189 protein-coding genes, 2 tRNA genes and 2 pseudogenes are annotated in these 202,227 nt (G+C 49.2%); 107 read left to right on the top strand and 86 right to left on the bottom strand.

Annotation, left to right across the window (positions count from 1 at the left end; all coding sequences use genetic code 11):
- Positions 1–140, top strand: a pseudogene (locus tag H6G45_RS19385) (transposase); the annotation flags it as partial.
- Between the two features lie 113 nt (positions 141–253).
- On the opposite strand, the gene H6G45_RS00820 reads toward H6G45_RS19385, so the two are convergent.
- Both H6G45_RS00820 and H6G45_RS00825 read right to left on the bottom strand, forming a co-directional pair.
- Positions 254–1,453, bottom strand: coding sequence for a hypothetical protein (locus H6G45_RS00820; RefSeq protein ID WP_242017986.1), 1,200 nt, complete (start codon positions 1,451–1,453; stop codon positions 254–256).
- Positions 1,454–1,578: 125 nt separating this feature from the next.
- On the bottom strand, positions 1,579–3,099 hold the full coding sequence (locus tag H6G45_RS00825) for a class I SAM-dependent methyltransferase (protein ID WP_190595691.1): 1,521 nt from the start codon (positions 3,097–3,099) through the stop codon (positions 1,579–1,581).
- Between the two features lie 275 nt (positions 3,100–3,374).
- Between H6G45_RS00825 and clpB the strand changes: the two genes are divergently transcribed.
- On the top strand, positions 3,375–5,993 hold the full coding sequence (gene clpB / locus H6G45_RS00830; RefSeq protein WP_190595694.1) for an ATP-dependent chaperone ClpB: 2,619 nt from the start codon (positions 3,375–3,377) through the stop codon (positions 5,991–5,993).
- Here clpB and H6G45_RS00835 read toward each other — a convergent pair.
- Positions 5,967–6,278 (bottom strand): hypothetical protein, encoded by a 312-nt coding sequence (locus H6G45_RS00835; protein WP_190595695.1) that lies wholly within the window; start codon positions 6,276–6,278, stop codon positions 5,967–5,969. The two genes, clpB and H6G45_RS00835, sit on opposite strands and share 27 nt — an antisense overlap.
- 197 nt (positions 6,279–6,475) lie before the next feature.
- Complete coding sequence (locus H6G45_RS00840) at positions 6,476–7,474, bottom strand: phosphoribulokinase (RefSeq protein WP_190595697.1); 999 nt, start codon at positions 7,472–7,474, stop codon at positions 6,476–6,478.
- A gap of 511 nt (positions 7,475–7,985) precedes the next feature.
- Here H6G45_RS00840 and petH point away from each other — a divergent pair.
- Entirely contained in the window at positions 7,986–9,227 is a 1,242-nt protein-coding gene (petH, locus tag H6G45_RS00845; protein ID WP_190595699.1) for a ferredoxin--NADP reductase, read from the top strand.
- A 91-nt stretch (positions 9,228–9,318) separates the two neighbouring features.
- Here the strand turns inward: petH and H6G45_RS00850 are convergent, their stop codons facing one another.
- Positions 9,319–10,158: a Cof-type HAD-IIB family hydrolase gene (locus tag H6G45_RS00850; protein ID WP_190595701.1), complete on the bottom strand. Its 840-nt coding sequence runs from the start codon at positions 10,156–10,158 to the stop codon at positions 9,319–9,321.
- Between the two features lie 266 nt (positions 10,159–10,424).
- Here H6G45_RS00850 and H6G45_RS00855 point away from each other — a divergent pair, with 266 nt between their 5' ends.
- The 4 genes from H6G45_RS00855 to fetB all read left to right on the top strand — a co-directional run bounded on the left by H6G45_RS00855 (position 10,425) and on the right by fetB (position 13,304).
- On the top strand, positions 10,425–11,303 hold the full coding sequence (locus tag H6G45_RS00855; protein WP_190595702.1) for a tetratricopeptide repeat protein: 879 nt from the start codon (positions 10,425–10,427) through the stop codon (positions 11,301–11,303).
- Positions 11,304–11,387: 84 nt separating this feature from the next.
- The gene (gene psb27, locus H6G45_RS00860) at positions 11,388–11,795 is read left to right on the top strand and encodes a photosystem II protein Psb27 (protein WP_338116569.1); all 408 of its coding nucleotides are present in this window, start codon (positions 11,388–11,390) and stop codon (positions 11,793–11,795) included.
- Entirely contained in the window at positions 11,792–12,487 is a 696-nt protein-coding gene (rnc, locus tag H6G45_RS00865; RefSeq protein WP_190595705.1) for a ribonuclease III, read from the top strand. Before psb27 ends, rnc begins: the two co-directional genes overlap by 4 nt.
- Positions 12,488–12,524: 37 nt before the next feature.
- Positions 12,525–13,304, top strand: coding sequence for an iron export ABC transporter permease subunit FetB (fetB, locus tag H6G45_RS00870; RefSeq protein WP_190595707.1), 780 nt, complete (start codon positions 12,525–12,527; stop codon positions 13,302–13,304).
- 76 nt (positions 13,305–13,380) lie between these two features.
- On the opposite strand, the gene H6G45_RS00875 is transcribed toward fetB, so the two are convergent.
- A complete protein-coding gene (locus tag H6G45_RS00875) occupies positions 13,381–14,694 on the bottom strand; it encodes a mechanosensitive ion channel family protein (protein WP_190595709.1) in 1,314 nt (437 codons plus the stop codon).
- A 559-nt stretch (positions 14,695–15,253) separates the two neighbouring features.
- On the opposite strand from H6G45_RS00875, the gene H6G45_RS00880 reads away from it, so the two are divergent.
- From H6G45_RS00880 to H6G45_RS00890, 3 genes are all read left to right on the top strand, one after another.
- Complete coding sequence (locus H6G45_RS00880) at positions 15,254–16,696, top strand: carotenoid oxygenase family protein (protein ID WP_190595711.1); 1,443 nt, start codon at positions 15,254–15,256, stop codon at positions 16,694–16,696.
- The gene (locus tag H6G45_RS00885; RefSeq protein ID WP_190596012.1) at positions 16,681–16,914 is read left to right on the top strand and encodes a type II toxin-antitoxin system Phd/YefM family antitoxin; all 234 of its coding nucleotides are present in this window, start codon (positions 16,681–16,683) and stop codon (positions 16,912–16,914) included. Before H6G45_RS00880 ends, H6G45_RS00885 begins: the two co-directional genes overlap by 16 nt.
- Before the next feature lie 148 nt (positions 16,915–17,062).
- The gene (locus H6G45_RS00890; protein ID WP_190595713.1) at positions 17,063–17,653 is read left to right on the top strand and encodes a chromophore lyase CpcT/CpeT; all 591 of its coding nucleotides are present in this window, start codon (positions 17,063–17,065) and stop codon (positions 17,651–17,653) included.
- A gap of 34 nt (positions 17,654–17,687) precedes the next feature.
- Here the strand turns inward: H6G45_RS00890 and pgsA are convergent, their stop codons facing one another.
- The 3 genes from pgsA to H6G45_RS00905 all read right to left on the bottom strand — a co-directional run bounded on the left by pgsA (position 17,688) and on the right by H6G45_RS00905 (position 20,884).
- A complete protein-coding gene (gene pgsA, locus H6G45_RS00895) occupies positions 17,688–18,242 on the bottom strand; it encodes a CDP-diacylglycerol--glycerol-3-phosphate 3-phosphatidyltransferase (RefSeq protein ID WP_190595715.1) in 555 nt (184 codons plus the stop codon).
- A 43-nt stretch (positions 18,243–18,285) separates the two neighbouring features.
- A complete protein-coding gene (locus tag H6G45_RS00900; RefSeq protein ID WP_190595717.1) occupies positions 18,286–20,040 on the bottom strand; it encodes a diflavin flavoprotein in 1,755 nt (584 codons plus the stop codon).
- Between the two features lie 424 nt (positions 20,041–20,464).
- Complete coding sequence (locus H6G45_RS00905; protein WP_190595719.1) at positions 20,465–20,884, bottom strand: DUF2358 domain-containing protein; 420 nt, start codon at positions 20,882–20,884, stop codon at positions 20,465–20,467.
- Between the two features lie 50 nt (positions 20,885–20,934).
- On the opposite strand from H6G45_RS00905, the gene H6G45_RS00910 reads away from it, so the two are divergent.
- Together H6G45_RS00910 and H6G45_RS00915 are read left to right on the top strand one after the other, a co-directional pair.
- On the top strand, positions 20,935–22,137 hold the full coding sequence (locus H6G45_RS00910; protein ID WP_190595721.1) for a phosphoglycerate kinase: 1,203 nt from the start codon (positions 20,935–20,937) through the stop codon (positions 22,135–22,137).
- Positions 22,138–22,417: 280 nt separating this feature from the next.
- Positions 22,418–23,347, top strand: coding sequence for a LysR family transcriptional regulator (locus H6G45_RS00915; protein WP_190595723.1), 930 nt, complete (start codon positions 22,418–22,420; stop codon positions 23,345–23,347).
- Positions 23,348–23,360: 13 nt separating this feature from the next.
- Here the strand turns inward: H6G45_RS00915 and alaS are convergent, their stop codons facing one another.
- From alaS to H6G45_RS00935, 4 genes are all read right to left on the bottom strand, one after another.
- Positions 23,361–25,997 (bottom strand): alanine--tRNA ligase, encoded by a 2,637-nt coding sequence (gene alaS, locus H6G45_RS00920; RefSeq protein ID WP_190595725.1) that lies wholly within the window; start codon positions 25,995–25,997, stop codon positions 23,361–23,363.
- A 172-nt stretch (positions 25,998–26,169) separates the two neighbouring features.
- The gene (locus tag H6G45_RS00925) at positions 26,170–26,640 is read right to left on the bottom strand and encodes a hypothetical protein (RefSeq protein ID WP_190595727.1); all 471 of its coding nucleotides are present in this window, start codon (positions 26,638–26,640) and stop codon (positions 26,170–26,172) included.
- A 70-nt stretch (positions 26,641–26,710) separates the two neighbouring features.
- Complete coding sequence (locus tag H6G45_RS00930; RefSeq protein ID WP_347338232.1) at positions 26,711–27,706, bottom strand: type II CAAX endopeptidase family protein; 996 nt, start codon at positions 27,704–27,706, stop codon at positions 26,711–26,713.
- A gap of 37 nt (positions 27,707–27,743) precedes the next feature.
- Complete coding sequence (locus H6G45_RS00935) at positions 27,744–28,211, bottom strand: AbrB family transcriptional regulator (RefSeq protein ID WP_199309499.1); 468 nt, start codon at positions 28,209–28,211, stop codon at positions 27,744–27,746.
- 345 nt (positions 28,212–28,556) lie between these two features.
- Between H6G45_RS00935 and H6G45_RS00940 the strand changes: the two genes are divergently transcribed.
- From H6G45_RS00940 to H6G45_RS00960, 5 genes are all read left to right on the top strand, one after another.
- Entirely contained in the window at positions 28,557–29,132 is a 576-nt protein-coding gene (locus H6G45_RS00940) for a DUF3038 domain-containing protein (RefSeq protein ID WP_190595729.1), read from the top strand.
- Between the two features lie 233 nt (positions 29,133–29,365).
- Entirely contained in the window at positions 29,366–29,782 is a 417-nt protein-coding gene (locus H6G45_RS00945) for a hypothetical protein (protein WP_228017164.1), read from the top strand.
- 221 nt (positions 29,783–30,003) lie between these two features.
- Positions 30,004–30,984, top strand: coding sequence for an NAD(P)H-binding protein (locus H6G45_RS00950; protein ID WP_190595732.1), 981 nt, complete (start codon positions 30,004–30,006; stop codon positions 30,982–30,984).
- A gap of 99 nt (positions 30,985–31,083) precedes the next feature.
- Entirely contained in the window at positions 31,084–32,001 is a 918-nt protein-coding gene (locus tag H6G45_RS00955) for an NAD(+) kinase (protein WP_190595733.1), read from the top strand.
- A 74-nt stretch (positions 32,002–32,075) separates the two neighbouring features.
- On the top strand, positions 32,076–33,248 hold the full coding sequence (locus H6G45_RS00960) for an extracellular solute-binding protein (protein WP_190595736.1): 1,173 nt from the start codon (positions 32,076–32,078) through the stop codon (positions 33,246–33,248).
- A gap of 14 nt (positions 33,249–33,262) precedes the next feature.
- Here H6G45_RS00960 and H6G45_RS00965 read toward each other — a convergent pair.
- Positions 33,263–33,334 (bottom strand) — tRNA-Thr (locus H6G45_RS00965).
- Positions 33,335–33,431: 97 nt separating this feature from the next.
- On the opposite strand from H6G45_RS00965, the gene rdgB reads away from it, so the two are divergent.
- Positions 33,432–34,016 (top strand): RdgB/HAM1 family non-canonical purine NTP pyrophosphatase, encoded by a 585-nt coding sequence (gene rdgB / locus H6G45_RS00970; protein ID WP_190595738.1) that lies wholly within the window; start codon positions 33,432–33,434, stop codon positions 34,014–34,016.
- Between the two features lie 110 nt (positions 34,017–34,126).
- Here the strand turns inward: rdgB and H6G45_RS00975 are convergent, their stop codons facing one another.
- The gene (locus H6G45_RS00975) at positions 34,127–34,465 is read right to left on the bottom strand and encodes a P-II family nitrogen regulator (protein ID WP_028949278.1); all 339 of its coding nucleotides are present in this window, start codon (positions 34,463–34,465) and stop codon (positions 34,127–34,129) included.
- A gap of 289 nt (positions 34,466–34,754) precedes the next feature.
- Between H6G45_RS00975 and H6G45_RS00980 the strand changes: the two genes are divergently transcribed.
- Complete coding sequence (locus H6G45_RS00980; protein WP_190595740.1) at positions 34,755–35,759, top strand: DUF1517 domain-containing protein; 1,005 nt, start codon at positions 34,755–34,757, stop codon at positions 35,757–35,759.
- A gap of 275 nt (positions 35,760–36,034) precedes the next feature.
- Positions 36,035–36,328 (top strand): DUF6439 family protein, encoded by a 294-nt coding sequence (locus tag H6G45_RS00985; protein ID WP_190595742.1) that lies wholly within the window; start codon positions 36,035–36,037, stop codon positions 36,326–36,328.
- A 6-nt stretch (positions 36,329–36,334) separates the two neighbouring features.
- Here H6G45_RS00985 and H6G45_RS00990 read toward each other — a convergent pair whose 3' ends face one another.
- Positions 36,335–36,985, bottom strand: coding sequence for a phosphoribosylanthranilate isomerase (locus H6G45_RS00990; RefSeq protein WP_190595744.1), 651 nt, complete (start codon positions 36,983–36,985; stop codon positions 36,335–36,337).
- A 93-nt stretch (positions 36,986–37,078) separates the two neighbouring features.
- Positions 37,079–38,071 carry a DMT family transporter gene (locus H6G45_RS00995; protein WP_190595746.1) on the bottom strand — a complete coding sequence of 331 codons (993 nt, stop codon included), beginning with the start codon at positions 38,069–38,071 and terminating at the stop codon, positions 37,079–37,081.
- A gap of 66 nt (positions 38,072–38,137) precedes the next feature.
- Here H6G45_RS00995 and H6G45_RS19755 point away from each other — a divergent pair, with 66 nt between their 5' ends.
- On the top strand, positions 38,138–38,263 hold the full coding sequence (locus H6G45_RS19755; RefSeq protein WP_277922696.1) for a hypothetical protein: 126 nt from the start codon (positions 38,138–38,140) through the stop codon (positions 38,261–38,263).
- A 131-nt stretch (positions 38,264–38,394) separates the two neighbouring features.
- On the opposite strand, the gene H6G45_RS01000 is transcribed toward H6G45_RS19755, so the two are convergent.
- Positions 38,395–39,360: a septal ring lytic transglycosylase RlpA family protein gene (locus H6G45_RS01000; RefSeq protein WP_190595748.1), complete on the bottom strand. Its 966-nt coding sequence runs from the start codon at positions 39,358–39,360 to the stop codon at positions 38,395–38,397.
- 848 nt (positions 39,361–40,208) lie between these two features.
- Here H6G45_RS01000 and H6G45_RS01005 point away from each other — a divergent pair.
- The 5 genes from H6G45_RS01005 (at position 40,209) to H6G45_RS01025 (ending at position 45,949) form a co-directional block, all read left to right on the top strand.
- Positions 40,209–40,514 (top strand): hypothetical protein, encoded by a 306-nt coding sequence (locus tag H6G45_RS01005; protein ID WP_190595750.1) that lies wholly within the window; start codon positions 40,209–40,211, stop codon positions 40,512–40,514.
- A gap of 296 nt (positions 40,515–40,810) precedes the next feature.
- Entirely contained in the window at positions 40,811–44,296 is a 3,486-nt protein-coding gene (gene mfd, locus H6G45_RS01010) for a transcription-repair coupling factor (RefSeq protein WP_190595752.1), read from the top strand.
- Between the two features lie 36 nt (positions 44,297–44,332).
- Complete coding sequence (gene cobA, locus H6G45_RS01015) at positions 44,333–45,115, top strand: uroporphyrinogen-III C-methyltransferase (protein WP_190596015.1); 783 nt, start codon at positions 44,333–44,335, stop codon at positions 45,113–45,115.
- Between the two features lie 154 nt (positions 45,116–45,269).
- Positions 45,270–45,473: a UPF0175 family protein gene (locus H6G45_RS01020; protein ID WP_242017987.1), complete on the top strand. Its 204-nt coding sequence runs from the start codon at positions 45,270–45,272 to the stop codon at positions 45,471–45,473.
- A 209-nt stretch (positions 45,474–45,682) separates the two neighbouring features.
- Entirely contained in the window at positions 45,683–45,949 is a 267-nt protein-coding gene (locus tag H6G45_RS01025; protein WP_206754984.1) for a hypothetical protein, read from the top strand.
- Positions 45,950–45,990: 41 nt separating this feature from the next.
- Here the strand turns inward: H6G45_RS01025 and H6G45_RS01030 are convergent, their stop codons facing one another.
- Positions 45,991–46,584 carry a hypothetical protein gene (locus tag H6G45_RS01030; RefSeq protein ID WP_242017988.1) on the bottom strand — a complete coding sequence of 198 codons (594 nt, stop codon included), beginning with the start codon at positions 46,582–46,584 and terminating at the stop codon, positions 45,991–45,993.
- A gap of 117 nt (positions 46,585–46,701) precedes the next feature.
- On the opposite strand from H6G45_RS01030, the gene lpxA reads away from it, so the two are divergent.
- Complete coding sequence (lpxA, locus tag H6G45_RS01035; RefSeq protein ID WP_199309503.1) at positions 46,702–47,589, top strand: acyl-ACP--UDP-N-acetylglucosamine O-acyltransferase; 888 nt, start codon at positions 46,702–46,704, stop codon at positions 47,587–47,589.
- A 15-nt stretch (positions 47,590–47,604) separates the two neighbouring features.
- Positions 47,605–48,702 carry a glycosyltransferase family 1 protein gene (locus tag H6G45_RS01040; RefSeq protein ID WP_190595755.1) on the top strand — a complete coding sequence of 366 codons (1,098 nt, stop codon included), beginning with the start codon at positions 47,605–47,607 and terminating at the stop codon, positions 48,700–48,702.
- Positions 48,703–48,835: 133 nt separating this feature from the next.
- Here the strand turns inward: H6G45_RS01040 and H6G45_RS01045 are convergent, their stop codons facing one another.
- Positions 48,836–49,099: a hypothetical protein gene (locus tag H6G45_RS01045; protein WP_242017989.1), complete on the bottom strand. Its 264-nt coding sequence runs from the start codon at positions 49,097–49,099 to the stop codon at positions 48,836–48,838.
- A 169-nt stretch (positions 49,100–49,268) separates the two neighbouring features.
- Between H6G45_RS01045 and H6G45_RS01050 the strand changes: the two genes are divergently transcribed.
- Entirely contained in the window at positions 49,269–49,547 is a 279-nt protein-coding gene (locus H6G45_RS01050) for a hypothetical protein (protein WP_199309504.1), read from the top strand.
- 361 nt (positions 49,548–49,908) lie between these two features.
- Here H6G45_RS01050 and H6G45_RS01055 read toward each other — a convergent pair whose 3' ends face one another.
- Positions 49,909–50,064 carry a hypothetical protein gene (locus tag H6G45_RS01055; RefSeq protein ID WP_010873614.1) on the bottom strand — a complete coding sequence of 52 codons (156 nt, stop codon included), beginning with the start codon at positions 50,062–50,064 and terminating at the stop codon, positions 49,909–49,911.
- A gap of 492 nt (positions 50,065–50,556) precedes the next feature.
- On the opposite strand from H6G45_RS01055, the gene H6G45_RS01060 reads away from it, so the two are divergent.
- The 5 genes from H6G45_RS01060 to H6G45_RS01080 are packed head-to-tail and all read left to right on the top strand — an operon-like array spanning position 50,557 to position 54,160.
- Entirely contained in the window at positions 50,557–51,423 is an 867-nt protein-coding gene (locus H6G45_RS01060; RefSeq protein WP_190595762.1) for a hypothetical protein, read from the top strand.
- 5 nt (positions 51,424–51,428) lie between these two features.
- Positions 51,429–51,962, top strand: a complete 534-nt coding sequence (locus H6G45_RS01065; protein ID WP_190595763.1) for a carboxypeptidase-like regulatory domain-containing protein — start codon at positions 51,429–51,431, stop codon at positions 51,960–51,962.
- Entirely contained in the window at positions 51,963–52,607 is a 645-nt protein-coding gene (gene cbiM, locus H6G45_RS01070; protein ID WP_190595765.1) for a cobalt transporter CbiM, read from the top strand.
- 3 nt (positions 52,608–52,610) lie between these two features.
- On the top strand, positions 52,611–53,384 hold the full coding sequence (gene cbiQ / locus H6G45_RS01075) for a cobalt ECF transporter T component CbiQ (protein ID WP_190595767.1): 774 nt from the start codon (positions 52,611–52,613) through the stop codon (positions 53,382–53,384).
- On the top strand, positions 53,306–54,160 hold the full coding sequence (locus H6G45_RS01080; RefSeq protein ID WP_190595769.1) for an ABC transporter ATP-binding protein: 855 nt from the start codon (positions 53,306–53,308) through the stop codon (positions 54,158–54,160). Before cbiQ ends, H6G45_RS01080 begins: the two co-directional genes overlap by 79 nt.
- A 138-nt stretch (positions 54,161–54,298) precedes the next feature.
- Here the strand turns inward: H6G45_RS01080 and H6G45_RS01085 are convergent, their stop codons facing one another.
- Both H6G45_RS01085 and gyrA read right to left on the bottom strand, forming a co-directional pair.
- On the bottom strand, positions 54,299–55,195 hold the full coding sequence (locus H6G45_RS01085; RefSeq protein ID WP_190595770.1) for a TIGR04168 family protein: 897 nt from the start codon (positions 55,193–55,195) through the stop codon (positions 54,299–54,301).
- Complete coding sequence (gene gyrA / locus H6G45_RS01090; RefSeq protein WP_190595772.1) at positions 55,195–57,777, bottom strand: DNA topoisomerase (ATP-hydrolyzing) subunit A; 2,583 nt, start codon at positions 57,775–57,777, stop codon at positions 55,195–55,197. Before gyrA ends, H6G45_RS01085 begins: the two co-directional genes overlap by 1 nt.
- A 176-nt stretch (positions 57,778–57,953) precedes the next feature.
- On the opposite strand from gyrA, the gene H6G45_RS01095 reads away from it, so the two are divergent.
- Complete coding sequence (locus tag H6G45_RS01095; RefSeq protein ID WP_190595774.1) at positions 57,954–58,880, top strand: hypothetical protein; 927 nt, start codon at positions 57,954–57,956, stop codon at positions 58,878–58,880.
- A gap of 96 nt (positions 58,881–58,976) precedes the next feature.
- Here H6G45_RS01095 and H6G45_RS01100 read toward each other — a convergent pair whose 3' ends face one another.
- A complete protein-coding gene (locus H6G45_RS01100; protein ID WP_190595776.1) occupies positions 58,977–61,073 on the bottom strand; it encodes a cation:proton antiporter in 2,097 nt (698 codons plus the stop codon).
- A gap of 38 nt (positions 61,074–61,111) precedes the next feature.
- Between H6G45_RS01100 and H6G45_RS01105 the strand changes: the two genes are divergently transcribed.
- The gene (locus H6G45_RS01105) at positions 61,112–61,834 is read left to right on the top strand and encodes a hypothetical protein (protein WP_242017990.1); all 723 of its coding nucleotides are present in this window, start codon (positions 61,112–61,114) and stop codon (positions 61,832–61,834) included.
- Between the two features lie 141 nt (positions 61,835–61,975).
- Entirely contained in the window at positions 61,976–62,614 is a 639-nt protein-coding gene (locus H6G45_RS01110) for a histidine phosphatase family protein (protein ID WP_190595779.1), read from the top strand.
- Here the strand turns inward: H6G45_RS01110 and H6G45_RS01115 are convergent.
- Positions 62,611–62,799, bottom strand: coding sequence for a hypothetical protein (locus H6G45_RS01115; protein WP_190595781.1), 189 nt, complete (start codon positions 62,797–62,799; stop codon positions 62,611–62,613). The two genes, H6G45_RS01110 and H6G45_RS01115, sit on opposite strands and share 4 nt — an antisense overlap.
- On the opposite strand from H6G45_RS01115, the gene H6G45_RS01120 reads away from it, so the two are divergent.
- The 3 genes from H6G45_RS01120 to H6G45_RS01130 are packed head-to-tail and all read left to right on the top strand — an operon-like array spanning position 62,791 to position 65,467.
- A complete protein-coding gene (locus H6G45_RS01120) occupies positions 62,791–63,465 on the top strand; it encodes a response regulator transcription factor (RefSeq protein ID WP_190595783.1) in 675 nt (224 codons plus the stop codon). The two genes, H6G45_RS01115 and H6G45_RS01120, sit on opposite strands and share 9 nt — an antisense overlap.
- Positions 63,466–63,469: 4 nt before the next feature.
- Positions 63,470–64,123, top strand: a complete 654-nt coding sequence (locus H6G45_RS01125) for a DUF1361 domain-containing protein (RefSeq protein WP_190595785.1) — start codon at positions 63,470–63,472, stop codon at positions 64,121–64,123.
- Between the two features lie 21 nt (positions 64,124–64,144).
- The gene (locus H6G45_RS01130; RefSeq protein ID WP_190595787.1) at positions 64,145–65,467 is read left to right on the top strand and encodes a deoxyguanosinetriphosphate triphosphohydrolase; all 1,323 of its coding nucleotides are present in this window, start codon (positions 64,145–64,147) and stop codon (positions 65,465–65,467) included.
- Positions 65,468–65,711: 244 nt separating this feature from the next.
- Here the strand turns inward: H6G45_RS01130 and H6G45_RS01135 are convergent, their stop codons facing one another.
- Positions 65,712–66,317 (bottom strand): NYN domain-containing protein, encoded by a 606-nt coding sequence (locus H6G45_RS01135; RefSeq protein ID WP_190595789.1) that lies wholly within the window; start codon positions 66,315–66,317, stop codon positions 65,712–65,714.
- Positions 66,318–66,462: 145 nt separating this feature from the next.
- Positions 66,463–68,061: a methionine--tRNA ligase gene (metG, locus tag H6G45_RS01140; protein ID WP_190595791.1), complete on the bottom strand. Its 1,599-nt coding sequence runs from the start codon at positions 68,059–68,061 to the stop codon at positions 66,463–66,465.
- Positions 68,062–68,447: 386 nt separating this feature from the next.
- Between metG and H6G45_RS01145 the strand changes: the two genes are divergently transcribed.
- Both H6G45_RS01145 and H6G45_RS01150 read left to right on the top strand, forming a co-directional pair.
- Complete coding sequence (locus tag H6G45_RS01145; protein ID WP_190595793.1) at positions 68,448–69,266, top strand: carbon-nitrogen hydrolase family protein; 819 nt, start codon at positions 68,448–68,450, stop codon at positions 69,264–69,266.
- A 514-nt stretch (positions 69,267–69,780) separates the two neighbouring features.
- Positions 69,781–69,999: a hypothetical protein gene (locus H6G45_RS01150; protein ID WP_228024013.1), complete on the top strand. Its 219-nt coding sequence runs from the start codon at positions 69,781–69,783 to the stop codon at positions 69,997–69,999.
- Positions 70,000–70,017: 18 nt separating this feature from the next.
- Here H6G45_RS01150 and dacB read toward each other — a convergent pair whose 3' ends face one another.
- Both dacB and H6G45_RS01160 read right to left on the bottom strand, forming a co-directional pair.
- Complete coding sequence (gene dacB, locus H6G45_RS01155; protein WP_190595795.1) at positions 70,018–71,466, bottom strand: D-alanyl-D-alanine carboxypeptidase/D-alanyl-D-alanine-endopeptidase; 1,449 nt, start codon at positions 71,464–71,466, stop codon at positions 70,018–70,020.
- Positions 71,467–71,480: 14 nt separating this feature from the next.
- Positions 71,481–72,101 carry a VWA domain-containing protein gene (locus tag H6G45_RS01160; protein ID WP_190595797.1) on the bottom strand — a complete coding sequence of 207 codons (621 nt, stop codon included), beginning with the start codon at positions 72,099–72,101 and terminating at the stop codon, positions 71,481–71,483.
- Between the two features lie 130 nt (positions 72,102–72,231).
- Here H6G45_RS01160 and H6G45_RS01165 point away from each other — a divergent pair, with 130 nt between their 5' ends.
- Positions 72,232–74,295, top strand: a complete 2,064-nt coding sequence (locus tag H6G45_RS01165; RefSeq protein WP_190595799.1) for a protein phosphatase 2C domain-containing protein — start codon at positions 72,232–72,234, stop codon at positions 74,293–74,295.
- On the top strand, positions 74,288–76,075 hold the full coding sequence (gene menD / locus H6G45_RS01170; RefSeq protein ID WP_190595802.1) for a 2-succinyl-5-enolpyruvyl-6-hydroxy-3-cyclohexene-1-carboxylic-acid synthase: 1,788 nt from the start codon (positions 74,288–74,290) through the stop codon (positions 76,073–76,075). Before H6G45_RS01165 ends, menD begins: the two co-directional genes overlap by 8 nt.
- On the opposite strand, the gene dusB is transcribed toward menD, so the two are convergent.
- Positions 76,034–77,065 carry a tRNA dihydrouridine synthase DusB gene (gene dusB / locus H6G45_RS01175; protein ID WP_190596023.1) on the bottom strand — a complete coding sequence of 344 codons (1,032 nt, stop codon included), beginning with the start codon at positions 77,063–77,065 and terminating at the stop codon, positions 76,034–76,036. The genes menD and dusB overlap by 42 nt on opposite strands.
- A gap of 194 nt (positions 77,066–77,259) precedes the next feature.
- Here dusB and H6G45_RS01180 point away from each other — a divergent pair, with 194 nt between their 5' ends.
- Complete coding sequence (locus H6G45_RS01180; protein WP_190595804.1) at positions 77,260–78,654, top strand: ABC transporter substrate-binding protein; 1,395 nt, start codon at positions 77,260–77,262, stop codon at positions 78,652–78,654.
- Between the two features lie 68 nt (positions 78,655–78,722).
- On the opposite strand, the gene H6G45_RS01185 is transcribed toward H6G45_RS01180, so the two are convergent.
- Together H6G45_RS01185 and H6G45_RS01190 are read right to left on the bottom strand one after the other, a co-directional pair.
- Positions 78,723–80,204 carry a site-2 protease family protein gene (locus tag H6G45_RS01185; RefSeq protein ID WP_190595806.1) on the bottom strand — a complete coding sequence of 494 codons (1,482 nt, stop codon included), beginning with the start codon at positions 80,202–80,204 and terminating at the stop codon, positions 78,723–78,725.
- Between the two features lie 152 nt (positions 80,205–80,356).
- Positions 80,357–81,814, bottom strand: coding sequence for a folate/biopterin family MFS transporter (locus H6G45_RS01190; protein WP_190595808.1), 1,458 nt, complete (start codon positions 81,812–81,814; stop codon positions 80,357–80,359).
- Positions 81,815–82,212: 398 nt separating this feature from the next.
- Between H6G45_RS01190 and H6G45_RS01195 the strand changes: the two genes are divergently transcribed.
- On the top strand, positions 82,213–82,527 hold the full coding sequence (locus tag H6G45_RS01195) for a DUF2499 domain-containing protein (RefSeq protein WP_190595809.1): 315 nt from the start codon (positions 82,213–82,215) through the stop codon (positions 82,525–82,527).
- A complete protein-coding gene (locus H6G45_RS01200) occupies positions 82,482–82,853 on the top strand; it encodes a DUF3593 domain-containing protein (RefSeq protein ID WP_190596024.1) in 372 nt (123 codons plus the stop codon). Before H6G45_RS01195 ends, H6G45_RS01200 begins: the two co-directional genes overlap by 46 nt.
- Positions 82,854–82,900: 47 nt before the next feature.
- Here H6G45_RS01200 and H6G45_RS01205 read toward each other — a convergent pair whose 3' ends face one another.
- The 6 genes and pseudogenes from H6G45_RS01205 to cobS all read right to left on the bottom strand — a co-directional run bounded on the left by H6G45_RS01205 (position 82,901) and on the right by cobS (position 88,433).
- Positions 82,901–84,226, bottom strand: a complete 1,326-nt coding sequence (locus H6G45_RS01205; protein ID WP_190595811.1) for a HAMP domain-containing sensor histidine kinase — start codon at positions 84,224–84,226, stop codon at positions 82,901–82,903.
- 309 nt (positions 84,227–84,535) lie between these two features.
- Positions 84,536–85,427, bottom strand: a pseudogene (locus H6G45_RS01210) (mechanosensitive ion channel domain-containing protein).
- Between the two features lie 41 nt (positions 85,428–85,468).
- Positions 85,469–86,368 (bottom strand): glycine--tRNA ligase subunit alpha, encoded by a 900-nt coding sequence (glyQ, locus tag H6G45_RS01215; RefSeq protein ID WP_190595814.1) that lies wholly within the window; start codon positions 86,366–86,368, stop codon positions 85,469–85,471.
- A 39-nt stretch (positions 86,369–86,407) separates the two neighbouring features.
- Positions 86,408–87,202 (bottom strand): hypothetical protein, encoded by a 795-nt coding sequence (locus H6G45_RS01220; RefSeq protein ID WP_190595817.1) that lies wholly within the window; start codon positions 87,200–87,202, stop codon positions 86,408–86,410.
- A 138-nt stretch (positions 87,203–87,340) separates the two neighbouring features.
- Positions 87,341–87,544, bottom strand: a complete 204-nt coding sequence (locus H6G45_RS01225) for a hypothetical protein (protein WP_190596032.1) — start codon at positions 87,542–87,544, stop codon at positions 87,341–87,343.
- Between the two features lie 106 nt (positions 87,545–87,650).
- Entirely contained in the window at positions 87,651–88,433 is a 783-nt protein-coding gene (cobS, locus tag H6G45_RS01230) for an adenosylcobinamide-GDP ribazoletransferase (protein ID WP_190595819.1), read from the bottom strand.
- 255 nt (positions 88,434–88,688) lie between these two features.
- Between cobS and H6G45_RS01235 the strand changes: the two genes are divergently transcribed.
- Positions 88,689–89,135, top strand: a complete 447-nt coding sequence (locus tag H6G45_RS01235; RefSeq protein WP_190595821.1) for a hypothetical protein — start codon at positions 88,689–88,691, stop codon at positions 89,133–89,135.
- Between the two features lie 159 nt (positions 89,136–89,294).
- Here H6G45_RS01235 and H6G45_RS01240 read toward each other — a convergent pair whose 3' ends face one another.
- Both H6G45_RS01240 and H6G45_RS01245 read right to left on the bottom strand, forming a co-directional pair.
- Positions 89,295–90,233, bottom strand: coding sequence for a folate-binding protein YgfZ (locus H6G45_RS01240; RefSeq protein ID WP_190595823.1), 939 nt, complete (start codon positions 90,231–90,233; stop codon positions 89,295–89,297).
- A 231-nt stretch (positions 90,234–90,464) separates the two neighbouring features.
- Positions 90,465–91,373, bottom strand: a complete 909-nt coding sequence (locus H6G45_RS01245) for a LysR family transcriptional regulator (RefSeq protein WP_190595825.1) — start codon at positions 91,371–91,373, stop codon at positions 90,465–90,467.
- A 72-nt stretch (positions 91,374–91,445) separates the two neighbouring features.
- Here H6G45_RS01245 and H6G45_RS01250 point away from each other — a divergent pair, with 72 nt between their 5' ends.
- The 8 genes from H6G45_RS01250 (at position 91,446) to H6G45_RS01285 (ending at position 98,815) form a co-directional block, all read left to right on the top strand.
- A complete protein-coding gene (locus H6G45_RS01250) occupies positions 91,446–91,862 on the top strand; it encodes a hypothetical protein (RefSeq protein ID WP_190595827.1) in 417 nt (138 codons plus the stop codon).
- A gap of 79 nt (positions 91,863–91,941) precedes the next feature.
- Entirely contained in the window at positions 91,942–92,598 is a 657-nt protein-coding gene (locus H6G45_RS01255; protein WP_190595829.1) for a redoxin domain-containing protein, read from the top strand.
- A gap of 37 nt (positions 92,599–92,635) precedes the next feature.
- Positions 92,636–93,118: a hypothetical protein gene (locus tag H6G45_RS01260; protein WP_190595831.1), complete on the top strand. Its 483-nt coding sequence runs from the start codon at positions 92,636–92,638 to the stop codon at positions 93,116–93,118.
- Positions 93,119–93,239: 121 nt separating this feature from the next.
- On the top strand, positions 93,240–93,944 hold the full coding sequence (locus tag H6G45_RS01265) for a DUF4079 domain-containing protein (protein ID WP_190595833.1): 705 nt from the start codon (positions 93,240–93,242) through the stop codon (positions 93,942–93,944).
- Between the two features lie 50 nt (positions 93,945–93,994).
- The gene (locus tag H6G45_RS01270; protein ID WP_242017991.1) at positions 93,995–94,315 is read left to right on the top strand and encodes a cupin domain-containing protein; all 321 of its coding nucleotides are present in this window, start codon (positions 93,995–93,997) and stop codon (positions 94,313–94,315) included.
- A 3-nt stretch (positions 94,316–94,318) separates the two neighbouring features.
- On the top strand, positions 94,319–95,368 hold the full coding sequence (locus H6G45_RS01275) for a DMT family transporter (protein ID WP_190595836.1): 1,050 nt from the start codon (positions 94,319–94,321) through the stop codon (positions 95,366–95,368).
- Positions 95,369–95,645: 277 nt separating this feature from the next.
- Positions 95,646–98,282 carry a DNA mismatch repair protein MutS gene (mutS, locus tag H6G45_RS01280; protein ID WP_190595838.1) on the top strand — a complete coding sequence of 879 codons (2,637 nt, stop codon included), beginning with the start codon at positions 95,646–95,648 and terminating at the stop codon, positions 98,280–98,282.
- Between the two features lie 209 nt (positions 98,283–98,491).
- On the top strand, positions 98,492–98,815 hold the full coding sequence (locus H6G45_RS01285; protein WP_190595840.1) for a hypothetical protein: 324 nt from the start codon (positions 98,492–98,494) through the stop codon (positions 98,813–98,815).
- Between the two features lie 123 nt (positions 98,816–98,938).
- Here the strand turns inward: H6G45_RS01285 and lptC are convergent, their stop codons facing one another.
- The 4 genes from lptC to H6G45_RS01305 form a co-directional block, all read right to left on the bottom strand.
- On the bottom strand, positions 98,939–100,132 hold the full coding sequence (gene lptC, locus H6G45_RS01290; protein WP_228025771.1) for an LPS export ABC transporter periplasmic protein LptC: 1,194 nt from the start codon (positions 100,130–100,132) through the stop codon (positions 98,939–98,941).
- 205 nt (positions 100,133–100,337) lie between these two features.
- The gene (locus H6G45_RS01295; protein WP_190595842.1) at positions 100,338–100,691 is read right to left on the bottom strand and encodes a DUF5615 family PIN-like protein; all 354 of its coding nucleotides are present in this window, start codon (positions 100,689–100,691) and stop codon (positions 100,338–100,340) included.
- Positions 100,688–101,020 (bottom strand): DUF433 domain-containing protein, encoded by a 333-nt coding sequence (locus H6G45_RS01300; protein ID WP_190595844.1) that lies wholly within the window; start codon positions 101,018–101,020, stop codon positions 100,688–100,690. The genes H6G45_RS01295 and H6G45_RS01300 overlap by 4 nt, the downstream gene beginning before the upstream one ends.
- 321 nt (positions 101,021–101,341) lie before the next feature.
- On the bottom strand, positions 101,342–101,821 hold the full coding sequence (locus tag H6G45_RS01305) for a hypothetical protein (RefSeq protein WP_228017340.1): 480 nt from the start codon (positions 101,819–101,821) through the stop codon (positions 101,342–101,344).
- Between the two features lie 265 nt (positions 101,822–102,086).
- Between H6G45_RS01305 and H6G45_RS01310 the strand changes: the two genes are divergently transcribed.
- The 3 genes from H6G45_RS01310 to H6G45_RS01320 are packed head-to-tail and all read left to right on the top strand — an operon-like array spanning position 102,087 to position 104,276.
- Complete coding sequence (locus H6G45_RS01310) at positions 102,087–102,956, top strand: tetratricopeptide repeat protein (protein WP_338116575.1); 870 nt, start codon at positions 102,087–102,089, stop codon at positions 102,954–102,956.
- Positions 102,957–103,008: 52 nt separating this feature from the next.
- Complete coding sequence (gene pyrF, locus H6G45_RS01315; RefSeq protein ID WP_190595848.1) at positions 103,009–103,704, top strand: orotidine-5'-phosphate decarboxylase; 696 nt, start codon at positions 103,009–103,011, stop codon at positions 103,702–103,704.
- On the top strand, positions 103,683–104,276 hold the full coding sequence (locus tag H6G45_RS01320; RefSeq protein ID WP_190595850.1) for a hypothetical protein: 594 nt from the start codon (positions 103,683–103,685) through the stop codon (positions 104,274–104,276). The genes pyrF and H6G45_RS01320 overlap by 22 nt, the downstream gene beginning before the upstream one ends.
- Here the strand turns inward: H6G45_RS01320 and egtD are convergent.
- Both egtD and abc-f read right to left on the bottom strand, forming a co-directional pair.
- Complete coding sequence (gene egtD / locus H6G45_RS01325) at positions 104,269–105,282, bottom strand: L-histidine N(alpha)-methyltransferase (RefSeq protein ID WP_190595851.1); 1,014 nt, start codon at positions 105,280–105,282, stop codon at positions 104,269–104,271. The genes H6G45_RS01320 and egtD overlap by 8 nt on opposite strands.
- Before the next feature lie 457 nt (positions 105,283–105,739).
- Positions 105,740–107,464, bottom strand: a complete 1,725-nt coding sequence (gene abc-f / locus H6G45_RS01330) for a ribosomal protection-like ABC-F family protein (RefSeq protein ID WP_190595853.1) — start codon at positions 107,462–107,464, stop codon at positions 105,740–105,742.
- Positions 107,465–107,574: 110 nt separating this feature from the next.
- Here abc-f and H6G45_RS01335 point away from each other — a divergent pair, with 110 nt between their 5' ends.
- Complete coding sequence (locus H6G45_RS01335; protein WP_190595855.1) at positions 107,575–109,050, top strand: glycoside hydrolase family 13 protein; 1,476 nt, start codon at positions 107,575–107,577, stop codon at positions 109,048–109,050.
- A gap of 60 nt (positions 109,051–109,110) precedes the next feature.
- Here the strand turns inward: H6G45_RS01335 and H6G45_RS01340 are convergent, their stop codons facing one another.
- Entirely contained in the window at positions 109,111–110,775 is a 1,665-nt protein-coding gene (locus tag H6G45_RS01340) for an AIPR family protein (RefSeq protein ID WP_190595857.1), read from the bottom strand.
- Between the two features lie 307 nt (positions 110,776–111,082).
- Between H6G45_RS01340 and mnmA the strand changes: the two genes are divergently transcribed.
- Entirely contained in the window at positions 111,083–112,159 is a 1,077-nt protein-coding gene (gene mnmA, locus H6G45_RS01345; protein WP_190595859.1) for a tRNA 2-thiouridine(34) synthase MnmA, read from the top strand.
- Here the strand turns inward: mnmA and H6G45_RS01350 are convergent.
- A complete protein-coding gene (locus H6G45_RS01350; RefSeq protein WP_190595861.1) occupies positions 112,156–113,547 on the bottom strand; it encodes a TldD/PmbA family protein in 1,392 nt (463 codons plus the stop codon). The two genes, mnmA and H6G45_RS01350, sit on opposite strands and share 4 nt — an antisense overlap.
- A gap of 88 nt (positions 113,548–113,635) precedes the next feature.
- Positions 113,636–114,616, bottom strand: a complete 981-nt coding sequence (locus H6G45_RS01355) for a GHMP kinase (protein ID WP_190595863.1) — start codon at positions 114,614–114,616, stop codon at positions 113,636–113,638.
- A gap of 190 nt (positions 114,617–114,806) precedes the next feature.
- Between H6G45_RS01355 and H6G45_RS01360 the strand changes: the two genes are divergently transcribed.
- Complete coding sequence (locus H6G45_RS01360; protein ID WP_190595865.1) at positions 114,807–115,106, top strand: YkvA family protein; 300 nt, start codon at positions 114,807–114,809, stop codon at positions 115,104–115,106.
- Between the two features lie 163 nt (positions 115,107–115,269).
- Here the strand turns inward: H6G45_RS01360 and purT are convergent, their stop codons facing one another.
- Entirely contained in the window at positions 115,270–116,445 is a 1,176-nt protein-coding gene (purT, locus tag H6G45_RS01365; RefSeq protein ID WP_190595866.1) for a phosphoribosylglycinamide formyltransferase 2, read from the bottom strand.
- Between the two features lie 118 nt (positions 116,446–116,563).
- Between purT and H6G45_RS19390 the strand changes: the two genes are divergently transcribed.
- From H6G45_RS19390 to H6G45_RS01420, 11 genes are all read left to right on the top strand, one after another.
- Positions 116,564–117,043 (top strand): YidH family protein, encoded by a 480-nt coding sequence (locus tag H6G45_RS19390; RefSeq protein ID WP_347338233.1) that lies wholly within the window; start codon positions 116,564–116,566, stop codon positions 117,041–117,043.
- Between the two features lie 48 nt (positions 117,044–117,091).
- On the top strand, positions 117,092–118,435 hold the full coding sequence (dnaA, locus tag H6G45_RS01375) for a chromosomal replication initiator protein DnaA (RefSeq protein WP_190595868.1): 1,344 nt from the start codon (positions 117,092–117,094) through the stop codon (positions 118,433–118,435).
- 337 nt (positions 118,436–118,772) lie between these two features.
- Positions 118,773–119,831: a photosystem II D2 protein (photosystem q(a) protein) gene (gene psbD, locus H6G45_RS01380; protein WP_010872429.1), complete on the top strand. Its 1,059-nt coding sequence runs from the start codon at positions 118,773–118,775 to the stop codon at positions 119,829–119,831.
- Positions 119,815–121,197, top strand: a complete 1,383-nt coding sequence (psbC, locus tag H6G45_RS01385) for a photosystem II reaction center protein CP43 (RefSeq protein ID WP_014407100.1) — start codon at positions 119,815–119,817, stop codon at positions 121,195–121,197. The genes psbD and psbC overlap by 17 nt, the downstream gene beginning before the upstream one ends.
- A gap of 502 nt (positions 121,198–121,699) precedes the next feature.
- Positions 121,700–121,948 carry a hypothetical protein gene (locus H6G45_RS01390; RefSeq protein ID WP_190595869.1) on the top strand — a complete coding sequence of 83 codons (249 nt, stop codon included), beginning with the start codon at positions 121,700–121,702 and terminating at the stop codon, positions 121,946–121,948.
- A gap of 131 nt (positions 121,949–122,079) precedes the next feature.
- Positions 122,080–122,616: a phycobiliprotein lyase gene (locus H6G45_RS01395; RefSeq protein WP_190595871.1), complete on the top strand. Its 537-nt coding sequence runs from the start codon at positions 122,080–122,082 to the stop codon at positions 122,614–122,616.
- Positions 122,617–122,661: 45 nt separating this feature from the next.
- The gene (locus H6G45_RS01400; protein ID WP_190595873.1) at positions 122,662–123,612 is read left to right on the top strand and encodes a serine hydrolase; all 951 of its coding nucleotides are present in this window, start codon (positions 122,662–122,664) and stop codon (positions 123,610–123,612) included.
- A gap of 9 nt (positions 123,613–123,621) precedes the next feature.
- Positions 123,622–124,983, top strand: a complete 1,362-nt coding sequence (gene clcA, locus H6G45_RS01405) for a H(+)/Cl(-) exchange transporter ClcA (protein WP_190595875.1) — start codon at positions 123,622–123,624, stop codon at positions 124,981–124,983.
- Positions 124,984–125,212: 229 nt separating this feature from the next.
- The gene (locus H6G45_RS01410; RefSeq protein WP_249214047.1) at positions 125,213–125,773 is read left to right on the top strand and encodes a sigma-70 family RNA polymerase sigma factor; all 561 of its coding nucleotides are present in this window, start codon (positions 125,213–125,215) and stop codon (positions 125,771–125,773) included.
- Positions 125,763–126,149, top strand: coding sequence for a hypothetical protein (locus tag H6G45_RS01415; RefSeq protein ID WP_242017992.1), 387 nt, complete (start codon positions 125,763–125,765; stop codon positions 126,147–126,149). The genes H6G45_RS01410 and H6G45_RS01415 overlap by 11 nt, the downstream gene beginning before the upstream one ends.
- A 56-nt stretch (positions 126,150–126,205) precedes the next feature.
- On the top strand, positions 126,206–126,712 hold the full coding sequence (locus tag H6G45_RS01420) for a Spy/CpxP family protein refolding chaperone (RefSeq protein ID WP_242017993.1): 507 nt from the start codon (positions 126,206–126,208) through the stop codon (positions 126,710–126,712).
- A gap of 14 nt (positions 126,713–126,726) precedes the next feature.
- On the opposite strand, the gene H6G45_RS01425 is transcribed toward H6G45_RS01420, so the two are convergent.
- From H6G45_RS01425 to H6G45_RS01470, 10 genes are all read right to left on the bottom strand, one after another.
- Positions 126,727–128,193, bottom strand: coding sequence for an FAD-binding domain-containing protein (locus tag H6G45_RS01425; RefSeq protein ID WP_190595884.1), 1,467 nt, complete (start codon positions 128,191–128,193; stop codon positions 126,727–126,729).
- 24 nt (positions 128,194–128,217) lie between these two features.
- Positions 128,218–128,694: a ribosomal protein S18-alanine N-acetyltransferase gene (rimI, locus tag H6G45_RS01430; RefSeq protein WP_190595886.1), complete on the bottom strand. Its 477-nt coding sequence runs from the start codon at positions 128,692–128,694 to the stop codon at positions 128,218–128,220.
- Positions 128,694–129,068 (bottom strand): hypothetical protein, encoded by a 375-nt coding sequence (locus tag H6G45_RS01435; protein ID WP_242017994.1) that lies wholly within the window; start codon positions 129,066–129,068, stop codon positions 128,694–128,696. Before H6G45_RS01435 ends, rimI begins: the two co-directional genes overlap by 1 nt.
- Before the next feature lie 143 nt (positions 129,069–129,211).
- Positions 129,212–130,543: an NAD(P)/FAD-dependent oxidoreductase gene (locus tag H6G45_RS01440; RefSeq protein ID WP_190595888.1), complete on the bottom strand. Its 1,332-nt coding sequence runs from the start codon at positions 130,541–130,543 to the stop codon at positions 129,212–129,214.
- A 193-nt stretch (positions 130,544–130,736) separates the two neighbouring features.
- Positions 130,737–132,146, bottom strand: a complete 1,410-nt coding sequence (locus tag H6G45_RS01445; RefSeq protein ID WP_190595890.1) for a Rieske 2Fe-2S domain-containing protein — start codon at positions 132,144–132,146, stop codon at positions 130,737–130,739.
- A 209-nt stretch (positions 132,147–132,355) separates the two neighbouring features.
- Positions 132,356–133,195, bottom strand: a complete 840-nt coding sequence (murI, locus tag H6G45_RS01450; protein ID WP_190595892.1) for a glutamate racemase — start codon at positions 133,193–133,195, stop codon at positions 132,356–132,358.
- Positions 133,196–133,338: 143 nt separating this feature from the next.
- Positions 133,339–135,297, bottom strand: a complete 1,959-nt coding sequence (locus tag H6G45_RS01455; protein WP_190595894.1) for an N-acetylmuramoyl-L-alanine amidase — start codon at positions 135,295–135,297, stop codon at positions 133,339–133,341.
- Between the two features lie 100 nt (positions 135,298–135,397).
- Entirely contained in the window at positions 135,398–135,577 is a 180-nt protein-coding gene (locus tag H6G45_RS01460) for a hypothetical protein (RefSeq protein ID WP_190595896.1), read from the bottom strand.
- A 5-nt stretch (positions 135,578–135,582) separates the two neighbouring features.
- A complete protein-coding gene (locus H6G45_RS01465; protein WP_190595898.1) occupies positions 135,583–136,797 on the bottom strand; it encodes an NAD(P)/FAD-dependent oxidoreductase in 1,215 nt (404 codons plus the stop codon).
- A 50-nt stretch (positions 136,798–136,847) separates the two neighbouring features.
- Positions 136,848–137,618 carry a type 1 glutamine amidotransferase gene (locus tag H6G45_RS01470; RefSeq protein WP_190595900.1) on the bottom strand — a complete coding sequence of 257 codons (771 nt, stop codon included), beginning with the start codon at positions 137,616–137,618 and terminating at the stop codon, positions 136,848–136,850.
- A 115-nt stretch (positions 137,619–137,733) separates the two neighbouring features.
- On the opposite strand from H6G45_RS01470, the gene H6G45_RS01475 reads away from it, so the two are divergent.
- The gene (locus H6G45_RS01475; RefSeq protein ID WP_190595902.1) at positions 137,734–138,336 is read left to right on the top strand and encodes a hypothetical protein; all 603 of its coding nucleotides are present in this window, start codon (positions 137,734–137,736) and stop codon (positions 138,334–138,336) included.
- 150 nt (positions 138,337–138,486) lie between these two features.
- Positions 138,487–138,560: transfer RNA gene (locus H6G45_RS01480), tRNA-Asp, on the top strand.
- Between the two features lie 49 nt (positions 138,561–138,609).
- Here H6G45_RS01480 and H6G45_RS01485 read toward each other — a convergent pair.
- Positions 138,610–140,358 carry an ABC transporter substrate-binding protein gene (locus tag H6G45_RS01485; protein ID WP_190595904.1) on the bottom strand — a complete coding sequence of 583 codons (1,749 nt, stop codon included), beginning with the start codon at positions 140,356–140,358 and terminating at the stop codon, positions 138,610–138,612.
- Positions 140,359–140,475: 117 nt separating this feature from the next.
- On the bottom strand, positions 140,476–140,844 hold the full coding sequence (psb28, locus tag H6G45_RS01490) for a photosystem II reaction center protein Psb28 (protein ID WP_190595906.1): 369 nt from the start codon (positions 140,842–140,844) through the stop codon (positions 140,476–140,478).
- Positions 140,845–141,090: 246 nt separating this feature from the next.
- Between psb28 and H6G45_RS01495 the strand changes: the two genes are divergently transcribed.
- The gene (locus H6G45_RS01495; RefSeq protein WP_190595908.1) at positions 141,091–141,567 is read left to right on the top strand and encodes a DUF1499 domain-containing protein; all 477 of its coding nucleotides are present in this window, start codon (positions 141,091–141,093) and stop codon (positions 141,565–141,567) included.
- 132 nt (positions 141,568–141,699) lie between these two features.
- Here H6G45_RS01495 and H6G45_RS01500 read toward each other — a convergent pair whose 3' ends face one another.
- Entirely contained in the window at positions 141,700–142,119 is a 420-nt protein-coding gene (locus tag H6G45_RS01500; protein WP_190595910.1) for a Fur family transcriptional regulator, read from the bottom strand.
- A gap of 308 nt (positions 142,120–142,427) precedes the next feature.
- Between H6G45_RS01500 and H6G45_RS01505 the strand changes: the two genes are divergently transcribed.
- Positions 142,428–142,997, top strand: a complete 570-nt coding sequence (locus H6G45_RS01505) for a peroxiredoxin (RefSeq protein ID WP_190595911.1) — start codon at positions 142,428–142,430, stop codon at positions 142,995–142,997.
- Between the two features lie 117 nt (positions 142,998–143,114).
- Here the strand turns inward: H6G45_RS01505 and H6G45_RS01510 are convergent, their stop codons facing one another.
- Both H6G45_RS01510 and H6G45_RS01515 read right to left on the bottom strand, forming a co-directional pair.
- Positions 143,115–144,173: a tocopherol cyclase family protein gene (locus tag H6G45_RS01510; protein ID WP_242017995.1), complete on the bottom strand. Its 1,059-nt coding sequence runs from the start codon at positions 144,171–144,173 to the stop codon at positions 143,115–143,117.
- Positions 144,174–144,217: 44 nt separating this feature from the next.
- Entirely contained in the window at positions 144,218–145,144 is a 927-nt protein-coding gene (locus tag H6G45_RS01515; RefSeq protein WP_190595914.1) for a homogentisate phytyltransferase, read from the bottom strand.
- Positions 145,145–145,306: 162 nt separating this feature from the next.
- Here H6G45_RS01515 and H6G45_RS01520 point away from each other — a divergent pair, with 162 nt between their 5' ends.
- The 4 genes from H6G45_RS01520 (at position 145,307) to lexA (ending at position 149,148) form a co-directional block, all read left to right on the top strand.
- Positions 145,307–145,984: an energy-coupling factor ABC transporter ATP-binding protein gene (locus tag H6G45_RS01520; RefSeq protein WP_190595916.1), complete on the top strand. Its 678-nt coding sequence runs from the start codon at positions 145,307–145,309 to the stop codon at positions 145,982–145,984.
- 12 nt (positions 145,985–145,996) lie between these two features.
- A complete protein-coding gene (locus tag H6G45_RS01525; RefSeq protein ID WP_190595918.1) occupies positions 145,997–147,001 on the top strand; it encodes an HD domain-containing phosphohydrolase in 1,005 nt (334 codons plus the stop codon).
- Positions 147,002–147,322: 321 nt separating this feature from the next.
- The gene (locus H6G45_RS01535; RefSeq protein WP_190595923.1) at positions 147,323–148,318 is read left to right on the top strand and encodes a succinate dehydrogenase/fumarate reductase iron-sulfur subunit; all 996 of its coding nucleotides are present in this window, start codon (positions 147,323–147,325) and stop codon (positions 148,316–148,318) included.
- Between the two features lie 218 nt (positions 148,319–148,536).
- The gene (lexA, locus tag H6G45_RS01540; protein WP_190595925.1) at positions 148,537–149,148 is read left to right on the top strand and encodes a transcriptional repressor LexA; all 612 of its coding nucleotides are present in this window, start codon (positions 148,537–148,539) and stop codon (positions 149,146–149,148) included.
- A 248-nt stretch (positions 149,149–149,396) separates the two neighbouring features.
- Here the strand turns inward: lexA and H6G45_RS01545 are convergent, their stop codons facing one another.
- The 3 genes from H6G45_RS01545 to H6G45_RS01555 all read right to left on the bottom strand — a co-directional run bounded on the left by H6G45_RS01545 (position 149,397) and on the right by H6G45_RS01555 (position 151,792).
- On the bottom strand, positions 149,397–150,155 hold the full coding sequence (locus H6G45_RS01545; RefSeq protein WP_190595927.1) for an amino acid ABC transporter ATP-binding protein: 759 nt from the start codon (positions 150,153–150,155) through the stop codon (positions 149,397–149,399).
- Positions 150,156–150,211: 56 nt separating this feature from the next.
- Complete coding sequence (gene opcA, locus H6G45_RS01550; protein WP_190595929.1) at positions 150,212–151,585, bottom strand: glucose-6-phosphate dehydrogenase assembly protein OpcA; 1,374 nt, start codon at positions 151,583–151,585, stop codon at positions 150,212–150,214.
- Positions 151,586–151,654: 69 nt separating this feature from the next.
- Positions 151,655–151,792 carry a hypothetical protein gene (locus H6G45_RS01555; RefSeq protein ID WP_190595931.1) on the bottom strand — a complete coding sequence of 46 codons (138 nt, stop codon included), beginning with the start codon at positions 151,790–151,792 and terminating at the stop codon, positions 151,655–151,657.
- A gap of 11 nt (positions 151,793–151,803) precedes the next feature.
- Between H6G45_RS01555 and H6G45_RS01560 the strand changes: the two genes are divergently transcribed.
- The 4 genes from H6G45_RS01560 to H6G45_RS01575 all read left to right on the top strand — a co-directional run bounded on the left by H6G45_RS01560 (position 151,804) and on the right by H6G45_RS01575 (position 155,509).
- Positions 151,804–152,955: a tetratricopeptide repeat protein gene (locus H6G45_RS01560; protein ID WP_190595933.1), complete on the top strand. Its 1,152-nt coding sequence runs from the start codon at positions 151,804–151,806 to the stop codon at positions 152,953–152,955.
- Positions 152,956–153,075: 120 nt separating this feature from the next.
- Complete coding sequence (locus H6G45_RS01565) at positions 153,076–154,539, top strand: DASH family cryptochrome (protein WP_190595935.1); 1,464 nt, start codon at positions 153,076–153,078, stop codon at positions 154,537–154,539.
- Between the two features lie 9 nt (positions 154,540–154,548).
- Positions 154,549–154,974, top strand: a complete 426-nt coding sequence (locus H6G45_RS01570) for a DUF29 family protein (RefSeq protein ID WP_190595937.1) — start codon at positions 154,549–154,551, stop codon at positions 154,972–154,974.
- A gap of 40 nt (positions 154,975–155,014) precedes the next feature.
- Positions 155,015–155,509, top strand: coding sequence for a nucleoside deaminase (locus H6G45_RS01575; protein WP_190595939.1), 495 nt, complete (start codon positions 155,015–155,017; stop codon positions 155,507–155,509).
- A gap of 143 nt (positions 155,510–155,652) precedes the next feature.
- On the opposite strand, the gene H6G45_RS01580 is transcribed toward H6G45_RS01575, so the two are convergent.
- Positions 155,653–156,102, bottom strand: coding sequence for a hypothetical protein (locus tag H6G45_RS01580; protein ID WP_190595942.1), 450 nt, complete (start codon positions 156,100–156,102; stop codon positions 155,653–155,655).
- A 664-nt stretch (positions 156,103–156,766) separates the two neighbouring features.
- On the bottom strand, positions 156,767–157,768 hold the full coding sequence (locus tag H6G45_RS01585) for an adenosine kinase (protein WP_190595944.1): 1,002 nt from the start codon (positions 157,766–157,768) through the stop codon (positions 156,767–156,769).
- Positions 157,769–158,004: 236 nt separating this feature from the next.
- On the opposite strand from H6G45_RS01585, the gene H6G45_RS01590 reads away from it, so the two are divergent.
- Both H6G45_RS01590 and H6G45_RS01595 read left to right on the top strand, forming a co-directional pair.
- Entirely contained in the window at positions 158,005–158,517 is a 513-nt protein-coding gene (locus H6G45_RS01590; protein WP_190595946.1) for a hypothetical protein, read from the top strand.
- Between the two features lie 157 nt (positions 158,518–158,674).
- Complete coding sequence (locus tag H6G45_RS01595) at positions 158,675–159,529, top strand: DUF4922 domain-containing protein (RefSeq protein ID WP_190595948.1); 855 nt, start codon at positions 158,675–158,677, stop codon at positions 159,527–159,529.
- A gap of 156 nt (positions 159,530–159,685) precedes the next feature.
- On the opposite strand, the gene hemE is transcribed toward H6G45_RS01595, so the two are convergent.
- The 4 genes from hemE to H6G45_RS01615 all read right to left on the bottom strand — a co-directional run bounded on the left by hemE (position 159,686) and on the right by H6G45_RS01615 (position 166,648).
- On the bottom strand, positions 159,686–160,738 hold the full coding sequence (hemE, locus tag H6G45_RS01600) for a uroporphyrinogen decarboxylase (protein WP_190595949.1): 1,053 nt from the start codon (positions 160,736–160,738) through the stop codon (positions 159,686–159,688).
- 108 nt (positions 160,739–160,846) lie between these two features.
- A complete protein-coding gene (locus H6G45_RS01605) occupies positions 160,847–162,688 on the bottom strand; it encodes a DUF5942 domain-containing protein (RefSeq protein WP_190595951.1) in 1,842 nt (613 codons plus the stop codon).
- 241 nt (positions 162,689–162,929) lie between these two features.
- Positions 162,930–165,416, bottom strand: a complete 2,487-nt coding sequence (locus tag H6G45_RS01610; protein WP_242017996.1) for a transglycosylase SLT domain-containing protein — start codon at positions 165,414–165,416, stop codon at positions 162,930–162,932.
- Between the two features lie 122 nt (positions 165,417–165,538).
- Positions 165,539–166,648, bottom strand: coding sequence for a HAMP domain-containing sensor histidine kinase (locus H6G45_RS01615; protein WP_190595954.1), 1,110 nt, complete (start codon positions 166,646–166,648; stop codon positions 165,539–165,541).
- 285 nt (positions 166,649–166,933) lie between these two features.
- Between H6G45_RS01615 and H6G45_RS01620 the strand changes: the two genes are divergently transcribed.
- The gene (locus tag H6G45_RS01620) at positions 166,934–167,767 is read left to right on the top strand and encodes a phytoene/squalene synthase family protein (protein WP_338116518.1); all 834 of its coding nucleotides are present in this window, start codon (positions 166,934–166,936) and stop codon (positions 167,765–167,767) included.
- On the opposite strand, the gene H6G45_RS01625 is transcribed toward H6G45_RS01620, so the two are convergent.
- From H6G45_RS01625 to H6G45_RS01635, 3 genes are read right to left on the bottom strand one after another with little or no spacing between them, the layout of a single operon-like run.
- On the bottom strand, positions 167,764–168,651 hold the full coding sequence (locus H6G45_RS01625) for a carbohydrate ABC transporter permease (protein WP_190595958.1): 888 nt from the start codon (positions 168,649–168,651) through the stop codon (positions 167,764–167,766). The two genes, H6G45_RS01620 and H6G45_RS01625, sit on opposite strands and share 4 nt — an antisense overlap.
- Positions 168,651–169,622: a sugar ABC transporter permease gene (locus H6G45_RS01630; RefSeq protein ID WP_190595960.1), complete on the bottom strand. Its 972-nt coding sequence runs from the start codon at positions 169,620–169,622 to the stop codon at positions 168,651–168,653. Before H6G45_RS01630 ends, H6G45_RS01625 begins: the two co-directional genes overlap by 1 nt.
- Before the next feature lie 45 nt (positions 169,623–169,667).
- On the bottom strand, positions 169,668–170,933 hold the full coding sequence (locus H6G45_RS01635) for an ABC transporter substrate-binding protein (protein ID WP_190595962.1): 1,266 nt from the start codon (positions 170,931–170,933) through the stop codon (positions 169,668–169,670).
- Between the two features lie 255 nt (positions 170,934–171,188).
- Between H6G45_RS01635 and H6G45_RS19760 the strand changes: the two genes are divergently transcribed.
- Together H6G45_RS19760 and H6G45_RS01640 are read left to right on the top strand one after the other, a co-directional pair.
- Positions 171,189–171,311: a hypothetical protein gene (locus H6G45_RS19760; protein WP_255512817.1), complete on the top strand. Its 123-nt coding sequence runs from the start codon at positions 171,189–171,191 to the stop codon at positions 171,309–171,311.
- A gap of 70 nt (positions 171,312–171,381) precedes the next feature.
- On the top strand, positions 171,382–173,046 hold the full coding sequence (locus tag H6G45_RS01640) for an MBL fold metallo-hydrolase (RefSeq protein ID WP_190595964.1): 1,665 nt from the start codon (positions 171,382–171,384) through the stop codon (positions 173,044–173,046).
- Positions 173,047–173,192: 146 nt separating this feature from the next.
- On the opposite strand, the gene H6G45_RS01645 is transcribed toward H6G45_RS01640, so the two are convergent.
- The 4 genes from H6G45_RS01645 to bchM all read right to left on the bottom strand — a co-directional run bounded on the left by H6G45_RS01645 (position 173,193) and on the right by bchM (position 177,012).
- The gene (locus H6G45_RS01645; RefSeq protein ID WP_190595966.1) at positions 173,193–174,710 is read right to left on the bottom strand and encodes a UDP-N-acetylmuramoyl-L-alanyl-D-glutamate--2,6-diaminopimelate ligase; all 1,518 of its coding nucleotides are present in this window, start codon (positions 174,708–174,710) and stop codon (positions 173,193–173,195) included.
- A 124-nt stretch (positions 174,711–174,834) separates the two neighbouring features.
- A complete protein-coding gene (queC, locus tag H6G45_RS01650; RefSeq protein ID WP_190595968.1) occupies positions 174,835–175,521 on the bottom strand; it encodes a 7-cyano-7-deazaguanine synthase QueC in 687 nt (228 codons plus the stop codon).
- Between the two features lie 7 nt (positions 175,522–175,528).
- Positions 175,529–176,314: a 3-methyl-2-oxobutanoate hydroxymethyltransferase gene (gene panB, locus H6G45_RS01655; RefSeq protein ID WP_190595970.1), complete on the bottom strand. Its 786-nt coding sequence runs from the start codon at positions 176,312–176,314 to the stop codon at positions 175,529–175,531.
- 5 nt (positions 176,315–176,319) lie between these two features.
- Positions 176,320–177,012, bottom strand: coding sequence for a magnesium protoporphyrin IX methyltransferase (bchM, locus tag H6G45_RS01660; RefSeq protein WP_190595972.1), 693 nt, complete (start codon positions 177,010–177,012; stop codon positions 176,320–176,322).
- Positions 177,013–177,313: 301 nt separating this feature from the next.
- Between bchM and H6G45_RS01665 the strand changes: the two genes are divergently transcribed.
- The 5 genes from H6G45_RS01665 to H6G45_RS01685 all read left to right on the top strand — a co-directional run bounded on the left by H6G45_RS01665 (position 177,314) and on the right by H6G45_RS01685 (position 183,341).
- Entirely contained in the window at positions 177,314–177,619 is a 306-nt protein-coding gene (locus tag H6G45_RS01665; RefSeq protein WP_010874035.1) for an RNA-binding protein, read from the top strand.
- 285 nt (positions 177,620–177,904) lie between these two features.
- The gene (locus tag H6G45_RS01670; RefSeq protein ID WP_242017997.1) at positions 177,905–178,891 is read left to right on the top strand and encodes a hypothetical protein; all 987 of its coding nucleotides are present in this window, start codon (positions 177,905–177,907) and stop codon (positions 178,889–178,891) included.
- 255 nt (positions 178,892–179,146) lie between these two features.
- Complete coding sequence (locus tag H6G45_RS01675; protein WP_190595976.1) at positions 179,147–181,051, top strand: NAD(P)H-quinone oxidoreductase subunit F; 1,905 nt, start codon at positions 179,147–179,149, stop codon at positions 181,049–181,051.
- Positions 181,052–181,314: 263 nt separating this feature from the next.
- The gene (locus tag H6G45_RS01680; protein WP_190595977.1) at positions 181,315–182,838 is read left to right on the top strand and encodes an NADH-quinone oxidoreductase subunit M; all 1,524 of its coding nucleotides are present in this window, start codon (positions 181,315–181,317) and stop codon (positions 182,836–182,838) included.
- A 53-nt stretch (positions 182,839–182,891) separates the two neighbouring features.
- On the top strand, positions 182,892–183,341 hold the full coding sequence (locus H6G45_RS01685; protein ID WP_190595979.1) for an RpiB/LacA/LacB family sugar-phosphate isomerase: 450 nt from the start codon (positions 182,892–182,894) through the stop codon (positions 183,339–183,341).
- A 34-nt stretch (positions 183,342–183,375) separates the two neighbouring features.
- On the opposite strand, the gene H6G45_RS01690 is transcribed toward H6G45_RS01685, so the two are convergent.
- On the bottom strand, positions 183,376–183,990 hold the full coding sequence (locus H6G45_RS01690) for a hypothetical protein (protein WP_190595981.1): 615 nt from the start codon (positions 183,988–183,990) through the stop codon (positions 183,376–183,378).
- 205 nt (positions 183,991–184,195) lie between these two features.
- Entirely contained in the window at positions 184,196–185,455 is a 1,260-nt protein-coding gene (purD, locus tag H6G45_RS01695; protein WP_190595983.1) for a phosphoribosylamine--glycine ligase, read from the bottom strand.
- Between the two features lie 112 nt (positions 185,456–185,567).
- Between purD and H6G45_RS01700 the strand changes: the two genes are divergently transcribed.
- From H6G45_RS01700 to H6G45_RS01755, 12 genes are all read left to right on the top strand, one after another.
- Positions 185,568–186,203 carry a TIGR04282 family arsenosugar biosynthesis glycosyltransferase gene (locus H6G45_RS01700; RefSeq protein WP_190595985.1) on the top strand — a complete coding sequence of 212 codons (636 nt, stop codon included), beginning with the start codon at positions 185,568–185,570 and terminating at the stop codon, positions 186,201–186,203.
- A 96-nt stretch (positions 186,204–186,299) separates the two neighbouring features.
- Positions 186,300–186,680, top strand: a complete 381-nt coding sequence (gene rpsL / locus H6G45_RS01705; RefSeq protein ID WP_010872944.1) for a 30S ribosomal protein S12 — start codon at positions 186,300–186,302, stop codon at positions 186,678–186,680.
- A 151-nt stretch (positions 186,681–186,831) separates the two neighbouring features.
- The gene (gene rpsG, locus H6G45_RS01710) at positions 186,832–187,302 is read left to right on the top strand and encodes a 30S ribosomal protein S7 (RefSeq protein WP_190595987.1); all 471 of its coding nucleotides are present in this window, start codon (positions 186,832–186,834) and stop codon (positions 187,300–187,302) included.
- 201 nt (positions 187,303–187,503) lie between these two features.
- Positions 187,504–189,579: an elongation factor G gene (gene fusA / locus H6G45_RS01715; RefSeq protein ID WP_190595989.1), complete on the top strand. Its 2,076-nt coding sequence runs from the start codon at positions 187,504–187,506 to the stop codon at positions 189,577–189,579.
- Between the two features lie 59 nt (positions 189,580–189,638).
- On the top strand, positions 189,639–190,838 hold the full coding sequence (tuf, locus tag H6G45_RS01720; RefSeq protein WP_010872941.1) for an elongation factor Tu: 1,200 nt from the start codon (positions 189,639–189,641) through the stop codon (positions 190,836–190,838).
- A 138-nt stretch (positions 190,839–190,976) separates the two neighbouring features.
- Positions 190,977–191,294, top strand: a complete 318-nt coding sequence (rpsJ, locus tag H6G45_RS01725) for a 30S ribosomal protein S10 (RefSeq protein WP_190595990.1) — start codon at positions 190,977–190,979, stop codon at positions 191,292–191,294.
- A 275-nt stretch (positions 191,295–191,569) separates the two neighbouring features.
- Positions 191,570–192,610, top strand: a complete 1,041-nt coding sequence (locus tag H6G45_RS01730) for an ATP-binding protein (RefSeq protein WP_190595992.1) — start codon at positions 191,570–191,572, stop codon at positions 192,608–192,610.
- Positions 192,611–193,279, top strand: coding sequence for a DUF3226 domain-containing protein (locus H6G45_RS01735; RefSeq protein WP_190595994.1), 669 nt, complete (start codon positions 192,611–192,613; stop codon positions 193,277–193,279).
- A gap of 148 nt (positions 193,280–193,427) precedes the next feature.
- Positions 193,428–193,970, top strand: a complete 543-nt coding sequence (locus tag H6G45_RS01740; RefSeq protein WP_190595996.1) for a TRAP transporter small permease subunit — start codon at positions 193,428–193,430, stop codon at positions 193,968–193,970.
- Positions 193,970–195,307 (top strand): TRAP transporter large permease subunit, encoded by a 1,338-nt coding sequence (locus H6G45_RS01745; RefSeq protein WP_190595998.1) that lies wholly within the window; start codon positions 193,970–193,972, stop codon positions 195,305–195,307. Before H6G45_RS01740 ends, H6G45_RS01745 begins: the two co-directional genes overlap by 1 nt.
- Before the next feature lie 64 nt (positions 195,308–195,371).
- A complete protein-coding gene (locus H6G45_RS01750) occupies positions 195,372–196,181 on the top strand; it encodes a transporter substrate-binding domain-containing protein (protein ID WP_190596000.1) in 810 nt (269 codons plus the stop codon).
- A 110-nt stretch (positions 196,182–196,291) separates the two neighbouring features.
- On the top strand, positions 196,292–196,507 hold the full coding sequence (locus H6G45_RS01755) for a hypothetical protein (protein ID WP_190596002.1): 216 nt from the start codon (positions 196,292–196,294) through the stop codon (positions 196,505–196,507).
- A 59-nt stretch (positions 196,508–196,566) separates the two neighbouring features.
- Here H6G45_RS01755 and H6G45_RS01760 read toward each other — a convergent pair whose 3' ends face one another.
- The 3 genes from H6G45_RS01760 to H6G45_RS01770 all read right to left on the bottom strand — a co-directional run.
- Positions 196,567–197,544: a pentapeptide repeat-containing protein gene (locus H6G45_RS01760; RefSeq protein WP_190596004.1), complete on the bottom strand. Its 978-nt coding sequence runs from the start codon at positions 197,542–197,544 to the stop codon at positions 196,567–196,569.
- 519 nt (positions 197,545–198,063) lie between these two features.
- Positions 198,064–201,207 (bottom strand): efflux RND transporter permease subunit, encoded by a 3,144-nt coding sequence (locus H6G45_RS01765; RefSeq protein WP_190596006.1) that lies wholly within the window; start codon positions 201,205–201,207, stop codon positions 198,064–198,066.
- 51 nt (positions 201,208–201,258) lie between these two features.
- Positions 201,259–202,227, bottom strand: a 969-nt coding sequence (locus tag H6G45_RS01770) for an efflux RND transporter periplasmic adaptor subunit (protein WP_190596008.1), incomplete at its 5' end; no start/stop codon positions are given.

Raw genomic sequence — 202,227 nt, forward strand, 5'->3', positions numbered from 1 at the left:
ACAATCTAAATGCTCATAAAGTTGAAGGGGTAAAAGAAATGCTTGAAGCAGCAGGAGCTAAGGTCATTTATTTACCCCGCTACTCTCCAGATTTTAACCCTATTGAACATCTTTGGTGGGAACTCAAAGCTTTCATTCGGCGATTTAGACCTAAAGATAAAGAATCTGTTGAAAAGTTAGCAGAAATTGGTGTTATGCTGAATTCTGCTACAACTAGACAGAACTATTTTACTCATTGTTGTTACTGTGCCAGCTAGATGCGGAATCCGCCGTAATAGGCATCGGGTTCCAGGGCATGGTCAATTAGCTCCACGGCACTGCGGGCATACTGACAAAGTTTCAGCTTAGCTTCCAGGATTACTTCTTCTCCTCCGGCCACATTATAGTTAGATTGAATGGTAAATTTTGCCAAACCAGGCTTGAGGTAATCGGTCCATAGGTCTGCCACTAAAGCGGGTAAATGCTGATAGCCTTTCTCTGACCTGGCATCACCTAAATAAACTATATGAATAAAAGTTTTATTATCAACACCCTTATCAAAATTTTCTAACTGTAATTTTTCTTGGCGGAAAGGAATCGGTACTTGAGTGAAAATTGCAGGACTTAATTGATTATGTTTCCGAACTAAGTCTTTAGTATCTGTGTAAAAGCGAATTTTGCTGGGCCAGAGTTGAGTTTGGCAAAAACTTTCTAAACATTTTTTCAATCCCATCCCGGCGGCATTGATGACCAATGGGTCTTCGGTGTCGCGCCTAAATAAAAGATGGTAGGTGGGTAAATTATCTCGGTTATGGTTATTTAAAAAATAAAATAGCTCCTCTAACTGTTCAATACCAAAAGTATGAATAAGAACTTGATCCGCCGTCGTCAACTCTAACGCTGGTAAAATCTCTTCTAGGGTCTGGGTAAAACTCTTAGTTTCTACAGCAAAAACTTCTTCAGATTTACTGGATTTATTGACAATTTTAACAACAATTTTTAGGGGAATTTTCGCAACTAGACGGACGACTCCCCAAAGGATTTTTAATAAGCCCCAAGCTGTATTGGTCAAAGGTATAGACCGCAAAGATCGAAGATCTGCTTTAAACCACTCTTTTAATCGTTGGGTGCTACCTTCTACTTTTTCTAAAAATATTCTTAATTCTTGATGATCTTGTTGCCAGAGATAAAGCTGATGGCGCCACCGTTCCTGCCAAGGTTGGGTTTGCTTTGATGAATCGGGAGCAACGGATTCTACGTTTTTGACATTGACCGGATTGTTGAACCAATCCACTTGAAAAGCTGGAATGATTTTTATATCTCCAGCAATTAAAGACTCCTGTAGAGCTTGATTGGCAATGATAGTCGGTTGATAACCTTTTCTTTGGGCTGCTTCTGCCACAGCAACACTACACTCATAGTGATGTCCTTGCAGATTGCAAAGGGAATGATCGATAACAACAAATTTTTTCATTACCTGGGCAAAATAAAAGCAACTTTTCTCCACTTTAATAATGATGGAGAAGTCAATCGATCGCCGTAGTTACGGCAAATCAGCTAATGCTTGGTGACCATGTTCCGTTGGTAAAATAAGCACAATCAGCTAATTCCCAATTTAGTCAATAATGGTAGGCGATCGCCATTGAAATTTTCTGCCACGGTTGCGAGATGAGCTAAATTTTCAGACTCCGTTTCCAAGGTTTTGCCTTCCTTGATGATTTTTTTACCTTGACCAGAGAGCACCTGCCAAATAAATTGGGGACCGTCTTGTTTTCGTTCCTTAGCCAATAGTAGTAACTGTTCGAGGCGATTTACCACAATGCCCGTTCCCACCAGGGGAGAAGCCAAGAAATTCATTTCATCACTATAAATAGCTTTAGCTTTGACGGCGCTATTAAAAGCATCGGTGGATTTTTGTCTTTGTTTCCGTACTGTTTCACTTACCGCTGGGTGGGTATAACCAATGCCGGTCATAATGATTAGGGCTTGGTAAAGACTGTTCAAGGCAATATCTTTGGTTCTAATATCCTTTTGCAATTCCCCCAGGGTTAAGGGGCCATTTTCCAAAGCTTCACAAATAGGGCGATAAACTTTTTCCTGGAGTTCCACTTCTCCCAAGGGAAATTGATGTTTAAACTTCATTGATTTGATGGATGTTACCAAGGCAAACCTGAGACTCCGCAAAACTTGTAAGTGTTCTTGGGATAGGAGGGAAAGTTGCCCCCGGGTAAAAATATCCCGCCGGAACTGGGTATTGAGGAAGAAATCCCGCACTACCTGCTGGAAAATGGGATCCGTGACCTCGGACAACTGGGTTTGGGCCGCGGCAGACAAGTTCACTGCATCTACATAATCAATTAAATGGGCTGACCCCATAAAATTGAGCTTCGCTTCCTCCAATTCTTTGGCTACTTCATCAAAATAAAAAGCATTCCACTCTTCGTTAAAGTATTCGTGGGCCAGATAGTAACGGTTTTGCTCTTTTAGTTTTTCTAAACGGGGTTTTAGGATTGGGTTTTGAGTGAAATAGGTGGCCTTAGACTCTAGCATTTGTTCCGTGAAACTTAGTGCTTTTTCAATGCGGCTCAGAATGGGTTCTGAAGAATTGCGTCCGTAGCGGAGCATCAATGCTTGCATAGGTCTGGCTGCGGCCCAACCAGGGAGAGTGTTGTAGGAAATGTAAACCATGCCTCCCACTTTGATTTTTTGACGAATAAAGTTCACGATCGCCAGGCGATTTCTGGGGGTAATCCAACTGTAAATACCGTGGAGAACAATGAAATCAAACTGAGGTAAATCTTGATTGATAAATTCTTCAAAACTATCGTCAAAAAAATGGACGTTTTTAGTGCCCGCTGTTTCGGCGAGGGTGCGGGCTTCAACAATATGACTAGGGTTAAAATCGTTGGCGTAAAACTGAGCTTGGGGGTAGCAACTTGCTAATAAATTGGTGGAATATCCCCGGCCGCAGGCCAGTTCGCAGTAATTAAAGTTTTTCTCTAAATTGGGGGATTTTAATGACTTGAGAGTGGCGGCTAGGGCTAATTTGAGGGGACTCAATTCGCCATAAAAACCATAGGTATAGTTAACTTCTAGGACGTAGCCCTCGTTCCAAGTCATAGCGTCTGATTCTGCTTAGGGGTCAAGATTAGCCCCTAGCTTACAAGAAAGGGGCTTTGGGGCCTAGCTGAATGGCAGAAATTTCCCCTCCCTGACTATTTTTGTCGCATTGCCTCGCCAAATTCGGCCTCTGGCATCCTTCGGCCAGACTCTCACCCCTTGCTTGGCCAAGGGTAAACCCCACCGCTCCATTGGGAAAACCCTCCTTCCTAGCGCTGGATTCCGCCCTCTAAAATTGATTTGGTAGTCCTTACACAGCCCCTATAGAAAATCTTATGCAACCCACAGACCCGAATAAATTTACAGAAAAAGCTTGGGAGGCGATCGCCAAAACGCCTGACATTGCTAAACAGCATCGACAACAACAAATTGAGACGGAGCATCTACTCAGCGCCCTACTGGAACAAAACGGCCTGGCCACCAGCATCTTTAATAAGGCTGGGGTGAGCATTCCCCGGGTGAGGGATCAGGTCAATAGTTTTATTGCTCAACAGCCCAAGTTAAGTAATCCAAGTGAATCGATTTATTTAGGGCGTAGTCTTGATAAATTATTGGACAATGCAGAAACGACCAAGGCCAAGTATGGGGACGACTATATTTCCATCGAGCATTTAATGCTGGCCTACGGCCAAGATGACCGCCTGGGCAAAAACTTATATCGAGAAATTGGCCTGACAGAAAATAAGTTAGCAGAAATTATCAAGCAAATTAGAGGAACCCAAAAAGTGAGTGACCAGAATCCAGAAGGTAAATATGAATCCCTCGAAAAATATGGGCGGGATTTAACGGAATTGGCCCGGGAAGGTAAGTTAGATCCTGTCATCGGCCGAGACGAAGAAGTGCGGCGCACCATTCAAATTCTTTCCCGCCGGACCAAAAATAACCCTGTCTTGATTGGGGAACCGGGGGTCGGTAAAACGGCGATCGCCGAAGGTTTGGCCCAGCGCATCATTAACCATGACGTACCGGAGTCCCTGCGGGATCGAAAACTAATTTCCCTCGATATGGGATCTTTAATTGCTGGAGCAAAATACCGGGGAGAATTTGAAGAACGACTCAAAGCGGTACTGAAGGAAGTCACCGATAGCCAAGGGCAAATTATTCTATTTATTGATGAAATTCACACCGTGGTGGGGGCAGGGGCTACCCAAGGAGCCATGGATGCGGGCAACTTGTTAAAACCGATGTTGGCCCGGGGGGCTCTGCGCTGTATCGGGGCTACCACCTTGGATGAATATCGCAAATATATTGAAAAGGATGCGGCCTTAGAACGGCGTTTCCAAGAAGTTTTGGTGGATGAACCCAATGTGTTGGACACCATTTCTATTCTGCGGGGCTTAAAAGAACGCTATGAAGTACACCATGGCGTCAAAATTGCTGACAGTGCCCTGGTAGCGGCGGCCATGTTGTCAAACCGTTACATCAGTGACCGCTTTTTACCCGATAAAGCCATCGACTTAGTGGATGAAGCGGCGGCCAAACTAAAAATGGAAATTACCTCTAAACCAGAGGAATTGGATGAAGTTGACCGTAAAATTCTGCAACTAGAAATGGAGCGGTTATCCCTACAACGGGAGAATGATTCTGCTTCCAAGGAACGGTTAAAAAAACTAGAAAAAGAACTGGCAGATTTTAAAGAAGAGCAGTCTAAACTCAACGGCCAGTGGCAATCGGAAAAAACGGTCATTGACCAAATCCGTAATCTTAAGGAAACCATTGACCAGGTGAACCTAGAAATTCAGCAGGCGCAGCGGGACTATGACTACAACAAAGCCGCTGAGTTGCAATACGGCAAACTAACGGATCTGCAAAGGCAAGTGGAAACCCTAGAAAGCCAACTGGCGGAGCAACAAACCTCCGGCAAATCCCTTTTGCGCGAAGAAGTGCTGGAGTCGGACATTGCGGAAATTATTTCCAAATGGACTGGTATTCCCATCAGTAAGCTAGTGGAATCGGAAAAAGAAAAATTACTCCACTTGGAAGATGAGCTCCATGGTCGAGTCATTGGCCAGGATGAAGCGGTTACTGCGGTAGCTGAAGCGATCCAACGTTCCCGGGCTGGGCTTTCCGACCCGAACCGTCCCACGGCTAGTTTTATTTTCCTCGGCCCCACGGGAGTAGGTAAAACCGAGTTAGCTAAGGCTTTAGCAAAAAATCTGTTTGACACTGAAGAAGCCCTGGTGCGGATCGATATGTCGGAATACATGGAAAAACACGCTGTTTCCCGTTTAATGGGGGCTCCTCCGGGCTATGTGGGCTATGAAGAAGGGGGACAACTAACGGAAGCTATCCGCCGCCGCCCCTATTCCGTCATTCTTTTTGATGAAATTGAGAAGGCCCATGGGGATGTGTTTAATGTCATGCTCCAAATCCTCGATGACGGTCGCTTAACCGATGCCCAAGGCCATGTGGTGGACTTCAAAAATACGATTATCATTATGACCAGTAACCTGGGTTCCCAATACATTTTAGATGTGGCAGGGGATGATAGTCGTTATGAAGAAATGCGGACAAGGGTGATGGATGTGATGCGGGAAAACTTCCGTCCAGAATTCCTCAACCGAGTGGATGAAACGATTATTTTCCACGGTTTACAAAAATCCGAGTTACGATCCATTGTCCAAATTCAAATTCAATCTTTGGCTTCCCGTTTGGAGGATCAAAAGTTAACTTTGAAGTTAACCGATAAAGCTCTAGACTTCCTTGCCGCCGTTGGTTACGACCCGGTGTATGGGGCCCGACCTTTGAAACGAGCCATCCAAAAATACCTGGAAACGGCTATCGCCAAGGGAATTTTACGGGGGGATTACCAACCTGGTGAGACCATTGTGGTGGATGAAACCGACGAACGCCTTAGTTTTACCAGCCTAAGGGGAGACCTGGTCACCGTTTAAGGATTTCTGAGCTGTTAACTCCAACGGATGAGCAATTTCATCAACTCCAGCCCTGGGGGATTCTAACTCCGCTGTCATAGTTGGCCCTGGGGTTTGGTGATGGGACCATAACCCCTGGCCCCGGTTAATCAAAACGGCCATGCCCTTGTCATAATTACTGGCGATCGCCAAAAAAGCACCGGCCATGACGTAAATGGGCAGGGGCAAAATTATCCCCAATAACCATTGGAAAAGTTGCACTCCGGCAAATAAAACTACCACTACCACCACTAAAAATGGCATCATTACCCTCCCCAGAGACAATCCTGTAAGCTCAACCTGGATCATATACGGATATCAAACACTGACATCCGCCTTAGATGGTAGAAGATTTTTTCCCTAAATCAAACCCCAATAAAAATCGTGGTGGAACCACAGCCATGGCCACCACGAAGATAGTAAGTTATGCAGACTAGTAGGTCAGGTAATTATTGGTGTCGCAGTTACACAGAAGCCGGAACCTTAGCTTCAGTCGTTAACTGTTCGTAAACTTCCCGCATTTTCAGACCCACCAACACCTGGAACAGACCAGTGCCATTGTCAGTGCCTGGGTAATCCTTATGCTTGAGCAACAACTCGGTCATCTCACCATAGTACTTAGTACCGGTTTTGCTGAGATGGTTTTCCACGTAAACCATTTCCTCTAGGTTTTCAAACCGACCATCTACTTCCAGCAAAGAAACTTCGTTGCCCATGAAATTATCGGGGCCGTAGTACATCTTGATGCCGGGATAGGTGCAGGTTAGCTTCCGACCACAGGGACGCCAATCAATGGTGGAGCCTTCATCAAACAGGTAGGCCGGCTCGAAGAACTTAACCCCTTCTTTTTGGACAAGACGAACCCGCAGGAGCTTACTTTCCTTATCTTCAATCAAGCGGGTGGGTAACACCTGGATAACTACATCCGCATGCTGCTTCTGGGGCTCAATGTAGGCGGTGAAGTCGGGCTTACGGGCGTTGATCGAAGCCAAAATATCTTCATAGGTGTGGCCCCGTTCGGCCATGTCCCGTTGAATTTTCCAGTTAATCTTTACTTCTTCGCTGATGTCCAGGTACACCCCGAAATCCACCAGTTCCCGGACCCGTTCATCGTAGAGGGGGTGCAAACCTTCAATCACCACCACCTTATTGGGGTCAACCTTTTCCGGCGGATCCAGCAAGCCCGTTTCGTGGTTGTAAATGGGTTTCATAATGGATTGACCACTTTTGAGCGCTTTAATCTGCTCATACATCAGGTCAAAATTGTTGGCCCTGGGATCCAATGCGGTGACCCCAGCGGCTTTTCTGCCCTGGCGATCCAAACTATGGTAATCGTCTAAACAAATTACCGTCATGAACTCTTCGCCGAATAAATCCGTTAATCGACGCAAGAAAGTAGACTTACCGCAACCGGAATCCCCGGCAACACCAATAAGAACCACGCGGTCTAGCTGTGTGGTCATAACATCCCTCAAAAATGCAAAACTGATTGTTAACCCGGTTTCCTAGAAAATTTCTCCTCACCCCAAATGGCGTGTTGGAGAGACAAACCAGAGCCTATGGGCTTGTTAACCCCCTGTCAAGGGCCGACGGAAAACTAATCCTGAGATCTAGTCATCTTAGTCAACCCCAGATAACGCTCTTCGGTTCCAGCCAGAGATATAGCCTGACCCTCTGAATACTGAGTATGAATTCTATCAGAATTGTATTCCCTTCTACAAGATTGACCCAACCAAGGGGAGCGCCCCTCCATTGTTGAACTAATTCAAGTTCGTCCTAGGCTTAATCGTCCGGGAAAGTGATACAGGGGTTACATTTTATCAAGGTTAACTTTGTTAGGGTAATAGGACTAAATCTCCGCTTCTGACCCCACTGCTCCTCCCAGCCACGGCGATCGCCTGACGATGGTAGGCTTGATAATACTGCAATAAATTTCTGTCAGTATTATTTGATTGAGTAGGGAGCAATTAACCCATGTACAGTCCCGGTTACGTAGCGACTTCATCCCGCCAGAGCGATGCCGGTAATCGTTTATTCGTTTATGAGGTAATCGGCCTGAGTCAGAGCACCATGACTGATGGCTTAGACTATCCTATCCGCCGTAGTGGCAGCACGTTCATCACCGTCCCCCTAAAGCGGATGAACCAAGAAATGCGACGCATTACCCGGATGGGAGGAAAAATTGTCAGCATTAAGCCTCTAGAGGGAGATTCGCCTTTACCCCACACCGAGGGCATTACTAAACCCAGTCAATCCGAGGGAAGTGGTTCAGAAGCGGTGGCTAATTCAGCCCCTGAATCTAAGAAAACCATGACAACAACCCCCAAAGAAAAGAAAGCTGACGATATTCCCGTCAATATTTATCGTCCCAAAACTCCCTACATTGGCAAAGTTTTAGAAAATTACCCTTTGGTGAGGGACGGAGGCATTGGCGAAGTACAACACCTTACCTTTGACCTCTCCCAGGGTGACCTACGCTATCTGGAAGGGCAAAGTATTGGCATCATTCCCCCCGGAGAAGATGACAAGGGCAAACCCCATAAACTGCGCCTATATTCCATTGCTTCCACTAGGCACGGTGACTTTGGCGATGACAAAACCGTTTCCCTCTGTGTGCGCCAACTAGAATATCAAAACGAAGCTGGGGAAACCGTCCAAGGGGTTTGTTCCACCTACCTGTGCAACATTAAAGAAGGGGATGACATTGCCATCACCGGCCCCGTTGGGAAGGAAATGCTCTTGCCCCCGGACGAAGATGCCAACATTGTGATGCTAGCCACTGGCACCGGCATTGCTCCCTTCCGGGCATTTCTGTGGCGTATGTTCAAGGAACAACACGAAGATTACAAGTTTAAGGGCCTAGCTTGGCTGATCTTTGGTATTCCCAAATCAGAAAATATTCTTTATAAAGACGATTTGGAAAAAATGGCGGCGGAATTTCCTGACAATTTCCGTTTAACCTATGCCATCAGCCGGGAGCAACAAAATGCCGAGGGCGGCCGGATGTATATCCAGCACCGGGTAGCGGAAAATGCCGAAAAACTCTGGAATTTGATGCAAAATCCCAAAACCCACACCTATATGTGTGGTCTCAAAGGCATGGAGCCTGGTATTGATGAAGCTTTCACTGCCCTGGCGGAACAAAATGGCACCGAATGGACCACTTTCCAACGGGAAATGAAAAAAGAACACCGCTGGCACGTGGAAACCTACTAGGGACTTTTGCCTGGGGATTGATTAAATTAATCTGTTTGGTCTGAAGGGGAGTTTGCCATTGGTAGGCTCCTTTTCAGTTTGAGACTGACAACTAACAGAGAGCTGGTGTGGAGTCTAGACAAAACTTAGCCAAAGCTTGGGACACGCCATCGGCTTCCACATCCGCCGTTACCCAGTCCGCCTCCCTTTGCACTGCCGGGGGAGCATTACCCATGGCCACCCCTACCCCAGCATATTTCAGCATTTCTAGATCATTAAAATTGTCTCCGATCGCCAAAACTGCTTGGGGATCAAGCCCTAACACCTCTTCGGTTAAATGTTTGAGAGCTAGGCCTTTGGTGGCTTCGGCGTGGGTGACTTCAAAGTAAATTTCGGTGGATTGGGTCAGATGCACAGCCTGGCCCCGGAGTTTGTGGCCCATTTCCGCCATCAACTGGGCCATCAGGGGAGCATTGCGACTAATGGCCAACATTTTGGTGGTGCTACCCAATGCAATAATTGATCGTAAATCGCCGCTGGCCTGGGCAATGGCACCGGACCTTTCCATATAAATATGCGTTTCTGGGGTGATGTGCCGCACATGGAGCTGGTCGTTGTAATAGCAGTGGACATCAAGATGGGGTTGCAGATCCGGTTGCTCAAAGTGGGCCAAAATCTCTAGGGCGATCGCCGGGGGGAGAGGTTTTTCTCTCAGAACCATGCCGCTGTGGGGATGCTTGGTTAGGGCGCCGTTATAACTAATCAAAGGCAGAGTTGACTGGATGGCCCGATGGAAGCGCAGGGCTGAACCGAACATTCTGCCAGTGGCCAACGCTACTTGAATACCCCGACTCTGTACCTGGTGAATGGTTTGCACCACTGTGGGGTTGATTTGATTGGATATTCCGGCAATGGTGCCATCAATGTCCAACACCACTAACTTGATTGACACTGTTAAACTCCCTGGCAACGGATTAATTGGACAAAAATTCTGCTAGAAAGCTTAAATTTACAATGGTTTACATTCCCCCTTCCATTTAACCATTCTGACAACGGGCTCCAACATTGGCGTCCCAAGCCAGAGCGACTATGCTGGAAAGGCAAAAATTTTGGTCTAATTTGGTGTGACCAAATCGCCGGGACAATTGTTCATTGGTTCCATTACCATCTAAATTATTGTTCTGGGCTCGGATAAATCTTGCCAGAGGAGGCATTGGGGTGGCAACTTCTAGAACACAACGGGATGTTTGGGTTTACGTGGGCATTGGAGCCATGGTCAGTGCTCTGGTGTTATTTTCTTTGGTGCCCCTGGTGATGGGTTTGTGGCAACCCCGCACCGCTGCTGATGGAGTTGTCAATGGCGCCACTCCCCTGGAAAATCAGGCGTTGGGTTATCAGTTAGTGTTGGAAAGGGAACCGGATAACGTTAATGCCCTCCAGGGCTTGCTAGAAATTCGTCTGCAACAAAAAAATCTGACAGCGGCGATCGCCCCTTTAGAACGGCTGGGACAGATTAAGGCGGATCAGGTGCAGTACCGTATCCTTTTGGCCCAGCTTAAAACCCAACTGGAAAATAAGGCCGGAGCAGCGAAAGTTTACCGAGAAATTCTTCTTCAATCCCCTTACAACATTCAGGCCTTGAAAGGCCTCAGTGGACTTTATGCCCAACAGGAGCGCCCCGCTGAGGCCGTGGCCATTGTGCAAAATGCCATTACCCAGGCAATCAAAGCCCAAACCGGAGCCCCTGGTACTGTGCCCCCTGACCAGCTCACTTCTCTACAACTGTTGCTGGGGGAAATTTATCTCAGTCAAAACCGCCCGGACCAGGCGATCGCCATCTATGAAGCCGCCAGTAAAGTTAATAGCAATGATTTTCGTCCAGTCCTAGCCCAGGCCCAGGTCATGGCCCAAACCGGCAAATTAAAGGAAGCGGATCCTTTCTTCCAGCAGGCAATTATGCTGGCCCCGGTGCAGTATAAGGACTCGATCAAAAAAATTGCCCTCCAAGTGACCAACCAGGCTTTGGCTAATCAGAATAGTGCCCCCGGTGCCAGGGCCACTTCCCCAACCCCGGCCCCCATCCTGAAGTCAGAGTAAAAGGCAAGTCTTAGGGGGCCCTGGCCAACTGGTAGGATATAAAAATTAACAAAATTCAGTAACAATCCAGGGAGGGAACCCTCAGTGATGTCCTTTTTGAAAAATCAGTTGTCACGGCTGTTGGCCTTAGTTTTAGTAGTGACGATCGGTCTGACGGCCTGCGACAGCGGCACAGGACTCACCGGCAACTATAGCCAAGATACCCTGACTGTCATTGCAACCCTACGGGAGGCGATCGATTTACCCCAAGATGCCCCCAACCATCAGGAAGTCCAGGACACCGCCCGGGGTCAGATTAACGACTACATTTCTCGCTACCGTCGCAAAGGCGATGCTGGAGGGCTGAAATCCTTTACCACCATGCAAACCGCCCTCAACTCCCTGGCCGGATATTACACTTCCTACGGTGCCCGTCCCATTCCTGAAAAGCTGAAAAAACGTTTACAGCTAGAATTTACCCAAGCGGAAAGATCCATTGAACGGGGCGTGTGAACCATCCTGATTTGCCCCCCATTAGAGACCCCCAGTTAAAACTCGAAGCTCTCACCCATCGTTCCTATTGCAACGAACATCCCGGTACTCCTTCCTATGACCGGCTGGAGTTTCTGGGGGATGCGGTGTTGGGTTTTGTGGTGGGGCGCATTCTGTTTGAACGTTATCCACACTTTACTGAGGCGGAATTAACCCGTCTGCGGTCCCAGTTGGTCAATCAAAATCAGTTGGCCTACCTGGCGAGGTTTTTAGACATTGCCCCGGAAATTCGCTTGAGCCAAAGCTTGGCTAGGGAAGATGGGCAATCTAGTCCCTCCATTCTGTCCGATGTCTTCGAGTCATTGTTGGGGGCGGCCCTCCTCGATGGGGGTTTACCAGCAGTGGAAAATTTCATTGCAGAACTATTCGTTCCCATCCTGGAACAGTGGGAAAAAAGCCAGGACGGGCGATCGCCAAAACCTGTGCCGACCATGGATGTGAAAAGCCTGCTCCAGCAGTGGGCTTTGGCCAAAACCAAACAATTGCCGGAATATGAACTAATTGACGCCAGTGGCCCCCCCCATGCCCGAGAATTTACCTTTACCGTCAAGGTGGCTGGAAAAATCCATGGTCAGGGCTCTGGCCCCAGTAAACAAATTGCTACCAAACAGGCGGCCCTAGAGGCGTTGAAAGGTTTGGGGCTATTGCAATAAGCAAAGAAGGAAGCATCCACCATGGTGGGGAGGAGCTATGAAATACGTCTTAATCGAACTGGATTGGGCCGACATTGGTTGGATGTTGGGACTCCTGGGTACGGCGATCGCCCTTTTGCAGTGGCAGGGGCTAAATATGACGGGGCAGTTAATTTGGGCCGGGGGGCGCACCATTCTGCAACTGATTGTGGTGGGCTATTTCCTCGCAGTGGTTTTTTCCCTCGATAATGCCTGGGCAGTGTTGCTGGTCTTGGCCATTATGTTAACCATTGCGGCCGTGGTGGCCAGAAATCGTATTAATCCCCGCAGTAAGTCCCTTTTTGGTTGGCTCTGGCTTTCCTTGGGGGCTAGTACCGCCATTAGTTTGGGTTACGCCCTGGTGGTGATTATCCAGCCACCCCAATGGTATTCCCCCCAGTATCTCATTCCCCTCACTGGGATGATTTTGGGACAAACCATGAATAGCGCTTCCTTGGCCGGTGAAAGGTTAGCCAGTGCTATCCAACAAAATCCCCGGGAAATTGAAACCCACCTTTGCTTGGGAGCAACTCCGGGCCAGGCGATCGCCAGTTATCGTAAGGCGGCCATCCGAGCCAGTCTGATTCCCACTGTGAACCAAATGATGGTGGTGGGCTTGGTCAGTTTGCCGGGAATGTTAACCGGACAGGTATTAGCCGGGGGCGATCCCCTCAATGCCTCGGTCTACCAAATTTTGATTATGTTCTTAATTTTATTGACCAATACTCTTAGTACCATTGCAGTTACCGCCACTGTTTACCGTCAGTATTTCAATCAACATCAACAACTGTTGGTGTAGCTACAACTGGTTATTTGCTTAGCTTTATTTGCGACCAGAAAATAACCTCACCCGATGCCCTCAATAGTTAATCGAATTACTCGCTAGGAATCAATCCTAATGGAGATAGTGAATCGGCCGGTTCTCGCAACATAATTGTGTAAATTTCCGTAGGCATTTCAATCTGGGCAGAGGCCAATTTTTCCTTAACAGCCTGGGTAACAGTAGAGGTTACCTGCAAAAATGATTGTTGACGGGAATCAACCCAGAAGCGAACTTTTAAGTTAATTGTACTGGCTGCCAACTCATGCACTAAAACCATCGGGGCTGGCTCCAATTGAATGCCTTCTAAGGGTATCAAAGCTTCCTTAATCAAGTTTTTAACTTGGTTTAAATCACTGTCATAATCCACCCCAACCATCACATCACTGCGACGTATGGGAGAAGCGGTGTTATTAATAATGCTACTTTGAAACACTACCTGATTAGGAATATAAACTAAACGGCCATCATAGGTACGCATTGTTGTGGCCCGGAGTTGAATCTGCACCACAGTGCCTTCGTAGTCTCCCACCACAATTTGATCCTGAATGCGAAAAGGTCTAGCCGCTAACAAAATAACCCCGGAAATATAATTGCTTAAAATATCTTTCAAGCTAAAGCCAATGGCCACACTGGTTAGTCCGAGGGTTCCTAGCAAAGTCGCAAAATCTAGTCCTAAAATAGTCAGGGCAATTACTGCACCCATGATCCAGACGCCCCCATAGCATAGGCGACCAATCAGAATTTCCGCACTCCGATCGCCTTCAGTTTTTTCTGCCCACACCAGACCGGCATGGCGTACTCCTTTGGCAACTATCCAAGTGAGGAGAATGATCACCAATGCCCCTAGTAATGAAGGTAAAAGATTAATGGTATCTCTTAATAATTGTCGAGTTGTGTTGGTCAATCTTTGTAAAACATCAACCGCCAAAGGCCGTTCAGTGAAAGCTTGATTTAAACGGTTTGCCCATTGCTCAGCCAGGGTTTCTATGGGCACATTAAAATCGAGGGCGTCCTGGTTGGTCACGGTCATCAGGATACGGTTATTAACTTTTAAAACCGCTATTTCCCGTTGGGGATCAAACTGTACGGTGACAGCTTCGGGGGAATCTGCCTGGGCGAGGACGCTGGCAATGCGACGATTAATGATCTGGGCCCGATCATCGGCGCTTAGGCTAGCTAAACTTCCCACTTCAAGAACGGATTGCCCCCGCACTAAAACATCGGCAAAAAATAATTCATTTTGGGGGGATGCCTGAATCTCCGCTGTCAACGAGGATTGGGGAATCTCATCAATTGGTTCTTGGGCAGGGATTTTCTGGGGATGGGCCAGCACCACAAGCGCCACGACGGTGATGCTTCCCGCCATTGTTGCCCATGGCCATGGTAATTTGTAATGTCTATTTACGTACTTTTTGAGCTTTAATAGCATTCAACCTTGCCCCGATGTTTGTCAGCGTATTTTTATTTTTTCGGGAATAATTAAATAATAATATTTCCCCTAATTTCGATAATTTAATTTGGAAAATATTAAAAAAATAAAATACTAGTTGAATGGTAGCGAATTTAAGTTGGCAAGTAAAATAGTGGTGTCCCATGGCTAATCCCTGGCAATGCAATTGACCATCAAAAGGGTCTAGTAGAAATTGTAAAAAAACAAACCAGGTATCAAAAAAACAACCGTTTTTCTTTTTCGATCCCCATTAAACTCCAGCTTCTCCCCATGTTGAAACCTGACCCCTACCAGGCCGTTGTCATCCCCGGGACTCTCCTTGCCCTCGGGAAAATTTTGCTATGATCTGCCTAGCTGTGCGGTGGAAGAAACCCTTGCCAAATCTCTACTTTTGCTGTTCTCCCCTGGGAGCCAAACACCCACTAAGGCTGGTTTTTCCGCCGTCATTTCCCACACAAATTTTTTAGACCTTTCTATGACTGCTACCCTCTCCCGGGCCGCTTGGGCCAGCAATTTTAGCCAAAACGCAGTGGAATTTGACCGCACTGGCTTGGAGCTGATTTCAGGACAAATTCCTGCGGCGTTAAAGGGCAGTCTGTACCGCAATGGCCCCGGCCGCCTCAGTCGGGGGCAGGAAAAAGTTGGCCATTGGTTTGATGGCGATGGCGCTATCTTGGCAGTGCATTTTGGTGAAGGACGGGCTGAAGGGCAGTACCGCTATGTGCAAACCCAGGGTTACACAGAAGAAGAAGAGGCTGGGCGTTATCTCTACGGTAACTACGGCATGGTGGATCCCCAGGGGGTTTGGCATTACTGGAAAAGTTTGTTTAGCCAGAATGATGTACTGAAAAATGCCGCTAACACCTCTGTGATTGCCCTGCCCGATCGCCTGTTGGCCCTGTGGGAAGCGGGCCATCCCTATGCGTTAAACCTGGAAAATTTAGCCACTTTGGGCCGGGAGGATTTTGGTGGAGCGTTTCAACCGGGCCAGCCTTTTTCTGCCCATCCCCTAAGGGATCCGTTAACGGGGGAAATTTTTAGTATTGGGGTGGATTTTCAGTTCAATCTCAACCTTTATCGTTTGGACAGTCAGGGCAATTTGCTCAAACACCGTCGTTTGAAATTAAGCCGCACCCCCTTTTGCCATAGTTTTTGCTTGGCGGGCCGCTATATGATCCTCTTTTTACCCCCCATTACCCTCAATCAATTTTCTCTGCTGTTGGGCAATGTGGCCTATGCGGACGCTTTGGGTTGGGATGCAGAAGGCGGGACAAAAGTTCTAGTAATTGATCGCCAAACGTTGGAAATTGTCAGTGAAGGGGAAACGGAATCGTGGTTCCAATGGCACTATGGCAATGGCTGTGAGTTGGAAGATGGCAATGTGCGGCTAGATTTTGTCCGGTTTAGTGATTTTGCCCAAACCAACGAATATCTGCGGGAAGTACCCACCGGGGCGGTCAAAACTTCGACCAATGGGCAACTGTGGCAAGCCATTCTTAATCCCCAAACGGCCAAAATAGTGGAGTTAACCAAGGTGCTAGACCGCAGTGGTGAATTTCCAGTGGTTAACCCCCAACGGACGGGCCAGCCCTGGCGCTATACCTATATGGCTCTGCAACGACCGGCAGCAATTCTCGGTTCCCAATGGTTCGGGGAGATAGCCCGCATTGATTACCACACCGGGGATGTTATCACCGCCAAACTAGGAGAATATCAATATCCAGTGGAGCCCCTTTATATTCCCCACCCAGAAGACGGCGATCGGGGCTGGATTATCACTGTGGTCTATGACGGCGATCGCCATGGCAGTGAAGTGTGGTTGTGGGATGCGGATCGTTTGCAGGAAGAACCCATTTGTCGCTTGGCCTTACCAGAGATGATTCCCTTTAGTTTCCATGGCACCTGGCGATCGGGTTAGCCAAATTTTCAGCTATTTCCGATTTAGAACCGACCATCGTTAGTAATAATCAGGGTCAGCAGGTGGTACTAATATCACTGGATGAGTTTAATTCTTGGCAAGAAACCCTTTATTTGCTCTCCAACCCAGCTAATGTAAAACATTTAATGGCATCGATTAAGCAAGCTAAAACTGGGCAGATTGTCGAACCAAAATCGCCAGATCTATTTGAACTGTGAATGTTAAACAAATACTTGGTGGCAACCAATGGGGTAAAATTGACTGGCACGGGATGGTAAGTACTTTGAGTAATTACTTGGTATGTTCTGTCCTGGTTTAAATATTTTTTAAGAACTTTTTAAAGCAGTCATTATTCAGCAATTATTTATGTCCCATTCCACCGATCTTTCCGCCTTGGCCCGTTGGATGGCGGCCGACTTTAGCAACCAAGCCCAAGCCTTCGAAAATCCTCCCTTCTACGCCCATATCCGGGTGGCCATTCGTCCCCTCGACCAAGCCAAATTCGGCGATCGCCTGTTGTTTTTAGAACAAGCCTATGACTTTATGCTCCAGAGACCCTATCGCCTCAGGGTTTTGAAGTTAAAGGTGGTGGAAGATCATATTGAGATTGAAAACTTTAAAGTCAAAGACGAAGAAAAATTTTACGGCGCAGCCAGGGATTTGGCCAAACTGGCCCAGCTCAACCCCGACGATTTGGAGCCCATGAATGGCTGTGACATGATTGTGGAATGGACTGGCACTAGTTTTAAAGGTGAAGTGCAACCAGGGCGGCAATGTCGGGTGATGCGGGATGGCAAAGAAACCTATCTGGAAAATAGTTTTGAGGTGAGCGAAACAGGATTGGTTAGCCTCGACCGGGGTTACGACCCAGAAACTAATGAACGAGTTTGGGGCTCCGTGGCCGGCGCATTTCATTTTGTCCGTTGGCAAAGTTTCGCCGACGAGGTTAGTTTTTAGCCCTGGTGAACAGCAAATTTGATACTTTTAACTGTCAGCCCTGGGGAGTTTGATTCCCAACAACTCCCTTGTCTGTCTGGGGGATCAGATAAATTAGGCCAGAAATGAGGGTTAAAACCACCGCTAGCCAAAATATGACCATACCAATTTGGCCATAAATTTTCGGTAAGGGGGCCAACAGCAAGGCGATCGCCATTATTTGGGTAACGGTTTTTACTTTGCCCCAGACATTAGCCCCAGCAATTTCCGTCTGACTAGCTAACTGGGGATTAACCCGCCATCCAGCGATGACTAACTCCCTAGCCAAAATTAAGCCCACCGCCCAGGCCGGCACCATTTGCCAAGTTAAGAGAATTAGCAACGGCCCCAACACCAGTAATTTATCCACCAACGGGTCAAGGAATTTGCCCAACTCCGTCACCTGGTTTAAGCGACGGGCCAGGTAACCATCCAACCAATCGGTGCTAGCGGCCAACAAAAAAATACCTACTCCCCACCAACGGGTTTCTGCCTCTGGAGTCGGTAACCACAGAAATAGTAAGGGCAAGGCCAATAAACGGGAGACTGTTACCCAGTTAGGTACATTCATCGTCAAAATAGGCAAAAAATGTTTTTGAGGGTTTTGCTAATCGTTAATAATGATCACCAGATTTCCGGTGATGCACCGCCGTTACCCCCTCCTGGAGCAGAGAGCCCCGGTCGGTCACAGCATAAAGCACCCAATGATCGCCGCATTCCAACTTTTGCTGTACCCGACATTCCAGGTAAGCTAAGGATTCCTTCAAAATCGGTGCCCCATTTTCCGCTGTTTCCGTGGCTACCCCCGCAAAACGATCGCCGCCAGGGGTAAAGGGTTTGAGGAAATGTTTCATTAGCCCCAGATGGTTACCCTCCTGCAAAATATTCAAGACAAAGCAACTATTTTTGTGTAACAAAGACTCGATCGCCCTTTCCTTAGCCACCGCCACGGTTAAACCGGGGGGAGAAAAGGTAGCTTGGGAAACCCAGGACGCTAACATGGCACTACCCAACTCCCCTTGGCGGGCAGTGACCACACAGAGGGAACCCACTAAACGACCCAGGGCTTGCTCAGTGCGGGCGGACTCCGACTCCGGCAGAGCAGATTTAGGTTGACGACGTTTTTCCGCTTTTTTCAGGGCCTGGGCAAAATCCGTACCCGCCTCTTCGCACATTTTCAGGGTTTGGTCGGTGGGCTTAAATTTCACCCGGATGGTGTCAAAACCAAAGCTAAAGCCCGCATCCCGGAATTTGCTTTCCAACATATCGATCGCCTCTCCACTCCAACCGAAGGAACCGAACACTGCACATAGTTGGGTTTTGGAAGCATTGGCTAGGGTGATGCCCAGGGCCGTTTGAATGGGGGTGGGGGCATGGCCACCTAGGGTGGGGGAACCAAAAATAAAGCCAGCCGAAGCTTCAATGGCCCCTTTGATTTCCTCGGCATTGCTAGTTTCCGCATTAATGGCCGTCACCGCTACCCCTGCTTTGGTTATACCTCTGGCGATCGCCTGGGCGAGGGTGCTGGTATTGCCGTAGGCGGACGCATAGATCAACGCCACGTTCAAAGCTTGGGCCTGTTGTTCACTGAGCCATTGTTGGTAGTTACGGGTCAACTCCCGCAAACCGTAGCGCACTAAGGGGCCATGGCTGGGGGCATAGGTCTGGGCGGGATAGGCTTCTAGCTTATTGAGGGCCGCACTCACCTGGGCCGCAGCGGGGGCCAACAAACAGTCAAAGTAATAGCGGCGGTCTTCTTGGTAAATGGTCCAGCCTTCATCAAATACTTGGTCACCACAAACATGGGCCCCAAATAGTTTATCGGTGAATAAGATTTCGGTGCGGGGATCGTAGGTGCACAGTTGCCCAGGGTAACGGGGGCTGGGGGTGGGGGTAAAGCTCAACTCATGACCCCGGCCTAAATCCAGGCGATCGTTGCCTTTCATCACTTGAATGGGATTATTAACGTCTCCATCCGCCAGTAATTTTTCTAAATTTTGGGCAGCGGGGTTAGAGCAAATAATCGTTGCCTGGGGAGCCAAGCTTAATAACAGCTTCAGGGTATGGCTCCGGTTGGCGTTAACGTGGCCCAAAATGACGTAATCCAGGATGTTCAGGTCTAGCCGTTGGATTAGTGTACCGACAAAATTATCAGTGAAGGACTCCCCCGGCGGGTCAAAGAGGGCGGTCTTATCAGCACTGATCAAGTAACTGTTGGCCGTGGTGCCCCTTTGCAGACCATATTCAATTTCAAACTTCAACCTGTCCCAAGTGCGGGAGCGAAACACAGTGGTGTCAACGGCGATCGGGCAGATTTGAACGTCTTTGGCAGGCATGGTGGGGAGAGGAAAAAACAACTTACCAACCATGGTAGTTAGTTGGGTTGTCTCCAGTTTTGCATGGATTTCTGACTTTTGTGTCGGCCCCGTTCACGCCCTGATCCGGGCCAATGGATGAAGTGCTCAATGATCAATGCTTACGGCGAATTTGCTGTATTAGCATGGAGGGAGCTGCTGTTGAAATTATTCGGGAATACCCAAAAGACAATGGTTTGAGACTAATTTCCAAAGATTCACGCTTCTATCGAATAGCCTTACTTTACCGTTATCCGCCCAGGCTAGTTTAGCTTTGAGTCAGCGATTGTAGCCGCGACGTCATTCTAAAGTCAATCATGAAAAGACAAGAATACATTGAGGCTTTCTCGGTCAATTCTGATTCAATGTTGATCTTACAATTGATTTTTCCAACCATCGCCAATTCGACACAAGCCCTCACCGGGACAGGAATGACAGCCTATCGTTGAAAATGTTGTTTCACCACATCCCAGCGGGAACAGTCCCAATAATCAATGTGAGAAATAATTAACCCAGCTTCGTTCAGGGTCAACTCACTGCGGCCGCTGATGGCAATTCTCGGCTTCCAGGGCAGGGGGGAAGTCCAACTCAAGGTCCAACGGGTAGTAATTTCTCGGTCTACCCGGGCAATGTCATGGAGTTGTAGGTCGATCGCCTGAAACCAACGAGCCAGGAATTGGATCATTTTTTCGTAACGGGCCAGGCCCCGAAACTGGGTCAAGGGGTCTTGGAAATAAACATCAGCATCGTAAATGCTCAGGGTCTGTTGCCAGGGAAAATTGGCATAGTCCCGTTGCAGGATGGTCAGAATGCTATTTTCGGAGGTCATTTTGGGGCTTTCCATTGTCGACGGTAACATTGACTGGTTTAATTTTGTTAAGTTTATTTGACATTTAGGAGGAAAAGGTTTTGTCCAAGCAATCGATCGCCAATTTAACGGAGGCAGACCTCGCAGGCAAACGGGTTTTTGTCCGGGTGGATTTTAACGTGCCCCTAGATAACGGCAGCATTACCGACGACACCAGGATTCGGGCGGCCTTACCCACCATCAAAGACCTGTTAAGCAAAGGCGCCAAAGTTATTTTGGGCAGTCATTTTGGCCGTCCCAAGGGCAAAGTGGTGGACAGCATGCGCCTGACCCCCGTTGGCGATCGCCTAGCAGAACTATTGGGACAACCGGTGGTTAAATGCGACGATTGCATTGGCGCTGAAGTTACGGCCAAGATTGCTAGCCTGCCCAATGGCGGTGTGGCCCTGTTAGAAAATCTCCGTTTCCATGCCGGAGAAGAAGGTAACGATGCCGAATTTGCCAAAGCCTTAGCGGCCAACGCTGACCTTTATGTTAACGATGCCTTTGGCACTGCCCACCGGGCCCACGCCTCCACCGAAGGGGTAACCCATTTCCTCAGCCCTAACGTTGCTGGCTACCTAATCGAAAAAGAATTACAGTTCCTGCAAGGAGCCATCGAAGCCCCCAAACGTCCCCTGGTGGCGATCGTCGGTGGTTCTAAGGTATCTAGCAAAATTGGCGTCATCGAAACGCTGCTGGATAAGTGCGACAAGCTGATTATCGGCGGCGGCATGATTTTCACCTTCTACAAAGCCCAGGGTTTAAGCACCGGCAAATCCCTGGTGGAAGAGGATAAATTGGAGCTAGCTAAGTCCCTCATGGCTAAAGCCAAAGAAAAAGGAGTAGAGTTCCTCCTACCCACTGACGTGGTGGTGGCCGACAATTTTGCCCCCGATGCCAACACCCAAACTGTTAGTGTCAACGCTATTCCCGATGGCTGGATGGGTCTAGATATTGGTCCTGATTCCGTCAAAACCTTCCAGGATGCCCTGGCGGGTTGTGGCACCGTCATCTGGAACGGCCCCATGGGGGTATTTGAATTTGACAAATTTGCCGCAGGCACCGAGGCGATCGCCAGGAGCTTGGCCGAATTAACCGCCAGCGGTACCGTTACCATTATTGGTGGTGGGGATTCGGTCGCTGCAGTAGAAAAAGTAGGAGTGGCCGAAAAAATGAGCCACATTTCCACCGGTGGTGGTGCTAGCCTGGAATTACTAGAAGGTAAGGTTCTGCCCGGCATTGCCGCTTTGGACGACCGATAAAGTCTGCCTAGATAATTCTGGAAAAAGATTTTTCTCACCAGTTTGAAGACTGGGCCACGGGAGAAAACTTTTCACCAGATAGATAGGTTCTTTTCACCTTTAGAACGCTGAAAAACTCCTCAGAAATTAACCGGGAAGATGGATGAAAATCTGTCCTCCCGTTTTTTTGTGCGCCATTATCATCACCCCAAAAAAAGTGCATCAATAACATTTTTGAGCAATGGACAATGCTATAGCTAGAAATAGTTTATTGTGCCAATTTTCTCCCGAAAACTAACCTATGCGACTAGAACAGTTACAGGCTTTTTTAAAAGTTGCAGAACTAGGCAGTTTTCAACAGGCGGCATTACAATCGGAAGTAACCCAATCTACCATTAGTAGGCAAATCCAGGGTTTGGAATCTGCCCTCAAATGCCAACTATTCCACCGGGGAGCCCAGGCAAAACTAACGGTGGCGGGGGAATTATTTCTACGGCGGGCGAGGAAAATTTGTCAAGAATGGGATGTGGCTAGCGAGGAAATTAGTAGCCTTTTTCAAGGTAAACAAACGGAATTATGTGTGGCAGCTATCCACTCAGTTTGTGTCTCTTCTTTGCCTAGTTTATTACCCAAATTTTGCTTAGGGCATCCCCATATTCAACTGCGGGTGACGGCCCTGGGGAGTGACCGAGCTTTGAAAGTTTTACAAGATGGTTTGGTGGATGTGGCCATTATCATGAGCCATCGCAGTTTAACTAATACTAAGGAGTTGGCCATTAAACCCCTCTATGAGGAGCAAATTTGTATTTTGATGGCGGGAGACCATCCCCTAACAGCAAAAAAATTCATCACTTGGAAAGATTTGGGCCCCTATCCCCAGGTTATTTTTAAAGACGGTTACCGAATGCGACGGCTGGTGGAAGATGAATTTAGTCGCCGGGAAATTCCTCTTAACGTTAGTTTGGAACTAAATATTCCCGAAGCCTTTTATGGGGTGGTACAGGGGAGCGAAATGATTGCCCTAATGCCCCAGTCTTTGGTCAAGCCGGTGATTGACAATCCCAGTTTTTCTGTGCGCTATTTATTTTGCCCAGAGTCTGGCGCTCGCCAAGATTTTCGACGACAGGTGTCGGTGGTGACCACGGTGGATCGCCTGCAAATGCCCCCCGTGGCCGAATTTTTCAATTTAGTAGTGGACCATTACCGCTGTGGAGCCTTAACGGTAAATTAATTTGGGACTGGGTTTAACCCCTAAGTTCGGCTACCAATGTCTGTTCCGCCATGGCCAAGGCTTCCGGTAACTTACTCGGATCCCTTCCCCCGGCCTGGGCCAGATTAGGACGACCGCCGCCACCACCACCACAAATTTTGGCAATGGTACTGATGAATTGCCCCGCTTTAAGTTGTTTGGTTTTAACCAATTGGGGACTAAATGCCGCCACAAGGCTGACTTTGCCTGGTTCGGGAATGGAGGCTAGTACTACGGCACTTTCCCCTAGCTTTTGTTGCAACCGTTCCGCCGCAGTTTTGAGGGATTCTCCGTCCACAGTGCCCAGATCCGCCACCAGGATTTTAAACTCGCCCACGGTTTGGGCTTGGGCTAATAACTGTTCGGATTTTTGCAAAGCCAACTCTTGCTTCAGGGCTTCCAACTGTTTTTGGCTAGCTTTTAATTCCTGTTGTAGTTGGTTAACCCGGTCTGGAATTTCCTCCGGTTTAGCTTTGAGGCGATCGCCAAGTTCTTTGACCACCGCTTCCCGCACATTGAGGTAATCCAACACTGACGGCCCCGCCACCGCTTCAATGCGCCTGACTCCGGCGGCAATGCCTGTTTCCGCCACTATTTTGAACAAACCAATTTCGGCCGTATTGGCCACATGGGTACCGCCACACAGTTCTAAAGAAACTCCCGGCACGTCAATGACCCGGACTTCAGCACCGTACTTCTCCCCAAACATGGCGATCGCCCCTTTGGCCTTGGCATCGGCGATCGGCATTACTGCTACCTCAGTTTGATGGGCTTCCGCAATCCATTGATTGATCAAATCCTCAATTTGCTGTAGTTCCTCCGTTGTCACCGCCCGGGGAGAATTAAAGTCGAACCGTAAACGATTGAAATCCACCAAGGAACCGGCTTGGGAAATCCCCTCATCCACTACTTTTTTCAGGGCCGATTGCAGTAAATGGGTGGCCGTGTGATTGGCTTGGGCTCGACGGCGGCAGGCCCGATCAATAGTGGCAGTGACCGTATCCCCCACCTGAACAACGCCCCGTTCCACCCGACCAAAATGGATAAAAACGCCCGATTCCCGTTTCACATCTTCAATGCGAATAAGCAAATTATCGCCGTTGAGAAAACCTTTGTCGCCAATTTGCCCGCCTGATTCTCCATAGAAAGGGGTTTGATCCAGTACGATTTGCACAGTTTGACCTGCTTTCCCTTCTTCTACCAATGCCCCCGCCACCAATACCGCTTTGACCACCGCTGAACTTTGTACATCGGCATAGCCCAAAAATTCCGTGGGATGGATACGGTTAGCCAATTGATCTAAACTTTCCTGCACGGTTAAATCTATAGTTTCGTGGGCCGCTTTGGAACGTTCCTGTTGTTCCTGCATAGCTTTTTTAAACCCTTCCACATCCACCGTAATACCCTGTTCTTCGGCAATTTCCTGGGTTAATTCCAAGGGAAAACCAAAGGTGTCGTATAGGGTAAACGCATCCACTCCAGCGATTTTCTTGACTCCGTCGGCCATTAAATCCGCTAACAACTTTTCCCCCCGTTCTAGGGTTTTCAAAAAAGCCGCTTCTTCCCGCTGCAACTCTTGGTTAATCAAGGTTTGGCGTTCCAACACATTGGGATAAACTGGCTGGGCTAGGTCAATGGCAGTGGTGGCTACTTTGGTGGTAAATTCCCCTTCTATCCCCAGTAAACGGCCATGGCGCACCACCCGGCGGATCAATCTTCGGAGCACATAGCCCCTTCCTAAATTGGACGCACTAATACCGTCGGCAATCATGTGGACAACGGCACGGACGTGATCTCCAATTACCTTCAAAGAAACTTTCGTTTTTTCATCTGCTTGACCATAATCAATCCCCGCTATCCCTGCCGCTGTTTGAATAATGGGAAAAATCAGATCCGTTTCGTAATTATTGGGCACTTGTTGCAGAATTTGAGCCATTCTTTCTAAGCCCATGCCCGTGTCAATATTTTTTTTCTCCAGGGGAGTCAAATTCTCCCCCATATCCCGGTTGTACTGCATGAATACCAAGTTGTAAAACTCAATAAACCGGCTATCGTCTTCCAAATCTAATTTCTCATCCCCTAATTCTGGGTGGAAATCGTAGTAAATTTCCGAACAAGGCCCGCAAGGCCCCGTGGGGCCAGAAACCCAAAAGTTGTCGTCTGCCCCCATGCGTTGGATGCGGTGGGCCGGGATACCAATTTCGTCACGCCAAATGGCAAAGGCTTCGTCGTCTTCTTCAAAGACGCTCACCACCAACCTTTCCGGGGGCAGTTGAAATACTTTGGTGGATAATTCCCAGGCCCAGGCGATCGCCTGAGATTTGAAGTAATCCCCAAAGCTAAAGTTGCCCAACATTTCAAAAAAGGTATGGTGGCGGGCGGTGCGGCCAACGTTTTCAATGTCGTTGGTGCGAATACATTTTTGGGAAGTGGTGGCCCGGGGGAATTCCGCTGGCTTTTGTCCTAAAAAAATTGGCTTGAACGGCAACATCCCCGCAATGGTCAACAATACGGTGGGGTCCTCCGGCACCAGAGAGGCGCTGGGCAAAATTTGATGCTGGCGATCGGCAAAGAAGCGCAAAAATTGCTCACGAATGGCGGGGCCGCTGAGGACGGGCGGGGTGGTGGTCATGGTCTAGTTGAAGATTTTGCAGATGAAACTTTGGGGCACTGTGGCTATTTTCCCATTTTAGGGGTTGGTGCCTGACCCTTTCTTACCGGAGGTTCACCCCCAGTTAAAACTATGTGGAGTGGTTAGGATCTGTCCATTAACTCCATAGGCAAAAATGGCAAGGCTATGGTGCCTAGGGCTGTTGGCAATGGACATTGATGTTGGTGATTACCTTTTGTTCCCGTTGACCAATGGTAGTCACCTGTTTTTGGGCAAGTTGGGCAGTCAAAATATCCTTACTTTCCAATGCTTGGACCATGTTGCGGGTGGCTGACCCATTGCCTTGGTAAATCTCCACTAACTCCCCTTGGTAATTGGCCAGAACGGGATCTTCTAGGTTAAGTCGTTCGACCTTAGTGGCGGTGGCATCGAACGCATCGGCAATTTTGAGTACTTCTGCCGCTGAAGTGGTATCTCGGTATTTAGCCCCTTCCTCCGCCATCTGTTTGGTAATTAAAATTAGTTGGCGGCATTGATTTGCTTTGCTAGTTCCACAACTGATCAAGCCCTGGTTTAACCCTAGGATTAAAATCAAGCTCCCACCAAAGCGGACGGTTCGACGGGCGAGAAAAGCAGCAAATTTTTGCGACAAGGGCGATGGCATAGGTGGAAAACAGAAGACAAAGGGGCAACGGGCAACCATCATACCAAACCCATTCCGGGTAATTGGGTCTTCAAACCCCAGGCCAAAGGGAGAAAATGTGGGGAAATAGCCCGATCGCCAGGGCAGTGAGCAGTAAACAACCAATACCAGCTAGCCCTGCTAGGGGTTGATTGGCTTTGCCTACCCAAAGGTTACCAACGGGGGAAGGATAGGTGATTAAACCAGTGGCATCGCAGGCCGCCAGGGCAAAGACCCAGCCTCCGTGCAATCCCCAGGCCAGGGCCAGATTACCACCATCCACTAAACGGGCCCACACTAGCACCATGCCCAATAACCATAGTCCGGGCAATTGATAGGCTGTCAAACGTCGTTCCCAGAGCAGATGAAGCACGGCAAAAATGGCGCTGACTACCATGGCCGCTACCCAGACTGGTAAATCCTGTTGCAATTTATTTTGGAAAATGCCCCGAAAAATTAACTCTTCCACCAAGGCGATCGCCAGGGCCAAGAGCATAAACAGGGGAGAGAGTTTGACCAAATTCCACAGTTTTTCCCCGTGCCATTGCAGTAGTCCCATGGCTCCCTGCACCGCCAAGGTTAAACCCAAACCCAACACTGCCACCCCCACGGCGATCGCCAAAGAAAGTAACTGATCTGGGGTGAAGGATAATCCATAATCCTGGAGGGATTGACCATCTAATTGGCTCACCGCCCAGATGGGTAGGGGAGAAACCAGGTAAAGGGATAACACCAAAGGTAGCTTTTGCTCCGGGGTGACAGCCTGCCAGGGTTGCCAAGCTAATTTACGCCCTACCACCAGGGCAATGGGATACCACAGCACTAGCCAGCCCGCCAGAAAAACAGTAATTTTCAACGATCCCGGCCATGGTTGCCAAAACTTCATTAAATTTTCCATCGGCCCATCCCCCTGGCGATCGCCAATTTTTTTTTGAAAAAAAGCAAAACTTGCAAGGGCCAGCTTGACAGTACGCCCGCTGTCATCCCTAATCGATAAAAAAAGGGAGAAACCTTTTTGTTTCAGGTCTCCCCCCCAGGGAAAAAGCACCTAGTACCCCCTGCTTAGGGAACCAGAGCCGAGAAATTTATACTTCCTCTTCGTCGTCGCTATCGGTAATTTGCTTCAGGTGAATATGCTTGTAACCAAGCTTGATCTCAAACTCATCACCGGACTTCAGACCCATTTCTTGGGTGTAGGTAGAGCCAATAACAATTTGCCCATTTTTATGTACACTAACGCGGAATGTCGGTTCACGACCCCGACCATCTTTGGTACCAGAGGGATCGAGGGGAACCCCTTTGGCCGCTAGAACTGCGTCATAGAAGTCGGTCAAATTAACCCGCACTTGTCCTTCCTTGGAAGTGGAGTAGTAACCACAAGCTTTCGCCGTTTCTCGACGGGGCAGATGGGATAGTTCTTTGACTTTATTGAGTAATGCTTTGCCGGTTAGTGCGGTGGAGGCGTTTGGCATGGGATTATTTTTTCCGTTGAATGATACTTGATTGCGGGGACTTGTTTTTTTCAAAAGTCTACATGAGATAAAATATAACATTAAACCTTAGCTGAAAAACTTTTTTTTCCAACTTTTTGATTGTTTAGCCGGGGAATTTTTCCCTCTGAAAAAATCAAGCCTTGACCTCTGGCGAGTTTTGTCCTAAAGATTTTTTGCCACCATGGAGCAATGATGAGTTAGGTTTGGGCAATACAAGCTAGCTACGGGTTCAACTTTCCGAAAAACAATGTTTTTTTGCCCGGATTAGCGGCAAAATTAACCAGGAATTAACCAGGGCAGTGGGGCAAAATATATTTATCCCAGGGAAAACCATTGCTTTGGCCCAATTCGCTATCCTATGCATGTCATGCATTCATTAACATTTCCCCCGGTCCCTGAGATTCTATGGTTCTTGCTCAGTTCGCCTCTAGCCCCGCTCCCCCCCAGTCCTTTGCCACTGCCCCCAATCGTCAGCAACTGCGACAAATGAATTGCTACCTAGACCAGCTTTTGTTGGCCTTGGTAGCCTTGACGGATGTGGATCAGGACACTTGGACGACAACCCTAGAAAAAATTTCGTTACCTACGACAACAGGTCAATCTTTGACTAAGAAATACCCCGTTCCTGCTGTTGCCCCCGGCCAACTAGATGTGGAAGGAATTCGACTTTTGGCCATGGCGATCGCCTACTTAGGAGCCCATTACCAGGAATTGTTGCGGCGATCGGTCAGTTTAGTTGAGCAGACCAAGGAACAGGGCAAAAATCCGTTACAAACCGTACTTTTAAGTGAGTACGCTCGAAAATTCACCTCCGCTTGGCAAGCCTATGTGGAAAAACAGGGGGGAGAGGGTCATATTCCTCTACCAGCGCCCACCCCCGATCGCCTCCTCGCCTTGCTGACGGAATTATTTTTCTTTAGCAGTCAAGACGGCCCCCGCCGACTCTGGGGAGTATTGGCCACAATGGTTTCCTCTGCTTAACCTATCCCTACCAGTTCTGGCCTCTGTACTTTGCCGACCTGGGCCCCAAATTAGCCCCTTCCCAGTCCTGCTCCCAAAGCCCTAACTGGGAAAATATCTATGGACTGCTCCCTGCTGTAAAAAATTGCCCAAAAGACCTGGTGGAAAAGGCGATCGATCCAGTAAATGACTACAATTATGGTCAACCAGGCCCATGGACTAGGTAAACCTATTTGACTGAGGAAATAATCTCTATGGCTCAAGATTCTCCACCTCCCATCTCCCAAGAGGCCCTGACCATCGCCCATCTCCAAGGAGTACAGGACCGACGTCGGGAAGAGCGGATGTTGGCCTTTTGCCAAGTGTTCGATATGGAAGGGGAATTGGTAGGGGTATCCTTTGATTTAACTCGCAGCGGCATTTGTGTGAGTGTTCCCAACGATTGGCCCAAGGATAGGGATTTTGTTGTTAAGCTCCGGCGCATGGACAACGAAGCCTTACCCACCATTACCGTTACGGTTACTCCCACGTGGCGTCAATGCCGCAATGAAAGTTTTGATGAAATCGGCGGCAAAATTATCGAAGTAGACTGCCCTGAAGCTTTCTCTACCTTTTTGCAATATTGTCAACAGGCTGGCCCCAGTGGTTTGCTGGAACGTCAGACTTCTTGAACATAACCATTTTTGCTTTTTCACTGGTCCCTACCTCCGGATCGGACGGAGGAGTTGCCTTGCCCTATGTAGAGGTTAGTCCTGCTTTAACTGAACTGCATTAACATTGGGGCCTGTACCGGGGTACAAGAACAAAATTTTTGGGGGCTGGCCCCAATACCCATAATTGTCAGAGTCTGATAGGATTTAGCAAAGTATTAAAATTTGTAAAGAAAATTAAGATGCGAGTTTTGGTGGTAGGCGGCACAGGAACCCTCGGCAGGCAAATTGTTCGGCAGGCGATCGACCAAGGTCACACCGTTGTTTGTCTGGTCCGTAGTCTGAGAAAAGCAACTTTTCTTAAAGAGTGGGGAGCCACCATTGTGGGGGGAAATATTTGTAAGCCAGAAACCTTGCCCCCTGCCCTAGAAAACATCGACGCTGTGATCGACGCCTCCACCGCCAGGGCCACCGATGCTCTCACCATTCGCCAAGTGGACTGGGAAGGTAAGCTCAACCTTATCCGGGCTGTGCAGAAGGCGGGCATCAAAAAGTTTATCTTTTTCTCCATTTTGCGGGCAGTAGAATATCCCAAAGTTCCCCTAATGGACATCAAACACTGTACCGAGAAATTTTTAGCCCAAACAGACCTGGACTACACCGTCCTACAACTGGCAGGTTTTATGCAGGGTCTGATTGGTCAGTATGCCATCCCCATTTTGGATAATCAGTCAGTGTGGCAAACCGGCGAAAACACCCCGATCGCCTACATGAATACCCAGGATGTGGCCAAGTTTGCGGTGCGGGCGGTGGAATTGGACAGCGTAGCCCGCCAAACCTATCCTGTGGTGGGCAGTCGGGCCTGGGGGGCAACGGAAATCATTCAATTGTGCGAAAGAATGTCCGGCAATACGGCTCGCATTTCCCAGGTGCCCATGGCGGTTTTAAGATTTATGCGGAGCTTGACTCGCTTTTTCCAGTGGACCTATAACGCCTCCGATCGCCTAGCGTTTGCGGAAGTGTTGGCCAGTGGTAAGGCCCTAACGGCGGAGATGGCCCCGGTGTATGAGCAATTTGGCCTTGATCCCAAGGAAACTACAACCCTAGAATCTTACCTACAGGAATACTTTGGGCGCATCATCAAAAAGCTCAAAGAATTGGATTACGAGGTTAACCCAACCCAAACCGATGGCAAAAAGAAGAAAAATAATTTCTTTTTCTAGTTTGACTAGTTTGATTGACAATTTGATACTTTTAGATAATCTCGTTTTCTGTTCGGTTTGCCCGCTCCCTGTTCCCTGACTCGCTAGGATCTCGCCCCTGTGCCAAAAGTCGGCATCATTTTCAACGACAATAAGCCCACCGCCTGTAGCGTTGCCCAAGAATTACAAGAGCAACTACAAAGCAGTGGGTTCACTGTGGTGGTGGAAACTGGGTCCGGCGGCCTGTTGGGCTATTCCCAGCCCGATCGCCCCATCTGCCACACCCGCATCGAACATTTGACTCCTCCCCATTTTGATGAGTCCATGCCCTTTGCCATCGTGCTAGGGGGGGACGGCACCGTACTATCGGCCTTTCGTCAGTTGGCCCCCCTGGGCATTCCCCTGCTGACCATCAATACGGGGCACATGGGCTTTTTGACGGAAATTTACCTCAACCAACTCCCCACGGCGATCGAGCAGTTAATCAACGGCGATTACCAAATTGAAAGCCGCTCCATGATGACGGTGCAGTTAATGCGGGGGGAGACGCTGTTGTGGGAAGCCCTTTCCCTCAATGAGATGGTACTGCACCGGGAACCCCTGACCAGCATGTGCCATTTTGAAATTCAGGTGGGCTACCACGCTTCCGTGGACATTGCCGCCGATGGCATCATTGTTTCTACTCCCACTGGTTCCACGGCCTATTCCCTCAGTGCTGGGGGCCCCGTAGTTACTCCCGATGTGCCGGTTTTCCAGTTAGCTCCCATCTGTCCCCACTCCCTGGCTTCCCGGGCTTTAGTGTTTTCTGACCTGGAGCCGGTGACCATTTTTCCCGCTACTCCCAACCGCATGGTACTAGTGGTGGATGGCAATGGCGGTTGCTATGTGTTGCCAGAGGACCGGGTGTATTTATCTAAATCTCCCTACGCCGCCAAATTCATTCGCTTGCAAACCCCGGAATTTTTCCGTATTCTGCGGGAGAAATTAGGCTGGGGTCTGCCCCACATTGCTAAGCCAACTTCGGTGGAGTTGCCCTAGGGTCTGTTTTTGTCCTGATTTGCCTGACTCAATCCACTCCGGTTAGTGACTCAATTAATTTGAGGGTTCTGTTTATGCCCCTTCCCCCGTACTCCCGCCGCCATTTTCTCCAGACCGCTACCGCTCTGGGGGTTGCCACTGGTTTGGGGGGATGTTGGCCGGGGCAAGGCAATGGCCAAGAAGTACAGTTCCTGAACCGCTCCCTGCCCCCCCAGTTAATTAGTCAATTTCAGCGGCAGTTGTCCCAGGGGAAAGACCTCAACTTCAAGGCGATCGCCAATCTCCAAAGTTTGTTTGAGAATTTGCAAACCTGGCACAATCCCCAAGGGAAAAATTCATCCCCAGGATTGTGGGGCAATGGACCGGGCACCAAGCAACTCCAAAGCCCCGCCCAACTGGTCACAGGGGGGGACGTCTGGCTGGAAAAAGCTATCCAAACCGGTTTGATTCAACCCTTTGCTTCTTCCCAACTAAGTCAATGGTCAACTCTGCCGCCCCGTTGGCAATTACTGGGACAACGCAATGACCAGGGCATACCAGATCAAGCTGGAAAAATTTGGGCCATTCCTTACCGCTGGGGCCCTACCATGATCATTTACCGCCAACAACCCTTTACTGACTTGGGTTGGCAACCGACGGATTGGTCTGACCTCTGGCGGCCGGAGTTAGAACAACGCATTGCCCTCGTGGATGACCCCAGGGAGGCGATCGGTTTGACCCTAAAAAAATTAGGTTATTCCTACAATGTCACCAATCCCGCTGCAATTTCAACTTTAGCTCCCGCTTTGCAGGAATTGGCGGCCCAGGTAAAGTTTTACAGTAATCAATATTATCTCCAAGCTTTGCTGAACAAAGATGTCTGGCTAGCGGTGGGCTGGTCGAGCCAGATCATTCCCTTGCTTAGGAATCAGTCGGAGTTAAGGGCGATTATCCCCACCTCTGGAACTTCCCTCTGGGCCGACCTCTGGACCATGCCCGCTGGCAGCGAAGCCGCTGATATCACCTATGATTGGTTAAATTTTTCTGCCCAGCAATCTAGTCTGACGCAAATGGCTACTTTTAGTCAGGGTTTGGCGGTGCCCTATCAAAACTTGGACATTGCTTCCCTGACCACCAATCCTTTGCTGGCCTTCTCGCCGGAGTTGTTGGAGCGTTGTGAATTCCTTGCTCCCCTGGACAGTGCCAGTGCCGACCAATACAAGGCCCTATGGCAAACCATGCGGAGTGCTCAGACAATTACGGGTTAACGGCTTCAAACCAAAGCTGGTGACGGGATTTGAACCTGCGACCGACTGATTACAAATCAGTTGCTCTACCACTGAGCTACACCAGCATCTTTGATACAGAATAGCAGAAGATCAACCCAGAGGCTCTGGCTAATTTTTACCCCTAAAAAACTTTTTTAGCGACCAATAAAACCCAGGAAAACCATGCCCACTTTAATCGTTGCCACGGGAAACCCAGGCAAATTAGCGGAGATGCAAGCCTATCTCGATCGCCTTGATTGCCAGTTAGCCCTCAAACCCCCGGAAATTGAGGTGGAGGAGTCCGGCAGTACATTCTATGAAAATGCTTGCTTAAAGGCTTCCCAGGTGGCGAAAGCGTTGAATCAATGGGCGATCGCCGACGATTCTGGCTTAGCGGTGGATGCATTGGACGGGGCACCGGGTTTATATTCCGCCCGTTACGGTAATACCGATGGGGAAAGAATTACTAAACTACTCCAGGCCATGGAGGGAGTCACCCAACGACAGGCCCAATTCATTTGTGTGGTGGCGATCGCCGCTCCTGATGGCAGTATTCAACTAAGCAGTGAAGGAATTTGTCCGGGGGAAATCACCCACAGTCCGAGGGGCAACCACGGTTTTGGCTATGACCCAATTTTTTGGCTACCAAGGCACAAAAAAACCTTTGCAGAAATGACAAAGGCAGAAAAGAGACAGGTGAGCCATCGGGGACAAGCCTTTGACAAACTCATCCGCCGGTGGTCTGGATTAGAATTCGACAGCTTTTGATGGCTGGTGATGGCCGCAATGGGCGGGGAGTTGGGGCTAGGAGAGCAAAACAGCCTCAGAGGGCCCAACCTTACCAGGAAACTGAAAGCAGATCTCAATCTCAAAAAGACTTAAATAGCTTCGGTGTCCTTTTCCCCTGTCCGAATCCGCACTACCGAATCCACCGGGCTGATGAAGATCTTACCGTCACCGATCTCGCCAGTGCGGGCCGCCGATACCAACTTGTCAACAACCATGTCAACCTGTTCTTCATCGACGACAATCTCAATTTTGAGTTTTTGGAGAAACTCAACGGTGTACTCAGAGCCACGGTAACGCTCTGTTTGACCTTTTTGACGGCCAAAGCCCCTAACTTCGGAGACCGTCATACCAACGATCCCTGCATTTACTAGCGCAATTTTTACTTCGTCTAGTTTAAAGGGGCGAATAATCGCTTCTACTTTTTTCAAACTTGGTACTCCTCGTGCAATGATCTGGTCTTTGTTTCATTTATAAGGCTAGCCAGACACTTTTAACATGTTCTTCAAAAGTTTTTTTGTAAAAATCAGTACCGTTTTTTCGTGACTCTTGGTGGATCCAGTGACGAGATTAGCAAAAAAAAATACAGAGTTTCTATTCGTCCCTGGGAAGAATCCGTTACCCTAGAGGAGTAGACGGAGTTTTGTCCGTTGATTTAGCAGGGTCCTACCGATCCCGCCAGTGGTGTTTCCAGATCAAAATAGCAAAGTTTCTCTATCCATGCTTAAGATGCTCAAGAATTTACCCCTACCCAAGAATATTACCTGGCGATCGGTCTGGGTGCGGGGCACTTCAGTGGTGATTATTTTTGTCCTGGCCTTTACCCTCGTCTTCACCCCCACCTTTTCAGCGGAAGCTCGGCGCAGTGGTGGTCGCATTGGGGGCGGTTCTTTCCGGGCTCCCAGCCGTAGTGCCCCTAGTCGTAGTTACAGCAGTCCCGGCGGTGGTTCCTACCGTTCTGGTGGTGCCTATGGGGGAGGGGGCTTTGGGTTTCCCTTCATAATTCCTTTCTTTGGCTTTGGAGGAGGATTCGGCGGCATCTTCGGCATCTTAGTCATGATTGCGATCGCCAATGTGGTGATCAATGCTATTCGCAATGGTGGCGGCGGCAGTGGTGAAGGGGGCGGCGCCTTAGCGGGGAATGATCCCCAAGTAGGTATTGGCCAAATTCAGGTGGGCTTGCTTGCTAGTGCAAAAGAGCTGAAAAAAGAACTAGATGAATTGGCCCTTTCCGCCGACACTGGTACTGCCAATGGCCGCTCCCTCGTGCTGCAGGAAGCTACCCTGGCCCTGCTACGCCATCCTGAATATTGGGTCTATGGTTCCAGCCAGAGTGATAAAGTCCGTTTGAGTGCCGCCGAAGCTGCTTTTAATCAATTGGCCCTGACTGAACGGAGCAAATTCACCGACGAAACTCTGAGTAATTTTAATAATCAGTTACGCCAAGGGGGGAGGGCACCGGCCATTGGTGGAGATAGCCCCGATGCCGTTCCCGATGGTGCTGGGGAATATATTTTGGTCACCATTATTGCCGCAGCCCTGGGTAATCTGACCCTGCCGGAAGTTAATGATTCCAGTCAGCTCAAACAATCTCTGCAAACCCTGGGGGGCATCAGTAGCGATCGCCTCTTGGCCATCGAAGTGCTATGGACGCCCCAAGAGGAAGGAGATACCCTCACCAGCAACGATATTATCAGCGAGTATCCGGAACTGAGACTGGTGTGATGGTGGGAGCGGCCTATTGCCCATAGTCAAAAAATAAGCATTGGAGGAAGCCTGGGGAACTTTGCCTGGGCTTTCTTTTTGGGCAAAATTCAGCCAAAACACAACGCGGGGAAAACTGCCTTCTTCTTGGGGGGAATGGGCCGGGCACTTTAGTTTTCAGGGGCAGGAGAGCTGGGACAATTTCCAACAGGCTCCCGACAAAAAAGGTCATAATCAAGGCAGTTAACCAGCCATCCGTGGTTTGGTGTTCGTAATTTTCCCAGCAGTTTGCAACCATGATTCCCTTTGCTTCCCAAACCTCTTCCCTTGTGAGTCACCCCGAACTTTCCGCCCTAGAATTGGCCCAGGCGCTGGCAGAAAGATTGGCGATCGCCCCCCAGGATTGGCATCGTTTGAAGGGTAACCGCCAAGCCCAGGCTGGCCAGGAATTAGCAGCGGCATTGGTGTATCTGCTCAAAAATAACCCCAAGGAAGCGTTGACCCATGTGCAACAGGCAGAAGGTTGGTTGGACCGCAGTTTGAGTGCGCCCCCCTGTCCTACCCATGGCAGTAAAGCGAAAAAAGCCTAGGTTTTTTCAAAAAGTTGGCAGAGCATCTAGCTGAGTCCGTAACTGGGTTACTTTGGCTAAATCCTTATCCGCTGGGGCCTTTTCTACCCCACTGGACAGGTCAATACCGTCAGGTTGCAGTAATCCTAAAGCGTCTTGAACATTGATAGGAGTCAATCCCCCCGCTAACCACCAGGGTAGGGGCGGTCTGAATTGCTGTAGCTTTTGCCAAGGAAGGGTTTGCCCAGTTCCCCCCAGTTGTTCTGGATGGTAGGCATCGAGTAAGAGAATGTCCACTGCATCATAATAGGCTTCCGCCCGTGCCAAATCTTCCGATCGCCTTAACCGGAGGGCTTTGATCAATCGATGTTGGGGAAATGCTTGTTTAACTTGGCGGCAAAACTCGGGGGTTTCATCGCCGTGGAGTTGGATGCCGTTGAGGTTGGTTTGGCCTAGAAATTCCCCTAGTTTAGGTAGGGAGGCATTGGCAAACACCCCGATCGCCGATAGCTCGTCATGGGCAGTTAAGCTTTGCAGAACCAGGGCAATTTCCTTGGGGCTGACGTAACGGGGGGAAGCTTCCACACAAATAAATCCTAGGGTGGTGAATCCCAAAGCGGCGATCGCCTGGGCTTGGGCGGGATGGCGTAAACCGCAAATTTTTACCTCCATGGCCATAGGGCAAAGTTCCTGGGGATTTTGAATTGAACAACAAATAAATGGCTGGGGTTTCAGGCAGAAGTAGATGAAACAGTGCCCAATTATGCCAAATTAATCGTTCACTACGGGTTTACGAACCAAACCCCACATGGCCCGCAGTTGTATCTTCAACTGTTCCCGCTGGTTAATTAAATAAATACTCACCAACGTAAAGGCGACTCCCAACCATTGCAGAGCACTAAGTTGTTCCCCCAAAATCAAGTTACCAAAGCTGAGGGCAAAAATGGGCGTTAAAAAAGTCAGGGAACTCAAGCTGGTCAAATTACCCCGGGAAGCAAGGTAGAAAAAGATCCCGTAGGCAATGGCACTGCCAAATACTGTCGCATAGGCCAGATTGCCCCAACCCCACAGGTCAATATTGCGCCAAGGTTGGGGATCTTCCACCAAGGCGATCGCCAATAGGGGTAAACCGCCGATGATCATATGCCAACCCGTGGCCACCACCGGATCCACCCGACGGCTGACAAAGGGTATCAGCACTGTGCCCACCGCCATGGACAGGGAGGCCAGCAACATCCATAACTCGCCACTTTCCACCAACGCAGGCCCACTCCAATCGATGGTCAAACTTTGCAGATGCCAAAGCTGATAGAACCATTCATCCGGCAGGCCAATCAAGCTGATACCCCCTACCCCCAGTAGCAGCCCCAGCCAGCCCAAACCGCCGATTACTTCCTTAAATAACCAACTGGATAGTAACGCCACGGCGATCGGTTGGGAATCAATAATCACGGAACCTAAGCCCGCCCCTGTGCGCTCCAACCCCTGGGCTAAAAATCCTTGGAAAAGGGTGCCATCCACCAGGGCAAATAAAATAATCCAGCCCCAGCCCTGCCAATCCTGGGGTTGGGAACGTTTTTGTACCATGGCCCAGAGCAAGACCAAGATCCCCGCTGGTATCAGGCGCACCGTTGCCACAAAAAAGGGCGTAGTATCTGCCAAAACCCCCTTCATCGCCACCATGGCCGTTCCCCACAGGAAAAAAGGCGCAATCAGGGTTAACCCGGAACGGATATTAGAATTGGTTTTCGATTCAATCTGCATTGGTGGGGTGGTAATGGAGCAGGCATGGCCATCCCCCCATTGTATGTATAGTTTTGTTACAAAGCCATGGCGAGGGCAATGGTATTCACCGACATTTTCCCGATAACGGCTGCAAGGGATGGAGTAAGAGATTCTTCCATCAATCACCAAAGCAAAAATCCCCCGATCGCCATGGGCAAAGTAGATCGGTAGGAGTTAATGAGTCTAAACATTGACCATGGACTATGCCAGGGTTGATTGTGCCCCCAAACTTCCAGAGGAAAACAAACAGTCCAGTATGCTTGGGAGCAATGGCATAGCCCAGAATTATGAATTTTTAATTATTACTGCACAATGTCCAGGGCCACATTACCCACGCCACTGCTATGGATACCGATCGCCCTGGCCGCCCCAGCGGAAAGATCAATTACCCGTCCCCCGGTGAAGGGCCCCCGGTCATTGATGCGCACCACCACAGACTGGCCGTTGCGGAGATTAGTCACCTTCACCCTAGTGCCAAAGGGCAAAGTCCGATGGGCCGCCGTAAGGGCATTTTGGTTAAAACGTTCACCATTAGCGGTGCGTCGCCCATGGAATCCAGGGCCGTACCAGGAAGCAATGCCTCCCTTAATTCTTTTAATCGTTGTGGCAGCATCAAAGGCATTCACCCGAGCCACCTGCAGAGCCGCCGGTAAAGCGACAATAGGTTCCGCTCCCCCCAACAAACGACGGAGACGGTTAGCAGTTTGTAGGGCAGTTTCCGGGGCGGAGAGGGGTTTTTCCGGTAAAACAGTATTTTTGTTGATGGTCAGGAGAATTTCGTCGGCGGATTTAACCACCAGTTGCTTGGTCGTGGCATCTAGATCCACTTTGATTGTGCTTGGGTCAAAGGACTTAGCCCCGCTCAGTTCATCGAGGCGACGGGCAACGGTTTGGGCCCGTTCCATGGTGTCAGTGGCTTGGTCATTGCCCAGGGCGGTCAACTCGGCGGCAGTGCCCAAAAAGGTGACCACGGGAATTTGGTTCACCCGCAGAGTAACAGCTAAACGATTTTCCGGGCCTTGGTGGGGAACTAAAGAAATCAGTTCGGTGTCTTGGAAAGTGGATACCGGATTGGAAGAAGCGGCGGTAACGGAGGATTCTAAGGGAGCTAGAGAAGAATTATTCTCTGAAACGGCTGTCGGAGCATCCGCTTCGATGATGGTGTTTAAGGCCAACAATCCAGAAGGGCAGTTACCCCAAACCAGGGTTGTCAAACTCGCTGTGCCAATAACACCGGCGATCGAGCGACAAACATTAATTCCTTTCATAGACTTAGAGGTAAAGGTCAAGGACTGCAAACCCCGATTGAATCAGAGGGTAGTGGTGAAAACTTCAGCAAATAAGTTACTGAGTCTTCGGCGGTCCCACTCATCCGCACATAGTACGAAAAGGCGGACAAGATTTTCGTTACAAGCTCCCACAAGCTACCACGTAAATTGGGGAGTAGACCCCAGAAAATCTTATTGGAGAGATAAATAAAGTTTATTAAGGTCTGTAAAAGCTTGCATTACAAGGTGTAAAGAATTTGTTCCGTTTCCAAAAAGCAGTGGGACAATTTGGATAGTGGTGGGTGATCGACAGCAGATCAAATCTTTTGTGAACATATCAACTCAATGTTTTGGGAGGAAACCGACCATGTTCTGGAAGCTCAGACAAGTATCTCGTTTCTGGTTTTGTTATTTGAATCAACCCATTTTCAGTCGCGAGTCAAAGGCAACATGGCGGTTGACCCATTTTTGGTCGATGTATCAGATCTCTTTGCTGGAATCCTGTTGGCAAAAAAGTCCCGTCAAGGAAACTTCCCTCTAGTGACGGCATAGTTAGCCAGTCTTGGTAAGGAGTCGAGGGAGTTGGCAGTCAACCCACCATGGGTAGTGGAGTGGATTCTGGGGGCAGACGAAAAAAACAACATAGCATCGGCACCAGAAACAAATCCCCTGTTGGCTGGGTTTGGTGATTGACCAAGGGATTGCATTGTGGGTCACTGTAATTATTGACTTTCCCCCCAAGGCCCTAACCCGTGTCCTTACCAAGGAGGGCAGGCAGTTGTGCTATGATCCTTGGCCAATGGCCCCAGTGGTTGCCTTGGTAGCGATCTTGTCAGGAAAATTCGTCTATGACCCCATCAGATTATCAAGACCAGGAAGTTAAAACCCCCAAAGTAGAGGTGGTGGATTCCTACGATACGGGGAACGATGGCATCACCGATGCGGCCCGCAAATATTGGTTGCAGTTCCAGCAATGGTTTGATAAGTTGCCCCTCCCCGCCAAGGGGGCTGTGGCGATCGCCGTTTTGTTTGTTGCCTTTTCGATTTTGACCCAGGTGCTGAGGTTTGTGGCTTCCCTGGTCACTTTGGCCATTTTGCTCGTGATTCTCTACGGAGTGTATCGGGTCTTTCTCCGCCAGGACAAAGATAGCTAATTTCCATTAATGACAGAATTTCCCCGATTCCCTTCTTCCGATCCTGAAGTCCGCTGGCAGTTGGGGTGGGGGGTTTTGGTCGTCCTTGTTTTTGACAACTGAAGCAAGGGAAAGGTTTTCCTGGGAGCCAAGCCTCGGGGCCGACTTTCTTTGGGATTGATTATTAACCATGGCCTATGAGCCGGGGGCATGGTTGGGGCTGTTCTTCACCAGGGGAATGGTGGAATAGGGACAAAAATTCTGCTGGGCTGGGGAACAGGCTAAGATTTGTTAATATCTCCTCTGCTCTGAACCCAATGACCTTTTCCTCCATTCTGCGCCATCTGCAAACCCTACCTCTGAGCAAAGACCTGCGGGAAAAATTACAAAAGCGGGGCCATGTACAACTCAGTGGGCTACCCCGCTTACCCAAGGGGTTGATTGTTTCCAGTTTGGCCCAGTCCTTAGAGAAAAATCTTTTGGTCATCACTGCCACGTTGGAAGAGGCCGGACGGTGGACAGCACAGTTAGAACTGATGGGTTGGCAAACCGTTAACTTCTACCCCACTTCGGAAGCTTCCCCCTATGACACTGGGCGGCTGGAGTCGGAAATGGTCTGGGGACAAATGCAGGTGTTGGCGGAATTGATCCAGGGCCATCAGGTTAAGGGCAAGGCGATCATTGCCACGGAAAAGGCCCTGCAGCCCCATTTACCCCCGGTGGCAACCCTGCGGCAGTACTGCTTGACCCTACGGCGGGGTCAGGAGATGGATAGCAAAAGTCTGGAGTTAACCCTGGCTAGATTGGGCTACGAACGGGGGAGCACCGTAGAAACGGAGGGACAATGGAGTCGGCGGGGGGACATTGTTGATATTTTTCCGGTGTCGGCGGAGCTACCAGTGCGGCTGGAATGGTTTGGCGATGAGTTGGAAAAAATTCGGGAGTTTGATCCTTCGAGCCAGCGTTCCTTGGATGACTTGACTGGTTTGGTGCTAACCCCCACCAGTTTTGACCAGGTAATTGAACCGGCCTTAAATGCCCAGGCCATTGATCTCTCTGCTTGGGGAGAAGATGCGGAAACTGAGGCATTGTTCGGCAAGGAAGGCTTACAGCGATTTTTGGGTTTGGCCTTTGCTGAGCCTGCTTGTTTATTGGACTATTTGCCGACGGAAACGGTTTGTGTGCTGGATGAACCGGAGCAATGTGCGGCCCATAGTGAACGGTGGTTTGATGCGGTGGCCCAGGATTGGTCAGCTTTGCAGTTGCCGGATTTGCCCCAATTACATCGGGATTTTTCGGCCCTTGGCGATCGCCTGAAGGAAAGTTTTACCTATATCTCCCTGTCGGAAATCCACGAAGTTAATACGGATAGTTTGGACATTTCGGCCCGGCCCATCCCCACCATGCCCCACCAATTTGCCAAGTTAGCGGAAATTTTACGGGGTAAACGGGAAATTTATAGTGGTTTGACCTTGGGACAATACAGCACTTGGTTGATTTCAGCCCAACCCAGTCGCACCGTTTCCCTCTTGCAAGAACATGACTGTGCGGTGCAGTTCATTGCCAATCCCAGGGATTACCCTGCCATTGAAAAAAGCCACATCCAACGGACAGCGGTGACTTTAAAATATGCGGGCATGGCGGAACTGGAGGGTTTTATTCTGCCCACATTTCGGGTGGTGCTAGTTACAGACCGGGAACTATTTGGGCAACACGCTTTAGCCACACCGGAATATGTCCGGAAACGACGGCGGGCCACCTCTAAACAAGTTGATATTAATAAACTCTCCCCCGGAGATTATGTCGTCCATAAAAGCCATGGCATTGGTAAATTTTTAAAGTTGGATGCCTTGGCCAATCGGGAATATTTGATGATCCAATACGCCGACGGTATTTTACGGGTACCTGCGGACAGTTTGGACAGTTTATCCCGTTTTCGCCATACGGGCACTAGACCACCAGAACTGCATAAAATGGGGGGGAAAGTTTGGGAAGCCACCAAAAATAAAGTCCGTAAAGCGGTCAAAAAGTTGGCAGTGGATTTGCTCAATCTCTATGCCAAACGAGCAAAACAAATGGGTTATGCTTACCCCCCGGATAGTCCCTGGCAACAGGAATTGGAGGATTCTTTTCCCTACCAACCCACCCCCGATCAGCTCAAGGCAGTGCAGGATGTGAAACGGGACCTGGAAGGCGATCGCCCGATGGATCGATTAGTGTGTGGCGATGTGGGCTTTGGTAAAACGGAGGTGGCAGTGCGGGCTATTTTTAAGGCCGTGACCACTGGCAATAAACAGGTGGCTTTATTGGCTCCCACCACGGTGTTAACCCAACAGCATTATCACACCCTAAAAGAAAGATTTGCCCCCTATCCCATCACCATTGGGTTGTTAAATCGGTTTCGTACAGCTTCCGAGAAAAAAGAAATTTTAGCTAAGTTAAAAAGTGGTGAACTGGATATTGTGGTAGGTACCCAACAGGTATTGGGCCAATCGGTGAAATTCAAAGATTTGGGCTTACTAGTCATTGACGAAGAACAGCGATTTGGCGTTAACCAAAAGGAAAAAATTAAGACCTTAAAAACGGAAGTGGATGTCTTAACCCTCACTGCCACTCCCATTCCCCGCACCCTGTATATGTCCCTTTCTGGCATCCGGGAAATGAGCTTAATTACCACTCCGCCTCCTTCCCGCCGTCCCATTAAAACCCATTTATCCCCCTATAACCCCGAAGTAATTCGCACCGCCATCCGCAACGAACTAGACCGCGGCGGCCAGGTTTTTTATGTGGTGCCCCGCATTGAAGGCATCGAAGAGTTGGGAGGACAATTGCGCCAGATGGTGCCCAGTGCTCGCATTGCCATTGGCCACGGTCAAATGGAAGAGTCGGAACTGGAAAGTACCATGTTGGCCTTCAATGATGGAGAGGCGGATATTCTAGTGTGTACTACCATTATCGAGGCTGGTTTGGATATTCCCAGGGTAAACACAATTATTGTCGAAGATGCCCAAAAATTTGGCTTGGCCCAACTCTATCAATTGAGGGGACGGGTGGGGCGATCGGGCATTCAGGCCCATGCTTGGTTACTCTATCCTAATCAAAAACAGCTAACAGAAAAAGCTAGGTTAAGACTGCGGGCACTCCAGGAATTTAGCCAACTTGGCTCCGGTTATCAACTGGCCACTAGAGATATGGAAATTCGGGGTGTAGGTAATTTGTTGGGGGCAGAACAATCCGGACAAATTGAGGCGATCGGCTATGAGTTTTACATGGAAATGTTGCAGGATGCCATCCGGGAAATTCAAGGGCAGGAAATTCCCAAAGTGGAGGACACCCAAATCGACTTGTCCCTGACGGCCTTCATCCCCAGCGATTACATTCCCGATTTGGAAGAAAAAATGGCCGCCTACCGCACCATTACCAGCATTGAATCCACCGATGAGTTACCCAAAGTTGCCCTGGATTGGGGCGATCGGTATGGTACACTACCGAGTCCAGTGGAAGAATTATTTAAAGTGGTAAAGCTCAAGCATTTAGCTAAGTCTTTGGGCTTTTCCCGCATTAAGGTGGAGGGCAAACAAAATCTTGTTCTGGAAACCCCCATGGAAGAACCGGCTTGGAAGTTGTTAGCAGAAAATTTGCCCAGCCATCTCCAATCCCGCTTTGTTTACAGTACGAAAAAAGTGGTGGTGCGGGGACTGGGGGTATTGCCACCGGCTAAACAAATGGATAATCTGATCGATTGGTTTGGCAAAATGCAGGGGGCTTTACCGGAGGTCAAAATAGAGACTTTAGTTAATTAATAATTGCCATTCAAAACTAACAAAATTATCGAAAAGGTGGTTCTAGATTTGCACAACGGACTGATGGGAAAGGTGTATTTAGTTGGTGCCGGCCCTGGGGATCCCGGATTAATGACCATTAAGGGCAAGGCTTTGTTGGAAAATGCTGAGGCGGTGGTTTATGACGCTTTGGTAAGTCCGGCTATTTTGGCCATGGTTAATCCCCAGGCAGAGTTAGTTAATGCTGGTAAAAGAAGGGGCAGACATACAAAATTGCAACAGGAAACGACGGCGTTGTTGGAGCAATTGGCCCGAAAATATGCGGTGGTGGTACGCCTCAAAGGGGGAGATCCGTTTATTTTTGGCCGGGGAGGAGAAGAAATGGAAGATTTAGTACGGGCTGGTATTGAAGTGGAGGTGGTGCCGGGCATTACGGCAGGCATTGCAGCACCAGCCTATGCTCACATTCCCCTCACCCATCGGAGTTATAGCTCTTCCGTTACCTTTGTCACTGGCCACGAAGCGGCAGGCAAATATCGGCCAGAGGTGAATTGGGCGGCGATCGCCAGGGGATCGGAGACTATTGTGATTTATATGGGGGTGTATAGTTTGGCCACTATTTTGCCCCAGTTACAGTTGGCGGGGTTGCCAGAAGATACTCCCATTGCGCTGATCCGCTGGGGAACCTGTCCAGAACAACAGGAATTGGTGGGTACTTTTGCCACTATTTTGGCCCAGATTGAGGCAGAAAATTTTCAAGCCCCGGCGATCGTGGTCATCGGGGCCGTGGTTAATTATCCGGCTAATCTCCGGCAATTTTCCCCTAGCTCGTTCTCTTAACCCTTGGACAAGAATGGGGGTTGTTTACCAAAATCTTCCTTACGTTTGTTTTTCTTCAAAAAATAGATCAAAAAAATATGCAAATACAAATTGCGTTGCCCGATGAGCTAGCCAACCCACTACAAATTAAATGGGGCAATATAGAAAAAAATTAATGGAAATTACTTTAATTGAAGCCTACAAAGACGGCTCTATTAGTGTAGGTAAACTGAGGGAGTTACTAGGATTTTCTACTCGCTTAGAAGTTGATAATTGGTTGAAAAACAAGGGGCTTAATTTGGCCTACGATCAACTAGATCTAGCCGCAGATGAGCAAACACATCAGGAGTTACGGCAACAGGGAAAACTTAAAGCGTGATTGTTATTTCAGACACTTCTGTTATTTGTTACCTTATTTTGATTGATGAAATACAAATACTACAAAGACTCTACTAAAGAGTTTTAATCACTACAGTTATTCAACGGGAATTGTCCCATCCGAACTCACCCGAGATAGTGCAAAAATGGATCTCAAAGCCACCACCATGGCTAGAGATTAGGAAAATAGAAGACTGTACGAATCTTCATTTGAAAACTTTAGACTTGGGCGAGCAAACAGCCATCGTTTTGGCAGAAGCAGAACAGGCTGACTTGCTAATTATAGATGATGCTCTGGGCCGCAAAGTTGTCCTAAGTCGTGGTTTGAAAATAACTGGCTTATTGGGGGTCTTACAGGAGGCAAATCGACAGGATATTGTCAATTTACCTGATGTTATTAGCCGGCTTGAGAAAACTACATTTAGAGTTTCTCCAAAATTACTCCAATTTTTGTTAAAAGCTCCCCCAGAAAAATAGCTTTTCACAAGAAGTATAATCAAAAATCAGCCTAGGCCGTCCTAATTTGGTTGGGTTTCACTGTAGGCAGGGAAAAGATCCCGGGGGAAATCCTCCGCCGCTAGGCAGGTATTCATCGCTTTTTGGGGTGTGAAATCGGAAACTTCCCGACTCAGGGCCAGCACACATTCCGAATGACGGCCAGGCAGTAAACTTTGGCGACAGCTATTGAGGGCAGCCATGGTCACATCTTCCCCCTCTGGAGAGCGGTTTCGCCCCACTACCCCCCGGTCAATGTCCACCACACAGTTCCCCAAATCCACCGGGCGACGTACTTGGAAACAGGATTGCAAAGCCACAATGCCGGTGATATTGGTGTTACGGCTGATCATGTTGACACATTGGGACATTTCCTTGGGAATAATCGCCTGGGCACACCCGGAGGCGGCCGCATCATCGCTGACTCCATTCCGCTTCAGTTCGCTCACACAAACATCAAACTGGTTCCAGTCCCCAGCCACGGCGGCGATCGGAGCAAAAACCATACCGCTGGCCATCAACAGACCACAGCCAATGGGAGCAAAGGGACGGCGGAGTTGTTTAAGATACTTCTTAAGATTATGTTTAGAGCCGTTAGAACCGATAGAGCTAAGCATACGGGTTAACACCAAGACGAAATTGACACCATCACCAAACCACTGGATTGTAATCAGAGTTGCAGAGAAGATCAAGCTCCTGGGGGTCACTCCAGGGGGTACAATGCCTGCTAATCTATGGGGAAGTTATTTGCCCTCGTCCCTGCTCCGATTATCCCCCATTCCGAGAGATTAATGTTGACTGATAACCGCTTGGGAGAAGCGACCTTGTCCCCATCTATCCATCCAACGGCCATTATCCATCCCCAAGCCCAGTTACATGCCACAGTCCAGGTGGGGGCTTTTAGTGTCATCGGGGAAAAAGTTACCATCGGGGCTAACACTGTGATCGGCCCCCATGTGGTGGTGGAAGGTCCTACAGAAATTGGTACAGGAAATCGTATTTTCCCCGGTGCAGTCATTGGTTGTGAACCCCAGGATTTGAAGTATAAGGGGGGAGAAAGCTGGGTCAAAATTGGCAACAATAACCAAATTCGGGAATACGTCACCATTAACCGGGCGACGGAAGAGGGGGCAGTGACCCGCATTGGCGATCGCAATTTGTTGATGGCCTATGCCCATGTGGCCCACAATTGCGTCATTGAAAATGAAGTAATCATTGCCAACTCAGTGGCTTTGGCGGGGCACATCTATATTGAGTCCCAGGCGAGAATCAGTGGCGTTTTGGGAGTCCACCAATTTGTCCATATTGGCCGGTTGGCCATGGTGGGGGGCATGAGTCGCATTGAACGGGATGTGCCACCTTTTACCATTGTGGAGGGTAATCCTTCCCGGGTACGTTCTTTGAATCTCATCGGTTTGCAACGGTCTGGCATGTCGGCGGAGGATCTGAGTGCCCTCAAACAGGCCTTTCGCTTGATTTATCGTTCTGAGACCCCCTACCAACAAGCTTTGGAAGAATTAGGGCGATCGGCAGCCCATCCCTACGTGCAACACTTCCAAAAGTTTCTCCAGGAATCTAGCTACGGCCAAGGACGACGGGGTCCCATTCCCGGCAAAAAGTAGGTCAGCATTGTTGCCATGGCCGATTCCCACTTACTAATTAATCTTTCCTTTTTGCTGGCCCAACCGACGGGGTTGAGCGTCTATGCCAGCAACGTTTTTCCCCATCTTAAATCCCTCAACCCAACCTTACTAACCTCTCGCATGGTGGCTAATTTTGCTTGCCAAACCGTGCCGAATAATCTCACCCCGGCCCAGGGCAGTCGGGGCCATTTTAATCGTCTAGTCTGGACCCAGTTTCAGCTACCAAAACTTTGCCAACAGTTAAAGGCTTCCTTACTTTTCTCTCCGATTCCGGAAGCTCCCCTTTGGTCCGGTTGCCGCACAGTGGTGATGGTACACGACCTAATTCCCCTCCGGTTTCCCCATTGGAAATCTCCCCTAACCAGCTATTGCAAGTTTTATCTGCCCTTGGTGTTGGGACAAGCGGAACATATTCTTTGCAACTCCCAAGCCACGGCCGATGATGTGGTGGATTATTTCCAAATTCCTGCCAGTAAAATTACCCCGATCGCCTTGGGATATGACCGGGAGCATTTTCAGCTAGGGGAAGATAATTTCCCCCCTAGGGAAAAGCCCTACTTTCTCTTTGTAGGCCGGCACGACCCCCATAAAAATGTGGCCAGGCTGATCGAAGCCTTTGCCCGGTTTATCCAAACTACCAACAACCGAGATGTTGAGTTAATTTTGGCAGGCCCCACCGATCGTCGTTACACCCCCAAATTAATGACCTTGGCAGAGCAATTAGGCATTGGTCCATTGGTGCATTGTTTGGACTACGTCAGCTACGACCAACTGCGGCAACTTTATCGCCAGGCGATCGCCCTGGTATTTCCTTCTCTCTGGGAAGGATTTGGTTTTCCGGTGCTGGAAGCCATGGCCTGTGGCACGGTGGTAATTACTTCCTCCGTCTCCTCTCTACCGGAAGTGGCAGGGGATGCCGCCCTACTGGTTGACCCTTTTAATGTTGGGGAAATTTACCAAGCCATGGAGCAGGTGTGGAAGGATGACAGTTTGCGTCAGCAGTTACAGCAACAGGGCTTAGCCAGGGCCGGGGCATTCTCTTGGGAAAAAACCGGGCATTTAACTACGGACGCATTGGCAAATTATCTTTAGGTTAGCGAAACCTAATCCCATGGCGAACCACTAGGTAATTTGGTTACCAATTCTGATTCTAAAGAATGAATTGACATTCTCATTCTCAAAACATTGAAACTGTTTGGAAGGAAGGGGAGTGGAGAGATTAATTTTAATTAAATGTATCTTTAAAAATTAATTTACCTTTTAGATAAACTTCCACTGTGTTGTCATTAATTGAGTAGGTATAATCTCCATTTTTCCAAGTCGAAATGCCTGCTTTACGGCTGGGACCTAATTTAATACAGCCTGTCCCATAAACACAGCCTCGATAGGTTCCTGCTTCGTAGTCGACGGTATATTCCCCTTTCTGACCATAGTAGGTAATGGGACTTGCCACAGCAAGGGTTGCATAAACCACAGAGAAAGTTGCCATCAGCACCAAATGTAATACCTTCATGATTTAGACCTCAATGCTTAATCATTAGGTAATTATATCTGTTACCCAAATTTTCTTATCTAATATTTTAAGATAATTAACACAAAGTTTTGGTTTAAGCTTGGACTTGTCTAAAGTTATTCTGCCTGGGAGATAACCTAGTGTGATGTTGCTTGCATTTTTCCAGCCCCTCGAATTTCCTGACAACTTCAATCAGACACTGGCCATAAATATCTATGCGGAAACTATTTGCAGCAGTCAAGCTACCCTGGAGGTGGCTCGCGCACAAGCAAGTCAAGCGGCAATGGATGCTTTTAATCGCCATCGGCAATTTCATCTGTTTCCCCTGCAACTCTTGGATACTAGTGAAAAAAACACCGAAGCTGAGTTGCTGAAACGTTGGGACGATTTTTCCCAGAAGGTCTGCCCCGAAAAGTTCGAGTGATTATTTATGCTAGGGACAAGGAGTGCCCATTTCGGTTGGAGTTGACCTGGGTCAAGGAAATCTCAACAGAAACCCCCCAGGGAGGAAAACTTTTGGCAGCTTTTCTTTGATTAGAAACTTCCAGTGGTGACTCGAACTCACTTTAAGTCTAATGCTGGAAATTTCCGGACAAGCATGGGGCAGTTAAGGTTCAAACAATATTTCTGTTTACAGGCTGTTAATGGTGCAAATCCCAGCAAAAAGGCGACCTATCCCGGGGATAAATCGCCATCAACTCTAGAAATTTCTTGCAAACTTTGTCAACCATTAGTCAACTATGTTCTTGGCGTCTTTGGGGCACTCAAAACCCCACCAATCCAACCTACAGATGGAGGTAAGCGGCTTCTGCTTCCAGTTGACTGACAAGGGACTGATTGCCGGCGGCCCGAGCCCGCTCTAGTCGGTGCTGGAGGTTTTGACGCAGGGTTTCTTTGTGGGCGATCGCCGTTTGAGTCAAAACACGTTTACGATTATTCATTACTTCTACCCTCCGAAAGGCAGTGAAAAACTTACATTTAGATTTACACTCAACATAACATAAAACCCTAGGAGATTTCCATAACGGTATCTATTGTTACTGAAGTTAACAAAAATGTATGAATTAAGTCCGAACAAAAGGGTAACCAACCTGGAAAAAAAGTAGTTTCCTCCCCGTCCACAAAATTTGTCCCCAGAGATAGAGTTTATGATCCATACTTCCCGGTTAGGGCCAGGGACAATAAGGATCTGGGAGCTTCCCCATTAGTGCCGCTATTAAACCAAATTTTGGGCTTACCTATGCCCTGCCCTACTGTCAAGAAACAAGGGGGAAACTGGATGCCCCTTGCCCCCAGAGGGTATTGTACTTTTTGAGCAGGCAAGGTTAAGTAGGAATTGTGCTTCCAATCTCTCCAGTGTCAGGTAAATTTTTCCACCTTTGACTATGGGAAGAACACATCAGAAGCGTTGTTTGTGCCTCCCAGGGAAAACTATGCGATCGCCATTTACAAGGGGGTGGTCTTTGGCATCACTGCTACTGGTATTGCTATCTGGCTGTGGTGGTGAAACCCTTTCCTCCCCAGAACTGAAAGCCTCTCCCCCAGTGAACCAGGGCACTTTAATAGTGCGGGCCAACGGAGAAGAACGGGCCCGGGAAGGTCTGACCACTAAGGATGGCTGGTTTCTGGACTTTAGTCACGTTTATGTTTCCCTGGCGGAAATTAATGCTTACCAGATCGAGCCGGCCTTTGATGCCAGCACTGATGCTCCATTGCCAGATACGGCCGTGGCGATCGCCATACCAGGGTCCACCGTAGTGGATTTAGCAGCGGCAGGAAAAGACGCTGAAACTGTTTTAGTGGGGGAAACCCCGGCTCCGGCGGGAAAATTTAACGCTTTATCTTGGCAAATGCCCCTGGCCGCAGCAGGCCCAACCCAAGGTTACTCAATTTTACTGGAGGGAACGGCAACTAAAAATGGTCGGACAATTCCGTTCAGATTAGGGGTGAAAGAGCAATTGGGCTTTATTTGTGGTGATTTTGTCGGAGATGAACGCAAAGGCATTTTAACTGCCGGGGGTAAGGCCGATTTGGAAGCAACCTTTCACTTAGATCATTTATTTGGGGAAGGGAAAGAACCCGCCGACAGCGACATTAACCTTAGTGCTTTCGGTTTTGCCCCCCTAGCGGCCCTGGCCCAGGAAAAGGGCATTGAAATCAACAGCGAGGATTTGCAAGCCCAATTAGGGGAGGCAGATTATCAAACCTTTTTGCAAGTTTTGGCCAACCTTGGCCATGTGGGGGAAGGCCATTGCCGACAAACCCGAGAATTTAACACCACCACTTCCGTCAACCAGTAAATCCGATGAAATCTAGTTTAGTCTTGTTTTTTTTAGCGGGAGGCATACTTAGCCATACGGCCCCTGTCCTCGCCCACGGAGTTAAAGTAGAACATCATTCCGTGGCGGCGATCGCCGTGGCAGCCCAATACGACTCCGGAGAACCCATGACGGAAGCCCAGGTGTTGGTCTATGCTCCAGACAGTTCCTCCCAACCTTGGTTAACGGGGGTCACCGACGAACAGGGTAAATTTACCTTCACCCCTCCAGGCGATCGCCCTGGTAACTGGGAAGTTGCTGTGCGGCAAGGGGGCCATGGGGCTATGGTCACCATACCTTGGCAGGCGAAAACAGCCAATGATGGCACAATGGATTCAGGTTCCGAGGAATCCAACTCCGACCAAATGACCCCGGAGATCACCGTAGCCTCCGTTCCCAACGCCGCCGCCCTATCCCCCATGCAACGGGGCATTACCATCGGAGCAGTCATTTGGGGATTTGTGGGCACAGCCCTATTTTTTAGCAGTAAAAGTCAAAGCCACAGCAAAGGTAGAACCTAGATGCACATTCCCGATGGTCTATTGCCTCCCCAGATAGTGGCAGGGGGTTATGCGGTAACGGGGCTGGCCACCTGGTATTGTTTAAGGCAAATTAACCATCAAGGGAATACCTTAGAAAACATCCCCAAAGCTTCGTTACTGACGGCAGCTTTTTTTGTTGCGTCCTCCCTTTATATTCCCCTGCCCCCAGTCAGTGTCCATCTCGTACTCAATGGTTTGTTGGGGGTAATACTGGGCTATTTTGCCCTGCCGGCTATTTTGATTGGTCTCTTTTTCCAAGCGTTGATGGTGGGCCACGGGGGACTGACCACTTTGGGTATTAATGGGGTGTTAATGGGGTTACCGGCGTTGGCGGCTTATTATATTTTTCAACTACGCTATGGCCTCGAAAAATTTCTACCGGAGCCCTGGCCCACTGGTATTTGTGCTTTTTTGGGGGGCAGTGGGGGTTTAGCCTTAACTGTGCTAATTTTCATTAGCCTGACTTTGACCAGTTTACCGACCGGCTTAGATGCCGCCGCTGAACACCGGGCCATTCTGGTGGTGGCCCTGGGACATTTACCCCTAATACTGCTGGAAGGTATATTCACTGCCATGGTGGTTTTATTTTTACAACGGGTCAAACCGGAATTATTGGAGGGTTAGGCCGTGGGCTTGATTGGTTTAGAAACCTATGTACCTGGGCGATCGCCAATGCATCGTTGGGAACCCCGGCAAAAACTAGTCAGCCTCATGGCGTTAATGTTTGCCTTGGCCATGGTGCAACGGGTTTGGTTAGTTATTCCCATGGTGACTGTGACCGCGTTGCTCTATCGATTATCCGCTTTACCCCTAAGTTTTCTGCGCCAACGCTGCAGTTATCCTGGGTTATTCATCTTGGCGGTGGTTATTTTACTGCCTTTTACCAGTGGGGAAACGGTGCTGGGGCAGTGGGGATGGATCAGTGTTCGTGGGGAGGGGTTAACGGCCATGGTGCTCATTGCCGGGCGATTTTTCTCCATTCTTACCCTGGGTTTTATTATCTTTGGCACCACCCCTTTTCTAACTATGGTCAGATGTTTACGTCGTTTGGGTTTACCTCCTTTGATGGCGGATATGGCCCTGTTGGCCTACCGTTACCTATACGACATTGGCTATACTCTCGGCACCATGAAGCAAGCAATGCAATTACGAGGATTGGGACAACGGCCGGCAAAACGGCGATCGGTAGCCCACTGGGCGATGTTGTTGGGGAATCTTTTGCTCCGTAGCTATGAACAGTCTCAACGGGTTTACCAAGCCATGGTCCTACGGGGTTACGGCCAAACAACTTCCCTGGGGGGCACAGTCACCACAACAGAGCAATGCTCAAGGGGTTGGGGCCTAACGGTGACTGTATTGGCGATCGCCGTCGGTTTTGTGGTGGCGGAGGTGAGCCTGTGACTTTAACCAATGTGCGGGGTCTGGACCAGGGTAGAGAGGAGGAAACGATTCTATCCCCAGAACCCAAAGCAATCACAGTGCGGGAACTATGCTTTGCCTATGGTGGCCAGGCACCAGTGTTGGACAGTCTATCGTTGCAGGTTGCCCCGGGGGAGCGGTTGGGGATCATTGGCCATAACGGTTGCGGCAAGACCACCTTATTTTTACTACTCTGTGGACTGCTCAAACCCAGCGCCGGCACCATTGAGCTATGGGGCAGTCCCCTACAACCGGGGAAATTTTTACCGGAAGTGGGGTTATTGTTTCAAAATCCCACCGACCAATTATTTGCCACTTCTGTGTGGGATGATATTGCCTTTGGTCCGCAAAATATGGGCCTGTCCGCGGAAACAGTGGCCCAACGGGTGACCCAGGCGGCCCAGTTAACAGGAGTTACTGCTTTGCTAGAACGGTTGCCCCATCACCTGTCGGGAGGGGAAAAGCAAATGGTGGCGATCGCCGGTTTGTTGGCCATGGCCCCGAAAATTTTCTTCTGCGACGAACCCACGGCCAGCTTGGATATCAGGGCCCGCCGTCAATTGATTAACTTTTTGGGACAGTTCCAGGAAACGTTGCTCATTTCCTCCCATGATCTGGAGTTTGTTCTGGAAGTCTGTGACCGGGTGATAGTCATTGATCAAGGGCAGATCGTGGCCGATGGTGGGGCAGAGGAAATTATGGGTAATCAAACCCTGATGGTAAGTCATGGTTTAGAAAAACCCTATTCCCTCCGTTGATGGAAAATAGGTAAAACCAGGGTAGATCACACTGGCGGCGAAAATAACTTGGGGGGACGTAGTTTTGAACCATTCTTGCTCCCTAGAATTCCTGCACAACCAGAAAAACCAAGCCTGGGCGAGTTAATGGGCACTAATTCAAAGGGTTTCCTGGCTGATAATTTCTCCGTTACTCCGTAACCAAACCAGGGCAATTTTTTCCACAGCACCATTAACCAAAGTCACCAGGGAAAAATTACGGGCAGGGGGCAAACCGTCTTTTTCCGTTTGGATGCGGGGCACACAGGCCGCATTGAGATATACCGTTCCTTGATGATCCACACAAACCCTCTCCCGCAGACGATCCTGACGATGTCTAAGGCGATGGTGCATATGTCCGAAGGTCACCAACGGTACCCGTTTACCCTGTTCGCGCACAGAGGCGATCGCCCAAGCCAAATCGGGATCGCCAAAATCGCCCCCCAAGGGGTTCCAATCCCGACCACAGATGGATTCTGCCTGATTTCCTAAGCCGCTGGGACCATTATGGGCCAAAAAAATTAACGTTTCATGGGGGCTAGCCAGGGCCGTTGCGGCAATCTGGGTTTGGGACTGGGTAAAGCTTTCCATGCCATACCGTTCCCGCAAAAACTGTTTATTTTTCCATTCATTGCCCCCCCAGGTAAAGGGCCTGCCCCCCACCACTGAGAGGCCAAATTGCTGAAAATCCCGGCGGCCATAGCTAACATCTGCGACTCCCAGTAGTTCCTGCTGAGCTTTCACCCGGTCTTCCATTTGGCGATCGTAGGGGCACTTTTTGCGGCCCCAATCGGAGGCGGTGAACCAAGCATCGTGGTTACCAAATACCGTGGCCTTGGGTATGGGTAAGGAAGCAATTAAGCTGACCACTGGCAATGATTCGTTACCAAAATCCCCCACAAATAGCACTAAATCTACAGCGATGGACTGGAGGGCTTGGTGGTCTGCCAATTCCCATTGGTCATGGATATCGCCCACAACGGCCAGGGTAATGGTTGCAGTAGGTTGGGAGACCATTAACTCTCTTCGCTTTCTGAGGTTTCGGCCAACTCATCTTCCCCGGAAGGGGGCACCAGGGCCACAGCGGCGATCGCATCGTCGGCATCTAATCGTTGTACCCGTACTCCGGTGGCACTGCGGGACTGGGGCGAAATATCATTGACCGATTGGCGGATAATAATGCCCCGGTTGGTGACGATCATCAATTCGTCGTCGAAGTTGACCACATGGAGAGCCACTAGCTGATCATCCTTGGATTTGAAGCGGATGGCTTTTACTCCCAAGCCCGCCCGGTGTTGCAAGCGGAACTGACCCACCGGCACCCGTTTGCCAAACCCCTTCATGGTTACCCCCAGCAACCAAGGGCCAGGATTTTCGCTTTCCTCCAAAATGGCATCGCTATCGGGGCCCAAATCCTCGTCCGCTTCATCGTCACCCCCAATGCCAATGTTGGCCACCACTTGGCTGGGCAAAATATCCATGCTAATGAGGGCATCCCCCGAGCGGAGGCGCATGGATTTAACTCCCCTGGTGGCCCGACCCAGGGCCCGCAGTTCGTCCTGATCCGCTTTGAAGTGGATGGCCATACCCTTTTGGGAACCAATGATAATGCTATCTTCTGCCTTGGCTAAGCGTACCCAGCGCAACTGGTCCCCTTCCACCAAGGAGATGGCGATCAGACCATTGGAGCGGATATTACTGAAGGCGGACAGGGCCGTTTTTTTGATGTAGCCCTGCTTGGTCAGCATGATGAAATAGGTATCGTCATCAAATTCTGAGACGGAAACCAGGGACGTAATTTTTTCATCCTTGGGGATGGGCAACATTTGCACAATGGGGACTCCCCGGGCGGTGCGGGAAGCGATGGGAATTTGGTAGGCATTGAGGCTGTAAACTACCCCCCGATCGCTAAAGAACAGCACTTTGTCGTGGTCGCAACAGGAAAGGAAATGCTCCACTCCGTCGTCTTCCTTAATTTTGGCCGCGGCTTTACCTCTGGTGGCCCGGTTTTGGGTGCCAAAGGTGTTGGCGGGCATTCGTTTGATGTAGCCCTGTTCCGTCAATAAAATTAAGGCTTGGTCATTGGCAATTAAATCCGTGTCGATCAGTTCCCCGTCCTCTTGGACAATAACGGTGCGGCGCGGGGTGGCGTGGATGGCCTTAATTTGCTCCAATTCTTCTTCAATGATGGCGTTGACCCGTTCCCGGCGGGCGAGGATGTCCTGGAGGTCCGCAATTTTAGTTTGCAATTCTTCGTGCTCAGCGGTGATCTTATCCGCTTCTAGGGCGGTTAGACGTCGTAATTGCATTTGCAAAATGGCATCGGCCTGCACTTCCGACAAGGCAAAGCCTTCCACCAATTCAGTTTTGGCACTGGCGGTGTCGGCGGCGGCCCGGATGAGGCGAATGACTGCATCGAGATTATCCAGAGCAATGAGTAAACCCTGCAGAAGATGGTCCCTTTCCTCTGCTTTACGCAGTTCGTAGCGGGTGCGGCGGGTGATGGTTTCCACGCGGAAGTCGAGGAATACCGTCAGGAATTTTTTGATGGTTAAAACCTGGGGTTCTCCGTCCACCAGGGCCAGCAAGTTAGCGCCAAAGTTGCTCTGGATGGGGGTCTGCTTATAGAGATTATTGAGCACCACCCTGGCGTAGGCATCCCGTTTCAGTTCGATGACAATTCTCATGCCGTCCCGGTCGCTCTCGTCCCGAATGTCGGCAATGCCATCAATTTTTTTGTCGTTAACTAGGTCGGCAATACGTTCAATTAAAGATGCCTTATTGGTCTGGTATGGCAACTCGGTGATGATAATGGCATCCCGGTCTGGACGGCCCGGATGTTCCATGGTCTCAATGCTGGCAACCCCCCGCATGGTAATGGAGCCTCGCCCGGTGAGATAGGCTTCCCGAATGCCCGATCGCCCGAGGATTTGGGCCCCAGTGGGAAAGTCAGGACCGGGAATGATTTGCATCAGTTCCTGTTCGCTGATGTCAGGGTTTTGCACCACGGCGATCGCCGCGTCGATGACTTCCCCTAGGTTATGGGGAGGAATATTGGTGGCCATGCCCACGGCAATGCCGGAGGAACCATTGATCAAAAGTTGGGGAATGCGGGCGGGGAGTACCACTGGTTCCTGTTGGGAACCGTCAAAGTTATCAATGAAATCTACGGTTTCGGCTTCAATGTCCCGCAGGAGGGCATTGGTGGAAAGGGGCCTAAGTCTAGATTCGGTGTACCGCATGGCGGCGGCGGGGTCATTGTCAACGGAGCCAAAGTTGCCATGGCCGTCGATTAACGGTTCCCGCATGGAAAATTCCTGCGCCATACGCACCAGGGCGTCATACACCGCTGTATCCCCGTGGGGGTGGTATTTTCCCAGCACTTCCCCCACGACCCGAGCACATTTCCGGAAGGGGCGATCGGGGGTGAGTCCCAACTCATACATGGCATAGAGAATGCGTCTATGGACTGGCTTGAGTCCATCCCGTGCATCGGGTAACGCCCGCCCGACAATCACACTCATGGCATATTCCAGGTATGAGCGCGACATTTCGTTTCTGAGGTCAGTCGCAATCAGGCGATCGGGCGAGTCAGTCATGCAATTACTCCAAGGCAGTTTGAAAGGTTTGAGTTGCGCTCCAATTCCTCCCAAGGGAACCAGATAACAGGGCTCAAAGCAGCCTCCATTCTACCATTGGCCCGTGCAGGGGTCTGGCTTGGCCGGTCTCTGCCAAGATATGTGAAAATCGTCGAGTGTACCTAAGGATCGGGTTAATGAACTTATTACTGCAAAGACTAAAGTGTTGGCGGGGTATTCCCTGGGCTTGGCTCGTGGGAGCCGCTACCACCCTCGCTATTGTGGTGGCGACCCTCGTACCGAGTTTGGCCAATAATCCTAAGGGCAGTCTTTATATCCCCATGGGGGATGGAGACTATACATTTTCCGAAACGAATCGTCGGGGCATGACAGAGAGAATTACCTATGATTTCCCTGACACCGGTTTGAAGTTGACCATGCCCCGATTCTTGAAAAATCCCGAGGCTATCCAAACCCCTGGCAAAGATATTGTGGTGTTCTTGCGGACAATTCCTGATACCTGCGGACTATACGAGATGTCGGAAACCATCTTGCCACCCAATGCAGGGCCGCCGCCTCATTTCCATCTTGACAACGACGAATGGTTTTTCTCGACAGAAAATTCTCAAATTCGACTCTACAGTGCCCAAGAGAAACAGCAAACCATCAAAGCCGGTCAAGTCCCGGGTATCAATCTTGCTCCCATCAAAATGGGATCCCTTGTGCAAAAACAGGGTGAAATTTTATTTTCTCCCAAGGGTTCCGTACACTTCTTCCGGAATGAAACCCCCGGCAAGGAGGATGTGCGAGGCTTTTATAATGTCTGGTCACCAGGCTATGGCACCCTAGAGCGTTTTCAGGGCATTAATCGTATTGACCATGGCAATGAACCCTTGGCCCTACCAGAGGATCAGGCGGTACTGTTGCAAAGCAGTCTTTGGGGCTTTCCCCACGACATTACGGGCAGGTTTGTGGGCGTTAAGGACTTCTACGGCATCCGTGGCCCGGTCTTTGAACATCCTAATAATGTGCAGAAACTCCAAGAGCTGTTTGATGCTGGAGAAGCTTGCTATCCCCCCGATGGTCTGAGGAAACCGAAGCCGCCCCTGCCGGAGCCGAAATAAAATCTTGCCTTTTTGCTAGGAAGATTTTACGTAGATATATGACTCTGGCAGTTTTTGAGAATAACTTTCACCCCCGATGGTTACCCCAGTAAAAATTTAAGCGTAGGGATCACCAAACAAAACGAAGGAACTGGTAATTTCCCGCAAAATTTTATCGGTGACTTCCCCCAGGGCCACTCCCCCCACCGATCGCCTTCGGAAAGAACGGAGCACAACCAGGTCAAAGGTGTGGGAAACCCGGACTAGTACCTTAGCGGCATCGTCATGGCAAATAACTTTAATGGGATATTCTGCTGTGGCCTGGCACTGGTCTAAAAACCGTTCCATTTCCGTTTTAAATGCTTGCACCTGTTGTGGGGATGTGTTGTGGGGACAAACATGGAGCAGGGTGACAATGGCTCCATTGGTTTCCGCCAAGCGCTGGGTGAACTGGAATAGTTCCAAGGTTTGGGGAGTGAGATTTTTAATGGGGAAAAGAATGCGATGGAAAGAATGGGGGTCGGACAGAAGTCGCATCACCGCCACCGGACAATGGGCCGACCAAAACACACTATCGATGGTGCTGCCAAACAATTTAGCTCGTAAACCAAGGGACTGCTGACTCCAACCCATGATGATCAGATCGGCATTTTTTTCCCTCGCTGTGTGGCTAATGGCCCGGGCCACATCGTCATCAATGCGCAGGGCTGGGTGGGCATCTACTTTCAGGGTGGTGGCCAGTTCTGTGGCCTGTTGCAATAACAGTTCGTTTCGGGTCAGCCTTCTATTCAGCCCCGGGTCATCCATGTGCACTGGTGCTTTGGCGATCGCCAAGGGAATTACCACGCCACTTTCATGGCGGGCGATCAGGGCTCCCATTTCCAACAAATAGCTCAGGGTTTGGGGATTCTGGGTGGGCACTAGAACCGTAAAGGTGGAAGCTTTGGGGGGCACCAGGGTAATTTCGCCATTTTCCCCCGGTAAGGCCGAGTCATCTTCGAGGTTAGAGAGACTATTGGGGGGCGGAATTTTGGTGGCAAACTTGGCTGTCATCAGGGGGCCAATGATGGACGTGATCAGCATCAGCACAATGATGGTGTTCAATACCGTTTCCGACACCAGGCGATCGCCAGAGGCATTAATGGCTTGATAACCGGCCACCGCCGCCGCCAATGTGGCCGCCACCTGGGGAATGGAAAGGGACCACATGGTTAGACCCTCGGCCCAGGTATAGCCCAATTTCAGTTGGGCCAGGATAGCCGCCACCCCCTTGGAGATGATCAACCCGCCCACAATGGCCACCACCAGGGGAAACAAGGTGGTGAGGGTGACCATAAAGGCCGGTAAATCCAACAACAGCCCAATGCCAATAAAGAAAAAGGGAATGAATAGGGTAGTTCCTAAAAACTCGACTTTTTCCTTGACTGGCCCTTTGCCCAACACATCGTTCACCGCCAGCCCGGCCAGGAAGGCTCCAACAATTTTATCCACATTGATCAATTCCGAGCCCACGGAAGCAAGGAACACCGCCAACAGTACGAAGAGAAATTGATTACTCTGCTCATCCCCGGTACGACGAAAATATTCCTTCCCTGCCCAATCAAAGCCGACTAACACCAAGGCACTGTAGCCGGCGATCGCCACCAACTGCACCACCAAACCCGCCGGGGAAAAACTACCACTGTGGATGGAAATACAGATGGCCAAAACTAACAGAGCGGCAATATCAGTGAAAATGGTGGCCCCGATGGTGACCATCACTGCCTGATTTCGCACAATGCCCAACCGCTGCACAATGGGGTAGCCCAACAGGGTATGGGAAGCAAATAGGGACCCCATCAACACAGAAGCATTCAGGGAATAGCCAAAAAGTTGACCCACGGCCAACCCCGTCAGTAAAGGAATGGCAAAGGTGAGGCAACCATAGAGCAAAGAACGGTTGCGGGTGCGGCGGAAGTCCACCATATCAATTTCCAATCCCGCCACAAACATCAGATAAATTTTGCCAATGTCGGTAAAGAGCTTGATGCTTTCCGAATCCTGATCTAATATTCCTAGACCACTTTTGCCCAGCACAATGCCAGCGAACAAAAGTCCCACCAATCCTGGTAACTTGAGACGCTCAAAAATTGGCGGCAGAATCAGGGTCACCAATAATAGAATGGTGAAGTCGATTAAAGGATTACTCGGAATTGGTGCGAATAAGCCATCCATAAAGTGGGTGGAGATTGTTTAGGTCATAGGCAGGAGCCATGGGCATCATCATACCGTTCCGGCTCCCGATCGCCATTTCTAGTCCGTTGGCCCTTCTCGCCCTAGCCATTGTTTCAGCTTTCCCCTTTGTCCCCATGCCCAAACAGTATTTTTTCTCTGTCGGCCGATTTTCCTGCACTGCACTGGCCTCTGCCATTGTTAGTGTTGTGGTCGGAACCCTGGCCATGGCCTCCCCGGCGATCGCCTTAGATTGCGCCGAGATGGGAGAACTAGCCCAGTACGATTCCCGCTGTTGGGAAAGTTTGCCCCCCACCATGGCCCCCAAAGCAGGTAACAGTAGTCCTAGTAGCCCTCTTAGTGGTGGTCTTGGGGCAACGTTGGGCAATGGATTGCAAGCTTTTCAGGGCACCTGGAAATTCGATTACGAAAAAACCATGGCAGACTACCGGCAAAGCCCTGAATACAAACCAGAGGAAGACATCGAAGCGCTGTCCGGACTGCTCAACTTTATGTTTGGCATGGTCTCCCTCAAAATTGCCGGGAACCAGTTACAGATGAGCGTTGCCGGTACCGGGGAAGTTACCACCATCGACTGTCAAGTGAACTCTAGTACCACCACTGTGGTCATAGCCGAATGCACCAAAGAAGGTGACACCAAAACGATTAAATTTGAAAATGTTTTGCCGGGACAGTACATGAAATTTGGTGCAGTGGGGGAAAACGATTGCCCCTACTGTGTTTGGCGTCGGGTGGGGCCATAGTTGAATCATGGCAACTATTCTTCCCTTGACATGAACCGGAAGCCTCGCTAACAATCTTGCCGGGATTGGGGCTAGTTAACTCCAAGCCAGTGGGTGAACCAGAACCCAGTCCAAACTATCTCCAAAAATCCATCAGCTATTATGACCCTTAATCTCTATTTTCTCCGCCATGGCGAAACCACTTCTAGCCAAACAGGGACTTTTTGCGGCCGCCTGGACATTGACCTCACTAGCCATGGCTATCAAATGGCCCACCAATTTGCCGAAGCTTACAAGGATGTTCATTGGACGGCTATTTTTGCCAGCCCCCTACACCGCACCATGGCCACGGCAACTCCCCTGAGTGAGCTGATCAATGTACCCATCCAAAAACGGGACGGCCTGAAGGAAATTGCCTACGGCGAATGGGAAGGGAAAACCCCGGCGGAAGTGAATCAAGAATTTCACGATGACTATGTCCGTTGGCTGGCGGATCCGGGTTGGAATGCTCCTTCTGAGGGAGAAAAGGGCATTGATATCGCCCGTCGTAGCTCTGAGGTGCTAGAGGAAATCGAACAAACTTTCACCGACGGTAATGTGTTGGTGGTATCTCATAAGTCCACCATCCGCATTATGCTCTGTAGTCTGTTGGGCATTGACATCGGCCGTTTTCGAGACCGTATCGGTATGCCCGTGGCGGCGGTGAGTATTATCACCATGTCTAAGCACGGCCCCTTGATCGAAGTGATGGGCGATCGCTCCCACCTCAACCAAGACCTGCGCGATCGTTACGGCACTTAGAAAGTATCAAATAGAGAATTAAATTCGTTGGCCGCTGCCCCAAGACAGAGTTTTTCTGTGCCATGGTTTTGAGCAGTTGCAGCTTTTTGAGCCCTTTCCCCTGGCCCAACCCAGGTTAAAATCCGCAGCGGGGGCAGTACGATGAACATATTTGCTATGCGATCGCCTAGTTTGCCATGAGTCACCGTGTTCTAGTTGTGGAAGAGGAAGAAAAGTTAGCCCGATTTATGGAGTTGGAACTCAAATATGAAGGCTACGATGTCAGTGTGGCTAGGGATGGTCTGAAGGGCCTTACCCAAGCCCAGGAATTTCCCCCCGATTTAATCATTGTGGACGCAGCCCTACCAGGGCTGTCTGGAGCGGAGCTATGCCGACGACTACGGCAGATGGGCAGTCGCATTCCTGTTATCCTGATCACAGCCAAGGACGACGTGGAAGAAAGGGTGATGGGGCTTGATGCCGGTGCCGATGACTACATTGTCAAACCCTTTAACTCCGATGAGTTTTTTGCCCGCATCCGGGTGCAATTGCGTCGTACCCACACGGCTAGCGATGAAGTGCTGCAATTTGCCGATCTACGCTTCAATCGCAGTACAAGGGAAATTCAACGGGGCGATCGCCTGATTGATCTCACTGCCAAGGAGTTTGAGCTTTTGGACTATCTCCTCTCCCATGCCCGCCAGGTGTTGACCAGGGAACAAATTTTGGAACGGGTCTGGGGCTACGATTTTATGGGGGATTCCAACATCATTGAAGTTTATATCCGTTACCTACGGTTGAAGTTGGAGGCGGCGGGGGAACCCCGTTTAATTCAGACAGTGCGGGGGGTGGGCTACGTGCTAAGGGATTAGGAGTATGGAACTAATCATTTCCTGGCTACGGGTGTCTTGGCAGGTGTTGGCCATCAATGGCGATCGCATTGCCTGGAACACTTTTTTGGCTGTTATTCCCCTGGTGCTCAGTGTTTGGTTATTCCGTTGGCATAATCCCCAACGCCAACCATGGCCCCGATCGCCACTATGGTGGGTAATTTTTGCGGTATTTATCGCCTTTTTGCCCAATGCCCCTTACATTTTGACCGACATTATCCATTACTTCCAACTGGTGCGGCGGGGAGTGCCGGAAAGCATTATGGTATTCACCGTGACGCCCCAATTTGTGCTGTTTTTAGGCACTGGTTGGCAATGCTACGTCATGTCCCTGCTCAATGCCGGTTATTACCTGGAGCAACGGCAATGGTCAGCCTGGACTTGGCCCATGGAGTTAACGGCCCATCTGTTGTCGGCGATCGGTATTTATCTGGGGCGATTTTTGCGTTTAAACAGTTGGCATGTGGTTACAGACCCCAAAGATGTGGGTCATAATTTGGCCCAAAGCCTTTCCCATCACCGTCCCCTCTTGGCCATTAGCGTCACCGTGGTGATTCTGACCGTTTTTTATTGGTTGACTAAACAGGTTAACCTCGGGTTAGTACTGCGGTGGCAACAGGTTCGTCGCCGTGGTCCATAGGCCAACAAAAATATTAACCCAATGGAATGGCAACAATTACTCTCCCGCAAACGCCTCGGTAAACAACAGTTGGAGGAGCATCAGTTTGAGCGCACCTCTTTCCTCAAAGATTATGACCGCATTGTCTATTCCACGGCTTTCCGCCGCCTGAAGGATAAAACCCAGGTTTTTCCCCTATCCAAAAATGCCGATGTCCGCACCCGTCTGATCCACAGTTTGGAGGTGTCCTGTGTGGGTCGTTCCCTAGGGCGTATGGTGGGGGATCAGGTGATTAAACGCCATCAACTCCAGGCGATCGAAGCGGCGGACTTTGGTGATATTCTTTCCGCGGCCTGCCTAGCCCACGACATTGGTAATCCTCCCTTTGGCCATGCCGGGGAAGATGCCATTCAAACCGCTTTTCAAAAATGGTATGCCCGCAAAAATCGCTCCGGTGCCCTGATTAATCCTTTACAAAAAGCTGATTTTGACCGCTTTGAAGGCAATGCCCAGGGCTTTCGTATTTTAACTAAGCTTGGTTTACCCCATCGCCCAGGGGGACTGCAACTAACCTGTGCCACCCTGGCCACCTTTGCCAAATATCCCCGGGAATCATTTATTCCCCAACGCACCCTGGCCCGCCATCCCGGCAAAAGCTTACAAAAATACGGTTTTTTCCAGGCTGAAAAAGATCTATTCACTGAAGTAGCTGAAACGGTGGGTCTCATCCGGCGATCGCCAAAGGTTGCTTGGTGGTGTCGCCATCCCCTCACGTTTTTAATGGAGGCGGCGGACGATCTCTGTTACTCCATTGTCGATTTGGAAGATGGTTTTCACATGGGCTATCTCCCCTTTGGAGCAGTGCAAGATAAATTACAAAGCATTGCTGACATTGAGCTAAACCAATATGAAGGCAGCCCGGCGGAAACCATCAAACGACTGCGAGCTAAGGCCATCAATCGACTGGTGAAGGAAGTAGCCCAAATTTTCCTCGACCATGAACCGGATATTTTAGCGGGGAAATTTGACCAATCCCTAGTGGGGCTAAGTCGTTTTTCCCCTCAACTTAAGGAAATTGAAACCATGACCACCAATGCGGTTTTTCACCATCCCAATGTGGTCAGAATTAAAATTGCTGGCTTTGAAGTCTTGGGGGATCTATTAACTGATTTTCTTACCGCCGTCCTGGAAAAACAACCCCGTCCGAAGGGGAAACTGCTTAAATTTATGTTGCCTCCAGAGCACCAAGTAGCCCCCGATGACGATAACTACAGCAAAATTCTGAAAGTAACTGATTACATTGCTGGTATGACCGATTTGCAAGCCACTCTGCTGTATCAACAACTGCGGGGCATTGCTCTCTAATACTCCCATGCCAGGGTTTCAGATTATGGGCAAAAGCAACTCTGGCAGTTTGGGCTGAAGAGAGCCTGATGCGGGGAAAAATTTCCGCTGACCAGAATTTACACCAAACTGTGCGCCAGAGTAAAACCATGGCCATTTAATTAAAAGTGCGACAAAAGTAAGCATGGAGAAACCCGAATACAAACGCTATAGAATCCGTGATTATTTCAGTCTTATTTAAACGAACACAACTAGGAGTTGGCGGTTAAGTAGATTTTTCCTGGGAGAAAATTGGCAGAGGGTTGACGTTGCGATAGGCACTGTTGGGACGGGGTTGTTTTTGAATTTCCTCCTTAATGCTGTCAAGATCTACATAACGGTCGGAAACATTGATTAAACTGTCGCTGGTCATGGAACGGAGGCTCACCACCTCAATGCGCGCCCCCCGATAACTGACCGCATCAGCCGCATAGGCCAAATCTCCATCTCCACTAACTACCACAGCGGTGTCATAGGAACCCACCAAGGACATCAAGTCCACAGCAATTTCCACGTCTAGGTTGGCCTTTTTAGAACCGTCCGGTAATTGCACCAGGTCTTTGGCAATGACTCGGTAACCATTGCGGCGCATCCAAAGCAAAAATCCCTGTTGTTTTTCGTTACTGCGGTCTACCCCGGTGTAGAAAAAAGCCCGCAATAGTCGGGAGCCCCCCGTTAAACAGTGCAGTAATTTGGTGTAATCAATTTCAATGCCTAGTTGCAAGGCTGCGTAAAAAAGATTGGAACCATCAATAAAAATGGCCACCCTGCCCCGGTTTTCTAATAACTGATCCGGTGTAAACAGTGCATCCTGTTCAAAGTCCTCAAACATGGTGTTCCTAAATAATTAAGTCGTGATTTAAAGGGGTTTTTTAAAAAAAATTCAAAGGGAAAAAGCGGAAAAGTGATAAAAATGTTAATTTTTGTTAAAAAATCTTCAAAAGATTGAAGTTGACCTAGGGGGTCAGCTTTTGATTCTACTCCTCTGCCGGTAACTCCAGTTTGGTAAAAATAGGCTGGGCCGGGGGCAGATTTTGATTCGCACATAGTTGGCCCCAGGATTGGTGACGGTTGAATTCTTCCGCTTGCTCCAACGGCGATCGCCACTGGTCAAAATCCCAGGTGAAACCCAATTGTTGATAAATTTTGGTGCTCAGGCGGGGAACAATGGGGGAAAGGAGATAGGCCGAGAGCCGAATGGACTCCAAGACGCTGTACAGCACATCTTCCACTTCCTTCTGACTGCCCTGTTTAAATAACTTCCAGGGAGCCATGTCGTCGATGTATTTATTGCCAGCCCTCACTAAGGTAAAAATTGCCTCACAGGCATCGGTGAAGGACAGTCTTTCATAGGCACTGCTCACCTGTTCCCCCAAATGACTGCCTAGGGCTTTGAGGGGATTATCGGGGGCTAAATCCGTGGCCATTACCTGGGGACCTTGCCCCTGACAGTATTTTTTCACCATGCCCAGGGTGCGATTGAGCAAATTTCCTAAGTCGTTGGCCAAATCGGCATTGAGCACATTGACAAACCGTTGTTCGTTGAAATCCCCATCTTTACCAAACTCAATTTCCTTGAGGAAATAGTAACGAAAAGCATCCTCCCCATAGCGGTTAATTAAGTCCAGGGGATCAACGGTGTTGCCCAAACTTTTACCCATTTTGTGCCCATCTTTGGTGAGAAAGCCATGGCCGAAAACCTGGGCGGGGATCGGTAATTCCGCCGATAGCAACATGGCCGGCCAATAGACCGCATGGAACCGTAAAATATCTTTGCCAATCAAGTGTAAATTGATGGGCCACCATTTGGCCAAGGCGTTAGCTAAACTAGGTTCTTCATCCTCCCCTAAGAGAGCGGTGACATAGCCTAGTAGGGCATCAAACCAAACGTAAATAGTATGGTTGGGATCATTGGGGAGGGGGAAACCCCAGTCCAAATTGACCCGGGAAATGGAAAAGTCCTGCAATCCCTGGGCAACAAAATTCAACACTTCATTGCGACGACTACTGGGTTGGATAAATTCCGGTCGTTGGGCGTACAGTTCTTCCAAGGGTTTCTGATAGCGGGAAAGGCGAAAAAAATAGTTTTCCTCATCCCGCCATTCTGCCTTGCGGTTAGGGTGTAGAGGACAATGGTTATCCTCCAATAAATCTCTTTTTTCTTTAAATTCTTCGCAGGCAACACAGTACCATCCCTGTTGTTGGGCCAGATAAATGTCCCCTTTGTCCCAGACCCGTTGAAAAAAGTCTTTGACAATGGCTAAATGGTGGGGATTAGTAGTACGACTAAAGCGGTCGTAACGGATATTGAGCGATCGCCATAGTTCCTTAAACTTGACCACGATATGGTCGCAATGGGTTTGGGGATCAAGGCCTTGAGCTTCGGCGGTACGTTGAATTTTCTGCCCATGTTCGTCGGTGCCGGTGATCATCAACACTTCATAGCCCTGCAATCTTTTGAAGCGGGCCAGGGTATCCGCCACTACTGTAGTGTAGGCACTACCCAAATGGGGCACATCGTTAACGTAGTACAGTGGGGTGGTAACGGAAAAAGTGGGTACGGAAGAATCAAGCATTCGATCAAAAGAAGTTTGTAAAAGTGCCATGGAGAATATTTAGTTTGGTTAACCACCATGCCTAGAATGGTCAACAGTAATGGTTACTTCCCTAAACTCCTGAGGATAGATTCTCAAGGGGGGCTGTTAAGTAAACCTTGTTATTGCCCTTAGAAATTCTTATCAATGAGGTTAAAAATAGATTCTTAAAAATAAATTGAAATTAACAATCTTAAAAAGCGGGGGACTTCAGTTTAGCAAAGGCCAAACTTTAAGGAAGTTTTTCTCCATAATATCTTAAGATGTGAAGCCCTCTTCCTCTTTTTGGGAGCAAGTTCCGTCCCTACACCCGATCAGGATAAAATGAACTGCTAGCCCCCACTGCTTCTTTCTGACAAGGAATTTTCATGAAACCGTATTTAGCCGCTGCCCTGCAAATGACCAGCCGCCCCAACCTAGCCGAGAATTTACAAGAAGCAGAGGAGTTGATCGATTTGGCAGTGCGCCAGGGGGCAGAATTGGTGGGTTTGCCGGAGAACTTTGCTTTTTTGGGCAATGAAACAGACAAACTGGAACAGGCTTCGGCGATCGCCACAGCGACGGAAAAATTTTTGCAGACCATGGCCCAACGTTTCCAGGTGACTATTCTGGCGGGGGGCTTTCCCTTTCCGGTGGCGGGGGAGGCGGGCAAGGCCTATAACACAGCCACTTTAATTGCTCCCAATGGGCAGGAATTGGCCCGCTACCATAAGGTGCATTTATTCGACGTTAATGTGCCCGACGGTAACACCTATTGGGAATCAGCCACGGTGATGGCTGGGCAAAAATATCCCCCGGTGTACCATTCCGATAGCTTTGGTAATTTGGGGCTGTCCATTTGCTACGACGTTCGTTTTCCCGAACTGTACCGTTACCTTTCTCGCCAAGGGGCAGATGTTCTTTTCGTGCCCGCCGCTTTCACTGCCTACACCGGCAAAGACCATTGGCAAGTGTTGCTCCAGGCCCGGGCTATTGAGAATACCTGCTACGTCATTGCCCCAGCCCAAACCGGTTGCCATTACGAAAGACGCCACACCCACGGCCACGCCATGATCATTGATCCCTGGGGAGTGATTCTGGCCGATGCGGGGGAAAAACCAGGCCTGGCGATCGCCGAAATTAACCCCGACCGCCTCAAGCAGGTACGTCAACAAATGCCTTCGTTGCAACACCGGGTATTCGTCTGATGGCTAGTTGCCAGGGCGTTCCTAGGGCCCAAGCGGTGAAGAATGCAGGCACAGAGACTAAAACCGCCTTTTTCGTCATCGTTAACGATTTGTCCTGGGGCAAAAATGAGGAAACCCCATGGGGATCAAGGATTTGAGCCATATTGATTGACCCGTGGCTATTGTCTAGCAAAGCTTAATTAATAGTTAAGAAAACCTGAACAGTCCGAAGGAAGTGTTAGTTTTTGGATCTTAGCTGGGTCGCTGCGGCCTAAAAAGTTCACTAGCGGCGTTGTTTTCCTTGGCTGATCATCTAAGCCAGCGAAGGGTCTACGCGGCGGAAATGGACTTGACCGCCATGGGGATCAGCGCTAACTGCCACTGGGAGTAATTTTTTCTTTTCCCTAACTACAACTGTATAACTGTGCTTTATTTTACAAATCTTACAGGAATTTTATCGTTTTTTACCGCCGCAATTTGACCTGTTGGACTTGATTTTTAACAAACCCTCTTTAAGTATCCTTAAGCAATCACCATGATCATGTATCACCGACCGATCCAAGCTCCCCAAATCCTTACCAAGCAGACTATCCATTGCCCCAATTGCGGAAACCATGCCGTCCGTCAGCAATGCCTAATTGAAAAGGAAATTGTCACTGAAACCGCTTGTCCCGTGTGTGACTACCTCTTGGTCAATTGCCACCGTACCGGCAGAGTGGTGGATTCTTACCTTTGTTTAAATACGAGGCGTTAGTAACTAATAGTCATGGGTTCATTGACCATTGGGCTGACACTTTTCCACCTGGGCAGTCCAAAGTACCATCTGCTTCATTGCTTCCCGTAGCACAGCAGCCCCTAGATCACTGTTGTTGACCATAAAACTGAATGCCACTGGGCCCCAATGGTCGTTTCCCACATAGCCCGTGAGGGAAACTACCCCTGTGAGGGTGCCTGTTTTGCCCCGCATTTTGCCCACCAGGGGAGTATCGGCGAAACTCCGCTCCAGGGTGCCCGATCGCCCGGCCACGGCAAGGGATTGTTGGTAAATTGTCCCCGTTGACCGTTGGGTTTGATTTATCAAAAGTTGTACTAGGGTTTGGGGTGTGACCAAATCCTGGCGGGACAGTCCTGAGCCATCCCGTAGTCTAACCGTAGTGGGGGCTAGACCAAGCCTTTCTAAGTAGGACTGCCAATTGGTGTCAGAGGAGGGCAGTTGGATGGCGTTGAGCAACGCTTCAGCGTAGAGATTATTGCTGTCTTGGTTGACCGTTTTAATCAGTGCCGATAAAGGAGCAGACGTTAGAGTTAGCACAGGGGCCGGGGCGATCGCCGTGGTGTCGGTGCTCAAGGTTTGGGAGTTGACGGTAATGCCTTGTTCCGCCAACTTTTGTTGCAAACTAGCAAGGAAGTAACCTGGCGGGTCTGCCACGGCCAAGGTAATTTCACGGGGTTCCCCTGCGGGGGGCAGAGCGCCGGTGAGGACCAATTGCCGTTGACCAAAAATTTGTCGAACCTGGGGAGACTGGGCTGGATCAACTTCCGTTTGGGTTTGGTTAATAATCTGCCATTGTTCCCCCGCAATGGAATCGGACCAAGTGGGGGCCAAGGGTTCCCCTAAGTCCTGGGGCGTGAGGGTGAGGCTAACTTGGTTACCGGCCAAAATTGCGCCATTGACAGGGGGAGCATAACCGTAGTGCAAATCATCCCACTCCCAACTGGGGCGTTGGTAATCCTGGGGGGCGATGGCGTCTACTAACACCAATTCTTCAATTACCGTTACCCCCCTATCTTTTAAATTTTTGGCGATCGCCGTCAGGTCTTCCAGGGTCAAGCTGGGGTCCCCGCTAGTGATAATCTGAACTTTTTTACCGCCATCCAGTTGGTAAACCTGAGTGGCAAAGCGAAAATTTGGCCCCAGTTCCTGCAGAGCCATGGCGGTGGTAATTAATTTTTGGTTAGAGGCCGGAATAAAAAGACGATCAGCTTGATATTGGTAAACAGGCTGAGACTCCGTTAAAGGTTGGATGGCAATGCCCCATTGGGCCCGGCCTAAATCCGGTTGTTGTAAATGGGTTGCCAGTTTTTGTCCCAGTTCCGCCGGACAAAGGCGATCGGTCTGGGCCCCTACCCCCGTGGTCAGAAAAAGGAAAAATACCCCCGTCAGTGAGAGCGGCAATAAGCTCAGGTGTTTTTTCCATTGAGACGGCAAAATCAGCACCATGCCTGGGTATTCCCCTAGTCCGTAATTGCCTTGAGCAGCACATCACTCAAACTCATGCCCTGCATATCTTCCATGGTGACGGTATCTACAATGTCAAACTTAGCTCCTGCGGCCTGTAATTGATCGTCTAAAGCCTGGAAAAAGGCTGTGGCTTTTTTATCGTTGCCCACCTGAATGAGGGAAATACCCAATTCCTCGTCCCGGTCAATTTTTTGGCTCGCTTCCAAAATTAAACGGATCACCGCTTTACGATCGGTGGGTTCACCGTCGGTGATGATCAAAAAAGTTTCTCCGTTGGGCTTAGTTTGCCCCGCCTGGCGTCGCTGAAAGAAATTATCCAAACCATCCTTGAGGGCACTGGCAAGATCTGTGCGTCCCATGGGTTCGTTGTTAGCATAAATATAAGCAACTTTCTGGGCCGTAACATTGTCATAACGACGGAAGCGGCCGGAGAATAGGTAAACCGTGATGCCGTCGGGGTCAATTTCTTCGCATTTTTGAGCCAGGGCAATGGTCGAAGCTTGGGCTATTTCCCAGCGAGTGGGGCCATTGGGATCATCAGCGGTGGCCATGCTACTGCTTTTATCGATCATTAGGGTATAGTCTCGGTTTTCGATGACAGCTTCAGCGCTCATAATCCTCTTGGGTCAATTTTGCAAACAATGGCAGTTTTTTCTCTTTTAGCCTATTACAACTTTTTGGAAATGTTCTTAAGATTGCATATTTCCTTAAAATTAATCAGAAATTTGTTAGAGGGGTAATGCCGTGCCGACCGTTCACTGCTCCAACCGCGATTGTCAAGCCCCCAATGACCTAGGCGATCGCCTGTGCAAAACCTGCCAGACCCCTCTGCTGAAACGCTATCTGTGGTCGGTGGGCGATTGGATCAAGGCCTATCAACCGGGGGAATTGTTACTGGACCGTTATCTGTTGGTGCGGCCCCAAGTGTTGTTGGACACTACTCCAGCCCTGGGAGTGGACGGGCCAGAGGAAATCCCGGATCATATTTTGCCCTACCAAAAGCTTTTGCCCTTTCGTCTCAATGTGCCGGAAGTGTATGACTATTTTCCCAGTTGGGACGAAGAAAAGGATTTATCGGTCTGGCTGTTGGACTATGGCTCGGTGCCCCTAGATGAGACGGGGGAACCTCTCCATGACCGTTTATTGCCTTCCCTGGGGGAAATGTGGGAGCAAGCTTCACCCCTACAACAGTTAACTTGGCTCTGGCAAATGATTCGTCTTTGGCAACCGTTACAAAGGCAGGGGGTGGTGTCTAGCCTATTGGAATTTGACTGGTTGAGGGTGCAGGGCCCCCAAATTTTTCTCCAGCAGTTGCAGCTAGATGAGCACCAATTTTATGAAACCAAATATTTAGCCGGGGTGTGGGAGCCGTTATTGACCAATGCCCATCCGGCGATCGCCGATTTTTGTCAGACCCTGTGGCAAAGGCTAAAACAGGGCAAAATTCCCCACGCGGACTACCTGTTGCGGGTGTTGGACACGGGCATTCAATCCTTGGCAGAGCAGTATGATTTTAGCTATACAGTGTTTGCCCAAACCGATGGGGGCCCCAGTCGAGACCATAATGAAGACGCCTGTTTTCCCGTCAGCGAAACCCCCATAGAAGGGCAACAGTTGGCCAACACCATGACCCTCATTTGTGACGGGGTGGGGGGCCAGGAAGGGGGGGAAATTGCTTCCCAATGGGTAATTGATCATTTGCCAATTCGGATTATTTCCAAGATTCAAAAACAGATGAATGAGCCGGACCAAATCCGCAGTTTCATCCAGCATCTCAAGGAAGATATCGAAGAAGTTAACGAGCAACTCAATCGTCGTAATGACCGGGAGGAAAGGGTCGAAAGGGAAAGGATGGGCACCACCCTGGTGATGGCCCTGGCGGATTTTCAGCAGTTTTTCCTGGCCAATGTGGGGGATTCCCGTTGCTATTGGCTGACCAAGGATAGCTGTAAGCAGGTGACGGTGGACGATGACGTGGCTTCTAGGGAAGTGCGGCTCGGGTTGATGCTCTATCGCCATGCGGTGGAATTACCCAGATCGGGGGCGTTAACCCAAGCGGTGGGATTGGGGCCAGCGGGGCAACTCCATCCCATTATTCAGCGCTTGATTGTGCCCACGGATTGTCTCTTTTTACTCTGTTCCGATGGCTTCTGTGACAACAATCGGGTAGAGCAGTATTGGCAAGATGATTTTCTGCCGGTGCTCCAAGGCGATCGCCCGATCGCCGAAGCAGTGCCTCGATTGATTGAGTTGGCCAACCAAGTTAACGGCCATGACAATGTTTCTGTTGCCCTTATGCACTGCCAAATTTCTCCCTCCGTCCCTACCCCCACCCAGGCGGAAACGGCCGCCGCCACCGGAGAAGATGAAACTACTCTGGAAGAAGATTTTGCTGGGGATACGGAGTTTGGACTCAAGGCGATCGCCTATCTCGACTTCAGCCAAAAGCCAGTGGCCAGGCCCAAAGAAACGGAACCGGAGCATGCCATTCCCCAACAGGACCCCAAAGAATCATTGGCTTCTCGCCCCTTTGATACCCAGCCGCCCCTACCTCCGGAGGAAATTCCCCTCAATCCTCCCCTAGACCCCCCACCAACAATGGCAAAACAACCGGAGCCAGCCCATCGCTCTGGGGGCTTAGCCGCAAAATTCCTGGCCCTTTCCAAAACCAGCCAGTTGTTAATTGCGGGGGGCATAGTGATTATTATTGCGGCCCTGACGGTGGCGGTGCTTAACCTGGGCCAAGGTAATGGCGAACAAAACCAACCTTCCTCCAGCCTGATTGATTTGAGCGTGGGGCATGGTTGATTTCACTAACCTCAATAGCTTGGCCGCCTCTCTTTTGGTAGAAACCTGTTTCAGACTGGGCCTCCGGCAGGCGGTTATTTGTCCTGGGTCCCGTTCCAGTCCCTTAACGGTGGCCTTGGCTCGCCATGGAGGTATTGACTGTGTAGTTAGTTTGGATGAGCGTTCCGCTAGCTTTTTTGCCTTGGGCCATGGCAAATGCACAGGGCAACCAGTGGCCTTAGTGTGTACTTCCGGTACAGCGGCGGCCAACTTCCTACCCGCAATTATTGAAGCCCATTACAGTCAGGTGCCTTTGTTGGTGCTAACTGGCGATCGCCCCCCGAGATTGCGTCATTGCCGGGCCGGGCAGACCATTGACCAGACCAAGCTCTATGGCCACTACCCCCAGTGGCAAACGGAGTTGGCATTGCCGGAGCCCAACATGGATTATTGTCATTATCTGCGGCAGACCGCCCTCCATGGTTGGCAAAAATGTTTTTGGCCTAGGTTGGGGGTGGTGCATCTCAATTGCCCCTTTGATGAACCTCTAGTGCCCCTGGAACATGGCCCAGAGTCCCTACAAAACCTAGCTGGAGAATTTAACGAGGAGCATTTTTATCGGGGGCTAACAACGTTTGCAGCAATGAATCAGGGAGAAGCGATTTCCTTGCCTTCCAGTTCTGTTACTTCCGCTTTTTCCCCACCCCAGCCGGACTTCAGCCGATTGGGTTTGATCCTGGTGGGAGTTCTGCCCGGTGGTGAAACCCCTGCTTTGCTGACAGATATTTTGGCGATCGCCAGGGCGTTGCAATATCCCGTACTGTGCGATGCCCTTTGCTCTTTGCGTAACTATGACGATGGCCAGACCGCTTTAATTACCAATTATGACTTTCTGATCCGTTGCCCCAGTTGGGCAGAACAGTTAGTGCCAAAGCAAATTATTCAAATTGGTGAATTGCCCACTAGTAAAGCGTTGCGAAATTGGCTCAGCACCATTGATTGTCCCCGTTATATTTTGAACTTCCACGGGGAAAATTTAGACCCTCTGCAAGGACAAACGATTTACTTACCCACCAGCGTTGCCCAGGTAGCGGACTATTTAGATAGCCAGGGATTAACCCCCGATGCAGAACAGAAAAGTTATGCCCATAGTTGGCAGGAAAAACAGCGGCAAAGCCAAACAATTATCATTTCTGCCCTAGCCGATGCCCATACCCCATTAATGGTGGCCAAATTGGCCCATTGCTTAGCGCCTCAAACTAATTTTTTGGTGGCCAATAGTTTGCCTGTGCGCTGGCTGGAATTTTTCTGGCCCGTCAACGGCGATCGCCATCGTATATTTGTTAACCGGGGAGCCAACGGTATTGATGGCACCCTTTCCACCGCCATGGGGATTGCCCACCGTAGCCCAGGGGAGACAGTATTATTAACTGGCGATTTATCCCTATTGCACGACAGCAACGGCTTTTTAAATCAGTCCCAAATGCAGGGTAATTTAACCATTATTTTACTTAATAATAACGGTGGCGGTATTTTCCAAACCCTACCCATTGCCCAATGTGAAGATGTGTTTGAAACCTATTTTGCTACGCCCCAAGGAGTGGATTTTGGACAACTTTGTCGCACCTATGGAGTGGAACACCAAATTATTACTAACCTTTGGGACTTAAAAGAACAATGGCCAAGAAACAATTCCACTTCCATCCGGGTTTTAGAAATAATTGGCGATCGCCGTCAGGAAGCCCAATGGTTAAAATCATTACAGGCACAATTTTCCTGTGCTGATAGCTTGATCCAGTAAATCTTTGCCCTCCTGCACAGAATTGATCTGAAAAAGCTGTTCCCGCAACTGTGCCGCCCCAGGAAAGTCTTTGCAATACCACGCCAAATGTTTCCGGGCTTGGAATAAACCCCGTTGACCTTTATATTCCCAAAGCATTTGCAGATGTTCCTGGGCACAGGTTAATTTTTCCGCCACCGTGGGAGCCCTTCGTTTCTCTCCAGTTTTAAAAAAATGCTCAATTTCCCCCACTAAATAGGGATAACCCAAACTCCCCCGGGAACACATTACCCCGTCTGCCCCGGTTTGTTCTAAACAGGCGATCGCCGCTTCCACCGAAAAAATATCCCCATTGGCAATGACCGGGATTGACAGAGCTTGTTTAACTTTGGCAATCCATTGCCAGCGGGCCTGGCCGTTATAGCCCTGGGCCCTGGTGCGGCCATGGAGGGTCAACATTTGTGCCCCCGCATCTTGCAATCTCTGGGCAAATTCGACAATATTAATTTCCTGATCATCCCAACCGAGGCGGGTTTTGACCGTAACAGGTACATCCACCGCCGCCACCACAGTTTTGACAATGGCTTCGGCTACATCCGGTTGCCGCAGTAAGGAAGAACCGCCCCCTTTTTTAGTGATTTTATTGACCGGACAACCCATGTTAATGTCCACCGATTGGGCTCCCTGGGCCACCGCTTTTTGGGCCGCTGCCGCCATAAAGTCCGGCCGACAGTCAAACAGTTGGATACTGATGGGATTTTCCTGGGGATCAATTTCCATCACCTGGGGCAACGTGCGGAGATGGTGAATTTCCGTGGCGCTGACCATTTCCGTATAGAGCATGGCCTGGGGGGCATAGCGCCGCACTAACCGCCGAAACACCAAGTCCGTCACCCCCGATAAAGGGGATTGGAAGACCCGGCTGTGGAGGGTGAGGGTGCCAATCTGTAATGGTGTTGCCCAGGCGGTGGGGTTAGGAGGATTATTAGGCAAAGAATTAAGGGCCAAAATCTACAAGGAAATGAATCTATCAACAGTATTTTTCCATTTTTCTCGGTCAAAAGGCGATTGCCATTCGCTAACTACAACAACCACAACGGGGGGAAACCATGGGGACAGGGTTGGAGGTCTAGTATGTTGGAAAGAATACCCTTAATACCTACCAAGCTACCTTTGGTTGGTTCCCCCTAAGTGTGAGTGCCAATATGTCCAACAAAAAAGAGATTCCCATTTTAATCGGTGCGTTGTTAGTCACCCTGGGCATTGTCGGAGGAGGAGGATGGTTTTTATTTAACAGAATGAATCCTGCTGCGGTCACTCCTGGGCCTGCCACCACGGTTCCCATGCCGAGGGAATTACAGGCCAATGCCAGCGCCGGGGAAAGGGTGCTTGTTCCCACCATGGACAATGAAACTAAGTTATTTGCGTCCAAGGCGATCGCCGAGGGTAAAAACGCAGAAGCGTTGGCACAATTAACTCAACATTTGGAAAAGTCCCCCAACGATCCTGAAGCCTGGATCTACTTCAACAATTTGCGGGCCTTAGACCATAATCCCCTCCAGATAGCGGTGGTGGCCCCGGTGGGCAGTAGCCTCAATATTGCCCAGGAAATTTTGCGGGGGGCGGCCCAGGCCCAGGAAGAAATCAATCAAAAGGGCGGTATTGACGGTCGTTTTTTGCACATCACCATTATCAATGATGCCAATGACGGCACTTTGGCCCAACAATTTGCCGGAGCTTTGATTAAACAAAATCAAATCCTCGGGGTGGTGGGGCATAATGCCAGCAGTGCCACCCTCAGTGCGGCCTCTACCTACGAAGCGGGGGGATTGGTGCTGGTCAACGCCACTAGCGACGCCAATGGCATTACCAATGTTGGCGACCATATTTTTCGGGTTATTCCCCAGATCAACACCTCCGCCCAAACCCTGGTGCAAAGGGTCAGCCAAGAAGTTGACCGAGTGGCGGTCTGCTACGATTCCAAAGCCCCCGACGGCGTTTCTTTTTACCAAGAATTTACCACCGGTTTGTTGGCCAGCGGCGGCCAGTTAGCCCCCACCGTCTGTGACCTGAGTGAAGCCAATTTCAACAGCCAAGCTAAGATGGCGGAAATTGTTGCCAGTGGGGCCCAGGGATTGCTAATTTTGCCCCACATTGACCGCCTTGATCTTGCTTTCGCCCTGGGTGACGCCAACCGGGGTCGCCTGAAGCTCTATGGCAATAGTCCCCTGTCTACGATTAAAACGTTGGAACAAGGCCGGGGCATGGTGGGTTTAATGGTGGCCATACCCTGGAGTTCCAAAAGTGAGGCCAATCGTCCCTTTGCCGAGGCCGCCCGGAAGTTTTGGGGGGGAGATGTGTCTTGGCGCACGGCGGCTACCTACGATGCAGTTTATACGGTGGCCAACGCCCTGGCCATTGCCCCCAGCCGTCCAGGTTTACAAAAGGCTTTGAAAGAACCGGAATTTGTTTCCAGCACCATCAATGGTGAGGTTAGTTTTTTACCCAATGGCGATCGGGCGGGACAAGCCACTCTAGTGCAAATTAAACCTTCTCCCAGCCATGTCACTGGTTACGACTTTTTCCCCATCAATCGCTAGGGAAATCTCGATGCCGTTGGAAGTTTATGGTTACTGGTCGTCAACTTTGGTTACGGGGTTTTCCTGCCCTATATTTGCAACCATTGGGCTAGGGGGGGAGGCACCGGCAGAAGGATCAAAATCAAAATGGCGATCGCCACAATGCCTAATAAATCCCGGCGATCGTCCAACTCACTGACATCATTTAACGCTGGCTGGTCCCCCACGGGCATGAGCAACAAAATAATTGCCCAGATGAAAAAGTCACTGCGGATAAAAGAAAGTAACACCATCACCACCCTGGTAATTTGCCCCGTCACAATGGCCACCCGTTGCCCCAGCATGGCATGGATAATGTGGCCCCCATCCAACTGGCCAAAGGGCATCAAATTCAACGCCGTTACAATCAAACCAATGTAACCGGCGATCGCCAAAGGATGGAGATCTAGTACTGTGTTCGGCCCCAACTGACTGCCCAACGCCGCCTTACTAATCAGGGTCATCAGGAGAGAAAAGCGATAATCCAAAGCATCAAATCGCAATAGGTTAGTATTGTCCGGCATGGCTGCCACCGTGGACTGGGTCAACCCCCACCACAAAATCGGTAAGCCCACTACCAAACCCCCCAACGGCCCGGCGATCGCCACATCGAATAAAGCTTTACGGTGGGGCACCGGGGACTTCATCTGGATAAAAGCACCAAAGGTGCCCAAAAAGAAGGGAATGGGAATGAAATAGGGCAGAGTAGTGCGGATTTTGTAATGTACCGCCGCCCCATAATGGCTTAGTTCATGGCAGCCCAAAATGGTCAAAATTGCCAAACTGTAGGGTAAACCCACCATTAACGTTTGGATGCCCGCTTGGAGTTTTTCCGGAGTTAAGCCCGCCATTTCTGCCCCTACCATGGTGGTGGTGAACCCAGTCAGTAGCAGTAAAGTTAAGGCTAACCAAGGTTTATGGAGCCTTTCGGCATTATTGGTATTATCTTCTTTCGCCTGGGCTGGGTTAGGTACTAGGGCAAAAAAAGGTTGGCCCTGCAAACTTTCTTGAAATAGCACCAAAAAGCGATCGCCAAAGGCATCTTCCACATTACCCTTGACCCGTTCATAGGCCATTTCCGGTGCCACTTGTAATTTGCCTCGGCACAGAATGGCCTGGGGACGGTAGTCCAATTGCTGGAGGTAATACACTCCCCAGGGAAAACAATCCCGCAAAGATTTTTCTTCCGCCGCATCAATGGGTCGGGGGGCTGGTTCTGATGATTTCTGCTCTGTTCCTTGGGCATTATCGGGGTTAGGGGAAGCGGTAGCCTGGGCCTGTTTATCGGGGACAATGCGACCCTTTTGCACCAGCCACCAGTAGAGCAAAGGACAGACTAAAAACGGCCCCAGCAATAGCAAGGCTGGCAGGGGGGCATCGGGGCCATGGATCATGGCCCAAATTGTCCAGAGGGTGGCCGGGGTCATCAACACCAACCACAATATCCAAATCGGGGTGCGGGTGATGGGGGCGGCATTGCTTTTAACCACAAAATAGGTGATGACAGCAAGGATGAGCAAAAGAAGCCACATTTTTACAAAACTCAGAGGTTACAGGATCACAGCTAGATTCTGGGCGGGGTGGCCTGGATCAGCAAAACAGGCAGTTCGAGGCAAATCAATCCCCTCTCCAGTCTAAGGTATTGCCTCCAGGGGCAAAGCGATGTCGCCCTACTAACCGCAAACTAAGGAAGGCTGGAACTTTTTTCTGGGACAAATTCGGGCAAAAAGTTTTGGTCGCTCAAACTTCCCACCGTATGGTGTTCAAATACTTCCGCCGGGGGCAACACCAGGCGATCGCCAGGGACATCTACGGCCTCCATTGCTTGATTTTCCTGGGGATCTCCCGCGGGCAACAGGCCCAAAAAGGGTAGAGGAAGCAGGGTGGAAAGGTTAGTGATAATTACCAACAAAGCCAAATTATCAAACTGGGTTTCCGTTACTCCCAGCCAATGGGTCAGCAATGATCCCAACTCGAAGGACAATACCCCCGCCAAATTCATCACCGACATCAACAGGGCAAATAGAGTGGCTTCAATGCCCGGTGGACAGAGACGGGCGGCCAGAACCAACACTGGCATAAAAGCAATTTGACCGGTTACGGTGAGAATAATACTGTCCCCCAAACTAAACCAATGGTCATCAATGCCGATGGCTCGGTTAGCGTGGGTAATCAAAATCAGGGTAGTTAACCCTAGGGCACTGGAAATTACCGTACTCCAGCCCATAATTACCCGGAAGGGCAGGGTTTTTAAAAAGCGTTGGTAAAGTCCCACCCCTATCAGTCCGGCTACGCTAGTGACCAAACGCACCCGCCCCAAAAATTCTGGCTCAAAGCCCAACTCGTTGGTGGTGAAATAGAAAAAGGCTGACTCGGCGCTGGGGGTTGCTTGCCAAAAGAAAATAAACAGAGTGGGCAACAGAATGGTTTTTTGGCGCACTGCCTGCCAAACTAATTTAATTTGGGCGCGGGGTTCCGGCTTGCTATCTTCTCCATTAGCAGATGATTCACTAATCAAAAAAGCTGCCCCTACGGTCAGCAAGGGAAAAATGGCAGTGATAGCAAAGACGGTGCGGGTGCTAAACCATTCCAACAAAGCGCCACTGGCATAGGCGGTGATGATGCCCCCCACGGCGGCGGCTCCCCAGGTGAGGGATTGCAAAGATCCCACTTGGGCCAGGGATTCCCGTTGGGCCCGTTCCACCACCAGGGAATCGACAATGACATCGCCGATCGCCACGGATAGAGAAGTAAACAGCAACACTAACCCAGCTTGGGTGCCGCTACCAACCCAGCCCGCAAACAATAGCCAACCGGCACTGCCCATTAACCCCGATAACCACAGGTACGATCTCCGTCGGTAACCGAACAGGGGCACCGTGTCCGACAGTAAACCGAGCACTGGCTTAATAATCCACGGGGCCGCTCCCAAACCAATCAGGGCCCCCATGGCCGCTGGACTCAGCCCTAGTTCATCCTTGAGGAAAAAGCTCACTGCTAAACGGGAAAGCCCCAACACCCCCTGGACAAAGTAAATACTCAGGATGGCCAGCAACTCCCAACTGGGGGCATTGCCCAAAAGCACTTTTTCCCGCAGGAAACGCTTCAAAGGGGTGGAAAATAAAATGGCGATCGGGGTCATAGGTAAGGCAATAAACGGGGTAACTTACTTAATATTTCGTTACGTATTCCCCATGGTAGGACATTTCTTCCAGCCAAGACCCCAGCCCCCTGCATCGATTAGAGTCTTGCATTAAAGGCGATCGCCAGCCATGGGCATTACCCAATCAACCAAATATGCCAAAGTAAGCGTCCTTCCCCTTACCGCCCACCGCCTGGGCTCTCCACCATTAAGGGAAGGGCCGGGTTTCCTTTAACTCCTAATTCTCCCTGCACTATGCTGGAAACGCTTTGCTCCCATTACCTCAAGGTCTCGCTCAAGTTGCTGTCCCCGGTAGGCGATGGCTGGGCGCAGTATTGTCAATTTGTTTTAATTGCCATAATTATTGAGTAAAAACCAGTTATCCAGGATAGCCAATAGTGAATGCTCTCTCAATTCCCACTTGGATGGTCCATGTTTCCAGTGTCATTGAATGGATAGTGGCGATCGCCTTGGTGGGTCGTTATGCCGCAAAGGCCGGTTATGGCCACTGGCGGGCTCTGGCCTGGGGAATGGTGCCAGCGTTGGTGAGTGCGATGTGTGCCTGCACCTGGCATTTCTTTGACAATGCTAGTCAGTTAGATTGGTTAGTGACGCTCCAAGCCCTGACCACTGTGATCGGTAATATTACCCTTTGTCTGGCGGCCTGGTGGATTTATCGTCAATCAGCCCAGCCCTCTGCCCCCAAGCCCTGATGGAACTTAGCCAAATTTTTGCCAAGGAAAACCTCTTTGCCCTTTCCCTTTTTCCCTACCTGGGTTTCCTCTGGTTTCTACGGCGATCGCCCCAAACCCCCAAGCTAGTGCTGGTGGGATTCTATGTTCTATTAGTGTTTGTTTTGGTAACTATTCCCGCAGGGCTCTATGCTGAAAGCCATTACCAAGCCCAGTTGGCCGACGTGGATTGGCTCCATGGCAGTGCGGAAGTATTTTTATCCCTTTCTAACCTGTTGGTTGTCTTTGGTTTTCTCCAGGGGCTAGCCCAACAATCGACGGAGAAGCGGGACAATAGTAGTGGTTAGGCTTACTATTCCCTGGCTAGTAAGGCAAAGTTAAGAAATTTAATGGTCTATCCAGGGGAAACCGCACTGGGTAGTTGCACCCAAAATTGACTACCTTGGGGAGAACTGTTGACACTAATTTTGCCCTGGTGATGCTGCACAATGGCCGCCACGATCGCCAGGCCGAGACCAACTCCTTGATTAGGCGATCGGGAAGGATCAGCTCGAAAAAAGCGGTCAAATAAATGGGGAATTTGCTCTGGATCAATGCCAACTCCGTTGTCTGCCACTGTGACCTGTAAGCTAGGTTGCCTGGGTCGTAGGGCCCCATGGTCAGGGGTACAGCGTTCTAGGGTAAGGGCCACCGAAGGTTCCTGTTGTTGCTGGGGCTGGCTATGGTCAAAGGCATTGGTAATTAGGTTAGTAAATAAGCGAGCCAATTGGTCCCAATCTCCCTGCACAGTAAAGTCTTCCTCCCGGTTCTCTCCCTGGCTTTCAATTCTGAGGGAAAGAAAAATACCCCGTTGTTCAGCACTGAGCCGTTGCTCTTCAATTACCTCAATTAGGAGCGCATCCAAGGGAATGGTCTGCCAAGTCCGGCCGAGGGTGCCACTGTCGGAACGGGCCAAGAATAGAAGATCATTGACCAGATTACCCAGCCGTTGGGTGAGTCGTTCAATCACCTGGAGTTGTTGCCGTTGTTGTTGGGGGTCTGCTTCGGGATATTCCAAGGCTTGTTGCACATTGGTTTGAATCACTGCAATCGGGTTTCTCAGTTCGTGGGAGGCATCAGCCGTGAACTGCTTCAAGCTCTGGTACGATTCGGCGATCGGCTCCATTGCTAAACCCGATAAAAACCAACCAATGGCCGCCGCACTGCTCACTAAAATAACCAGCCCCACACTCAAATCCCAGATCAACTGTTGGGCCGGCTTAGTAACCTCAAACCAAGGATGACTTACCCGCAGATAGCCCAATACCGTACCCCTCTCCTCAATTCTTTTAGTTACCTGGCGCAACTGGCGATCGCCAGAAAAAGACACCGCCTCTGCCTTAGATTGGCTAGAAAGGGAAAGGGGGGAATTGTTGCCCATGGTGGACCACAGCAAACGACCCTCCGCACTAAACCACTCCAAATCAATGTGGTCATCGTCCACTGAAGCGTCATTATCTCGAAAACTGGCCGACACATTCAGGCCATATTCCGCCTGGTCTAGGCCCTGTACCACCAGGGAACGATTTACCACTTCCACCACATGCTTAAGGGTGTCATCAATCCGTTCCACCAGGGTTTGACGGACATAGAAATAAACCCCACTGGCAAATAGCAACAATAACACCGCCGTTACCAAGGTGTACCAAAGAGCTAAACGTCGACGGGTGGCCTGAAACATAGCATTAATTGCCGTTGGAATAGATTGAAAAGCCCCTTGAGCACCGGATTAACGGGGAGAATAACATCGAACCTTCCCATTGTTGGAGCTTTAGAGCAGTTACGGCATTTTAGTGCCACAGCAAAACCCTCATAAAATAAGCGTTACGGCTGTTTTATGGAGATCAAGCTGATGCGGGATTCGCTGTAGTGATAAAGAAGGGAGTGTGAACTAGATTTTCTCTGCGGATTACCGCCCCAAGGTTAATCAAAAGGAAAAGGACAGCAATCCCCCTTAATTATTTGGCAATCTGGAAAATTAAGCCAACTTCTAAGCCGTTTTGATATCCAACTCCTTTGTTTCTGGTTGAATTAAATGCACGTCCCGCTGGGGAAAAGGAATGGAAATATCTTCTTCGTCTAGCTTCCGTTTAATTGCTTCAGTTAGCTGCAATTTGAGGCGGAAGTAATCCTCCGATTTTACCCAGGGACGCACGTAGAAATTAACACTGCTATCCCCCAATTCTCCTAGGGCAATAGTAGGGGCAGGTTCTGCACAAACTTCACTATTTTGATCAAGCACCCACTGTAGGGAAGACCGCACATGGTCAATATTTTCTTCGTACCCCACCCCGATGACTAAATCTATGCGGCGCTGGGGCTTACCCACATGGTTAATAATGTTATTTTCAATGATTTGTTTATTGGGAATGGTCACCAAACGATTGTCGTAGGTGCAGATAGTTGTCGAAAGGATTTCAATCGATTCCACTACCCCTTCAATGCCAGCGACTTCGATCCTTTCCCCCACCCGAAAATAATTAAACAATACTAGTAGAATGCCAGCCGCTACGTTAGCGAGGGAACCTTGCAAAGCTAGACCGATCGCCAGGGTGGAAGCCCCCAAAAGAGCGACGAGGGAACTGGTTTGAATACCCAACTGGGCTAAACAGAGAACAAAGAAAACCAACAAAAGTATGTAGTAGCTGATATTTCCAGCAAAGGAAATAAATGTTGGTTCCAGACTGGACTTTCTGAAGGCCCTAATGATTAGTTTTTGTAGCCTTCTCGATAACCAAAAACCAATTAATAAGATTGCTAGCGCAAAAATAATTTTCAGAGAAGCAGTGATTATTAAATCAGTAATTGCTTGTTGATCATAATTGAAAATGTTATTTGAAAAAAGAGGCATAACGGAACAAAAAGAACGACAAATTCACCAGCAATGGTGTAGGCAATAGGCTAAGAAATAAGTTAAATCAGCCTAGACAAGGGCAACGGGTTTACCTACTTTTTTACCCAAGGGAAAACCAAGGGCTTCCCGTTGTTGTAAATAAATGTGGGCCACTTCCCTGGCTAAGTTGCGAATCCGACCAATATAGCGGGTGCGCTCAGTCACGGCAATTACTCCCCTGGCGTCCAATAAATTAAACGCATGGGAGCATTTCAGCACGTATTCCAAACTAGGCAAAGCCAAACCCCGTTCGATTAACTGTCCCGCTTCCTGCTCGTAAAGGGCAAACAATTGAAACAATAAATCGGGATTAGAAGCTTCAAAGTTGTAGGTACATTGCTCCACTTCCCCCTGCCAGAAAATATCTCCGTAGCTGAGCTTTTCATTCCACTGAATTTGGTCGATCGCCTCTACATTTTGCAGATACATGGCCAGCCGTTCCAAGCCATAGGTAATCTCGATGGAAACGGGGCGGCAATCAATGCCCCCACACTGCTGAAAATAGGTAAACTGGGTCACTTCCATGCCGTCGAGCCACACTTCCCAGCCCACGCCCCAGGCCCCCAGGGTGGGGGATTCCCAGTTATCTTCCACAAAACGAATATCGTGATCCTCGGGCTGAATACCCAGGGCCCGCAGGGAATCAAGATACACTTCCTGAATATTGTCCGGGGAAGGTTTGATTAATACCTGATACTGAAAATAGTGCTGCACCCGGTTGGGATTTTCGCCGTAGCGGCCATCAGTGGGACGACGGCAGGGCTCCACATAGGCCACCGACCAAGGTTCCGGCCCGATCGCCCGCAGAAAAGTGTGGGGATTCATGGTGCCAGCGCCCTTTTCCGTGTCAAAGGGTTGGGCAATGAGGCAACCTTGTTGGGCCCAAAATTCGTTTAACTTGGCGATAACAGCTTGGAAAGTAATGGTCATAGAAAGCCAACAGCTTGATGCTAAATAAATACTAAATGACTAGACAGTGATGAACAATTTGGACTCTGGATCATAGCTCCAAGCCAGGCCATCAGGGTCCCTAGTTTGACTCCAGTCGGCAAAATTGTCTTCATTTTTGCGGCGGGCCAAGGTGCTGGAAGTGGTGTCTAAGCGCTTGGCTAATTCCGATTGGATCAGGGTCAAGGAGGAATTGCTGGGAATAGTTTCCGCCTGAGTAGATTCCGTTGGGGCCGTGGCTTCAGCTACCTTTTCCTCTTCCTGTTGCTTACGGGCTTCCTTAATTTCCGCCAATTGAGAAAAAGGACTTTGACCCACCGGGGTAGCCATCAATTCTTCCTGGGGGGGCACTAGGGGATGGTCCACTACCGGAGCTGTGGCAGCGGCTAACTTGGGAGAACTGGGGTCAGGTTCCTTCGATTCCGGTTCACTGTCGTCAAAAATGTTGCCCAGGGTACTGGAAGAAATAAAGTAATAAACTTTTGCTTGCCCGACCTGTTTTTCGTAGGGGCCATACTCCGCTACCTTGTCATTAAGATAACGTTGGGCCGCCCGACCTTTGGCAATGCCCGCATCAATCAAATCTGCCTTGGTGATGATGCCCTGATTTTTTTGCACCAGTTGGTTAAAGAGGGGATCGATAGCGACGCATTTCTGTTGCCATTGGTAGTTATCCCAGGCCACCCAGGCGATCGCCAAGGTGAGACCCAACAAAATCCACCGCCAGGTTTTGTAGATAAAAACCATAGCCACGGCTAGGGGCAGAATTAGTACTAACAGTCCTTTGGGATCACTTTCGGCAACTTTTCCAGTCATGGCAACTCAGCAATTGAACCAGATTTAGATGAATCGAATCGAAAACAGAGTTAAATGTTAAGCAAAAACGGACAAATCTGCGGCAATGATCACAACAGTTTGCGGCTCAAATTTTACCCCAGCATCACCAACATTGACCTAACGGCTAGTCAATTCCCAGCCGTACAGTAGGGCCACAAAGACCGTGAGGGCGGCCATGCCGAGGAAGATTCCCCCCGGTAAAAAGGTAATAATGCCCCAGCCCCTCAACAAATATAACGCTAGGGTCAATCCTACCAAACCTAATAAGGGTTTTCCAAATAAAGAAGAGGACGATCGCCGTTTTTTACGTTTTTCTGCCAATGTCTGCTCCTGCAAAATTTAGGACAATTATCGGTGATTCACGTTAATACTGGTCATAATCCCATGGCATGGCAAAATTAACGGCCATCGATAATGACTCAATCCGTTAAATCAAGGACAAACTCAGCAAAATTAATACTTCACTCCATTCCACCACAGCGCCGTAGGTGTCTCCGGTGTGACCCCCCAATTGTTGGGCAAACCAACGACCTACCCCCCAAGCGATCACTGCCGCTCCTCCAGTACCCACCCCCATCAACCAAGGGGCAATTCCCAAAATAATTCCCAGGGCCGTTCCTCCCCCAACCATAATGGTGGTGCCTAGCAGTAAATCGGGGCCCAATTTTAAATTTCGTTTATGCATTGCGCCTTTGCCATCAGCCTTCAAATAGGGATAAAGGGCGATCGCCAACAGTTGGCCCCAACGCCCCCAACCCAAGGCCATCGGTAGGGCCCAGCTTGCCAAGTCCTTGGAATTAAGGCTAGCTAAGGCCATGGTTTTTAGTAATAACACCACGGCGATCGCCATCACGCCATAGGCCCCCGTTTGACTGTCTTGCATCACCGCTAAACGTTTATTGGGATTAGTCACCGCTAAACCATCGGCAGCGTCAGCCACCCCGTCTAAATGCAGTCCCCCCGTTAAAGTTAACCAAAGGCTAACCACCATGGCCGATTGCAATAATTTATCCATGCCTAACCATTGCAACCCCTGACCCACCGTCAGCAAAATTAGGGACAACAACAGCCCCATGAGGGTGATCCAGCGGGCAATGCGGTCAAAATTTACCGGCCAACTCCGAGGCCAGGGCAGGCGGGTGTAAAACAGAATTGCTGCCCCCACACTGTCCCCACCCCAGAGAAAATACCAACGACGCCACCATTTCATAAATCACCATTCCCAGGGCAAGGAGTCACCACTCCGCAAAAACTTAAAATATAGTTACGAATTCTTGGGCTAAGATCAAAATTAACGCGGGGATCAATCAAATCGCTCCACCGATGGCTTGGCAACCCAAAACTAAAATTCCCCATCTAGACTAATACTTTTGCGTGATTTTCGTTAGTAATCCTGGTGGAATTTATAACCGTAAATATTCATCCGTAACCGACCGACCAAGCTTTTTACCCCGCCCTCACCCCCATGAATCCTGAATTTCACTCTCCCCTACTACCAGCTCCCTGTGTGATTGAACAGGGTATTTTGGTCAACAAAGAAGATATGCAACGGGTTCTAAATGATTTAGGACAAGTTAATTACTACTATCAATTGGATGGCAAATCCCAAGCGGAAGGCCAAGGTTGGATCTTGGATGTGTTTAGCGATGCCCAACAGGCCACCATTGTTACCAATCAATCCCTTTATCTCAATGTCAATAGCTTTGACTATCTGGAAATTAGCCTAGACCACCAAGGAAAAACCATTGTCGACCTCTGGCAGGAAAGTCGGCATTTAAGGCTAGTGCCTTTGGATGATTGGCTCAACCCAAGGGAAGGTTATAGTCAACTTATGCCCCTGGATTTGGAAGAAGCGGTGGCGGAGGTACTAGCGGCCCGGTTAGATGTGCAGAGGGACGAGGAAGACTTTTGATTTGCTTTGGATTCCAGCAAGCTCGCTTAATCAAGCTAATGATCAATTTGATGACCCCCCACCCAATTGTTGGTAATCAATGCCAAGGAGAGATCGGGTAACCAAACCAACAAAACCCCATGGGTGATGGGAATAGCAGCGAAAACCGATTTCCGGAATCTAGTTCGGCCCTTGGTAATATTCGTGGGTGATGTAGGGTGGTTTTTCCACTGTACCGATCGCCTCCCCCACCTGCACTGTCGCGCCCTGATCAGCCAGCTTAGTTTTAAGGTAGCCAAGCCCCGTCAATCCCTTCACACTGGTTAAAACCCCCACCTTTTGTCCTTCCAGGGTAATCACTGTTCCTGCTTCCATCGGGCGATCGAGGGCAATGCGCCACAGCCGCTGTTTCACCCCTTGGTAAGTATTCAAACGGGCAATGGTTTCCTGGCCAATGTAGCACCCCTTAGTGAAGGAAATGGCCCGCCATAGTCCGGTTTCAAGGGGATTGTAATCCTCAGTCAGTTCTTTATTTGCTTGGGGTCTGCCCTGGTGAATCCGCAAACCTTCCCATTGGTCGGGGGTAATCACAGCTAAATCTCCCCAAAGTTGGTCGATTACTGCCTGTTGAGTCGCTGGAAAAACTACTGTATAACCAGGTAAATCCAACCCTGTTTGGGCAGAAACGAGTAACTCAACTCCCTGCACCGATTGGGCTAACCATTGGCTCCCGGTGGGTAACTGCCAACCCAAATGATCTTGTTCCACTTTTTCTCCCAACAGCACCACCGCCCGATAATGGGCAGATAAATCCTCCAGTTCCACCTTGTCGAAGGGGAAAATAAATCGGTCCATCCATTGCCAGAGGAAGTCTTTTCGGTTGGCTTCCACCTGGATCCAAAGGGAGTCTTGACGCACATAAACCGTGGCTAACTCTAGAGTTCTGCCGGTGGAGTTGACGAATACGGTTTCAAACCATTCCCCCACTGTTCTGGTTTCCACTGCGTTGGTGGTTTGGTTGTGTAAAAAGCGTCGTCGGTCTTCCCCTTGTAAGGCAATCAAACTAAATTCGGGCAGGGGATAGAGCCAGGTTTGCTCCAGGTCGAGGGGATGGGCCATGAATATCTCTAAATTTAAGATTTAAATCGCGAATTGCAGTGTCCAGCAATGAAATCAAGAAAAAGTGAATTTTGTGCTTGCTTGCTTCAACTTTCCATTCTCCACATTTTAGCGGCGAATGAACGCCCTGTTGTTAGGAGCTTCTCTGCCTCGATTTTTGAAGAGCAAAACGGGACTGCAGTAGTCAAAAAGTTCTCTATTTGCTGTCTTAAAAAAAGTTCTATTGATAAATTAGGCGCCATAGTCAGAAACCCAAGGGTCTAGCTTAAATTCTTCCCGCAAAAAATCAATAAAACAATGAACTTTAGCGGGATAGAAACGACTGCGACGATAGACGGCATAAATGGGAAAAGGCACAGGTTGATAATCCTGTAAAATAACTTTAAGATCCCCCCGATAAATATCCTCACCAAACATCCAAATAGGGGCGATAGCAATGCCTAAACCTGATAAAACTGCGGCTCGCACAGCAACGGAGCTATTAGTTTGAAAACTACCTTTAACATTGATTTTAATAACTCCATTATTTCCATGAAAATGCCATTCATTAATGGTAGATAAGGAAGTATAGATAATACAATTATGCCTGGCTAGATCTTCTGGTGTTTTCGGTTCCCCTGATTTTTCAAAATAACTTGTGCTAGCTACCGTTACACGACGGGTGATACCAATACGTTCACTAATTAGAGCCTTATCTTGATGATTGCCAATGCGAATAGAAAGGTCTAGTCCTTCTTGCACCATATCGACAAAATAGTCAGCCATCATTAAGTCTATTTTGACCTGGGGATAGCGGCTGATAAAAAGATTTAAGCGGGGCACAATTTGCATTTCGCCAAATAGGACTGAACAACCCAGACGTAAAATACCAACGGCTTTCTCTTTGCCTTCTAAACTAGCTTCTGCTTCAGCAACTGTTTCCAAAATTTGTTGACAGTATTGATAATATTGTTTTCCTTCTTCTGTCAGATTGAGTTTGGTCGTAGATCGAGTGATTAACTTTACCCCCAAATGTTTTTCTAGAGCGGCAATTTGTTTACTGACGGTTGGTTGAGTTGTTTGTTGTTCCCTCGCCACGGCGGAAAAGCTATTCATTTCGATCGCTCGAACAAAACTCTGCATACAAGCAAGACGATCCATAACAACACCTATTCCAATCTGGCATATGGCATATTCCATTTTGCCGGCTTCCCATCAAAAAAAAAATAGGCAATGATGATTCCGTCAATAATTTCTACGCCTAAAAACTTGATGTTAAGACTCAAACCCTTTAGTCCGTTGCTAGCTCCCCTTATCCTAGCTAGCACAATTGCCATAGGAGATGTCGCCTTTCGCAGCTTTCTACCCCACACTCAAAATACGGCGATCGCCGCTCCCCCTTCAGCCAGCCAAGAACAGATCGAACTAATTATCACTAGCAAAGGAAAAACTGGTAGTGGAGACCAATTGAGGCGATTTTTCTATGGCGATCTAGAACCATTGGGGGTTCAACCTGGGGGTGCTGGAATGGTTGTCAATCTATACAGCAAAAAGAACGATGTTACCTTTTCCTATTGTGCAACCTACGATGTAGTTGTTGCGGTGAAGGGAGGCAGGGTTGCCATGTTTCCCGCCAATGAAGTCAAGTAACCCTCCAGGAATTTGTTCAATGAGGACTATCTTTAGGGGATATGATAGGTTATAGCCTTCAGCTATCTCCCAAAAGATTGTGAATTTACAGATTGAATTGTACAAGTTTCATCAAGAGTCCTTGAAAAAAACGCCTCCTGAAAGGGCTGTTATTTTTTCGGATTTTATTGAGGGTTTGAGTGAGGAATTTAGAAACCGAAGACAATTAAGAATAGGAGATTTTGCCCCGGATTTTACCCTCAAGAATACCAAAGGAGAAACGATCATTCTCTCCGAACAATTAAAGAATGGTCCCGTATTACTTAAATTTTTTCGAGGCTACTGGTGTCCCTATTGTGGACTAGAATTACGAGCCTATCAAAAGGTTGTTAATAAAATTAGAGCATTGGGAGGGACAATTCTAGCTATTTCCCCCCAAACTCTAGCTGCTTCACAAAAAACTATTGATCGTCATGATTTGACTTACGCTCTTCTCAGCGATCATGGTTTTCAAACAGCCCAGGATTATGGATTAGTTTTTACCGTTCCCGATGCTGTTAAGCAAATTTATTTACAATCAGGCTGTGTCATTCCTGAGCACAATGGTATAGAAGAATGGTTATTACCTGTACCAGCTACCTTCGTAATTGATCGCCGCGGTTACATCGCTTTGTCCTATGTCAATGTGGATTTTAGTGTTCGCTATGAACCGGAAGATGCAATCGCTATTTTACTGTCCCTTTTTGTTGATCATTGACCCAATTTTCTTTTATTGATTTCAGGAGTTAAATACCATGAATATTCGTCCTATTGTTAGTTCTTTGTCTGCTTTAGCTGTTTCTATAGCCCTGTTGCCCTTTGGTGCTTTCCCAGCCGAAGCACAAATGACAATGCATTTTACTACTCCTTTTGTAACGGACTCTGGGTTTGTGGGAGCAGCTGGTAATATGCACTATATTACCCTAGGAGTTACGGGATTTTCTCTTAAATCTGCAACCATTGGTTTACCTATTGACATGGAACGTTCGATTGAAGTTAAGGCTTTTGATCCGGATGGGATGGAAATTCTCAGTACTCTGAAAAAATCTCCAGGGGGAATAACCATCGATTTTAATCAACCCATTGACCCCAATACCTATGTAAGATTGCAACTATCGGGGGTAGATATGTCAAGAATGGGGGGGCGTGCTCTTTATCGGGTTAGCACCCAATTACAGGGCATCGAAGGAGAAGTTCCCATTGGTTCAGCAATGATTCGCTTGAAAGACCCCACCTAATCTTAGTTGTTATTGAGGGTGATATTGCGTTATTAATGGTTGGTGATTGCAGGGTAACTAAGGCTGAATGATAAGTCTTGAGTTTAATTATTTTTGTTTACTAAACTCGACGATTGTTTTTATGGTTGACTTTAAAGATGCCTGGGCCTTATTACATCCCGCGATCGCCATTATTGTGGTTTTTCCACTTTTGGGCATTGTGCTCAATCGTGCCTTACTTACCCGTCAGCGACGTTTGGCGACGAAAGCAGGAGAAAAAAGCAAAATTCCCCCGGTGGTTGGCACTGAGCATGTGGCGATCGGTAGATACCTGAGTATGGCAGTGGTAGGCGTTACTTTCTTGGGATTGGCCTATCCTATTTTTTCTAAGTTTATTAGTAATAACTTAATTTCCCAGGAGCCCGTGCGGATTGCCTTGGTGATTGTTCTATTTGCTATAAGTATTGCTTCTTTTGTTTTTCTTTTTCAATCTAAAACGAAACTAGGGCGGGGCGTTTTTGCTATTTTAACAGGTATGGGCATTGTGCTTTTAGGTTGTCAGCCTGAAATTTATCGCCGGGGGCATGAATGGCTAGTTTCCCATTTTTATTATGGAATTTTAGCCGCACTTTTAATGATTTTTTCAGTGGCAACTACCCAAGATATTTATCAAGATCGTCAAAATCGTTGGCGTAATGCCCACATTATTATTAACAGCTTTGCCCTCTTACTTTTTATTGGCCAAGGCCTGACCGGAGCAAGGGATTTACTGGAAATTCCGCTTCATTGGCAAGCGCCGTATGTTTATCAATGCGACTCTGTCAATAAAACTTGTCCTCAACCTTAATAGAAAGCAATCTTAAGATGGATAATGAACGAATTTTTAACTTGGAAAAAATGGCTCGTTTTTCTGAGCAAGCCGCAACGGTAACCCAGGTTATTGAGACGGAGGATTCTAGCATAGCTGTTTGGGCAGTCCTTCCCCGACAAGTGGTTAAGCCCCATTCCCACCCTAACGGTCAGGATACCTGGGTGATGATAAAAGGAACCTTGACCTACTATTTAGGAAATAGTCACAGTCAAATTTTACGCCAGGGATCGGTGGCGATCGCCGAGAGAAATCAAGTTCATGGAGCCATTAATAATGGTGAAGAAAATGCAATTTTTGTTTCTATTTATTCGGCTTCTGACATTGGCTACCAAAATGAATCAGAATAGTAAATGAAACCTATATTTTCTGGCTTTCAGAATTTTTTAAAGCAAGTTCCCAGCCCAATTTACCTTGCTCTTGCCGTCGTTATTTTTTCAGCGGCCAATGCTGTCACTACTCGAATCATTGAATTGGGGCAAGCCTATACGATTGATGGCCGTAACCCTATTTCTCTTTGTAATGTTCTTTTTGTTGGTAATCTATGCGCCTTGGGTTTAATGATTTTGATTTTTTACCCTGATTGGCAACTGCACAAATTAAAAAAAGTAGCCTTAAAAGATTGGCGTTTACTAACTATCACAGCTATTTTATCGAGGGCGATCGCCCCCGCTTTGATGTTCACTGCTCTTGGGCAAACAAATGTAACTAATGTTGTTTTAATTGGACGACTGGAACCTATTTTTACTTTAATTTTAAGTGTTTTTTTGCTAAAAGCTTCGGTGAATCGATTAAGCATAGTGGCAACCTTGATTTCCTTTATTGGAGTCGCTGTTACTGTTTTTTTTGATATTTCTGAACCGGCTAAGATGGTTATGAATTTGGATTTTGGACTGGGGGAAAGCTTAGTGGCGATCGCTGCTTTTATTTCAGCAATTACAACAATCCTAAGTAAACAACAACTGCAATCTATTCCAGTAAGCATTTTTACTGTTTATCGTAGTTTGGTAGGAACCTTTGTCTTCTTCTGGATGGCAGTTATCCTTTATGGTTTTCACCATTTCGTAGATGTTTTTGCGCCAATTCTCTGGCAATGGATGCTAGTTTATGGAGCCATTATTGTTGTTCTTGGTCAATTAGCTTGGTTAGCAGGTCTTAAATCTGCAAGTTTCATTCAGATTAACTTAGCGAGCCTAGTCACTCCTATTCTTGCCATTATTTTTGCCTATCTGATTTTACAAGAATCGCCTACAGAATCGCAGTATTTAGGCGGAATTTTGCTACTACTGGGGGCAATACTAAGTTTTACAGATAATTTACAAACTTCAAAAAGGGAACAGACTGTAAAATCTTTAAATCCTCGCCAATTGATGGATACGGACGTCGGTTTTCGAGGAATTTAGCTGAAGCTACTGGATTTGTTACCCAAGAGTAACTTAGTTTAAGTTAATTCTAGTTTCTATAACGGTGGTTCCATTTTTTCTTACTTTATCAAGTCATAGAATTAAACTTCATCATCCTGACTTAAATTTATTAAAATTAATTTTTCTAATATTTCTCTTGGTTTTATCTAATTTGAAGGGCCATAATGACTGGAGCTGGCGATCGCCATTGGTGGGAGCTTGCTGTCGGTGGGGAGAGGGTGTCAGAATGGGAAGCCGCTGACCCCATCCTCCGGCCATGACTGATACTCCCATCCTCGGCACTGTTAAAGAACCCCAACGGGACTATCGCACCCTCGATCGCCAGAAGTTAACGCCGATGTTCCAGCACTACACGGAGGTGAAGGAACAGTATCAAGGAGCATTGTTGCTCTACCGGGTAGGGGATTTTTTCGAGTGTTTTTTCCAGGATGCGGTCATCATTGCCAGGGAATTGGAACTAATTTTAACTAGCAAAGAAGGGGGCAAGGAAATTGGCCGGGTGGCCATGACGGGGGTGCCCCACCACGCCCTAGAACGCTACGCCCGACAGTTGGTGGAAAAGGGCTATGCCGTGGCCATCTGTGACCAAGTTGAAGATGCCGCCGAAGCCCAGGCAGAAAAACGGATGGTGGAACGGCAAGTAACGAAGTTGCTCACCCCCGGCACCCTCACCGACGACAGTATGCTCCCCGCTAAGCGCAATAATTTCCTAGCGGCGATCGCTATGGTGGAAGACAAGTGGGGCCTAGCCCACGCTGATATCTCCACCGGGGAATTTTTCACTTGTCAGTCTAGTAATTTGGATGACCTCGCAGTGGAATTGCTGCGGCTGCAACCGTCGGAAGTGCTTATTCCCACCTCTGCCCCCGATATTCGTAATATTTTGCGCCCAGGGGAACCTTCAGAACATATTCCCAAACAATTGCCCACCAGTTTTTGCTATTCCCTCCGCTCCCAAACTCCCTTTTCTTTGGTGGAAGCAAAACAGAGATTACTAACTACTTTTCGGGTCAAATCTCTGGAAGGCATGGGTTGTGACGCTTTACCCCTAGCAATTCGGGCGGCGGGAGGATTGTTGGAATACATCGAAGATACCCAAAAGGCCCATGTGGTGCCCATTCAACCATTAAAGACCTATGGGTTAACGGATTTTCTGGTGTTAGACCACCAGACCCGGCGCAACTTGGAAATCAATCAAACCGTGCGGGACGGCAGTTTCCACGGCTCCCTACTCTGGGCTTTGGACCGTACCAGTACCACCATGGGCAGTCGGGCTTTGCGGCGTTGGTTATTGCAGCCTTTATTGGATCTCAAGGGTATCCAAGCTCGCCAGGACACCATCCAAGAGTTGTACCATCACCCCGCCCTACGTCAGGATTTGCGGCAATTGCTCCGGCAAATTTACGACTTGGAACGATTGACGGGCAGAATTGGGGCGAACACCGCCAGTGCGAGGGATGTGTATGGCTTGGCCTCTTCGTTGGTGCGGTTGACGGATTTGGCTGCATTGGCCCAGGAAGGCCATAGCCCCTATTTAAAAGCTTTACAAACAGTACCGCCGGAGTTGGAAGAATTGGGCAAATATGTTCTAGCTCATATTGTGGAAAATCCCCCCTTACATATCCGGGAAGGCAACTTAATTCGTAGTGGCGTTAATCCAACCTTGGATGAAATGCGTCAAAGTTTAGAAGACGATAATCAATGGTTAGCCAACTTAGAAGTAACGGAGCGGGAAAAAACTGGCATTGCCAATTTAAAAGTGGGTTATAACAAAGCCTTTGGTTATTACTTAAGTTTACCCCGCAGTAAATCGGAACAGGCTCCAGAAAATTACATTCGCAAACAAACTTTAGTCAATGAAGAAAGGTATATCACACCGGAATTGAAGGAGCGGGAAACCCGTATTCTCACCGCCCAGGCTGATTTAAATCAATTGGAATATGAAATTTTTAGCGAAGTGCGGGGCGCAGTGGCGGAAAAAGCCCAACCAATTCGGGACGTGGCCAAGGCCGTGGCGGCGATCGATGTGTTGGCAGGCCTGGCCGAGGTGGCGGTGTACCAAGGTTATTGCCGTCCCATTATCCAAGCCGAGCCAGGTTTAATTGATATTAAAGCCGGTCGCCATCCGGTGGTGGAACAATCCCTGGGAGCCGGCTTTTTTGTCGCCAATGATACCCAATTAGGCCATGACCATTGGCATCCTGATTTGGTGATTTTAACCGGCCCCAACGCCAGCGGTAAAAGTTGTTATTTACGTCAAGTGGGGTTAATCCAATTAATGGCCCAGACCGGCAGTTTTATTCCTGCTAAAGCCGCAACCCTCAGCATTTGTGACCGTATTTTTACCAGGGTGGGAGCAGTGGATGATCTGGCCACAGGGCAGTCAACTTTTATGGTGGAAATGAACGAAACTGCCAATATTCTCAACCATGCCACCGCAAGATCTTTGGTGTTACTAGATGAAATTGGTCGGGGTACCGCTACCTTTGACGGCTTGGCGATCGCCTGGTCGGTGGCGGAATATTTGGCGGGGGAAATCCAAGCTCGGACAATTTTTGCCACCCATTACCATGAGCTGAACGAGTTGGCTTCTTTATTGGAAAATGTGGCCAATTTTCAAGTTACCGTCAAAGAATTGCCGGAGGAAATCATCTTTTTGCACCAAGTGTCACCGGGGGGAGCGGATAAATCCTATGGCATTGAAGTGGGACGTTTGGCGGGGTTACCTAGTTCAGTGATTACCAGGGCCCGGCAGGTGATGGCCCAAATTGAAAAACATAGTAAAATCGCCGTTGGTTTACGCAAGGGCAATCGGGGCAAAGTGATGGCTAGTCAAACGGATGCTGAAACAACGGCAGACCAGGCTAAACAGTTGGATATTTTTACTTTATAATTATGCCGTTTCTATATAAAATCCTCATAAACTTCAATTTTCCATGAACAAAAAATACTTTGGTTTTATTTTATTTTGTTTTCTATTACAGTTGGTATATCCATTTAGAACAGTTGCAGATATTTTACTGTCTTCTGGACAATATTTTTCAACCCTTACACTAAAGAAAAATGGAATCAAATACCCTAAGTTAGTCTGTAAAATAAAAAATGATCAAAATACCTATTTTCAGCTTTCTTGTGAAAATAAAAATAGATGTTACTGTAGACCTTGAAGGAGAATGTTATGGAGAGCCATTAGATGTAAGGTGGGACAAAGACTGTAATAGTTATACGCTAATTGAATTTGGTGAAGAGAATAAACAATTGAATCAAAAAAAAAGTAGCTATATTGTTTTGGTGAACGGAGAAATGGAAAAATATGAAAGTAGTTATATTTGTGGTTCAAGTTATGGATTTAGCTTAAACTCCGTCAATGAAGAGCTAGGTTATGAATCTTTAATATCAATAGAAAAAAAGTGTTTGACAGAATAAAATTAGGATTTTTACGATTTTATGAAAAATGCATCTAAGTTCAACTGATTACTGAATGTATCTGAGGAGCTTGGTTATGGGATTCAAGACCCTTTCTAAAATCTAACCGTTCATAATCATATTCTACTGATTAGGAAAAATTTCTGTGACTACTCTTTCTGGACTGGTACTGGTTACCACCACATTATTATCAGGCAAAGAACCCTGGGCCAAATCCCCAGTGAGGTTAAACTTTACGCCTTTCTGTTGCTCATAAACAATGTTGCCCTTAGCCTGCAACGTTTGGGGACCAAAATTATAGGTCAACTCATCCGCATATAGTTGGGATTGTTGTTCTTGGCTCGTGGTATTAGTGCCCTGTTCTAGTTTGGCAATACCGGCGGCCAGATTGACGGCTCCCCGGTTACCCCGCACTGTAATTTGTTGTTTATAATCCACAATACTAATCGGCTTATCGGTGGTCACAAAACGAGTCAAATAGTACCAACTGATCGGTTCGGCAGCAATTTGTAACGGTGGTTCAACGGATTTAAACTGATTTAAGCCCGCTAAATGTACCAACTGCTGTTTCAGCAACAATTCTGCTTGGTCGCTTTTTACTTCGTCGGTGGCAGTTTGATCAACAAAACGTACCAGGGTCAACGGGCGATCGCCAAAAACCCGATTATTTTTAATTTCCCAGGTGATTCTGTCAGTTTTGAGTTCCAGCCGACGGGGGTCTTTCGGTTTATTTTGATCCTTGGTATTGTGCTCAGTCACGGCCACCACATCACCGGAAACAATTAATTTTTCTTCCTTAGTTTCATAGCGCCCTTCCTTGGCGGTAACGGTCAAATCAGGATGTTCCCCCTTTAGATCCTGCCGAGCTGTGAGAATGCTAGATTCAGTTTGCCATTCCACCTCCTGGGCCCGCAACACGGCTTTATTACGGGGATCAAGGGCAACAATATTCTCCCGCAGGAATAGGGCTTTGCCATCTTCAATAATTTCCCCCTTATCCGCCTTCACCTGGAGTACCACTTTGCCATCTTCGTAAAAATCCCCCTTCACATTCACCAGGGTGGCATTCTTCCCATCAACGCTATAGCGAGCCTCCTCCACCTGAATTTTCCACACCGTTTGCCCTTTCGCGTTGGCCTGTTCTAGGGTGGCATTGTTGAGGGTAAGGCTACTTTCTTCCTTGGGGGGGGGAGCTTGACTGCGTTGTTCTAGGGGATCGGGGGGCGCACAACTGCTTAACATCAACGTGCTGAGGAGTAATCCTCCCCATAAAACAGAGGAGCAACGACGTAGGGGCAAAAAAAATGAAGTTAGCAAAGTTTAACGAGATAATTTGAAAATAAATGATTAAATTAGCTTCTTTTCAGCAAACAAATCCCCAGGGGAAAACTGTCAAAGATTGTCCGGCTCCATTGCCGCTCTCGGTCTTCCATTCTAAACGATCGCCTAAATCAGAGTTGTCTCCATTGGCGATCGCCATTTTTTGCTGTAGCCTGATAGCTGGTCATTGCGGGGAGCGATTTCAGAAGGGTAAAGTCATAATTTGATTGATCCATTCTTCCGCCGTTGACACTTCCCAAACCATGATGATTCCATTAATTGCTTCACGAACTGGCAGATTCTGGGCGATAACAATAACACCATAACTGTTCTGAGAAAGAATAAACTTACCAAACTCCATTGGCATTGTTTTGCGGTCGTGGGTAACTAAAATCCTTTTATCCTGCGCCGCAATGGTTAACACTTTTTGATCTTGAACACCGTCAAGACCAACTTCATTCGCCGACTGAAAATCCAGATTTGAGCATCTACGGATTACACCAGTCACGATCGCCTGTTTGAGATCAGCGTCAGCTTGAAACCTAACCCTTGTCATGACGCTTGTGATAGTCGGGCTTGACCTGCCATTAATAATTGATACAACTGAGGACTTCTTTGCTGACAATCTTTCTGTAGCTGTCCAAACTCAGCTTCCCCATTTTGCAAATATGTATTAACAAACTCACGATTAGCAAGATAAAACGTTATCGCCCCATAAACTTGCTCAAGGGAAAGAAGAGGAAAATTTTGGGCAATGACTTCCGGCGTTTCCCCCTCAAGAAAGGAATATACTACTGAGTCCAGTGAAACACGACTTCCTTTAATCCAATATCCTTCCTCTCGTTGTTCAATGTACTGCTTTGTCGGGATAGATGCTAAAGCCAAGGGACAGAACCTCGAAAAACGCTGCTTTTATTTTAGGGGAATTTCACAAGTGTCGCCGAGTCCTAAACAACGCTGCGTCAGCAGGCCTTAGCTCTTAACGTTAGCATTGAAGAGACGATTAAGTGAGTTCTTGTGTACGAATATTTGTTGTGGCGATCGCCTTTTTTGCTGTAGCCTGATCAAAATTACGACGTGGAAAGTTATGAAAGAAGACCTATTGCCCTTTCTAGCAGGGGTTGTCCTATTGGTGCTTTACCTAATTTGGTCCGCTAAAACCGAAATGGGTACCCGTTGGCCCTGGCGAAAATAGGCGCAAATAAATTATTGGGATGGGCAAAATTGGTTGAGATAGTCAGAAACTAGAGCTATGCGATTGGGTTGGGTTTGAATGGTGAAAGCTTCCCGTTCCAAGTCCTGGCGATGAATTTCGTTATAGCGCAACCAAAATGGCCGGGCATAGACCAATGGTTCAACTGTTACCCCCAAAGGAGCTAGTTGCCCTTTGCCTTTACATACCTGGGCGGCGTGTACCGCCTCATGCACAATAACCGGCACAGCGATCCCCAACTCAAAGGTGAGAGGGTGAATCCAGATGGTACGGCTTTGGGCATTTAGCAGTCCATAAGCTCCCCGTTGGGGAGGAGGGGATAGTAATACCCTAAAATTTTTTGCCTCTAATTGTTGCTTTAAACTGGCAAAATCTGGGTCCACAGGAGATGTTTGGGCATTAATTCCATTAGGGGAAACGGGCAGTAACCAAAAAGTGCAAACTAGGCTCCATTGAATCAATCGGCTTTGCATAGACAAAATGGGGCTAATGGGTGGGGATGAATTGCTAGGGTCGGGGTGAAGGCCAAATTTTCGATGTGGCTGAGCTAACATAAAATCTGATTAAAAATGCCGTCGGAGCCCTTTGGCCGAGATTAATCGCCAAAACAACGTTGGGCTAGATACAATAAACCCTACACCTCAAAAGTGTTGGGCCTTGCCCCGAAGGGTAGGCTGGGAGACTACAATTTCCCCCACCAGGGCTCAGAATATTGATTGATCGATGGAAAAAATTACTGTGTCAAAACGTCATTGGTTGCTTTTGTGGGGATTACAATTGGGCTTGGCCAGTGCTGCGGCCCCGGTGTTTTCCCAGGCGATCCTGCCCTACACCCCCAATTTAGACCAACAACAGTTAGAGGATCAGGGGCTGGCACTCACGGAAGATGTGGTGCAATTGGTGCGATTTCAGCAGTATGACCTGGCCTTTCCCCGGGCCAAACTTGCAACCCAACTAGCGCCGGAGCAGTTTCAAACTTGGTTCATTCTCGGCACCCTTTATCTACAACAGGAAGAAGTGGAGCCGGGCATTGAAGTGCTGAAAAAAGCTGAAGCCATGGCCCCGGAGGAAGCGGGCATTAAATTCACTCTAGGTAATGCCTATTTTCAACAGGGGGAGTATAACCAAGCAGTGGAAGTTTTGCTGGCCGGTTTAGCCCAGCGCCCCGACACCCCCGCCGCCCTCTTTGATTTGGGCAACGCCTATCTAAAATTGGTTAAATATCCCGATGCTGTCACTGCCTACCAAAAGGCTTTGAAGGCGGAAGAACAGTTCTGGCCAGCCTTGAACAACATTGGTTTGATCGAATACGAGCAGGGAAAAATTGACACTGCCCTCAAACGTTGGCAAGAGGTGATCAAAATCGATGCGGAACAGCCGGAACCCCAATTGGCGATCGCCGTGGCATTGTACAAGCAGGGCAAAACGGAAGAGGGATTGCGCAAGGCCCAGGATGCCCTTAACTTAGATAGTCGCTATGGGGAAATTGATTTCCTGATTAAGAATCTTTGGGGAGAGAAGTTAGTGGCGGACACTAAGGCCCTATTTGCCACCCCCACCATGGTGGAAGTGTTGCGGACCTTGCCGCCCCCCAGTGATGATCTGTAGTGGGCTAGGTTTTGCTGGCCCGTTTTGATAAGTCGTTAACCTTGCCATTGCCATGACCCCAGACCAAGTAATTGTTGCCCTGGATGTGCCGGATTTGCCTAAGGCGATCGCCCTGGTGGATTGTTTGCCGGGGGTGAATTTTTGGAAAGTGGGGCTGGAATTGTTTGTGGGGGCTGGGCCAGGTATTTTGGCGGAGTTAAAGGACCGGGGTAAGCGCATCTTTTTAGACCTGAAATTCCACGACATTCCCAACACGGTTTTGGGAGCCTGTTTGTCTGCCAGTCGGTACGAAGTGGATTTGTTAACCCTCCATGCCACTGCGGGGAGTCAAGCCTTAACCCTGGCCGCCCAAGCCATGGCCCCCTTGGAGCATCCCCCCAAACTGTTGGCCATTACCCTACTCACCAGCATTGGCGATTGTCAATTACGGGAAGAGTTGCAACAACCGTTGGCAGTGGAGGACTATGTCAGCACCATGGCCCAGTTGGCCCAAAACGCTGGCATTGATGGGGCAGTGTGCTCCCCCCAGGAAGTAGCTAAGCTAAGGCAAATCTGTGGCCCGGATTTCTTACTAGTTACCCCCGGCGTGCGGCCCCTCTGGTCTGCCCAAGGAGATCAGCAACGGGTAACCACTCCCTCCCAGGCGATCGCCGCTGGTGCCGATTATGTTGTTATTGGCCGGCCCATCACTGCTGATCCTAATCCTGAAGCCGCTTGGGAAAGATTATGCCAAGACCTTTCTACCTGAACCTGTTGCGGCTCTCCCAGGCTGTCAAATTTGGCCTATCTGTCACTGGTCTGACCTTGGTGGTGCTCGCTAATCTGGGACTAAATCCCAGCCAAGCCAGAAATCGGCCATCCTCCCACCAAGGCCACTGCCAGCAATCCCTGACGGAATTGATGCCCCCCCTGCTGGAAGCGTTGCCCAGTTATACCAATCGGGTCATGCAGCGGAGTCAGATTGGCGGTGTGCCCTTGAGGACCTACATTTTAATTGCCGGCAATGCTGATTTTGATCCCCTCCCCCTAGCCCAGCAACAGTGGCAACCAGCGGTACCGGACACCACTAAACAAGTCTTTTTTACCACCCTAGAAAGGAGTTACACCGACCAACGGGCGATCGCCAGTCAGAATTTTTACTGGGCATTTTTTGTGCAAACGGGCCAAGGTTGGCAGTTGGCGTTACTGTACCAACAATTGGGGGGAAGCTCCCCAGACCAGCCCACTTCTCCCCGACGAGATGCCAGCACCGGGGCGATTGCCCAAGGCATTCGTTTATGGTTGAGGGATTGTCAGGCGGGGGTGTTTGCTGCTAGTTAACCCGGCTTAAAATGACTGCAAACCATTGCTGGTCATCGGTCCACATTTGCAGGGGCTCTAGGCCATGATCCGCCAACTGACGGGGAATGGCATTGGGATTATTAGCTTGGAGAGAAAATTTGCGGGATATTTCCGTGAGAATGGTTTCCCCGGCTTGGAAATTAATCGTTAAACCAACGTTTTCCAGCCGTACTGCTTGCTTGGTGGCACTGCGTAAATACATTTCAATTTGGGATTTTTGCTGGTTAAATATGGCCCGATGGGAAAAATTATCCAACGCAAAATTGCCCTGGAAACGCCAATTTAAATGGCGCAACATATTCAAATTAAATTCCGCTGTCACCCCCTGGGCATCGTTATAGGCCGCCTCTAAAATATCAACTGGCTTACACAAATCTACTCCTAGCAAAAAGTAATCCCCTGGGTCTAAAGCTTGCCTCACTTGCTCAAAAAAATCTTGACAATCATCAGCAGAAAAATTACCGAGGGAACTGCCTAAAAAGGCCATTAAGCGATGGGGATAATTATGATGGGGTAATGATGCCAGGGCCAACTGATAGGTACTCACCAAACCCTGGACTGTTAATTGGGGATAAGTAGCTAAGATAGCCTCGGCATTTTCTTTTAAAATTGCTTCGCTAACATCAACGGGAATATAGCGTAGGGAAATATTTTGTTCCGCAAAGGCATCCAGTAAAATCCGGGTTTTGGTGGAACTGCCACTACCCAATTCAATGAAGTCACAGGCCCCCGTAATCTGCACCAATTCCTTGGCGATCGCCTGGAGAATGCTGGCCTCCGTACGGGTAGGATAATATTCCGGTAGTAGGCAAATTTGCTCAAACAGCAGGGAACCCCGGTCATCATAAAAATAGTGGGGGGGCAAAGTTTTGGGGCATTGCTGCAAACCGACAATGACATCTTGGCCATGGTTGACATAGCTCTGGGGATGGCTGAGGAGACGGTTTTCAAGCTGCAGGCGGGGGGAATTTTGAACGGAGACCATGGTGAGGTGCAAAAACTAACACATCCTCGCACCATAACCTGAACTGTCCCTCCAGATCGACCCCCAGACCTTGGTTAAATAGCGACGAGGCTTGGGAACTTACCTAGGCGCAGGACAAATCTTCCCCATTGGTCTGAGAAAGTCCAGAATGATATTTGGGACATCACCTCAGACCTTGATAATGAAGTTTAAGAGCCTGTTGGTACAGTTTTGGTTAGCCTCTAAATCGACCCACTAAAACTTAGGTAATACTGGGAGCCTGTTTGTAAAGTTTTATTTTGCCCCCTAAATCTTTTCACTAAAGCTCCGGCAATACTGGGGGACTTCGCATCTGTTTCCCCCCGAATTTGGGGGGTCAGGGGGGCTTTTAAAGCACGTTCTGAAGACTTGCATTTCTCCCCTTTATCAACGGGTTAGAGGAAGAAACAACACCATCGTCTTCGTTTTTTCCAGATGACTAGGGAACAATGACGTTTTTGCTTTTTTGCTCTGCTTTCTTCGCCGCTTGCTTGGCTCGTTTTTCTGCTTGCTTTTTAGCAGCTTGTTCAGCGGCCAGACGACGTTTTTCCTCGGCTTTTTCCGCCTCTAATTTTTCCAAATAGTAGTGGTAATCACCGCTGTATACCACCAGTTCCCCATCCCGAATTTCCACTATCTTATTAGCTACCCGAGAAATAAAATAACGGTCATGGGAGACTAGCACCACGGTGCCTTCATATTCCTGTAAAGCTTCCTCTAACATTTCCTTGGCGGGAATATCTAGGTGATTGGTGGGCTCATCAAGGATGAGAAAATTGGCTGGAGTGAGCAACATTTTTGCCAGGGCTAAGCGGGCTTTTTCTCCACCACTGAGGGCGGCCACTTTTTTAAACACTGTTTCCCCAGAAAAGAGAAATCGTCCCAACAGAGTCCGCACTTCTTCATTTTTCCAGTCGGGTACTTCATCATGGATGGTCTCCATCACAGTTTTTTCCAGGTCTAAAGCTTCTGCCTGGTTCTGCTCAAAATAGCCGGGCAAAATATTATGTTCCCCCATTTTTATTTGCCCTTCTTCTGGAGATTCCATACCCATAATCATCCGCAGAAGGGTGGATTTCCCACAACCGTTGGGGCCTAGAAAAGCAATACGATCGCCTCGTTCAATTTCTAAATTAGCACCGAGAAAAAGTAGCTTATCGTTGTAGGAATGGGAAATGTCTTCAATTAGTGCCACTTGACGACCACTACGGGGGGCAGGGGGGAAATGAAACTTAAGGGTTCTGACACCACCAACGGGGGCCTCTACCCGTTCAATTTTTTCTAGTTGTTTTTCTCGGCTTTTAGCTTGGGTACTGCGGGTGGCACTGGCCCGGAATTTGTCCACAAAGGCCTGTTGTTTAGCCAAAGCTTTTTGTTGATGTTCGTAGGCACTGGCCAAGGCCAGGCTACCTTCTTCCTTTTGCACAAGATAACTGGAATAATTACCCAGGTAGGTGGTGGATACCCCCCGTTCCGTTTCCACAATTTTGGTACAAAGACGATCTAAAAATTCCCGGTCATGGGAGATGATCACCATGGGGGTTTTCAGACCCTTGAGATAGGTTTCTAGCCATTCAATGGTTTCTAAATCTAAATGGTTAGTGGGCTCGTCCAACAATAGTAAGTCCGGCTCCTGCAGTAGAATTTTGCCCAAACTGATCCGCATCTGCCAACCGCCGCTAAAGGAACTCACCAGGCGATCGCCATCTTCCGGCTCAAAACCAATTTCCGGCAAAATCCGCTCAATTTGCGACTCCAACCGATAACCGTCTAGGGCTTCAAACTGTCGTTGTAATTTATCTAATTTATGAATTAAATCTTCCAGGGTGTCCGGATCGGCCACCTCCATAGCCTGATGGACATGGTGCATGGAGTCCTGAACCTGGTTCGCCTCGGTGAATACGGTCCACATTTCCTCCCGTAAAGTACGGGTGGGGGTAACGTCAAATTCTTGGGTTAAATGGGCGATTTTCAGGGCCGTTGGCCGAATAATTTCCCCCGCAGTGGCCTCCACTTCCCCCATAATGATCTTGAGTTGGGTGGATTTTCCGGCCCCGTTGACCCCCACCAGGCCTACCCGTTCTTCTGGTTTAACTTCCCAGTTCACATCTTTAAGAACTTCGCCGGTGGGATAAATTTTGCGGATGTGTTCAAGTCGGAGCATAGGAATAAACCTGGAGGGAAACTGAGCTTCCAGTTTATCGAAAAACTGGCGTTAAAACCCCGTCCCCCACCATTGTCCCTGCGAGAGTATTAGCGAGGATTATCATCACCATGGTTGCAACCCCAGATTGGGTTAAAAAAGCTGTTTTCTATCAAATTTTTCCGGATCGTTTTGCCATTGGCCGCCATCAGGCGATCGCCGTTGCTCAACAACCAAAGTTAGAGCCATGGGACACTCCCCTCACAGTGCAGGGTTATAAGGGGGGAAATCTTTGGGGCGTGATTGAACAGTTAGATTACCTCCAGGAATTGGGTATTACGGCTCTCTATTTGACCCCCATTTTTCAGTCCGCCTGTAATCACCGTTACCACACCCATGACTATTACCAAGTGGACCCTCTCCTGGGGGGCAATGAAGCGTTGCAGGCCCTACTAACTGCTGCCCATAGCCGGGAAATAAAAGTGGTTTTGGACGGAGTGTTTAACCATGCCAGTCGGGGTTTCTACTTTTTCAACGACATTTTGGAAAACGGGCCCCATTCCCCCTGGTTAGATTGGTTTTACATCGAAGACTGGCCTTTATCGGCCTATGACGGTTCTTTGCCGGCTAATTATCGGGGTTGGGTAGATTTGCGAGCCTTGCCGCAGTTTAACCACGATAATCCCGACGTGCGGGAATATTTAATGCGGGTAGGGGAATATTGGATTGCCCAAGGCATTGATGGTTGGCGCTTGGATGTGCCCGATTGTGTCAAAGCGGAGGGGTTTTGGGCGGAATTTCGCCGTCGGGTCAAAGCTATTAACCCGGAAGCCTACATTGTGGGGGAAATTTGGTGTGATGCTAGTCCTTGGTTAGGCGGAGATCAGTTTGATGGCGTGATGAATTATCGATTCACCGAACCAACAGTGGCCTTCACCATTGGCGATCGCCTGCAAAAAGAACATCTACGGGGGGAAGAATACCGTCCTTACCCCGCCCTCAACGCAGATGCCTATGGAGAAAAAATTAGCCAACTTCTGCAACGACACCCCTGGGAGATTCAGTTAACCCAATTGAATTTGCTCAATAGCCACGACACTGCCCGCCTATTAACCCTGGCCAATGGCGATCGGCCCAGCGTTAACTTAGCCCTCCTACTAATGTTTACTTTCCCCGGTGCTCCCTGTGTTTACTACGGTGACGAAGTGGGCTTAGCAGGGGGAGCAGATCCCGATTGTCGCCGAGTTTTTCCTGCAAAAACTGATTGGGATTTAGATTGTTGGGAATTTTATCGTCAATTGATCGCTCTGCGCCATCGCTATCAATGCTTGCAACTGGGGGATTACAAAATTCTCGTCACGGCAGGTATGGGCTATGTTTTCCAACGGCAATACGGCGATGAAACCTTAATTATTGCTGTTAATGCGGGAGACAATGTTACAGAAATTTCATTGTCTCCAGAAATTTTAGATTTAGACAAAATAGAAAGGATAGAGTCTATTTTTACCACTGATAGTCAAATAGAAATCCAACAAACTCCATCGGTTTTATCTGTAACTATGCCGCCTCAGTCAGGAAAAATTTTTAGATTTGGACATCAAGAATGAAGCCGCACTAATACAGTCCCGCAAAAATATTTAAAATCAAACATCTTGAGTAACGAGAATTTATTCAAGTCGGCTGATTAGATCACCGCGCCGGAAGGTTGCAGATAGTTGCTGTAGGGAAATCTCTTGTTCTCCATAAAGATCTTCGAGTGCCTTTTGAATATCCTGCAATGAAGCATTAAAATAAATCTCACCATTTTTCTCAATAAGTTGTTGGGTAAATTGAAAATTTTTGTGGCTAATATCTTTTATTTGAACATTCATCTCATTCAAAAGTTTTTGTCCCATCTGCATTGCAATAAAACATGAAGCATAGCGAACAAAGTCTGGGTCAGTGGTTTCTGGTCTTTTACGACGATTTTCTGCAATTCTGTAAAGTTGAACAGCTACTATTACCTGGGCTCCGTTTAATTGTTTAGTGAATATCGAATCATATAGTTTTCCAAAATGCTCACGGGAGAAAAATTTTGCTTGGTGAGGTTTTCTTCTCCAAACAGATAATACTGCCTCAGCGGCTACCCCCGAGGTGATATCGGCAGACCGAGTATTAGTATCAGATCGTTTCCGCCGATAGTTAAATCCCAATTGCTTAATATCCATTTCTAATCTTTGTTGGCGTTCATCATTAGCTCGTAAATCTTTGAGATCTACTGGATTTTGGCTATTAGTAGCGTAGGTTATTCTTTGCACTAAGCCTTCATTTTCAGGGGGCAATTGATAAAGTCGAAGAAGAACATAGGCTTGGGCATTTTGATGAAGTAAATGTGGTTGCTGTAAAGTTTTAGATATGGTTATACAGGTCTGACCACCATTAATAATTTGTAAATTCTCGACACGTACTTGATAATTACTGTCCTGCAGTGCGTTATATGAAAAGCTGTCACAAGTTAGGGTTATCCCATTGTTATAAAAGTAAAAATTATTTTTTTCATCACTAGTTAAAGTATGACGAATGTCCTCGTTAACACGATTTCCTTGTAATCCTAAATAGCGACGAATATTACGCTCTAATAATCGTTCACCATGTCGATCAATAAGTGTGGCAATTTCGGTGACGGAAATTCTACCTACCAGTACCCGGCTGAACTCCATATCTTCAACTATAGCTTTTCCACTCAGCTGTAAAGTATCTTTTACAGGTCTGGAAGCTTGAAGAATTTTTACGAGCCGGTCATGGTTGATATGTTCCCATGTAACCTGATCTCCAAATCCAGCACGCTCAATAGCTTCTTCACCAGATGAATTCCATTTCAGCCCATTATTACAAGCCAGCGCTCTAACTTGTGGAATATAACCATCCCGAATTAAACTACGAGCTTCTTCCACTTTTGTGAGTAATCTTTCATTAATGTATTCTAGTTTGGCGGCCGGATTAAATAAATATTGAATGGCGTTTATTAGTGCCTCTATCCCTTCTTCAGGAAAATTGGAATTCCCCTCTAGCTTTTTTTTATATTTAGCTTGAAATAAACTAACTGTAAATTCGCCGTCATACTCCTCCGAGATGTGCATGGCATCAACTCCAAAGTCTCCTCCTCCTTCGGTTAAGCAATCAAAAGCTTCATCGTTGTCTAAATCTAATATAGTCTTAACACATAGATAAACAAAGGCAAGAGGTTTAAATTTATTTTCATCTTTTATGTCTAATTCTTCAGAAGCTTTTTGGCGAATATCTTCAACAATTGATAACAAACGTTGGTCAATGATAGAGATATTAATGTTCATATATTTTTACTCCATAAATAGACAACAAATAGATAAGATAATCTTATCTCACTTGACCCATTCAAAAAAATTCCCATGGATATGTTGCTGTCTTCTTGATTTAACTGATTTCAAGCATGGAAAAGATCGGATTAAGTTTTGTCAGCCAGGTCCGATGGTAATAGTTAGCGATCGCCGTCAACTGTATAACCAACTCTTGGGTTTTGGATTACATCGGTTTTTAGCGGTAGTTTTTCTAGGTTAAGCTGAGTTAGGGCCTATTTGTTAGAGCAACCCTTGTCAATTTAGAGCGCAGAGTAAACGAGCAATGACGCAGAAAGTAGTGGTGGGACTATCCGGTGGGGTAGATAGTTCGGTGGCGGCGGCCCTGTTGCACCGTCAAGGTTATGGCGTGGTGGGGGTGACTCTCTGGTTAATGAAGGGTAAGGGTCAGTGCTGTTCGGAAGGGCTGGTGGATGCCGCTTCTATCTGTGAACAGTTGGGAGTACCCCATGAAATTGTGGACACCAGGGATTTATTCCAAAATCACATTATTGATTATCTGGTGCAGGGTTACGGTGAGGGAGTGACTCCATTGCCCTGTTCCCAATGTAATAAGGCGGTGAAGTTTGGCCCTATGTTGCAATACGCCCAACAGTCCCTTGGTATCGATAAAATTGCCACGGGGCACTATGCTCGTATTCGCTTCAACGAAGACAGTCAACGCTATGAGTTGTTGCGGGCGGTCGATCGCCAGAAGGATCAATCCTATTTTCTGTATGACCTGTCCCAGGAAATTTTGGCGGCCACCCTGTTTCCCCTGGGGGAACAAACCAAAACTGTGACCCGACAGTTGGCGGCGGAGTTTGACCTCAGCACAGCAGAGAAAAAAGATAGTCAGGATTTATGTTTAATTGAAGCCCATGGCTCCATGAGGGACTTTTTGGACAAGTACATTGCCCCAAAAGCGGGGGAAATTGTCGACCTGTCCGGAGTGGTGTTGGGTCACCATGAGGGCATTCACCACTACACCATTGGGCAACGGAAAGGGTTGGGCATTGCGGCGGCGGAACCTTTATACGTTGTTAAACTCGATCCGGTGATGAATCGGGTTATTGTCGGCGATCGCCAGAGTGCAGGCAGTGGGGAATGCTACGTGCAAAGGTTAAATTGGGTTTCCATTCCCGAACCAACGGCCCCCATCCGTTGTGAGGTGCAGGTGCGCTACCGTTCTGCTCCGGTGACGGTTAATGCCATTCCCTGGGACGACCAACAAATCAAACTGGTGTTTGATGAACCCCAATTTGGCATCACCCCCGGCCAGGCCGCTGTGTTCTACGACGGCGATCGGGTGTTAGGGGGAGGTATTATCTGCCCCCAAAGGTCCGAAAAAACAGGAGTCTAGGCGGCATCGCCCCCCACCACCACATCCCTAATGCGTAAACTGGGGCCACCGCAACCCACTGCTAGGCCATTTTGGCCCCCTTTACCACAGCCCCCGGACTCATCCCAATAAAAGTCGTCGGCGATCGCCTCGATGTTAGCCAGGGTTTTAAAGACATTGCCAGAGAGGGTCACATCTTTAACAGGTTCTGCTAGCTGGCCATGGCGGATCATCCAAGCCTCCCCCGCACTGAAGGTGAACATTTCCCCATTGGTCATACCCCCGAGCCAGTTTTGGGCATAAACCCCCTCCTCAATGCCGTCTAACAAATGGGCCACAGGGGTTTTTCCCCGGCCAATCCACGTATTGGTCATGCGCACAATGGGGGGATAGTGGTAATTCAAACAGCGGGCATTACCAGTGGGTTGTTCCCCCAACTTTCCTGCCGTTTCCCGGGAGTGGAGTCTGCCCACCAACTCGCCGTCTTTAATTAGTTGGGTGGTGGTGGCTGGTACCCCTTCGTCGTCAAAACCGTAACTGCCCCGGTGCCCTGGGGGGGCCGCCCCATCAAAAATTTGCAACTCCGGCGGGCCAAAGCGTTTCCCCAAGCTCATCACTTCCAAAAAGTCGGGATTTTCGTAGAGCATATCTGCTTCGGATAAATGGCCAAAGGCCTCGTGGACAAACAGCCCAGTCAAAATGGGGTCAATCACCACCGGATAAATTTTTCCCTGCACTGTGGGCAAAGTTAACGCTTTCACCGCCCGTTTCGCAGCCCCCTGCACCACGGCATCTAAATTTTCCAAGTCCCCATAGCCCCGGCGGGAGCCTGTGGTTTCCCTACCTACTTGCACCCCATTGCCATCCTTTGCAGTGGCGGCAAAACGCATTTCCAAGTCCCACCAACATTGCTCCAACAAAGTCCCTTCCGAAGTGGCGAGCAACACCGTTTGTTGACTGTCGCCATATCGCACATGGGTGGTGGTAATTTTATCGCTGGTGCCCCGGAGCAGATCATTGTAATGGTCACAGAGGGCTTTTTTATCAGCCAAACTAATCTCACGGGGGTCTTTACCCGTCAAAGGATTAATAAAGGTTTGCTGGACTGGATCAATGGGAGCCAACAGGGTTTCATCGTCCCCAATTAACCGGGCCGCGGCGATCGCCTCTTCTAATCTTCGGCGTAACTGCTCCCAACGATTAAAACTGGCAAACCCCCAACCCCCTTGATGGCAAACCCGCACCTGGCCACCAATGGCAATGCCCTCACTGAGAGTTTCCACCTGGTTACCCCGTAAGCTAATTTGGGTGCCTTCAGACTGTTCCAACCGGATACTGATAAAGTCCGCCTGGGACTGGTAACGGCCAATTAGTTCCGGTAGGGTTGCTTTAATGGTGGCTAAGTTCATTGGAGAAGAATTAGGGAATTATTAACCATGATACTTTTCCCACCTCTGCCTAACCGCCAAGGTCTTATTAAGTTAAACAGCCTTCAACCTAGGAGAAGATGATTTGGGAACCGGGAGCGTTAATTTTCACCGATAAAACCTGATGATTTTTAAAAGTTTCCGCCAAACGGGGATGCACTGATGGTGGGGCAAAAAATAACATAAACCCCCCCGCTCCGGCCCCCAGCAACTTACCGCCCCAGGCCCCTGCTTCCCGCCCCTGTTGGTAAATACCGTCAATGTCGCCGTTGGAAATGCCCACATCCAAGCTCCGTTTTGCCTGCCAGGCTTGGTCCAGTAACTCCCCAAAGGCAGATAGGCATTGGTTGCTGGTCAAAATATCCCAACCCTTGTCCACCATGGCACGCATCAGTTTGAGGGTTTCTCGGTTATTTCCCACCCGCTTTAATTGCTTTTCCACCACATTGGCCGCCCGCCTTTTAATACCGGTAAAAACAATAAAGATATGTTCTTCAAACTCCGCCATCCTTGCCGGGGCCATGGTGACCCGACTAACCACAATGTCATCTTCCTTACGGAATTCCACTAAGTTAAATCCCCCCATGGCAGCCATGAGTTGATCCTGACAGCCCACTTTATCGTTGACTAAATGCCTTTCCACATAAATAGCTTCATAGGCCAAATCCAAAGGACGAATAAACTCCCCCTTGAAAGAGTGCAAAGCCTGGAGCAAGGAAACGGTAAAGGCAGAAGAGGAACCTAGGCCGGTAAAAGCTGGTAAATCTGCCACATTATGGAGCTCAATATCCTTTGCCAAACCACAAAATTTCAGACATTCCCGAAAAACCACATGCTCCATCTCGCTGGGATTTTTAACCAATTCCACTTTGCGATAGGAAACTCGAATGGAATAGTCAAATAAGTGGCTCAGAAAAGGGCTAGCAGTGACGTAGGAAAATTTGTCGATCGCCGTGGCTAGGACCGCACCACCATGCTGGAGAAAATACTCAGGATAATCAGTTCCCCCACCAAAAAAACTAATGCGGACAGGGGCACGGGAAATCAGCATGGGCCTGGCAAAGACAAGGTTAACGACAGATACATTATTGCCGACTGGGGGGCAATGTCAGCGTTCAATGCTAAAACCACTGCCCAAACCTAGCCCTGGAGAGGAATCCGTCCCTAGCCCTGGGAGTTTTCCCCCCCGGATACCCCAGGGGATCTGCCAAAATTAAACTATTCTTTCCCCATAGCACCCCATGAAATTTTCCCTCGAATCCCTCTACGGCTGGTACCGTCAAATGCTCAACCATCCCCGGTACCGCTGGTGGATTGTTCTTGGCTCCTTGGTGTATCTCCTCAGCCCCATCGACTTTCTGCCCGACGTTTTCCCTGTGCTTGGTTGGATTGACGATGGTTTAATTGCCACTTTATTAGTCTCAGAAATTTCCCAAATGGTCCTCACTGGCTTGAAAAATAAAGCCGTCAAACAGGAAAAGAATGCCCCCCAGGAATCGGTGGTGGTAGATGTGGTGGGACAGGATGCAGCCCACAGTTAATTCAATTGTACTCAGTTTAGCTTGTCGTTGCATTCCTCCGATTCTCTAACCCTGGAATACCTTCGGAGTCAGAGGATTTCGAGAATGGAATCAAGTCGCCAAAACCTAGACTTCTGTGAACTTCCCTAGTCAATTTATCCCCTGGGAAGTTTTTGTTTGCCAATTATTCCGTTTGCACAATTACCTTTTCGGCCACGGCTTGGGCTAAGCGTCGAGCTTGATCAACGGATTCTCCCCGAGCTAGGGCTACCCCCAGACGACGATGGGGTCGGGCATTGGGTTTACCAAATAACCGCAAATCCGTATGGGCTTCGGCCAAGGCTTCTGCGACTCCACTGTAACTAAGCTTCTCCCCAGCTTCAGGGGCCAGAATAACCGCACTGGCGGCGGGGCCCGTTTGTTGGATGAGGGGAATGGGTAAACCTAAAATGGCCCGCAAATGTAACTCAAATTCGTTCAAATTTTGGGAAATTAGGGTAACCATACCGGTGTCATGGGGCCTGGGAGATAATTCGGAAAAAATCACTTCCTCCGGGGTAATGAAAAATTCCACCCCAAAAATGCCCGCTCCCCCCAATGCATCGGTGACTGTTTTGGCGATCGCCTGGGCCTGGGCTAACTGCCCTGGGTTTAAAGGGGCCGGTTGCCACGATTCTTGATAATCTCCCCGTTCTTGCCGGTGGCCAATGGGATCACAAAAGAGGGTTTCCCCCTGCCATTGGCGGATGGTCAGCAAAGTAATTTCCAACTCGAAGGGAATGAACTCCTCCACAATCACTTTCGTTTGATCCCCCCTCGCTCCGGCGATCGCCGCTTGCCAAGCTTGGGCTACCTCTTCATCACTGTTAACCACCGATTGACCCTTACCAGAGGAAGACATCACCGGCTTAACCACGTTGGGAAAACCGATGGTCTGGCTAACTTGCTCCAACTCGGCCAGACTGGTGGCGTAGTCGTAACGGGCAGTGCGCACCCCCAATTGTTGGGCGGCCAACTCCCGAATCCGGTCCCGGTTCATGGTGAGATTGGTGGCTTGGGCCGTGGGAATGACCCTATAACCCTGGGTTTCTAGCTCCAACAATTTTTCTGTGCGGATCGCTTCCACCTCCGGCACAATCCAATCCGGCTGATATCTTTTTACCACTGCTGCCAGGGCATCCCCATCCAACATGGAAATGACTTCTGAAACCTGGGCCACCTGCATGGCCGGAGCATCAGGATAACGGTCCACCGCAATTACTCGATTACCCAATCTTTGGGCGGCAATGGTAAATTCCTTACCCAGTTCCCCGGAGCCAAGTAGCAAAAAGGTTTGGGGCAAAGTGACGGGGTTGACCATGGTTAAATGTTAGAGGGCAAGGTTAAACACCGGCTAGGGTCCCGGTTTTCCCCAGTTTCCCACAGTTATTGCCCCCTTAGCCGTCGGATAAATCCTTGGTTATAGTCGTCAAAGTTCCGTGGGTTGGGCTTTGAGGAGGGGTTTTAGCGCCCAGGGCCATGATGAACTGCAAAGTTACCTGCCAGCAGAATGTATGGATAACTATCCGCCGCCGCCAGAACCCTATAATTTAGCCAATGAATTGGCCAAGGAACGGAACCGGGCCGCCGCCGAACGAACCTTAATGGCTTGGATTCGCACCAGTCTTTCCTTGATTAGTTTTGGCGTGGGCATTGACCGCATTGTCGCTGCCATCCACGGCGCGTTTCCGGGAGGCAGAAATGGTTTTCATTTATCCCGGACTTTGGGTTTATCCTTTATTATCATTGGCACCCTGGCCCTACTGGCGGCGGCCATCAATCACCGTCAAGATTTGAAGCACATTGACCGGGGACGCTTCACTTACCAGTCCCGCCTGTCCATTAGTTTTGTGGTGGCGATCGCCTTGGTGGTGGTAGGAACGTTTGCTTTTTTAGCGATTATGTTCCAGTCGCTTTAGGCAGTTCGAGTTTGCCAATAGGCTTTTTCTTAACTACGTGTATCTTTAATGGTCTCCTGCGAAAATCTTTGGCAACAGGCCCTGGCCATCCTGGCAACCCAGTTAACCAAACCGGCTTTTGACACTTGGATCAAGACCTCAGTCCTGACCTCCTTGGGGGAAGGGGTGGCCACCATTCAGGTGGAAAACGGCTTTGTCCTCAACCATTTGCAAAAATGCTATGGCCCACTGCTGATGGAGGTGCTGACGGACTTAACTGGGCAGGAAATCACGGTGGAGTTAACCACCGACGGTCTAGAGCCCCACAGCTTAACTCCTCGCCAGTCCCCCCTGAAGGTGGAGGCTACGGCCAAAAATTCCACTGCCCTCAATGCCAAATACACCTTTTCCCGTTTTGTGGTGGGACCCACCAATCGCATGGCCCATGCCGCTTCCTTGGCAGTGGCGGAATCCCCCGGGCGGGAATTTAATCCCCTCTTCCTCTGTGGTGGCGTTGGTCTGGGAAAAACCCATCTCATGCAGGCGATCGCCCATTACCGACTGGAAATGTATCCCAATGCCAAAGTTTATTACGTTTCCACAGAACGATTCACCAATGACCTGATCACCGCCATCCGCCAGGACAATATGGAGGATTTTCGGGCATATTACCGCAGTGCCGACTTTCTGCTCATTGACGATATCCAATTTATTAAGGGCAAAGAGTACACCCAAGAGGAATTTTTCCACACCTTCAACAGCCTCCACGAAGCGGGCAAACAGGTGGTAGTGGCCTCTGATCGGGCGCCCCAAAGGATTCCTGGCTTACAGGACCGGCTCATTTCCCGTTTTTCCATGGGTTTAATCGCTGATATCCAAGTGCCAGATTTGGAAACCCGCATGGCCATTCTGCAAAAAAAAGCTGAGTACGACAGGATTCGTCTACCCAAGGAGGTTATTGAGTACATTGCCTCCCATTACACTTCCAATATCCGGGAGCTGGAAGGAGCCCTAATTCGGGCGATCGCCTACACGTCCCTATCGAGTGTGGCCATGACAGTGGAAAATATTGCGCCGGTGCTCAATCCCCCGGTGGAAAAGGTGGCCGCCGCCCCGGAGACCATCATCAGCATCGTGGCCCAGCACTATCAATTAAAGGTCGAAGAACTACTCAGCAACTCCCGCCGCCGGGAAGTTAGCCTGGCTCGTCAAGTGGGAATGTATTTGATGCGTCAGCACACGGACTTGAGTTTGCCCCGCATTGGGGAAGCCTTTGGTGGCAAGGACCACACCACCGTCATGTACAGTTGCGACAAAATCACCCAACTACAGCAAAAAGATTGGGAGACCAGTCAAACCCTCACTAGCCTCAGTCATCGCATCAATATTGCCGGCCAAGCCCCGGAATCCTAGACCCCTGGCGATCGGTGATTATGAGAATGAATATGTCAAAATGTAAAATATTTGCTAATAATATGTAGATGCGTTTCGGCAAGGAACGCCAACATCAGTGCAGGTTTGGCCCCTGTGGCCCGGCTTGCTACCCATAAGAAAATGGCATCAGGAGAACAAATATTGTTCCACCGACAGGCCACATTTGGGTTTTGGCCAACCGCTCTACCTTAGCGGTGTAGTTTCCAATCGTCTCGTCTTATTAGAGAATGGAGTCTAAATGGCATAACCCAAATTACAAAAGCCTCCTTTAGAAATTCTTGCCTTTGATGCTAGCTACGCAAGAGGATTTGCATTTATGACTATTGCAGTCGGACGCGCCCCAGTCGAAAGAGGATGGTTTGATGTCCTCGACGATTGGCTAAAGCGTGATCGTTTCGTATTTATTGGTTGGTCTGGTTTACTGCTCTTCCCCTGTGCCTTCATGGCCCTGGGGGGATGGCTCACCGGCACCACCTTCGTTACTTCCTGGTACACCCACGGTCTAGCCAGTTCCTACCTAGAAGGAGCTAACTTCCTGACCGTGGCGGTCTCTTCCCCCGCCGATGCCTTCGGCCATTCCCTCCTGTTCCTCTGGGGACCGGAAGCCCAAGGTAACCTGACCCGCTGGTTCCAAATTGGTGGTTTGTGGCCCTTCGTTGCCCTCCACGGTGCCTTCGGTCTGATTGGCTTTATGCTGCGTCAGTTCGAAATTTCCCGTCTGGTCGGCATTCGTCCCTACAACGCCATCGCTTTCTCTGGTCCCATTGCGGTGTTTGTCAGCGTCTTTTTGATGTACCCCCTGGGACAATCCAGTTGGTTCTTTGCCCCCAGCTTTGGGGTAGCGGGAATCTTCCGGTTCATTTTGTTCCTACAAGGGTTCCACAACTGGACCTTGAACCCCTTCCACATGATGGGAGTAGCAGGGATTTTGGGCGGCGCCCTATTGTGTGCCATCCACGGTGCCACGGTGGAAAACACCTTGTTTGAAGATGGGGAAGATTCCAACACTTTCCGGGCATTTGAACCCACCCAAGCAGAAGAAACCTATTCCATGGTGACCGCCAACCGTTTCTGGTCTCAGATTTTCGGTATTGCCTTCTCCAACAAACGGTGGTTGCACTTCTTCATGTTGTTCGTGCCGGTAACTGGTCTCTGGATGAGTTCGGTGGGTATCGTTGGTTTAGCCTTGAACCTGCGGGCCTATGACTTCGTCTCCCAGGAACTACGGGCAGCGGAAGACCCGGAATTTGAAACGTTTTATACAAAAAACATTTTGTTGAACGAAGGGATGCGCGCCTGGATGGCTCCCCAAGATCAACCCCATGAAAACTTTATCTTCCCTGAGGAGGTTCTCCCCCGTGGTAACGCTCTCTAATACTTCGATGGTGGGGGGACGTGACCTTCCCTCTACCGGTTTTGCTTGGTGGTCGGGAAATGCCCGACTGATTAATCTCTCCGGTAAATTGCTTGGTGCCCACGTGGCCCACGCCGGTTTGATCGTTTTCTGGGCCGGGGCCATGACCCTGTTCGAAGTTGCCCACTTCATTCCCGAAAAACCCATGTATGAACAGGGTTTAATTCTTCTGCCCCACATTGCTACCCTGGGCTGGGGCGTTGGTCCCGCTGGGGAAGTGACTGATATTTTTCCCTTCTTTGTGGTAGGGGTACTGCACTTAATTTCTTCGGCAGTTTTAGGTCTTGGGGGTATTTACCACGCCCTCCGTGGCCCGGAAGTGTTGGAAGAGTATTCCAGCTTCTTTGGCTACGACTGGAAGGATAAAAACCAGATGACCAATATCATTGGTTACCACTTGATCCTGTTGGGTTGTGGTGCTTTATTACTGGTCTTTAAAGCTATGTTCTTTGGCGGTGTGTATGACACCTGGGCCCCCGGTGGTGGGGACGTGCGGGTGATCACCAACCCCACCCTCAACCCGGCGATTATCTTTGGCTATCTGCTGAAGGCGCCCTTTGGGGGAGAAGGTTGGATCATCAGTGTCAACAACATGGAAGACATCATCGGTGGTCACATCTGGATTGGTTTGATCTGTATTTCCGGTGGTATTTGGCACATTCTCACCAAGCCTTTCGGTTGGGCCCGCCGTGCCCTGATCTGGTCTGGGGAAGCTTATCTCTCCTACAGCTTGGGTGCCCTTTCCTTGATGGGCTTTATTGCCTCCGTCTTTGTTTGGTTTAACAACACTGCCTATCCCAGTGAATTCTATGGCCCCACCGGCATGGAAGCTTCCCAATCCCAAGCCTTCACCTTCTTGGTGCGGGACCAACGTTTGGGCGCTAACATTGCTTCTGCCCAAGGCCCCACTGGTTTAGGTAAATATCTGATGCGCTCTCCTTCTGGGGAAATCATCTTCGGTGGTGAAACCATGCGTTTCTGGGACTTCCGTGGTCCTTGGTTGGAACCCCTGCGTGGCCCCAATGGTTTGGACCTCGACAAGCTCCGCAATGACATTCAGCCCTGGCAGGTACGTCGGGCGGCTGAATACATGACCCATGCTCCCCTTGGTTCTTTGAACTCCGTGGGTGGGGTAATCACCGATGTTAACTCCTTTAACTACGTTTCTCCCCGGGCTTGGTTGGCTACTTCCCACTTTGTCCTTGGCTTCTTCTTCTTAGTTGGTCACCTCTGGCATGCTGGTCGTGCTCGGGCCGCAGCCGCTGGTTTTGAAAAAGGCATTGACCGGGAAACTGAACCCACGTTGTTCATGCCTGACCTCGACTAGATTGAGACTTTTCTGATTTTGCAAAGGTTTTGCTTTAGTTAAACCCAATTGATTAGTGTCCCCTGCCCATTTGGTGGGGGATTATTATTTTTAAGATAATCCTATTTTTTGGAGTGAGGCTAGTTACCTATTAGACGCGCGACTCGAAAGTTGTTCAGGGGAGTTGGAAAGGCTTCCAAAAACCTTTCCTCGCTGGTGTTTAACTGGATGGGGATGGCCCCTTTGGAATGTTCAAACACTAATGGGAGGGTAACCAATGCCGACCCCTTTAGCGAAAACAGGATGTCTCAATAAGCGAATACTACCGACCGAAAGTTAACCGGAATCCATATTTCAAGACGCTGCTTGAGCCGTATACAGTGAAGGTTGTATGTACGGTTCTGAGGATAGGGATCGGAATATAACTAAAACTTGCTCCTTTACCCGATCGTTAGATACTCTGTTTAGGTAGCAAAAGCGTAGCAGCGTTACCCATTGTTTTAAAGTATTGAAGGAATTTCTGATGACCTCTGACAACACCGATCCCAAACAACATTCATCTTTAAAAGTTATCTATCGTTTTTTGGGAGGGGCTACAGTTGGCGCCCTTGTACTGCTAATTCCTGTGACATATTCGACATTTGACAATTTTGGACTTGTTCAAGTAGGTGTTGCATTATTGCTAGTTACATTATGTGGCTTACTGTCAATTGTTTGGGGTGAAAAATTTATTGACGTGGTAATGCGAATGCTGAATGGCACTGGTCTCTAGGCGAGTGCAATCAGGTAGTTTATTTAGACTAACTACTGGGTTGTTAACGCCAATTTCTGCAGATCCCCTGCCATCGATTCACCCCCAATAGCCTAAAATGAAGCCTGTTGCCCCCGAGAAGCTTTTTCGCTATGCAGTTTTTGGACTTTATCACCGCCTGGGAAGGAAAATGGCTTTCCCAACGTACTAACTATAGTTTTGAGCAAAATGAAGCGGGCAATGACAAATCCGATGTGACAGTGCAACGGTGGGATAGTCAAACTGAGCTAGGGCAATCGCTCCAGGCCTTGGCCGGTTTAGACCATGGTGAAGGATTAATTATGTTGCAATTAAGTTGGGACACTTCCGTGGACTGGGGTAAGCCCAAAAATATCGGCTCCATTTACTACGGTTTTTTGCCCGATGGCGATCGCCCGGAACAGGGTCGGCTTTGGCGGGGCAGTGGGGATAGGAGCAAAGTGTTCCTGCGCGGGGATTATCACCTGGGGTCAGACGAGTGTTTGACCTTGAATTTACAGGACGGAGAAACTCGCCTGACGGAAAGGCATTGGTATGCTAGCCCTAACCTACGACTCCGCACCAGTCTGATCCAAAGGAGGGGAGGTTATAGTCATAGTGCCTTCTATTCCGATATCCGGCGTTTACCTCCGGCGGATCAGAACAATTAGCAATGGCTAACCTTGGCCAGAAATTTTTCCTTTACCCGTTTTTCCATGGCATTTTTTCAGCAAGATCCGGCCCTGGAGGATATGGCCCAGGCCATCCTTGAAAGCACCTGGCAGACCTTTCCTACTTTGCAACGGGACCAAATTGCCCTGACCTGGTTAGTTTATGACGCGCCGGTGATGGTCAATACCGGAGGGGCGATCGCCGCCAATGAATTTTGGCAGTACCCCGTGCGGGGCTTTAGTTACCGGGGCATTGAGCGCATTTATCCCGCTAGCGTGGTGAAATTGTTTTACCTGGTGGCCATGGCGGAATGGTTAGAAGGGGGCATGGTGAAGGATTCCCCAGAATTGGAGCGGGCGGTGCGGGATATGATCGTGGACTCCAGCAACGATGCCACCAGTTTAGTGGTGGATACACTCACCGGCACCAGCAGTGGGCCCATGTTACCGCCGGGGCCTTTTGAAACCTGGCAGCAACAGCGCAATATTGTGAACCGTTATTTTCAATCCCTGGGCTGGGAGGAGTTGCAAAATATTAATATCAACCAAAAAACCTGGGGCGATGGTTACTACGGCCGGGAAAGGGCCTTTGTGGGAGAACTGTACGAACAGCGTAATATGTTAACCACCAACGCTGTAGCCCGGTTGCTGCACAGTATCATTGGCGGTGTGGCGGTGTCCTCAACCCGTTCCCAACAGATGATGCAATTGCTCAAGCGGGATTTGAACGTGGCTCCGGCCCCCCCGGGAGAGGATAACCAAATTACCGGTTTTCTCGGTGAAGCATTACCCAAAGATGCCCAAATTTGGTCCAAGGCCGGTTGGACCAGCCAGGTGCGCCATGATTGTGCCTACATTGAAATTCCCCACCAGAGTCCCTATCTGTTGGTGGTGTTTACTGAAAATTGTGCCCTCGCTGGCGATGCCAAGGGCACGGCTGAAGCCGCACGCCGTTTACTACCGTTTATTTCCCAAGCCTTCGCCAATGCTTACTAAACCAGACCTATGGCTTCCTACTTTGAAAGGTCAAATCGACGCTGGTTAGATAGACTGCCCAGAAATTTAACCGACAGTGCCCGTTCTCTCCATCCCCGCACCCTCTTGGCGGCCATTGTGGTGGGGCTGATTACCGGAGCAGTGGGAGCCGGTTTTAAGTCTGCTGTTAATAATGTGCTCCAATGGCGATCGCAATTGGCCAGCCTTTTGTCCCCCATTCCTCCTTTGGCTTGGTTAGTGACCGTTTTGGTGAGTGGGGGCATGGTGGCCCTCAGCTTTTGGTTGATGAAGCGCTTTGCCCCGGATACCAGTGGCAGTGGTATTCCTCAAATTGAAGGGCATTTGGACGGGAAATTGCCCTTGATCTGGCAGAGGGTATTGCCCATCAAACTGGTGGGGGGCTTTTTGTCCCTGGGGGCCGGTATGTTGGCTGGTTTTGAAGGGCCAACCATTCAAATGGGGGGAAGCATTGGGCAAATGATAGGAGGCTGGTTGAAATCTAGCCAGGAACATCAACGAATTTTAATTGCAGTGGGGGCCGGGGCCGGTCTAGCCACCGCCTTTAACGCCCCTTTAGCGGGTATGGCGCTGATTGGGGAAGAAATGCGGCCCCGTTTTCGCAGTCAAACTCTGGCCTACCACGGACTACTGTTTGGCTGTGTGATGGCCACCATTGTGCTGCGGGTGATTCGGGGACAATCCGCCATTATCAGTTTGACCCAATTTAAACGGGTTCCCCTGGATTCCCTCTGGATGTTCATCATTTTGGGCATTTTGTTTGGGGTCATGGGCTACGCTTTCAACCGGGGTCTATTCAAACTACTGGACTGGTTTGACCTCCTCCCTCCCCTGGCGGTGCGATGGAAAGGTTTTATCCTCGGTTCAGTCATTGGGATTTTGTCTCTATTGCCCTTACCCCTCACCAATGGCGGGGACAATGCCGTGCTCTGGGCTTTTAACAGCCAGTCCCATTCCTCCACATTAATACTGATATTTTGTGGCCGGTTCCTGTTAACTCTGATTTGCTATGGCTCTGGGGCGATCGGTGGTATTTTTGCTCCCATGTTGGGTATTGCTTCCATTGCTAGCGTTGTCATAGCGCGGCATTTTCATTTACTATTTCCCGCCCAAATTCCCGAACCCGCCGTGATGGCGATCGCCGGTATGGGGGCTTTAGTTGCTGCAACGGTGCGGGCTCCATTGACAGCCATTTTGCTCACCATTGAAATGACTGATAACTATTTTGTGATTTTGCCTCTGTTGGTCACCTGCCTAGTGGCTAGTGTGGTGGCGGAAGGATTGGGGGGTAAACCCATTTATGCAGTGTTGCTAGAGAGAACTTTAGCCAAACAGAAACATGGGAAAGATTGATCAGAAAAATGGATTTAAAACCCCATCCTTCAGGAGATCTTTATTGGTTCTCCATGTAAATTCCCAGAGTTCGAATTGGGCCCCTGCCAATAACAGCCGCAAGAAAATTTAGCCTTCCCTTTGAACCTTGGGCTAACCCCTTCGGTCTAAACCCCCGTAACCGCCAAAGAGGTAGGTTTTGTTGGTTAAGCCCTTAGTCAATCCAGCGGTGGGGGAAAATGAAGCTAGCATTATCCAGCAAAGTCAGCAGGGTGATGCCGAGGCCTTTCGTCAACTTTATCGTCGGTACCAAGCTAAAGTCCGTTCCACCCTTTATCAACTTTGTGGACAGCATCAACTCGATGACCTAGTTCAGGAGGTATTTTTCAAGGTGTGGAAAGGATTGCCCAAACTCCGCAATCACAATTTTTTTGCCACCTGGCTTTATCGCATCACCTGGAACGTGGCCCAGGATGCCCGCAAACAATTAGGGCGATCGCGCCAACGGATTCATCAACCAAGTTCTGCCTTAGCTGACAATGAAGGGGAAATCTCCCTGCAATTGTCTCGGCCAGAGGACAGCCCCGATCTGTTGCAACTCCACTACCAGGATTTAGTGCAACAGGGCTTGGCTACCCTCAGTTTTGAGCATCGCACTGTGTTGGTGCTCCACGATCTGGAGGACTTGCCTCAAAAGACCATTGCGGAGGTACTCAATTTGCCTGGGGGCACCATCAAATCCCGTTTATTCTATGCCCGGCGAGCCATGCGGGAATTCTTGCAACAACAGGGAGTTCAAGATGTCTTTTAATTCTTTTAACGCCGACCAGGAGGGTAAACTAAAGCATTTTTTGCAGGCCCATCGCCCTGGGATTCCCGCCCCATCACTGGAATTGGAAAACCAAATTTTGCAACGGATTAAGCAATGTCCCCGTCGTTCCTTCGTTCCTGGTTTTTCTTGGCAATGGCTGGGGGGAGGAGTTCTACTCGTCGGCCTAGTGGGGGCAGGACTTTTCGGTTGGCGATCGCCGATGCAAACGGCCCGGGAACCGGACATGGCCGAACTAGAAGCTTTTCTCCAGGAAAGTTGGTCTGGGGCCATCTATCCCGACAGCGTTAACGGCTTAGGAGCCATGGATAACCCTAACCAGGAATGGTGGTTACTGACCGATTCCCCAGGGGAGTAGGACTATTTTTTGCCATTTTTACCTCTTCACTCAATTTTTCAAAGAACTTGATCACCATGAAAAAGATTATTATTGCTAGTCTGTTAACCGGCTTAGCCTGTACTATGACCGCTGTCCCCGCCATGGCCCAAAACCAAAATTTAGATTTACATTGGCAAAGTGGCGACGAAACCGAGCAATCGATCAGCCAATGGGGCTGGGGCAACAAAAAGGGAGGCCAAGGCCAATGGATGCAATCCCTAAATTTGACTGATAGCCAAAAACAGCAACTGGAAGCTATTCGTCAAAAGTATCAGGGGCAAATGCAATCCCTATCTGAACAATTACGCACTAGCCAAAACGAGCTGCGCACCCTGATGGCCGGTAATGGCAGTGACAGCGAAATTCGAGCCAAACATAGTCAAGTAGCCAACTTGCGTCAACAACTGGGAGAACTGCGCTTCAACAGCATGCTAGAAAGTCGTCAGGTGTTAACCCCGGAACAACGGCAAAAGTTCTCTGAATTAATGCAGGAACGTCGTAATAGTCGCCAGGGTCGCCGGGGCATGGGCAGTCAACAATAATGGGGGGCTATGGACTATTTGACCAATTGATAACGCCGTTTAAATTCCCGTTGTTGCTGATTGTGGTCCACTATGGGGTCTGGATAGTTAACAGCTCGCCTTTCAATGGGGGAAAGTTTGCCGGTTAACAGATCCCCTGTGTCGAAGGATGCCAATGGGGGTAACCAAGTGCGGATATATTCCCCCTCCGGGTCAAATTTTTGGGCTTGGGTATAGGGGTTAAAAATCCGCAGGGGTTTGGGGTCCATGCCACTAGAAGCACTCCATTGCCAACCCCCATTGTTGGCCGCGAGGTCACCGTCATACAGGGTCTGCATAAAATACAATTCCCCCCATTGCCAATTGAGAATCAAATCCTTGGTTAAAAAACTGGCCACAATCATCCGGCAGCGGTTATGCATCCAGCCCGTTTGGTTTAACTGGGCCATGGCCGCATCGATGATAGGGTAACCGGTCTCCCCGGCGCACCAAGCTTGGAAATGGTCTTGGTTTTCCTCCCAGGGAAATTCCTGAAACGGCGATCTATAGGGCCCCTGGGCTAAGGCGGGAAAGCTGTAAAGGCAATGTTGATAAAATTCCCTCCAAGCTAGTTCCTGTTGCCAAGTTTCAATGCTGGCCCGGGCTTCCTCACTGCGACTTTGGTCCCAAGCTTCTAGGGTGGCTTGCCAGAGGGTTCTGGGGGAAATAACACCAAATTTAAGGGCGGCGCTCAGTTGGGAAGTGCCATCGAGGGCAGGGAAGTTGCGGGTTTGTTGATATTCCTCTAGGACATTGGCCACAAACCAGGCCAATCTTTCCTCGGCCGCCTCTTCCCCTGGCGCTAATGGGAGGGGTTGGTCCCAGCTAAAACCCAAATCCGTTAACTGGGGTATGGCCTGGGGGCCCAAGGGGTCTAATTTTTCCTGTTCTGCCGCACTTAAACCCTGTAGATCCTTGGGCGTGGACACCGGACTTGCTTTGGGTAACTGACGCCAATTTTTCCAAAAGGGAGTGTAAACCGTGTAGGGGCTACCTGCTTGGGTGAGCACTTCCCCCGGATGATGCATGAGTTGATCCCATTCCGTGGCGATCGCCAAACCCCGTTCCCTTAGGGCTTGGGCCACTGCTAAATCCCGCTGTTGGGCGTAGGGTTCCGTATCCAAGGTCCAAGTAACACTGTGGGCTCCCAAGGTATTGGCCAATTTGGGCAACAACTGCACCGGATCTGCGTGAAAAATCAGCAGTTGACTACCGAGACGTTGGTAATGGTCATGTAAAGACTGTAGGCAACCGAGTAGGTAAGCAACTCGGGCCGGAGCCATAGCCTTAGCTTGCAGAATTTTGTTATCCAGACAAAAGACACCGACAATTCTGGCTGTTTTTTGCCGGGCCTTGGCCAAAGCTAAATGGTCATGGAGACGTAAATCCCGACGGTGCCACAGCAAAATTAGGGGGTGGTCAGACTGGTCAGACATGGGCAACAAAATCAACTGCTCCCCCATTGTGCCGTTTTCCCTGGTTTGTTACTAGGCAGGGGGGCTCAAATGGTTTTTCCAGAGAATTAGAGCATCTTCTCCATCGGGATAGTAACTCTTGCGACGTCCCGCCAACTGAAAGCCAAATTGATGGTAGAGGTCCATGGCTACGTGGTTGGATGCCCTCACTTCCAAAGTAGCCCGTTCCAACTGTCGGTGTGCCGCTGTGGCCAAAAGGGACTGGAGCAGGATTTTTCCCAATCCCTGCCGCCGATGGGCCTGGGCTACGGCCAACAAGGTGATGTGGGCTTCCTCTAAAATTTGCCAAAAAGCCCCCATGGCCACCAAGTCTCCCCCAGTTGCTAAACGAATTCCCCGCAGAACGCTGTTATCGCTATCCCATTCCCGCTCATAACCTCCTAGGGTCCACATTCCTCCCAAACACTGCTGGTCTAACTGGGCAAAATGGGGCAGGTCTTCCCGATGGGGCCAAAAAAGGTCGTATTTGGGGCAGAGAAGCGGAACCATTAGGTCGCCACCTGCTCTTGCAGTTTTAATTCCAACTCTTTTAATTGTTGCCGTTGGGTTTCTAGTTCAATTTGCCGCTTGGTCAAATCTAAATTTTTGGCGGCCATTTCCTGACGCCAGGCCTCTACCCTCCTCTTTTCCTGTTTTACCAAAGAAGAAAGAGCTTGATCCGGGGTAAAACCATTGGCAGTGGGGACAATTTCCAAAATTTCCAGTAGCCAGTCCAGTCCATCCCGAATTTGTTCTACCTGCTGGTCGGCATCGGTTTGAACCAACACTAAAGACCCTTCAGTCCAATGGCCTGGGTTGCCCAGGGGCAGGGTAAAGTTGCTCCTTTGCCAACACTGATGATTCTGGCAACTGGCCAAAACCATTAGTTGATGGCAATTTTCCTACTGGTCAATGGTAATTTGGGCGAGGTGTAACATTATTTTCCCAGGCTCGGGCCCATAGCCTTATTCTCCACAGTTTAAGGCATTGTCTGATCAAGCTATGGTGGGGTTTACCGAATTGGCTCCTAGGGGCGGACTAATTCCTTTGGCACAGTGGAGGTGTTCTGGGGATTGGGGGTATCAGTGATGAGGCGGGCTCCCCGGCCTCTGGTGAAATAATTCCAGCCCCACTGCAACATGACAATTAGCTTGTTGTCGAATTCAATCAGGTAGTAAACGTGGGCCCAAACCCAGATCATCCAAGCTACCAAGCCAGTAAATTGGGCAAAACCAAGGTCAACCACCGCCTTATTTTGACCAATCACAGCCAAACTACCGTAATCCAGGTAACGAAAAGGGGCAGTCTCCCGATGCTGTAGACGATCGCCAATGAGCTTGGCTAGATAGGCCGCTTCCTGCATGGCAACGGGGGCCACACCGGGCAGGGGTTGATCGCCTTGGTGGGAATAATTAGCTAAATCCCCCAGCACAAAAATATTGTCAAAACTGGCCACACTCAAATCAGGGTTGACCACCACCCGGCCGGCCCGGTCCAACTCGGCCCCAGTGCGATCGCCAATGATTTTACCGAGGCCGGAAGCCCGTACTCCAGCGGCCCAGAGCACTGTTTTTGCCACAATGGTTTCACTCTGGCCATTGTTATGTACTGTCACCTGCTCCGGGTTAATGTCCGTCACCATTCTTTCGGTTAACACCGTTACCCCCAAGTCTTCCAAATCCCGTTGGGCCCGGGCTGACAGTTGGGGCTTGTAGGGGGGCAGTACCCGATCAACCCCTTCAATCAGCAAAATTTTTGCCTGCCTAGTGTCAATGCGATGGAAATTATCCTTGAGGGAACTGTGGGCAATTTCGGCGATCGCCCCGGCCAATTCCACCCCGGTGGGCCCGGCCCCGACAATGACAAAGGTTAACCAAGCCTGTTGCTTTTCTGGGTTACTTTCCTTTTCCGCTGCTTCAAAGGCCGCAAAAATCCGTTGGCGCATGGTCAAAGCATCTTCAATAGTTTTTAACCCCGGTGCCAGGGCAGCCCAATGGTCATTGCCAAAGTAATGATGACTTACCCCAGTGGCCACCACTAGCCAGTCGTAGGGGATGGGGGCATGGTCTTTCAGTACCACTTTTTGTTTATCTGGGTCAATGTCGATGGCTTTATCCATCAACACGCGAATATTTTTTTGGCCCTTCAGCACCCCCCGCAACGGGGAAGCAATGTCCGCCGGGGAAAGACTGCCGGTGGCCACCTGATACAACAAGGGTTGAAACAGATGGAAGTTTCGCTTGTCAATTAGGGTGATATCTACTGGCGATCGCCGTAAATTTTTTGCAGTGTAAAGACCGGCAAAGCCGCCCCCGACAATAACCACATGGGGACGACGGGGAGAGGTGGAGGCATTCATAGCAACGGCAAAAATATTACGATTTGTTAATGGTAATCATTTCCCTGGGGCTTACCAGTAATGGTTGTTACAAAGATTCCGATTATTATTGGGCAAACCCTGACTCCAGCTCCAGTCCAGTAGCCTTGGTTTCGACAAAAGAACCAGGGCCAATAGTCAATGACAATGTTTTTTTCATAACGGACAAAAAGGATTAACTTTTGTCAGGCATATTTCTCGGCGGAATGGGATTGCCTCGGTAAAAAGATTGTTTAAATTTGCCTAGCCCAGCCCAGAGACTAAAACCTAAACCAGTCAGTATTGTTAAACCCAATCCCAGGGCAAAATTAGGGGTAAAACTTAAACAAACCATCGGCAAACCCACTAGACAGGCAATGGCGATCGCCAGGCTCCCGGTTTGAATTTTTTCAATGTTAGCAAGGGCGTTGCGGCAACTATGACAATGTTTGGTGTGGGAATGGTAACGGTCCATCAATTGCTCTACCGATTGGCGATCGGGCAAAGAACTTTCCCCAAAGGGTTGAACTTGATACTGTTCAATCCAACGATGAAATTCAGCCACAAATAGATCGGCCTTAGTGGGCAGGTAACAAGCTTTTTCGTAGTTTGGCGATCCCCCTTTGCTCTGCACAAATCTTTCTTGGAAATGGAGAAAAATTTGGTCATCTTCTAGCACCCGGTTCTGTCCTAAATGGGAGTACCAACGAGGGGTTAAACCAATCGCTAAGCGGGGCAACTTACTGGGGAATTTGAAAGGAAAACGGGCAAATAAACGGCATTCCCCTGGGCGTATGGGAGTGGCATAAACCACCGTTAAAGTCCGGCCAAATTGCTTTGAAGTTAAATCGTGCCACATCAATCCCGGGGCAATGAAAGTGGTGGTTTGTTTACCCAAAGTCCCTTTTCTAGGCCCCTCTTCCCAAACACCGGTAAAGCCCTGGCGATCGCCGTGGACAATTTCCAAATCCACTGGACTAACATTACTGCGTTTGCCCACGGTTTTATGGTGGGTGTAGGGAATATGGCTGGAATCCAACACATTTTCCATTAGGGTAAAGGCATCGTAGGGCAAATCCCGAAAAGTATTGAGACAAACCCACTCCGATTGGTCTTCCTCCAATACATCCACTAATGGCAGGGCAACTTTCTCCGCTAGCTCCACAGCTCCGGGAAAAGCAAACAATAAACCCTGGGCCACTCTAGTGGGGAGGGCACGGACACAAGCCCGTTTACTAGTGTGGGCTCGGCCGTCGGCATACTGTTGGGGAATGGCTTGACATTGACCTGACCCGGCAAAAGTCCAACCGTGGTAGGGACATTCCAACTGTCCGGCTTCATTAATGCGGCCTTCCGATAAAGGGGCTAAGCGATGGGGACATTGATCGGCGTAAACCCGCCATTGTTGGGCACTTTCATCCCACCAAATCACCAAATCTTCCCCCAACAGGGTAAAGCGCGTTGGCCTACGTCGGTCCAAATCCTCTTCATAGGCCAGGGGATACCACACTGCCCGACAGTCAAATTTGTTTTGGTCCAAGCCCCCAGCAGGCAAGGACTCAGCAACAACTTGATCTTGACGGGGGGAAGTTAAGAGACTGGTCATAGTAAAACTAATGGGATTCCAGGACAGGAGATAGCCATTACCCGGGGCGGACTATTAAGAATTGTAACGATTATTGATGACCTTTGGCCCCCAACGAAAAACGATCGCCTCCCGAAAAAATTGAGCATGGCGATCGCTGTTATTGGAGTTATTAGTTCAGGAATTCCGAGCCATCAGGCAAGAAGGAATGCCAGAATCTGACTAGCATTCTACTCCCGTATTTCCAAAGGTTGGGGGTAGATTGAACTCAAGCAGGGCAAGGAAATTTTTTCCACCATGGGGGTAAAGCCCAACCACTGTTGGGAAAGCTCCGCAAACTGTTGGGGGCAACCACTGACAGTGAAACGGGTGGCAATGGACATTTCTGAATTCCGTAGTCCCATCACTTCCAACTCTTGCCGGGCCGCCTTGACCACATGGCTGGCTGGATCCACTAGACGAATATGGGAAGGCAAAATTTGCTGGAAGACGGGGGTTAAATGACGGTAATGGGTGCAACCAAATACCAGGGTGTCAATGTCCGCATCTAAGAGGGGTTGTAGATAACCCTTGGCCACCTCTAGGGTGTAGGGGTCATGGAGGCGGTTTTGCTCAATTAGGGGGACAAATTCTGGACATCCCATCTGCCAAACTAAGGCATCGGGGTTGACTTCGTGGATAGCATGGCGATAGGCGTTGCTGGCCGCCGTAGCCGGGGTGGAAATAACACCGATGCGCCGACCTTGACGCACTGCCGCCCGGGCCCCAGGGAGGATAACCCCCAAAATTGGCATATTAAATTCTTGTTGTACGGTTTCCAGGGCCAAAGCAGAACTGGTGTTGCAGGCCATGATTACCATTTTCACTTCCTCCTCTGCCATCCAAGTAAGGATTTCCCGGACATATTGGAGGATAACTTGCGGGGATCTGTTGCCGTAAGGTAGCCGTGCGGTATCGCCAAAATAAAGAATTGATTCTTTAGGTAATTGTCGATACAGCTCACGTAGAACGGTTAACCCACCCACACCACTATCAAAAACGCCAATTCGGCTACGCTGGGGCTCACGCATTTTATATGGGACTATACCTGTTAATTAAGGAAAGATGCTTGTCATTGAAACACGAATAATAGATGAAGTAAATAGGTTTTAGTTACCATATCCTTCATACAAGTCAAGTTTCTCTGAATTTGAATTCTATGGACGGACAAGACTTATCTTTGTTGCAGATACTCCAAAACTCCCTTGGCGATCGCCTGGGCCATCTGTTGTTGAAAAGCAGGATTAGTCAGTTTGTAATTGTCTTCATTGCCGGTGACAAAGCCCATTTCCACTAGGGTGGAGGGCATGCGGGAATTACGCAAAACGTAGAATCGAGCCTGGCGCACCCGGCGATCTCGGACATTTAGGGAGTTAACCACATTGCGGTGGATGGCTTGGGATAGGCCTGCATTGCCGTGGTAGTAAATCTCAAAGCCATTAACATCGGGACGCCCCATGCCCATGGAATTGGCGTGGATACTAACAAATAAATCAGCCCCAGCCCGGTTAGCCATGTCGGTGCGGCCTTGGAGACTAATGAAATAATCCCCCGTGCGAGTCATCAACACCCGGACTCCCTGTTGTTCCAAATATTGCTGTACATACCGGGAAACGGATAGCACTACGTCCTTTTCTTGCACTCCCCTGATGCCGATCGCCCCGGGATCTTTGCCGCCATGGCCAGGATCCACCACCACTAAACGACTGCCCCTGGGAATGGAGGGTAAATTGCCTGCGGGGGGACTGCTCCACTCCGGGGGAAAACTAGGGCTCGCATTGGCTGGGGGCGGCTGAACAGCAATGGAGACTTGATCTCCACCGGTACCCCTCGGGGAAGAACTAGCGGATAAATTCCCCGACGGCCGGCTGGCGGTGGCATCGGGGATTAATTCCAAGGCATAAAGATTGCCCCCAGAACGAAACAGACGACCAAAACGACGACCAGTGTTGGGCTGAACCAGAATTAAAACTGAATCGGTGGTTTCCTGGCGAATATTGAGCTGATAAATGGGGCCCCCCGTGACCAACTCTGGACTTTGGAACTGGGGGGAAAGTTGGGCCCGGTCTAAACGAATTTCGTAGTTACCGGTTAAACGATTGAAATTCCCCCTAGCACTAATCTGGCGATCGCCACGGATGATCAGTTGGCTATCATCCCTGGTCACCTCAATGGCGGTGATATTGGCGAGATTACGGTTGGAAGCCTGACTCACGAGGCGATTGTTGGGGATTCTATTACCAGAAGAACTGGGGGAAGAAGGGGAAGAATTAGAGGTGTTATTACTGACCGAAACGGCCGCCGATCCAGGAGCTTGGTTAGAACCCCCGGACCGGTTAATCTGCTTTGGGAGCAGAACTACGCCTCCCCCCACCCGGCTATAGTAGGCATTCCAGCCTCCGCCACTGTCCGCTAGGGCCAGGGAAAGGCGGGGATTATTGGGATTGTCGGAAAACTTAATCTCTTCAACTCCGTATTCCCCCACAGGCAAAGACTGCCCCACCAAACTTTCTGGTAGTACCGCCCCAGTGAGTTCAAAGTTAACTGTGGATTGGCGCGCATTGGGTTGGATACGAATATTACTGTTGTCACCGTTTTTATCCAAACGGACAAACAGCCCATTGCCGGTGACCTGTAAGTCCTGCTGACCGGCGCGGGGGGAGTTGGCTGCAGTTAAATTCTGACTAGGCAGAGAAGAGCCGTCGGGATTGGGGGCAGGGGCATTGTTGTTGCTCGCGGGGGCCAGTTCGGGAGTAGGTAATTCCACCACCCACTGGGTCGGGGTGATGCCCCGGACTTTAACCTGTTGGGGATCAACGGTGTAGCCTGCTTCCAGTTCTATTACTACCCTGGTGGTGAAACTATCCGGCTCCCCAATACGAATTTCCCTCACCCTGCCAGATCCGGCTTGGCGCACGGTCGGGCCACTCAAGGTGGTGCCGGGTAAATCCACCACAATGCGCGTGGGATTGGGGATCAGTTGGGCGGTGGGTTGTACCCGGGAATTGGTGTAGAAAGTGAACCGATTTTGGGAAGCATTGAAATTCCAGTTAACTAACTGCCCCGCCATGGCTGGCAGACTGGTTAACAAGACCGATAGAAAGGTAAGAGCAAAACCAGGCAATCTTGACATAGGGACTTCTCAACTCAATGAACCGCTGAACAGACCTTTTGTCTTCCCCCAGATGACCCATCCAGAGCATTGGGGTGGTAACAAGTCATTCAGCGGATTGTTAGGGGCCGCCGCCAACGGGAACATTAATCAAAACGGTATGGCGTATAGTCTTGGGAGATAGTAACCGCAATACAGTTCCCAAAGCAAGCAAGTAGAGCCTTTCGGGGCCCAACCAGGTCTTTCCCCCCCAGCTACCATTGAGGCGATCGCCGGGGAAGGCAGTTTTTTTAGACGACATTCCTCTCAGGAAGGTTCATTTTTGAGCCAATCCCCCAGGGGACGGGTAAGCCAATTCAAGCCCACTGTTAATTGATGCTGCCAAGTGGGAAAACGGTAGAGATAGACCAACCGGCGGGCCAATAAAGCGGCCGGACCACTTAATTTAATGCCTAAACCGCTCAACACAGCGCCATCGGTGCCCAGGGCCAGCATTTCCCCTAGGGGTTGATAACGACAGGGCAGGAGAGGACGTCCGGTTAAGTTAGCCCAAATGTTCCAAGCACAATAGTCTGCCTGTTGGAATGCCCCCTGGGCCGTGGTAGGGATTAATTGACCGTTGGCATCCCGACCTTCGGCCCCGTCCCCCAAGGCAAAAATGTTAGTTTTTCCTTCCACCTGCAGTTGGGCATTGGTCTTAAGCTGACCTTGGTCGTTATGGGGCAGGGCTAAATTACGGATGAGGGGGGAAACGGTGGTGCCCACAGTCCAAAGCACCAAATCTACTGGAATTACATCTTCCTGTTCCCGGAACTGGAGGGTGACATCGGTGGCGGTGATGGCGGTGACGGTGGTTTCCGTATCTAGCCAAATGCCCTTGGCGGAGAGACTGGCCTGGGCCTGTTGACGATTGAATTCTGGGGACATGGCTAAAATTTCTTGGCCCCGTTCAATAATGCGGATGCGTCCTCTTTCCCCCAGGCGATCGCCGAGTTTGGCTGCCAATTCCACTCCACTGTAGCCCCCACCGACAATGGCCACTCGGATTTTTTCGGTATCGGATTGTTCTAATAGTTTTAACTTTTGCTTGAGTTTATAGGCATCTTCCAAGGTGCGAAATCCCAAACCATAATCCTTCAGCCCCGGTAGATTGGGTAAAGGAGTTTGACCCCCCAGGGCAATGACTAACTGATCAAACGCTAAATTTTCCGAACCCCTGTCCTGGTCATTTAACAGCACCTTCTGGTGGTCAAAATCAATGGCCGTCACTTCTGCCTGGCGAAAAACTACCCCTGATTCCGCCAACAGTTCCACAAAAGGGGGAGCAATTTCCCAAGTTTGCATTTCCTCCGTCACCAATTCGTAGAGAAAAGGAGCAAACAAAAACCGATCCCGTTGGTCGACGAGGACAATTTCCGGTGGGGTGTGGCCCTCCCAGGGCAGTTGACTGAGGCGCAGGGCGGTATAAAGTCCGCCAAAACCTCCCCCTAAAATACAAATCCGTGGTCGAGCGTCCGTCATAATCTCTAGCCAGTGGTGAGGGCTTGTTACGTTTCGTAATCAAATTGCTCCTATTCTAGCCGTTTGAGCATGGCGGCGCGGGCTTGCTGGGCCAGGCGGTCTTCCAGAGGCGTTAACTGTACTTGCTTTTGATACTTTTTCTCCAGGGCTGTGCGGATCAACCAATCAGCTAAAAAGGGATTTTTCGGCAGCAGGGGGCCATGGGAGTAGGTGGCGATCGCCTTTTGGTGGAATGCCCCTTCAAAACCATCTTCGCCGTTGTTGCCATAGCCGGTTTTAACTTTACCCAGGGGAGCAACCGTTTGGAGGTAGGTACGGCCACCGTGGTTTTCAAAGCCGATCACAATGGGAATTTCCCCGGTCATGGCCTGTAATTCCTGACGGAGGGGTTCAGCGGTAATTTCAAACACCACGTTACCAATGCACCGTTTCGCTTCTGGTCCTGGATGTTTACTGACCATATCCAGCAGTCCCAAACCCTGAATGCGTTTCCCCAGGGCGGGTTCATAATAATGCCCCAGCAGTTGGGGAGAACCACAGGTGAAGACTCCGGGAATGCCGCCGTCTAACTGATTTTTTAGGGCCTCTGCCTTAGCGCCCTGCAAATCCCGCATGACAATTTCCTGTTGGCGATCCTGGGCCCCACCCCCCACAATTACGTCGGCTTGGAGAAATAGTGCCGCATCGCTAGTTTGTTCCAGGGGAAGAATTTTCACCGGGATATCCCGCCATTGACAACGACGTTGGATGCAAATGACATTGCCCCGATCGCCGTAGGTACTCATGAGTTTGGGATAAAGCCAGCCGATTGTTAATTCCATACTTTTTTAATGGGACAGATCAATTCCTGGGATCAAGACATGGTTTGGATGTAAATCTTGGCACCACTGACTACAATAGTCGAGAAAATCTTCCCATTTTCCCTAGGCATTTTCGATGTTGCCGTTGATTTTACCCGCTCTCCTTTCCCTTTCCCTCACTGCCCATCCTTTGAACCCTCACGCCAATGCCATGGTTGCTTCCATTAATTACACTGACCTTAGTTTTGAACAGGCCATTGCCCATAGCCAGGAACTATTGCTAGAAATTGCGGAGAATAACCTCAGTGACCAGGAAATGACCACGGCGATCGCCAATTTGGTGGCTACGGAAAACGGAGCCCGGGGCTTTTTTGTCACTTTTCTCACTGCTCAGAATTTTCCCCTGGCGGATCAACCAAACCCAGCCTTATTGACGGCCCTAGGTTCCTCTCCGGCGATCGTGGGGGAACTTTTGGTGAAAAATTTGGCCATGGCCACCGCCACAGCAATTCTCCATCAAAGAGCCGGGGACGGTGAGGCGGCCCAGGGTTCCCAGCAAGTGGCCCAACGGACTCAGACCTTAATTAACGAGCTATCCCTACCAGGCTTACCAGAAAAATTGACAGAGTTAGAACAAAGTTTGGACGGTCCTGGGCCCTACGAAGCCTTTTTGCAACGGTGGAATTATGACCAGGAGCAGCGGGAAGCCATCCGCCAGGCGATCGCCCAGGTTGAATAGCTACCCCAGAACGGATCGAGGCCGGGGGATAGGACTACGGACAAGTTATCTGTCCCGGCCCATTTACCCGACTGGGAAAAACAAGATTTTTTTGTCGGGGGTTGACAATCTCCGGCACAACTGATGTAATGGTGAAAGTCTGAAAAACCTGGGTCTGTAGTTCAATTGGTTAGAGCACCGCCCTGTCACGGCGGAAGTTGCGGGTTCGAGCCCCGTCAGACCCGTTAAAAGAGAGTAATAATAATCCTTCAACGAGCCCCCCGAGCCTTTCCACTACTTTGCTTTGGGCCGCCAATCTTTAATATTCCAAGTGGGACGATCCCAGGGAGTTAACGCCACCCCATCCAGGCGATCGCCTACCCCCACCACACTGGCCCGATGCACCAGGGGCACCAGAATATAATCATCCACTAACAAATCGTTCATTTGAATGAATAGTTGTTGGCGCTTTTCCGGATCTAGTTCCGCCACCGCCTTTTGCCAAAGCTGGTCGTATTCTTCACTACAGTAACGTCCATAATTGTCCCCACTCCATTGATTCTCTGCGGTGGGAATGGCCCCACAGGTAAAAGTTTGCATATATTTGCTCGGATCCGGGTTAGTGTTGCCCGTGGTGAACATGGACAAATCCCCCTGGAACCGCTCCAACGTATCGGGATTCGCTGGATCACCGGAAAAGAACACACTGGGGTCAATGCTTTTCAGTTCCACCCCCACGCCGATCGCCTGGAGAGTTTGTTTAATTACCTGCTGGGTCTTTTGCCGGAGGGGATTAACACTGGTTTGGAATACCATTTGCAACTCAATACCATCCTTATCCCGAATGCCGTTGCCGTTACTGTCTTTCCAACCCGCTTGGTCGAGCAATTGCTGAGCTTCGGTGGGATTAAATTGAAAACTTGTATTTTGGGAAGCGTACTGCTGGGGCAATAGTAAAACGTTAGCTGTGGGTTGTCCCGTAACGCCATAGAGTTGCTTGGCAATCAAATTCCGGTCAATGCCCAACGTAATCGCCTTCCTCACCAGGGGATCCTGCAAAAAGGGATGGGGAAACTTCACCGAGGAGCGATCGCCATTGGTGCGACCAGGGTCCGGGTCACTAAGATTGAAAATCACCCGCTCACTCAAACTGCCTAAATCCGCCACAATTTCTCCTTTGCCTCCCTGGGCCAGGGATTGGAGAATGTTGTCCTCCACCTGTAAATTGAGGGCAAAATCCGCATCCCCCGTTTGCAGTACGGCCCGGGCCGCCGAGGTGGCATCGCCTCCCCCCTTCACTTCCACCTGTTGGAAGCCGACATTTTCCTTGTCTCGATAGTGGGGATTAACTTCATACAACACCACATCCCCTGGCTTAAAACTGGTGACCCGATAGGGCCCCGTGCCGATGGGCAAAAGATTGGCTGGGGCCTGCCGCGCCTTTTCGCCGACAAAATCCTGATAAATATGTTGGGGGAGAATCATCCCTTCACTGCCCACAAAGGGCAAAAACCAAGCGGGGTTGGGTTCCTTAAAGGTTATTTTGACCGTGTTTTTATCTAAAGCTTCCACCTTGGCGATCGCCTCATAGGTGCCAGTGCTGGTGGCTCCGGTTTTGGGGTCGCTGAGAAATTTGTAGGTAAAAACCACATCCTCCGCTGAGAAGGGTTGCCCATCAGACCAGAGCACATCAGGCTTTAACTTCCAGGTGACGGACAAACCATCGGCCGCCACGCCGCCATTTTCCACATTGGGAATTTCCGCTGCTAAAAATGGGACTAGGTTGCCCTCATGGTCAAAACTTGCCAACGGTTCCAAAGCAATGCGACTGGCCTCTGCATCCTTAAAGCCCGTCGCCAAATGGGGATTCAAAATCGTGGGAGCCTGCCAAGAAAGAATTTTCAGCGTTTCTTGACGATTTTGCTGAGAATTCCCATCTCCAACATTGGGACTACCACAGGCAAACAGCATTAAGGGCAACAGTCCCCCAATCAGTTTTTGGCAGGAACGGGATTTAAAAGCGGCGGGAAGATTTGGCAACACAGGCAACAGGGAGAATCAAGGCTTAATTTCGCTAGATTGTCCCCTGATTAGAGTCTGTTTGCAAAGTTTTCATCTTTAGTCTCCGTCATTGCGGTCAAGCTCCGGTCACTTTTGTCCCTAGCGGTCTTGGTAGCCCATGCCATTGGCCTCTGCGTAACGCTCCATAAAACGGATAAAGCGCTCCCAATGATCATTTTTAATTAAATCAAAACTGCACTGGGCCCCCCGGAGTTCATCTCCTTCGTCCCCACCAAAAATAAATTTTACTGACGATGGTTCAATTTCCATGGCCCCTTCTTCATCGGCAAGGCGTAAATGGCCGTTAAATCTTTGGGTAAAACTTTGGAATCTTTCGATCGCCTGGAGACGTTCAAAGGTCATCACCACCGTGCGGGCGCCCGTAGTGGCATTGCGTCGTAGGCTAACATTGCTGAGTTCTTCGGGGAGATCGGCAAAAAATTCAATGGTAGGGGTAAGGGTCATCATGGTTGATAAAGGAATGCCATTGTTTTGATCCTAACAACTCTCACAATAGCCTGCCGGAACTATTGAACTAATAAAACTCCCTGGGAAGACCGTTGGGGCTCTGTAATGTGACCTTTATCATGCCAGGGAAAAAAACCATATCAGGAATATTGTCTCCGCTGGAGTTTAGGAGTTAACCTTGCTCGATCGCCAAGGAAACCATAGATTAAAGAGGTCTTGATGTTTACCAATTACCGGAATTTTTTCATGGGTACGCTACTGGCTGTGTTGCTATCGGGGATGGTTTGGTTTGCCGCCCTCCCAGGCTTTGAACAAATCTTTGCTGGCTCCACACCGGAAAACCTAGGGGTCACAAGCGGACAATTAGCCCCCTGTCCCGACACGCCCAATTGTGTGAACAGTCAAATCAGCACTGATTCCGTCCACAGCATTGAGCCACTCCATTACCAAGGAAATTTGGAGAATACCCGCAGCCTATTGATGGAAATTTTAGGGGTAGTACCCGGCACCACCATTGTGGAATCTCAGGATGATTACATTCGAGCTGAGGCCCATAGCCGCTTAATGGGTTTTGTCGATGACCTGGAATTTTATTTCCCCGGCGATCGCCCTGTAATTGAAGTTCGCTCTGCATCCCGGTTGGGAGAATCGGATTTGGGAGTTAACCGCCGCCGCATAGAGCAAATCCGTTTGGCCTTGGCGGATCTTGAGCAAGGAAGTTAGAAGATTTTTCAGAAGCTTTCCTAGTCTGCCAATTCTGGGGGATGACAGGCATAAAAGTCCGCCAAACTAGGGGATTTAGGAGTTGGATAGAAGCGTTGCAAGCAGTCTGTTGATCGTCGGCAATTTCAAAAACTAATCAGCGCAATTTTCACAGACGCCATGGACAGTAACTTCATAACGTTCCGCCTTGAGGCCTGGTCTGAGTTTGCCCAGATCCACTGCTGGTAACTCTTCCCAATCCACATCTTCGATCGCCCCACACTGACGGCAACAAAAATGATGGTGCGGCTCCACGTTGGCATCGTAGCGACAGACCCCTTCTTCCAATAAAACTTCTCGGATCAACCCCACCGACTGCAAAGCTTTGAGGGAACTGTACACCGTGGCCTGGGAAGACGTGGGGGCAGCTTGGTTAAGGTCAAGCAACAACTGTTCCGCACTGGGATGATCCCGACGCTGGAGTAGATTGGCATAGACCCCATAGCGCTGGGGAGTAACCCGCAGGCCTCGATCCTTCAGCGTTTGAATAATTTCTTCTCTGGTTAAGGGCATACCGTTCCTCCTAACATCTTCTGCCAACATCGGTGCAGCACGTTATTACCTGTTTACCTTTAATAGGCCAACCCTAGGGGCCATGGGCCTCGGCTACCACACCAATGATTCGCATTGTTTCGCTATAGTCTATCTAGCTTAACATTTTCTGGAAAGAGTATTAGATAAGATAATTATAAAAAAAATATTAATTTTTAAACTTGACTTATTTCTATCTCAGAACTATTCTGAGAAAAGAGGGCAGGCATTGACGACAAATGCTCCATTCCCTCGCAAAAATTTAGTCGTTTAGATAGCCAGAGGTAACCATGACCCCCGAACAAGTTCCCAGTGTGGTGTTCAAAACCCGTGTCCGTGACGAATCCGTATCTGGTCCTAACCCCTACCGTTGGGAAGACAAAACCACCGAACAAATCTTTGGTGGCAAAAAGGTTGTGCTTTTCTCCCTGCCCGGTGCCTTCACCCCCACCTGTTCTTCCAATCACTTGCCCCGCTACGAGCAGTTGTTTGAAGAATTCCAGGCCCTAGGAGTAGACGACATCATCTGTCTATCCGTTAACGATGCCTTTGTCATGTTCCAATGGGGCAAACAAATTGGTGCCGACAAAGTCAAACTGCTTCCCGACGGTAACGGTGAATTTACCCGCAAAATGGGCATGCTCGTGGAAAAATCCAACCTGGGCTTTGGCATGCGCTCCTGGCGTTATTCCATGTTTGTCAACGATGGCAAGATTGAAAAAATGTTTATTGAGCCTGAGTTCGGCGACAACTGTCCCGTGGATCCCTTTGAATGTTCCGACGCTGATACCATGTTGGCTTACCTCAAAGGGTCTGAAGCTCCTGGAGTTTCTGAACCTGTTAAAGCCTTTGTCGGCTAAATCCGTTTGAGCACATCGGTATGTCAACTGATGGCTTGTAGTTGATCAAAACCTAACGAATCAAAGCAGAGCAGTGTTATCCCTAGAGGTAGCACTGTTTTTTTATTTAAATTTTCCCTACCCAAGGCCCCAATTACCTCCTACTTCCAGACCGGCAGTGTCCGTTCTGCTTGCCACCATCAAACCATTACCGATAGCTCCCAACTGCAGATGTAAATGCCCCCTAGTGGTGTCTCGGCAATTTAGTTGTAAACCCTGGGCGGTGGGGGTGTGGACCAAACTGCCTTTTTCCTCCGTTGTTCCCGAGAGGGTGACCCAATACCTATCGTTGCTAGCCTTTAGTTGCCAACTGCCCCAGGGAGCTACTTTCCAGGTAACAGTGCCATGGCCCGGGCCAAATTCGTAAAAATCACCTTGGTGATGCACTCCAATCAAAGCCACTTCTTCGGTGCGATGGAGCACAATGCGTTCCCCCCCAGCCGCAGTGACACTCAGCCCTGGATGTTGGGGAAAATGATTGGCTTGGAGCCAAAACCAGCGGGAAGGAAAGGAACGACCCCAGTTTTTTTCGGCGTAAACTAGGGCTTGGTCAAATTCATACCGTTTACCCTGCCATTCCAGCCAGCCATGCGCTCTACCTTGGGCTAAAAGAATTTGCCAGCCAGGATCAAACAGAGGTAAAAAGGAAAGCCAACCCGCTGTGGCCCTGGGAAATCGGTTAGGACTGCCCCAGGTAATGATTGGTTCTACGGTGAATTGCCAAAGACAATGGCGATCGCCAAAGGTGATTTGTCCTTGGTGTTGATTTTGATGAATTTGATAACCTTCCTTGACCGTGGCAAAAAATTCTTGGCATGGTAGGGGTTTTGCCCGCCTGTTATTCCTACATTTTCCCCAATGACCAAGGGCAAACTGCTGGGGACTGGCCCAAAATTTTTGCACTGAGGGAAATATCCGCCAAATTAGTTGGTCGTCCTGATTTGTCTTTGTCCCTGTGGCTGGCCCTAGGACTTGCACTGCACCGCCGCTGTAATGGAGATCGCCAGTGGGATTTTCGATGGAGTACATAAAGGCGAAACTTTCCCCGGAGTGGGGCAAAAGCAGGCGCACATACCAACCTTCAAAAAAGGGAGATTGACCTTGCCAATGGTAACCACTGTGGGGAGGAAATTCCATTTATTTTTTACGGAATATTAGGGATTTTAAAAGTAGAAAAATCATCAAAATATGGTCAACTTAAAGGCGGGTAACCAAACGGCTAAAGGATAAAGTAAATATTCCAAGAAAAATAATTTCCAGATAAATTGATAAAAACTGGCGATTTCCCCCTTGTCTTCCAAATCCACCCCCCGACTCCGACCCCAGAGTAAGAATAATAAAAGTAAATGGGAGCCAATAAAGACCGGTATATTGAGGGGAAAAACAGTCCACAAGCCCCAAATCACCATGGCGACATAGCAAATAGTCAATAAAATTAGCGTTCCAACAAATACATTTTTTTTGCCAATTTGTAGGGTTAAGGTTTGAATTTTGAATTGTCTATCACCTTCCATATCCGGTACATCTTTAAAGACGGCGATCGCCACGGTGAAAACCAGAATAAATAGGGTCAAAACCCAGATGGGGGTAATCAAGGTAGGGGGGGAACCCAAACCAGTTCTAAAAAATAAAAATAAGCCTAAGTTAACGACCATTCCCCGCACTGTGAGAATACACAGGGCCGCCAGCAGGGAAAAGCGCTTTAACCTCACCGGCGGCACCGAATAGGCCGTGCCAATGACCAAACTAATACTCACCGTTAACCCCAGCCATAGCCCTAATCCCCAGGCGATCGCCAAGGAAGCAACTCCACAAAGTCCCACAATCCAACGGCCCTGAGCGATGGAAAAATCTCCGTTAGCCAGGGGCAAATTCGGCTTATTGATGCGGTCAATTTCCACGTCCCATAACTGGTTTAGGCCGACAATGTAAACATTGCCCAACAGACAAGCCAGCCAAGCGCCCAAAACCAAACTAAGGGAGGCCAGAAAAATAGCTGGAGTGTCTTGCCCCAGCATGGCCAATAGGTACACGGCCCAAACGCTCAAGGTAGTACCAATGATGGTGTGGGGTCGGGAAAAGCGCCACAAAGCTTGGATAGTTGCCATGGCAATAATTTTGAGAAGTTAAATCTCTTTGCAGTGTACCCAAACCTACCTAGGCTGAGCCATTTTCCAGACCTAATTTTGAACAGGGGCAAAGTCCACTGCCCATCAACCCTCTTTGGCTCCGTAAATTAAAATTAGAGTGGCCTATCCTTTCCCATTTCCATGTCTCCCCCTGCCCCCGCCATCGTCGCCCAGGATCTGAGTTTTCAGTGGTCCCCCACCCGTCCTGGTTTGCACAACTGTAGCCTGGCGGTACCCCAGGGCCAATTCTGGATGCTTTTGGGCACCAATGGTAGTGGAAAATCTACCTTGTTAAGGTTATTGGCGGGACTCCTCACTCCCCATGGCGGTGTGGTGAAATTGGCAGAGCCCATGGGCTTTGTTTTCCAAAATCCTGACCATCAATTGGTCATGCCCACCGTAGGAGCCGACATTGCCTTTGGTTTGGTCAAAGAAAAACTATCTCCCCAGGAGGTGAAATGCCGGGTTGGGGAAGCTCTCCAGGCAGTCAACTTAGCCGATATGGCGCGCCGACCCATCTACGCCCTCAGTGGCGGCCAAAAACAACGCATTGCCATTGCCGGGGCGATCGCCAGACACTGTTCCGTTCTGTTGTTGGATGAACCCACTGCCCTGCTAGACCGGGACAGTCAACGGGAATTAGTCTTGCAAGTACAAAAACTAGTCCGAGAAAGGGGCATCACCGCCCTATGGGTAACCCATCGCTTGGAAGAGCTAGACTATTGTGATGGAGCTTTTCTGCTGGAAGAAGGCAAAATTGTGGCCCAAGGAGACCCCAAACCCCTTGAGCAGAGGATGATGAACAAGACCGCAGTTTAACCCTGGCTATCCGTGAACCAAATTTCTCCCCTCCGTATTTTTTTGCTGGATGACCACCCCTACAGTCGCATTGCCAGCGCCGACCTTTTACGTTTGAACAACTACCAAATCATTGAAGGGGAAACCACCCAGGGATTTAGTTGTGGCCAAGTGGTGGAACAAGTGGAAAAAGTTGCTCCAGACTTAGTGTTGATGGATGTCAATTTAACCCACCAAAATGGCATCGAATTATGCCAAGCCATCAAACATAGCCCCGCCGGCCAAAATATTCCCGTCATCCTCACCAATGCCATGGATGACCCCCAATGTCGTCTGCGTAGTCGGGCCAGTGGAGCCGATGCCTACTTACTCAAACCCCTGGAGCGGGTAGAACTGCTCAATCAAGTGGATTTATTGATCCAGAAAAAGAAATTAACGGAATCCGTCGCCCAGATTGAACAGGTTTTGTTTCGTTTAGCGGCGGTGATCGAAGAACGTTACGCTGTCGGAGAAGCTAGCATTACATGTAGTCAACTGGTAGCGGGTTTTGGACAATTTCTTGGTCTAGAACAGGGGCAAATCGATGATCTTGTTTTTGCTGCCCGTCTACACGATTTGGGCATGATCCAAGTGCCCGATGAAATTATGCTCAAACAAGGGCCCCTCAACTCCACAGAATTGGACTGTGTGAAGGACCATGTCCATGTGGCGGCCACTATTTTTGAACCCCTGGCTGGGCGCAGGGCTGTGGGGGAAATTATGCGTTATCACCATGAACGGTGGGATGGCAGTGGTTACCCTGATGGCCTCCGGGGCAAAGAAATTCCACTGTTAGCACAGGTTTTTCAAATCATTGATATTTTCACTGCTTTGACCAATAACCGTCGCTATAAGCAAGCGGTAAATACAGTCCAGGCCTTGGAGATTTTACAAGGAGAAGCCCAACGGGGCTGGCGTAACCCAGAAATGGTAGAAAAATTTGTCAATTTTATTAACAAAAATTCCACGGAAGGGAGTTTAGTCCAACAGTTGGATTAGGATCATCTAGTTGGGATTGGCTGAAAAATCGTCATTTTTACGGATCGAAATCATTCACGGCCCTCTGGGCATTAACCCTTGGAAAATATGGAAAATACGGCTAATTTGGATTGGATTTTGGGGGCGATCGCCTTGGGTATTTTAGTGGCGGGCTTAGTGATGTTATTGAACGGTGTCAAAAGTCTGGGCAAGTAATTGAACAATAGCTCCGGTTTTTCCCTGCCATATTTCCACGGCCCAATCCCCGCCCACGGCAATGGATCTTCCACTAAACTTTGAAGTGGAGCCTCGGCCAACATTGCTTTTCCCAAGGTGTTTTCTATGCAAGTCCAATTCCAAATTTTGCGCCAAAAACCGCAACAATCTCCCTACCTAGAAAAGTTTGATCTAGAAGTGGAGCCCGGCACTACTATTTTGGAGTGTTTAAATCGGATTAAATGGGAACAGGATGGGAGCTTGAACTTCCGCAAAAATTGTCGCAACACCATCTGTGGCAGTTGCAGTATGCGGGTTAATGGGCGATCGGCCTTGGCCTGTAAGGAAAATGTGGGCAGTGAAACCCAATTGTTCACCCAGGTTAACGAAGCGGGCATTCCGGTGGTGACGGTGGCCCCCCTTGGCAATTTGCCCGTGATCAAAGATTTAATTGTCGATATGCAACCCTTCTGGGATGACTTGCAACGGGTAGAACCCTACGTTAGCACCCAGGGCCGCAAGGTACCGGAACGGGAATTTCTCCAGACCCCGGCGGAAAGGGAAAAACTCGACCAAATGGGCAATTGCATCCTCTGTGGGGCCTGCTATTCCGAGTGCAACGCCAAATCTGTTAACCTCGATTTTGTGGGGCCCCATGCCCTAGCCAAAGCCCAAAGATTGTTGGCCGACTCCCGAGATGGAGCCACAGCCGATCGCCTCGAAAACTACAACAATGCCACCGCTGGAGCTTGGGGCTGTACCCGCTGTTACCTCTGTAATGAAGTTTGCCCGATGGAAGTGGCCCCCATGGACCAGATTGGCAAAATTAAGTCTGCCCTTCTCGCCAAGAAAACAGCCCAGGACAGTCGCCCAGTACGCCACCGTAAAGTCATGGTGGATTTGGTTAAGGCCGGTGGTTGGGTGGATGAGCGGAAATTTGGTATCTATGTAGTGGGTAATTTTTTCCGGGATCTCAAAGGCATTGCTAGTATTTTACCCCTGGGTCTACGGATGATTGGGAGTGGTAAATTTCCCCCAGCCTTTGAACCTTCCGCTGGCACCAAGGAGGTACGGGGCTTAATTGAACAGGTGCAGGAAGCTGAGAAGATCGGCAATCGCTGAGATTATGGGGGACAACAATAGGGTTTTTCAGGGTAATCACTGATTCCTATTTTTCTTGCCCTTAATTACAGCGGCGATCGCCTTTTAATAACCAAAAATGAGGAAAAATAGGCATAAATGTAAAATTTTGTGTCTTTTTTAGTATGGTTGCCCTGAATGTTATGACTGGGTTTAAAATAGTCCGAGAGTCCTAAATACATTCCTATAGGAGATATTACATGGAACCTCTCACCCGAGCCCAAAAAGAACTTTTTGACTGGTTAGTTAGTTACATTGACGAAACCCAGCACGCCCCCTCTATCCGCCAAATGATGCGGGCCATGAATTTGCGTTCTCCGGCCCCCATTCAAAGTCGGCTGGAACGGCTACGCAATAAAGGTTACGTCGATTGGACTGATGGTAAAGCCCGCACCCTGAGAATTCTCCACCAAAAACCAAAAGGAGTTTCCGTCATCGGCGAACTCAAAGGCGGTGAACTGGTGGAAGCAGACGCAGAGGAAGTGGAAAAGATTGACTTTGCCCCCCTGATGAAGAAGTCATCGGTTTTTGCCCTCCGGGTAATGAGCAATGACCTCGTGGACGACTTTATTGTCGAAGGCGATATGCTGATTCTCCGTTCTGTGACTGGGGAAGAAGAAATCGAAGATGGGGAGTTGGTAGCTGCCAGCATTAAGGGTGGCAAAATTGCTATCAAACGCTATTACCAAGATGGCACCAAGGTCGTACTTAAGGCCTCCAACAACAAAGGCCCCGGTCAAGAACTGAAAGCCAGTGACGTTGAAATCCAGGGGATTTTAATGGGGGTTTGGCGTAATTTCCAGGCTCTTTAACCAAGCATTACTGGAAAATAGATCAAAAACCACACTAGTAAAAATTTTACTTCTATCCCCAGGCTGGCGATCGCCTTTCGCTGGCCTATTTTTATGGCTACTTAGGCCGGTCACCGGGGCATTCGTCCTAGGCGTTTTGTTTTAAGTCCCCACCATTTTGGGAAAAAGCTAAGGAAGGCAGAAAGTTTGGTTGAAAAATCAACCGTGAAAATACGGAGAACTTAGAAAAAAATTGATTACTGAACTAACTAGTTGGACTGAATGCGACTGAGAAATGCCCGCAGACGATCGCTCTTAGGATTGCGAAAAACTTCGTCGGGGTCCCCCTCTTCTTCAATGATCCCTTGGTTAAAGAAAAAGACTCGATTGGATACTTCCCGGGCAAACTGCATTTCATGGGTCACCACCGCCATGGTCATGCCCTCTTCGGCTAACTGTTTCATCACGTTTAGCACTTCCCCCACTAGTTCTGGGTCTAGGGCACTGGTGGGTTCATCGAATAAAAGAATTTCTGGTTTCATACACAGACCCCTGGCGATCGCCACCCGCTGCTTTTGGCCACCAGAGAGTTGGTCGGGGTAATTATCTGCCTTGGTGCCTAAACCCACTTTATCGAGGTAGGTCAGGGCCCGGTCCTTAGCTTCGGCCATGGGAATTTGTAGAACTTTCCGGGGAGCTAACAACAAATTTTGTAGCACCGTTAAATGGGGAAAAAGATTGAAATGCTGAAATACCATGCCCACCCGCACCCGCAATTGCCGCAGATGTTTTTGGTCAATCTTTGCCCCCGACAAATCCACCCCAGTCACCTCTAATTGACCACCACTGATGGGTTCTAGGCGATTGAGGCAACGCAAAAAGGTGCTCTTGCCACAACCAGAAGGGCCAATGATGGAAATAACATCCTTAGGGTAAATTTCCCCCGTTACTCCCCGCAGAACCTCGAGGGGGCCAAAGTTTTTTTGTAACTGGTCAAAGGAAATCAACGGAGCAGTGGGGGAAGTCATGGCCGAAGAAGGTTAAGAACGAATTAAGCAAAGGAGGTTAATGGTTCATTCTGCCATTATCCTGCCTGAGACAGTTGTAAAATAGCCAACACGATCGCCATGGATTCATCGTAGAGAGCATCCCGGCCCCAGCGTTGCAGTTGTCGTCCCAGTAATTGCTCCGTATTTTGGTCGTCCAGGGCGGTGACCTGTTGCACCCGGTAATTTTGCGCCCCGCCCCCTGCTTCCATGCGCATACAACCGACGGTACCGGAACAAAGTACTGTGCCGCATTCGGCCTGGGTATTGGTGGAACCCAGTTTGAGACTAATTAAGTCCCCCAGCACCTGCCCCGTATCGGCCAAGGGTAAACCGGCCAGTTCTGCTTCAATGGCCCGTTGGTTGGGGGCACAGAATTGGATTTTGTGAATTTCGTATACTCCTGGTTGGTAGGTATAGCTAACGGGAGTCCACTGCAAACGACTGGCCACCCAGCCCAAATACATCAATGCCTGGGCATGGTTACCCTTTTCATAATCAATGGAAATTTGGTCAATTTCCCCCACCGCAGAACGACGCTCCGGCGGATCGAAGGCTTCCGCTGTCAGCTCCTGCCATGGCGCTAAGCGGCTCCAATTCAAATCGGCGATCGCCTCTGGCTTATTAACCAATTGGGCTAACTGGAACAAATCCTGTTCGGGATTGTTAAAAATACTGGAATCCACAATGATCATGTCCGCATGGGACAATAACCGTTGAAATAACCCATACTCCATTTCTGGGCTAGCTTTCCACCACACATATTTAGGTAGGGTGGGCAACATTAATTCCGTGATCACACCGGTAATGCGCTCCAACGCATCAGAAGTGCCCCGCAGAGTAATGTATTCACAACAAATAAGAGTATTGTGCTGGGTCTTTTGGATAGGACAGTAGGCGGAAAGCTGGGCCTGTACTCCCTGGTCATCCTCCGCAGTCGGGCAAAGGGTAATAATGCGACAGGGGTTAGAAGCGGCAATGGTATCGGCAATGCCACTCCCTTCTAGGTCGGGGGAATAGGGCTTCGTGATCCGTTCAGCGGTGCTGAGTAAATTGCCTTCCCGGTGGGCAGTTTCAAAGGCAGTCTGTAATGCTTGCTTAAATTCTGGGCTAGATAGTCCGGTAACGGCCACCCCCAAAGCTTTTTGAGCCGACTTAATAGCGGCGGTCATACGGGGCCCCGCAATGCCGTCAATGGGGCCAGTGTAGTAACCGAGGGCGGCCAGCAGGGATTGGACCCCGTCCGGTTCATACACTAAAAAACTGAACGTGGTGGCCCTAGTAGCGATTAAACCCTCTTCCTGTTGGGCACTGGTTTGCCAAATTTGGGCTAACTCAGACTCGATCGCCTCGAGGGAAACGTCCTTGGGGGCTTGGAGGGAAACGAGGGGAGGGGCTTGGGTGGTACTCATGCAATGGCTCCAATGGAATCGGACTGGGCAATGACGCTGATACTTTACCCCCCATGGTAGTGGCAGTTTTCAAATTGCAACCGGCGATCGCCAAAAATCCAGGGCCAAACTCCGCTGATGTTGACAATCCCTAGGGAGGGGCAAACCATGGCTTAGAATAATTGTCAGTAAATGTCGCCCCCGTAATCCGTCAACAGTGACCGTCACCCCATTTTAGGATGCAGAAATTTTTCCAGCGTATTTGGCAGTGGATCCAACAACTTTTTGCCCCTTTGGTGGGCGGCCCAGGGCCGAGGAGTAAATCCCTCCAGGAACTTCCCCCCCTGAGCGACACTGATTATGAGTTTTTGTTTAATCAACTCTTGGAAGGCATTGCCCACGGTTGGCACGAAGGACGCATTCTCAAATTTTTTCAACAGTTGGACCACCGCTGTCGCCCTAAGCAATGGCTTGACTGGTTAGACCGTTTTCAAACTACAGTGCTGGCTTCCCCTTCCCCCAATTTAGTTTTAGCCGCCCGGATGATGCGTTTGGGGGAATTGGCCCAATCCTTTCCCCAGATTGCCCCCATTGGGGATAAGTCCCAGCGCATTGGCAGGGAGCTGTATGCTAGGCAGTCACCACCCCAGATGGATACGGTGTGGGAATATGATGGCCCGGATTTAGTCTCGGTGGAGCAGGCTCAAGCTGAAGGGCAAATGGAAAGTTTCACCTTTGATGAGTTGGTGCAACGCTTACCCCATGATCCTGGTTTAGTGGCCCATTTTGCCGGATTTTTGGGCATTGAAAGCACCGATCCCCAGGTGATTTTACAGGGGCTGATGGAGAAGTTTAATATTCCCGCTGATATGTTGGTGGAAGCGGTGAATAAAACTGGGGATCAAGATTCTGTCCCCGTTGAGCCGGTAGAAACAGCAGAGATAACGGAGAGTTTTGACTCTGCCACTGAGCAATTGACTGCCAACAATGGCGGTGGAGTGGAGTACGGCCAAGGCACGCAACCCCATAGTCCAGAAGACTGGTTCAACCTTGGCATACAGCAGGCCCAAAGAGGAGAACTAGAAGAGGCGATCGCCAGTTGGGGGGAAGCAATTAATCTAAATCCCGACATGACTGCGGCCTGGCAGAATCGGGGTAGTGCCCTGGGGGTAATGGGAAAATTAGCTGAAGCCCTAATTAACTTTGATGAAGCTTTAGCCCAAAATCCCAACGATGCCGAAGTTTGGCTCAGCCGGGGGCTACTACTCGAAGCGATGGAACGCCAAGCAGAGGCCATTCCCAGCTACGAAAAGGCTCTGGCTTTGCAGCCCACCATAGCGGAAGCCCAGGAAAGATTAAGTCACCTACAAACTCCCCCCCAAGATGGTTAAAAGTAGGTAAAACTAACGCATAATTGCCATGGCCACGGTCGATTAAAAATAAAGAAAAATAGTTTTCCTTGGTTCAATTTTTAGACCATTTTACCGAGTGGAATTTTTCCCTTTAACCCCATGGCTTCCTCCACTGCTTTAGTTTGGTTTCGCAATGATCTCCGTTTGCATGATCATGAACCCCTCTACCGAGCATGGCGATCGGGTTTGCCTATCATCCCTGTGTATTGTTATGACCCCAGGCAATTTGGCCACACTGCCCAGGGTTTCCCGAAAACGGGAGCTTGGCGGGCTAATTTTCTGCGGCAAGGGGTGCAGAATTTAGCTGAAAATTTGCAGAAAATAGGGAATAAGTTGTTAGTAACGACGGGATTACCAGAGCAAGTAATTCCCCAAATAGCTGAGCAAATTAACGCTAAAACTGTTTATTACCATCGGGAAGTTACCCAAGAAGAGTTAGATGTAGAGCGCAATTTAGTTAAGCAATTAGTAGCTGTAGACATACAAGCAGAAGGTTATTGGGGAAGCACCCTTTACCATCCCGAAGATTTACCTTTTTCTGTCCAAGATTTGCCAGATTTATTTACCAATTTCCGCAAAAGTGTCGAAAAGAAAAAAATCTCCATTCGTCCGTGTTTTTCTACCCAATCTCCACTGCCTCCTAGCCCTGATGCTCAACTGACCTTAACTCCGCCACCGTCAGAATTTTTTCCCGCCGCTACCATGGATTCCCGCTCTGTTTTAGCTTTCCAAGGAGGAGAAACAGCAGGCTTGGCGAGGTTACAAAGTTACTTTTGGGATGGCGATCGCCTAAAAAGTTATAAAGAAACCCGCAATGGCATGGTGGGAGCGGATTATTCCAGCAAGTTTTCCCCTTGGTTAGCATTGGGCTGTCTTTCCCCCCGGTTCATTTACCAAGAAGTGAAACGCTATGAGCAGGAACGAATTAGTAATGATTCTACCTACTGGTTGATTTTTGAGCTAATGTGGCGGGATTTTTTTCGTTTTGTGGCCCAAAAATATGGCAACAGGTTATTTAATCGGGGGGGATTACTGAACAAAAAATTGCCCTGGCAGCAGGATCAAGTCCGTTTTGAAATCTGGCGATCGGGGCAGACTGGTTACCCTCTAGTGGATGCCAATATGCAGGAATTAAATCTCACTGGCTTTATGTCTAATCGGGGGCGGCAAAATGTCGCTAGTTTTCTCTGCAAAAATTTGGGCATTGATTGGCGATGGGGAGCAGAATGGTTTGAATCTTGCCTAATTGATTATGATGTTTGTAGTAATTGGGGCAATTGGAACTACACCGCTGGCATAGGTAATGACGCTAGGGATTTCCGTTACTTTAATATTCCCAAACAAAGTCAACAATATGATCCCCAAGGGGATTATTTACGCCATTGGTTGCCGGAATTGAATAATTTACCCGGTGAAAAAATCCACCAACCATGGTTATTATCTGCCACAGAACAAAAACAATGGGGAGTGCAATTGGGAGTAGATTATCCCCGCCCCTGTGTGGATTTTCACCAATCAGTGGAAGCCCGCCGTAAAATTGAACAGATGGGTGTCATTACTTAGGTTGAGACCATGGAAGAATTATTAGAATTAAGACTATTAGTGCAATCTGGGGAAACCACGGCCGCTCTGGCTTTAATCGATGAATTAGAAACCATGAGCAAAGAAGATAAAATTAATAAAATTTATAGTTATTGCATTGTTTTACTGGTTCATTTGATTAAGCAACAGGCGGAAGCAAGAAGTACTAACTCCTGGGAAGTTTCCATTCGCAATGCTATCAACGCTATCGAACGCATTAATAAACGAAGAAAAGCGGGGGGCTATTATGTCAGCCAACCAGATTTACAAGAAATTTTAGTTGAAGCCTATGATCGAGCTTTAGATAACGCCTCCCTGGAAGCTTTTGGTGGAATTTATGATGCCGCTAACTTAGCAGAAAAAGTAGACCGTGATGCTATCATCAACCAAGCAATAGAATTAATTAGTTTTACCTAGTTCTACTCAAAATTTTTGTAAAAAAGTTTAAACATAATTGATGGATCAACTCTTATCCACCCATGAACATTGGATGCAAATGGCGATCGCCTTGGCGGAAGAAGCGGGCAACGAGGGGGAAATTCCTGTGGGGGCAGTGGTGATCAACTCCATAGGGCAAGTTTTAGCCACCACCCAAAATCGTAAACAACGGGATCAAAATCCCACCGCCCACGCAGAAATTCTGGCTATCCAAACTGCTTGCCATCGGCTGGGCCATTGGCGATTGAATGAGTGTGCCCTTTATGTCACGTTGGAACCCTGCCCCATGTGTACCGGCGCCATTATCCAAGCCCGTTTAGGGTTATTAGTTTATGGCACTCCCGACCCCAAAACCGGCACCATCGACAGTGTGTTCGACTTAGCCGCCAGCGCCGCTTCTAATCACCGTCTGCAACGTCTAGGGGGAGTGTGTCAGGAGCAATGCCGTGAACAATTACAAAGTTGGTTTGCCCAACACCGAGCCAGAAAAAGACAACAATCCGTCGTTTCCTAAGATCTGGTTTGCTTGCCAAACTGACCCACTAAAGCGACCGCAATTCTGGGGTAATTTTTCCTAGTTTCTCCCCAAACTTATGGAAACTGAGGGCTTTAAAAAGCCTCTTTAAAATTTGCCATTGTCTCCCTATGACTTTCTGCTTACAAGCGTTGGTGGGTGTGGGAATGTTGCTTAACGTTATCTTCAGTTTTCACCACCTTACTGTCATTAAGGATCCGTTTCTTCTCCAAGGAAAAGTTAAACTTATCCCATTTTTCCCCAATGGCTAAATGTTCCTTCGCTTGGGGACGTACCTGGTAAGTCCGGGCCGCCGCGGTGAATCTTTCCACAAAGTCGTCACAGAATTGCGCACTCTGGTCAAAAATGCCCGGTTTGTTAATTTTTTCCCCTGCCAATACTTCCCCCGCTTGCACGGCGATCGCCCATTGGTAAGAAGTGGGCACCTGTTTGAGAATGGCTTCTAGGGCCGCCGAGGGAATGGGTTCAATGATGTCCACCGCATGGAAGTCACCGTCTTCCCTCAAAAAGCAGGTGGCTAAACCAAGGACGCAGTAATCATCGTTAGCTAGGGAGGTGGGAGAAATGGGCATAAATAAGAAGAATTTAGTAATTTAAAACGGACTGAGGTGGGTTGCTCCCCCAGTATATCCATTGGGCCCGCCCCTGCCGGAAACGAAGCCGCCTGAAACCATACTAGTTGGGTTTATCTGGAGTAGGGCCAAAAAGTCTAATTTCTCTACCTATGCCAGGGCTAAAATCTGGCGATCGCCTAGTTGAATCTTTGGATTGAGCTTGAAAGTGGCACAGAGTGGCTGTGACTAGAATCACCGTTCTCCAGTGACCCATCGGCTTGTTGACCCCCAGTGAGAACCAGATAATGAGGGCAGGATTCAAAAAAGCGGGTGCACAATGTAGCACAGGGCTAGTTTCCGAACCTAATTCAATGGGGACGAAACTGGCCGCTTTTTTTTGCTTTTCCACCAGTACTAATCGCTTTTTTCTAATCCTTGACCAAGTTACAGGTTTTATGGCTTTTTCCTGAGTCTGGGAATCAATCCTTTGGTTTTACTCCATGAAATCCCTACCAGGAGAGAATTTCAGGATTCTTCCAACGTAAAAATACAAAAGCAAGACTTTTTATTAAGTACACAGCTTAAAACCCTTGCTATCAAAGGCTTCTGGGGATTCATTTGAAAATTCCCTAACCAGACTAATAGTAGAGCGATATGACTTTGGGAAAATAGTTTTCCTATCTTAAACTGCCTGAACAGACTGTAAAATCTCTTGCAGTGTTGCCGTCGCCAAGCGGGGGCCGTAACAGGTAACTACTCTGGATGCTGTTTCCGATGCCAATTGCCCAGCCTTTTCATAGTCCATGCCGTGGGTTAAACCATATAAAAATCCCCCGGCGTACATATCCCCTGCCCCCACCGTATCAATGGGTTGAACCTTAGGGGTATTAATGGTTAATAAATTCTCGCCATCAAAAATTAGTGACCCTTCTCCGCCCCTAGTGAGGGCAAAGTTTTTGGCAATACTTTTACAGTAGGCGATCGCCTGATTGAGGTCTGAAGTACCGGCCATTTCTAGGGCTTCCGCTTCATTGGCAAACAATAAATCTACCCCTTGTCCTAGCATTTCCTTTAAGCCATCCTGGAAAAATTTGGCCATGTTCGGATCAGATAGGGAGAGACAGGTTTTCACCCCGGACTGTTCGGCGATCGCCTTAGCTTCGATGCAGGCGGCCTTTGCACTGGGGGAGGTGACCAGATATCCTTCCAGATAAAGATATTGGGATTGCCGTAACGCTGGCCAATCCATTTCCGTCACCGACAAACTACCGCTAATCCCCAAAAATGTGTTCATGGTGCGATCGGCATCGGGGGTAACAAAAACCAAGCATTTACCAGTAATACCTTCCCCGGCGCTTTCATGGTGGGGGTTGGTATCGAGACCACAATCGTTCAAATCCTGGAGATAAAAGGCTCCGGCCTCATCCTTGCCCACTTTGCAGGCGTAAAAACCCGTACCCCCCAGTTGGGCCAGGGCCACCAGGGTATTAGCCGCAGAACCGCCACTGCTTTGTTTGCCGCGCTGTTGGGCCAATTGGGCGATTAGTTCATTTTCCCTGGCTTCTTCCACCAAGGTCATCACCCCTTTATCAATGCCTAGGCTGGCTAACTGCTCTGGGGTAACCTCAAATTCCATATCCACCAAGGCATTTCCCATACCATAGACATCATATTTATGACCCATTGCAACCTCACGGATTCCGCTTCATGACGAATGTTATCCTAGGGCAGAATGGCTTGACTGACAATGGTGAAGGCAATTTACAGGGCAGAAATGATGACGATTAGGGTCAGTTTTCTCCCAAACTGTAGTAATAGTATTGTCTGATTAGCGGTGGGATTAATCACCAACTATGGTGAGACAATTGCTAAAATAAACAATAGTTAAATCAAGATTTGACTAAAATTCTTGGTAAAAGTATGCCCACATCTATGTCGGAATGGCATCAGTTTTTGACTTATTTTCCCCTGGATAAAGCCAATTGGAATTTTAAAGCTTCTCAAAATCTGACTGCCCCATTAATTTTGTATTATTCTGGTGTTTTGCCCGCGACCCCAAGCCTACGACATTTACTCTTAGTTTCCCAACTAAAGGGCACGAATACAGAGAGTTTTGGTAATCAATCCATGCCTAGACCACAAATGTTTGACCATGGGGCTAGCCATGATTTCACCATGCTCTATGCCCACGTTGCCGCCCCCCAACGACGGGATTTACTTTTCCATTTTCAGATTAGTGGTTCTGACATCACCGCTAAGCAATTGGCCTACTTTTTTATTGAAGCGTGTGGCAAAGCTGAAGATAATGACCAAATTTACCTTAGCGATCGCCGCCACCGTAATTTCTGGGCCGACTTAGCCCGCACCAAATTGAGCCAACTGAATGTAGATAATAGCATTTGGGAAGATAATCAGTCTTTACAGGTTGTTTGACGGGTAGTGCTCTCCACTGCGCGGTGTAGGATCAAGGAACGGCTCCAGCAAAATTTCGCCCTTGGCAGTGTTCCCCATGGGCATAATCAGGGGTTTTGCTAATGGTTAATTGTTGTTGCCCTGTGCCAAGAACGTAGTTACCTATTTTTCCCTCACCATGGCTGAATCCTATCTCCTCCCCGGTCAATTGTGGCCCCGTTTACTAGCCCAGAGTGACCACGCCCTCAAAACCGGTGCCCTCCAACCCATCAATACGGCGGTAACTACCCTGGATGCAGGAGAAATAAACTTTGTAGTACGAATTTTGACCCAAATCCATCGCAAAAAAATTACTACTGAACACCAACATCGCCAGAAAATTAATCCATTTTTGCCCTACGACCCCGATCTATTTGTGGGACATTTTTCCCAGACCCATTTGGGATTACTAAATAAATTCAAGGTAGTAGATCAACATTTATTAATTGTCACGCGGGAGTTTGAAGATCAACAAAATCCTTTGACCCTAGGGGATTTCACCGCGGCGGTGCAGGTATTAAAAGAAAAAGAAGGATTAGTATTTTATAACAGCGGCCCTAAAGCGGGGGCCAGTCAACCCCACCGTCATTTACAATGGATTCCCTTCCCTTTGGTGGAAAATAGTCAAAAATTTCCCCTGGCTGATCATTTTATTCAAGCAAAAAAACTACCCTTCCAAACGGCGATCGCCCCCCTCACCATGGACGTGATTAACCAAGCCGACGGAGGCAAGATTTGCCACCAAATTTATCGGGATATGTTGCAGCAATTGTCGTTACAAACCACAGTGGGAGCAAGACCCCACCCCTACAATCTGTTAATGACTAGGGAGTTTTTGGCGATCGTGCCCCGTTCCCAGCAATCCTACCAAGACATTGAAGTTAATGCCTTGGGTTTTGCCGGTGGCTTACTGGTAAAAAATCAACAACAGTTGGAGTTGTTACAACAATTGGGACCGTGGCAACTACTGCGACAAGTGGGAGTCGAGCAATAATCAAATGATGAATAGATGAATAATCTTACCCCCCCCGCCTATGGGCTTGTCCCCTCATCAAGGGGAGCTAGGGGGGATATTTTTTGATCTGTTGCTGGCATTAATTTAGCGAAGTAGCATTAAAACCACTAAACAAATATCAATAACCAATTGTCATTACAGCAATTGGTCCACTTGCTTAGCCGTTTCAAAGAAGAAGCGGACATTATCCTCTGGGGTACCCACCAAAACACCATGGCCGAGGTTGAAAATATGTCCCCCCTGGCCTGCTTTGCGCACAGTATCTAAAATCCGTTCTTTGATAAAGTCTTGGGAACCAAACAAGACACCGGGGTCCATATTACCCTGTACCTTCATGGCTTGGCCCAGGCGTTGGCGAGCGTCGGCCATGTCCACGGTCCAATCCACACTGACAATGTCCACTCCGGATTTACCCATGCGTTCCAGAATGCCGGCACTGCCGCTGATGTAAAGAATTAACGGTGTATCGGGGTGGGTTTCCTTAACCAGCTTGACTACTTTTTGCTGATAGGGCAGGGCAAAGGTGTCGTAATCTTGGGGGCTTAGTTGACCAGCCCAGGAATCGAATAATTGCACCAGTTGGGCACCGCAGTCGATTTGGTAACGAACATAAACGGCGATCGCCTCGGCAATTTTATCGAGGAAGCTGTGAAGAATGGCCGGTTCAGAAAAGGCCATTTGCTTAATTACTTTGTAATCTTTAGAGCTTTTGCCTTCAATGGCGTAGGCCGCGAGGGTCCAGGGAGCACCGACAAAACCCAACACGGTGGATTGGTTGCCCACTTCTTTCCGTAAAGTTCCTAGTATGGTTTTGATGAAGGGCAGACTGGATTCCGGGTCCAAGGGATGGAGTTGATCCACCTGGGCTTGGGTGCGGATGGGAGGGTCAATAATGGGCCCTTTACTTTCCACAATGTCAAAGGGAATGCCAATGCCGGGCAGAGGGGTTAGAATGTCGGAAAACATGATCACCCCATCGGGTTGGAAGGCTCGCCAGGGCTGGAGGGAGATTTCGATGGCCAAGTCTGGATTTTCTGACCGCTCCCGGAAGCTTGGATATTTATCCCGCAGATCTCGATAAACTTTCATATAACGGCCAGCCTGGCGCATCATCCACACCGGCGGACGCTTAACTACTTCGCCCCTGGCTACCCGCAGAAGGTAGGGCAAATCATTTGCTTCTGTCATTATTACTCCTAATAAAAATTCTTTGTAAAATCAAGCCTTTGCTAGCTTATCATTTCCCCCGCTGCCTCTAATCCTTGGCGATGGGGGGATTTTTTCTGCTCCCATCCGTTAATGTTCTCCCTTGGCAGCCAAAGAACCAAGTCCCAGGCAAATTAAGGCGTTAACCACCAAAAAGGCGATCGCCGTGGTGCCGGTGCCGATTAACCATAGGGGAGTACCAAGGAAAGCGGCGGTTAATAAAAAGACAGTTACCCCAAAACAAACCCCCAAAGACCACTGTTTGCCACTGGGACTGCCCAGCAATAGCAACAACAAGCCAATGGGAATGAGCGCACTGGCAAAAAATGGATTTAACAAACCAGTCCCAGGAAGACTGTTGCCCAACTCCGGCAGGGCACTGCCCATGGCTCGGAAAGGCCATTGGGGCAAGTCAAAAATGTATAGACCTTGCAGAAAGAATAGCCCCGAGCTGCCAAAAATTAATCCCCAGTTGAAGGGCCAGGTAAATTGCAGCGGTAGATAAATCCGCAGCAGGAATACCAACAGATAGGAACCCAACACCATTGCTAGTTTGGGCAAAAACGCCACAGCCCCGCCGTCAAACCAAAAAATGGGATTGAGGTAACCGTTGTCCCGTAACCAGCGCATGAAATCCCGGAAGGAAATTTGTCCCTGTTGGGCCTGTTTGACCGCTTCCCCGGCGTTGACATGGCCGGCACCGTAGTAGTTCAGACTATCGTTGGGCACAGAACGGGCGGAGGCTTTGAGAATTTTTAACACCGCCTCTGGTTCCGATACCTCTGCCACCGTCAGGCGATCGGCAGCCCCAGAAGATAAACCCACTTTGGCCTGTTGTAGTTGGACGGATTGGATCAGTGCTGCCGTGCCAGCCACATGGGGAGCGGCCATGCTAGTGCCCTGCATACCCATAAGCACCGGTTCCCTGGTATCGGGGTCAATGGTTTCCTGGATGATTTTGCCATCTTTGCCGTCGGTGCTCCCCCCAGGGGCCGCAATGTCCACCCCAGCCCCATAGTTAGAATATTCGGCTTTGTTACCGGTGGCATCGGTGGCCGCCACACTAATCACCTTGGGGTAACGACCGGGGTAAGCCGCTGCATTTTGTCCTTCATTACCGGCCGCCGCAATGATTACCACCCCTTTGCTGTAGGCGTAGTCAATGGCATCGGCTAGGGTCTTGCTTTCACCACCGCCCCCCAAGCTCATGTTAATTACACTGGCTCCGTTATCGGCCGCATACATAATCGCTTCAGCAATGTCCGCCACCGTGCCGCCACCGTTATCTCCCAATACTTTCAGGGGCATAATTTTGGCTTTGGGCGCAATACCTGCGACGCCGTATTCATTATTAGTGGCTTGGGCAATCGTTCCCGCCACATGGGTGCCATGGCCGTTGTAGTCCGTGGTGTCCCGGTTGTCATCTACAAAATTGTAGCCACTAACAAATTGGGTTTGTCGTAAATCCGGTACCCTGGTGACCCCGGTGTCAATCACCGCTACGGTGACCCCTTCTCCCTTACTCTGATCCCAGGCCGATTCCATGGCGATCGCCCGGAGATTCCATTGCTTGCTGTATTCAGGATCGTTGGGAACTTCCAGGGCTTGATAGATATAGTTGGGTTCGATGTAGTCTACTTCCTTGGTCAAAGGCGATCGGCGCAGACGTTTTAAATCTTCCCCATCGCCCTTAACGGTGTAAACATAATTTTTAATGGAAAAAATACTGTTAAAATCCACCGTCTTTTCCAGCTTCTCATCGATGGCTTGAATATCCGCCGTTAGGGTTTGAGTGGGAATATCATTTTTAAAATTAATGATCAAGCTATCGTAATTGCCGCGGTGGGCCAAACCATGGTGTTGGAGATAGAGGTTGAGGGCAAACCACAGACCGGCAAAGAACAGAATGGTGAGGAAAAAGCGTTTGATCATAATAAATGCGGGGAATGGGGCCCATTTTCCCGGGCGGAAATCGGCAAATCACATCTTATAGAGATAGACAAAACTTTGCCCGAGTGCCTGACTAATTGCAATTCTAATGGACGAACAAGGGAGATTGATGATCTTGGAGTTGCCAAAGAAGACTCCCATTAAGACCTCCAATCTAACGCCGGGAGCATTGAACTTGCCGAAGATTGCTGATTCCAAGAATCTGAGCTAGGTAGAAGCGGGATTAACTCTTTCCCACCTGCCCCATCAGTTTCTCCACATCGGGGTCATAAATGCGCAAATAATTCCAGTAATTACCAAACACTGCCTCCACATAGCCCTTAGTTTCTGCAAAGGGAATGCGCTCTACAAAGAGGTCAGGATCAGCGTTATTAAATTCCTGTAACCATTTGGCCACATTGCCCGGCCCCGCATTGTAGCTGGCCACCGCCAGGGCCGAATTATTGTTATAGGTTTTATGGGTGTGGTCAAAATACCAGGTGCCCATATTGACGTTATCGGTGGGATCAGTCAGGGAATATTCCTGCAATCCGATTTGGGGAGCAATCCATGCCGCAGTGGCGGGCATCACCTGCATCAGCCCCGTCGCGCCCACGGGAGACTGGATATCCTTTTCAAAACGGGATTCCTGGCGAATTAACGCCGTGACCAAAAAGGGATTCACCTGACGCTTTTCCGACCACTCAAAAATTAACTTTTGGTAGGGAAAGGGAAAGAGGGTTTGCCAATAATCCCTAGTGCTCCGTAGTTCTTCCCATTGTTTTCTCTGTTCTGGGTCCTCGGGATTACGCAAATTCAACACTTGGTTGATACCCTGCAAATATTCCTGTTGGGTCAGTTTAAGCAACGCTTCCGTAAAACCTTCATTGACCGTTAGCTCTGGTACTGTTTCCCCTTCTGCTTTGGCTCGAATTTCTGCGTCAAACAATTCGATCGCCTCTTGGTCTTGGGCCAGACGATATAACTCCCGAAAAGTGGGGGAACCAGCGGGGGGTAAAGGCCGTTGGTCCGGTACTGTCACCGGGGGATTGAGGAACCGCACGGAGTTAAAGTCCCCCACCTGCCAGCCCAGTAACACCGCCGATCGCCAAGCGTAGTAGGACTGGGGATATTTAGCCAGGACTGTTTCAAAAGCGGCCTTAGAATCGGCCGATCGCCCTAGTTGCTGGGCCCATTTACCGATCCAAAAAATGGCTTTGGGGGTAACGTCACTCTGGGGATTTTGGTTGGCAATTTCCTTGGCCCAGCGCCAAGCTTCAGTATAGTTACCAGCTTTAGCAAACTCCTGGGCCTGGCGCCAACGGTAATTAGCGGCGGCATCGGAGTTGGGATACTTTTGCAGTAGGGTTTGGCGAGCCTGTTGGGCTTGGTTAGCATCAAATTTCGCCAGCAGATCTATCTTGGCGGCCAGGGCAGAGGCCCCTTGGTCAGGAAATTGTTGCTCTAACTGCTGAAGATATTGCACCCCTTCCCTGGGGGGAACCATTTCTGCTAAACGTCGTAGAGCTAAGGCAGTTTCTGGGCTGTCCGGGTAGGTGGCAATTAATTGACGGTAATTTTCTTGAGCTTCCTTGTCCAGCTTGCTAATTTGTTGGGCCCTGGCTAAACGGTAAAGATTGCGGGCATTGCTGGGGGCCTTTTGGTAGGGGGCGATCGCCTGGTTATAGATGCGACGATACCAAAAATTTTCTCCTATGGCCTGCCAATCTTCGGGGGTTAAATGTTCTTGGTGGTTGGCTTTGAGGCCATCGATCACAGCGGCGGTGCGGCCATCGGTGGGATGATTTTGCAAAATTTGCCGTTGGATTTCCAGAGAATTAGGTTCACTTTCTAACTGCTGGTGGAGAATAGCGAGGGTGCGGGGATGGCCCGGATGGTCGGCGATCGCCTGTTGCCAATAGGCTTGATCCAAACTACCCAAATTTTCCAGGGCATTGACCACCACGGGGGAATCGGGATATTGGTCTAAAATACTTTGCCAGGTAGCTTCTGCCTGGTCATTTTCGTTACTTAATTGATAGCCCCGGCCCCGCATGAGCAAGATATAGGGCGCTAACACTGGATATTGCACTTCCAATCCGTCCAAAATCCGGATGGCAGGGCCTCCCTCAAACTTGGCCAGCAAATCCCCTGCTAACAAAAACCGAGCCCTACTCCTTTCTAAAGACAGTTCTTGCTGATTGGCGATCGCCTCCAACCGGCCCCGCCGTTGCTCCGGGGTTAACAGGGCCAAACGCAACACTTCGGAATCTTGATGTTGTTCCTGCTCGTAGGCTTTGAGTTGGGCTTCCTGTCGCCAGCCGTTCACCATTTCCAGAGCCCTGGGCAAAGTTAGGGCCGTGCCCCCCACCAACAGCACCAATATGCCTCCCAACCAGAGCCAGCGCTTACTCCGGACACTACCTTGGGCTTGCTCTTCCTCTACCAGAGATTGGTCATGGCCATTCAGCGGAGCAGTAATTGTACTCTGCTGATCTCCAGAACCCAAGGAGGGTAGATGATCTGATCCTGGTTCCCCATGCGGACTGGCGATCGCCGGGGGAGATAGATTGGGCAAAGACAACCTTTTCTTTGGGGCGGGACTACTGGTCTCCGTTGTTTCCCCCTGGTGGCCATCCTGGTTAGGCTCCATCTGCTCTGATGAAGCGTCCCCCATTGCGGTTAAATCCTTGAGATAATCCTGCAATTGGGCCTTTGATTTCTTGTGCATAATGTTGGAGTAATGCCAAACCACAACTCTACCTTATCTTTGCCTGGGTTTAACTGGGGAAGGTAGGCGGGGATCGGTCTGACCGGAAGTATTACAAGCATTTTCCCATCAGTCATCAGTCCTTATACCAATGGTAAGGAAAAGCTAAATTCACTGCCCTGGCCCTGGGTACTCTTCACTAGTAAATTGCCCCCCTGCAACTCCACTAACCGTTTGGCGATCGCCAGTCCCAAACCGGTGCCACCGGAATAACGGGAACGGGATTTATCTGCCCGCCAAAACCGCTCAAACACATAGGGCAAATCCTCCGTCGCAATACCAATGCCCGTATCCGTCACCGTCACCCAGAGTAGATTGTTCTTTCCCTGATCATTACCAAGGTGAGCATCGATGGTAATGGCACCGCTGGGGGTATAACGCACCGAATTACCAATTAAATTAACCAAAATTTGCTCAGTGCGGTCTGGGTCGGCCAACACGGGGGGTAAAGGTGACGTGGCGGCAAGGATTAACTCTGGCCCTTCCTCCAATAACTGGTCAGCAAACCGTTGTTGTAATTTTGCCAACAAAGGATAAAGGTCGAGGGGTTGCCGTTGGATGGACAAATAGCCCGCCTCTACTTTGGACAATTCCTGCAAATCCACTGTCAGCCGTTCCAATCTCCTAGTTTCCCCCACCAATCGCTGGTAAAGTTCCGGATCTCCGGCAATGGTGCCCTCCGCCAACTGTTCCAAATAACCCCGCACCACCGTCAAAGGGGAACGTAATTCATGGGTCAGGTCACTCACTAATTCCCGCCGTTGTTGTTCCACATTGGCCAAACTGTCCGCCATGCGATTAAAACTCTCCCCCAAATCTTCCAATTCAGGGACATCACTGGGGGGCATCCGGCTTTGCAAATCTCCCTCAGCCAAATTTTTAGTAGCTAACTTGAGGCGATCGAGGGGTTGCATAATGCGATCGGCCGCCAAAAAGCTAAGTCCTCCAGCGGCACTGGCCCCAAAAATAATCGCCCAGAGGGAACTGCGGTTCCAGGCAGTTTCAAAACCTCGGATCAAATAGGTTTTGGCAGAACGAACAGTGATAAATCCCTGACTTTCCAACTCTTCCAAGCGCAGAATAAACATGCGGGGGGAAGATATTTTCGCCAGGGAAACAAAACTGCCCAACCCTACTAGCATCACTAACATATGGGACAGGAAAAGACGGGAACCAAGACTGAGTTTAGCCATAGGATTAAGGTGAGCGGGGTTAAGAATTGACCAAAACTGGGGATCATTCAAGAAAAGCAATGACTCCCTCCCCCTGGCCCCAATTTGTCTGTAGCACACCAGCAAAGCCGTAATAGAATGGGGTGATTGTTTTGCTCAATTTACCCAGGTTGAGGCATCGAGGGGCAAAGATAGTAGAGTCTGGGGGGTTATGGGATGACTGCAAACTTCCCCCATCCCCGCTGGAACCTATTGCCTAGCATTGCAGACCTGAATAGGTAAGTTGAGAGTCCGCTTAAATTTTTGGTGTCAGGAGTTGATCGCATGAGCCTACGTCGTAATGCCCTTAAGGTTTTGCAAGAAACCAGTCGGACATTCTACATTCCCATTAGCATTTTGCCTGATCAGCTTCTCGATGCAGTGGCCTCTGCCTACCTTTGTATGCGGGCGATCGATGAAGTGGAAGACCATCCCGACCTCGATGCTGAGACCAAAGCAAGAATTCTCAATCAGATTAGTCTCAATCTCCAGAGTGCAACGGAAAATTCCCACAGCGACGATTTTATCCGGGGTTTAGACCCCTATCGCAACCTTTTGCCGGAAGTAACTTTAAGGGTGGGGGAATGGGCCCTGCTGGCCCCCGAAAGCATTGCCCCCAGAGTGTGGGATGCCACGGCGGCCATGTCGGACCGGATGGCTTTTTGGGCAATCCACAACTGGCAAATCAAAACTGAAAACGAGTTAGACCAATACACTTTTAGTGTAGCGGGGGCGGTGGGTCTGCTGTTGTCCGATCTGTGGGCTTGGCACGATGGCACCCAAACGAACCGCTCCCATGCCATTGGTTTTGGTCGGGGGCTCCAGGCGGTAAACATTGTCCGCAACTACAAGGAAGACCAGCGCCGGGGGGTAAGCTTTTTTCCCCAGGGTTGGGAACTGGCCGATATGCATAAGTATGCTCGCTACAATTTGGCGTTGGCAGACCAATACACCAAATCTTTGCCCCATGGCCCAGCCCTCAATTTCTGTAAAATCCCCCTCACCCTGGCCTATGGGACCTTGGATGTGTTGGCCCTGGGTAAGGAAAAGCTCAGCCGCAGTGACGTGATGGCTCTGGTCAATCGGGTTATTGCCAGCTAGGATTTAACCGATCCCGCCAGAATGCCCCGCACAAAGTACCGTTGCAGACCAAAAAAGACCATGAGGGGCACAATCATGCTGATGAAAGCTCCAGCGGTTAACAAGTACCAATCCTGACCCCTGGAGCCGACTAAATTACTCAGTTGGATGGTAACCGGGGCCACATCGGCCGTGCCTCCCAAGTAAATCAAGGCAACCAATAAATCGTTCCAGACCCAGAGGAATTGAAACACGGCAAAGGAGGCGATCGCCGGCATGGAGAGGGGCACAATTAACTTGGTAAAGATTTTTAAATGGGAAGCACCATCCACCGCAGCCGCTTCAATTAGGTCCTTGGGGAGGGCGCCAATGTAGTTGCGTAACAGGTAAATGCCCAGGGGTAAACCATAGGCAGTGTGGGCTAGCCAAACCCCGAGGAAGGTACCCGCTAAGCCCAATTGGGCATAGACCCTTAAAACGGGAATGAGGGTGGTTTGTAAAGGTACCACCAGGAGACAGACCACCAAAATAAAGAGTAATTGTCGCCCAGGGAAAGTCATCCAAGCAAAGGCATAGGCGGCAAAGGTCGCAATGGCGATGGGAATCACCGTGGCGGGCACAGCAATGGTCAGACTGTTTAAAAAAGCTTCCCCCATGCCGGAGGATCGAAGTACGTCACTGTAGTTACCAAGATAAAACTGGGTCACCTCTAGGGGGTGCAAAAACACTGTCCACCAACCAGTGCTGAGCATATCTGCCCTGGGCCGCAGGGAGCTAATAAATAGACCCAAACTGGGCAATGTCCAGATGAAAGCAATGGTGAGAATAGTGATGTGAATGGGAAGTTTTTGCCAAAATTCTGATGGTTGATTGGTTTTATTCATTCTCTGGTTTTCTTTAGTCATTAACGTAATTTCTCCTGAGCTTTAAAACGACGAACATTGGTGATCATTACTGGCACAATTAACAACAATAAAATGACCGCAATGGTACTTCCCCGGCCAAAGTTACGATAATTAAACATTTCCTTAATCATCAAGCTGGCAATTACTTCAGTGCCTTGGTTTCCGCCGGTCATGACAAAAACAATGTCAAACACTTTCAACACTAAAATCACCATGGTAGTACTAACCACTAGCAGGGTAGAGCGGATCATCGGGATGGTAATGCGCCAAAAAATTTGCCAACTGTTAGCCCCATCAATCCTGGCCGCTTCAATGACATCGTCGGGAATGCCCTTTACGGCCGCCGATAAAATAACCATACAAAAGCCGGTGTAGAGCCAAATCATAATGGCAATGAGGGCAAAATTGTTCACCGACCGCTCTACTAGCCATCCCACTGGGGCAAAACCTAAGCTGGTCACAATAGCATTGAGCAGGCCTATCTGTTCAGTCCCTGCTGGCCTATAAGCATAGACAAATTTCCAGATGACGCTGGCCCCCACAAAGGAGATGGCCATGGGTAAGAAAATGATCGATTTGGCGATCGCCTCGTAGCGGACTTTATCCACCAGGACGGCAATAATTAGCCCTAAACTAACGCTGATGCCTGTAACTAGTACTAACCACAGTAAGTTATTGCGAAATGCCACCAACATGGTGTGATCGGTGAAGGCAAAAACGTAATTTTCTAGTCCGACAAAATTCTTGGAGCGCCCGTCAAAAAAACTAAGATAGATAGTCTCCAGGGTAGGCAAAACTAAATAGGCCGACAAAAATAGTAAAGCTGGGGTCACATAAACCCAAGGTAATATTCTTTTATTCCAGGGTTTGGGTAGGGCATTGATGGCATAGTTAGCAAGGTAAAACAGGCCGATTACGCCGCCACAACCAATGGCGATCGCCAACAGAACATTAACAATGCGATAAAACAAATTTCTCTTTTCCTCCAAATAACGACATTGAGATAACTACGGCCGCTAACGGGGCCAACTCCTTTCAATGGTGTTTAAAACTTGAGTACCGTCGGTGCCGCCAATGTAGTCCACCATGCCAGACCAAAACGTCCCCGTGCCCACCGCCCCTGGCATCATATCGGAAGCATCAAAACGAATCACCTCCGCATTGCCCAAAATTTCTGCCTGTTTACGGGTCAGGCGATCGGGATAGAGATTGAGATCAATATTTTTGTGGGGAGAAATATAAGCTCCCAACGTTGCAGCCACTTCATGGGGCTGAGGACTGGCCAAATATGCCATCAACTGTCTAGCTTCCGGTGTGTCGTTAAACATGGCAAAAATATCCCCTCCCACCAAAATAGGTAATCCGTAGGCTGGATCAATGGGGGGTAAGGGGAACACATCCACTTCTTCCGGGTTGAGGTCGGGAGGTAAAAAAGCGGTAATAAAATTGCCCTGGCGGTGCAGATAGCAATGGGGAGGATCGGTAAATAATCCTAAAATAGAGTCCCCAAAGGGGGTGCTCATGGCCCCCACCTTACCGCCGTAAATCATCTTTTCATTTTGGGCAATTTCCCCAAAGACGTTGAGCGCATTTTGCACCACGGGAGCATTGAAGGGGATTTGATGACTCACCCACTGGTCATAGGTGGCCGGGCTGGCGGTGCGTAACATGATATCTTCCACCCAATCAGTACCCACCCAACCGGTAGCATCTCCACTTTCAATGCCTAGGCACCAAGGGGTTTTTCCCTCGTCAACAATGCGTTGGCTCAGGGCCATCATTTCCTCCCAGGTACCAGGAACTTCATAACCATGGGCGGCAAATTGCTGGGGATTGAACCAAACCAAACTTTTTACCGAAGCTCGGTACCACACACCATAAACGGTGCCATCCACCGCCGCCAAATCTAACCAAGCCTGGTCATAGGCTTCGGTCATTTCTTCTGGGGTGAGAATTTTCTCCAGGGGAACCAATTTTCCTTCCCTGGCAAAATCCGCCATCAATCCCGGCTGGGGAAACATGGCTAAATCCGGAGCCCGACCGGAATCCACCCGGATGGGTAAGGTGGTGGCAAAGGTGTCGGTGCCTTCGTAAACCACTTCAATGCCAGTGGCTTCCGTAAAGGGTGCCAGGGCTTGTTCAATTTTTTCCTGTTGTTCGCCAATCATCACCCCAAGAATAGTCACCTGTTTCTTGTCTCCGTCTCCATTAAGCCCCGGCCCCTGGCAACTGGTGAGAACAATCAGGCTAATTATCAGAGTAGTGATTTTAAAAAATTTCATCGCAAAAACCGTAAAGCAACAACTCAATATCGATGCAGTCGATATCTTTGGTGTGGGAAAGTTCCACCTATACCATGCCTTGAAAACTGGTATGGGTCAAATTAGATAGATCTCTTTAACTAATTAGTCCGTTGTTAGGGGCGTTCAAAATCCCATTGCTCTGGTCTGGGAAAGAAATGGCCGGAAAATTCTGCTCCCCTTAGGGGAAACGAGTTACGATGGGGGCGACGTTTGCTTTGTTTCCGACATAATTCTATGGATGTCAAATTAATTTTGATTGGTCTAACAGCCTTGTTCACCCTGGCTTGTCTATTTTTCGGCACTAAGAATGGCTATTACGACACGGATAAATATGACGGCAATGGTTCGGCCCATTAGTCTCCCACCAGCCTTCCGCCGTTATTTTGACTGATTTTGCTTTGCCCCCAGGGCCGATCGCCAAGCTTCCATGACTTTTTCCGTGCCGACCCAGGGCAAGGCCTTTGCCAATATATCTTTTCTTCCCTATGGAGTGGGTCACCGGGATGGGGGGGTTTGTCTGGGATTACATCTGGGGCCCTACAGAATTCTGCTCGATTGTGGTTTAGAAGATTTAACGCCATTGCTGACGGCGGATCCGGGGACTGTGGATCTGGTTTTTTGCAGCCATGCCCACGGAGACCATGCCCTGGGATTGTGGCAATTTCATCAACGGTTTCCCCACATTCCCGTTCTGGCCAGTGACGTTACCCAAAAGTTACTACCCCTGAATTGGCCCGGTGAGACGGTGCCCCCCTTTTGTCGGGTTTTACCATGGCGATCGCCCCAGGAAGTTTTGCCTGGTCTGACAGTGGAATTGTTGCCAGCGGGACATTTGCCAGGGGCGGCCCTAATTTTGCTGGAATACCATAACGGCGATCGCCTTTACCGGGTGATTTATACCGGGGATTATTGCCTTTCCCATCTCCAGTTGGTGGATGGTTTAGTTTTAACTACCCTGCGGGGTCTAAAACCGGATGTGCTGATCCTAGAAGGACAGTATGGCAACCGCCGCCTTCCCCACCGTCGTCAACAGGAAAAACAGTTTATCCAGGCGATCGAAACGGTACTAGCCAAGGGGAGAAATATTCTCCTGCCAGTGCCCCCTTTGGGGTTAGCCCAGGAAATTCTCAAGTTACTACGGACTCACCATCAATTCACCGGACGTCAAGTTAACCTTTGGGCTGGGGAATCCGTGGCCAGGGGCTGTGACGCTTACCAAAAAATCATTGACTATCTCCCCGATAATGTCCGCAATTTTGCTCAACACCAACCCCTGTTTTGGGACGATAAGGTTTATCCCCATCTGCGTCCCCTCAACGATGGCCAGGGCAATTTGGCCCTATTGACTCCATCCATAGTAGTCACCTCAACTTGGCCCGCTTTTTGGCCAAGCCCCGCGGCCCTACCGGGACTTTGGACAGTGTTTGTGCCCCAGCTGGTAACCTTACCCACTTGTTTAGTGGACTTTGCCTGGGAAGATTTGGAAGGGTTTCCCCAATACGAACTGGAAGATTATCTGTTGGCAGACCACAGTGATGGCCGCAACACCACCCAGTTAATCCATAATCTCCGTCCCCAACATTTAGTGTTTGTCCATGGGCAACCTTCAGATATTGAAGACCTCACCAGCTTAGAAGAACTCCAAAGCCGTTACCAACTCCATTCCCCCGCCGCTGGCAATGCGGTGGCCCTGCCCATTGGCGATCGATTTGTGCAACCGACTCCCCCGCCGCCCCAAATTTATGAGGGGGAAATCCACGAATTAGAACCCAATAAGCAGATCCATCACCTGGGGGAAGTGGTCATCCATTTAGATGGGCAAATTCTGGAAAATTCCCGTTGGGGCAAATTTGGCGAAACTGGCATTGTGCAAGCCCGTTGGCAGGGAGAGGAACTGGTATTAAGGGGGATTAGTCAAAGGGAACTGCTCAAACAAAATCAAACCAGAAAACGTCCAGTAGATTTCGATTGCTGTGCTAATTGCCGGCATTTTCAGCATCACCATTGTCGTAATCCCGCTTCCCCCCTCATGGGGTTAGATGTCAGGGCCGATGGTCACTGCCCTGTGTTTGAGTCAGCAACAAACACTTGACTCCTTGCAGGGGATTTTAAACGTCCCCCGGTTCTTCCAAGTTTGGCGGAAACAAAGAGAAAGGTACTCCAGAAGTACTAAACCTTTAGTGGGTTCATTGAAGGAGCAAGCTGAAACTTAGCCAACCGGTTCTTAGTGGGGACATGCTAGCTGTAACGCAAAATCAACGCTTCCCTGGCCTGTTCTCGGTCATCAAAGTGGATTTTTTCCGTGCCGAGGATTTGATAATCTTCATGGCCCTTGCCGGCAATTAACACCCCGTCCCCCGGTTTTGCTTCCCGGATCGCTTTATGGATGGCAGTGGCCCGATCGCCAATGATCCAGGGTTTGATTTCTAGACTAATACCCTGTACCACGTCGGCCAAAATTTGTTCGGGGTCTTCGGTACGGGGATTATCGGAAGTGACCACCGCTAAGTCCGCCAACTGGGCCGCAATATTACCCATCAAAGGACGTTTAGTACGGTCCCGATCTCCGCCACAGCCGAACACACAGATCAGACGACCAGGAATAAACGGGCGGGCGGCCTTAAGGGCATTTTCCAAACTGTCGGGGGTGTGGGCATAGTCCACCATCACAGAAATATCTTGATCAGGACGGATTTTCACCTGCTCCATGCGCCCCGGTACCCCGGGAAAATCTAATAAATCCTTCACCATGGCGGCCGGATCTAGCCCGAAGTGGAGGCCACTGGCGATCGCCGCTAGGACATTGGCCAGGTTAAATTGCCCCACTAGGGGAGACTGGAATGGTAATTCTCCCTGGGGCGTAACCAGAATGCCTTGGACGCCGGTGGGTTGATAGTCCAAATCCTTGGTGTAAAAGTCCGCACTGCTGTCAGTGACGCTGTAGGTGTAAACCTGAGCCGACGGTAGGCGATCGATTAACTTTTGGCCATACACGTCATCTTTATTAATTACTGCTCGCCCCTTCAGATATTGCCCCTCAAACAACAGGGCCTTGGCGGCAAAATAGTTTTCCATGGTGCCGTGGAAGTCCAAATGATCCTGGGTGAGATTAGTGAACACAGCACAGGCAAAACCACATTGCAAAACCCGCCCCTGGGCCAAGGCATGGGAACTGACTTCCATCACTGCGTATTGATTGCCTGCCTGGAGAGCTTCGGCTAATTGTCTCTGTAAATCCGTTGCAAAGGGAGTGGTGTGGGTGGCGGTCTTTTGATAACCGGGCCAACGGGTGTAGAGGGTTCCCAGTAAGGCACTGGCCCGTTGTTGTTGATTGAGGAAATATTCAATTAAATGACTAGTGGTGGTTTTGCCATTGGTACCCGTTACCCCTACCAGTTGCAAAGTTCGGGCGGGATGGTGGTAAAAGGACGCCGCAATGCCAGCACACACCGGCACTAAATCCGGCACGGCAATGATGCATTCTCCATTTTGGGGAGGAAATTTTTGCAACGCCTTCTCACTGACCACTGCGGCGATCGCCCCCGCTCCCAGGGCCCCAGACCAAAACTCTCCTCCATCAACCCTGGTGCCCGGCATCCCAATGAACAAAGTGCCAGGGGGACAGGCATGGGAATTGGTGGATAAACCCGTCACCATTTCCCCCAGGGCAGGGTAACGATCCGGTTCCTGGGCTAACCAAGGGGCGGCGGCCACCACCTCTGGAACCGATGCCAATAACTGCCCTAACTTAACCATGGTTGTTTTTCCCCAATCAAATCTGCCGTCAATGAAGGTCAATATACCCGAGATGTTCCAACTGCGGTTAGCTGCTGTTGTACTGGTTTTTCAACTGTTTAGGACAGCCCCTGCCATGGCGTGGTTAGCGACGACCACGACCCTGGGCACTGGCCAGTTCGGGGTGCCCCGCTTCAATTAAGGCTTGATCTCTGAGACGACAGGAATCACAGCGGCCACAGGGTTCTTCTCCCCCGGCGTAGCAGGACCAAGTTTGGGCAATGGGTACCCCCAACTCTAGGGCTTTATGGACGATGTCAACTTTGCTCAATTCAATGAGGGGGGCCAGCAATTGAATGGGACGCCCTTCCACCCCCACTTTGGAAGATAGGGCTGCCAATTGTTGATAGGTTGCTAAATATTCAGGGCGGCAGTCAGGATAGCCAGAATAGTCGATGGCATTGATGCCCAAAAATACCGCTTCGGCGCCCTTGGCTTCGGCCAGGGATAAACCCAGGGCTATGAACACAGTGTTACGCCCTGGTACATAGGTGGAAGGAATAATATCTGGCTCTACCCCTGCCTGGGGCAAGGTTTGTTGGCGATCGGTCAAGGAAGATCCCCCCCATTGGGCCAGGTCGAGGTTAACGCTGAAATACTCTGGAATCGCCAGGGCTAGGACAATGTCTTGCGCCGCCTGCAATTCCCGGTCATGGCGTTGGCCATAGTTGAAGGACAGGGCAATGACTCGATACCCTTGCCGTTGGGCGATCGCCGCTACGGTGGCGGAATCTAGCCCTCCGGATAGTAAAACAACAGCAGTTTTGGTCATGGATTTTTCAGTGGTTAAGCCGGGGAAATTGTCTTTGCCGTACTTCCCCACTGAATTTATGCACTGTTTCCGTAATCGTATGTCGTAAATTCATGTAGGCCGGAGCAAAGGGGGGTTGTTTGACTGTCAAGCCGAGTAAATCCGCCGTCACTAACACCTGGCCGTCACAGTGGGGTCCTGCGCCGATGCCAATGGTGGGAATGGGCAACTGCTCAGTAATACTGGCCGCCAGATCACCAGGAATATGTTCTAAAACAATGGCAAATACACCGGCTTCTGCTAGGGCGATCGCCTGTTGGCGAATTTTCTCCGCCGTGGCCGGGTCTTGTCCCTGTTGCCGATAACCCAACTGATGCACCGATTGGGGCGTTACGCCCACATGACCCATTACGGGAATGCCCACTTCCGTTAGTCGAGCCACCGTTTCCACCATGCGGGGGTAGCCCCCTTCTAATTTCACTGCCTGGGCACCGGTTTCTCGCAAAATCCTTCCCGCGGATCCCATGGCCTGGGCCGGACTCTCCTGATAGGTCAAAAAAGGCAGGTCACAGACCACCAATGCTCTTTGTACTCCCCTTTTTACCGCCGCTGTGTGGTGAATCATGGTATCTAAACTCACCGGCAGAGTGGTGTCGTAGCCCAGGGCCACCATGCCAAGGGAATCCCCCACCAGGATAATTTCCACCCCCGCCGCATCTAGCACTGAGGCGATCGCCGTATCCCAGGCCGTGAGGGCCACAATGGGCCGTTGTTGACGCTTCCAATCCAACAATTGGGTAGGGGTAATGGCCATGGGAACTAGGAGCGCACCGCCTCTAAAATGCGGGAATAGTAGAAACGGGTACTGGTCATGCCAGTGCGGGCAATGGAAAAGCCGTTTTTTTCGAGGATGGAACGGATATCCGCTTCTTTGTGTTGATAGGCCCTGGTGGTCTTACTGGGACCGGGGAACAGTCCGCCAATCTTTTTCAGCACAGTTAAGCCCAGGGTTTTCGGCGCAAAGCTTAAAATCAAACGGCGATCGGCCAAGGAAGCCAAATGGGTAATCATGGCGGCCGCTTCCTGGGTTGGGTAATGAATTAATACATCTAAACAAATCACTGTGTCATATTTGCCCCCCAACTGAGCCAAATCCTGGGTCATAAAAGTCGGTTGATTGCCATAGGGCAAAACTTGCTGGGCCTTTTGTTGGGCTTCTCCGACCATTTTTTCGGAAATATCACTGCCATAGACCAATGCTCCCGCTTGGGCCAGGGGAATACTCAGGCTACCGACCCCACAACCCGCATCACAGACCAATAGGCCTGCCAAATTCCCGTCCGCCCCTAGCCAGGCCACCACTGAATCAACGGTTTGTTGATGACCCACCCGGATGTCTTTTTGCACAAAGTTAACTTGTCCGTCGCCATAGATCCGGCGCCAACGGTCAAAGCCGGTGGAATTAAAATAGTCACGAACGATGGTTTTATCGTCTAGGGCGGCGTTGGTCATGGAAAGCTAAGCTCGAAAATTTAAATAAGTGAAGGTTGTTATAAGCTAAGGGCACGAGCCGTCTAAGCAATGGTACCATTCTTTTCTGGTCAGTCTGGGGGGACGAATTTGCCTGGTTCCGTGTCAGGAATTCCAGACCCAAAATCACCGGCCGAGGGGACAACGTGTTACTATGCTCCCATAGAGTAATGATCGGTTGGTAGCATTTGTTTCTAGTATTAACGGTTTTTCGCGTTTTTCCATTGACAGGCATTTCTCCGAAATCACCCTCTACATATCCCTCAGTTTTTGGAGAAATTCCATGTCAATTTATGTAGGCAACCTGTCCTATGATGTTTCAGAAGCCGATTTAACCGCGGTTTTTGCTGAATATGGTTCTGTAAAGCGGGTTCAGCTCCCCACCGACCGGGAAACCGGCCGCATGCGGGGTTTCGGGTTCGTCGAGCTCGAAGCTGACGCTGAAGAGACGGCCGCCATTGAAGCCCTAGACGGCGCAGAATGGATGGGTCGTGACCTCAAAGTCAATAAAGCCAAGCCCCGGGAAAATCGCAGTGGCGGTGGTTCCTTTGGTGGTGGTCGCAAAAGCTACGGTGGTAGCCGCTACTAGGGCCTAGTTTTTCATTCACCATAGTTTCATTCCATTGATGAAGTTATCTTGAATTGCCCACATTTTCAGTGGGAAATCAGGTTAAATCCTGTTCTCACTGTGACTTAAATTAATTCAACCTAGGGGTTCTTGCCATCTGGCCGGGACCCTTTAGTTTTTTTGGTTGCAAGGGGATTTTTGCTTGACTTTGTCATCCCTCCGCCCCTTGCCTTGGGGGTAATTGTCACTCATACTAATTCAGACACTGGATCCAGTGTTTACCGAGCGTCCAAGATTGTTAACACTATGCAACCCACCCCCCCCAAGCCGCCTAAAAAAACTCCCGAAACTGATCCTTTAGAAACGAATGCGGCCGTGGCAGACGGTCTAATTCCCGAAGCCCCAGCTAATACGACCCTAGATACCACCGCCCAGAACTATTACCAGGCGATCGGGTGGTTGCGGGGAGTGGTACGGAAGGGGGAAGAACGATATTACGTACAGATCCGGGATGCTAGTTTTACCCTATATTTACCCCGTCGAGCCATTGCGGTGGCAGCGGCCCTGGAAGGAAAACTAGCTTGGATCAAGTGTTATCCCCAGTCCAAGGGAGAAGGGTTGAGCTTTAAGGTGGTCTGGATGGGCACGGAACAACATGAGAAAAGCGATCCTGGTATTTTTGTTTTGCGGGGAGTTTGGCAATTTATTCCCCAATGTCGCCGCCCCGTTTTTAGTGTCTATCGCAACGAGCTGAAGAGTTATGAAAATCGTCCTAACAATCAGCATTTGCCCTTAATTTGGAGCGACCAACCCCCCTACCGTTTTCGCAAAGATTCGGAGGAGCGACCCAAGTTTTATCAGATTTTGGCTCGCTTGATTCCCCAAAGAAATTGTTTTGGCTTTGTGGAACAGATTGCCGATCCAGTGGAACAAACCCCCCGCCGGGTTAAGAAAACTCCTTTCAATCCCGACAGTTCTGAGAAAAAGTCTGAGCACGGCCCCAAAGAGGAGAAACAGGAGAATGGCCAAAAGTCCCCAGAGAACTTAGACCAAGGGGAAACTGAGCAATTACTGGCAGAGGATCCTATCACTGACAATGGCGATCGCCAACCGCCTTCTGTGCCAGTCTCTTTAGTAGAAGAATCCTCCAACCTGCCAACGGAAACGGTAGTTGAATCGGAGTCATCCCCGGAGTCAGAAGCGAAAAAAACGACTTCCACGGGTAAGCCCAAAACCACAAAAACGACTAAGAGTACTAAGTCTAAAGGAAAAACCACGCCACCAGAGGTCTAGGAGTTCCTGCTTCTTTGGGTTGGAGAAAACTGAAATGGGGTCCAGGGCTGGGCCCTTGATAGTTTATAGTGACCGACTAATGCTCTACAACGCTAATGTTTATCTGCATGGCTAAACGAGCAGATTAAAAGCGGCACTGCACTAGCAACGGCGATCGCCAAAATGAGAATTGAGGCGACGATAGCGTAAAATCTGATCACAAATTGCCTATTTTCTGCGAACCCTAGGCGAAAATTCCTCGCAATCCCAAGCTCAATGTCCGATTTTCTTTTACAAAGTAGTTGGTTTATTCCTTTTTATGGTCTGATTGGGTCAATCCTTACCCTGCCCTGGTCATTTCGATTGATTAAACAAACGGGGCCGCGACCGGCGGCCTACTTTAACGTTTTTATGACCTTGGTTTCCGCCCTCCATGGCATGGTAGCCCTCTCAGCAATTTGGCAAAGACCAAGCGAACAAATTGTTTTCCATTGGCTCCAGGTGGCGGATTTGGACCTCATCTTGGCGGTGGAGATTTCCCCAGTTAGCCTAGGGGCCCTGTCGGTGGTGACGGGCATCAGTTTTTTGGTGCAGATTTTTGGTCTGGGCTACATGGAGAAGGATTGGTCCTTGGCCAGATTTTACGGACTATTGGGCTTTTTTGAGGCGGCACTGGGGGGTATTGCCCTGAGTGACTCCCTATTTTTAAGCTATGGCTTGTTGGAAATGTTGACCCTTTCCACCTATCTCCTGGTGGGTTTTTGGTACGCCCAGCCCTTGGTGGTCACAGCGGCCCGGGATGCTTTTTTAACCAAACGGGTGGGGGATATTATTCTCCTCATGGGGGTGGTGGCTCTCTCTAGCTATGGCCAGGGTTTGACTTTTTCTCAGTTGGATAACTGGGCCAACACAGTACCAGTGACCGGCATCACCGCTACTTTACTGGGACTATCTTTAATTGCTGGGCCCACTGGTAAATGCGCCCAATTTCCTCTCAATCTTTGGTTAGATGAAGCCATGGAGGGCCCTAATCCGGCGGGCATTATGCGTAATTCGGTGGTGGTGTCGGCCGGCGCCTATGTACTAATTAAATTACAGCCGGTGTTCACCCTCTCCCCGATCGCCTCGAAGACCTTGATTGTATTGGGCACCTTAACTGTGGTGATGACCTCGTTGATTGCCATTGCCCAGATTGACATTAAACGAACCCTTTCCCATTCCACCAGTGTTTACCTAGGGCTAGTGTTTATTGCGGTGGGTTTGGGGCAGGTGGACATTGCCTTTTTGTTACTGTTCACCCACGCGATCGCCAAAGCTTTGTTATTTATGAGCATCGGCTCGATTATCTTTACCACCAGCGGTCAAAACATTACTGAAATGGGGGGATTATGGAACCGTATGCCCGTGACCACAACGTCCTTTGTGGTGGGTTCTGCAGGATTATTGGCGGTTTTTCCCCTGGGCATGTTTTGGACCTGGCAAAAATGGTTTAGCGGCGATTGGTCCGTAAGCTGGTCCCTGTTGGCTTTATTGATCTTTGTTAACCTCTTTTCCGCCCTTAATTTAACCAGGGTGTTTCGGTTGGTCTTCCTGGGTAAACCCCAACCCAAAACCCGCCGGGCGCCGGAAGTGCCCTGGCCCATGGCCGTACCCATGGTGAGCTTGATCATTATGACCCTGCTGATCCCTATTGCCCCCCTACAGTGGCCTTTTTGGTTATCCCCCGCTTCCCCGATGGGTTTAATCGGCCCGGTTACCCAATGGGCCATGCCCTTACTGATCGGAGCTGGCATTATTGGCATTTTGTTGGGGAGTTTATTGCCCCTGCGTCGTAACCTGTCCCGTTCTAGTCAACTGCCAGTGCGGTTCCTGCAGGATTTGTTTGCCTACGACGTGTACCTAGACAAAATCTATGGCGCTACGGTGGTGGCGGCGGTGGCGGCGATCGCCAAAGTCAGCACTTGGTTTGATCGTTATGTGATTGACGGCATAGTAAACCTAGTTAGTTTGGTGACTATTTTCAGCGGTAGTGCCCTCAAATATAATGTCACCGGGCAGTCACAATTTTATCTGCTCACCATTTTGGTGGGGGTAGCCCTGCTAATCTGGTTTTCCCTCGGCGGTCAATGGACGGCGATCGGGCAATTTTGGGCCAGTTGGCTATCGTTAATTTCGCCTTGATCACGAAATAAAGTTGATTAATGTTACTTGAGTTAATTTTAGTCAACCTAAATGGGATTACTGTCGATCTATTTGACCACTTTAATTGAACAATTTTTAATTAAATTTTTGATCAAAAAATGTCTGACCAGTCTCTCTCTACTAGACCAGGAAATTTCCCTAACCAGGAATATAGGGACAAGATTGGGCGCACAATTTAAGACTTTTTCTCCGATATTTTTAGCTAACTACAATTTAACCAACTTTATTAACCCCATACTTCTATGCTCAGTGCTCTCATCTGGGGCCCCATCCTCGGAGCCGTCCTGATTGCGATTATCCCCAACCCTGGCAATGATTGTTACTCCCGCAAAATTGCCCTGGGAATAATGACTGCGGTGGCCGCCATTAGCGTGGTGTTGGCTTGGCAGTTTGACCTCAGCAATCCCCAGATGCAGTTTGTTGAATATCACTCCTGGTTGCCTAGTTTGGGTCTGAATTACCACCTGGGGGTGGACGGATTATCCCTGCCCCTGTTATTACTAAACAGCAGTTTGGTTTTGATTGCTATTTTTAGTACCAATCTCAACCTAGAAAGACCAAGGTTTTACTATGCTTTGTTATTACTGCTCAGCGGTGGGGTAGCCGGTGCATTTTTAGCCCAGGATTTGCTCCTATTTTTCCTCTTTTTTGAGTTGGAAATTATTCCTCTCTATTTTCTCATTGCCATTTGGGGAGGGCAGCGGCGGGGTTATGCCGCTATGAAGTTTTTACTTTACACTGCTCTATCTGGCTTTTTAGTGCTAGTGTCCTTTCTCGGCTGGTTTTGGCTGACTAAAGCGCCTAATTTTGACTATGACCCCAGCTTGGCCGATGCCCTGCCGATAAAAACCCAAATGTTGTTATTGCTGCCCCTACTGGTTGGTTTGGGCATTAAAATTCCCATTTTTCCTTTCCACACCTGGCTGCCGGATGCCCACGTGGAAGCTTCTACGCCCGTTTCTGTATTGTTGGCAGGGGTTTTACTAAAACTGGGTACCTACGGTTTACTGCGTTTTGGGTTGGGATTGTATCTAGAAGCTTGGGTGGAATTTGCGCCCTATTTAGCGACCCTAGCGGCCATCAGCGCCCTCTATGGGGCTTCCTGTGCGATCGCCCAAAAAGATATGAAAAAAGTGGTGGCCTATTCTTCCATTGCCCACATGGGTTATATTCTGCTGGCCGCCGCCGCCACTACCCGCCTGAGTGTGACCGCAGCCTCAGCCCAGATGGTCAGCCATGGCATCATTTCCGCCCTACTGTTTCTATTAGTGGGGGTGGTGTATAAAAAGACCGGCAGTCGGGACGTGGACAAGTTACAAGGACTATTGACTCCAGAACGGGGCTTGCCCATCACCGGCAGTTTGATGATTCTCGGTGTGATGGCCAGCGCTGGTATTCCAGGCATGGTGGGCTTTATTGCTGAATTTTTAGTATTCCGGGGCAGTTTTCCGATTTTTCCGGTCCAAACCCTACTGTGTTTGATCGGCAGTGGTTTAACGGCGGTTTATTTCCTTTTAATGATTAACCGGGTTTTCTTTGGCCGTCTGACCATGGAACTGTCCCATTTACCCAAGGTGCGTTGGCAGGAACAAGTTCCGGCGATCGCCTTGGCGGTGGTTATCATTGTTTTGGGTATTCAGCCCCATTGGTTAACCCAGTGGAGTGAGCCCCAAACGGCGGTTTTGCTGACGGGACACCCGGATTTGGTCAGTCTGCCGGCCCCGCCCCGCATCGAAATTGAAGTTAAGGAATTGGGGGAAGTGTAAAGCTTCAGCAAAGCAAGATAAATTTAACCGTCATCATCACTTCGTAACCAAAGATGAAAATTGCCGTTGCTAGCGATGAAAAGTGTCACCTCACCGATGTTGTCATAGAGCATCTACAGGATTTAGGCCATGAGCTGATGCTCTTTGGCCCCTTGGCCGGGGAGATTATGCCCTGGCCGTTGGTCGCCCAACAATTAGCGGAAGTAGTGGCTGATCAAACTGTGGAGGAAGGCATATTATTTTGTTGGACGGGGACAGGGGCCTCCATTGCTGCTAATAAGGTGCCAGGTATCAGGGCGGCCCTAGTCCGGGATGCAGAAACTGCGAGGGGAGCCCGTTGGTGGAACGATGCCAATGTTTTAGTAATGAGTTTACGGGCCACTTCCCCGGCGATCGCCAAGGAAATTTTGACTGCTTGGTTCACCGCCGAGGTCAAACCGGAAGAAATGCCCTGTATTCAACTGGTCACGGCGATCGAGGAAAAATATTCTGCCCAGACTTAATCCAAGCCAGGATTTCATCGTTCCCAAGCTAGGGTTAATTAACCACTGGAGCAGTGGGGGCCGCATTGGAGCCGGTGGGAGTGGGGCCTTCAAACGGGGAAGCCACAAAACCCAACTCATAGAGTTGCTGGTAGGATTTTCTGCCTAAATCCGTAGTGGGGTTCTGGGAACGGATAATTTGTAGTAATAGGGGCACTGCCAAAGCCGCTTCGTTGTTCGCCCGATGTACTAACGCTAAACGATAGGTGGCTTCGTCCCGCAATTGACCGGTTTCCAGGGCAGCAATTCTTTGTTCCTCAAAAATGACTGTGTTAATGCCGGAAAAACTATTAGCCAGTTGTAGATGGAAATTAGACAGTTGGTTGAAAATCTTGCGGGCTTCCTGGAGTTTACCCAGGGCCACGGTGTACTGATTAAGATTAATGGCATCGTTGGCTTCATTCATCAAGCGACGGCCGGCGGCAATGCTTAACACACTGCCTTCTTGGTTGAGGGGGCGGAACTCCCTAGAATTCTCTGGGCCACTGCCTTCAATGATCACCTCCTCCACCTCCATGACTCCCTGCCCCTGGGCTGACGGAGTTAAACTAGAGGCCAAGGCTAGGCCACAGAGAGTTAAAGCCAATGGGTGCACAAGACGTTGAAACATAGGAAGTCGGGGAAGGGCAAATTGAGGACGGCAGTTCAAGCCAAACTGCAACGTATATTAACATTCCCGGTTGATCTCTTTAGGGTGCCATTGGGTTACTTTTGCCATTGCCAAGGCAACTTGTTTTTTCCTATCTGACCTCCCGGGGAAAATTTGTTTTGCGCCAACCTATTCTCTCGAAAGAATTCCTTTCCCCTACTCCAGATCAAAGAGCTTTGTGGCCAATGTCCCGTCGGTAATACATGCCATCAAAAGTAATTTGTTCTACTCCCCGGTAAACAGTGGCGATCGCCGTGGATAAATCTTCTCCCAGGGCCGTGACCCCCAATACCCGACCACCATTGGTGAGAACTTTGCCTTCCTTTAATTCTGTACCAGCGTGGAATACGGTGACATCTTGGGCCTTAGCCTCAGCCAAACCACCAATTTCATCGCCTTTGCGGTAACTACCGGGATAATCCCCAGCGGCCACCACCACACAAACCGCACTACCGGCATGCCATTGCAGCGGCTCCAACTGGCCTAGGGTTTGGTCCACACAGGCCATTAAAACTTTTTCCAAGGGAGTGGCGAGGAGGGGCAACACCGCTTGGGTTTCAGGATCACCGAAACGACAGTTATATTCCAATACTTTAATCTCCCCGGTGGGGCTAACCATTAAGCCAGCGTATAACACCCCCCGGTAATCAATACCCCGCTTAGCCAAAGCCTTAGCCGTGGGTTGTAAAATTCGCTTTTGCACCTGGTCTATGACCGCTGGGGGCGCAATGGGAGCAGGACAGTAGGCCCCCATGCCACCGGTATTGAGCCCTTGATCCCCTTCCCCAATGCGTTTGTGGTCCTGGGCTGGCAGCAGGGGAATTACGGTTTTACCGTCACACAGGGCTAGCACGGAAACTTCTTCCCCCGGCAAAAATTCCTCCACCACAATTTTGGCAAAGCCCTGATCAAATAATTCGGCGATCGCCGTGGTTGCTTCGGCCAAAGTTTGGGCCACAATCACCCCTTTACCCGCCGCCAAACCATCAGCTTTCACCACTATGGGGGCTCCCATCTTGGTGGCATAGGCCTGGGCTGGTTCTGGATTGGTAAAAGTTTCCCCAAAGGCGGTGGGAACCCCCGCTTCGACCAATAACTGTTTCGTCCAGGATTTGCTCGCTTCCAGTTCCGCCCCAGCTTTGGTGGGACCAAAAACTTTTATGCCCAACGCTTGCAGTTGATCCGTTAACCCCAGGGTGAGGGGCAATTCCGGCCCCACTACTACTAGGTCAATTTTTTCCGTTTGGCAAAATTCGCAGATTTCCGCCAGTTGATCCACGGCGATCGCCACATTGACGGTTTTGGGTAACCCGGCCGTGCCACCATTTCCAGGTAAGCAATAGCAATGGCTCACTTCCGGCGATCGAACCAACGACCAAGCCAGAGTATGTTCCCGTCCACCGCTACCAATAACTGCCACCTTCATGGAGCCTAACCTCTATAACCGCTGGAAAAATGATGATAATTTAGCCGTTTTTAAGATTAACAGAATGGCCGGAGTTGACTAGAGTTATTTATCTGCGCCCCCCAAACTTTCCATGGCTGAACAACATTTACTCATCTTTACCCGTTGGCCGGAACCGGGAAAAACTAAAACTCGCCTCATTCCCGCCCTCGGCCCTGGGGGAGCGGCTCAGTTACAGCAACAACTGACGGAATACACTGTCCACACCGCTAATATTTTCCGCCAGCAAACCTTAATCAAATCCCAGGTGACTATTTTTTACACCGGCGGCCCTGAGCCCCAAATGAAGCAATGGTTAGGGAATGATTTAACTTACCAATCCCAAAGCTCCGGGGATTTAGGCGATCGCCTGCAAAAATCCTGTCAGTGGGCCCTTGGGCAGGGCAGCCAAAAAGTGGTGATTATCGGCATTGATTGTCCCGGTGTGACTCCAGAATTGCTCCAAACTGCATTCACCGCCTTGGATAATTGCTCGGTGGTGTTGGGGCCCGCCCTGGATGGCGGTTATTATCTTATTGGTTTAAATAAGTTCAACCCTGCCTATTTTGAGCAAATCGATTGGGGCACCGAGAGGGTTTATCAACAGACCCTAGCCAAAATTGTCCAGAACGGCGATCGTCCTTACAATCTGCCTGCCCTACCGGACATAGACCACCCCACGGACTTACAATATCTGCCCACCGCTTTCACCGACACAACCCCAACTTAGGTTGACAGTGCTAAATGGGCAACGGTATGATGAAAATTTGTCGATGATTTTCTTATTTATTAGGAGAACGATCCTAATTCCCACTATATTTAACACATGCCAACTATCCAGCAGCTAATTCGTAGCGAACGCTCGAAGGTACAGAAGAAAACTAAATCCCCTGCCCTCAAGCAATGCCCCCAACGGCGGGGAGTCTGCACCAGGGTTTACACCACCACCCCCAAAAAGCCCAACTCCGCCCTGCGGAAAGTGGCCAGGGTACGTCTTACCTCTGGGTTTGAGGTGACTGCCTACATCCCCGGCATTGGCCATAACCTGCAGGAGCACTCCGTCGTCCTGATCCGGGGCGGTCGGGTGAAAGACCTGCCTGGGGTTCGCTACCATATTGTGCGGGGGACGCTGGATGCCACCGGAGTTAAAGACCGGAAACAGGGTCGCTCCAAATACGGCACCAAACGGGAAAAAGCGAAGAAATAACTTTCTCAACTTTCCATTAGGCTAACTTCCCTTGTCTGGTGAAAGTGTAGCCAGTTTTACAACTCTCCCTTACTTTCGGCGGCCTAGCCTGAGAAGTTTGGCAGTGACCACAACCTTTAATGATTATCTAGAGCAAAAAGAGTAAAAAGTTATGTCTCGTCGCGGCAACGTCAAAAAGCGCCCTGTCCCCCCGGATCCCGTTTACAACAGCACTCTGCTGAGCATGACCATCCGTCGGGTAATGCGCTCCGGTAAAAAATCCTTGGCTTCTAGCATTGTTTACAATGCCTTGACCTCCGTTGGTGAAAAAACCGGCGAAGATCCCTTGGAAGTATTTGAAAAGGCGATCAAAAACCTGACTCCCCTGGTAGAAGTTAAAGCCCGTCGGGTTGGGGGTGCCACCTACCAAGTGCCCATGGAAGTTCGCCCCGCCCGGGGGACTGCTCTGGCCTTGCGCTGGTTAGTGCATTTTTCCCGTGCTCGAGGTGGTCGCACCATGGAAAGCAAATTGGCTAACGAAATTATGGATGCCGCCAATGAAACCGGCGCCGCCATCAAAAAGCGGGAAGAAACCCACCGCATGGCCGAGGCCAACAAAGCCTTTGCCCATTACCGCTACTAGGCAAAACATCATCACCACAGGTTTGGGGTTGAGTTGCCCCCACACCTCCCTGGGCTAGTTTTCAGGAAAAATTCCCCCCTAGATTTAGTTGCAAGTCTAGAAAGGTCGGGGAAAACGTATAGAATTGTTAATGGCCTCCCATTTCCCCTTGGGGAAGAGAGAGCTTGTTTGTGGTCGAACCCCCGGTTAGGAGTAAACTTCATGGCTCGCACAGTGCCCCTAGAACGAATACGTAACATTGGTATCGCCGCCCACATTGATGCGGGTAAGACCACCACGACGGAACGGATTCTGTTCTACTCTGGCGTGGTCCACAAAATCGGTGAGGTTCATGAAGGTACGGCGGTGACGGACTGGATGGCCCAGGAAAGGGAAAGGGGCATCACCATCACAGCCGCAGCTATTAGTACCGATTGGTTGGGGCACCACATTAATATCATCGACACTCCAGGGCACGTGGATTTCACCATTGAGGTGGAACGCTCCATGCGAGTACTGGACGGAGTAATTGCTGTATTTTGTTCCGTGGGGGGAGTGCAACCCCAATCGGAAACGGTGTGGCGTCAGGCGGAACGGTACCATGTGCCCCGCATTGCCTTTATCAATAAAATGGACCGCACCGGTGCTAATTTTTTCCGGGTCTGTCAACAAATTAGCGATCGCCTGCGGGCTAATGCAGTGCCCATTCAAATTCCCATTGGTAGTGAAGCGGAGTTTGAAGGCATCGTGGATTTGGTGCGGATGAAGGCCTATTTGTACAAAAACGATTTGGGCACGGACATCCAAGAAGTTCCCATCCCTGCTGCAGTGCAAGATAAAGCAGAAGAATATCGCTTGCGCTTGGTGGAATCGGTGGCGGAAGCAGATGATGCCCTGATGGAAAAGTATTTAGAAGGGGAAGAGTTGACCGCCGATGAGTTGGTGGCTGGTCTACGACGGGGCACCATTGCCGGCACCATGGTACCAGTGCTCTGCGGCTCCGCGTTTAAAAATAAAGGGGTCCAGCTTTTACTCGATGCCGTGGTGGATTATCTCCCCTCCCCCCTGGAAGTACCGGCGATCGAGGGACATTTACCCGATGGGGAAGTGGCTGCTAGGCCAGCGGACGATGAAGCTCCCCTGTCGGCCTTGGCTTTTAAGGTAATGGCAGATCAGTTTGGTCGGCTTACCTTTGTGCGGGTTTATTCCGGTGTGTTGTCCAAGGGCAGTTACGTGCTCAATTCCACCAAAGAGAAGAAAGAGCGCATTTCCCGCCTAATCATACTCAAAGCCGATGAGCGCATCGAGGTAGATCAGCTTAACGCCGGCGATCTGGGGGCAGTGCTGGGGCTCAAGGATACTCTCACCGGGGACACCCTTTGTGATGACCAAGAACCAATTATTTTAGAGTCCCTGTTTATTCCCCAGCCGGTCATTTCCGTGGCGGTGGAACCAAAAACCAAACAGGATATGGACAAGCTTTCCAAGGCTTTGCAGTCTCTATCTGAAGAGGATCCCACCTTCCGGGTCAGCGTCGATCCAGAAACCAATCAAACGGTGATCGCCGGCATGGGAGAATTGCATTTAGAAATTCTGGTGGACCGAATGCTGCGGGAATTTAAGGTGGAGGCCAATGTGGGGGCTCCCCAGGTAGCTTATCGGGAAACCATTCGTAAGGCGGTGCAGGCTGAAGGTAAATTCATTCGCCAGAGTGGGGGCAAAGGCCAATATGGCCATGTGGTCATTGAGGTGGAGCCCACCGAGCCGGGGACGGGCTTTGAATTTGTCTCTAAGATCGTCGGTGGTATCATTCCGAAGGAATACATTGCCCCGTCGGAACAGGGGATGAAGGAAGCCTGTGCTTCGGGGGTGTTGGCGGGCTACCCGGTCATTGACCTCAAAGCCACCTTGGTGGATGGGTCTTTCCATGATGTGGACTCATCGGAGATGGCCTTCAAGATTGCTGGTTCCATGGCAATCCGGGAGGCTGTTAACCAGGCTGACCCTGTGCTCCTGGAGCCGGTCATGAAAGTCGAGATTGAAGTTCCTGATGACTTCATGGGCAACGTGATCGGTGACCTCAATGCCCGTCGGGGCCACATTGAGGGCCAGGAAACGGAGCAGGGCATAGCCAAAGTGGCCGCTAGTGTCCCATTAGCGGAAATGTTTGGTTATGCGACCGATATCCGGTCAAAAACCCAAGGCCGGGGTATTTTTTCGATGGAATTTAGCCATTATGCAGAAGTACCCCGTAATGTTGCCGAGGCGATCGTCGCCAAAAGCAGAGGGTATGCCTAACCCGGCGGTTCTCCTAGGACTGCAATCTGTGTAGAAACAATCAAAGGAATTATTTATTCATGGCACGCGCAAAATTTGAACGGACGAAAGACCACGTAAACATTGGCACCATTGGTCACGTTGACCACGGTAAAACCACCCTAACGGCGGCGATCACCATGACCTTGGCGGAATTGGGTGGTGCCAAAGCCCGGAAATATGAAGATATTGATGCGGCTCCTGAGGAAAAAGCCCGGGGTATTACCATCAATACCGCCCACGTTGAGTATGAAACCGATAGTCGTCACTATGCCCACGTAGACTGTCCTGGTCACGCTGACTATGTGAAAAACATGATCACCGGTGCCGCCCAGATGGACGGTGCGATTCTGGTGGTTTCCGCCGCTGATGGTCCCATGCCCCAAACCCGGGAGCACATTCTCTTGGCTAAGCAGGTAGGGGTTCCCAAACTGGTGGTCTTTTTGAACAAAAAAGACATGGTGGACGACGAAGAACTCTTAGAACTGGTGGAATTGGAAGTTCGTGAGTTGCTCAGCGACTACGATTTCCCCGGTGATGACATTCCCATCGTGGCTGGTTCTGCCCTCAAGGCGATCGAAGGCGAAAAAGAATACAAAGATGCAATCCTTGAGCTGATGAAAGCTGTGGATGATTACATCGACACCCCTGAGCGGGAAGTGGATAAACCCTTCTTGATGGCTGTAGAAGACGTATTCTCCATCACTGGTCGTGGTACCGTTGCCACCGGTCGGATTGAACGGGGTAAAGTTAAAGTTGGCGAAGAAATTTCCATCGTCGGCATTAAAGATACTCGTAAAGCCACCGTTACCGGTGTGGAAATGTTCCAGAAAACCCTTGAAGAAGGGATGGCTGGGGACAACGTCGGTCTGCTTCTCCGGGGTATTCAAAAAGAAGATATCGAACGGGGTATGGTTTTGGCCAAGCCCGGTTCCATCACTCCCCACACCGAATTTGAAGGGGAAGTTTATGTGCTCAAGAAAGAAGAAGGCGGTCGCCACACTCCTTTCTTTGCCAACTACCGCCCCCAGTTCTATGTGCGGACAACGGACGTAACGGGTACCATCAAGAGCTACACCGCTGATGATGGTAGTGCTGTGGAAATGGTTATGCCTGGCGATCGTATTAAAATGACCGTTGAGCTGATCAATCCCATCGCCATTGAACAAGGGATGCGTTTTGCTATCCGTGAAGGTGGTCGTACCATCGGTGCCGGTGTTGTTTCTAAGATTTTGAAGTAGTCCTTAGAACAACATTAATGATGTAGTTGGTGTTGGGTTGGTTACGGTAAGTTTTTTCTGACTGGGCCAGCCCCGCTGACTACTCAACTTTCTGAACCTTGACAATTAAACAGTCCGCTAATTCTGAGTTAAATTTCCATGGCAACATTGCAACAACAAAAGATCCGTATCCGCCTCAAAGCCTTTGACCGTCGCCTCCTCGATACATCCTGCGACAAGATTGTTGATACCGCTAATCGTACTAATGCCGCTGCTGTGGGGCCCATTCCTTTGCCTACCAAACGGAAGGTTTATTGTGTGTTGCGCTCTCCCCACGTGGATAAAGACTCCCGGGAGCATTTCGAAACCCGCACCCATCGCCGTATCATCGACATTTATCAGCCTTCTTCCAAAACCATTGACGCTCTCATGAAGTTGGATCTCCCCGCCGGGGTTGATATTGAAGTCAAGCTATAGAAATTTAAATTTTTGCTTTTAAAATAAAATTGTCCTCGTTACTGAAATGGCGAGGATTTTTTGTTTTTTGTTGGAAGATTAAACTAATAGTTGTGTCAACAAGGGTGCGATTGAGAGTAGTTGACCATTAAAACACTGAGAGAAGGAAAGTTTGCTAGAGTGTAGAGAGATCAAAAAAGACGATATCACCCATATAAACTACTCCTGCTGATAATTAACTTCAATCTATCTTAAGAAAATATTTAGTCTGATTGAATTTATGAGGAAATAAAATAATGTTAACAAGCCTAGAAATCAATAAATTTAGACGCTTTGATTTCTTTCAACTATCATTGCTCAAACGGGTTAATCTTTTGGTTGGTCAAAATAATAGTGGAAAAACTTCAATATTAGAAGCGATTAAATTACTTTATTCCCAGGCTAGTCCTGCTGATTTTCTAGAATTATCTTCAGAGCGAAACGAATACGACTTTCACATTAAAGAATTTAATTCTGCTGATCTTAGTGGTCTTTTCCTTGGTAGAGACCCTGAAGACGGTTCTTTTTTTTCACTTATTGGCACTGAAGCTTCAAGACAAACTCTGAAGTTAGTTGTGACAGTAAAATGCAACTTTAAAGAGTCTTTGGGAAATATGATATACGAAGCACATGTAAACCATATCTCCGATAATCTCTCTATTAACAAACAGATTGCGTTTCCTTTATATGGGAATAATCTGAACCCAAAAATTATTAACATAAAACATAATATACATAATTCAGGGATAAATTTATTATCGACTCAATCCCTTACAACTGATGAGATGATAGATTTATTTAACAGACTGGTATTAACTCCTGGAGAAAATTCGGTGGTTGAGGCTTTACAGGCAATAGATAGTAGTATTGAGAGGATCGCGCCTGTGAACTTTAATGGCCACGGTAGTTTTCTAGTAAAAATTCATAACTGTAACCGACAAATCCCCATCGGCAGTATGGGGGACGGTGTTTGGCGAATATTGGGATTGGCGCTGTCTATCGTCAATGCTAAAGATGGTATTTTGCTGGTTGATGAAATTGATACTGGACTCCATTACACTGCAATGGATGATATGTGGAAAATGATTTGGCAAACAGCTAATGATCTTAATGTTCAGGTTTTTGCCACTACCCACAGTAACGATTGTTGGAAAAGCTTAGCCGAACTTGCTAGCACTTTAGATGACAACAGTGATGGAATTGCTATTCACCGCATTGAAAAAGGCCATGACCGTAGTATTTCTTACACAGAAAAAGAAATGGCGATCGCCGCAGAACGGGACATTGAGGTTCGATGAATGGCGCAAAAATTTATTCCCAAAATCTTGTTAGTGGAAGGAAAGGAAGATCAGCGGGTCATTCCCTATTTGATGGAAGCTAATGGCGTTGATTGGCCAAACAAAAATCCACTGGTCAAGATAGAAGATTGTAACGGGTATGAAAATTTAGCTAATCCTTTTGAAATCCGAGCTTATCTGAAATCTGGGATAACTCACCTAGGAATTGTTGTCGATGCCGATGATGATATTACCGCTAGATGGCAGAGTTTAAGAAATGCCTGTTCTTTGGCGATCGCCAACACTGACTTCCCGGAATCTCTTCCAAAAACAGTTTTGCTGCATACAGTCGACAATAAAAATATAAGTCAAAATCCAATTAGGTTTGGTATTTGGATTATGCCTAATAACCAGATGCGGGGGATGCTAGAGACTTTTCTTGCGTACCTGGTTCCAAATGAATCCAATGAACTTTGGACTTTTGCCAAACAATCGGCCCAAACGGCAAAAAAACATAACGCACCATTTACGGGTGTGCAGACAGACAAAGCTAATATTTATACTTGGCTCGCTTGGCAAGATCCTCCCGGAAGGCAATTACACGATGCAGTTAAACAAAAAATCTTAGAACCAACAAGGCATAATGCCCAGGCTTTTGTCGATTGGTTTAAGTTGCTGTATGAGTTATGAAATATGACAAAGAAAAATCATGGTTGAGATTCTCACCATCCTATGATTGGGGCAAGAAACTTACCCTGTTCTTTTTCAGTCTTGGGGTTAGGGATGAATTGCCCTTACTAGTCCATAAACATTACTGTCTAGACGGAGAGGTAAATAATTGCTCCGCATACTTTTAAGAATTGCCCACGCCATCGATCAATTCACCGCTTGGATCGGCAAATTCACTGCTTGGCTGGTATTAGCGATGGTACTAATTGGTGGTTGGAATGTGGTGGGGCGCTACCTCGGTCGCTTAGTTGGCCAGAATTTAGCCTCCAATGGTTTGCTGGAAGCCCAATGGTATTTGTTTGACCTAGTTTTTCTCCTTGGTGCCGCCTACACACTACAAACCAATGACCATGTGCGAGTGGATATTTTCTACAAATCCCTCGGAGATCGCCAGCGGGCCTGGGTGAATTTATTGGGTACCTGTCTATTTTTGTTTCCGTTTTGTGGGCTGGTGATTTTTTATTCCTGGGAATCGGTGCTCAATTCCTGGCAAATTTGGGAAACTTCCCCGGATCCAGGGGGGTTACCCCGTTATCCCATTAAAACAATGATTATTGTCGGTTTTGTCCTACTGATCCTCCAAGGCATTGCAGAAGTAATCAAAAATCTGGCGATCGCCCTTGGCCATGCTGATACGGAGGTTAGGGATTAATGGTTGACTACGACTGGTTAGGACCAATGATGTTTGTGGGGGCATTGGTCTTCCTGGGCTGGGGCTATCCCGTTGCCTTTTCTCTGGGGGGAGTGGCGATTTTATTTGCCATTATCGGTGCAGCCTTGGGTTCCTTTGACCCTATATTTTTGTCCGCTATGCCCCAAAGGATTTTTGGCATTATGGCCAATGGCACCCTCCTAGCGATTCCCTTTTTTATCTTTTTGGGATCCATGTTGGAGCGGTCTGGCATTGCCGAACAACTACTAGAAACCATGGGCATTATCCTGGGACATTTGCGGGGAGGCCTTGCCTTAGCAGTGATTCTGGTGGGCACTATGCTAGCGGCGACCACTGGGGTTGTGGCGGCCACCGTGGTCGCCATGGGGTTAATTTCCCTACCCATTATGTTGCGCTATGGCTACAGCAAGGAACTAGCTTCTGGGGTAATTGTTGCTTCAGGCACCCTTGGACAAATCATTCCCCCTAGCGTAGTTTTGATCGTTTTAGCAGATCAATTGGGAGTTTCCGTGGGGGATCTATTCATTGGATCTCTCTTGCCTGGGTTGATGATGGCCGGCAGTTTTGCCATCTATGTCCTCATCATCGCTTGGCTTAAACCAAATCTAGCCCCCGCCTTGCCGGCCGAAGTTAGGAACATTGGGGGTCAGGAATTACGCAGACGCATAGTACAAGTGATGCTGCCTCCCCTAATTTTGATTCTATTGGTGTTGGGCAGTATTTTCTTTGGCATTGCTAGTCCCACCGAAGCGGGGGCAGTGGGATCCATCGGGGCGATCGCCTTGGCCTTGGCTAATCAAAAGTTAACTTGGCAATCCCTCTGGCAGGTGTGTGACGCGACCCTACGCATTACTAGCATGGTGATGTTAATTTTGTTGGGCTCCACCGCCTTTAGTTTGGTGTTCCGGGGGCTAGAAGGCGATCGGTTTATGTTTGATATTTTGGCCAATTTACCCGGCGGTCAAATGGGCTTTTTAGCCGTTAGTATGTTGACCATTTTTATCCTGGGATTTTTCATTGACTTTTTTGAAATTGCCTTTATTGTTTTGCCCCTGTTTAAACCGGTGGCGGAAGCCCTAAATCTAGATTTAATCTGGTATGGGGTAATTGTGGGGGCTAACCTACAAACCTCTTTTCTCACTCCGCCCTTTGGTTTTGCCTTATTTTATTTACGAGGGGTAGCTCCCCCCAGTTTAACCACCGGGCAAATTTACCGAGGGGCTCTGCCATTCATTGCTCTACAAATTTTAGTGTTGCTACTAATTATTATTTTTCCGCCCCTGGTCAATTGGTTACCTTCCCTGAGTGCTAATTAGGGGAATTGATTTTCCTACTTTAATCATAATTTTTCTGCCATTTCTTCACCCCTTAACCCTTTCCATGCGTGGCTTCATTGTAGCTAGTTGTTTGCTATTTTCAATTCCAGTTTTAACTGTCAGCGTCACCGCCCAAACTATGGCGGATAGCATGGCCATGGCTAGCCGGGACGCCAGTTTAGAAGCTATTCGGCAACGGGGCAAATTAAGGGTGGGAGTTAAGGATAATTTAAGACCCTTGGGTTTTCGCAACGACCAAGGTGAATTAGCTGGTTTGGAAATTACTTTGGCCCATCGCTTGGCCCTGGCATTATTGGGGAACGAAAAAGCAGTGGAGTTAATTCCGGTGCAAAATCAAGACCGGCTCGCCCTCTTGCTTAATGGTGACGTGGATTTAATCATTGCTCAAATGGGACAAAATCCGGCCCGCGATCGCCTGGTGGACTTTTCTCCACCCTACTATATGGACGGAGTTGGTTTAATTAGTAAAAACGGCTCTCTGAAAAACCTAGACCGCAACCAGGCTCACACCATTGCGGTGCTTAATAATAGCGGCACCATCGCCGTGCTCAAACAGGCTTTCCCCCAGGTGAACCTAGTGGGTGTAGATTCCTACGACCAAGCCTACCAACTGTTGGAACAAGGACAAGCCCTGGCTTTTGCTGGGGACAATTCCGTACTGAGCGGCTGGTCCCAATCCCAACCAGACTACTACCATTCGCCATTACAACTAACCATTAATCCATTGGCGATCGCCATGGCCAAAGGATTGCAACACCAGGCCCTACAACGGGAAGTCAACCAAATCCTACTGAAACTGCGGGCTTCCGGTTGGCTCCGGCAACAATGGCAAGCCTGGGGACTCCCCTTCTAGGAAGTGCAGAAAATTTCACCCCAGTCAACAATACTTAACAAAGGTTTACAATTGCCTGGGCTTTTGTTAAGGTGTAGTTGTCAAAGTTGGTTTACTTGGAGAAATCAAACATGCAATCCTCACAGACCTGGGCGATGTCCTCCGCAGACACAGCGACAAAAGAAACCAACTGGCTTTCCCTGTTGTTTTTTTTGATGGGGGCGATGAATATTTACATGTTTTTGCGTCGTCAACGGGATTGGCTGAACCAGCAAGGCCTGCGTTTAATCAAGGTCGCCCTCGCATCCTTTGGCTGTGCTGCCCTATTGGAAGCACTGATCTTCTAGGAGGAATATCCTCCCCGGATGCAACTCCGTCAGTTAAATATTGCGGTGGCGGATTTCAACTAAATGACATAGGCGGTCTGGAGACCCCCAAAGCAACTGATATTTAATCCCTGGTGGCCATTTTGACTGTGGTGGTTCCCTAGTCCTAACAATCCTTCCCGAAACATTCCCCGGTCGGCGATCGCCTCTTCCCAATTAACACCCTGCACCACAGCATCGTCCCAAATTGCCTGGGTTAGGTCGGCTCCCATGAGGTCAGCCCCGGTGAGATCTGTTCCAGTAAGATTGGCCCCGGTCAAATCTGCGCCCCGCAGGTTAGCGCTCCGTAGACTGGACTGACTAAGGTTTGTTCCCCTTAGGCAACTGCCGGTTAATTTAGCTCCGTCCATGGCTAAACCCTGGAGACTGAGGTTACTCAGATCCATTTCCTTCATAAAAGCCCGGCGCAGATCCGTGGACCACAACCTCGCATCGCGTAAATTGGCCAAGCTCAGACAAGCCTCCTGGAGATTGGCCCAGGAAAGATCTGCTCCCTGGAGATTGGCTTCCCGTAAATTGATCGCGAACAAATTCGCCCCGGCAAGGTTGGCCTGTTCCAGGTTAGCTCCCCGAAGATTGGCATGGCCTAGGGTCGCCCCACTCAGCTTAGCCCCCTTAAAATTAGTTTTGACAGCAAAGGCCCCGTAGAGGCTGGCCTTGGTCAGATCAGCATAGCTTAAATCTGCTTGGTTGAGTTTAGCGTAGGTTAAATCCGCCCAGTTCATTTGGCAGTGGCCAAGGCGGGCCTTAGTCAAAAAAGTACGCTGTAAATTACTCCCGATCAGGTTAGTGCGCTCAAAATCAACGGAAATGAGGGTAAACCCCGATAGGTCGGCATTTTGCAAATTTTCCCGAGGGAAGCGGCGCACACCGTGTTCATAGGCCCGCAGGAGAGGATTAATGTTCATAGACAAGGAAGCTCCATGTCGAGAATGTTTACTGTTGTCCCTCTTTGGCCACCGGGTTTGGGCGGCGGCAGTTTTGACCAATGAAAGCACAGCAGTGACGTTTATTAGATATTTGCCCAGAAAAATCCTTCCGTCTGTAATGGATTTTACCTAAAACAAACTATTCGGACACACTTTTTGGCTGAGTTGACACAATTCTTAATTGTTTATTAAGAATAAAATGGTCTACGTCTTAAGGTAGAGAATGGAAGCTACAACCATTGTCTCATAAGGTTTTTACTCAAGCATTTTCCAAGAAAAATTGATTATTTGTGCCAGTAAGTCATTAATCTTTTGTGGTCAAGCTATAAATTCATTAACAAATAATTTTAATAAGTTTTATGAATTTTCCTCCCGGCCATAATCGCCCATAATCACCAAAAAGCCATTACCGGCACCAGTCTTGGGCATCAATGCTAGCCTGAAGGCGATGAAAATTTCAGAGGACAGGGGTGTTGACATCATCCTTTCCGTAAACTAAGGGGATTCTGTAGCGCTCCGTTCTGATGGTTAGTTAAGACGGAGTTTCCCTTTGCCATATCTTTGATAAACAATTCAATGTCTAATAATTTAAATTTTGGTCAAGCTTTTAAAGCGGGGGGATTCTCGGCTCACACCGTTGGGACTAGTTGGGCGTAAGAATTTTCCAAATTGGGCATACAGGGCTGGTAATACCAGGAGGGTTAAAGCGGTGGAGGTAAACAGTCCCCCTAGAATGACGATCGCCAAGGGTTGGAGAATTTCCTTACCAGCTCCGGTGCCGATCGCCAGTGGAAGCATACCCAGGGCGGAAGTGAGGGCAGTCATCAAAATGGCGACTAAGCGTTCCTGGGAACCTTCATGGATTACCTGGGCTAGGGGCAATGCTAGGGCAAATTTTTGGTTGTAGTTATCCACCAGTAATAGGCCATTGCGGACAGCAACGCCGAACAGGGTGATAAAACCCACCAGGGAAGCGACGGAAATAACCCCTCCCGTCACGGCGATCGCCAAAATCCCTCCAGCCAAAGCCAAGGGAAGATTGACCATAATCATTAAGGTTGCGGCCAGGGATTTAACGGCAAAGTACATCAAAATGGTGATGATAACGATAGATAAAAAGCCAAACATTAAAAGATTTTGACTGGCCCGTTCCTCCGATTCAAATTGACCACCGTACTGGATGAAATAACCAGTGGGGAGAGAAACTTTTTCCTTTACTTGGGCTTGAATATCGTTAACCACAGACCGCAAATCTCGGCCCTTAACGTTGGCAGAAGCAACAATTAACCGGGAAACATTTTCTCGATTGATGGTGTTGGGGCCGGTACCATAACTAATTTGAGCGACTTGGGCTAAGGGAATTTTAGTGCCGCTGGGGGTGTCTACCAGTAAATTACTAATCGTTTCTAAATTATTGCGGGCATCTGCTTTCAGCCAAACCAGCAGATCAAATAATTGTTGATCCTGCAAAACTTGGGAGGCTACTCTACCATTCAATGCTGTTTCTACCAACTCAGAAAGTTGACCAACGGTTAACCCATAGCGCCCGGCCGCTAGGCGATCAAACTGAATTTGTACCTGACGCACCGGGACTTGGGGTTCTAGCTGTAAGTCAGCAAGGCCGGGAATCTCCGCCATGGCTGTTTCCACCGATTTGCCGATGGTGCGGAGTTGTTCTAAGTCAGGGCCAAAAATTTTAACGGCGATCGCACTCCTCACCCCGGAAAGTACTTCATCCATGCGGTGGGAAATAAAACCGCCAATGTTAGGAGCCACCCCAGGTATTTTGTCAAACTCAGCCCGTAGGGTTTCGATACTCCCTTCCCGGTCGGCCATCCCTGCGTCACTAAGTTCTACGTCCAAATGTCCTAAATTGACCCCACCGGCATCGGCATCCCCTGGGGCCCGGCCAGAACGTAATTGTACGGAGCTAAAGCGGGGATCTTCTTTGAGAGCATCCTGGAGGGCAAAACCGACCCGATTGGTGGCTTCCAGGGAACTTCCGGGATAGAGCAGTAGGGCATTAACCAAAGATTGTTCCTGGAATTCCGGCAGAAAAACCCGCCCCATACTCGGTACTAGACTAAGGGAAAAGATAAAAAAGGCGATCGCCACTCCAATAATCCAGCGAGGATGGTGGGTACTTAACTTTAATAAGGGTTGATAAATCCTCTGGCTAATGCGAGCCAACCAAGTTTCATCACTGGGCAAACGGCAAGGGGCAAGTAAAAGGGCGCAAAGGGCTGGGGAAAGGGTCATAGCCACTAAAGTAGAGGCAAAAATAGACAATAGATAAGCTATACCCATGGGGGCAAAAATACGCCCTTCAACCCCCGTCAGACTAAAAATCGGGGCAAAAACAACAACGATGATCACTGTCGAAAAAATCACACTGGTACGAACTTCCACAGAGGTGTCGTAAACCACCTGAAACGGATGCTTTGGATTACCCAAAGCTTGATTTTTGCGGAGACCCCGGTAGCAATTTTCCATGTCCACAATCGAGTCGTCCACCACAGAACCGATCGCCACCGCTAAGCCTCCGAGGGTCATTGCATTAATGCCCTGGCCAAACCAACTTAAAATCATCATGCCAATGAGAATGGAAAGGGGAATGGCACTGAGGGTGATAATCGCAGTGCGCCAGTTCATCAAAAACAGCAGCATGACCACGGCGACGATGATAATGCCATCCCGCAAAGAATCCCGCACATTGGCGATCGCCGCATCAATAAAATTTTCTTGCCGAAAAGTAACTTGGAGATTAACCCCGGTGGGCAGGGCCGCTTTGACCTCTGCCATAGCTTTTTCCACCGCCTTACTCACCGTCGGGGTATCGGCCTGGGGTTGCTTATCAATCACCAGCACAACAGCCCGTTGGCCATCCACACTGCCATCTCCCCTTATCAAGGCGGGGCCAATAACCACTTCCGCCACATCCCGGAGTAAAATCGGTGTCCCATCCCTAGCTGTCACCACAGAATCTGCCAATTGGGATAGGTTTTCGATGCGCCCCAACCCTCGAATCACGTCTTCTTGGTCCGAGGTCAATAAAAAACCCCCCGCCGCATTCACATTGGCTTCTTCCACCGCCTCCGTTACCTGTTGGAGGGAAATATTAAACGCCTTGAGGCGGGCCGGATCAACCAAAACTTGATATTGCTTAACATCACCGCCATAGGCAACAACTTGGGAAACTCCCGGTACGGCCAAAATTTGATTGGTGATTTCCCGGTCAACCCGCCGCCGCACTTCCATCAAATTGGCCTGGGGGTTTGTCGGGGACTTCTCCACGGTTAAGGCGTACATCAAAATGGTGCTGATGGGGGAAGATACAGGGGAAATTTGTGGTTCCTCTGCCCCAGTAGGTAATTTATTCCGGGCAGATTGTAGTCGTTCCGTCACCAATTGTCTGGCTCGATAAATATCCGTGTCATCGGCAAAAATAGCCTTAACCACGGAAATGCCCACGGCGGACGATGAACGTACCATTTCTACCCCTGGGGTGCCATTCACCGCACTTTCAATGGGCAGGGTAATTAGAGTTTCCACTTCCTCCGGCGCTAAACCGGGAGCTTCCGTTTGGATTTCCACCTGGGGCGGTGCAAAGGGGGGAAACACATCCAACGGCATCTGGGTGAGGTTGTAGGTTCCTAAAATAGCCACCAGCATGGCTCCAATAACCACTAGCCAACGTTGGGCGATCGACCATTTGAGGATGGCATTAAGCATTTTCTAGGTAAATAGCAAGGGTAAATAGATGGCTTGAGCAATTCAGATTATTTAGGGGAAATCCTGATGGGATGGGGTTTCAATCAGGACTTTTTCAACTTCCAGGGATGATTCCTCCCGACTTGCTGTTAAAGTGTTGCCTGGCCAAGAGTTTGCTTGTTGTCGTTTTCCCCACAGGCTACCGGCCCAAAATAATCCAGCGGCCATAACTGTTCCCCCCAAAGGTAAAAGCCATGACGTTACTCCAGGCAGAGCAAAAGTAAATGCGGTTATTTCTGTAGATTCTTCAGTCTCTTCTGTTTTTTCCGCCGGCTTGGCCCGCAAAGATTGGGCATAGAGCTGATTAGCCCGCTGGGTAACCACTAAATCCCCGGCAAACAAACCGTCGGTGATTTCCACCCAATCCCCGGAAACCTGCCCCAGAGCAACGGTAATGGGTTCAAAAACATTGCCATTTTGCACAAACACCAGATTTTGCTGATCATTGGTTTTGACAATGGCTGATTGGGGAACCGCGAGAACCGGGGTAGGGGTGCGGTCGGTTAAAACTTCCAATTCTACGAACAGTCCGGGCTTAAGTTGACCATCAGCATTATCCAATGTCGCTTTCACGGAGACGGTACGATTTTCCCCTTCCACCACGGAGCCGATTTGATTAATTCGTCCACTAAAGATTTTGCCCGGCGTACTGCTAGCCCAGCCGCGAATTCCTTGGCCCTGGCGAATTTTGCTTAAATCCTTCTCGTAAATATTGGCTGAAACTTGAACTTGTTGACTATTGATAATGGTAAAAATAGCTTCCCCCGCATCCTGTCGGGATTCTCCGACCTTGATTTCATGCTCTGGGGTAGTGGCTGGGTCTATGACTATGCCAGTCATGGGGGCTGTAATCACAACGGTGCCATCCGGGCGGGCATTAGTTCCTAGTTGTTGCAAACGGGTCTGATAGGTTTCTTCGCTTAATTTGACCTGTTTTTGGGCAACATTTAAGGCAGTTTGGGCCCTTTTGATTTGGGCGAC

It is taken from the genome of Synechocystis sp. FACHB-383 (assembly GCF_014698605.1).
GTDB classification, from domain to species: domain Bacteria; phylum Cyanobacteriota; class Cyanobacteriia; order Cyanobacteriales; family Microcystaceae; genus Synechocystis; species Synechocystis salina.

Coding starts and splice junctions, on each gene's coding strand:
- H6G45_RS00820 (WP_242017986.1), bottom strand. CDS start 1,453: ATGAAAAAATTTGTTGTTATCGATCATTCCCTTTGCAATCTGCAAGGA.
- H6G45_RS00825 (WP_190595691.1), bottom strand. CDS start 3,099: ATGACTTGGAACGAGGGCTACGTCCTAGAAGTTAACTATACCTATGGT.
- clpB (WP_190595694.1), top strand. CDS start 3,375: ATGCAACCCACAGACCCGAATAAATTTACAGAAAAAGCTTGGGAGGCG.
- H6G45_RS00835 (WP_190595695.1), bottom strand. CDS start 6,278: ATGATGCCATTTTTAGTGGTGGTAGTGGTAGTTTTATTTGCCGGAGTG.
- H6G45_RS00840 (WP_190595697.1), bottom strand. CDS start 7,474: ATGACCACACAGCTAGACCGCGTGGTTCTTATTGGTGTTGCCGGGGAT.
- petH (WP_190595699.1), top strand. CDS start 7,986: ATGTACAGTCCCGGTTACGTAGCGACTTCATCCCGCCAGAGCGATGCC.
- fetB (WP_190595707.1), top strand. CDS start 12,525: ATGAAATACGTCTTAATCGAACTGGATTGGGCCGACATTGGTTGGATG.
- H6G45_RS00875 (WP_190595709.1), bottom strand. CDS start 14,694: ATGGCGGGAAGCATCACCGTCGTGGCGCTTGTGGTGCTGGCCCATCCC.
- H6G45_RS00880 (WP_190595711.1), top strand. CDS start 15,254: ATGACTGCTACCCTCTCCCGGGCCGCTTGGGCCAGCAATTTTAGCCAA.
- H6G45_RS00890 (WP_190595713.1), top strand. CDS start 17,063: ATGTCCCATTCCACCGATCTTTCCGCCTTGGCCCGTTGGATGGCGGCC.
- pgsA (WP_190595715.1), bottom strand. CDS start 18,242: ATGAATGTACCTAACTGGGTAACAGTCTCCCGTTTATTGGCCTTGCCC.
- H6G45_RS00900 (WP_190595717.1), bottom strand. CDS start 20,040: ATGGTTGGTAAGTTGTTTTTTCCTCTCCCCACCATGCCTGCCAAAGAC.
- H6G45_RS00905 (WP_190595719.1), bottom strand. CDS start 20,884: ATGTTACCGTCGACAATGGAAAGCCCCAAAATGACCTCCGAAAATAGC.
- H6G45_RS00915 (WP_190595723.1), top strand. CDS start 22,418: ATGCGACTAGAACAGTTACAGGCTTTTTTAAAAGTTGCAGAACTAGGC.
- alaS (WP_190595725.1), bottom strand. CDS start 25,997: ATGACCACCACCCCGCCCGTCCTCAGCGGCCCCGCCATTCGTGAGCAA.
- H6G45_RS00925 (WP_190595727.1), bottom strand. CDS start 26,640: ATGCCATCGCCCTTGTCGCAAAAATTTGCTGCTTTTCTCGCCCGTCGA.
- H6G45_RS00935 (WP_199309499.1), bottom strand. CDS start 28,211: ATGTTATATTTTATCTCATGTAGACTTTTGAAAAAAACAAGTCCCCGC.
- H6G45_RS00940 (WP_190595729.1), top strand. CDS start 28,557: ATGGTTCTTGCTCAGTTCGCCTCTAGCCCCGCTCCCCCCCAGTCCTTT.
- H6G45_RS00945 (WP_228017164.1), top strand. CDS start 29,366: ATGGCTCAAGATTCTCCACCTCCCATCTCCCAAGAGGCCCTGACCATC.
- H6G45_RS00950 (WP_190595732.1), top strand. CDS start 30,004: ATGCGAGTTTTGGTGGTAGGCGGCACAGGAACCCTCGGCAGGCAAATT.
- H6G45_RS00960 (WP_190595736.1), top strand. CDS start 32,076: ATGCCCCTTCCCCCGTACTCCCGCCGCCATTTTCTCCAGACCGCTACC.
- rdgB (WP_190595738.1), top strand. CDS start 33,432: ATGCCCACTTTAATCGTTGCCACGGGAAACCCAGGCAAATTAGCGGAG.
- H6G45_RS00980 (WP_190595740.1), top strand. CDS start 34,755: ATGCTTAAGATGCTCAAGAATTTACCCCTACCCAAGAATATTACCTGG.
- H6G45_RS00985 (WP_190595742.1), top strand. CDS start 36,035: ATGATTCCCTTTGCTTCCCAAACCTCTTCCCTTGTGAGTCACCCCGAA.
- H6G45_RS00990 (WP_190595744.1), bottom strand. CDS start 36,985: ATGGCCATGGAGGTAAAAATTTGCGGTTTACGCCATCCCGCCCAAGCC.
- H6G45_RS00995 (WP_190595746.1), bottom strand. CDS start 38,071: ATGCAGATTGAATCGAAAACCAATTCTAATATCCGTTCCGGGTTAACC.
- H6G45_RS19755 (WP_277922696.1), top strand. CDS start 38,138: ATGGCGAGGGCAATGGTATTCACCGACATTTTCCCGATAACGGCTGCA.
- H6G45_RS01000 (WP_190595748.1), bottom strand. CDS start 39,360: ATGAAAGGAATTAATGTTTGTCGCTCGATCGCCGGTGTTATTGGCACA.
- H6G45_RS01005 (WP_190595750.1), top strand. CDS start 40,209: ATGACCCCATCAGATTATCAAGACCAGGAAGTTAAAACCCCCAAAGTA.
- mfd (WP_190595752.1), top strand. CDS start 40,811: ATGACCTTTTCCTCCATTCTGCGCCATCTGCAAACCCTACCTCTGAGC.
- H6G45_RS01020 (WP_242017987.1), top strand. CDS start 45,270: ATGGAAATTACTTTAATTGAAGCCTACAAAGACGGCTCTATTAGTGTA.
- H6G45_RS01030 (WP_242017988.1), bottom strand. CDS start 46,584: ATGCTTAGCTCTATCGGTTCTAACGGCTCTAAACATAATCTTAAGAAG.
- lpxA (WP_199309503.1), top strand. CDS start 46,702: ATGGGGAAGTTATTTGCCCTCGTCCCTGCTCCGATTATCCCCCATTCC.
- H6G45_RS01040 (WP_190595755.1), top strand. CDS start 47,605: ATGGCCGATTCCCACTTACTAATTAATCTTTCCTTTTTGCTGGCCCAA.
- H6G45_RS01045 (WP_242017989.1), bottom strand. CDS start 49,099: ATGGCAACTTTCTCTGTGGTTTATGCAACCCTTGCTGTGGCAAGTCCC.
- H6G45_RS01050 (WP_199309504.1), top strand. CDS start 49,269: ATGTTGCTTGCATTTTTCCAGCCCCTCGAATTTCCTGACAACTTCAAT.
- H6G45_RS01055 (WP_010873614.1), bottom strand. CDS start 50,064: ATGAATAATCGTAAACGTGTTTTGACTCAAACGGCGATCGCCCACAAA.
- H6G45_RS01060 (WP_190595762.1), top strand. CDS start 50,557: ATGCGATCGCCATTTACAAGGGGGTGGTCTTTGGCATCACTGCTACTG.
- H6G45_RS01065 (WP_190595763.1), top strand. CDS start 51,429: ATGAAATCTAGTTTAGTCTTGTTTTTTTTAGCGGGAGGCATACTTAGC.
- cbiM (WP_190595765.1), top strand. CDS start 51,963: ATGCACATTCCCGATGGTCTATTGCCTCCCCAGATAGTGGCAGGGGGT.
- H6G45_RS01080 (WP_190595769.1), top strand. CDS start 53,306: ATGCTCAAGGGGTTGGGGCCTAACGGTGACTGTATTGGCGATCGCCGT.
- H6G45_RS01085 (WP_190595770.1), bottom strand. CDS start 55,195: ATGGTCTCCCAACCTACTGCAACCATTACCCTGGCCGTTGTGGGCGAT.
- gyrA (WP_190595772.1), bottom strand. CDS start 57,777: ATGACTGACTCGCCCGATCGCCTGATTGCGACTGACCTCAGAAACGAA.
- H6G45_RS01095 (WP_190595774.1), top strand. CDS start 57,954: ATGAACTTATTACTGCAAAGACTAAAGTGTTGGCGGGGTATTCCCTGG.
- H6G45_RS01100 (WP_190595776.1), bottom strand. CDS start 61,073: ATGGATGGCTTATTCGCACCAATTCCGAGTAATCCTTTAATCGACTTC.
- H6G45_RS01105 (WP_242017990.1), top strand. CDS start 61,112: ATGGGCATCATCATACCGTTCCGGCTCCCGATCGCCATTTCTAGTCCG.
- H6G45_RS01110 (WP_190595779.1), top strand. CDS start 61,976: ATGACCCTTAATCTCTATTTTCTCCGCCATGGCGAAACCACTTCTAGC.
- H6G45_RS01120 (WP_190595783.1), top strand. CDS start 62,791: ATGAGTCACCGTGTTCTAGTTGTGGAAGAGGAAGAAAAGTTAGCCCGA.
- H6G45_RS01125 (WP_190595785.1), top strand. CDS start 63,470: ATGGAACTAATCATTTCCTGGCTACGGGTGTCTTGGCAGGTGTTGGCC.
- H6G45_RS01130 (WP_190595787.1), top strand. CDS start 64,145: ATGGAATGGCAACAATTACTCTCCCGCAAACGCCTCGGTAAACAACAG.
- H6G45_RS01135 (WP_190595789.1), bottom strand. CDS start 66,317: ATGTTTGAGGACTTTGAACAGGATGCACTGTTTACACCGGATCAGTTA.
- metG (WP_190595791.1), bottom strand. CDS start 68,061: ATGCTTGATTCTTCCGTACCCACTTTTTCCGTTACCACCCCACTGTAC.
- H6G45_RS01145 (WP_190595793.1), top strand. CDS start 68,448: ATGAAACCGTATTTAGCCGCTGCCCTGCAAATGACCAGCCGCCCCAAC.
- H6G45_RS01150 (WP_228024013.1), top strand. CDS start 69,781: ATGATCATGTATCACCGACCGATCCAAGCTCCCCAAATCCTTACCAAG.
- dacB (WP_190595795.1), bottom strand. CDS start 71,466: ATGGTGCTGATTTTGCCGTCTCAATGGAAAAAACACCTGAGCTTATTG.
- H6G45_RS01160 (WP_190595797.1), bottom strand. CDS start 72,101: ATGAGCGCTGAAGCTGTCATCGAAAACCGAGACTATACCCTAATGATC.
- menD (WP_190595802.1), top strand. CDS start 74,288: ATGGTTGATTTCACTAACCTCAATAGCTTGGCCGCCTCTCTTTTGGTA.
- H6G45_RS01180 (WP_190595804.1), top strand. CDS start 77,260: ATGTCCAACAAAAAAGAGATTCCCATTTTAATCGGTGCGTTGTTAGTC.
- H6G45_RS01185 (WP_190595806.1), bottom strand. CDS start 80,204: ATGTGGCTTCTTTTGCTCATCCTTGCTGTCATCACCTATTTTGTGGTT.
- H6G45_RS01190 (WP_190595808.1), bottom strand. CDS start 81,814: ATGACCCCGATCGCCATTTTATTTTCCACCCCTTTGAAGCGTTTCCTG.
- H6G45_RS01205 (WP_190595811.1), bottom strand. CDS start 84,226: ATGTTTCAGGCCACCCGTCGACGTTTAGCTCTTTGGTACACCTTGGTA.
- glyQ (WP_190595814.1), bottom strand. CDS start 86,368: ATGACCATTACTTTCCAAGCTGTTATCGCCAAGTTAAACGAATTTTGG.
- H6G45_RS01220 (WP_190595817.1), bottom strand. CDS start 87,202: ATGACTGGAAAAGTTGCCGAAAGTGATCCCAAAGGACTGTTAGTACTA.
- cobS (WP_190595819.1), bottom strand. CDS start 88,433: ATGAAATGGTGGCGTCGTTGGTATTTTCTCTGGGGTGGGGACAGTGTG.
- H6G45_RS01235 (WP_190595821.1), top strand. CDS start 88,689: ATGAATCCTGAATTTCACTCTCCCCTACTACCAGCTCCCTGTGTGATT.
- H6G45_RS01240 (WP_190595823.1), bottom strand. CDS start 90,233: ATGGCCCATCCCCTCGACCTGGAGCAAACCTGGCTCTATCCCCTGCCC.
- H6G45_RS01245 (WP_190595825.1), bottom strand. CDS start 91,373: ATGGATCGTCTTGCTTGTATGCAGAGTTTTGTTCGAGCGATCGAAATG.
- H6G45_RS01250 (WP_190595827.1), top strand. CDS start 91,446: ATGATGATTCCGTCAATAATTTCTACGCCTAAAAACTTGATGTTAAGA.
- H6G45_RS01260 (WP_190595831.1), top strand. CDS start 92,636: ATGAATATTCGTCCTATTGTTAGTTCTTTGTCTGCTTTAGCTGTTTCT.
- H6G45_RS01265 (WP_190595833.1), top strand. CDS start 93,240: ATGGTTGACTTTAAAGATGCCTGGGCCTTATTACATCCCGCGATCGCC.
- H6G45_RS01270 (WP_242017991.1), top strand. CDS start 93,995: ATGGCTCGTTTTTCTGAGCAAGCCGCAACGGTAACCCAGGTTATTGAG.
- H6G45_RS01275 (WP_190595836.1), top strand. CDS start 94,319: ATGAAACCTATATTTTCTGGCTTTCAGAATTTTTTAAAGCAAGTTCCC.
- mutS (WP_190595838.1), top strand. CDS start 95,646: ATGACTGATACTCCCATCCTCGGCACTGTTAAAGAACCCCAACGGGAC.
- H6G45_RS01285 (WP_190595840.1), top strand. CDS start 98,492: ATGATCAAAATACCTATTTTCAGCTTTCTTGTGAAAATAAAAATAGAT.
- H6G45_RS01295 (WP_190595842.1), bottom strand. CDS start 100,691: ATGACAAGGGTTAGGTTTCAAGCTGACGCTGATCTCAAACAGGCGATC.
- H6G45_RS01305 (WP_228017340.1), bottom strand. CDS start 101,821: ATGCAAAGCCGATTGATTCAATGGAGCCTAGTTTGCACTTTTTGGTTA.
- pyrF (WP_190595848.1), top strand. CDS start 103,009: ATGACCCCAGACCAAGTAATTGTTGCCCTGGATGTGCCGGATTTGCCT.
- H6G45_RS01320 (WP_190595850.1), top strand. CDS start 103,683: ATGCCAAGACCTTTCTACCTGAACCTGTTGCGGCTCTCCCAGGCTGTC.
- egtD (WP_190595851.1), bottom strand. CDS start 105,282: ATGGTCTCCGTTCAAAATTCCCCCCGCCTGCAGCTTGAAAACCGTCTC.
- abc-f (WP_190595853.1), bottom strand. CDS start 107,464: ATGCTCCGACTTGAACACATCCGCAAAATTTATCCCACCGGCGAAGTT.
- H6G45_RS01335 (WP_190595855.1), top strand. CDS start 107,575: ATGGTTGCAACCCCAGATTGGGTTAAAAAAGCTGTTTTCTATCAAATT.
- H6G45_RS01340 (WP_190595857.1), bottom strand. CDS start 110,775: ATGAACATTAATATCTCTATCATTGACCAACGTTTGTTATCAATTGTT.
- mnmA (WP_190595859.1), top strand. CDS start 111,083: ATGACGCAGAAAGTAGTGGTGGGACTATCCGGTGGGGTAGATAGTTCG.
- H6G45_RS01350 (WP_190595861.1), bottom strand. CDS start 113,547: ATGAACTTAGCCACCATTAAAGCAACCCTACCGGAACTAATTGGCCGT.
- H6G45_RS01355 (WP_190595863.1), bottom strand. CDS start 114,616: ATGCTGATTTCCCGTGCCCCTGTCCGCATTAGTTTTTTTGGTGGGGGA.
- H6G45_RS01360 (WP_190595865.1), top strand. CDS start 114,807: ATGAAATTTTCCCTCGAATCCCTCTACGGCTGGTACCGTCAAATGCTC.
- purT (WP_190595866.1), bottom strand. CDS start 116,445: ATGGTCAACCCCGTCACTTTGCCCCAAACCTTTTTGCTACTTGGCTCC.
- dnaA (WP_190595868.1), top strand. CDS start 117,092: ATGGTCTCCTGCGAAAATCTTTGGCAACAGGCCCTGGCCATCCTGGCA.
- psbD (WP_010872429.1), top strand. CDS start 118,773: ATGACTATTGCAGTCGGACGCGCCCCAGTCGAAAGAGGATGGTTTGAT.
- H6G45_RS01390 (WP_190595869.1), top strand. CDS start 121,700: ATGACCTCTGACAACACCGATCCCAAACAACATTCATCTTTAAAAGTT.
- H6G45_RS01395 (WP_190595871.1), top strand. CDS start 122,080: ATGCAGTTTTTGGACTTTATCACCGCCTGGGAAGGAAAATGGCTTTCC.
- H6G45_RS01400 (WP_190595873.1), top strand. CDS start 122,662: ATGGCATTTTTTCAGCAAGATCCGGCCCTGGAGGATATGGCCCAGGCC.
- clcA (WP_190595875.1), top strand. CDS start 123,622: ATGGCTTCCTACTTTGAAAGGTCAAATCGACGCTGGTTAGATAGACTG.
- H6G45_RS01415 (WP_242017992.1), top strand. CDS start 125,763: ATGTCTTTTAATTCTTTTAACGCCGACCAGGAGGGTAAACTAAAGCAT.
- H6G45_RS01420 (WP_242017993.1), top strand. CDS start 126,206: ATGAAAAAGATTATTATTGCTAGTCTGTTAACCGGCTTAGCCTGTACT.
- H6G45_RS01425 (WP_190595884.1), bottom strand. CDS start 128,193: ATGGGGGAGCAGTTGATTTTGTTGCCCATGTCTGACCAGTCTGACCAC.
- rimI (WP_190595886.1), bottom strand. CDS start 128,694: ATGGTTCCGCTTCTCTGCCCCAAATACGACCTTTTTTGGCCCCATCGG.
- H6G45_RS01435 (WP_242017994.1), bottom strand. CDS start 129,068: ATGGTTTTGGCCAGTTGCCAGAATCATCAGTGTTGGCAAAGGAGCAAC.
- H6G45_RS01440 (WP_190595888.1), bottom strand. CDS start 130,543: ATGAATGCCTCCACCTCTCCCCGTCGTCCCCATGTGGTTATTGTCGGG.
- H6G45_RS01445 (WP_190595890.1), bottom strand. CDS start 132,146: ATGACCAGTCTCTTAACTTCCCCCCGTCAAGATCAAGTTGTTGCTGAG.
- murI (WP_190595892.1), bottom strand. CDS start 133,195: ATGCGTGAGCCCCAGCGTAGCCGAATTGGCGTTTTTGATAGTGGTGTG.
- H6G45_RS01455 (WP_190595894.1), bottom strand. CDS start 135,297: ATGTCAAGATTGCCTGGTTTTGCTCTTACCTTTCTATCGGTCTTGTTA.
- H6G45_RS01460 (WP_190595896.1), bottom strand. CDS start 135,577: ATGTCGTCTAAAAAAACTGCCTTCCCCGGCGATCGCCTCAATGGTAGC.
- H6G45_RS01465 (WP_190595898.1), bottom strand. CDS start 136,797: ATGACGGACGCTCGACCACGGATTTGTATTTTAGGGGGAGGTTTTGGC.
- H6G45_RS01470 (WP_190595900.1), bottom strand. CDS start 137,618: ATGGAATTAACAATCGGCTGGCTTTATCCCAAACTCATGAGTACCTAC.
- H6G45_RS01475 (WP_190595902.1), top strand. CDS start 137,734: ATGTTGCCGTTGATTTTACCCGCTCTCCTTTCCCTTTCCCTCACTGCC.
- psb28 (WP_190595906.1), bottom strand. CDS start 140,844: ATGATGACCCTTACCCCTACCATTGAATTTTTTGCCGATCTCCCCGAA.
- H6G45_RS01495 (WP_190595908.1), top strand. CDS start 141,091: ATGGGTACGCTACTGGCTGTGTTGCTATCGGGGATGGTTTGGTTTGCC.
- H6G45_RS01500 (WP_190595910.1), bottom strand. CDS start 142,119: ATGCCCTTAACCAGAGAAGAAATTATTCAAACGCTGAAGGATCGAGGC.
- H6G45_RS01505 (WP_190595911.1), top strand. CDS start 142,428: ATGACCCCCGAACAAGTTCCCAGTGTGGTGTTCAAAACCCGTGTCCGT.
- H6G45_RS01510 (WP_242017995.1), bottom strand. CDS start 144,173: ATGGAATTTCCTCCCCACAGTGGTTACCATTGGCAAGGTCAATCTCCC.
- H6G45_RS01515 (WP_190595914.1), bottom strand. CDS start 145,144: ATGGCAACTATCCAAGCTTTGTGGCGCTTTTCCCGACCCCACACCATC.
- H6G45_RS01520 (WP_190595916.1), top strand. CDS start 145,307: ATGTCTCCCCCTGCCCCCGCCATCGTCGCCCAGGATCTGAGTTTTCAG.
- H6G45_RS01535 (WP_190595923.1), top strand. CDS start 147,323: ATGCAAGTCCAATTCCAAATTTTGCGCCAAAAACCGCAACAATCTCCC.
- lexA (WP_190595925.1), top strand. CDS start 148,537: ATGGAACCTCTCACCCGAGCCCAAAAAGAACTTTTTGACTGGTTAGTT.
- H6G45_RS01545 (WP_190595927.1), bottom strand. CDS start 150,155: ATGACTTCCCCCACTGCTCCGTTGATTTCCTTTGACCAGTTACAAAAA.
- opcA (WP_190595929.1), bottom strand. CDS start 151,585: ATGAGTACCACCCAAGCCCCTCCCCTCGTTTCCCTCCAAGCCCCCAAG.
- H6G45_RS01560 (WP_190595933.1), top strand. CDS start 151,804: ATGCAGAAATTTTTCCAGCGTATTTGGCAGTGGATCCAACAACTTTTT.
- H6G45_RS01565 (WP_190595935.1), top strand. CDS start 153,076: ATGGCTTCCTCCACTGCTTTAGTTTGGTTTCGCAATGATCTCCGTTTG.
- H6G45_RS01570 (WP_190595937.1), top strand. CDS start 154,549: ATGGAAGAATTATTAGAATTAAGACTATTAGTGCAATCTGGGGAAACC.
- H6G45_RS01575 (WP_190595939.1), top strand. CDS start 155,015: ATGGATCAACTCTTATCCACCCATGAACATTGGATGCAAATGGCGATC.
- H6G45_RS01580 (WP_190595942.1), bottom strand. CDS start 156,102: ATGCCCATTTCTCCCACCTCCCTAGCTAACGATGATTACTGCGTCCTT.
- H6G45_RS01585 (WP_190595944.1), bottom strand. CDS start 157,768: ATGGGTCATAAATATGATGTCTATGGTATGGGAAATGCCTTGGTGGAT.
- H6G45_RS01590 (WP_190595946.1), top strand. CDS start 158,005: ATGCCCACATCTATGTCGGAATGGCATCAGTTTTTGACTTATTTTCCC.
- H6G45_RS01595 (WP_190595948.1), top strand. CDS start 158,675: ATGGCTGAATCCTATCTCCTCCCCGGTCAATTGTGGCCCCGTTTACTA.
- hemE (WP_190595949.1), bottom strand. CDS start 160,738: ATGACAGAAGCAAATGATTTGCCCTACCTTCTGCGGGTAGCCAGGGGC.
- H6G45_RS01605 (WP_190595951.1), bottom strand. CDS start 162,688: ATGATCAAACGCTTTTTCCTCACCATTCTGTTCTTTGCCGGTCTGTGG.
- H6G45_RS01610 (WP_242017996.1), bottom strand. CDS start 165,416: ATGCACAAGAAATCAAAGGCCCAATTGCAGGATTATCTCAAGGATTTA.
- H6G45_RS01615 (WP_190595954.1), bottom strand. CDS start 166,648: ATGGCTAAACTCAGTCTTGGTTCCCGTCTTTTCCTGTCCCATATGTTA.
- H6G45_RS01625 (WP_190595958.1), bottom strand. CDS start 168,651: ATGACTAAAGAAAACCAGAGAATGAATAAAACCAATCAACCATCAGAA.
- H6G45_RS01635 (WP_190595962.1), bottom strand. CDS start 170,933: ATGAAATTTTTTAAAATCACTACTCTGATAATTAGCCTGATTGTTCTC.
- H6G45_RS19760 (WP_255512817.1), top strand. CDS start 171,189: ATGGATGTCAAATTAATTTTGATTGGTCTAACAGCCTTGTTCACCCTG.
- H6G45_RS01640 (WP_190595964.1), top strand. CDS start 171,382: ATGACTTTTTCCGTGCCGACCCAGGGCAAGGCCTTTGCCAATATATCT.
- H6G45_RS01645 (WP_190595966.1), bottom strand. CDS start 174,710: ATGGTTAAGTTAGGGCAGTTATTGGCATCGGTTCCAGAGGTGGTGGCC.
- queC (WP_190595968.1), bottom strand. CDS start 175,521: ATGACCAAAACTGCTGTTGTTTTACTATCCGGAGGGCTAGATTCCGCC.
- panB (WP_190595970.1), bottom strand. CDS start 176,314: ATGGCCATTACCCCTACCCAATTGTTGGATTGGAAGCGTCAACAACGG.
- bchM (WP_190595972.1), bottom strand. CDS start 177,012: ATGACCAACGCCGCCCTAGACGATAAAACCATCGTTCGTGACTATTTT.
- H6G45_RS01665 (WP_010874035.1), top strand. CDS start 177,314: ATGTCAATTTATGTAGGCAACCTGTCCTATGATGTTTCAGAAGCCGAT.
- H6G45_RS01670 (WP_242017997.1), top strand. CDS start 177,905: ATGCAACCCACCCCCCCCAAGCCGCCTAAAAAAACTCCCGAAACTGAT.
- H6G45_RS01675 (WP_190595976.1), top strand. CDS start 179,147: ATGTCCGATTTTCTTTTACAAAGTAGTTGGTTTATTCCTTTTTATGGT.
- H6G45_RS01680 (WP_190595977.1), top strand. CDS start 181,315: ATGCTCAGTGCTCTCATCTGGGGCCCCATCCTCGGAGCCGTCCTGATT.
- H6G45_RS01685 (WP_190595979.1), top strand. CDS start 182,892: ATGAAAATTGCCGTTGCTAGCGATGAAAAGTGTCACCTCACCGATGTT.
- H6G45_RS01690 (WP_190595981.1), bottom strand. CDS start 183,990: ATGTTTCAACGTCTTGTGCACCCATTGGCTTTAACTCTCTGTGGCCTA.
- purD (WP_190595983.1), bottom strand. CDS start 185,455: ATGAAGGTGGCAGTTATTGGTAGCGGTGGACGGGAACATACTCTGGCT.
- H6G45_RS01700 (WP_190595985.1), top strand. CDS start 185,568: ATGGCTGAACAACATTTACTCATCTTTACCCGTTGGCCGGAACCGGGA.
- rpsL (WP_010872944.1), top strand. CDS start 186,300: ATGCCAACTATCCAGCAGCTAATTCGTAGCGAACGCTCGAAGGTACAG.
- rpsG (WP_190595987.1), top strand. CDS start 186,832: ATGTCTCGTCGCGGCAACGTCAAAAAGCGCCCTGTCCCCCCGGATCCC.
- fusA (WP_190595989.1), top strand. CDS start 187,504: ATGGCTCGCACAGTGCCCCTAGAACGAATACGTAACATTGGTATCGCC.
- tuf (WP_010872941.1), top strand. CDS start 189,639: ATGGCACGCGCAAAATTTGAACGGACGAAAGACCACGTAAACATTGGC.
- rpsJ (WP_190595990.1), top strand. CDS start 190,977: ATGGCAACATTGCAACAACAAAAGATCCGTATCCGCCTCAAAGCCTTT.
- H6G45_RS01730 (WP_190595992.1), top strand. CDS start 191,570: ATGTTAACAAGCCTAGAAATCAATAAATTTAGACGCTTTGATTTCTTT.
- H6G45_RS01735 (WP_190595994.1), top strand. CDS start 192,611: ATGGCGCAAAAATTTATTCCCAAAATCTTGTTAGTGGAAGGAAAGGAA.
- H6G45_RS01745 (WP_190595998.1), top strand. CDS start 193,970: ATGGTTGACTACGACTGGTTAGGACCAATGATGTTTGTGGGGGCATTG.
- H6G45_RS01750 (WP_190596000.1), top strand. CDS start 195,372: ATGCGTGGCTTCATTGTAGCTAGTTGTTTGCTATTTTCAATTCCAGTT.
- H6G45_RS01755 (WP_190596002.1), top strand. CDS start 196,292: ATGCAATCCTCACAGACCTGGGCGATGTCCTCCGCAGACACAGCGACA.
- H6G45_RS01765 (WP_190596006.1), bottom strand. CDS start 201,207: ATGCTTAATGCCATCCTCAAATGGTCGATCGCCCAACGTTGGCTAGTG.